Annotated in this window: 214 protein-coding genes, 8 pseudogenes and 1 riboswitch (2 of these 223 running past the window's edge); of the genes and pseudogenes, 119 read left to right on the top strand and 103 right to left on the bottom strand. The window is 72.9% G+C overall.

The features are described from left to right. From DBP14_RS01190 to DBP14_RS01205, 4 genes are all read left to right on the top strand, one after another. Positions 1-76: the 3' end of an MFS transporter gene (locus DBP14_RS01190; RefSeq protein ID WP_129305191.1), read on the top strand. Its footprint begins 1,436 nt before the window's first position; the window shows 76 of its 1,512 coding nt (coding positions 1,437-1,512); its start codon lies beyond the left edge, outside the window; it ends in the stop codon at positions 74-76. 112 nt (positions 77-188) lie between these two features. Beyond that, a complete protein-coding gene (locus DBP14_RS01195) occupies positions 189-1,196 on the top strand; it encodes an iron-containing redox enzyme family protein (RefSeq protein WP_129305192.1) in 1,008 nt (335 codons plus the stop codon). 21 nt (positions 1,197-1,217) lie between these two features. Next, positions 1,218-1,871 (top strand): HemK2/MTQ2 family protein methyltransferase, encoded by a 654-nt coding sequence (locus tag DBP14_RS01200; RefSeq protein WP_129305193.1) that lies wholly within the window; start codon positions 1,218-1,220, stop codon positions 1,869-1,871. Then, the gene (locus DBP14_RS01205) at positions 1,852-2,049 is read left to right on the top strand and encodes a CDGSH iron-sulfur domain-containing protein (RefSeq protein ID WP_129305194.1); all 198 of its coding nucleotides are present in this window, start codon (positions 1,852-1,854) and stop codon (positions 2,047-2,049) included. Before DBP14_RS01200 ends, DBP14_RS01205 begins: the two co-directional genes overlap by 20 nt. 230 nt (positions 2,050-2,279) lie before the next feature. On the opposite strand, the gene DBP14_RS01210 is transcribed toward DBP14_RS01205, so the two are convergent. Beyond that, entirely contained in the window at positions 2,280-2,711 is a 432-nt protein-coding gene (locus DBP14_RS01210; RefSeq protein WP_129305195.1) for a protease inhibitor, read from the bottom strand. 447 nt (positions 2,712-3,158) lie between these two features. Between DBP14_RS01210 and DBP14_RS01215 the strand changes: the two genes are divergently transcribed. Next, positions 3,159-4,328, top strand: coding sequence for a lactate 2-monooxygenase (locus DBP14_RS01215; protein WP_129305196.1), 1,170 nt, complete (start codon positions 3,159-3,161; stop codon positions 4,326-4,328). Then, entirely contained in the window at positions 4,325-5,302 is a 978-nt protein-coding gene (locus DBP14_RS01220; protein ID WP_129305197.1) for a 2-hydroxyacid dehydrogenase, read from the top strand. The genes DBP14_RS01215 and DBP14_RS01220 overlap by 4 nt, the downstream gene beginning before the upstream one ends. A 123-nt stretch (positions 5,303-5,425) precedes the next feature. Here the strand turns inward: DBP14_RS01220 and DBP14_RS01225 are convergent, their stop codons facing one another. The 3 genes from DBP14_RS01225 to DBP14_RS01235 all read right to left on the bottom strand — a co-directional run bounded on the left by DBP14_RS01225 (position 5,426) and on the right by DBP14_RS01235 (position 8,197). Continuing rightward, the gene (locus DBP14_RS01225) at positions 5,426-7,081 is read right to left on the bottom strand and encodes an RICIN domain-containing protein (protein WP_129305198.1); all 1,656 of its coding nucleotides are present in this window, start codon (positions 7,079-7,081) and stop codon (positions 5,426-5,428) included. A gap of 495 nt (positions 7,082-7,576) precedes the next feature. Then, positions 7,577-7,954, bottom strand: a complete 378-nt coding sequence (locus tag DBP14_RS01230; protein ID WP_129305199.1) for a toxin Doc — start codon at positions 7,952-7,954, stop codon at positions 7,577-7,579. 3 nt (positions 7,955-7,957) lie between these two features. Continuing rightward, positions 7,958-8,197 carry a hypothetical protein gene (locus tag DBP14_RS01235; RefSeq protein ID WP_129305200.1) on the bottom strand — a complete coding sequence of 80 codons (240 nt, stop codon included), beginning with the start codon at positions 8,195-8,197 and terminating at the stop codon, positions 7,958-7,960. A 254-nt stretch (positions 8,198-8,451) separates the two neighbouring features. On the opposite strand from DBP14_RS01235, the gene DBP14_RS01240 reads away from it, so the two are divergent. After that, a complete protein-coding gene (locus DBP14_RS01240) occupies positions 8,452-10,881 on the top strand; it encodes a SpoIIE family protein phosphatase (RefSeq protein WP_129305201.1) in 2,430 nt (809 codons plus the stop codon). Positions 10,882-11,295: 414 nt separating this feature from the next. On the opposite strand, the gene DBP14_RS01245 is transcribed toward DBP14_RS01240, so the two are convergent. After that, positions 11,296-11,844, bottom strand: a complete 549-nt coding sequence (locus tag DBP14_RS01245; protein WP_129305202.1) for an RNA polymerase sigma factor — start codon at positions 11,842-11,844, stop codon at positions 11,296-11,298. A 47-nt stretch (positions 11,845-11,891) separates the two neighbouring features. Here DBP14_RS01245 and DBP14_RS01250 point away from each other — a divergent pair, with 47 nt between their 5' ends. The 5 genes from DBP14_RS01250 to DBP14_RS01270 all read left to right on the top strand — a co-directional run bounded on the left by DBP14_RS01250 (position 11,892) and on the right by DBP14_RS01270 (position 17,660). Continuing rightward, entirely contained in the window at positions 11,892-13,415 is a 1,524-nt protein-coding gene (locus tag DBP14_RS01250) for a serine/threonine-protein kinase (protein ID WP_129305203.1), read from the top strand. 140 nt (positions 13,416-13,555) lie between these two features. Then, complete coding sequence (locus DBP14_RS01255) at positions 13,556-14,251, top strand: DUF4232 domain-containing protein (RefSeq protein ID WP_129305204.1); 696 nt, start codon at positions 13,556-13,558, stop codon at positions 14,249-14,251. 208 nt (positions 14,252-14,459) lie between these two features. Continuing rightward, positions 14,460-15,701 carry a hypothetical protein gene (locus DBP14_RS01260; RefSeq protein ID WP_164992228.1) on the top strand — a complete coding sequence of 414 codons (1,242 nt, stop codon included), beginning with the start codon at positions 14,460-14,462 and terminating at the stop codon, positions 15,699-15,701. An 80-nt stretch (positions 15,702-15,781) separates the two neighbouring features. Continuing rightward, positions 15,782-17,035 (top strand): SLC13 family permease, encoded by a 1,254-nt coding sequence (locus tag DBP14_RS01265; protein WP_129305205.1) that lies wholly within the window; start codon positions 15,782-15,784, stop codon positions 17,033-17,035. Between the two features lie 46 nt (positions 17,036-17,081). Continuing rightward, on the top strand, positions 17,082-17,660 hold the full coding sequence (locus tag DBP14_RS01270; protein ID WP_129305206.1) for a universal stress protein: 579 nt from the start codon (positions 17,082-17,084) through the stop codon (positions 17,658-17,660). Between the two features lie 5 nt (positions 17,661-17,665). Here DBP14_RS01270 and DBP14_RS01275 read toward each other — a convergent pair whose 3' ends face one another. Both DBP14_RS01275 and DBP14_RS01280 read right to left on the bottom strand, forming a co-directional pair. Next, positions 17,666-19,540 (bottom strand): RICIN domain-containing protein, encoded by a 1,875-nt coding sequence (locus DBP14_RS01275; protein ID WP_129305207.1) that lies wholly within the window; start codon positions 19,538-19,540, stop codon positions 17,666-17,668. A 307-nt stretch (positions 19,541-19,847) separates the two neighbouring features. After that, complete coding sequence (locus DBP14_RS01280) at positions 19,848-20,816, bottom strand: aldo/keto reductase (protein ID WP_129305208.1); 969 nt, start codon at positions 20,814-20,816, stop codon at positions 19,848-19,850. 176 nt (positions 20,817-20,992) lie between these two features. On the opposite strand from DBP14_RS01280, the gene DBP14_RS01285 reads away from it, so the two are divergent. Beyond that, on the top strand, positions 20,993-21,820 hold the full coding sequence (locus DBP14_RS01285; protein WP_241741142.1) for an endo alpha-1,4 polygalactosaminidase: 828 nt from the start codon (positions 20,993-20,995) through the stop codon (positions 21,818-21,820). A 92-nt stretch (positions 21,821-21,912) separates the two neighbouring features. Here the strand turns inward: DBP14_RS01285 and DBP14_RS01290 are convergent, their stop codons facing one another. The 3 genes from DBP14_RS01290 to DBP14_RS01300 are packed head-to-tail and all read right to left on the bottom strand — an operon-like array spanning position 21,913 to position 23,905. Then, a complete protein-coding gene (locus DBP14_RS01290) occupies positions 21,913-22,407 on the bottom strand; it encodes a flavoprotein (RefSeq protein WP_129305210.1) in 495 nt (164 codons plus the stop codon). Between the two features lie 55 nt (positions 22,408-22,462). After that, complete coding sequence (locus DBP14_RS01295) at positions 22,463-22,663, bottom strand: ferredoxin (RefSeq protein ID WP_129305211.1); 201 nt, start codon at positions 22,661-22,663, stop codon at positions 22,463-22,465. Between the two features lie 12 nt (positions 22,664-22,675). Further along, positions 22,676-23,905 (bottom strand): cytochrome P450, encoded by a 1,230-nt coding sequence (locus DBP14_RS01300; RefSeq protein ID WP_129305212.1) that lies wholly within the window; start codon positions 23,903-23,905, stop codon positions 22,676-22,678. A gap of 304 nt (positions 23,906-24,209) precedes the next feature. Here DBP14_RS01300 and DBP14_RS01305 point away from each other — a divergent pair, with 304 nt between their 5' ends. Then, positions 24,210-24,842, top strand: a complete 633-nt coding sequence (locus DBP14_RS01305) for a LysE family transporter (RefSeq protein WP_129305213.1) — start codon at positions 24,210-24,212, stop codon at positions 24,840-24,842. Positions 24,843-24,943: 101 nt separating this feature from the next. Next, positions 24,944-25,393: a nitroreductase family deazaflavin-dependent oxidoreductase gene (locus DBP14_RS01310; RefSeq protein WP_129305214.1), complete on the top strand. Its 450-nt coding sequence runs from the start codon at positions 24,944-24,946 to the stop codon at positions 25,391-25,393. 80 nt (positions 25,394-25,473) lie between these two features. Here DBP14_RS01310 and DBP14_RS01315 read toward each other — a convergent pair whose 3' ends face one another. Then, positions 25,474-26,499: a cation diffusion facilitator family transporter gene (locus DBP14_RS01315; RefSeq protein WP_164992229.1), complete on the bottom strand. Its 1,026-nt coding sequence runs from the start codon at positions 26,497-26,499 to the stop codon at positions 25,474-25,476. Positions 26,500-26,608: 109 nt separating this feature from the next. Between DBP14_RS01315 and DBP14_RS01320 the strand changes: the two genes are divergently transcribed. The 3 genes from DBP14_RS01320 to DBP14_RS01330 all read left to right on the top strand — a co-directional run bounded on the left by DBP14_RS01320 (position 26,609) and on the right by DBP14_RS01330 (position 29,295). Next, positions 26,609-27,622, top strand: coding sequence for a glutathione S-transferase C-terminal domain-containing protein (locus DBP14_RS01320; RefSeq protein WP_129305216.1), 1,014 nt, complete (start codon positions 26,609-26,611; stop codon positions 27,620-27,622). Between the two features lie 73 nt (positions 27,623-27,695). Continuing rightward, positions 27,696-28,004, top strand: coding sequence for a DUF4235 domain-containing protein (locus DBP14_RS01325; RefSeq protein ID WP_129305217.1), 309 nt, complete (start codon positions 27,696-27,698; stop codon positions 28,002-28,004). Positions 28,005-28,263: 259 nt separating this feature from the next. After that, positions 28,264-29,295 (top strand): 7-epi-alpha-eudesmol synthase, encoded by a 1,032-nt coding sequence (locus DBP14_RS01330; RefSeq protein WP_129305218.1) that lies wholly within the window; start codon positions 28,264-28,266, stop codon positions 29,293-29,295. Positions 29,296-29,370: 75 nt separating this feature from the next. Here the strand turns inward: DBP14_RS01330 and DBP14_RS01335 are convergent, their stop codons facing one another. The 7 genes from DBP14_RS01335 to DBP14_RS01365 all read right to left on the bottom strand — a co-directional run bounded on the left by DBP14_RS01335 (position 29,371) and on the right by DBP14_RS01365 (position 36,166). Continuing rightward, entirely contained in the window at positions 29,371-30,609 is a 1,239-nt protein-coding gene (locus DBP14_RS01335) for a cytochrome P450 (protein ID WP_129305219.1), read from the bottom strand. Then, complete coding sequence (locus DBP14_RS01340) at positions 30,606-31,211, bottom strand: ATP/GTP-binding protein (protein ID WP_241740760.1); 606 nt, start codon at positions 31,209-31,211, stop codon at positions 30,606-30,608. The genes DBP14_RS01335 and DBP14_RS01340 overlap by 4 nt, the downstream gene beginning before the upstream one ends. Next, on the bottom strand, positions 31,192-31,563 hold the full coding sequence (locus tag DBP14_RS01345) for a DUF742 domain-containing protein (RefSeq protein ID WP_129305221.1): 372 nt from the start codon (positions 31,561-31,563) through the stop codon (positions 31,192-31,194). Before DBP14_RS01345 ends, DBP14_RS01340 begins: the two co-directional genes overlap by 20 nt. Then, a complete protein-coding gene (locus tag DBP14_RS01350; protein ID WP_129305222.1) occupies positions 31,560-31,970 on the bottom strand; it encodes a roadblock/LC7 domain-containing protein in 411 nt (136 codons plus the stop codon). Before DBP14_RS01350 ends, DBP14_RS01345 begins: the two co-directional genes overlap by 4 nt. 5 nt (positions 31,971-31,975) lie before the next feature. Then, a complete protein-coding gene (locus DBP14_RS01355) occupies positions 31,976-34,048 on the bottom strand; it encodes an ATP-binding protein (protein WP_129305223.1) in 2,073 nt (690 codons plus the stop codon). Positions 34,049-34,281: 233 nt separating this feature from the next. After that, positions 34,282-35,130 carry a hypothetical protein gene (locus tag DBP14_RS01360; protein ID WP_129305224.1) on the bottom strand — a complete coding sequence of 283 codons (849 nt, stop codon included), beginning with the start codon at positions 35,128-35,130 and terminating at the stop codon, positions 34,282-34,284. A gap of 88 nt (positions 35,131-35,218) precedes the next feature. Next, positions 35,219-36,166, bottom strand: coding sequence for a helix-turn-helix domain-containing protein (locus DBP14_RS01365; protein WP_129305225.1), 948 nt, complete (start codon positions 36,164-36,166; stop codon positions 35,219-35,221). Between the two features lie 72 nt (positions 36,167-36,238). Here DBP14_RS01365 and DBP14_RS01370 point away from each other — a divergent pair, with 72 nt between their 5' ends. Together DBP14_RS01370 and DBP14_RS01375 are read left to right on the top strand one after the other, a co-directional pair. Next, complete coding sequence (locus DBP14_RS01370) at positions 36,239-37,189, top strand: NADP-dependent oxidoreductase (RefSeq protein WP_206739184.1); 951 nt, start codon at positions 36,239-36,241, stop codon at positions 37,187-37,189. Positions 37,190-37,384: 195 nt separating this feature from the next. Then, entirely contained in the window at positions 37,385-37,765 is a 381-nt protein-coding gene (locus DBP14_RS01375) for an anti-sigma factor antagonist (RefSeq protein ID WP_129305227.1), read from the top strand. Between the two features lie 57 nt (positions 37,766-37,822). Here DBP14_RS01375 and DBP14_RS01380 read toward each other — a convergent pair whose 3' ends face one another. From DBP14_RS01380 to DBP14_RS01410, 7 genes are all read right to left on the bottom strand, one after another. After that, the gene (locus DBP14_RS01380; RefSeq protein WP_129305228.1) at positions 37,823-38,776 is read right to left on the bottom strand and encodes a ribose-phosphate pyrophosphokinase; all 954 of its coding nucleotides are present in this window, start codon (positions 38,774-38,776) and stop codon (positions 37,823-37,825) included. Positions 38,777-38,869: 93 nt separating this feature from the next. Next, positions 38,870-40,642, bottom strand: a complete 1,773-nt coding sequence (locus DBP14_RS01385; protein ID WP_129305229.1) for a complex I subunit 5 family protein — start codon at positions 40,640-40,642, stop codon at positions 38,870-38,872. After that, positions 40,642-40,992: a sodium:proton antiporter gene (locus DBP14_RS01390; RefSeq protein ID WP_129311615.1), complete on the bottom strand. Its 351-nt coding sequence runs from the start codon at positions 40,990-40,992 to the stop codon at positions 40,642-40,644. The genes DBP14_RS01385 and DBP14_RS01390 overlap by 1 nt, the downstream gene beginning before the upstream one ends. A gap of 5 nt (positions 40,993-40,997) precedes the next feature. Next, a complete protein-coding gene (locus DBP14_RS01395; protein ID WP_129305230.1) occupies positions 40,998-41,738 on the bottom strand; it encodes an MnhB domain-containing protein in 741 nt (246 codons plus the stop codon). Further along, positions 41,735-42,037 carry a hydrogenase subunit MbhD domain-containing protein gene (locus tag DBP14_RS01400; RefSeq protein WP_129311616.1) on the bottom strand — a complete coding sequence of 101 codons (303 nt, stop codon included), beginning with the start codon at positions 42,035-42,037 and terminating at the stop codon, positions 41,735-41,737. Before DBP14_RS01400 ends, DBP14_RS01395 begins: the two co-directional genes overlap by 4 nt. Before the next feature lie 19 nt (positions 42,038-42,056). Continuing rightward, the gene (locus DBP14_RS01405; protein WP_129305231.1) at positions 42,057-42,509 is read right to left on the bottom strand and encodes an MrpF/PhaF family protein; all 453 of its coding nucleotides are present in this window, start codon (positions 42,507-42,509) and stop codon (positions 42,057-42,059) included. Further along, a complete protein-coding gene (locus tag DBP14_RS01410; protein ID WP_129305232.1) occupies positions 42,506-42,700 on the bottom strand; it encodes a hypothetical protein in 195 nt (64 codons plus the stop codon). The genes DBP14_RS01405 and DBP14_RS01410 overlap by 4 nt, the downstream gene beginning before the upstream one ends. Before the next feature lie 335 nt (positions 42,701-43,035). Between DBP14_RS01410 and DBP14_RS01415 the strand changes: the two genes are divergently transcribed. Continuing rightward, positions 43,036-44,283: a ricin-type beta-trefoil lectin domain protein gene (locus tag DBP14_RS01415; protein WP_129305233.1), complete on the top strand. Its 1,248-nt coding sequence runs from the start codon at positions 43,036-43,038 to the stop codon at positions 44,281-44,283. Between the two features lie 48 nt (positions 44,284-44,331). Here DBP14_RS01415 and DBP14_RS01420 read toward each other — a convergent pair whose 3' ends face one another. Next, entirely contained in the window at positions 44,332-45,354 is a 1,023-nt protein-coding gene (locus DBP14_RS01420; protein WP_129305234.1) for a DNA topoisomerase IB, read from the bottom strand. Between the two features lie 346 nt (positions 45,355-45,700). On the opposite strand from DBP14_RS01420, the gene DBP14_RS01425 reads away from it, so the two are divergent. Continuing rightward, on the top strand, positions 45,701-46,741 hold the full coding sequence (locus DBP14_RS01425; RefSeq protein ID WP_129305235.1) for a PHP domain-containing protein: 1,041 nt from the start codon (positions 45,701-45,703) through the stop codon (positions 46,739-46,741). Between the two features lie 40 nt (positions 46,742-46,781). Continuing rightward, positions 46,782-47,438 (top strand): HAD family hydrolase, encoded by a 657-nt coding sequence (locus DBP14_RS01430; protein ID WP_129305236.1) that lies wholly within the window; start codon positions 46,782-46,784, stop codon positions 47,436-47,438. Between the two features lie 292 nt (positions 47,439-47,730). On the opposite strand, the gene DBP14_RS01435 is transcribed toward DBP14_RS01430, so the two are convergent. Continuing rightward, positions 47,731-48,594 carry an alpha/beta hydrolase gene (locus DBP14_RS01435; protein WP_129305237.1) on the bottom strand — a complete coding sequence of 288 codons (864 nt, stop codon included), beginning with the start codon at positions 48,592-48,594 and terminating at the stop codon, positions 47,731-47,733. Between the two features lie 196 nt (positions 48,595-48,790). Between DBP14_RS01435 and DBP14_RS01440 the strand changes: the two genes are divergently transcribed. Both DBP14_RS01440 and DBP14_RS01445 read left to right on the top strand, forming a co-directional pair. Then, positions 48,791-49,822 (top strand): SDR family oxidoreductase, encoded by a 1,032-nt coding sequence (locus DBP14_RS01440; RefSeq protein WP_129305238.1) that lies wholly within the window; start codon positions 48,791-48,793, stop codon positions 49,820-49,822. Positions 49,823-49,891: 69 nt separating this feature from the next. Further along, complete coding sequence (locus tag DBP14_RS01445; protein WP_129305239.1) at positions 49,892-50,278, top strand: hypothetical protein; 387 nt, start codon at positions 49,892-49,894, stop codon at positions 50,276-50,278. A gap of 35 nt (positions 50,279-50,313) precedes the next feature. Here DBP14_RS01445 and DBP14_RS01450 read toward each other — a convergent pair whose 3' ends face one another. Beyond that, positions 50,314-51,603 carry an ROK family transcriptional regulator gene (locus DBP14_RS01450; protein WP_129305240.1) on the bottom strand — a complete coding sequence of 430 codons (1,290 nt, stop codon included), beginning with the start codon at positions 51,601-51,603 and terminating at the stop codon, positions 50,314-50,316. A gap of 132 nt (positions 51,604-51,735) precedes the next feature. After that, positions 51,736-54,909, bottom strand: a complete 3,174-nt coding sequence (locus DBP14_RS01455; protein ID WP_241740761.1) for a cytochrome P450 — start codon at positions 54,907-54,909, stop codon at positions 51,736-51,738. A gap of 245 nt (positions 54,910-55,154) precedes the next feature. Here DBP14_RS01455 and DBP14_RS01460 point away from each other — a divergent pair, with 245 nt between their 5' ends. The 5 genes from DBP14_RS01460 (at position 55,155) to DBP14_RS01480 (ending at position 60,276) form a co-directional block, all read left to right on the top strand. After that, positions 55,155-55,826, top strand: coding sequence for a PAS domain-containing protein (locus tag DBP14_RS01460; protein ID WP_206739185.1), 672 nt, complete (start codon positions 55,155-55,157; stop codon positions 55,824-55,826). A gap of 123 nt (positions 55,827-55,949) precedes the next feature. Beyond that, complete coding sequence (locus tag DBP14_RS01465) at positions 55,950-56,444, top strand: FBP domain-containing protein (RefSeq protein ID WP_129305242.1); 495 nt, start codon at positions 55,950-55,952, stop codon at positions 56,442-56,444. Between the two features lie 62 nt (positions 56,445-56,506). Then, on the top strand, positions 56,507-57,760 hold the full coding sequence (locus DBP14_RS01470) for an aromatic acid exporter family protein (RefSeq protein ID WP_206739186.1): 1,254 nt from the start codon (positions 56,507-56,509) through the stop codon (positions 57,758-57,760). Positions 57,761-57,806: 46 nt separating this feature from the next. After that, positions 57,807-58,940, top strand: coding sequence for a hypothetical protein (locus tag DBP14_RS01475; protein ID WP_129305243.1), 1,134 nt, complete (start codon positions 57,807-57,809; stop codon positions 58,938-58,940). 136 nt (positions 58,941-59,076) lie between these two features. Next, positions 59,077-60,276, top strand: coding sequence for a lactonase family protein (locus DBP14_RS01480; RefSeq protein WP_129305244.1), 1,200 nt, complete (start codon positions 59,077-59,079; stop codon positions 60,274-60,276). A 92-nt stretch (positions 60,277-60,368) separates the two neighbouring features. Here DBP14_RS01480 and DBP14_RS01485 read toward each other — a convergent pair whose 3' ends face one another. Next, entirely contained in the window at positions 60,369-60,980 is a 612-nt protein-coding gene (locus DBP14_RS01485) for a TetR/AcrR family transcriptional regulator (protein ID WP_129305245.1), read from the bottom strand. A gap of 121 nt (positions 60,981-61,101) precedes the next feature. Between DBP14_RS01485 and DBP14_RS01490 the strand changes: the two genes are divergently transcribed. After that, on the top strand, positions 61,102-62,685 hold the full coding sequence (locus DBP14_RS01490) for a cytochrome P450 (protein ID WP_129305246.1): 1,584 nt from the start codon (positions 61,102-61,104) through the stop codon (positions 62,683-62,685). On the opposite strand, the gene DBP14_RS37215 is transcribed toward DBP14_RS01490, so the two are convergent. From DBP14_RS37215 to DBP14_RS01530, 7 genes are all read right to left on the bottom strand, one after another. Further along, positions 62,647-63,492, bottom strand: coding sequence for a pentapeptide repeat-containing protein (locus DBP14_RS37215; protein WP_129305247.1), 846 nt, complete (start codon positions 63,490-63,492; stop codon positions 62,647-62,649). The genes DBP14_RS01490 and DBP14_RS37215 overlap by 39 nt on opposite strands. A gap of 83 nt (positions 63,493-63,575) precedes the next feature. Next, positions 63,576-64,319, bottom strand: a complete 744-nt coding sequence (locus DBP14_RS01500) for a PIG-L deacetylase family protein (protein WP_129305248.1) — start codon at positions 64,317-64,319, stop codon at positions 63,576-63,578. 414 nt (positions 64,320-64,733) lie between these two features. Then, entirely contained in the window at positions 64,734-65,759 is a 1,026-nt protein-coding gene (locus tag DBP14_RS01510; protein WP_129305249.1) for a LacI family DNA-binding transcriptional regulator, read from the bottom strand. A 140-nt stretch (positions 65,760-65,899) separates the two neighbouring features. Then, positions 65,900-66,973: a rhamnose ABC transporter substrate-binding protein gene (gene rhaS, locus DBP14_RS01515; protein ID WP_129305250.1), complete on the bottom strand. Its 1,074-nt coding sequence runs from the start codon at positions 66,971-66,973 to the stop codon at positions 65,900-65,902. A 97-nt stretch (positions 66,974-67,070) separates the two neighbouring features. Then, positions 67,071-68,045, bottom strand: a complete 975-nt coding sequence (locus DBP14_RS01520) for an ABC transporter permease (RefSeq protein WP_129305251.1) — start codon at positions 68,043-68,045, stop codon at positions 67,071-67,073. Continuing rightward, positions 68,038-69,078: an ABC transporter permease gene (locus tag DBP14_RS01525; protein ID WP_129305252.1), complete on the bottom strand. Its 1,041-nt coding sequence runs from the start codon at positions 69,076-69,078 to the stop codon at positions 68,038-68,040. Before DBP14_RS01525 ends, DBP14_RS01520 begins: the two co-directional genes overlap by 8 nt. Continuing rightward, positions 69,075-70,625, bottom strand: coding sequence for a sugar ABC transporter ATP-binding protein (locus DBP14_RS01530; protein WP_129305253.1), 1,551 nt, complete (start codon positions 70,623-70,625; stop codon positions 69,075-69,077). Before DBP14_RS01530 ends, DBP14_RS01525 begins: the two co-directional genes overlap by 4 nt. Before the next feature lie 273 nt (positions 70,626-70,898). Between DBP14_RS01530 and rhaI the strand changes: the two genes are divergently transcribed. The 8 genes from rhaI (at position 70,899) to DBP14_RS01570 (ending at position 81,187) form a co-directional block, all read left to right on the top strand. Then, positions 70,899-72,059 carry an L-rhamnose isomerase gene (gene rhaI / locus DBP14_RS01535; protein ID WP_129305254.1) on the top strand — a complete coding sequence of 387 codons (1,161 nt, stop codon included), beginning with the start codon at positions 70,899-70,901 and terminating at the stop codon, positions 72,057-72,059. 117 nt (positions 72,060-72,176) lie between these two features. After that, the gene (locus DBP14_RS01540; RefSeq protein ID WP_129305255.1) at positions 72,177-74,216 is read left to right on the top strand and encodes a bifunctional aldolase/short-chain dehydrogenase; all 2,040 of its coding nucleotides are present in this window, start codon (positions 72,177-72,179) and stop codon (positions 74,214-74,216) included. Continuing rightward, the gene (locus DBP14_RS01545; protein ID WP_129305256.1) at positions 74,213-75,661 is read left to right on the top strand and encodes a rhamnulokinase family protein; all 1,449 of its coding nucleotides are present in this window, start codon (positions 74,213-74,215) and stop codon (positions 75,659-75,661) included. Before DBP14_RS01540 ends, DBP14_RS01545 begins: the two co-directional genes overlap by 4 nt. Positions 75,662-75,916: 255 nt before the next feature. After that, entirely contained in the window at positions 75,917-76,735 is an 819-nt protein-coding gene (locus DBP14_RS01550; protein WP_241740762.1) for a (Fe-S)-binding protein, read from the top strand. Beyond that, the gene (locus DBP14_RS01555) at positions 76,732-78,210 is read left to right on the top strand and encodes a LutB/LldF family L-lactate oxidation iron-sulfur protein (protein ID WP_129305257.1); all 1,479 of its coding nucleotides are present in this window, start codon (positions 76,732-76,734) and stop codon (positions 78,208-78,210) included. The genes DBP14_RS01550 and DBP14_RS01555 overlap by 4 nt, the downstream gene beginning before the upstream one ends. Then, positions 78,207-78,848: an LUD domain-containing protein gene (locus DBP14_RS01560; RefSeq protein ID WP_129305258.1), complete on the top strand. Its 642-nt coding sequence runs from the start codon at positions 78,207-78,209 to the stop codon at positions 78,846-78,848. The genes DBP14_RS01555 and DBP14_RS01560 overlap by 4 nt, the downstream gene beginning before the upstream one ends. A 117-nt stretch (positions 78,849-78,965) precedes the next feature. Next, positions 78,966-79,823 (top strand): MoxR family ATPase, encoded by an 858-nt coding sequence (locus tag DBP14_RS01565; protein WP_129311619.1) that lies wholly within the window; start codon positions 78,966-78,968, stop codon positions 79,821-79,823. Then, entirely contained in the window at positions 79,820-81,187 is a 1,368-nt protein-coding gene (locus DBP14_RS01570; protein ID WP_129305259.1) for a VWA domain-containing protein, read from the top strand. Before DBP14_RS01565 ends, DBP14_RS01570 begins: the two co-directional genes overlap by 4 nt. An 84-nt stretch (positions 81,188-81,271) precedes the next feature. Here the strand turns inward: DBP14_RS01570 and DBP14_RS01575 are convergent, their stop codons facing one another. Beyond that, positions 81,272-81,631, bottom strand: a complete 360-nt coding sequence (locus tag DBP14_RS01575) for a cupin domain-containing protein (protein WP_129305260.1) — start codon at positions 81,629-81,631, stop codon at positions 81,272-81,274. Between the two features lie 187 nt (positions 81,632-81,818). Then, positions 81,819-82,505: a hypothetical protein gene (locus tag DBP14_RS01580; RefSeq protein ID WP_206739187.1), complete on the bottom strand. Its 687-nt coding sequence runs from the start codon at positions 82,503-82,505 to the stop codon at positions 81,819-81,821. Positions 82,506-82,727: 222 nt separating this feature from the next. Between DBP14_RS01580 and DBP14_RS01585 the strand changes: the two genes are divergently transcribed. From DBP14_RS01585 to DBP14_RS01600, 4 genes are all read left to right on the top strand, one after another. Then, positions 82,728-83,270 carry a hypothetical protein gene (locus tag DBP14_RS01585; RefSeq protein WP_129305261.1) on the top strand — a complete coding sequence of 181 codons (543 nt, stop codon included), beginning with the start codon at positions 82,728-82,730 and terminating at the stop codon, positions 83,268-83,270. Between the two features lie 73 nt (positions 83,271-83,343). Next, on the top strand, positions 83,344-84,054 hold the full coding sequence (locus tag DBP14_RS01590; protein WP_347239631.1) for a SigE family RNA polymerase sigma factor: 711 nt from the start codon (positions 83,344-83,346) through the stop codon (positions 84,052-84,054). Further along, positions 84,051-84,215 (top strand): hypothetical protein, encoded by a 165-nt coding sequence (locus DBP14_RS36575; protein ID WP_241740763.1) that lies wholly within the window; start codon positions 84,051-84,053, stop codon positions 84,213-84,215. The genes DBP14_RS01590 and DBP14_RS36575 overlap by 4 nt, the downstream gene beginning before the upstream one ends. 292 nt (positions 84,216-84,507) lie before the next feature. After that, positions 84,508-85,473 carry a pirin family protein gene (locus tag DBP14_RS01600; protein ID WP_129305262.1) on the top strand — a complete coding sequence of 322 codons (966 nt, stop codon included), beginning with the start codon at positions 84,508-84,510 and terminating at the stop codon, positions 85,471-85,473. Positions 85,474-86,074: 601 nt separating this feature from the next. Here the strand turns inward: DBP14_RS01600 and DBP14_RS01610 are convergent. Next, positions 86,075-86,638: a uracil-DNA glycosylase gene (locus DBP14_RS01610; RefSeq protein ID WP_164992230.1), complete on the bottom strand. Its 564-nt coding sequence runs from the start codon at positions 86,636-86,638 to the stop codon at positions 86,075-86,077. A gap of 202 nt (positions 86,639-86,840) precedes the next feature. Then, positions 86,841-88,058, bottom strand: coding sequence for a hypothetical protein (locus DBP14_RS01615; RefSeq protein WP_241740764.1), 1,218 nt, complete (start codon positions 88,056-88,058; stop codon positions 86,841-86,843). A 232-nt stretch (positions 88,059-88,290) separates the two neighbouring features. Between DBP14_RS01615 and DBP14_RS01620 the strand changes: the two are divergent. From DBP14_RS01620 to DBP14_RS01655, 7 genes and pseudogenes are all read left to right on the top strand, one after another. Then, positions 88,291-88,610 (top strand): annotated as a pseudogene (locus DBP14_RS01620) (NUDIX domain-containing protein). 476 nt (positions 88,611-89,086) lie between these two features. After that, a complete protein-coding gene (locus DBP14_RS01630; protein ID WP_129305264.1) occupies positions 89,087-89,428 on the top strand; it encodes a metalloregulator ArsR/SmtB family transcription factor in 342 nt (113 codons plus the stop codon). Then, positions 89,425-91,161, top strand: coding sequence for a SulP family inorganic anion transporter (locus DBP14_RS01635; protein ID WP_129305265.1), 1,737 nt, complete (start codon positions 89,425-89,427; stop codon positions 91,159-91,161). Before DBP14_RS01630 ends, DBP14_RS01635 begins: the two co-directional genes overlap by 4 nt. Then, the gene (locus DBP14_RS01640; protein ID WP_129305266.1) at positions 91,158-91,571 is read left to right on the top strand and encodes a pyridoxamine 5'-phosphate oxidase family protein; all 414 of its coding nucleotides are present in this window, start codon (positions 91,158-91,160) and stop codon (positions 91,569-91,571) included. The genes DBP14_RS01635 and DBP14_RS01640 overlap by 4 nt, the downstream gene beginning before the upstream one ends. Continuing rightward, on the top strand, positions 91,568-91,993 hold the full coding sequence (locus DBP14_RS01645) for an ATP-binding protein (RefSeq protein WP_129305267.1): 426 nt from the start codon (positions 91,568-91,570) through the stop codon (positions 91,991-91,993). Before DBP14_RS01640 ends, DBP14_RS01645 begins: the two co-directional genes overlap by 4 nt. A gap of 49 nt (positions 91,994-92,042) precedes the next feature. Beyond that, positions 92,043-92,438: an anti-sigma factor antagonist gene (locus DBP14_RS01650; RefSeq protein ID WP_129305268.1), complete on the top strand. Its 396-nt coding sequence runs from the start codon at positions 92,043-92,045 to the stop codon at positions 92,436-92,438. A 53-nt stretch (positions 92,439-92,491) separates the two neighbouring features. Beyond that, positions 92,492-92,854, top strand: a complete 363-nt coding sequence (locus DBP14_RS01655) for a zinc ribbon domain-containing protein YjdM (protein WP_129305269.1) — start codon at positions 92,492-92,494, stop codon at positions 92,852-92,854. Between the two features lie 30 nt (positions 92,855-92,884). Here DBP14_RS01655 and DBP14_RS01660 read toward each other — a convergent pair whose 3' ends face one another. Then, the gene (locus tag DBP14_RS01660; protein ID WP_129305270.1) at positions 92,885-93,070 is read right to left on the bottom strand and encodes a hypothetical protein; all 186 of its coding nucleotides are present in this window, start codon (positions 93,068-93,070) and stop codon (positions 92,885-92,887) included. A 215-nt stretch (positions 93,071-93,285) separates the two neighbouring features. On the opposite strand from DBP14_RS01660, the gene DBP14_RS01665 reads away from it, so the two are divergent. The 7 genes from DBP14_RS01665 (at position 93,286) to DBP14_RS01695 (ending at position 101,125) form a co-directional block, all read left to right on the top strand. Beyond that, complete coding sequence (locus DBP14_RS01665; RefSeq protein ID WP_129305271.1) at positions 93,286-93,636, top strand: metalloregulator ArsR/SmtB family transcription factor; 351 nt, start codon at positions 93,286-93,288, stop codon at positions 93,634-93,636. Positions 93,637-93,961: 325 nt separating this feature from the next. Further along, the gene (locus DBP14_RS01670) at positions 93,962-94,372 is read left to right on the top strand and encodes an oxidoreductase (protein ID WP_241740765.1); all 411 of its coding nucleotides are present in this window, start codon (positions 93,962-93,964) and stop codon (positions 94,370-94,372) included. After that, complete coding sequence (locus DBP14_RS01675; RefSeq protein WP_129305273.1) at positions 94,369-96,402, top strand: proton-conducting transporter membrane subunit; 2,034 nt, start codon at positions 94,369-94,371, stop codon at positions 96,400-96,402. Before DBP14_RS01670 ends, DBP14_RS01675 begins: the two co-directional genes overlap by 4 nt. After that, entirely contained in the window at positions 96,402-97,358 is a 957-nt protein-coding gene (locus DBP14_RS01680; RefSeq protein ID WP_129305274.1) for an NADH-quinone oxidoreductase subunit H, read from the top strand. The genes DBP14_RS01675 and DBP14_RS01680 overlap by 1 nt, the downstream gene beginning before the upstream one ends. Then, entirely contained in the window at positions 97,355-98,047 is a 693-nt protein-coding gene (locus DBP14_RS01685; protein ID WP_129305275.1) for a hypothetical protein, read from the top strand. The genes DBP14_RS01680 and DBP14_RS01685 overlap by 4 nt, the downstream gene beginning before the upstream one ends. Further along, complete coding sequence (locus DBP14_RS01690) at positions 98,047-99,639, top strand: proton-conducting transporter membrane subunit (RefSeq protein ID WP_129305276.1); 1,593 nt, start codon at positions 98,047-98,049, stop codon at positions 99,637-99,639. The genes DBP14_RS01685 and DBP14_RS01690 overlap by 1 nt, the downstream gene beginning before the upstream one ends. A 4-nt stretch (positions 99,640-99,643) precedes the next feature. Continuing rightward, positions 99,644-101,125: an NADH-quinone oxidoreductase subunit C gene (locus tag DBP14_RS01695; RefSeq protein WP_129305277.1), complete on the top strand. Its 1,482-nt coding sequence runs from the start codon at positions 99,644-99,646 to the stop codon at positions 101,123-101,125. A gap of 133 nt (positions 101,126-101,258) precedes the next feature. On the opposite strand, the gene DBP14_RS35910 is transcribed toward DBP14_RS01695, so the two are convergent. From DBP14_RS35910 to DBP14_RS01710, 4 genes are all read right to left on the bottom strand, one after another. After that, the gene (locus tag DBP14_RS35910; RefSeq protein ID WP_241741148.1) at positions 101,259-101,384 is read right to left on the bottom strand and encodes a DUF6126 family protein; all 126 of its coding nucleotides are present in this window, start codon (positions 101,382-101,384) and stop codon (positions 101,259-101,261) included. A gap of 202 nt (positions 101,385-101,586) precedes the next feature. Next, on the bottom strand, positions 101,587-101,793 hold the full coding sequence (locus DBP14_RS36585) for a hypothetical protein (RefSeq protein WP_241740766.1): 207 nt from the start codon (positions 101,791-101,793) through the stop codon (positions 101,587-101,589). Positions 101,794-101,933: 140 nt separating this feature from the next. Beyond that, positions 101,934-102,272, bottom strand: coding sequence for a metalloregulator ArsR/SmtB family transcription factor (locus DBP14_RS01705; protein ID WP_129305278.1), 339 nt, complete (start codon positions 102,270-102,272; stop codon positions 101,934-101,936). A 5-nt stretch (positions 102,273-102,277) separates the two neighbouring features. Continuing rightward, on the bottom strand, positions 102,278-102,463 hold the full coding sequence (locus DBP14_RS01710; protein WP_129305279.1) for a hypothetical protein: 186 nt from the start codon (positions 102,461-102,463) through the stop codon (positions 102,278-102,280). Positions 102,464-103,112: 649 nt separating this feature from the next. Here DBP14_RS01710 and DBP14_RS01715 point away from each other — a divergent pair. From DBP14_RS01715 to DBP14_RS01730, 4 genes are all read left to right on the top strand, one after another. Next, positions 103,113-103,430, top strand: coding sequence for a hypothetical protein (locus DBP14_RS01715; RefSeq protein ID WP_129305280.1), 318 nt, complete (start codon positions 103,113-103,115; stop codon positions 103,428-103,430). A gap of 223 nt (positions 103,431-103,653) precedes the next feature. Continuing rightward, positions 103,654-103,718, top strand: a riboswitch (Fluoride riboswitch). A gap of 319 nt (positions 103,719-104,037) precedes the next feature. Next, complete coding sequence (locus tag DBP14_RS01720; protein WP_129305281.1) at positions 104,038-104,538, top strand: inorganic diphosphatase; 501 nt, start codon at positions 104,038-104,040, stop codon at positions 104,536-104,538. A 62-nt stretch (positions 104,539-104,600) separates the two neighbouring features. Next, positions 104,601-105,884 carry a phosphopyruvate hydratase gene (eno, locus tag DBP14_RS01725; RefSeq protein ID WP_129305282.1) on the top strand — a complete coding sequence of 428 codons (1,284 nt, stop codon included), beginning with the start codon at positions 104,601-104,603 and terminating at the stop codon, positions 105,882-105,884. A gap of 298 nt (positions 105,885-106,182) precedes the next feature. Then, a complete protein-coding gene (locus DBP14_RS01730; protein ID WP_129305283.1) occupies positions 106,183-106,701 on the top strand; it encodes a hypothetical protein in 519 nt (172 codons plus the stop codon). Positions 106,702-106,945: 244 nt separating this feature from the next. Here the strand turns inward: DBP14_RS01730 and DBP14_RS01735 are convergent, their stop codons facing one another. From DBP14_RS01735 to DBP14_RS01745, 3 genes are all read right to left on the bottom strand, one after another. Next, entirely contained in the window at positions 106,946-109,330 is a 2,385-nt protein-coding gene (locus tag DBP14_RS01735; RefSeq protein WP_129305284.1) for a phosphoketolase family protein, read from the bottom strand. Between the two features lie 274 nt (positions 109,331-109,604). After that, the gene (locus DBP14_RS01740) at positions 109,605-109,892 is read right to left on the bottom strand and encodes an SHOCT domain-containing protein (RefSeq protein ID WP_129311621.1); all 288 of its coding nucleotides are present in this window, start codon (positions 109,890-109,892) and stop codon (positions 109,605-109,607) included. Positions 109,893-110,120: 228 nt separating this feature from the next. Beyond that, on the bottom strand, positions 110,121-110,864 hold the full coding sequence (locus tag DBP14_RS01745; RefSeq protein ID WP_277752677.1) for a flavodoxin domain-containing protein: 744 nt from the start codon (positions 110,862-110,864) through the stop codon (positions 110,121-110,123). A 303-nt stretch (positions 110,865-111,167) separates the two neighbouring features. Here DBP14_RS01745 and DBP14_RS01750 point away from each other — a divergent pair, with 303 nt between their 5' ends. Continuing rightward, positions 111,168-113,855: a GNAT family N-acetyltransferase gene (locus DBP14_RS01750; RefSeq protein ID WP_129305285.1), complete on the top strand. Its 2,688-nt coding sequence runs from the start codon at positions 111,168-111,170 to the stop codon at positions 113,853-113,855. A 28-nt stretch (positions 113,856-113,883) separates the two neighbouring features. Continuing rightward, the gene (locus tag DBP14_RS01755) at positions 113,884-114,609 is read left to right on the top strand and encodes a CBS domain-containing protein (RefSeq protein ID WP_129305286.1); all 726 of its coding nucleotides are present in this window, start codon (positions 113,884-113,886) and stop codon (positions 114,607-114,609) included. Positions 114,610-114,885: 276 nt separating this feature from the next. Here DBP14_RS01755 and DBP14_RS37385 read toward each other — a convergent pair. Together DBP14_RS37385 and DBP14_RS36595 are read right to left on the bottom strand one after the other, a co-directional pair. Further along, positions 114,886-115,002, bottom strand: a pseudogene (locus DBP14_RS37385) (hypothetical protein); the annotation flags it as partial. 133 nt (positions 115,003-115,135) lie between these two features. Beyond that, positions 115,136-115,291 (bottom strand): annotated as a pseudogene (locus tag DBP14_RS36595) (MBL fold metallo-hydrolase); the annotation flags it as partial. A gap of 354 nt (positions 115,292-115,645) precedes the next feature. Here DBP14_RS36595 and DBP14_RS01765 point away from each other — a divergent pair. Together DBP14_RS01765 and DBP14_RS01770 are read left to right on the top strand one after the other, a co-directional pair. Then, complete coding sequence (locus DBP14_RS01765) at positions 115,646-116,104, top strand: cyclic nucleotide-binding domain-containing protein (protein WP_129305287.1); 459 nt, start codon at positions 115,646-115,648, stop codon at positions 116,102-116,104. Positions 116,105-116,148: 44 nt separating this feature from the next. After that, complete coding sequence (locus DBP14_RS01770) at positions 116,149-116,808, top strand: CBS domain-containing protein (RefSeq protein WP_129305288.1); 660 nt, start codon at positions 116,149-116,151, stop codon at positions 116,806-116,808. A 101-nt stretch (positions 116,809-116,909) separates the two neighbouring features. On the opposite strand, the gene DBP14_RS01775 is transcribed toward DBP14_RS01770, so the two are convergent. The 4 genes from DBP14_RS01775 to DBP14_RS01790 form a co-directional block, all read right to left on the bottom strand. Next, positions 116,910-117,611, bottom strand: a complete 702-nt coding sequence (locus DBP14_RS01775; protein WP_129305289.1) for a CBS domain-containing protein — start codon at positions 117,609-117,611, stop codon at positions 116,910-116,912. A 122-nt stretch (positions 117,612-117,733) separates the two neighbouring features. Then, on the bottom strand, positions 117,734-119,470 hold the full coding sequence (locus DBP14_RS01780; RefSeq protein ID WP_277752678.1) for a GAF domain-containing protein: 1,737 nt from the start codon (positions 119,468-119,470) through the stop codon (positions 117,734-117,736). A gap of 233 nt (positions 119,471-119,703) precedes the next feature. Next, entirely contained in the window at positions 119,704-120,378 is a 675-nt protein-coding gene (locus DBP14_RS01785) for a pyridoxamine 5'-phosphate oxidase family protein (protein WP_129305291.1), read from the bottom strand. Between the two features lie 21 nt (positions 120,379-120,399). Then, the gene (locus DBP14_RS01790) at positions 120,400-121,470 is read right to left on the bottom strand and encodes a zinc-dependent alcohol dehydrogenase family protein (RefSeq protein WP_129305292.1); all 1,071 of its coding nucleotides are present in this window, start codon (positions 121,468-121,470) and stop codon (positions 120,400-120,402) included. Between the two features lie 293 nt (positions 121,471-121,763). Between DBP14_RS01790 and DBP14_RS01795 the strand changes: the two genes are divergently transcribed. Further along, positions 121,764-122,333: a hypothetical protein gene (locus tag DBP14_RS01795; protein ID WP_129305293.1), complete on the top strand. Its 570-nt coding sequence runs from the start codon at positions 121,764-121,766 to the stop codon at positions 122,331-122,333. 184 nt (positions 122,334-122,517) lie between these two features. Here DBP14_RS01795 and DBP14_RS01800 read toward each other — a convergent pair whose 3' ends face one another. Both DBP14_RS01800 and DBP14_RS01805 read right to left on the bottom strand, forming a co-directional pair. Next, on the bottom strand, positions 122,518-123,435 hold the full coding sequence (locus tag DBP14_RS01800; protein ID WP_129305294.1) for a universal stress protein: 918 nt from the start codon (positions 123,433-123,435) through the stop codon (positions 122,518-122,520). Positions 123,436-123,457: 22 nt separating this feature from the next. Next, positions 123,458-124,363, bottom strand: a complete 906-nt coding sequence (locus tag DBP14_RS01805) for a universal stress protein (protein ID WP_129305295.1) — start codon at positions 124,361-124,363, stop codon at positions 123,458-123,460. Positions 124,364-124,567: 204 nt separating this feature from the next. On the opposite strand from DBP14_RS01805, the gene DBP14_RS01810 reads away from it, so the two are divergent. Beyond that, on the top strand, positions 124,568-125,230 hold the full coding sequence (locus DBP14_RS01810; protein ID WP_129305296.1) for a CBS domain-containing protein: 663 nt from the start codon (positions 124,568-124,570) through the stop codon (positions 125,228-125,230). Here DBP14_RS01810 and DBP14_RS01815 read toward each other — a convergent pair. Continuing rightward, positions 125,157-125,654: a hemerythrin domain-containing protein gene (locus DBP14_RS01815; RefSeq protein ID WP_129305297.1), complete on the bottom strand. Its 498-nt coding sequence runs from the start codon at positions 125,652-125,654 to the stop codon at positions 125,157-125,159. The genes DBP14_RS01810 and DBP14_RS01815 overlap by 74 nt on opposite strands. 112 nt (positions 125,655-125,766) lie before the next feature. Between DBP14_RS01815 and DBP14_RS01820 the strand changes: the two genes are divergently transcribed. Continuing rightward, positions 125,767-126,204 carry a pyridoxamine 5'-phosphate oxidase family protein gene (locus tag DBP14_RS01820; protein ID WP_129305298.1) on the top strand — a complete coding sequence of 146 codons (438 nt, stop codon included), beginning with the start codon at positions 125,767-125,769 and terminating at the stop codon, positions 126,202-126,204. 24 nt (positions 126,205-126,228) lie between these two features. On the opposite strand, the gene DBP14_RS01825 is transcribed toward DBP14_RS01820, so the two are convergent. Then, positions 126,229-126,912: a response regulator transcription factor gene (locus DBP14_RS01825; protein WP_129305299.1), complete on the bottom strand. Its 684-nt coding sequence runs from the start codon at positions 126,910-126,912 to the stop codon at positions 126,229-126,231. A 215-nt stretch (positions 126,913-127,127) separates the two neighbouring features. Here DBP14_RS01825 and DBP14_RS36600 point away from each other — a divergent pair. The 8 genes and pseudogenes from DBP14_RS36600 to DBP14_RS01865 all read left to right on the top strand — a co-directional run. Further along, positions 127,128-127,308: pseudogene (locus tag DBP14_RS36600) on the top strand (nicotinate phosphoribosyltransferase); the annotation flags it as partial. Positions 127,309-127,517: 209 nt separating this feature from the next. Next, on the top strand, positions 127,518-127,808 hold the full coding sequence (locus DBP14_RS01835; protein WP_129305300.1) for a DUF1918 domain-containing protein: 291 nt from the start codon (positions 127,518-127,520) through the stop codon (positions 127,806-127,808). Continuing rightward, positions 127,792-128,670, top strand: a complete 879-nt coding sequence (locus DBP14_RS01840; protein ID WP_129305301.1) for a universal stress protein — start codon at positions 127,792-127,794, stop codon at positions 128,668-128,670. The genes DBP14_RS01835 and DBP14_RS01840 overlap by 17 nt, the downstream gene beginning before the upstream one ends. A gap of 30 nt (positions 128,671-128,700) precedes the next feature. Then, positions 128,701-129,690, top strand: a complete 990-nt coding sequence (locus DBP14_RS01845) for a nitroreductase (RefSeq protein WP_129305302.1) — start codon at positions 128,701-128,703, stop codon at positions 129,688-129,690. A 55-nt stretch (positions 129,691-129,745) separates the two neighbouring features. Then, on the top strand, positions 129,746-130,192 hold the full coding sequence (locus DBP14_RS01850; RefSeq protein WP_129305303.1) for a CBS domain-containing protein: 447 nt from the start codon (positions 129,746-129,748) through the stop codon (positions 130,190-130,192). Next, a complete protein-coding gene (locus DBP14_RS01855) occupies positions 130,189-133,035 on the top strand; it encodes a cation-transporting P-type ATPase (protein WP_277752680.1) in 2,847 nt (948 codons plus the stop codon). Before DBP14_RS01850 ends, DBP14_RS01855 begins: the two co-directional genes overlap by 4 nt. Beyond that, complete coding sequence (locus DBP14_RS01860) at positions 133,032-133,691, top strand: TrkA family potassium uptake protein (RefSeq protein WP_129305304.1); 660 nt, start codon at positions 133,032-133,034, stop codon at positions 133,689-133,691. The genes DBP14_RS01855 and DBP14_RS01860 overlap by 4 nt, the downstream gene beginning before the upstream one ends. Then, positions 133,688-134,344 (top strand): TrkA family potassium uptake protein, encoded by a 657-nt coding sequence (locus DBP14_RS01865; protein WP_129305305.1) that lies wholly within the window; start codon positions 133,688-133,690, stop codon positions 134,342-134,344. Before DBP14_RS01860 ends, DBP14_RS01865 begins: the two co-directional genes overlap by 4 nt. A 36-nt stretch (positions 134,345-134,380) precedes the next feature. Here the strand turns inward: DBP14_RS01865 and DBP14_RS01870 are convergent, their stop codons facing one another. The 3 genes from DBP14_RS01870 to DBP14_RS01885 all read right to left on the bottom strand — a co-directional run bounded on the left by DBP14_RS01870 (position 134,381) and on the right by DBP14_RS01885 (position 136,670). Then, entirely contained in the window at positions 134,381-134,824 is a 444-nt protein-coding gene (locus tag DBP14_RS01870; RefSeq protein ID WP_129305306.1) for a universal stress protein, read from the bottom strand. A 129-nt stretch (positions 134,825-134,953) separates the two neighbouring features. Beyond that, a complete protein-coding gene (locus tag DBP14_RS01875) occupies positions 134,954-135,490 on the bottom strand; it encodes a hypothetical protein (RefSeq protein ID WP_164992231.1) in 537 nt (178 codons plus the stop codon). Between the two features lie 505 nt (positions 135,491-135,995). Next, positions 135,996-136,670 (bottom strand): CBS domain-containing protein, encoded by a 675-nt coding sequence (locus DBP14_RS01885; protein WP_129305308.1) that lies wholly within the window; start codon positions 136,668-136,670, stop codon positions 135,996-135,998. Between the two features lie 117 nt (positions 136,671-136,787). Between DBP14_RS01885 and DBP14_RS01890 the strand changes: the two genes are divergently transcribed. After that, positions 136,788-137,690 carry a pyridoxamine 5'-phosphate oxidase family protein gene (locus DBP14_RS01890; RefSeq protein ID WP_129305309.1) on the top strand — a complete coding sequence of 301 codons (903 nt, stop codon included), beginning with the start codon at positions 136,788-136,790 and terminating at the stop codon, positions 137,688-137,690. A gap of 62 nt (positions 137,691-137,752) precedes the next feature. Here DBP14_RS01890 and DBP14_RS01895 read toward each other — a convergent pair. Further along, positions 137,753-138,073, bottom strand: a pseudogene (locus DBP14_RS01895) (BON domain-containing protein); the annotation flags it as partial. Between DBP14_RS01895 and DBP14_RS01900 the strand changes: the two are divergent. After that, positions 138,063-139,313: pseudogene (locus DBP14_RS01900) on the top strand (glycosyl hydrolase family 65 protein); the annotation flags it as partial. The pseudogenes DBP14_RS01895 and DBP14_RS01900 sit on opposite strands and share 11 nt — an antisense overlap. Here the strand turns inward: DBP14_RS01900 and DBP14_RS01905 are convergent. The 4 genes and pseudogenes from DBP14_RS01905 to DBP14_RS01920 form a co-directional block, all read right to left on the bottom strand. Continuing rightward, positions 139,258-139,755 carry a flavodoxin domain-containing protein gene (locus DBP14_RS01905; RefSeq protein ID WP_129305310.1) on the bottom strand — a complete coding sequence of 166 codons (498 nt, stop codon included), beginning with the start codon at positions 139,753-139,755 and terminating at the stop codon, positions 139,258-139,260. The pseudogene DBP14_RS01900 and the gene DBP14_RS01905 sit on opposite strands and share 56 nt — an antisense overlap. 158 nt (positions 139,756-139,913) lie before the next feature. Beyond that, positions 139,914-140,045: pseudogene (locus DBP14_RS36605) on the bottom strand (CBS domain-containing protein); the annotation flags it as partial. A gap of 43 nt (positions 140,046-140,088) precedes the next feature. Next, positions 140,089-140,994 (bottom strand): universal stress protein, encoded by a 906-nt coding sequence (locus DBP14_RS01915; protein ID WP_129305312.1) that lies wholly within the window; start codon positions 140,992-140,994, stop codon positions 140,089-140,091. Positions 140,995-141,298: 304 nt separating this feature from the next. Continuing rightward, positions 141,299-141,684 (bottom strand): annotated as a pseudogene (locus tag DBP14_RS01920) (DUF302 domain-containing protein). 176 nt (positions 141,685-141,860) lie between these two features. Here DBP14_RS01920 and DBP14_RS01925 point away from each other — a divergent pair. Genes DBP14_RS01925 through DBP14_RS01935 form a run of 3 tightly spaced genes read left to right on the top strand, consistent with a single transcriptional unit; the run spans position 141,861 to position 144,392 of the window. Beyond that, positions 141,861-143,237, top strand: a complete 1,377-nt coding sequence (locus DBP14_RS01925) for an MBL fold metallo-hydrolase (protein WP_129305313.1) — start codon at positions 141,861-141,863, stop codon at positions 143,235-143,237. Positions 143,238-143,280: 43 nt separating this feature from the next. After that, positions 143,281-143,646 carry a rhodanese-like domain-containing protein gene (locus DBP14_RS01930; protein WP_129311624.1) on the top strand — a complete coding sequence of 122 codons (366 nt, stop codon included), beginning with the start codon at positions 143,281-143,283 and terminating at the stop codon, positions 143,644-143,646. Then, the gene (locus DBP14_RS01935; RefSeq protein ID WP_129305314.1) at positions 143,643-144,392 is read left to right on the top strand and encodes a sulfite exporter TauE/SafE family protein; all 750 of its coding nucleotides are present in this window, start codon (positions 143,643-143,645) and stop codon (positions 144,390-144,392) included. Before DBP14_RS01930 ends, DBP14_RS01935 begins: the two co-directional genes overlap by 4 nt. A gap of 33 nt (positions 144,393-144,425) precedes the next feature. Here DBP14_RS01935 and DBP14_RS01940 read toward each other — a convergent pair whose 3' ends face one another. Beyond that, a complete protein-coding gene (locus tag DBP14_RS01940; protein ID WP_129305315.1) occupies positions 144,426-144,707 on the bottom strand; it encodes a metal-sensitive transcriptional regulator in 282 nt (93 codons plus the stop codon). Between the two features lie 79 nt (positions 144,708-144,786). On the opposite strand from DBP14_RS01940, the gene DBP14_RS01945 reads away from it, so the two are divergent. Next, positions 144,787-145,353: a rhodanese-like domain-containing protein gene (locus DBP14_RS01945; RefSeq protein ID WP_129305316.1), complete on the top strand. Its 567-nt coding sequence runs from the start codon at positions 144,787-144,789 to the stop codon at positions 145,351-145,353. Between the two features lie 411 nt (positions 145,354-145,764). Here the strand turns inward: DBP14_RS01945 and DBP14_RS01950 are convergent, their stop codons facing one another. The 3 genes from DBP14_RS01950 to DBP14_RS01960 form a co-directional block, all read right to left on the bottom strand. Further along, positions 145,765-145,962, bottom strand: coding sequence for a hypothetical protein (locus DBP14_RS01950; RefSeq protein ID WP_129305317.1), 198 nt, complete (start codon positions 145,960-145,962; stop codon positions 145,765-145,767). Between the two features lie 126 nt (positions 145,963-146,088). After that, complete coding sequence (locus tag DBP14_RS01955) at positions 146,089-146,607, bottom strand: hypothetical protein (protein ID WP_129305318.1); 519 nt, start codon at positions 146,605-146,607, stop codon at positions 146,089-146,091. A gap of 602 nt (positions 146,608-147,209) precedes the next feature. Continuing rightward, entirely contained in the window at positions 147,210-149,870 is a 2,661-nt protein-coding gene (locus tag DBP14_RS01960) for a LuxR C-terminal-related transcriptional regulator (protein ID WP_241740768.1), read from the bottom strand. 360 nt (positions 149,871-150,230) lie between these two features. Between DBP14_RS01960 and DBP14_RS01965 the strand changes: the two genes are divergently transcribed. Together DBP14_RS01965 and DBP14_RS01970 are read left to right on the top strand one after the other, a co-directional pair. After that, positions 150,231-152,171, top strand: a complete 1,941-nt coding sequence (locus DBP14_RS01965; protein ID WP_129305319.1) for a glycoside hydrolase family 15 protein — start codon at positions 150,231-150,233, stop codon at positions 152,169-152,171. Further along, positions 152,164-153,603 (top strand): MFS transporter, encoded by a 1,440-nt coding sequence (locus DBP14_RS01970; protein WP_277752681.1) that lies wholly within the window; start codon positions 152,164-152,166, stop codon positions 153,601-153,603. Before DBP14_RS01965 ends, DBP14_RS01970 begins: the two co-directional genes overlap by 8 nt. 62 nt (positions 153,604-153,665) lie before the next feature. Here DBP14_RS01970 and DBP14_RS01975 read toward each other — a convergent pair whose 3' ends face one another. From DBP14_RS01975 to DBP14_RS01985, 3 genes are all read right to left on the bottom strand, one after another. After that, on the bottom strand, positions 153,666-154,511 hold the full coding sequence (locus DBP14_RS01975) for a YhjD/YihY/BrkB family envelope integrity protein (protein ID WP_129305320.1): 846 nt from the start codon (positions 154,509-154,511) through the stop codon (positions 153,666-153,668). Positions 154,512-154,769: 258 nt separating this feature from the next. Beyond that, positions 154,770-156,176 (bottom strand): DUF2252 domain-containing protein, encoded by a 1,407-nt coding sequence (locus DBP14_RS01980; RefSeq protein WP_129311627.1) that lies wholly within the window; start codon positions 156,174-156,176, stop codon positions 154,770-154,772. Beyond that, positions 156,176-156,802: a potassium channel family protein gene (locus tag DBP14_RS01985; RefSeq protein WP_129305321.1), complete on the bottom strand. Its 627-nt coding sequence runs from the start codon at positions 156,800-156,802 to the stop codon at positions 156,176-156,178. Before DBP14_RS01985 ends, DBP14_RS01980 begins: the two co-directional genes overlap by 1 nt. Before the next feature lie 367 nt (positions 156,803-157,169). On the opposite strand from DBP14_RS01985, the gene DBP14_RS01990 reads away from it, so the two are divergent. The 3 genes from DBP14_RS01990 (at position 157,170) to DBP14_RS02000 (ending at position 159,588) form a co-directional block, all read left to right on the top strand. Then, positions 157,170-158,522 (top strand): hypothetical protein, encoded by a 1,353-nt coding sequence (locus DBP14_RS01990; protein ID WP_129305322.1) that lies wholly within the window; start codon positions 157,170-157,172, stop codon positions 158,520-158,522. Positions 158,523-158,652: 130 nt separating this feature from the next. After that, positions 158,653-159,108 carry an SHOCT domain-containing protein gene (locus DBP14_RS01995; protein WP_129305323.1) on the top strand — a complete coding sequence of 152 codons (456 nt, stop codon included), beginning with the start codon at positions 158,653-158,655 and terminating at the stop codon, positions 159,106-159,108. Positions 159,109-159,135: 27 nt separating this feature from the next. After that, a complete protein-coding gene (locus DBP14_RS02000) occupies positions 159,136-159,588 on the top strand; it encodes a hypothetical protein (protein ID WP_129305324.1) in 453 nt (150 codons plus the stop codon). Here the strand turns inward: DBP14_RS02000 and DBP14_RS36610 are convergent. Then, positions 159,512-160,318, bottom strand: a complete 807-nt coding sequence (locus DBP14_RS36610; protein ID WP_347239632.1) for a helix-turn-helix domain-containing protein — start codon at positions 160,316-160,318, stop codon at positions 159,512-159,514. The genes DBP14_RS02000 and DBP14_RS36610 overlap by 77 nt on opposite strands. 111 nt (positions 160,319-160,429) lie before the next feature. Between DBP14_RS36610 and DBP14_RS02015 the strand changes: the two genes are divergently transcribed. From DBP14_RS02015 to infA, 4 genes are all read left to right on the top strand, one after another. Further along, positions 160,430-161,617, top strand: a complete 1,188-nt coding sequence (locus DBP14_RS02015; RefSeq protein WP_129305325.1) for a cytochrome P450 — start codon at positions 160,430-160,432, stop codon at positions 161,615-161,617. 124 nt (positions 161,618-161,741) lie between these two features. After that, positions 161,742-163,400, top strand: a complete 1,659-nt coding sequence (locus tag DBP14_RS02020) for a penicillin-binding transpeptidase domain-containing protein (protein ID WP_129305326.1) — start codon at positions 161,742-161,744, stop codon at positions 163,398-163,400. 240 nt (positions 163,401-163,640) lie between these two features. Beyond that, a complete protein-coding gene (locus DBP14_RS02025; RefSeq protein ID WP_129305327.1) occupies positions 163,641-164,432 on the top strand; it encodes a GNAT family N-acetyltransferase in 792 nt (263 codons plus the stop codon). Further along, positions 164,429-164,653 carry a translation initiation factor IF-1 gene (gene infA / locus DBP14_RS02030; protein WP_129305328.1) on the top strand — a complete coding sequence of 75 codons (225 nt, stop codon included), beginning with the start codon at positions 164,429-164,431 and terminating at the stop codon, positions 164,651-164,653. The genes DBP14_RS02025 and infA overlap by 4 nt, the downstream gene beginning before the upstream one ends. A gap of 252 nt (positions 164,654-164,905) precedes the next feature. Here infA and DBP14_RS02035 read toward each other — a convergent pair whose 3' ends face one another. Together DBP14_RS02035 and DBP14_RS02040 are read right to left on the bottom strand one after the other, a co-directional pair. Continuing rightward, on the bottom strand, positions 164,906-166,114 hold the full coding sequence (locus DBP14_RS02035; RefSeq protein WP_129305329.1) for a cytochrome P450: 1,209 nt from the start codon (positions 166,112-166,114) through the stop codon (positions 164,906-164,908). Next, positions 166,107-167,219: an SGNH/GDSL hydrolase family protein gene (locus DBP14_RS02040; protein ID WP_241741151.1), complete on the bottom strand. Its 1,113-nt coding sequence runs from the start codon at positions 167,217-167,219 to the stop codon at positions 166,107-166,109. The genes DBP14_RS02035 and DBP14_RS02040 overlap by 8 nt, the downstream gene beginning before the upstream one ends. A gap of 246 nt (positions 167,220-167,465) precedes the next feature. Between DBP14_RS02040 and DBP14_RS02045 the strand changes: the two genes are divergently transcribed. Next, positions 167,466-168,377 carry an amidohydrolase family protein gene (locus tag DBP14_RS02045; protein WP_129305331.1) on the top strand — a complete coding sequence of 304 codons (912 nt, stop codon included), beginning with the start codon at positions 167,466-167,468 and terminating at the stop codon, positions 168,375-168,377. A 5-nt stretch (positions 168,378-168,382) separates the two neighbouring features. Here the strand turns inward: DBP14_RS02045 and DBP14_RS02050 are convergent, their stop codons facing one another. Next, positions 168,383-171,037, bottom strand: coding sequence for a SpoIIE family protein phosphatase (locus DBP14_RS02050; protein WP_129305332.1), 2,655 nt, complete (start codon positions 171,035-171,037; stop codon positions 168,383-168,385). A gap of 197 nt (positions 171,038-171,234) precedes the next feature. Here DBP14_RS02050 and DBP14_RS02055 point away from each other — a divergent pair, with 197 nt between their 5' ends. Both DBP14_RS02055 and DBP14_RS02060 read left to right on the top strand, forming a co-directional pair. Further along, complete coding sequence (locus DBP14_RS02055; RefSeq protein WP_129305333.1) at positions 171,235-172,488, top strand: SpoIIE family protein phosphatase; 1,254 nt, start codon at positions 171,235-171,237, stop codon at positions 172,486-172,488. 128 nt (positions 172,489-172,616) lie between these two features. Next, a complete protein-coding gene (locus DBP14_RS02060; protein WP_129305334.1) occupies positions 172,617-173,213 on the top strand; it encodes a dihydrofolate reductase family protein in 597 nt (198 codons plus the stop codon). A 51-nt stretch (positions 173,214-173,264) separates the two neighbouring features. On the opposite strand, the gene DBP14_RS02065 is transcribed toward DBP14_RS02060, so the two are convergent. Beyond that, on the bottom strand, positions 173,265-174,257 hold the full coding sequence (locus DBP14_RS02065; protein ID WP_241740770.1) for a L,D-transpeptidase: 993 nt from the start codon (positions 174,255-174,257) through the stop codon (positions 173,265-173,267). A gap of 346 nt (positions 174,258-174,603) precedes the next feature. On the opposite strand from DBP14_RS02065, the gene DBP14_RS02070 reads away from it, so the two are divergent. Next, positions 174,604-176,043 (top strand): hypothetical protein, encoded by a 1,440-nt coding sequence (locus tag DBP14_RS02070; RefSeq protein ID WP_129305335.1) that lies wholly within the window; start codon positions 174,604-174,606, stop codon positions 176,041-176,043. Next, positions 176,040-177,203 (top strand): hypothetical protein, encoded by a 1,164-nt coding sequence (locus DBP14_RS02075; RefSeq protein WP_129305336.1) that lies wholly within the window; start codon positions 176,040-176,042, stop codon positions 177,201-177,203. The genes DBP14_RS02070 and DBP14_RS02075 overlap by 4 nt, the downstream gene beginning before the upstream one ends. Before the next feature lie 38 nt (positions 177,204-177,241). Here DBP14_RS02075 and DBP14_RS02080 read toward each other — a convergent pair whose 3' ends face one another. Next, complete coding sequence (locus tag DBP14_RS02080) at positions 177,242-177,547, bottom strand: hypothetical protein (RefSeq protein ID WP_129305337.1); 306 nt, start codon at positions 177,545-177,547, stop codon at positions 177,242-177,244. A 234-nt stretch (positions 177,548-177,781) separates the two neighbouring features. Between DBP14_RS02080 and DBP14_RS02085 the strand changes: the two genes are divergently transcribed. Beyond that, positions 177,782-178,333 carry a DUF2231 domain-containing protein gene (locus tag DBP14_RS02085; protein ID WP_129305338.1) on the top strand — a complete coding sequence of 184 codons (552 nt, stop codon included), beginning with the start codon at positions 177,782-177,784 and terminating at the stop codon, positions 178,331-178,333. A gap of 25 nt (positions 178,334-178,358) precedes the next feature. Here DBP14_RS02085 and DBP14_RS02090 read toward each other — a convergent pair whose 3' ends face one another. The 3 genes from DBP14_RS02090 to DBP14_RS02100 form a co-directional block, all read right to left on the bottom strand. Then, a complete protein-coding gene (locus DBP14_RS02090) occupies positions 178,359-178,823 on the bottom strand; it encodes a cyclic nucleotide-binding domain-containing protein (RefSeq protein ID WP_129305339.1) in 465 nt (154 codons plus the stop codon). An 80-nt stretch (positions 178,824-178,903) separates the two neighbouring features. Beyond that, positions 178,904-179,263 carry a hypothetical protein gene (locus DBP14_RS02095; protein ID WP_129311629.1) on the bottom strand — a complete coding sequence of 120 codons (360 nt, stop codon included), beginning with the start codon at positions 179,261-179,263 and terminating at the stop codon, positions 178,904-178,906. Positions 179,264-179,414: 151 nt separating this feature from the next. Further along, the gene (locus DBP14_RS02100) at positions 179,415-180,140 is read right to left on the bottom strand and encodes a DUF2249 domain-containing protein (protein ID WP_129305340.1); all 726 of its coding nucleotides are present in this window, start codon (positions 180,138-180,140) and stop codon (positions 179,415-179,417) included. Positions 180,141-180,230: 90 nt separating this feature from the next. On the opposite strand from DBP14_RS02100, the gene fdxA reads away from it, so the two are divergent. From fdxA to DBP14_RS02120, 4 genes are read left to right on the top strand one after another with little or no spacing between them, the layout of a single operon-like run. Then, positions 180,231-180,557, top strand: a complete 327-nt coding sequence (gene fdxA / locus DBP14_RS02105) for a ferredoxin (protein WP_129305341.1) — start codon at positions 180,231-180,233, stop codon at positions 180,555-180,557. Between the two features lie 5 nt (positions 180,558-180,562). After that, positions 180,563-181,246 carry a helix-turn-helix domain-containing protein gene (locus DBP14_RS02110; protein ID WP_129305342.1) on the top strand — a complete coding sequence of 228 codons (684 nt, stop codon included), beginning with the start codon at positions 180,563-180,565 and terminating at the stop codon, positions 181,244-181,246. A gap of 56 nt (positions 181,247-181,302) precedes the next feature. Then, positions 181,303-181,671, top strand: coding sequence for a cupin domain-containing protein (locus DBP14_RS02115; RefSeq protein ID WP_129305343.1), 369 nt, complete (start codon positions 181,303-181,305; stop codon positions 181,669-181,671). Between the two features lie 47 nt (positions 181,672-181,718). Further along, positions 181,719-182,153 carry a hypothetical protein gene (locus DBP14_RS02120; RefSeq protein WP_129305344.1) on the top strand — a complete coding sequence of 145 codons (435 nt, stop codon included), beginning with the start codon at positions 181,719-181,721 and terminating at the stop codon, positions 182,151-182,153. A gap of 12 nt (positions 182,154-182,165) precedes the next feature. Here DBP14_RS02120 and DBP14_RS02125 read toward each other — a convergent pair whose 3' ends face one another. From DBP14_RS02125 to DBP14_RS02150, 6 genes are all read right to left on the bottom strand, one after another. Then, the gene (locus DBP14_RS02125; protein WP_129305345.1) at positions 182,166-182,498 is read right to left on the bottom strand and encodes a cupin domain-containing protein; all 333 of its coding nucleotides are present in this window, start codon (positions 182,496-182,498) and stop codon (positions 182,166-182,168) included. Between the two features lie 34 nt (positions 182,499-182,532). Further along, positions 182,533-183,276: a respiratory nitrate reductase subunit gamma gene (narI, locus tag DBP14_RS02130; protein WP_129305346.1), complete on the bottom strand. Its 744-nt coding sequence runs from the start codon at positions 183,274-183,276 to the stop codon at positions 182,533-182,535. Next, the gene (narJ, locus tag DBP14_RS02135) at positions 183,273-183,995 is read right to left on the bottom strand and encodes a nitrate reductase molybdenum cofactor assembly chaperone (RefSeq protein ID WP_241740771.1); all 723 of its coding nucleotides are present in this window, start codon (positions 183,993-183,995) and stop codon (positions 183,273-183,275) included. Before narJ ends, narI begins: the two co-directional genes overlap by 4 nt. After that, positions 183,992-185,614 carry a nitrate reductase subunit beta gene (gene narH / locus DBP14_RS02140; protein WP_129305347.1) on the bottom strand — a complete coding sequence of 541 codons (1,623 nt, stop codon included), beginning with the start codon at positions 185,612-185,614 and terminating at the stop codon, positions 183,992-183,994. Before narH ends, narJ begins: the two co-directional genes overlap by 4 nt. 32 nt (positions 185,615-185,646) lie before the next feature. After that, entirely contained in the window at positions 185,647-189,339 is a 3,693-nt protein-coding gene (locus DBP14_RS02145) for a nitrate reductase subunit alpha (protein ID WP_129311631.1), read from the bottom strand. Between the two features lie 297 nt (positions 189,340-189,636). Next, positions 189,637-191,355 carry a GAF domain-containing SpoIIE family protein phosphatase gene (locus DBP14_RS02150; RefSeq protein ID WP_129305348.1) on the bottom strand — a complete coding sequence of 573 codons (1,719 nt, stop codon included), beginning with the start codon at positions 191,353-191,355 and terminating at the stop codon, positions 189,637-189,639. A gap of 302 nt (positions 191,356-191,657) precedes the next feature. On the opposite strand from DBP14_RS02150, the gene ctaD reads away from it, so the two are divergent. From ctaD to DBP14_RS02165, 3 genes are all read left to right on the top strand, one after another. Then, a complete protein-coding gene (ctaD, locus tag DBP14_RS02155) occupies positions 191,658-193,352 on the top strand; it encodes a cytochrome c oxidase subunit I (protein ID WP_129305349.1) in 1,695 nt (564 codons plus the stop codon). A gap of 25 nt (positions 193,353-193,377) precedes the next feature. Beyond that, the gene (locus DBP14_RS02160; protein ID WP_129305350.1) at positions 193,378-193,722 is read left to right on the top strand and encodes a cytochrome C oxidase subunit I; all 345 of its coding nucleotides are present in this window, start codon (positions 193,378-193,380) and stop codon (positions 193,720-193,722) included. A 150-nt stretch (positions 193,723-193,872) separates the two neighbouring features. Beyond that, positions 193,873-194,451 (top strand): hemerythrin domain-containing protein, encoded by a 579-nt coding sequence (locus tag DBP14_RS02165; RefSeq protein WP_129305351.1) that lies wholly within the window; start codon positions 193,873-193,875, stop codon positions 194,449-194,451. A gap of 72 nt (positions 194,452-194,523) precedes the next feature. Here the strand turns inward: DBP14_RS02165 and DBP14_RS02170 are convergent, their stop codons facing one another. Next, positions 194,524-195,054, bottom strand: a complete 531-nt coding sequence (locus DBP14_RS02170; RefSeq protein WP_129305352.1) for a DUF488 domain-containing protein — start codon at positions 195,052-195,054, stop codon at positions 194,524-194,526. Between the two features lie 34 nt (positions 195,055-195,088). Further along, positions 195,089-195,301, bottom strand: coding sequence for a DUF2945 domain-containing protein (locus tag DBP14_RS02175; protein WP_129305353.1), 213 nt, complete (start codon positions 195,299-195,301; stop codon positions 195,089-195,091). A 51-nt stretch (positions 195,302-195,352) separates the two neighbouring features. On the opposite strand from DBP14_RS02175, the gene DBP14_RS02180 reads away from it, so the two are divergent. Continuing rightward, complete coding sequence (locus DBP14_RS02180) at positions 195,353-196,036, top strand: peptide deformylase (protein ID WP_129305354.1); 684 nt, start codon at positions 195,353-195,355, stop codon at positions 196,034-196,036. A 20-nt stretch (positions 196,037-196,056) separates the two neighbouring features. Here the strand turns inward: DBP14_RS02180 and DBP14_RS02185 are convergent, their stop codons facing one another. Continuing rightward, positions 196,057-197,487 carry an NAD(P)/FAD-dependent oxidoreductase gene (locus DBP14_RS02185; protein WP_129305355.1) on the bottom strand — a complete coding sequence of 477 codons (1,431 nt, stop codon included), beginning with the start codon at positions 197,485-197,487 and terminating at the stop codon, positions 196,057-196,059. Positions 197,488-197,627: 140 nt separating this feature from the next. Between DBP14_RS02185 and trxA the strand changes: the two genes are divergently transcribed. Next, on the top strand, positions 197,628-198,014 hold the full coding sequence (gene trxA, locus DBP14_RS02190) for a thioredoxin (RefSeq protein ID WP_129305356.1): 387 nt from the start codon (positions 197,628-197,630) through the stop codon (positions 198,012-198,014). A 93-nt stretch (positions 198,015-198,107) separates the two neighbouring features. Here the strand turns inward: trxA and DBP14_RS02195 are convergent, their stop codons facing one another. Then, the gene (locus DBP14_RS02195; RefSeq protein WP_206739190.1) at positions 198,108-198,788 is read right to left on the bottom strand and encodes a TetR/AcrR family transcriptional regulator; all 681 of its coding nucleotides are present in this window, start codon (positions 198,786-198,788) and stop codon (positions 198,108-198,110) included. Between the two features lie 99 nt (positions 198,789-198,887). Here DBP14_RS02195 and DBP14_RS02200 point away from each other — a divergent pair, with 99 nt between their 5' ends. Further along, the gene (locus tag DBP14_RS02200) at positions 198,888-199,451 is read left to right on the top strand and encodes an NAD(P)H-dependent oxidoreductase (protein ID WP_129305357.1); all 564 of its coding nucleotides are present in this window, start codon (positions 198,888-198,890) and stop codon (positions 199,449-199,451) included. 64 nt (positions 199,452-199,515) lie between these two features. Here the strand turns inward: DBP14_RS02200 and DBP14_RS02205 are convergent, their stop codons facing one another. Further along, a complete protein-coding gene (locus DBP14_RS02205; RefSeq protein WP_129305358.1) occupies positions 199,516-200,064 on the bottom strand; it encodes a GNAT family N-acetyltransferase in 549 nt (182 codons plus the stop codon). 85 nt (positions 200,065-200,149) lie between these two features. Between DBP14_RS02205 and DBP14_RS02210 the strand changes: the two genes are divergently transcribed. Continuing rightward, complete coding sequence (locus DBP14_RS02210) at positions 200,150-201,574, top strand: amidase (RefSeq protein WP_129305359.1); 1,425 nt, start codon at positions 200,150-200,152, stop codon at positions 201,572-201,574. A 96-nt stretch (positions 201,575-201,670) separates the two neighbouring features. Here the strand turns inward: DBP14_RS02210 and DBP14_RS02215 are convergent, their stop codons facing one another. Then, positions 201,671-202,105, bottom strand: a complete 435-nt coding sequence (locus DBP14_RS02215) for a hypothetical protein (protein ID WP_129305360.1) — start codon at positions 202,103-202,105, stop codon at positions 201,671-201,673. A 26-nt stretch (positions 202,106-202,131) separates the two neighbouring features. Then, positions 202,132-202,809 carry a helix-turn-helix domain-containing protein gene (locus DBP14_RS02220; RefSeq protein ID WP_129305361.1) on the bottom strand — a complete coding sequence of 226 codons (678 nt, stop codon included), beginning with the start codon at positions 202,807-202,809 and terminating at the stop codon, positions 202,132-202,134. Between the two features lie 238 nt (positions 202,810-203,047). On the opposite strand from DBP14_RS02220, the gene DBP14_RS02225 reads away from it, so the two are divergent. Then, positions 203,048-203,401, top strand: coding sequence for a hypothetical protein (locus tag DBP14_RS02225; protein WP_129311633.1), 354 nt, complete (start codon positions 203,048-203,050; stop codon positions 203,399-203,401). A 57-nt stretch (positions 203,402-203,458) separates the two neighbouring features. Then, positions 203,459-203,905 (top strand): type II toxin-antitoxin system PemK/MazF family toxin, encoded by a 447-nt coding sequence (locus DBP14_RS02230; protein WP_129305362.1) that lies wholly within the window; start codon positions 203,459-203,461, stop codon positions 203,903-203,905. Here DBP14_RS02230 and DBP14_RS02235 read toward each other — a convergent pair. Next, complete coding sequence (locus DBP14_RS02235) at positions 203,890-204,729, bottom strand: TIGR02452 family protein (protein WP_129305363.1); 840 nt, start codon at positions 204,727-204,729, stop codon at positions 203,890-203,892. The genes DBP14_RS02230 and DBP14_RS02235 overlap by 16 nt on opposite strands. A gap of 276 nt (positions 204,730-205,005) precedes the next feature. Between DBP14_RS02235 and egtA the strand changes: the two genes are divergently transcribed. The 4 genes from egtA to egtD are packed head-to-tail and all read left to right on the top strand — an operon-like array spanning position 205,006 to position 209,442. Next, complete coding sequence (gene egtA, locus DBP14_RS02240; protein WP_129305364.1) at positions 205,006-206,382, top strand: ergothioneine biosynthesis glutamate--cysteine ligase EgtA; 1,377 nt, start codon at positions 205,006-205,008, stop codon at positions 206,380-206,382. Beyond that, on the top strand, positions 206,379-207,704 hold the full coding sequence (gene egtB / locus DBP14_RS02245) for an ergothioneine biosynthesis protein EgtB (protein ID WP_129305365.1): 1,326 nt from the start codon (positions 206,379-206,381) through the stop codon (positions 207,702-207,704). Before egtA ends, egtB begins: the two co-directional genes overlap by 4 nt. Further along, positions 207,704-208,483, top strand: a complete 780-nt coding sequence (gene egtC / locus DBP14_RS02250; protein ID WP_129305366.1) for an ergothioneine biosynthesis protein EgtC — start codon at positions 207,704-207,706, stop codon at positions 208,481-208,483. Before egtB ends, egtC begins: the two co-directional genes overlap by 1 nt. Then, complete coding sequence (gene egtD, locus DBP14_RS02255) at positions 208,480-209,442, top strand: L-histidine N(alpha)-methyltransferase (RefSeq protein ID WP_129305367.1); 963 nt, start codon at positions 208,480-208,482, stop codon at positions 209,440-209,442. Before egtC ends, egtD begins: the two co-directional genes overlap by 4 nt. A 34-nt stretch (positions 209,443-209,476) precedes the next feature. On the opposite strand, the gene DBP14_RS02260 is transcribed toward egtD, so the two are convergent. Continuing rightward, on the bottom strand, positions 209,477-210,730 hold the full coding sequence (locus DBP14_RS02260; RefSeq protein WP_129305368.1) for an extracellular solute-binding protein: 1,254 nt from the start codon (positions 210,728-210,730) through the stop codon (positions 209,477-209,479). A gap of 282 nt (positions 210,731-211,012) precedes the next feature. Between DBP14_RS02260 and DBP14_RS02265 the strand changes: the two genes are divergently transcribed. Then, complete coding sequence (locus tag DBP14_RS02265) at positions 211,013-211,228, top strand: dodecin (protein WP_129305369.1); 216 nt, start codon at positions 211,013-211,015, stop codon at positions 211,226-211,228. 37 nt (positions 211,229-211,265) lie between these two features. Here the strand turns inward: DBP14_RS02265 and DBP14_RS02270 are convergent, their stop codons facing one another. Next, entirely contained in the window at positions 211,266-211,757 is a 492-nt protein-coding gene (locus tag DBP14_RS02270; RefSeq protein WP_129305370.1) for a hypothetical protein, read from the bottom strand. A gap of 240 nt (positions 211,758-211,997) precedes the next feature. Between DBP14_RS02270 and DBP14_RS02280 the strand changes: the two genes are divergently transcribed. The 3 genes from DBP14_RS02280 to DBP14_RS02290 are packed head-to-tail and all read left to right on the top strand — an operon-like array spanning position 211,998 to position 215,578. Next, the gene (locus DBP14_RS02280) at positions 211,998-213,014 is read left to right on the top strand and encodes an LLM class flavin-dependent oxidoreductase (protein ID WP_129305372.1); all 1,017 of its coding nucleotides are present in this window, start codon (positions 211,998-212,000) and stop codon (positions 213,012-213,014) included. Positions 213,015-213,052: 38 nt separating this feature from the next. After that, on the top strand, positions 213,053-213,241 hold the full coding sequence (locus DBP14_RS02285; protein WP_129305373.1) for an antitoxin: 189 nt from the start codon (positions 213,053-213,055) through the stop codon (positions 213,239-213,241). A gap of 6 nt (positions 213,242-213,247) precedes the next feature. Continuing rightward, positions 213,248-215,578, top strand: coding sequence for an excinuclease ABC subunit UvrA (locus DBP14_RS02290; RefSeq protein WP_129305374.1), 2,331 nt, complete (start codon positions 213,248-213,250; stop codon positions 215,576-215,578). A gap of 176 nt (positions 215,579-215,754) precedes the next feature. On the opposite strand, the gene DBP14_RS02295 is transcribed toward DBP14_RS02290, so the two are convergent. The 3 genes from DBP14_RS02295 to DBP14_RS02305 are packed head-to-tail and all read right to left on the bottom strand — an operon-like array spanning position 215,755 to position 219,123. Beyond that, positions 215,755-216,504, bottom strand: coding sequence for a succinate dehydrogenase/fumarate reductase iron-sulfur subunit (locus DBP14_RS02295; protein ID WP_129305375.1), 750 nt, complete (start codon positions 216,502-216,504; stop codon positions 215,755-215,757). Next, a complete protein-coding gene (locus DBP14_RS02300) occupies positions 216,501-218,450 on the bottom strand; it encodes a fumarate reductase/succinate dehydrogenase flavoprotein subunit (RefSeq protein WP_129305376.1) in 1,950 nt (649 codons plus the stop codon). Before DBP14_RS02300 ends, DBP14_RS02295 begins: the two co-directional genes overlap by 4 nt. A gap of 1 nt (position 218,451) precedes the next feature. Next, positions 218,452-219,123 (bottom strand): succinate dehydrogenase, encoded by a 672-nt coding sequence (locus tag DBP14_RS02305; RefSeq protein ID WP_129311634.1) that lies wholly within the window; start codon positions 219,121-219,123, stop codon positions 218,452-218,454. 120 nt (positions 219,124-219,243) lie between these two features. Between DBP14_RS02305 and DBP14_RS02310 the strand changes: the two genes are divergently transcribed. Further along, positions 219,244-220,134, top strand: a complete 891-nt coding sequence (locus DBP14_RS02310) for a LysR family transcriptional regulator (protein ID WP_129305377.1) — start codon at positions 219,244-219,246, stop codon at positions 220,132-220,134. 277 nt (positions 220,135-220,411) lie between these two features. On the opposite strand, the gene DBP14_RS02315 is transcribed toward DBP14_RS02310, so the two are convergent. Then, positions 220,412-222,096, bottom strand: partial view of an EAL domain-containing protein gene (locus tag DBP14_RS02315; RefSeq protein WP_129305378.1) — the 3' portion only. The gene runs 460 nt beyond the window's last position; only the last 1,685 of its 2,145 coding nucleotides appear in the window; its start codon lies beyond the right edge, outside the window; the stop codon is at positions 220,412-220,414.

Consider the following 222,096-nt stretch of genomic DNA (forward strand, 5'->3'; position numbering starts at 1 on the left):
GGTGATCGCGTTCCTGCTCCACCGCCGCGGGGTGCCGCGCCAGGACGCGGGCGCCGCAGCGGTCGCCCACATGTGACAGCCCGCTCCGCCGGCCGCCGAGGGGCCGCCGTCCGCAGGGAGACGGCGGCCCCTCGGCCACGTCCGGAACCGAGGACGGTGTCCTCGGGGCTCGCGGGTACCCGGCCGCCATGAACCACCACGAACCCCGCCTGCCCGGCACGCGGGGACCGCTCTCCGCCGCGGTCACCGCCCACCTGACCGGCACCGGCCCGCTGCCCCTCCCCTCCGGCGCGGAAACGGCCGACCCCTATGGCGACGACCTCCAGCTCGCCCTGTACGTGTGCTACGAACTGCACTACCGGGGCTTCGCGGGCGTCGACCCGGGCCACGAGTGGGACCCGGAGCTGCTGCGCGTGCGGGCCGCGCTGGAGCGGCGGTTCCTGTCCGCGCTGCGCGCCGACACCCCCGGGCACGACAGCCTCGACGAGGCCCTCGGTGCCCTCCTGGTCGAGCCGGTCGAAGGCACCGGCGTCACCCACCACCTGCGCGACGAGGGCGAGTTGTGGCAGCTGCGCGAGTACGCCGCCCTGCGCTCCCTGTACCACCTGAAGGAGGCCGACCCGCACGCGTGGGTGCTGCCCCGGCTGTGGGGACGGGCCAAGGCGGCGATGGCGGCCGTGGAGTTCGACGAGTTCGGCGGCGGCCGGGCGGAGCGGGTCCACGCCCGCCTCTTCGCCGATCTGATGACGGACCTGGGCCTGGACACGGCGTACGGCCGCTACCTGGACGCGGGCCGGGCCGAGATGCTCGCCGTCGTCAACCTGATGTCGCTGTTCGGGCTGCACCGGGACCTGCGCGGCGCCCTGGTCGGCCACTTCGCCGACGTCGAGATCACCTCCTCCCCCGGCTCGCGCCGGCTCGCCGAGGCCATGCGCCGCACGGGCGCCGGGCCGGCCGCCGAGTTCTTCTACGACGAGCACGTCGAGGCCGACGCGGTGCACGAGCAGGTCGTACGCCACGACGTGATCGGCGGCCTGCTGGACGAGGAACCGGAGCTGTCGGCCGACATCGCCTTCGGGATCGACGCGACGGAGTACCTGGAGGACCGGCTGGCCCGGCGGCTGCTCACCGACTGGCGCGCGGGCCGCTCCGCACTACGGGTTCCGCTTGATCCGGTTATGTCTCATACATCCTGATCGCTCGGGTACTCGTACGAAATGATCGCTCTGGTGCTTCCCGGGGTGTACGCCCCGCAGGACGACACCGCACTCCTCACCGAGGCCCTCCACGCGGAGGCGCCGCGACCCGGTGCGCGGGTGCTGGACGTGGGCACCGGCAGCGGTGCCCTGGCGCTGGCGGCCGCCCGGCGCGGTGCCGAGGTGACCGCGGTGGACGTGTCGTGGACGGCGGTGTGGACGGCCCGGCTGAACGCCTGGCTGACCCGGCAGCCGGTCCGGATCCGCCGCGGCAACCTCTTCCACCCGGTGCGGGGACGGACGTACGACCTCATCCTCGCCAATCCGCCCTACGTGCCGGAGCCCGGCACCGTACGCGCGCCGCGCGGCCGGGCGCGGGCCTGGGACGCGGGCCCCGACGGGCGGCTGCTGCTGGACCGGATCTGCCGGGACGCGCCCGGTCTGCTGAAGGCCGGCGGTGTGCTGCTGATCGTGCACTCGTCGCTGAGCGGCACCGAGCGGACCGTGCACGCGCTGCGGGCGGCGGGCCTGCGGGCCTCGGTGGTCCGGCGGCGCCGCATCGCGTTCGGGCCGGTCCTGCGGTCCCGGGCGGGCCGGCTGCGCCGCAGCGGTCTGCTGCCGGCGGCCGACGAGACGGAGGAGCTGGTGGTCATCCGTGCCGAACGACCCTGCTGAGCGACCGCGCCGGATCACCGCGCGGCGGCGCGGCCCGCTGCTGGTGGAGGGCCCGGTGGAGGTGGAGCTGGAGGACGGCACCGTCGTCTCCTCCGACCGCTTCCGGGTGGCCCTGTGCACCTGCCGGCGCAGCCGCCGCTACCCCTGGTGCGACACCAGTCACCGGCGCCGGACATGAAAGGGGCCTGCCCGGCCATCGCGGCCGGACAGGCGCCGACGTGCTGCCACCGCTCCCCGGGTGGACCCCCACAGTCCACCGCGGGGAGGGGCGGCGTGCCCGGTGACCGGAGGGCGGCCCCACTCCGCCCAGTCGGTCCCGGTGCGAGATCGCAGGTCCCCCGCCCGAAGAGCCGCACTCCCCAGTTGCAGGCCTGATCCGGTGATACGGGGTACCGGCGATCCCGGTCTCTAGAACGCGAAGAGGCTGCCGATGGCATCCCTCGCGCAGGCGTTGCCGAACGTGCGCTCGTAGGAGACGCGCTTGCCCTGCCACACGCCCTCGACCGTGACGACGACCGGGTCCCACAGCTTGGTGCACATCACGCCGTCCTGGGCCTTCAGCGCGTCGAGGTCGCCGCCGACACCGCGCAGTTCGGCGCAGGCCTGAACCGCGGCCGGATGCGTTCCGGAGGCCGTCGGGGCGCACGTCAGGGTGACGGCGCGCTCCGGGGTGGCGGTGGCCGCCTGGTCGCCGTGGCCGGTGGTGAGCACCAGCGCCGAGGGGGCGTAGAGCGACGCCGGCGCGGCGTGCGGCGCGGCGACGGCGGCCCCGGTCAGGGGTCCGCAGACGGCGGCGGCCGAGAGGCCGAGGGTCGCTGCCCAGCGCGCGGTGGTCCGCATTGTGTGCATCCTTCCGCTTGAAACTTCGAGGGTGCCGCCCGGACCGGTCGGGTGCCGGAGCGGCGAGCGCCACTCTGCCGAGTCCGCCGGGGAAACACACATCGACCCCATGGCTTTCAGTAACCTTGCGTATTGAATCAGTGGCGTGAAGTTACGGAAACTGAGCGTGTAACCCCCATAACTGAGCGGTTCTTGATCGCGAGAAACGGCCAGATGGCCGAAAGCCACCGCTTTCTCAATCGGCCGGAAACATTCCGTCCCGACCTTTCACCAACCCCTCACCAAACCCTTGCGGTCAGGAGGCGTACATCCCGTCGTCACCGCCGCGACGGGAGAAACGGGTCCGGCGGGTGCGGGACCCCCGGCGGAATCCGTGGCTACCGGCCAGTATCGTCGGGCTGCACGTGCCGGCGGCGCGTACTCGGCGAGGAGAGGCGGGACGGACGGATGGCGAAGCACTGGGCCGACTTCCAGTACGAGATCTATCTGAACGGGATGACGGGCGCCGTACCCCGGCTGCCGACCGATCTGACCCGGCTGGAGGAGCTGGCCGAACACCGGCTCGGACCAGGCCCGGTGGGGTACGTGGCGGGCTGCGCGGGCGACGGCAGCACCGCGCGCGCCAACCGGGAGGCCCTCGCCAGGCGCCGCATCGTGCCCCGCATGCTCCGGGACGTGCACGAGCGCGACCTGTCGGTCGAGGTGCTGGGCCGTGCCCTGCCGGCGCCGCTGGCCCTGGCCCCCGTCGGGGTGCTCTCGATCATGCATCCGGACGCCGAGTGCGCCGCCGCCCGGGCCGCCGCCGCGCAGGGCGTGCCGTACATCCTGTCCTCGGCGTCCAGCACCCCGCTGGAGGAGGTCGCCGAGGCCATGGGCGACGGCGAGCGCTGGTTCCAGCTGTACTGGGGCAAGGACCGCGAGGTGACGCGCAGCTTCCTCGGGCGGGCACGGGCGGCCGGGTACTCGGTGCTGGTCGTCACGCTGGACACCCCGCTGCTGTCCTGGCGGCCCCGCGACCTGGACCAGGCGTACCTGCCGTTCCTGCACGGGGTGGGCACCGCCAACTACTTCAGCGACCCGGCGTTCCGGGCCGGGCTCGCCAAGCCCGTCCACGAGGACCCGAACGCGGCGGTGCTGCACTTCCTGGGCCTGTTCGGGGACGCGAGCCACACCTGGCCGGACCTGGCGTTCCTGCGGGAGCACTGGGACGGGCCGATCGTCCTCAAGGGCGTCCTGCACCCGGACGACGCCCGGCTCGCCGCCGACGCCGGGATGGACGGCGTGGTGGTGTCCAACCACGGCGGCCGGCAGGTCGCCGGTTCCGTCGCCGCGGCCGACGCGCTGCCGGGGATCGCGGACGCCGTCGGCGACCGGCTCGCCGTGCTGTTCGACAGCGGGGTGCGCACCGGCGATGACGTCTTCAAGGCCCTCGCCCTGGGCGCGCGGGCGGTGCTGCTGGGCCGGCCCTACGCCTACGGGCTCGGTCTGGACGGGCAGGCGGGCGTGGAGCACGTCGTGCGCTGCCTGCTGGCCGAACTGGATCTCACCCTGGCCCTGTCCGGCCATTCCTCCCCCGCCGGCGTCGGGCGGGCCGACCTCGCCGAGGAGTCCGCGTGAGCGCCCCGAAGAACGTCCTCGCCGTGGTACCGCCGCACGTCGGCGGTCGCGCCACGGGCGCCGCACTGGCCGGGCTGTTCCCCGCCGACGCCCCTGTCACCGTCGTCGAGTCCGCCGGCGAGGACCCGGACGCGCTGCGCGCCGCCCGGGTGATCCTCACCGCGCTCGCCCCGGTCAGCGCCGAACACCTCGCGCAGGCACCCGGGTTGGAGCTGGTGCAGTGCGCCAGCCACGGCTTCGACTACGTCGACACGGACGCGGCCCGCGCCCGGGGGATCCCGGTGTGCACGATCGGCTCCAGTGGCGCCGAGGCCCAGAACGTGGCCGAGCAGACCTTCGCGCTCATGCTGGCCCTCGCCAAGCAGGTGCTGCCCGCCCATCAGGCGCTGGCCGCGGGCGAGTGGGCGCTGCCCCGGCTCCAGCCGAGCCTGACCGAACTGTCCGGCAAGACGCTCGGCATCGTGGGGCTCGGCCAGATCGGCCGCCAAGTGGCCTGGCGGGCCGCCGCGTTCGACATGACGATCCTCTACACGGGGCGCCACCGGCTGCCCGAGGAGACCGAACAGGCGCTGGGCGGAGCCCGGTTCGTGCCGCTGGAGGACCTGCTCGCCTCCTCGGACTACGTCACCCTGCACGCGCCGCTCACCGAGGACACCCGGCACCTGCTGGACGCCGGGCGGCTGGCGCTGCTCCGGCCGACGGCGTTCGTCGTCAACACGGCCCGGGGCGCCCTGATCGACCAGGACGCCCTCGCGGACGCGCTGGAGAAGGGCGCCCTGGCCGGAGCGGGCCTCGACGTCTTCGACCCGGAGCCGCCCGCGCCGGACAGCAGGCTGCTGCGGGCCCCGAACGTGGTCCTCTTCCCCCATGTCGGGGGCGTCACCCGGGAGACGGTGATCCGCATCGCGCTGGCCGCGGTCCAGAACGTCCTCGGCTTCCTGGCCGGCACCGCACCGCAGGACGTGGTCGACTAGGGCGTGTTGCGAAAGTCCCGTCGTTCGCCCGTAGGGCGGGCCGCGCGGCGTCGGGTGCATGGCGTCGCGAGGCTGGGGGCACCTCCCGGCCGAAGGCTGGGGGAGGGACCTTCGCAACACGCCCTAGCCCTGGATGACTGTGGGTTCGGCGGCACGTGCGGGCGGTCCGGCGGTGCCGGCGACGGACAGGGAACCGGGGGTCGCCGTGGGGCGGTCGGTCCGCCAGCGCTGGCCGGGCGCGTGGTCGCGGACCTTGACGACGACGTCCGCGCCCGCCTGCCCGTCGGCCGGGGCGAGGGCGAGGGTCGTGTCCCAGCGGGGCAGCAACTCGCCCCGCCCGGTGAGCTCGTAGCGCACGTCACCGCCACGCTTCGTCTTCGCGCCGGCGCAGGCGCCGAGGATGACCACGCCGGCGTCGGCGTGCGAGTCCAGGCACAGGCCGGGGCCGGCCGCGCTGCGCAGCAGCCCGTCGCCGTCGTACGTCCACTGCTGGGTCCCGGCGGTGGAGCACACCGCGAGGACGGCGCTCGCGCCCGGCGCCGGCCTGCCCTTGACGTCGAGGCAGAGGCCGGTGCCCACGTCGCGCAGCCGGGTCCGCCGGTCGGCGTTGGGGAGGCCGGCCGCGCCCGGACCGGTGGCGGAGGCCGACGGAGAACCGGCACGGGGGCCGGTGGCGTTGTGGGAGCCATCGCCGTCGCCGCCGTCGGGCCAGAGGCTGACGGCGAGGACGACGGCGAGCAGCGCGGCCGAGGCGACGCCGACGCCGGTGAGCAGGGTCCTGGACGACCAGCCGGCGCCGGGCTCCCCGCGTCCGGTCCGGGCGAGCGGACCGGGCCCGCCCTCGCCCCGGCGGCGTCCCGGGAGCGCGGGGAGCCGGGCCAGCGGTCCGGGTTTCCCACGCCGGCCTCCGCCGGAGCGCCGGGACGTGCCCCGGGCCGGGCCGGGGCGGCGGCCGGGGCGCGAGTCGAGGTAGCGGCGGGCGCCCCAGCCGAGGATCGCCTCGGCGAGGAGCACCCCGGGATCGGCCTCGACATGGCCGAGTTGCTCGGCGGCGTGCCGGCAGTAGGAGCACTCGCCGAGATGCCGCTCGACGTCCGGCAGGAGGGCACCGCCGCGGCGGATCGGGATGTCGAGCAGCCGGTTGTAGTGCCGGCAGTCCACGCTCGGCGCGAGTTCCCGGTGCGCGCGGACGCAGCCCTCGCGGAAGGCGTCGCGGGCCTGCGCGAGTGCCGCGGCCGCGACGTCGGCGGCCATGCCGAGCAGTCCGGCGGGCACGTGTGCCGGCTCGGCCTCGACCTCGGTGTGCCACAACAGCGCCTGGGCGAGCCGGGGAAGACCGGTGAAGGAGCGTTCGACGAGGAGCCGGTTCTCCGGTATCAGCGACTTCGCGGTCCGCATGCCGCGGCCGCCGGCGGGTTTGCCGAGGCCGGGCAGGACGGCGGCTATGTGTCCGGTGCCGGACCAGTTCAGGACGGTGTCCCGGACGGCCACGAGCAGGCGGGGCCGCAGCGCCTCGGCGGGTTCGCCGAGCGCGACCCGGCCGAGGACCTGGTGGAAGGCGGCGGCGGTCACCATGTGGGCGAGGGTGCCGGGGGCGGCCAGGCAGATGACGGCGTAGTCCTGGACGGGCCGCCAGTGCCGGGCCATCAGCAGCGCGACGGAGCGGGAGGCCTCGGCGTCGGAGCCGGCCCGCAGCGGCGCGGCGAGGGACTCGTCGGACTCGGCCGGATCGCCGCCGGGCGGCGGGAACGGAGGGCGAGGGGGGTGGGGGGTGAACACGGAGCGGGTTCCTTCGATGCGTTCTGCTCAGCGGTGGCGCGGAGGCGTGCCTGCGCACCTCCGGACGGTGGCGGGGGCGGGAACGCACCGGCTCCTGCCGGTCCTGCTCCTCAACTGCCCGATGAGCCCCGGCCGTTACCCTCCGCACCGGTGCCGCCACCCTTGCACAATTCCCACACAGGCAACAAGGCGCCCGTACGACATCACCGGTGTTGAAGGAAAGTCAGGCGACACGCCCGTGGCCTGGTTGAACAGTGCATCTTCCGGGCGCATCTGCGGGGCGTCCGCGCGCCCCGTGTGAAGGGCGCGCACGCACCGCCCGGCCGCGCACGCTCCCGGTGCCCGGGGGGGCGGGAGTGGACTGGGGTCCGGCCCTTCTCGGAGGCCTCGCGCGGAACGGCGGCTCTCCCGCGCGACACGGCCGCCGGCCCCGTTCCTCCCGCCCTCGGCCGGCGGCCCCGGGGGGCCGCTTCCCTGCCGGCTCCGGGGGCCTGGTCAGATCTGCCAGGAGCGGAGCCGGTCGGCCGCGCCGTAGACGTCGGTCTTGCCGGACATCAGGTCGCGGGCGAGGTCGACGAGGGCGCCGTAGGACGGATCGATGCCGACGCCGCTGACGAACATGTAGGCCACCGCGGTCGCGCAGGCGAAGCGGGCGTTGGCCGAGGGCAGCGGCTTGAGCAGGGCGAGGGTGTGCAGGAGGGCGGCGGCGCGCCAGGCCGCGTCGGAGTCCACGCCGAGCCGGGGCGGGTCGACGCGGTGCCGGGCGACGGCGGCGACCAGCGCGGAGAAGTCGTCGACCGTCGGCTGGTCGGGCAGGACCTCCTCGTGGCGCTGGAGCAGCCAGGGGACGTCGATGTGGAGGACGGGCGGCATCACTCAGGCGGCCTCGCCCTTGGCGGGGGCCTCGTCGTCCGGGAACGCGGCCGCGAACTCCGCGGCGTGTGCGGCGAAGAAGCGCCGGAACTCCTCGGCGCCCTCCTGCAGGGCCCGGTGCCGGGCGATGTCGGCCGCGGCCGCCTCGCGCACGAGGGCCTTCATCGACGTACCGCGCTCCTTGGCGATCTGCCTCAGGTCCTCTAGCTCGCGGTCGCTGAACTCCACGTTGAGAGCTGGCATGGCCTCACGGTACCGCCGATGGTACTCACGCGTAAATACCCCCAGGTCAGGACCCTGTGGCGGCGGTACCTGCCGACGCCCGGCAGCGACGCCGGGAGGACCCGGCCCGCGGCTCGGCCGGAAACGGCCCTTGACCGGGTCCGGCCGGCCGGAGTCCTCGCCGGGGGTCGCGGTTCGCCGGAGCACGCGACGCACTAGGCTGGAACACAAGTGGTGCGCCTGTTCACTGTGCGTGTGCGCTTGGGAGTGGCGAGATGAGCCGGGTCTATCCGTTCGACGATGGGGCGACGGCCCGGGCTGTCATCGACGACGACGGCACTCTGGTGGAGTGGAACGAGGGCGCGCGGCGGCTGCTCGGCCACCCGGCCGCCGACGTCGTGGGCCGCCCCGCCGCCGATCTGCTCGCCGGGAGCGATCCGCCCGCCCCACCCGGCACACCGCGCTGGGAGGGAACGCTCGCTCTGCGCCACCGGGACGGCCGTACCGTCCCGGTCTGGCTGCTCGCGCACCACCGGCCGCCGCGCGACGGCTGGCCCGGTGACTGGCTCGTGGTCACCCCGCTCACCGGCGGGGAGACGGCGGCGCCGGACGACCCGGGCGACCCCCTCACCCGGGCGAGCCTCATCCAGGCGCCCTGTGCCGTCGCCGTGTACGACGAGCGGCTGCGGCTGCGCCGCATGAACGACGCCATGGCCGAGATCATCGGGCTGCCCGAGGAGCGGCTGCGGGGCCTCAGGCTGGCGGAGATCGGCGGCAAGCCGCAGAGCGACGAGCTGGAGCAGGGCATGCTCCGGGTGCTGTCCACCGGCGCTCCGCTGGACGTGCAGACGCTGCTGCGCACCGGCGCCCGTGACGAGGTCCGCGCCTGGCTGGCCCGGATGGCACCGGTGACCGACGGCGCGGGCCGGGTGCGGGGCGTGTGCCTGGCCGCGCACGACGTCACCGAGAACCACCGGACCCGGCAGCGACTTCAGCTGGTGAACGAGGCGAGCGTGCGCATCGGCTCGACCCTCGACGTCACCCGGACGGCACAGGAGCTGGCGGACGTGTGCGTTCCCGCGCTCGCCGACTTCGTCAGCATCGATCTGCTGGACCCGCGGGAGCCGGGCTGGGAGCCTCCGGCGCGCATCACGGCGCCGGTGTCGCTGCGCCGCGCCGCGCACCAGTCGGTCCTCCCCGGGGTCCCGGAGGCGGTGACCGCGCAGGGGCAGGTCAGCGTGTACCCGGCCGCCTCCCCGCAGGCCGACTCGCTGATCGCCGGCCGCACCATCCGCGCCTCCGACAGCGCGGAGGCCGCGGAGGCCGCGGAGGTTACGAAGGCCAGGGACGACTGGCTGCGGTCGGACCCGGTGCGGTCCGGTCGGGCGCAGGACTTCGGCTTCCACTCGGCGATGTCGGTGCCCATCCAGGCCCGCGGCCTCACCCTCGGGGTCGCCCTGCTGGCCCGGCACCGGCGCCCGGACCCGTTCACCGCGGACGACGCCCTGCTCGCCGAGGAGATCACCGCCCGCGCCGCCGTGTGCATCGACAACGCCCGCCGCTACTCCCGTGAACGCGAGACCGCGCTCGCCCTGCAGCGCAGTCTGCTGCCCCGCACCCTGCCGCGCACCGCCGCCCTGGAGGCCTCCTCCCGCTATCTGCCGGCGGCCCGCGCCGGGGTGGGCGGCGACTGGTTCGACGTGATCCCGCTGTCCGGGATGCGCGTCGCCATGGTCGTGGGGGACGTCGTCGGGCACGGCGTGCAGGCGTCGGCCACCATGGGCCGGCTGCGCACCGCGGTGCGCACCCTGGCCGACATCGACCTGGCCCCGGACGAGCTGCTCACGCACCTCGACGACCTGGTGATCCGGCTGTCGGAGGAGTCCGGTGGCGACGGCAGCACGGGCGAGGTCGGCGCCACCTGCCTGTACGCGGTGTACGACCCCGTCTCGCGGCGCTGCACCCTCGCCCGGGCCGGTCATCCGCCGCCGGTGCTGCTGCCCCCGGGCGTCGGCGAGGCCCGGCAGCTGGACCTGCCGGCCGGGCCGCCGCTGGGGCTCGGCGGGCTGCCGTTCGAGTCCACCGAGGTCGAACTGCCCGAGGGCACCGTCCTCGCTCTGTACACGGACGGCCTGGTGCAGCCCCGGGACCGGGCGGGCGACGCCGGCCACCCGCTGCTGCACGAGGCGCTCGGGACGTACACCGGGTCCCTCGACGAGACCTGCGACCGCATCCTGCACGCGCTGCTGCCGCAGGGCGGTGCCGGCGACGACGTGGCGCTGCTGCTGGCCCGCACCCAGGGGCTGCCCGCGTCCCAGGTGGCGACCTGGGACATCCCGGCCGACCCGGCGCTGGTCGCGCCGATCCGCAAGCAGGTCGTCGACCAGCTGGACCGCTGGTCGCTGAGCGCGGCCGGGTTCACCGCGGAGCTGGTGGTGAGCGAGCTGGTGACCAACGCGATCCGGTACGGCTCCCACCCGATCCGGCTGCGGCTCATCCATGACGCGACCACGCTGATCTGCGAGGTCTCCGACACCAGCCACACCGCGCCGCACCTCAGGCGCGCGAAGACCTGGGACGAGGGCGGCCGCGGACTGCTGCTGGTCGCCCAGCTCACCCAGCGCTGGGGCAGCAGGCACACCACCGACGGCAAGACGATCTGGGCGGAACTGGGGCTGCTCGACGAGGACGAGGGCCTGGGCTGAGGCCGGGCACCGGGCCGGACGAGGGCTCAGGACGCGGGCTTAGGCCGGGCATCGGGCCGGACCAAGGGGCTCAGGACGTGCGCCGAGGCCGGACACCAGGCCGCACGAAGACCTCACGACCCGGGCCGAGGCCAGACACCAAGCCGCACGAAGACCTCACGACCCGGGCCGAGGCCAGACACCAAGCCGCACGAAGACCTCACGACCCGGGCCGAGGCCAGACACCAAGCCGCACGAAGACCTCACGACCCGGGCCGAGGCCAGACACCAAGCCGCACGAAGACCTCACGACCCGGGCCGAGGCCAGACACCAAGCCGCACGAAGACCTCACGACCCGGGCCGAGGCCAGACACCAAGCCGCACGAAGACCTCACGACCCGGGCCTAGGCCGGGCACCGGGCCGGACCAGGGGCTCAGGACGCGGTGAGCCAGGGGCGGACCTGTTTGCGTGCCTCGTGCAGGCGGGACTTCAGGGTGCCGAGGGGGATGCCGACGCGTTCGGCGACCTCGGCGTAGTCCAGCTGGCAGATGTCCCGGTAGACCAGCGGCGCCACCAGGTGCGGGTGCTCGCGCTCCAGCCGTTCCAGGGCCTCCAGCAGGTCGACGCGGGAGCCGGCGATGACGCTGGTGGTGCGCGGGTCGACGGACAGGGACGGCTCGATGACGGCGGGCTGTTCGGCGGCGCGCCGCTTCAGCTCGCGGTACTTCTGCCGGGCGCAGTTGGCGACCACCGTGTAGAGCCAGGTGCTGAAGCGGCTGCGGCCTTCGAAGGCGGAGATGTGCCGGGCCACCTGGAGCAGCACGTCCTGGGCGGCCTCCTCCGCGTCCTCCCGGCAGGGCAGGAAGCGCCCGCAGCGGCGCACGGCCTCCGGCCGGATCTCGGTCAGCAGCCGGTCCAGCGCGGCACGGTCACCGGCGGCGGCGCGCCGGGCGAGGTCTTCGGTCAGTGCCGGGTCCTGCACGTGAGGGTCCCCCTGGAAGTCGATCTCAGGCCAGGCATGATAGTCGTATGCACTCCCTGGAGCGGATCGGCCGCTACCGTCTCGAACGGCGCCTGGGCAGCGGGGCCTTCGCCACGGTGTGGCTCGCCCACGACGAGGAGCTGGACGCTCCGGTGGCGGTGAAGGTCCTCGCCGAGAACTGGGCGCACCGGCTCGACGTCCGGGAGCGGTTCCTGTCCGAGGCGCGGCTGCTGCGCCGGGCCGGCTCCAGCCGGGTGGTGCAGGTCTACGACATCGGGGAACTCCCGGACTCCCGGCCGTACTTCGTGATGGAGTACGCCGACGGCGGCACCCTCGCCGACCTGCTCGCCGACGGCCCGCTGCCGGTGCCCGAGGCGCTGCGGCTGACAGCGCTGGCCGCGCGGAGCGCCGCCGCCCTGCACGAGGCGGGCATCGTGCACCGGGACATCAAGCCGACCAACGTGCTGCTGCACACCGCGCCGGACGGTGACCGGCGGGTGCTGCTGGCGGATCTGGGGCTGGCCAAGAGCCTCGCGCAGGCCTCGGTGCTGACGCTCGCCGCCGGCAGCGCGGGCTACCAGCCGCCGGAGCAGGCCGAGCCCGGGGAGGGCATCGACGAGCGCGCCGACGTGTACAGCCTGGGCGCGGTGGGCTACGAGCTGGTCACGGGCAGCGTGCCGGGACAGCCCGGCCGGGTGGTGCCGCCTGGACGGCTGCGGCCGGACCTGGGCGAGGCGGCCGAGCGGGCCCTGATGCGCGCGCTGGAGCCGGACCGGCGGCGGCGCTGGCCGGGCGCGCAGGTCTTCGCGGACGAGCTGGACCGGCTGGCGGCGGCCCCGGACACCCCGCCGACACCCCACTCCCCCGCCGACCCGGCGAGCGCCCTCGCCCCGTCGGCACCCCACTCCGCTGCCGACCCGGCCACGGCCCTCGCCCCCGCCACCCCGGCCGCCCCGCCCTCCGTCGCCGTCCGGGCCAAACGGCTCGACGGCGTCCGGGGGCGGCTCAACGCGGTCACCCTGGCGCTGGCCGCGCTGCTCGCCGCCGCGGTCGCCGCCGCCGGGGTGACGCTGCTGCTCCACCGGCCGGGCTCGGCCGGGCGGACGAGGGTGGCGGACTCCACCGGCCGGGTGAGCGTGGAGGTGCCCGCCGACTGGGCGCGGCAGTTGCGCGACTCCGGCTGGGACCCGGCCGCGCTGGGCCTGGCGGCGGGGCACGAGCCGGGGCTCGGCGTCGCCGACGACCTGACCGCCTGGCCGGATCTGACGGCCCCGGTCGACGGCGTGTTCGTGGGCCTCAGCGAGCACGGCGACGTCACGGCCCGGGTGGACGCCCTCACCCACTCCGGCTGCCACTACGCGGGCGGCCACACGTTCGCCGATACCGACTGGCGCGGCCCGGTCCGGGTCTGGACCGGCTGCCCCGACGGCGGCTCGGTCACCGAGTCCGCGCTGCGCCCGGCGGACGGCGCCGCGCAGCCGCAGGTGTACGTCCAGGTCCGGCGCCGGGGTGACAACTCGGCGCCCGACGGCGTACTCCGTTCGCTGCGGGTCTCGCCGCAGGGGTCGTAGGGACGGTCAAGGCGGGGAAAAGAACCCGGCACGTGCCGAACTTTTCCGGCGGTCCGCGCATCGGAGTGTGATGACGGCGCACTCGGCGCCTCAGGCACGCGTCCGGCGCGTGCCGTGACCCTCCAGGAGTGTTGAGAGACATGGCGTACACACCTCGATCCTTGCGGCGCACCACCCTGCTCGCGGGCGTGGTCGCCGGCCTGAGCCTCCTGACCGCCTGCGGCAGCACCGACGGCCACACCGGCCCGTCGGTGAAGGTGTCCGGGACGGCGGCGCCCGCGACCGAGTCCAGCCCGGGCTCGGCCCCGCACAAGAGCGTCGCGTCCACCGCGTCCACCCCGGACGGGGGCACGAAGACGTCCGCCGCCAAGCCGGCGACCACGTCCCCGGACGGCGGAACGCGCACGTCGGCCACAAGCTCCCGCTGCCACACCTCCGAGCTGCGTGCCTCGGTGGGCCGCAACGATCCGGGGGCCGGCCAGGAGAACTTCCCGCTCGTCCTCACCAACAAGTCGGCCCGCACCTGCACCGTGCGCGGTTATCCGGGGGCGGCCTTCGTGAACGCCTCCGGCGGCCAGCTCGGCCCGGACCCCAAGCGGTCCTCGGGCACGCCGGTGACGATCACGCTCAGGCCCGGGGGGAGCGCCTGGGCGGGGCTGACGTTCTCCAACCCGGAGATCAGCGGCGCCAGGACGGCCACGCCGGCCGCGCTGCTGATCACCCCGCCGGACGAGCGGGCCCACCTGAAGGTGGCGTGGACGGCGGGGGCGGTCCCGGTCGGCGGGAACTCCTCGTCCGTGTTCCTGACGGTCTTCCGCCCCGGCACGGGCGCCTGACCGGTACTCCCGCGCGCGGGCTCCCGCCCGTCTCCGCAGCCCCGTCGCCCGCTCCGGACGGCGGGGTTCGTCATGAGCGCGCCACAAGTGTCACAGGACGGCAACACGTCCCGCCGGCCGCGATCTTTCCGCCGTGACGGCTCATCGAACCCCTCGACCACACAGCGAGCGGGCCCTGGGGGGCCTTGACGAGGAGTTCGGGGACAAGATGAGCGGGATTTCACGCAGGCGTGTGCTGACGGCGGGGGCGGCGGCCGGTGCCCTGGGCGCCCTGTCCGCGTGCTCGTCCGGGGGCGGGCTGTCCGTGGGCGCGAAGGACCCGGCGTACGGCCGGGGCACCGCGCAGGCGCGGCCGGTCAGGAAGATAGGCGACGGCTCCACCGCGGACACCGGCGCGCAGCCGCACCAGCCGAAGCCGGTCCGGCTGAAGCCGGGCCAGAAGCCGCCGCAGTTCGTGGTGTTCTCGTGGGACGGGGCCGGCGAGCTGAGCAACAAGCTGTTCTCCCGGTTCCGCAAGGTGGCCGCCGACCACCACGCCACGATGACGTTCTTCCTCAGCGGCATCTACACGCTGCCGGAGTCCAAGAAGCACCTGTATCACCCGCCGCAGCACCCGGTCGGCGCGTCCGCGATCGGCTACCTAGCCGACCGGCACATCCACGCCACCCTCCAGCAGGTGCGCGCCGCCTGGCTGGAGGGCCACGAGATCGGCACCCACTTCAACGGGCACTTCTGCGGTGCGACCGGCGTGGGCAGGTGGTCGCCGGCCGACTGGCGCAGCGAGATCGACCAGGCCGTCGACTTCGTCACGCACTGGCGGACCAACACCGGCTTCACCGACCTCGAACCCCTCCCCTTCGACTACCGCAAGGAGCTGACCGGCGGCCGCACCCCCTGTCTGGAGGGGCAGAAGAACCTGCTGCCCACGGCGGCCGCGCTCGGCTGGACGTACGACGCAAGCTCCCCGGGCGGGCTGCAGATCTGGCCGCAGAAGGTGCAGGGCGGCCGGATCTGGGACTTCCCGCTGCAGTCGATCCCGTTCTCCGGGCACTCCTTCCAAGTCCTGTCGATGGACTACAACATGATGTTCAACCAGTCCGGCGGCGACCCGCTCGGCGACCCGGGGAAGTTCGCCTCGTGGCGCTCGCAGGCCCGCGACACCTACCTGGCCGGCTTCCACCGCGCGTACACCACCAACCGGGCGCCGTTCTTCGTCGGCAACCACTTCGAACGCTGGAACGGCGGCATCTACATGGACGCCGTCGAGGAGGCGATCGGCCGGATGGCCGCGTACGACGACGTCCGCTTCGTGTCCTTCAAGCAGCTCGTGGCCTGGCTGGAGGCGCAGGACCCGGCGGTGCTGCGTACCCTGCGGACGCTGTCGCCGGGTCAGGCCCCGGTGGGCGGCTGGGCGGAGTTCCTGGGCGCGGCGGGTGCGGGGGCGTCGTAGGCCGGGTCCCGGAGTCTGTTTTCATGGGCGGCACCGTCCGATCGACCTGATCGACCTGATCGACCGGGGAAGGACCCGCCCTGAACAGCTCTGCCGCCGAGGCCCTCTCCGCCGTCCTGCTGGTCGTGGTGCTCGTCTGGGCCGTCGTACGGCCGTTCGGGTGGCCGGAGGCGGTGGCGGCCGCGCCCGCCGCCGGTCTCGTGGTCGCCACCGGCGCGATCTCGCCGGCCCACGCGGGGGCCGAGGCCGCGCGGCTCGGCCCGGTGGTCGGGTTCCTGGCGGCGGTGCTGGTGCTCGCCCACTTCTGCGACGTGGCGGGGCTGTTCCAGTGGTGCGGGGCGTGGACGGCCCGCTGGGCGGCGGGCCGGCCGGTGCGGCTGCTGGCGGCGGTGTTCGCGCTGGCGTCGGCCATCACGGCCGTCCTCAGCCTGGACGCCACGGTCGTGCTGCTGACGCCGGTGGTCTTCGCCACCGCCGCGCGGACCGGCGTACGGCCCAAGCCGCACGTGTACGCGTGCACGCATCTGTCGAACACGGCGTCGCTGCTGCTGCCGGTGTCCAATCTGACGAACCTGCTCGCGTTCGCGGCGAGCGGGCTGAGCTTCACCCGGTTCGCGGTGCTGATGGTCCTGCCGTGGCTGGCCGCGATCGGCGTGGAGTACGTGGTCTTCCGGCGGTTCTTCGCCCACGATCTGACGGCGGCCGCGCCGGTCGCGAAGGACACGGGCGAGCCGCCCGCGCCGCCGCTGTTCGCGCTGGTGACCGTCGGCTGCGTGCTGGCCGGCTTCGTGGTCGCCTCGGTGTTCGGGGTGGAGCCCGTGTGGGTCGCGGCGGCGGGTGCGCTGGTGCTGGCCGGGCGGGCGCTGCTGCGGGGGCGGGCGACACCGCTGACGGTGGTGCGGGCGGCGGCGCCGGCCTTCCTGATGTTCGTGCTGGCGCTGGGCGTCGTGGTGCGGGCGGTCGTCGACAACGGGCTCGCCGGCGTGCTCGGGCACGTGCTGCCGGGCGGCACGGGGCTGCCCGCGCTGCTGGGGACCGCCGCGCTGGCCGCGGTGCTGGCGAACGTCATCAACAATCTGCCGGCCGTACTGGTGCTGCTGCCGCTGGCGGCGGCGTCCGGGCCGGGCGCGGTGCTCGCGGTGCTGCTCGGGGTGAACATCGGCCCGAACCTGACGTACGCCGGTTCGCTGGCCACGCTGCTGTGGCGGCGGATCGTGCACCAGCACGAGCACGGCGTGGACCTCGGGGAGTTCACCCGGCTGGGGCTGATCGCGGTGCCGTCCTCGCTGGCCGTGGCGGTGGTGGCGCTGTGGGGGGCGCTGCGGGTTTTCTGAGGGGCGGGACTTCGGTGGTGTGAGGCAACTGAGGGAGGCCGACGGGATGCGTGTGATCGCCTGGCTGGTGGAGGGCACCTGGCCCGCCTGTGTGGACGCCGTGCGCGCCCATGCCCCGGACGCGTCCGAGGTGGTGCTGCTGCATGTGACCGGACCGGAGGTGCCCGGGGTGGCGCACGGGGCGTTCGCGGGTCTGCTCGGCCGCGCGCATCCCGGCGGGCATGGTCCGGGCGAGGGCTGGGGCCGGGATCCCGGGGACCGGCTGGAGACGCTCGGCGACAGCTCGGCCGCCGACCTGCTGGCGGCGGCGGCCGAGCGGCTCGAGCGGCCGTGCACCCGGCAGGAGCGGTCCGGGCGGGTCGAGCGGGAGGTGGTGGCCGCAGCCGAGGGTGCCGATCTGCTGGTGCTGGCCCGGGACGGCGACCGCTCCCGGCTTGGCCCGCGCAGCCTGGGGCCGGCCGTGCGGTTCGCCGTGGACCACGCCCCCTGTCCGGTGCTGCTGGTGTGGCCCGAACCGGCGCCCGCCCTGGGCACGATCCCGCCCCCGCCGCCGCACCACCCCGGCGAGCGGCCTCCCCGCCCCGGCCGGCCGCCGCAGCCTCCCGGGCCGCCGCCGCAGCCCTGAGCCGGTCAGCGGCCGCCGTGTCCGCCGTGGCCGCCGCCGAAGCCCCCGGTGCCTCCCGAGCCGTCCTGTCCGCCCGGGTAGCAGTAGGCGGGGTAGGCGGCGCAGAAGCCGGAGAGGGAGGGGGACGGTGCCGGCCGCGGGGCCCGGCCGGTCGCCGTCGGGGCGGGCGTCGTCGGCGACGGGCTCGCCGACGGCCGGGGAGCGGCCTTCGGAGTCGGCGTCGGCGAGGCTGTAGGACCGCTGTCGGTGTCCCAGTTGACGATCTGCATCCGCAGGTCGGGCTGGGCGGTGTCGACGGTCCAGTGCTGGACGGAGGTGTTGGCGCGGTTCTTCAGGACGAGGGAACCCGAGCCGTCGGTGGCGGCCGGGGTGAGCGCCAGGTCCTGGTCCCAGCGGGGCACGAGGGCGCCCTGCAGGGTGAAGTCGTAGCGGACGCTCCTGGCGGCGTGGCCGCTGTCCTTGTCCGCGCAGTCGGCCAGCACGACCGAGTACCCGAGGTGGGAGTCCAGGCACAGGGCGGTGGCGGCGGCGCTGCGCAGCAGTCCGTCGGGCTCGTAGACCCACTGCTGGTCCGACGCGGAGGAGCACGCGGCCAGTTCCGTCTCCGCGCCCTTGACGGCCTTCTTGCCGACGACGGCGACGCACAGCCCGGAGGCGACGTTGTGCAGCCGGCCGCGCAGGGCGCCCTTCGCGGTGCCGTTCGCGCCGGCCCAGGACGGGCCCGGACTGGCCGTGTCCTTGCCGGGCGCCCGGGAGGGCGTGCCGCCGGGGCCCGGCGCGGGGCCGTCGCCGGAGCCCAGCACCGACCACAGGACCAGCGGCAGGACGACGAGGCCACTGACGGTGGCGACGGCCAGGGCGAGGTTGCGGCGCCGGGGACGGGGGCGGGGGGCGGCCCGACGTGCCGAGCGGTGCGAGGGGCGGGGGGCGGACGCGCCGACCGGGGCGCCGGGCGCGGCCGGGGCGACGGGCGCGGCCGGTGACGTGGCCGCCGGTTCCGCCAGGGGGGCGAACGCCTCGCCACCCCAGGGCAGCGGGGTGTCGGGGGCCGGCTCGGGCCGCGGGTCCGGTCCGGCGCTCTCGCCGGACCGGCCGGGCCGGGACTCCAGGTAGGCGCCGGCGCCCCAGCCGAGGACGGCCTCGGCGAGCGCGAGTCCGAGCCCCGACTCGAACCGCGCGAGCTGGTCCCCGGTCCGCCGGCAGTGCCGGCAGCGGGCCAGGTGGTCGTTCAGGTCCGGGTCGATGTCGACGCCGCCGCGCCGGAAGGTCACGTCCAGCATGCGCAGATAGCGCAGGCACTCCTGCTCGGGGGCGAGTTCGCGATGCGCCTGCAGGCATTCCTCGCGCAGCCGCTCCCGGGCCCGCCGCAGCTCGGCCAGGGTGTCCTCCTCGTCCAGGCCCAGCAGTGCGGCCGGGGCGGACAGGGGCTCGGCCTCGACCTCGGTGTGCCAGAGCACGGCGCGGGCGGTCTGCGGCAGCCGCTGGAAGGCCCGGGAGAGCATGCGCCGGCCGGCGGGCGGGAGCAGCCGGGCGGCGGCCCGCTCCCCGGCGGCGGTGGGGCGCAACGCCGGGTGGAGGAGGTTCTGGCGGCCGTCGCCGTCCCATTCGGCGGCGATACGGCGGACGGTGACCAGCAGGTGGGGCCGCCAGGCCGCGGATGGCCCGGAGTGCCTGAGGGACTCGCCGAACAGGCGGGTGAAGGCGGCCGTGGTGAGCATTCCGGCGGCACGGGTGCCGTCGGTGCAGAGCCGGGCGTAGGCGAAGGCCGCCTCCCAGTGCCGGTCGAGGAGTTCGCCGACCGGATGCAGTGCGGGTGCCGTTCCCGTCCACTTCTTCAGCGCGGCACTCAGTTGCTCGTCCGAGGCATCTGCGTCTTTCACGGCTGCATTCCTCCGGGCGCGATACGAATTGGTCCATACCGAGGGGTATGCGACCCGATATTCGGCATCTCTGACGTCCGCCGTCGGCAGCTCTTTCGAGGCGTGGGGGGTGGCGTACGGGAGCGCGATCGCGCACACCTTTGCACAGGCCGGCAGCTTGGAACAAGAGATCCATCGCTTTTCCACAAAACAAACCGGCCGCGTATGTTCGACTAATTGTCAATTAACGCGGCGAGTATGGCGACCGGTGAATTGCGGACCGGTCCGTGCGGCGCCCGGCGTGTGCCGCACGGACCTGGTGAACCGCTCAGTGGCCGCTGACGGCGTGCGGCGTGTACGGCTCCTGGAGTTCTTCGATCTCCTTGTCGCTCAGCTCCAGTTCGACGGCGGCCACCGCGTCCTCGATGTGCTGCGGACGGGCCGCGCCGACGATCGGGGCGGTCACCGTGGACTGGTGCAGCAGCCAGGCGAGCGCCACCTGGGCCCGCGGCACGCCCCGGTCTCCCGCGATGCGGGTGACCGCTTCCACGATCGCACGGTCGCCCTCCTGGTAGAGCCGCCCGCCGAAGTCGTCATTACTGCTGCGCCCGGTGACGGTCCCCCAGTCCCGGGTGAGGCGTCCGCGGGCCAGCGGGCTCCAGGGCAGCACGCCGACGCCCTGGTCCGCGCAGAGCGGCAGCATCTCGCGCTCCTCCTCGCGGTAGAGCAGGTTGTAGTGGTTCTGCATGGAGACGAACTTCGTCCAGCCGTGCCGCTCGGCCGTGTACTGCGCCTTGGAGAATTCCCACGCGTACATCGAACTCGCGCCGATGTAGCGCACCTTGCCCGCCTTGACGAGGTCGTGCAGCGCCTCCATGGTCTCCTCGACCGGGGTGACGTGGTCGTAGCGGTGGATCTGGTAGAGGTCGACGTAGTCGGTGCCGAGGCGGCGCAGGCTGTGATCGATCTCCGTCATGACGGCCTTGCGGGACAGCCCGGCCCCGTTGGGTCCCGGCCGCATCCGGCCGTGCACCTTGGTGGCCAGCACGATCTCGTCGCGGTTCGCGTACTCGCGCAGCGCCTTGCCGACGATCTCCTCGCTGGTTCCGTCGGAGTAGACGTTGGCGGTGTCGAAGAAGGTGATGCCCGCCTCCAGCGCCTGCCGGATCAGCGGGCGGGACGCCGCCTCGTCGAGGGTCCACTCGTGCGTGCCGCGGTCGGGCAGTCCGTAGGTCATGCAGCCCAGACAGAGCCGCGAGACGTCCAGGCCCGTCGAACCGAGCTTCACATACTGCATCGTTGCTGCTCCTGCCTTCCAGGCGATGGTCAGTCAGGAGCGTACGTGGTGGCGCTGGGCGGGCTTGACGACGACCGCGCGGGGACGCTTGGATCCGGGGTGTGAGGGAGGAAACGGGCGTCGCCGAACACGTTGCGCGCGGCGGTGGCCGTGGCTCCCGGTGGACCGTCCGTACCCTGTCGGCCGCTCTGGCCTTCGCCGTGTCCGTCCTGGCCGGCTGTGCCCGGGGCGGTGACGGGGACCGCGGAAACGGCGCGGGCAGCGGACGCGGGAGTGCCTCGCCGACGCACGCCGCCGTGCGGCTGCCGCCCCGGCACGCCGGGTTCGACTACCAGATCGGCGGCGCCTATCCGCCGCCCCCGGGCGTCCGGATCGTGAGCCGCGACCGCTCCGACTCCCCCGCGCCCGGCCTCTACAACATCTGCTACGTCAACGCCTTCCAGGCCCAGCCCGCCGAGCGGTCCTCCTGGCCGGCCGACCTGCTGCTGCGCGACGCCCACGGCGAGGTCGTCATCGACGAGGACTGGAACGAGCCGCTGCTCGACCTGCGCACCCCGGCCAAGCGGCGGCGCGTGGCGGCACGCGTCGACCGGTGGATCGACGGCTGCGCGGCGAAGGGCTTCGACGCGATCGAGCCGGACAACTACGACAGTTACACCCGCTCCCGTCATCTGCTCACCGCCGCCGACGCGACCGCCTTCATGAGCCTGCTCGTCCGGCACGCGCACGCCCGGCACCTCGCCGTCGGGCAGAAGAACACGGCCGAACTGGCGGGGCGGGCCCGGCGGATCGGGCTGGACTTCGCGGTGACGGAGGAGTGCGGGGCGTACGAGGAGTGCGGGGTGTATGCCGGGGTCTTCGATGATCGGGTGGTGGACGTCGAGTACACCGACGCGGGGTTGCGGCGGGCGCTGCGCCGGTGGGGTTCGCGGATCAGTGTGGTGCGGCGGGATGTCGGCGTCTCCACGCCGGGGAGTTCGGGGTACGTCCGTAAGGTTCGATGAGGTTGTTTGTTCGGGTGCGGGTGCGTCGTGGCTTGTCGCGCCCACGCGGCGGAGCCGCATGTCGACACAGCCCCGCGCCCCTTTGGGGCGCTTCAGTCAAGCAGGTCGAACACCGACTCCCAGTTGGACTCAGGGCCGTCTGCTATGCGGATGCCCATGTCTCGTAGGCGGGTCAGGCTGGACCGGTAGGCGGGGTGGGTGGTCAGGGCTTCTGTCACTCGGGGGAGGACGGCGGTCGGGATGTTCAGGCCGGCGGTCTCGCAGAGGGTGGCGACGGCGAGGGTGTCGGCTATGCCCGCCGCCCATTTGTTGATGGTGTTGAAGGTCGCGGGTGCGACCACCACGGCGTCCGGGGCAGGGAAGGGGCGCGGGTCGTCCGGGGTGCGCCAGGCCGAGCGGATGGGGCGGCCGGTCTGGGCCCGGACCGCCTCGGCGTCGAAGAACCCGTTCATCGCGAGCGGCGTGGCGATGACCCCGACCTCCCAGTTCCGCTCCTGGGCGGCGGTGATCAGTTCGCCGATGCCGGAGGCGGAACCGGCCGCGCAGACGATGACGTAGAGGAAGGGTTTCCCGGCGTGTTCGGTCATCCGGGAACCCTACTCAGGCCTGCCGCGGCCGGTCCCGCGGGCCTTCGGCGGCCGGTCAGTCGCCGGCCGTGCCGACCGTGATCGCGCTCACCGGGCAGGCGCGGGCCGCCTCCCGGACCATGGTCTCGCCCGCGCCGTCCGCGCGGCCGGGGACCAGGGTGCTGTAGCCGTCGTCGTCCTGGGTGAACACGGCGGGCGCGGCGAGCGCGCACTGGCCCGCGCCGATGCAGCGGTCCTTGTCGATGTCGATGTGCATGACGGCAGCCTCTTACCAGGTCACGGGGAGTTCCAGCATCCCCTGGATCGTGTCGCCGGGCTTGAAGGGGATCTCCTCTGGCGGGGCGGCGAGCCGCAGCGAGGGGAAGCGCCGGAGCAGGGTGCCGAGGGCGATCTCCAGTTCGGCGCGGGCCAGGTTCTGGCCCAGGCACTGGTGGATGCCGAAGCCGAAGGCGACGTGGTGGCGGGCCGGGCGGTGGAAGTCCAGCGCGTCGGGTTCGGCGTACTGGTCCGTGTCGCGGTTGATCACCGAGGTGCTGAAGAAGACGCCTTCTCCGGCCCGGATCGTGGTGCCCTCCACCTCGACGTCCTCCAGGGCGATGCGCGCGAGACCCTCCGCGATGGACAGCATGCGCATCAACTCCTCGACGGCGTCGGGCAGCAGCGCCGGATCGGCGCGCAACTCGGCCAGCCGGTCGGGGTGCTGGAGGAGCGTGAAGGTGCCCAGGGAGATCATGTTGGCGGTCGTCTCGTGTCCCGCGACGAGCAGGATGACGGCCAGCGAGACGAGTTCGGCCCGGTCCAGCAGGCCGTCGCGGTACTGCCGGTGGACGAGGCCGTCGAGGATGCCGTCGCCCGTCGCCCCGCTTGCGGCCTTGCGGTCGATGAGGTCGCCGAGATAGGCGTCCAGCCGCTCCCGGGCCCGTTGGGTGTCGGCGGCGGTGGGGCCGCGCAGCAGGCGGCGGGACTGCTCCTCGAAGAACTCGTGGTCGGCGTACGGCACGCCGAGCAGGTCGCAGATGACCATGGACGGCACCGGCAGCGCGAACGCGGAGACCAGTTCGGCGGGCGGCCCCTGCTCGGCCATCCTGTCCAGCAGTCCGTCGACGATCCGCTGGATGGCGGGCCGCAGTTCCGTGGCGCGTTTGAGGGTGAACGACGGGATCATCATCCGCCGCTGGGTACGGTGTTCGGGGTCGTCGGCGCCGAGGAGGGCCACCTTGCGGTCCCGTACGGCCGCGAACCGGGCGGTCGGCGAGGGGAAGCCGGCCCGGCGCCGGTCGCTGGACAGGCGGGGGTCGGACAGCAGCGCGCGGGCGGCGGCGTGGCCGGTGACCAGCCAGACCTCGCGGCCGTCGTAGAGCGTGACGCGGGACAGGGCCCGGCCGTCGCGCAGCGGGGCGTAGGCGGTCGGCGGGTGGTAGGGGCAGGTGCGGTCCTGGGGGAAGGCGACGGGTTCGGCCGGGGTCGCCGGGCCGGTGATGTCCGTCAGTTCCGTCATGGAAAGACCTCGCAGACGTTGGTGCGTCGTGCCGATGGTGCCTCGTACTGATCTTCATTAGATGCCCCGGGCATCTATGGGGCGACGGCAACTTCGGCCAGATCGGTGATCCGCGGGATCTGGCCGAAGACCGGGGGTGCGAGGGGCGGTTCCACGCCGAAATCCGGTTGACCCGAGGGCGGCGCGGGCCGCAGGATCTGCCCATGTTCCGCACCGACACCCCGCTGCCGCTGTCCGCCGCCCGCCTCGCGCCGCGGCTTCAGCAGCAGCCCGGCCGTCCCCGGAGGCCCTGTCCCGCGCGACCGTGACGGCCGCGCTCACGGCGGGCCTGCTCGCCGGGTACGGCATCGCCGTGCCGGTCGGCGCCGTCGGGACGTACCTGGTGTCCCTGACCGCGCGCACCTCGCTGCGCACCGGCGCCTGCGCCGCCCTGGGCGTCGCGAGCGCCGACGGTCTCTACGCCCTCCTCGCCACCGTCGGCGGCTCGGCCCTCGCGGCCGCGCTGCGCCCGGTGCTGGCCCCGTTGCGTCTGGCCTCGGCGCTGGTCCTGGCGGCCCTGGCGGTGTGGGGCGCGGCCGGTGCCCTGCGGCAGTACCGCGCGCGCCGGCCGGCGACCCGGGCGGAGCGGCCGGTTCCGAGCGCCGCGCGCGCGTATCTCGGCCTTCTCGGTGTCACCCTGCTCAATCCCGTCACGGTCGTGTACTTCGCCGCGCTGGTCGTCGGCACCAGCACCGCGGACGCCGTACGGCCGCTGGACCGGGCCGTGTTCGTCCTGGCCGCCCTCGCCGCCTCCGCGAGCTGGCAGCTGCTCCTGGCCTGCGGCGGGGCGCTCCTCGGCCGCGCGCTCACGGGGCGCCGGGGCCGGCTGGCCACGGCGCTGCTGTCGAGCGGCGTGATCCTGACCCTGGCGGTCCGCATGGCGGCGGCGCCGGGGTGACGGCGGTGCCCTGGATGAATCGGGGCGCGGCCTGTGTTGGATGAAGCTGGACGTCAGCCGTTGACACGCCGGCGGAGCCGGCGGGAGAAGGGACGGATGCCATGCCTCTCGAGGGCGAGTACGAGCCGAGCCCGACGCAGTGGGTGCGTGAGCAGGTCGAGCTGTACGAGGGTTCCGGCGGCACCAAGGGCACGACCCTGCGCGACACCGGGCTGCCGGTGATCGTGCTGACCACGCGGGGCGCGCGGAGCGGGAAGATCCGCAAGACGCCGTTGATGCGGGTCGAGCACGAGGGACGTTACGCCGCGGTGGCCTCGGTGGGCGGGGCGCCCAAGCACCCGGTGTGGTATTTCAACGTGACGGCCGATCCGCGGGTGGAGTTGCAGGACGGGCCGGTCAAGCGGGACATGAGGGCCCGGGAGGTCACCGGCGCGGAGAAGGCCGCCTGGTGGGAGCGGGCGGTGGCCGCGTTCCCGTCGTACGCCGACTACCAGGAGAAGACGTCGCGGGACATCCCGGTGTTCGTGCTGGAGCCCGTCGACGGGAGCTGATTTCCGGCCGGGAACCGGCAGATTTTAGAAATATCTGTGTTCCGCGCGCATGACCCGGCTTCCGGTTGGGCACGCGTGCGTCAGGCCCCGCCGCGTTCCCCCGTCGCGGCGGGGCTCTCCCGTGCCTCCCCGGCGGGCCGGTCGGTCACGTCGAGGAAGACCTGGGTAGCGGCGGGCAGGTCGTGGGCGAGGGACCGCTTGATCCGTACGGCGACCTCCTCGACGCGCTCGCTGTCCAGGCCGGGCACCAGGTCGATGCGGGCGGCCACCAGGGTGGCGTCCAGGCCCAGTTTCATGGTGAACAGCGCCTCGACGCTGTCGATCTCGGGCTGTCGCTCCAGGTGCTCCTGGATCCGGCGGGCCAGCTCCGGGTCGGCGGCCTCGCCGATGAGCTGGTCGCGGGCGTCGCGGCCGAGCCGGTAGGCGACGTACACCAGCAGCGCGCCGATCGCGAGCGAGGCGGCCGCCTCCCAGGCGACCTGGCCGGTCACCATGTGCAGGGCCATGCCGATGAGGGCGAAGGTGACGCCGAGGACCGCGCTGCCGTCCTCGGCGACCACCGTGCGCAGCGCCGGGTCGCGCAGGGCCTCGCGGCCGCCGCCCTCGCGCACCTGGTGCAGCGCCCGCAGCAGGGAGGCGCCCTCGGCGAGGAGGGCCACGCCGAGGACGATCAGGCCGGCGACGTACCCGGTGAACGTCTCGCTGGTGTCCTCCCGGAGCGCTTCGAAGCCCTGGAAGAAGGAGAAGCAGCCGCCCATGACGAAGATGCCGACGGCGGCGAGGAGCGACCAGAAGAAGCGCTCCTTGCCGTAGCCGAAGGGGTGCCGTTCGTCGGCGGGCCGGCGGCTGCGGCGCAGCGCGGTCAGCAGGAATATCTCGTTGAAGCTGTCGGCGACCGAGTGGGCGGCCTCCGACAGCAGCGCCGGCGAGCCGGCGAACACGCCGCCGAAGGCCTTGGCGGCGGCGATCAGCAGGTTGGCGCCGAGGGCGACGTAGACGGTGAGGCGGGTGTGCCGGTCGCCCTGGGATGGCCGGCTGCCGCCGGGGGCGGCGGGGGCGTCACCGGGCGCGGCGGCCCGTTCCTGTTCCGAGGGTGTCCGGGTCACTCCCGCCGACTGCCCCCGAGCGGGTGGATCACACGGTGCCGGCGGCGGAAATCGGGGAACGCGTTGTGCCAGGGCGTCCGTCACGCGGGACGTGCGGCGAGGAGGAGACATGGGCGGCGACGGGAACAGCGCGTACGGCCACAAGGCGTTCAAGCGGTCCAGGAGCCACTTCAGGGACCGGATCACCGCGGACGGCCGGGACGGCTGGCCGGTGGAGGCGGGCCGTTACCGGCTGGTGGTCTCCCGCGCCTGTCCGTGGGCGAGCCGGGCGGTGGTCTCGCGCCGGCTGCTGGGCCTGGAGGACGCCCTGTCCATGGCGATCGCCGACCCGGTCCAGGACGACCGCAGCTGGCGGTTCACCCTGGACCCGGACGGCCGGGACCCGGTGCTCGGCATCCGCTACCTCGCCGAGGCGTACGACGCACGGGAGACCGGCTACCCGGGCGGGGTGAGCGTGCCCGCGGTCGTCGACGTCTCCAGCGGGCGGCTCGTCACCAACGACTACCCGCAGATCACCCTGGACCTGGCCACCGAGTGGAGCGCCCTGCACCGTCCCGGCGCGCCGGACCTGTATCCGGCCGGCCGCCGGGACGAGATCGACGAGGTGATGGCGGCGGTCTACGAGGACGTGAACAACGGCGTGTACCGGGCCGGGTTCGCCACCCACCAGGCGGAGTACGAGGCGGCCTGTACGGCGGTCTTCCGGCGTCTGGAGTGGCTCGCCGAGCGGCTGGCCGGGCAGCGCTACCTCGTCGGGGACACCCTCACCGAGGCGGACATCCGGCTGTTCACCACGCTGGTCCGGTTCGACCCGGTCTACCACGGCCACTTCAAGTGCAACCGGTGGAAGCTGGCGGAGAACCCGGTGCTCTGGGCGTACGCGCGGGACCTGTTCCAGACGCCCGGCTTCGGCGACACCGTCGACTTCGACCACATCAAGCGGCACTACTACCAGGTGCACAGCGGCATCAACCCCACCGGCATCGTGCCGCTCGGCCCGGATCTCGCCGGCTGGACGGCCCCGCACCAGCGGGAGGAGCTCGGCGGCCGCCCCTTCGGCGACGGCACTCCGCCCGGCCCGGTACGGCCCGCGGAGGAGGTCCCGCCCGCCGGCCGCCCCTGATCCCGCATCCGGCCGGAATCCGGCCCGACGGCACCCGCATCCGACCCGCTCCCCCCGACATGAGGAGATCCCCGTGGGCAAGAAGAACAAGAAGAAGAAGCTCCCCTTCGCCTACAAGCCCGTCGGCTTCGTGCTCAGCTGGACCGGCGGCACGCTGGCCGGGCTGGCGTTCCAGAAGGCGTGGAAGGTGATCCGGCACGAGGACGACGCGCCGGACGCGCTGGACGAGGACCGCGGCTGGGGCGAGATCCTGCTCGCGGCGGCCGTCCAGGGCGCCATCTTCGCGGTGGTCCGCAGCGCCGTGGACCGCACCGGCGCCAAGGCGATCGCCCGCTCGACGGGCGTGTGGCCGGCCACGGACGGCAAGGGGGGACGCGACTGACCCCGCGTCCAGCGTGTCCGCCGGCCGGGCAGGGTGCCGTAGAACCCGGCCGGGATGGCGCCCGAGCGGCCCAACGGGCGCGGGAGTGTACGCGTCTGACGGGGTGTCGGCAGTAACACACGTCACTTCCGGCTCACGCGTAGATCATTTACGGCCTGGGCAGCCTCGTACCGCTTTCCGGCTCAACTTTCGAGCTGCGAAACGCAGTTCGAGTGCAGGGGCGGGGGGACTCTGCGTTCCGCCTCCCGAAAGGACACGCATGCCTCAGGACGTCCGCTTCGACCTGCCGTTCGAGACGCCCGTCAGCGCGCACCTGGAGTACGCGCGCTCGCGCCACCTGCGCTGGATCTGGGACATGGGTCTGGTGCGCAGTCAGGCCGGGTTCGACGAGTACCAGTCGTGGGACCTGCCGCAGGCCGCCGCGCGGACCTATCCGCACGCCTCGGCCGAGGACATGGTCGTGCTGATGAACTGGTTCTCGCTGGCCTTCCTCTTCGACGACCAGTTCGACGCGATCCGGCCCGACCGGGCGGACCGGATCGCGGAGGTGGCGCGGGAGCTGATCGTGACGCCTCTGCGTCCGGCGGGCAGCCGGCCCCGCGTGGTCTGCCCGATCACGCTGGCCTGGGCGGAGGTCTGGGAGCATCTCAGCGCGGGCATGTCCCTGACCTGGCAGACCCGGTTCGCGGCGTCGTGGGGGCGGTTCCTGGTGGCCCACTGCGAAGAGGTGGACCTGGCCGCGCGCGGGCTGGCCGGCACCCTGGACCTGGCTCAGTACACGGTGTTCCGGCGCCGTACCGTCGGCATCCACCACAGCATCGACGCGGGCGAGCGCAGCCGCCGCTTCGAGGTGCCCGCCCAGGTGCAGGCGCATCCCCTGATGGAGCGGATGCGGGACCTGGCCGCGGACACCATCGGGTTCATGAACGACATCCACTCCTTCGAGCGGGAGCGGCGCAGGGGCGACGGCCACAACCTGATAGCCGTGCTCCACCGGGAGCGCGGCGGTTCCTGGCAGGACGCCGCGGACGAGGCGTACCGGATGACGACCGAATGCCTGCGCGAGTACGTGGAGCTGGAGGCTCGGGTGCCGGGCATGTGCGACGAGCTCGGGCTGGACGAGGCCGGCCGGGACGAGGTGCGCCGCGGTGTGGAGGCCATCCAGCACTGGATCAACGGCAACTACGAGTGGGCGCTGACCTCGGGGCGGTACGCGGCGGCCAAGGAGGGGCCGGCGGTGACGGCCGAACTGGCGGGCCAGGGTTCGGTGGACGACCTGCTCGCGGTGTGACGGGCGGGACCCGGGCCGCCGTTCACACCGAACGGCGGCCCCCCGCCTGCCGGGCGGGGGGCCGGACGGCCCGGCTCAGGCGGCGAACTCCACCGGCAGGCTGTCCAGCCGGGACTCCCAGGTGGACGCCGACGAGGTGAGCTCCTCCGGCACGACGGCGAGGCGCAGGCCGGGCAGCCGGTGCAGCAGGACGTCCACGGCGATCTCGATGATGGCCTGGCCGAGGCTCTGCCCCGGGCACTCGTGCGGGCCCCCGCTGAACGCCAGGTGGGAGTGGTTGCCGGCCACGGAGACGCCCGTGTCGGGCCGGATCTGCGGGTCCACGTTACCGGCCGCGAGACCGAGGACCAGCAGGTCGCCCTCCTTCACCGGGCAGCCGCCCAGTTCCAGGTCGGAGGTGGCGAACCGGCCCGGCAGCACGGCGAGCGGCGGCGCGTTCCACAGGACCTCCTCCACCACGGAGGACATGTTGAGCTGTCCGCTGATCAGCCCCGAACGCCGGTCGGGGTCGGTGAGGATGAGCTGCAGCGTGCGGACCAGCAGGTTGCTCGTCGTGGCGTGGGCCGTGATCAGGACCAGGCGCAGGTGGCTCACCAGTTCGTCCTCGTCCAGGGCCGCCGCGTGCTCGATGAGCCCGGAGGCGAAGTCGGACCCGGGTTCCGCCCGTTTGCGTGCGGCGAGTTCACCCAGTACGGCCATGATCTTCTCGTTGTGCGCGAGGGCGTCCGCGCCGCCCTTGAGGACGAGGTTGCTGGACTCGGCGAGCGCCCGGCCCTCGCTCTCGGCCAGCCCGAAGACCCGGGTGAGGACCAGCATCGGCAGGTGCTCGGCGAAGTCGGCGACCAGGTCGGCCCGGCCGGCGTCGGCGAACGCGTCGATCTGCTTGTTCGCGAAGTGGGTGACGTGCCGTCGGATGCCGCGCGCCGCGACCGCCTGGAGGTTGTCGGTGACCGCGCCGCGCAGCCGGCGGTGCGGCTCGCCGTCCTGCGAGACGCAGTCCGGCCGCCAGCCCAGCATCGGGATCAGCGGTGAGGTCTCCGCGACGCGGCCCTCCTTGAAGTCCCGCCAGATCCGTGCGTCCCGGCTGAACTGCAGCGGGTTGTCCAGGACCCGCCGGTTCTCCCGGTAGCCGAGCACCAGCCAGGCCGGGACGTCGCCCTCCAGCAGGACGGGGGCGACGGGGCCGTGCTCCACCCGCAGCCGCGCGTAGACGGCGTGCGGGTCGCTCTCCGACTCGGGGCCGTACAGCCGGGTGACGCCCGCGCCGTGCGCGACGGGGCAGCCGCCCGGGGCCTCGGGGTCGTGCGCGTTCATCGAGACTCCTGGGCGACGGCGGAGCGTTCCTGCAGATGGCGGATCAGGGCGACGAGGACATCGCGGCTGGAGGCGCGGTCGCGGGCGTCGCAGCGCACGACCGGGGTGTGCGGGGCGATGTCGAGGGCGTCGCGGATCTCCTCGATCGGGTGCTCCTTGGAGTCGGGGAACATGTTCAGCGCGATGACGAAGGGCACGTTCTGCCGCTCCATCTCCTCGATCGCGCGGAAGCTGGAGGCCAGGCGCCGGGTGTCGACGAGGACTACCGCGCCGAGCGCGCCCTTGAACAGGCCGTTCCACAGGAACCAGAACCGTTCCTGCCCGGGGGTGCCGAACAGGTACAGCATCAGCGTGTCGTTGAGGGAGATCTTGCCGAAGTCCAGGCTGACGGTGGTCTCGGCCTTGTCGGCCACGCCCACGAGGTGGTCCGTGCCGACGGTGGCCTGGGTCAGCGTCTCCTCGGTGGTGAGCGGCTTGATGTCGCTGACGGCGCGGACCATGGTGGTCTTCCCGGTGCCGAACCCGCCGGCGATCATCACCTTGACCGAGCGGATGCCTCCGGCGGCGGGGCGGCCGGGTTGGTCAAAGCCTTTCAAGTCCACTGAGTACCTCCTGGAGGAGCGCGAGGTCCGGACCGCGGCCCGCGTCGTGCGCCGGAATCGGATCATGGGCTTCGATACGGCCTGCGTCCAGCAGATCCGCCAGCAGCACCGCGAGGATGTGGAAGGGCAGTCCGAGGTGGGCGCCGAGTTCGGCGACCGACAGCGGATCGCGGCAGTGCCGGATGATCTCCTCGTGCTCGTACTGCATGCCCGGTAAGGGTGCCGTGCGGGAGATGATGAGGGTCGCCACGTCGAGGGTCGACGCCGGCCCGTCCGGTCCGCTGCGGCCCTTGGTGAGGACGTAGTAGCGGGTGAGACCGGACGGGTCCGTGGGCCGGCGGGGAGCACTCATCCAGAGTGCTCCTCCAGGCGCGGGGTGGTGCCGAGCAGCTCACCCATGCGCCGGGACAGGTCCCTCATCTGATGGCCCAGCAGCCCCTGGTCGAGGCCTTCGCGGGCGAGGACGCCGAGGTACGTCTCCACCCCGGCCCGTACGACGAAGAGGTGGCCGCCGTCGACCTCGATCATCGCCAGCCGCAGCTGGCCCGCGTACTTGGGGAACTGCTCGGCGACCGGCTGGGCCAGGGCCTGCAGGCCCGCCACCACGGCCGCGAAGCGGTCCACGTCGTCGGGGTCCTCGGCGCCGAAGGAGGTGATGGCCTTGCCATCGCTGGAGGCCACGAGGGCGAAGCGGATCTCCGGGATGCTCTCCACCAGGTCGCGGAGCGCCCAGCTCACGTCGGTTCCCTGTTGCGTCATGGGGACTAGTCGCTCTCTTCAGTGCGGTGCTCGGTGGCCGTGCGTCCACCGGCGGCCGCGGTGCCGTCCGGCGTCGCGGGTGCCACGACGTCTTCCTGTCCGGGGCGCGGGCCGCTCAGCGGTCCGGGCCCGGCCTCCGGTGCGCCCGCGTCCCGTACGGCGGGGCTGCCCGCGCCGTGGGGTTCGCGGCCGAGCGCCTTCGCTCCGCCGGAGGGCATGTCCGCGGGTGCCTCGGCGGGGTGCGCCCCGGCGCCCGACGGCAGGCCAGGGGCCGTCGCCGCGAAGCCGCCGGCCGCGACAGCGTTGTCCGCCGGACGGACGGCCGGACCGGCCGGACCGGCCGTGGAGTCCGTCGGCCGTCCGCCGTCGCCGCCTCGCGGGTGCTCGCCTCCGCCTTCGCCTCCGTCGCCGTCCGCCGGGTCCCCGGCGTCGTCGCGGCCCGCTGTCGCGAAGGCCGCGAGGCCGGTGAAGGAGGCCTCCGGGGGGACCGCGGGGTGGGCGGCCGTCTCGGGGCGGGAGGCGGTGGCGGGCCGCGCCGCGTCGCGCCGCCGGGTGCTGCGGCGGCGGGGCAGGCCGCCCGGGGTGGTGTCCACGGCCGTCTCGGCCCCGGACTCCTCCGCGAGGAGTTCTTCCGCCGGGGGCGTGCCGGCGGCCGGGGTGGTGGAGAGGGCCGGCGCGGCGGACGCGACCGCGGGGGCGGCGGGCGCGGGCAGCGGGCTGAAGTACTTGTGCGGGACCACGACGACCACGGAGGTGCCCAGCCAGGGCGAGTCGGCGAAGGTGACGCGGATGCCGTAGCGGCGGGCCAGGATGCCGACGACGCGGAGGCCGATGGTGGCGTCCTCGGAGATGCCGCCGAGGCCGGGTCCGGCGGCGGTGCCCGCGAGGGACTGCTCCGCCTCGCGCTTCTTCTCCTCGCTCAGGCCCTTGCCGGAGTCCTGGATCTCGATGCCGACGCCGTTGGGCACCTCCTTGCCGGAGACGATCACCGGCTCGGTCGGCGGGGAGTAGCGGGCGGCGTTGTCCAGCAGGTGGGCGAAGATCAGCGTGAGCTGGTCCACGAGCCCGCCGTCGACGCCGAGTTCGGGCAGGTGCCGTACCTCGACGCGGTCGAAGTCCTTGATCCGGCCGATGCCGCCGCGCACCACGTCCAGCAGCCGCTGCGGCTCCTGCCACTGGCGGCCGGGCCGGTCCGAGCCGCCGAGCACGCCGATGCTGGCGGCGAGACAGTCGGCGGGGCCGATCTCCTGGTCCAGTTCCATCAGGCCCTGGGCGACCGCGGGGAGGCGGCCGTGCTCGCCCTGCATCTCGTGCAGTCGGCCGCGGAGTTTGCTGGTGAGGACGTGGATGCGGTTGCCGATACCGATCACGGCCTGCTCGGCGGAGGTGGAGCGGTTGAACTCCTCCTCGACGCCCATCAGGGAGGTCCGCAGGATCCGGCGCAGTCCGGCCTGGAGTTCCCGGCCGGTCTCGGCGCCCTGCTCCAGGGCGGGCAGCAGGTCGTCGACGGCGTCACCGGCGCGCAACCGGACCAGGGCCTCGGGCAGTTGCTCGTCCGCGAGACGGGTCACCGCGGCGAGTTCCCGGGCGGTCCGCTCCTGCCAGGCGCGTTCACGGTCGATGAGCCGCTCCTCGTAGGAGGCGGCGCGGTCGGCGAGGGTGGCCTCGTAGGACCGGGCCTGCTCGGCGAGCCGGGCCTCGTGCTCCGTCGCCTGCTCGGCGAGCCGGGTGTCGAACGTGTGCGTCTCCTCGGCCAGCCGGTCCTCCAGGGCGGCACGCTCGGCGGAGAACTTCCGTTCCAGCCCGGCGACATGCTGCTGCCAGCGCTGGGCGTGCTCCACCTGTTCGGTGCGGAACGCCGCTTCGGCGCCGCGCAGTCGGCCCTTGGTCCGGATCAGCAGTCGTACGCACACGGAGCCCGCCGCGGTGAGGGCGGCGCCGGCGACGGCGGCGGCGACGCGTTCGCCGCTCATGAATGTCGCGGCGACCGTCCCACCTCCTAAGGCGAGCGGCATCAGCCACCAGCTGTACCAGGCGACAGGGGCCCGCGCCGCCGGTGGCGGAGTGGCGAGTTCCATCAGCATCCTTCGTAGCGACACGAGCGAATGGGGGGTGTACCGGGGACCGCACTCATGAGTACGCACCGCGGACGGACCCGTGGGGAGGTCGCGTCAACTCGCGGTGACAGCCTGGAGCTTATCGGGTTCTCACCCGAATGGATCAACCTCACCTCCCGCATTGACGTGAGGGCTCGGTCACGCTCCGCTCGTTGTCAAGAAGTCGACATAGGTGCATGTCGTCGGCAAACGGGTCACTTGCAGCCGGCGTCGCGCTTCGCCCGCGGCCAGGCCTCCACCGTGCCGCCGGTCCGCACGTAGGCGGTGTTCCGGTCGCCGGTCAGCCACAGCCTCAGACCCCGGTAGTGGTATCCGGTGTCCCGGGCTCCGGCCGGCATCGGAACGTGGTCGCGGAACGGCGCCGTGAGCAGGCCGGCACGGGCGAGGACCCCGTGGGGATCGCGGACGTACGTGCGGCCGTCCAGGTCGAGGAAGCGCGCCGACTGCCAGCCGCAGTGCTCCGGACCCGCCGAGCTGGTGAGCCTGCCGACCGGCACCCGCCTGCCGTGCGCGTCCGTCCACACCTGCCACCCCTCGGCTCCCGCGTACCGCGCGGGGAGTTCGGCCGGGTCGCAGGAGGCGTGGGTCTCCGGGCCCCAACCGGGCCTGCCCGGCTGGTCCTTGGCCACCACGACGGCCACCTTGGTGCGGCCGCCGACGTCGAAGGAGTACAGCACCCGGTCCGCCTCGGCGCGCTCCACGCGGTAGCCGTCGCCGGGCTGCTGCGGCTGGAACATGTCGAAGTACAGCCGCAGACCGTCCTCGGGCGTCGCGCCCCCGTCGGAGCGGCTCCAGCCGTCCGGGCCGCCGCCTTCGAAGATCCGGCCGTCGCACTCCAGCGCCCGGCCGGCGGCCCCGGACGCCAGGCGCCGCGAGCGGGTGCTGCCGTTGTCCGCGCCCCGGGTGGAGACGTGGAGCGGACCGCTGTACGGCGCGGCGGGGGGCGTGCCCTTGAGCACCAGCGGGGCGCCGCCCCCACCACCGCCGCATCCGACCGCCGTCACGGCCAGCAGTGCGGCCCCGGCCGCCGTTCTTCCGCGCATGTCCCACTCCCGTCCCCGGCGCTCCCCCTGGCGGAGGCCGTCCTGCTCTTTCGTCGCACTCCTGCGACGCCGGGGCGGTCCGGAACGTTCAGCGGGCCTCCTGGAAGGTGCGCCGGTACGCCTGCGGGGACACCCCGATCGCGGCGTGCAGGTGCTGGCGCAGCGAGGCGCCGGTGGCGAAGCCGACCTGGCCGGCGATCTGGTCCACCGTCAGGTCGCTGGACTCCAGCAGGTCGCGGGCGCGGGCGACGCGCTGCTGGATCAGCCAGCGGCCGGGGCTGAGGCCCACCTCGTCGCCGAAGCGGCGGGCGAACGTGCGCCGGCTCATCCGGGCGTGGGCGGCGAGGTCGTCGAGGGTGAGGGGTTCGCCGAGGCGCTCCAGGGCCCAGCCGCGGGTCGCCGCCGTGCTCGCGGCGGCGAACTCGGGCACCGGCTGCATGATGTACTGCGCCTGGCCGCCGTCCCGGAACGGCGGGACCACGCAGCAGCGGGCCACGAAGTTCGCCAGCGCGCTCCCGTGGTCCGTGCGCACCAGGTGCAGGCAGATGTCGACGCCGGAGGCGGCGCCCGCCGAGGTGAGGAACCGGCCGTCCTCGACGAAGAGCACGTCGGGGTCGAGGGCGACGCGCGGGAAGGCGCGGCGGAACCGCTCGGAGACGGCCCAGTGGGTGGTGGCGCGGCGCCCGTCGAGCAGTCCGGCGGCGGCGAGCACGAACGCGCCGGTGCAGATGGAGACCACCCGCGCGTGCTCCGGGATCCGCGCGAGCGCCGCCGCGACCGGGCCGGACAGCTCGGCCGGGATGCGGTCCGGCGGCATGGCCGCGACGACCACGGTGTCCGCGGTCTCCAGGACCTCGGGACCGTGGTCGGCCGTGATGGAGAAGTCGGCGCAGGTGCGCACCGGCCGGCCGTCGACCGTGCAGGTCAGCACCTCGTACCGGCCGTCGGCCGCGCCGAGGATGCGGCTGGGGATGCCCAGCTCGAAGGGGTAGACGCCGTCGAGGGCCAGGACCACGACCCGTTCCACACGCTGCATGGCACGATTCTATCGGATGCTGGCCTTCATGCCATTGCCCGGCCGGTCCGCCCCCCGGCAGGCTGGGTGACCATGAGCGATGAGAACACGATGCGAGCTGTCAGCCAGGACGTCCTCGGCGGTCCCGAGGTCCTCAAGGAAGTACGGGTGCCCCGGCCGGCGCCCCGGGCGAACGAGGTGCTGGTCCGGGTCCGGGCCGCCGGGGTGAACCCGACCGACTGGAAGCACCGGGCCCTCGGGGTCTTCCTGGGCGAACCGCCGTTCGTCCTGGGCTGGGACGTCTCGGGCGAGGTGGCCGCGACCGGGATGGGCGTGGCCGCGTTCCGGCCGGGCGACGAGGTCTTCGGCATGGTGCCCTACCCGTACGGCCACGGCACGCACGCCGAGTACGTGACCGTGCCCGCCCGCGCCCTGACGCACAAGCCGGCCTCCGTCGACCACGTCCAGGCGGGCGCGCTGCCGCTGGTGTCCCTGACCGCGTGGCAGGCGCTGACCGAGCACGCGGACGTGCGGCCCGGGCAGCGGGTGCTGATCCACGCGGCGGCCGGCGGGGTCGGTCACGTGGCCGTGCAGGTCGCCAAGGCGCGCGGCGCGTACGTGATCGGCACGGCGAGCGCGGGCAAGCACGACTTCCTGCGCGAGATCGGCGTGGACGAGCCGGTCGACTACCGGACGACGGACGTCACCGAGACGGTCCGGGACGTCGACGTCGTCCTCGACACCCTGGGCGGCGAGACGTCCGTACGGTCCCTGCGCGTACTGCGGCCCGGCGGTGTGGTGGTGTCGATCCTGCCGCACGGCTCCGCGGAGTTCCCCGAGGAGGCCGAACGGCTCGGGGTGCGGGCGGTGCGGATGCTGGTGGACGCCGACCGGACCGGCATGGAACGCGTCGCGGAACTGGTGGAGTCCGGGAAGCTGCGCGCGACGATCGCGGGGACCTTCCCGCTGGCCGACGCGGCGAAGGCGCACGAACTGGGCGAGACGGGCCGGACGGCGGGCAAGCTGGTCCTGACGGTGGACTGAGCCCCCGATCTCCCCGCCTCCGGGCCTCCCGGCCTCCCCGGGCGGTCGCGGCGGGCCCTGGCCCGTGACTTTCGCGGAGGACACGAGCGAAACTCGAAGACATATGTCAATCGAACATGCTCAAATTCCTTCTATCGAGGGTAACTTGACGGGCGAGGAAGCGTTTTCCAGGCGCGGGTGGGAGGTGATGCCGTCGTGCGACAGGAGCCCGTCCCGCTCACCCGGTTCGCGCGCGTGCGCCGGGAGCGCGGGCACACGGTGCTGGAGCTCCGGGGCGAGATCGACATCGCCGCGGCGGCGGAGATCATCCCCGTCCTGGACCGGCTCACCGCTGTGCCCGGCGTCCGGCTCGTCATCGACCTGCGGGGCGTCACGTTCTTCGACTGCTCGGGGCTGCGCCTGCTGTACCGGGCCCGCGGCCGGGTCCGGGACGGCGGCGGGCAGCTGTACCTGGTGTGCACCCATCCGCTGACCCTGCGCGTGTTCCGGGTGACGGGCCTGTCGCGGCTGCTGCCGCCGCACCCCACGCCGGAGGCGGCCCTGGAGCAGTCCGGGGCCGCGTCCGGCACGCTGTGACGCCGTCACCGATCACGCGGCTCGTCTGCCGCTACTGGTCGCGCGGACCGTCGGCCGTCACTGGTCGCGCGGCTCGTCGAACAGGGCGCTGACGGACTCGCCGTTGTGGATGCGGCGCACGGCCTCGGCGAGCGCCGGGGCGATGGACAGGATCCGCAGCTTGTCGGTGTGCTCCGCCACCGGCACGGGCACGGTGTTGGTGCACACGATCTCCAGCACGTCCGGCTGCTCGCTGAGCCGTTTGAGGGCGCCCGCCGCGAACAGGCCGTGCGTGCACGCCACCCGGATCGACCGGGGCCCCAACGCCCGCAACCGGTCCAGGAGTTCGATGACGGTGCTGCCCTTGGCGATCTCGTCGTCCAGCACGATGACGTCCCGGCCGGCGACGTCGCCGATGACGGAGCTGATGCTCACCCGGTCGTCCGCGAACCGCTGCTTGGCGCCGGCCGCGACCTGGGCGCCGATCAGCCGGGCGAAGGCGGCGGCCTCCTTGGCGTTGCCGAGGTCCGGGGAGACGACCGTGGTGCGGGTCAGGTCGTACTGCCGGAAGTGCGCGGCGAGTTCACGCAACGCGTGCAGGTGGTCCACCGGGACCGAGAAGAAGCCGTGGACCTGCGGGGCGTGCAGGGTCATGGCGAGGACCCGGCCCGCGCCGGCGGACACCATGAGGTCCGCGACCAGCCGCCCGCCCAGCGAGATGCGCGGCGCGTCCTTCTTGTCGGAGCGCGCGTAGGAGTAGTGCGGCATGACGACGGTGATCCGGGCCGCCGAGGCACCCCGGGCCGCGTCGCACATCAGCAGCAGCTCCACCAGGTGCTCCTGCACGGGCTTGACCAGCGGCTGGATCAGGAAGACGTCCCGTTCCCGGCAGTTGGCCTGGAGCTGCACCTCCAGACAGTCGTTGGCGAACCGGCTGACCCGGGTCGGGCTGAGCGGCACTCCGAGGTGGGCGCAGACCTCCTCGGCCAGTTCGGGGTGGGCACTGCCACTGAACACGGCGATGTCTCGCACGGTCCACTCCTCGGACGATTCGACAAGGGGCTGCGCCGATCATGCTACTGACGGCGCTCACCCACCGCGGCCCGGGCCTGCCCCATCGCCTCGTCAGTTGCCCAGTGCCCCCGGCAGGGCCAGCGCGCCCAGCACCGTCGCGCCGACCAGCAGCCACGCCACGTAGTCCCCCACGTGACCGGACTGCAGCCGCCTGAGGGGGGCCGTCCAGTCGGGGGCGGAGGTCCGGCCCGTGCGGGTGACGGCGAGCGCGGCGAGGCCCACCGCCAGCAGGGTGGAGAGCAGGCCCAGCAGGACGCCGTGCGCGGTCCAGTGCGCGGATCCGGGGGCGCCGCCGGAGCCGGCCTCGTTGACCGACCGGGCCACCAGCTCGCCGAAGCCCGGGATCACGCCGACGGCGACGGCGGCGGCCAGCAGCACCGCGGGCACCGCGTGCATGGTGTCCGGGACACGGCTCAGCAGGCCGCGGGTCTCCGGCTCCTCGTCACAGCCGCTCGTCTCGAACTCCCCGGCGTCCTCGGGGCGCGGTCCGAGACCCAGGAAGACGCGGGCGGTGACCCGCAGCACGGCCCCCGCGGTCACCGCCGACGCGGCCACGTACACGACGGTGAGGGGGCCGCCGACCGCCTCCTCGGTGACCGCCTTGCCCAGGGCCGTCCCGAAGGGCGGCAGCCCGGCGAGGCCGAGCCCGCCGAGCGCGAACATCACCGCCACCCCGCGCAGCTCCCGGGCCCTGCCGTGCAGGGTGTGCTCGTCGACGCCGCCCAGCCGGTCGAGCAGGATGCCCGCGCAGGCGAACAGCGCTGCCTTCACCCCGGCGTGCCCGAGGATGTACAGGGCGACCCCGTCGTCGCCCTCGGGGGTGAGCACACCGAGCCCGACGAGGAACATCCCGGTGTGCGCGACCGTCGAGTACGCGAGCAGCCGTTTGATGTGCCGCTGGTACCAGCACATGGCGGCGCCGACCGCCGCGGTGAGCACGCCGAGGGTGACCATGCCCCGCTCCAGGTCGGCCGCCGGGATGCCGCCGGGTCCGGCGAAGACGGTGCCGTACACGCGCCAGACGCCGTAGGCGCCGAGTTCGGTCATCACGCCGGACAGCAGCATGCACACCGGGGTGGGGGCGACGGCGTGCGCGTCGGGCAGCCAGAAGTGGAAGGGGACGGCCGCCGCCTTCACCAGCAGCCCGACGAGGACCAGCACGAAGGAGGCGAGGACGAGCGCGTCCGGCCCCCCGCCGTGCACGGCCGCGGTGTCCAGGCCCCGGCCGATCTTCGTCATCGCCAGTTCGCCGGTCCGGGCGTACAGCAGGCCGATGCCCATCAGCAGGGCGTACGCGCCCAGCGAGTTGATCACGCCGAAGGTCAGCGCGCCCTGCACGGCCTTCGGGTCGTCGATGCGGTAGCCGGTGAGCGCGTAGGCGACCACGCTCATCAGCTCGAAGAAGACGAACGCGTTGAACAGGTCGCCCGCGATCGCGAAGCCGCACATGGCGGCCTGGAAGACCAGCAGCAGCGCGGGGAACGAACCGGAGTGGCCGCGCGGCGGCTCGTCGAAGTAGTGCCAGGAGTAGACGAGCGCGGCCAGCGTGAGCAGGGAGACGAGGGCGGCCATGCCGAGCGCCGGGCCGTCCCCGACGAGCACGATGCCGACGCTCTCGCCGTTCTTCGGCGTCCAGCCGCCGACCCATTCGAGCATCGGCGGGGAGGAGTTCAGCAGCAGGACGAGCGCCAGGACGGCCGTGGCGGCGGAGACGACGCAGCCGGCGGTCTCGGCGGCGGGGCGGGGCAGGTGCCGGCCGGCGGCGACCAGCAGGGCGGCGCCGAGCAGCGGCGCCACGACGAGCAGCGGGAGCAGGCGGTCCATCAGCCGCGCAGCTCCCGCAGTTCGTCAGGGTCGACCGTGCCGTGCCGCTTGGCGATCTGCAGGACGAGGGCGAGCAGCAGTGCGGTGACGGTGGCGCCGACGACGATGTCGGTGAGGGTGAGGGCCTGGACGACGGGGTCGACCACGGGCCGCGAACCGGGCTTGATGTCGGAGAACACCGGCGCGGTGCCGCCGGCGCGGTAGCCGACCGCCAGCAGCAGGACGTAGGTGGCCGACTGGCACACGGCGAGGCAGCCGACGGCGTGGATCAGGTTGCGGCTGGCGGCGAGGCCGTAGGCGCCGGCCAGGAAGACGTAGGCGGCGACCAGGTAGGGCAGGACGTGCGTCACGGCGGTCAACTCCCGTGCTCCTCCTCGATCTCGACGGCCTGGTCCAGGAAGCCGGCGAGCAGCACGACGACCGCGCTCGCCACCTCCATGCCGATGGCCGCGTTCAGCAGGGGGACGGTGCCGCCGGAGGACAGCGTGTTGAACGTGCCGTACGGCAGCAGCGTGTTGGCCAGGAACGCGGTGCCGGCCAGGATTCCGGCGAGGCCGAGTACGAGGTACGCGCTGACGGACAGCGCGTCGGCGGCCTCGTACGTGCCGAGGGGCCGGACGCGTTCCAGGGCGCCGTAGTCGGCGCCGAGGTACAGCAGGTGCAGGGCGGTGGCGGCGACGACCCCGCCCTGGAAGCCGCCGCCGGGGCTGAGCTGGCCGTGGGCGACCACGTACAGGCCGGTGAGCAGGGCGACGGGCAGTACGAGCAGGGCGTAGCGGCGCACCGGGCGGGCCACGTCGGCGGGTTCGGGCGTCGCCCGGTGCTCGTCGCGGGCCTGGCGCAGCAGGACCACGCAGCCGAGGACCGAGGCGAACAGGATGCTCATCTCGCCGAGGGTGTCGTAGGCGCGCTGGTCGAAGTTGACGGAGGCGACGGTGTTGGCGGTGTGCCGGGCGAGGGCGGCGTGCACGGCCCGCGCCCCGTAGGGGTGGTGAGTGCCGCCGAAGGAGGGCAGGTCCAGGCAGGCCGCGACGAGCAGCGCGGCGAGCCCGGCGCCGCCGAAGGCGAGCAGCCACATCCTGAGGCGCCGGGTCATTCGGCACCGTCCTTCGTACGGCCGCGGCGGCGGACCTTGCGCACCGACAGCATGATCAGCAGCGGGGTCAGGGCGGAGCCCACGGCGAGCTGCGAGAGACCGACGTCGGGAGCCTGGAGGACGGTGAAGAGCACGGCCAGGACGATGCCCAGCACGCTGAGGACGAGGGCCTGGCGGGCCGGTTCGCGGGTGGCGACGGCCGCGGTCGCGGAGACGGCGACCAGCAGCAGGGCCACCACGATGACAGCGTCGGCCGCGCCACCGCCGGAACCATCGGAACCGGCGGACGCGGCGGCCATGAGCGCCGGATGCCTCAGGTCAGCCACGGTGCACCCCCTGGAACCCGCCCGACATGGCCCGGGAGGCGATGGCGTTGCCGCCGATCAGCAGGGCGCCGATCACCAGCGGTTTCACCATCGCCCGGCCGGGGCCGGTGGCGACGCACAGCGCGATCACGACGACGGCGCCCGCCCCGGCGGCCGCCCAGGTCAGCGTCCACGCTCGGGGCCGTTCGCCGGCGAGTTCCCCGGCGAGGGTGCGGGCGAAGACCAGCGTGCCGACCGGGCCCAGCAGGGCCATCAGCAGGGCGAGGTCGACGTACGAGGTCCGCTGGTAGCCCCGCGAGAGCAGCAGCAGGCCCGGACACACCACGGAGGTGGTCAGGTTCTGGGCGACGAGACGGCGCGGGAGGGGGCCGGTGGCCACGCCCCACAACGCGGCCGCCCCTCCCCCGCCCAGGACGACGGCCGCCGCCACGAGCCAGCCGTTCACCGCCACGTCACCGCCCGCCGGCCGGCCCGCGCGAGCAGCGCCCCCACGGCGGCGGCACTCGCGCCGACGACCCACTCCAGGGTGTAGACGCTGGAGATGAACACCAGCCAGAGCAGGAGGAGTACGGCCCACCAGGCCAGCAGTTCACCGGCCGCGAGGAGGACCGCGCGCGGTGCCGTACGCCCGCTCATCCGCCACCTCCTCGGACCGCTCCGCTCGTCGCGTGTGCGGTGGTTCGTCCGCTTCCCCGCCCGGGCATCCAAGCACCGCCCGGCCCCGGCGAGGGCGGCGGCACGCGGGCCCGAGCCAGGAGTGCCCCGGGAGCGTGAACGGAAACCGGGTGGCGGATACGGCGCCGGAATCCCACTGCGGCTCTTTCACCAATTGCCTTGCGTTCGGTCGGCGTTGTCCGCATCCGGCCCGACCGGCCGTCAGCAGCAGGTACGGACCAGCCTCTTGACGCCTCCTTATCTCACTCCTTAAATCAAGAAGCGTCCCCATCGCCCCCCACCTGAGACGGAGAGCCATGGCATCCCCACGCCTGCTCCGCAGATGCCTGTACGCCGCCCTGTCCGCCGCACTGGTCGGCGCCGCCACCGTCGGCCCCGCCCGGGCGGACACGGCCCACCCGGCGACCCAGTCCGCCGCCGCGACCGTCACCACGTTCTCCGACACCTTCGACGGGCCGGCCGGCTCCGCGGTCGACGGTTCGAAGTGGACGCTGGAGACCGGCGACAACGTCAACAACCACGAACGCGAGTACTACACCTCCGGCACGCGGAACGCCGCCCTGGACGGCCAGGGCCACCTCGTCATCACGGCCCGGAAGGAAAACCCGGCCGGCTACCAGTGCTGGTACGGCACCTGCCAGTACACCTCGGCCCGGCTGAACACGGCGGGGAAGTTCGAGGCCCGGTACGGGCACGTCGAGGCACGCATGAAGATCCCGCGCGGGCAGGGCATGTGGCCCGCGTTCTGGATGCTCGGCACCCCGGTCAACTGGCCGGACTCCGGTGAGATCGACGTGATGGAGAACGTCGGCTTCGAACCCTCGACCGTGCACGGCACCATCCACGGCCCGGGCTACTCCGGCTCGGGCGGCATAGGCGCCGCCTACAGCCTCCCGGGCGGCCAGGCCTTCGCGGACGCCTTCCACACCTTCGCCGTCGACTGGGCGCCCGGCTCGATCACCTGGTCGGTGGACGGCACGGTCTACGAGCGGCGCACCCCCGCCGACCTGGGCGGCAAGACCTGGGTGTACGACAACAAGCCGTTCTTCCTCATCCTGAACCTGGCCGTCGGCGGCTACTGGCCCGGCGACCCGGACGGCTCCACGCAGTTCCCGCAGCAACTGGTGGTCGACTCCGTGTCGGTGACGACCAGCACCACCGCGGCCGGCGTCCCGATCCGGGGCCTGGCCGGCAAGTGCGTGGACGTGGCCGGCGCCAACCCCGCCGACGGCACACCGGTCCAGTTGTACGACTGCAACGGCACGGCGGCCCAGCAGTGGACCGTCGGCTCCGACGGCACGATCCGCGCGCTCGGCAAGTGCCTCGACGTCACGGGCAACGGCACCGCCGACGGCTCGACCGTCCAGCTGTGGGACTGCACCGGCGGCCCCAACCAGAAGTGGGCGGTCTCCGCCGCGCACGACATCGTCAACCCGCAGGCGAACAAGTGCCTCGACGTCACCGGGAACAACTCCGCGAACGGCACCCGCCTGCAGATCTGGACCTGCACGGGCGGCGCCAACCAGAAGTGGACGGTGGGCTGAGCGGCACCCGTCATCCGGCGTCCGGTCGTCCGGCGTCCGGCGTCCGGCTCAGCGGGCGCCGTCGAGGAGGTCCAGTACGGCGGCCTCGACGGCGCCCTGGGTGGCGGGGCGCCCGAACTCCCCGTGTTCGCCGAGGCGGTTGAGCACGGGGGTGATCGTCACACCCCGCTCGAACAGTTCGAAGACCTTTGGGTCGATGTAGGAGGACCGGCACACCGCGGGCGTGTTCCCGAGGTAGTGACTCACCTCGCGCACGGCCCGGGTGGTCTGCCGGTGCCGCGCGGTCTCCGTGGCCCGGCCGCCCCGGGCGGTGACGGCGACCGCGACGGCCGCGAGCACGGTCGCGTGCCAGGTACGGAAGTCCTTGGCGGTGGCGTCGGTGCCGGAGAGCCGGCGCAGCGCCTCGTTGAGGTCGCCGCCGTGCAGGTCGTGCCAGGCGCCGTGCTCCCAGTACGCGAGGAACCGGTCACCGCCGTGGCGACGGCGCAGCAGGGACCGTACGACGGTGTGCACCCGCTCGTCGACGAGGGCGCGGACCAGGTCGATGCCGCCCTTGGCCGGATAGCCGAAGGTGATCTCGGCGCGGCCGCAGGTGACGTGCTCGCGCAGCATGGTCGTCAGGCCGTAGGTCTCGCTGGCGCGGGTGTGGCGGTCGCTGCCGATGCGGAAGAAGCCGAGGTCGAGCAGGCGGACCGCGCAGGCGGTGACCCGCGCCCGGCTCAGCCCCCGTCCGCCGAGGTCGGCCTCGACCCGGGACCGCAGGCCGGGCAGGGCGCGGGCGATCTGCCGTACGTGCTCGTGCTTGGCCTTGTCCTGCTCGGCCCGGAACCGCTCGTGGTACAGGTACTGGCGGCGGCCGGCCGCGTCGGTGCCGACGGCCTGAAGGTGGCCGGTGGGCCACGGGCAGATCCACACCTCGCGCCAGGCGGGCGGGATGGTGAGGGCCCGGATGCGGGCGAGTTCCGCGGGGTCGGTCAGGGGCGCGCCGCTGGGGTCGCGGTAGCGGAAGCCGCGGCCGCAGCGGGTTCTTGTGAGGCCGGGTTGTTCGCAGCTGCTGGTGCGGAGCTTCATGGAGTTGGTGGGGTTCGGGCCGGCCGGGGTGACATGGGTGAGGCTCCTTTGGCCTTGGCCTTGGCCTTGGCCTTGGCCCGGGGCGGGGTCATCGCAGTACCCGGCGATGGGGGCGGTAAACCGTTGTGGGGGGTGGTGAGCGTTGCCGGGTGCGGGTGGGTGGGGGCTGGTCGCGCAGTTCCCCGCGCCCCTCTGGGGCGCTTGGGTGAACCTTCGTCATATAGAGCCGTTGCCGGCTGAGCGTTGCCGGGTGCGGTGTGTTCGTGGCTTGTCGCGCCCACGCGGCGGAGCCGCAAATGGACGCAGCCCCGCGCCCCTGTGGGGCGCCTGGGTGAACCTTGGATGTATGGAGCCCGTTGCCGCGCTGGAGCGGATTGCGTTTCTGTTGGAGCGGTCTTTGGCGCCGACCTATCGGGTGCGGGCGTTTCGTACCGCTGCCCGGGTGGTGCGGGAGCTGTCCGACGAGGAGGTGGCCTCGCGGGCGGCGGACGGGTCGCTGGAGGCGTTGAAGGGGGTCGGGCCGAAGACGGCTCAGGTGGTGCGGGAGGCGCTGGCCGGTGAGGTGCCGGGGTATCTGCGGAAGCTGGAGGAGGAGGCCGGAGCGCCGGTGGTGTCGGGGGCCGGCGCTGAGCTGCGGGCGCTGCTGCGCGGGGACTGCCACACGCACTCGGACTGGTCCGACGGCGGCAGCCCGATCGAGGAGATGGGGTGGGCCGCGGCCCGGCTCGGGCACGAGTGGACCGTCCTCACCGACCACTCGCCGCGGCTGACGGTGGCCCGCGGACTGTCCCCCGAGCGGCTGCGCGAGCAGCTGGACGTGGTGGAAGGGCTGAACGCGGCCTGGGCGCCGTTCCGGCTGCTCACCGGGATCGAGTGCGACATCCTCGACGACGGCGGCCTGGACCAGGAGCCGGAGCTGCTGGAGCGGCTCGACGTGGTCGTCGTATCGGTGCACTCCAAGCTGCGGATGGACGCCCGGTCGATGACCCGCCGGATGGTGGCCGCCGTGCGGAACCCGCACGCCGACGTCCTCGGCCACTGCACCGGGCGCCTGGTCACCGGGCGCGGACGGCCCGAGTCGGAGTTCGACGCGGACGAGGTGTTCGCCGCCTGCGCGGAGTCCGGCACGGCCGTGGAGATCAACAGCCGGCCCGAACGGCTCGACCCGCCGCGCCGGCTGCTGCGCCGGGCCGTGGAGGCGGGGGTCCTGTTCTCGGTCGACACCGACGCGCACGCGCCCGGGCAGCTGGACTGGCAGATCCTCGGCTGCGCGCGGGCGGAGGAGTGCGGGGTGCCCGCCGAACGGGTGGTGACCACCTGGTCGGCAGAGGAACTGCTGGCCTGGACCCGTCAGGGCCGTACGCCGGAACGCGTGCCCGGTGCGTGACGTGGTACCCGGCCCCGCAGGACCCGAGAAAGGAACGCGGATGGACCGTGCCGCCGTCTTCGACGTCGACGGAACGCTCGTCGACACCAATCACCTGCACGTCGTCACCTGGTGGGAGGCGTTCCGCCAGGCCGGCCACGACGTGCCGATGCACGCGATCCACCGGGCCGTGGGTCTCGGCTCCACGGATCTGATCGCCCACCTGCTCGGGGACGACCGGGACACGGACCGGGACGCGGAGCTGAGCGCCGCGCACACGACGCTGTACGGACAGTACTTCGACCGGCTGCCCGCTCTGCCGGGGGCCGCGGAGCTGCTGCGCCGGCTGCACCGGGACGGCTGGACGGTGGTGCTGGCCACCTCCGCGAGCGGGGCCGAGCTGGGCGCGCTGCGCCGGGCGATCGACGCGGACGAGGCGATCACCGACACCGCGAGTGCCGACGACGTCGCCGAGGGCAAGCCGGCCCCGGAGCCCGTGGAGCACGCGCTGGAGCTGGCCGGGGTGCCCGCCTCCCGGGCGGTGTTCGTCGGGGACACCGTGTGGGACATGCGGGCGGGCAGCAAGGCCGGGGTGCGCTGCCTGGGGCTGCTGTGCGGCGGTATCCCGCGCGCCGATCTGACCGAGGCGGGGGCGGAGGCGGTCTACGACGACCCCGCCGGCCTGCTCGCCCGCCTCGGGGAGAGTCCGCTGGTGTGAGCCGCGCGCAACGGGTGACCCGGATCACGCCGGACCAGGAACACAGGCGGTTGGTTCTTCGTTGAACTAGACGTGGGTGCGGAGGGAACAGTGTCCTCGGGCCTCGTCCTTCGCCCACGGGGACGATCGTTCGGCTGAAGCCCTGTGGAGCCCCTCGCCGGAGGCGACCGCCGTCCGCGCCCGCCCCTTGACCGCCCCGGTCGTGATTCCCCCGTCGCGACCGGGGCCCTTTTCGTGCCGCCCGCGCCTTTGCGCCGGATGCGCCCTCACGCCGCCTGCGCCCCTTGCTCCCTTACGCCGCCTGTGCCAGCCCGCTGTCGGCCGAGGCGGCGTCGAGGAACTCCCGCAGGTCCTCGGTGAGCCGCTCCGCGTGGGTCGCGAACAGACCGTGGCCGGCGTTCTCGTACACCTTCAGGGTGCCGTCGGGGACCATCCGGGCGATGCGCTCCCCGGTGAGGGCGAGGGGCGCCGAGGTGTCGTGGGTGCCGTGCACGACCAGTACCGGTACGGCCACGCCGGGCAGCTCCGCGGTGAGGTCGAGGGAGGCCACGACGGCCCGGATGCCCAGGGCGGCCCTGGGGGTGGCCACCAGGCAGCGGTCGATCAGGTACCGGGTGTAGGCCTCGGTCACCTCGATGCCGGGCAGGCCGACGGCGAAGAAGTCGTCCGCCGAGGCCGTGAACCAGCCCGCCCGGTCCCGCCGGAAGGCGGCCTCGTCGGCCCGGACCAGCGCCGGGTCGATACCGTCCGGGACGCCCGGCGAGCGGACGATCCCGGGGCTCACCCCGGAGACGAGGGCGACGCGGTCCACCCGTGCGGTGCCGTGCCGGGTCAAACAGCGGACGACCTCGGCGGTGCCCACGGAGTGCCCGATCAGCGTGACGCCGCGCAGGTCGAGGTGGTCCAGCAGGCCCTGCAGGTCGTCGGCGAGGGTGTCGAGGTCGTAGCCGAGCCAGGTGTCCTCGGAGCGGCCGTGGCCCCGCCGGTCCAGTGCCACGCAGCGGTATCCGGCCTCGGCCAGGGGGAGCATCTGGTACTCCCACATCTCGTAGCCCAGATACGCGCTGCTGACGAAGACGGCGACCGGCCCGGTTGTGGGGCCGTGGTCGACGTAGTGCAGGCGGGCGCCGTCGACGGGGCTGTCGTAGAACGGCATGGCGGCCTCCTCGGGGTCCGGCTGTGGTCCGACGGGATGTCCGTCGATCTCCGTGACACCGATGTTTCCCGAGTCCGGTCCGCGGGTCGATTACCTCCCACGTCATGCCGGACGGGTGGGGCTCGCGGGGGCGCGTGTGCACGTGGGGCGGCCGGGTACCCGGCCGGTCCACCGAAGCCCCGCGGAGGAGCCCGAGGTGAGTGGTGCAACGGGCAGCAGGGTCGTCGTGACGGGCGCCACCGGCAATGTCGGGACCAGCGTGGTGCGCCTGCTCGCGGAGGACCCCGGGATCAAGTCGGTGCGGGGCATCGCCCGGCGCACGCCCGAGTGGTCGCCGGCGAAGACCGAGTGGTCGGCGGCGGATCTCGCCTCCGACCAGGCCAATCTGGCCGAGCGGTTCGAGGGCGCGGACGCGGTGGTCCATCTGGCCTGGGCGTTCCAGCCGACGCACGATCCGGCGACCACCTGGCGGACCAATGTGCTGGGCGGGATCCGGGTGTTCGAGGCGGTCGCCGCGGCCCGGGTGCCGGTGCTGGTGCACGCCTCGTCGGTCGGCGCGTACTCGCCGGGGCCGAAGGACCGGCCGGTGGACGAGTCGTGGCCGACGCACGGCTGGCCGGACGCCGCGTACTGCCGGGAGAAGGCCTACCTGGAGCGCACGCTGGACGTCTTCGAGCGGGACCACCCCGAGGTGCGGGTGGTGCGGATGCGCCCGGCGTTCCTGTTCAAGTGGGAGTCCGCGAGCGAGCAGCGCCGTATCTTCGGCGGCCGTTTCCTGCCGGGCCCGCTGGCCCGGCCCGAGCTGCTGCCGTTCCTCCCGGACGTCCCCGGGCTGCGGGTGCAGGCCCTGCACACGGACGACGCCGCCGAGGCGTACCGCCTCGCGGTGCACTCCGAGACCGCCCGGGGCGCGTACAACCTCGCCGCGGATCCCCCGGTGGACGCCACGATGCTCGGCGAGATGCTCGGCACCCGCCCGGTCCGGCTCCCCCGCACGGCGGCCCGGGCGGCGATCGCCGCCGCCTGGGGGCTGCATCTGCTGCCGGCCTCGCCGCACCTCTTCGACGCCGTGCTGCGGGTGCCGCTGATGGACTGCGCCCGGGCCCGCGCCGAACTGGGCTGGCAGCCCCGCCGCCCGGCAGACGAGGTGCTGCGCGAGTTTCTCGACGGGCTGCAGCAGGGCGGCGGGATGGACACGGAGCCGATGCGGGGACGCAAGGTCGGCTGAGCGCACGTGAGGCCGTCAGGTCCAGTCAGGCCCACCGAGGGCCAGTGAGGTCCAGTGAGGGAGAACGCCATGACCGAAGAGGGACCGCACGAGCCGGGCCCGCACGCGGCTCCGATCCCCCGGGATCTGCCCGACCAGCAGGCCGGCCCGCGCGAGGACCCGTGGGAGGCGTCCTCCGGACGACCGGCCCCGGGACGGGGGAAGCCCGATACGGCGGACGACGGCACGCGGGCCGGCCCCGACGCCCGGTCCGAAACCGATGCCGATGCCGATGCCGATGCCGATGCCGGTGACGGTGACGGTGACGAAACCGGTGCCGATGCCGAGTCCGGCGCCGAGGAGACCGGCGACGCGGACGTCCCCGGGACCGACGTGGCCGGTACCGGCCCCCGGGGCGCGCCCCACACGGGCACGGTCCACGCCGAGCACCCGATCCCGGACGAGCCGTCGGCCTGAACTCCACTACACCGCACCGGAATTGCGGCACCCCGTCAGCGGGGCGTCCGCTCCTCCAGCGCGGTGCGCCAGGCCGGGTGCCGGTCCTGCGGGGCCGGTTCGTGGCGGTGGCCGCCCCGGCCGAAGAAGTCGGCCAGGGGAAGGATCGCGGCGCCGACGGTGACCGCGTCCGGGCCGAGCCGGCCGAGGTCGATGGTGACCTTCTGGGCCGGGTACCGCAGGGCGTAGGTCGTCGCGTGCCGGCGTACGGCCGGCAGGAAGCGGGTGCCGAGTTGCAGTCCGGCCCAGCCACCGATCAGGATCCGCTCGGGCTGGAAGAGGTTGATCAGGTCGGACAGGCCGGCGCCCAGGTACTCGGCGGTCTCCTCCAGTACGGCGAGGGCGACCGGATCGGCGGTCTCACCCTCGGGCGGGTAGGCGGCGGCGAGCATCGCGGTGAGCGCGGTCTCCTCGTCGGCGTCGGCGGGGGGCCGTCCGCCCTCCTCCCGCCAGCGCGCGAGCAGGGACTCCGCGCCCGCGTAGGCCTCCAGGCAGCCCGGCGCGCCGCAACGGCACCGCCGGCCCCGCACCCGGACGGTGAGGTGCCCCCACTCGACGGCCCGGCCGTGCTCCACCTCGGGCGTGACCAGGCAGGCGCCGACGCCGGAGCCGAACAGCACGACGACCGCGTTGCGGGCCCCGCGCCCGGCGCCGAACCACATCTCGGCCTGGCCGAGGGTCTTGGCGCCGTTGTCGATGAAGTAAGTGGCCCCCTCGGGGAGGGGGGAGGCCGCGCGGAGCAGTTCCTCCAGCGGGACCGCGTCCCAGCCGATGGTCTGGCCGTGCACGACGGCGCCCCGCTCCGCCGTGTGCTCGACGATGCCGGGGACACCGACGCCGACGCCCAGCAGCCGCTCGGGCTCGGCCTGTTCGGCGCGGAGGACCTCGGCGATGCCGTCGCGGATGTGACCGACGACGACGTCGACGTCGTAGCCCTGCGGGGTCAGCGGGTGTTCGGCGCGGGCCAGTTCGGTGAGGGCCAGGTCGAACAGCTCGACGCGGACCCGGGTTTCGCCGACGTCGACGCCGATCATCTGGCCGCTGTGCGGGGCGACGCGCAGCAGGGTGCGGGGCCGGCCGCCGTCGGACTCGACGCTGCCGGCCTCCTCGACGAGCCCGTCGGCGACCAGGTCCGCGACCACATTGCTGACCGAGCCCGAGCTGAGGCCGGTCGCCGGGCCCAGCTCGAAGCGGCTGAGCGGGCCGTCGAAGTACAGCCGTTGCAGCACGGCCGTCCGGTTGCCCCGCCTGAGGTCGCGTACCGTGCGCCCGTTCCGCCCCGCCATGTGGCTCCCTTCACGAACCCTGCCCGACCTGCAACATACTCCTTCGGGCAGCCGGAAGCGATATTTTCCCAACCCTTATTTCACGCTATGAGCTAAGCGGGGCACCACACGGTCCGTCCAGCGGGGCCCGGGTCAGCCCGCCGCGTACACGTCCTCGACGTACCGCCCGTCCGCGACCAGCGCGTCGAGCCACCGCCCGGCCGCGGCCGCGTCGGCGCCGGGGGTGCGCTCCCGGTACAGGGTACGGAACGCCTCGCGCACGCCGGGTGCCATGCGGGAGCCGTCGCCGCAGACGTACACCCGCGCGCCGGCGCCGAGCAGGCGCCAGACCTCGTCGGCCTCGGCGGCGATGCGGTGCTGGACGAAGAGGGCGCCGTTCTCGGGGGCGGCGCTGAAGGCCGGGCGCAGGGACACGGCTCCGGCGGCCTCGGCGGCCCGGAGTTCGCCGGCGTGCAGGAAATCGGCGTCGGGGGCGTCGCAGCCGAAGTACAGCAGGGCGGGGGGCAGCCGGTCGCCGCGCGCGATCGCCGCCGTACGGTCGGCGACGGCTCCCCGGAACGGTGCGAGGCCGGTGCCGGCGGCGACCATGAGGACGGGTGTGGAGCCGTCGGCGCGGAAGGCGTCCCGGCAGGGCTGCACGCGGGCGTACACCGTGTCGCCCGGGCGCAGTCCGGCCAGGTGTCCGGAACCGGTACCCCGGTAGCGGCCGTTGCCCGAGCGGGCGGGCGCGTCCAGGACCGAGACCATGAGGTCGGCGTGTCCCGGGTCCAGGGCGGGGGACGAGGAGATGGAGTAGTGGCGGGGGCGCAGTGGGGTGAGCAGTTCGAGGAGCCGGGGCCAGTCCAGGGCGCCGCGCAGGGCGGGGTGGTCCTCGGCGATCTCCAGCAGGGTGCGCGGGTCGTCGCCGGTCAGGGCGCTCAGGGCGGCACGCTCGGGCGGGCAGGGGTTGGCCGCAGCGAGCAGTTCCGTCTGCCGAGCGGTGGGACGCTCCTGCAACTCGACGTAGTGCGTGAAGAGTTGACGTACCGTCAGTGGACGGTCGACGGCGAGGCCGTCGCGGCGCGGGCGGGTGGCCCGGATGTCGAGGACGGTGTCCGGGTCGACGCCGAGGGCGGCGGCCGCGCGGTCGACGAGGTCCGGGGCGTTCACGGGCAGCACGGTCAGGTGGTCGGCGGTGCGGTAGGCGACGCCGGCGGGCAGGGCGATCCGCAGGAACCGCTTGGTGCGCGGGTGTCCGGGGGCGGTGAGGTCGCGGGCCTCGGTGACGGCCATCGCGACCAGTCCGTGCCGTCGGGCGAGGGGGTCCAGCGGGCCGCCGGTGACCTCCCGCACCTCGTAGGCGGCCGTCGGCCGGTCGTCCCGCGGTTCCCGCTGGTGTACGGCGTCCGGGTCGCCGTACTCCTGGAGGAGCCGGGTGCGCAGCCGCGAAGTGAAGGCGCGGACGGTGCCGGTGAGGTCGCCGGAGGCGTCGGCGGCGGCCCGGCCGGTCAGGCGGGTGGCGCCGAGTTCGGCGAGGCGGGCGTCGATGCGGGTGGGGACGTGCTGGTAGGTGGCGGCCCAGGTGCGGTCGCCGACGCCGAGGACGGCGTAGGTGACGCCGGTCAGGTCGGGGGTGCCGTCCAGCCAGGCGGTGAAGGCGGTGGCGTCGTCGGTGGGACGCCCGTTGTAGGAGGCGGCGGTGATGATCACGGGCCGGTCGGTGGGCAGTCCGCCCGCGCAGGTGTCCAGGGCGGCGACCTCGGTCGCACAGCCGACGGCGGCGGCCTCGTCGGCAAGTCCGGCGGCGAAGTCGCGGCAGGTGCCGTAGTTGCTGCCGTGCAGGAACAGGGCGGCGGTGCCGGGGCGGACCCGGGACGGCAGGGCGCCGGGGTCGGGGGCGCCGGTGCCGGCCGGCGCGGTCGCGGTGCCGGGCAGCGGTGCGTGGACCCGGTCGGCGCCGGCGCGCCGGGTGAGGGTCAGGGTGAAGCCCTCGGGCTTGAGGGTGAGGGTCTCCTTGACGGTGAGCGCGTAGTCGGCGTGGTCGTGCAGCCGGTAGCGGTGGACGAGCATCGCGAGCAGCATGGTGGCCTCGTGCAGCGCGAACTGCCGTCCGATGCAGGCGCGTTCACCCGTACCGAAGGGCTTGTAGGCGTGTACGGGGCGGGCCGCCTCGGCCTCGGGGGTGAAGCGGGAGGGGTCGAACAGTTCGGGGTTGTCGCCCCACACCGGCTGCCGGTGCAGCATCGGGGCGAACACGCTGACGGCCTGCCCGGCGCGCAGCGGCAGCCGTCCGCCGAGCACGGTGTCCTCGCGGGCGTGCCGGCCGAACGTGGCGGCCGTCGGCCACAGCCGCAGCGCCTCGCTGAGGACCTGCCGGGTGTACGTGAGCCGGCCGATGTCCTCGTACGCCGGGTCAGGGTCGGCGACGTCGCCCCACAGGGCGTCGGCCTCGCGCTGGACGAGCCGCAGCGCGGTGGGGTGCTTGGCGAGGTAGTGGAGGGCGAACGACATCGCGCCGGAGGTCGTCTCGTGGCCGGCGATGAGGAAGGTGATGACCTGGTTGCGGATGTTGGGGGCATCGAGGGTGGTGCCGTCGGCGGGGTGCCGGGCGGTGAGCATCAGCCCGAGCAGGTCGTCCGTGCCGCTCCGGCCGGTGCTCGTGCGGGCGGCGACGACCTCGTCGACGACGCCGGCGAGGAAGTCCGCGTCCGCGCGGAAGGCGGCGTCGGCGGCCGAGTGGTCGCTGCCCGGGGCGCGGCCCAGGCGGTGCATGCTCCACTGCAGGCAGCGGACCATCGACTGGACGAAGGGGTGCGGTTCGGCACGTTCGAAGGAGCCGAAGTCGTAGCCGAAGCCGGCCAGGCCGATGGTGTCGAGGGTCATGCGGGTCATGTCGTCCGCGACGTCGACGGGCCGTCCGGCGTGGGCCGCGCGGTCCCAGGCGTCGATGAGCCGGCGGGCCACCGTCAGCATCACCGGGTGGTAGGTCCGCATCGAGCCGAGCGCGAAGGCCGGCATGAGGATGTCGTGCGCCTTGGCCCAGTTCGGTTCGTCGTTGTAGGCGGTGAACAGGCCGTCGGCGGTGAAGGCACGGACGTTCTCCAGCGCGGGTCCGACGTGCTTGGCGAACCGGGACTCGTCGGCGAGCTCGCTCACCAGGTCCACGTCGGCGACGAAGACGACGTCCCGCCCGTGCAGCCGGCGCACCAGCACCGGGCCGTGGGTGCGCATCAGCCCCATGACCTGCTGCATCGGGGTCCGGCCGGGTCCGGTGGCGGTGATGTCGACGACGGGGATGCCGGAAGCCGGAATGTCTGAGACGGGCATGTCGGCGACGGGGGCGCCGGGGTGGGGACCGGCGGTTCGGGTGGCGCTCGCGGTGGGGTGCATGGCGCGACAACTGCCTTTCGCGGTACGGGAGTACTGCGCTCCAGCCTGGCCCACCGGGGACCGCGCCCCGCACCGGAGCACTACACGATCGTGCAGTGGGAAGTCACGGCGCGGCCTTGTCGGCCTCCGCGCCTCGTGCCCCTGCCGGCGGGGTTTGGTGCTGACCTGGACGTTCGACTTGGATGAGAGGCGCACATCGGGAGGTGCGGGTGGACGCGGAGCAGGCCGGGGCCGTGGTGTGGCGCAACCGTGCGCTGACGCTGTTCGACCGGGTGGCGGTGCCGGTCGCGGTCTGCGACGTGCGCGGCCGGGTGATCCTGGCGAATCCGGAGATGGCCGCGGAGTGCGGTACGACGCCGGGGCGGCTGCGGGACCGGGACGTGCTGGACCTGTTCCGGCCGCAGGACGCCACGCAGGTGGAGCGGATCACCGAGGCGCTCCGGCTGCGGCACCGCTCGCGGTACGAGGTGTCGGTGCGCTGGCGGTCGGCCGACGGCACCGAGCGGTTCGGGGAGCTGACGGCGGACCCGGTCAGCGACACGGTGGACGACACGCCGGCCCTGCTGGTGATGCTCCGGGCACGGGGCGAGTGCGCGCGCCCGGACCCGGAACCGGCGCGGGTCACGCCCGTGGAGGGCCGGGTCCTGGCGCTGCTGGCGGGCGGCGCCACGACGGCCCGGGCCGCCCGCGAGCTGGGGCTCAGCACGGACGGGGTCACCTATCACCTGCGCCGGCTGTCGGCCCGCTGGAACGCGGCCAACCGCACGGAACTGGTGGCGCGGGCGTACGCGCTGGGAGTGCTGACGCCGGGGGTGTGGCCACCGGAGGCGAAGGTCGTACCGGGCCAGGCATAGCCTCCGCATATAGCTCTCGGCAAATTCAGTGGCCGTATCGTCATGCTGCTACGTACGCTTGCCAAGAACCTAGACCTCCTAGGTTCCGGATCTTTCCGGCCCCCTCCCCTGAAAGGGACTCCCATGAAGCCGCTCACCGAGCAGGACCTCCGCGCGTCGTTCGTCAACTGCTCCAAGGGCGAGGCCAAACGGCTGGCGGTCCCACGCGACCTCGCCGAGCGCCCCTGGGACGATCTTGACTTCCTGGGCTGGCGCGATCCCGGGGCACCCGACCGCAGCTACCTGGTCGCCGAGCGGGACGGCCGCACGGTCGGCATCGCCATGCGCTACCCGGCCTCGCAGCGCGGCTTCCTGCACCGCAGCATGTGCTCGCTGTGCCTGACGACCCACCCCGGCGGCGGGGTCTCCCTGATGACCGCGCGCAAGGCGGGTGCGGCGGGCCGTGAGGGCAACTCGGTGGGCGTGTACATGTGCACCGACCTGGCGTGTTCGCTGTACGTGCGCGGCAGGAAGGTGCCCGAGTCCGGCCTGCGCATCGAGGAGAGCCTGACCCTGGAGCAGCAGATCGCCCGGATGACGGGGAACCTGTCGGCCTTCGTCGACAAGCTGTACACCTGAGGCCGTACAAGTCCTCTTTCGGCCACGTTCGACGTCCGTACGGAACGGGAACAGGCCAGGGGATGCGCGACGTACAGAAGTGGGACACGGGTCTGCGGCGCCTGGTGCGACGCTACCGGGAGCCGGTGGTCGTCCAGAGCCTGCGGTCGGCGACGGCGGCCACCATCGCCTACGTCCTCGCGGTACGCCTGAGCCCCGAGCCGGCCCCGCTGACCGCGCCCCTGACCGCCCTGCTCGTCGTCCAGGTGACCCTGTACGCCAGCCTCACCAACGGCATCCGGCGGGTGAACTCGGTGGTGGCCGGCGTGCTCGTCGCCATCGCGTTCAGCCTGCTGGTGGGGCTGACCTGGTGGAGTCTGGCGCTGCTGATCGTGGCCGCGCTGGGCGTGGGCCATCTGGTCCGGGTCGACGAGTACGTGGCCGAGGTGGCGATCAGCGCCATGCTGGTGCTCGGCGTCACCGCGCACGGTTTCACCGCGTGGGCGCGCATCGTGGAGACGCTGATCGGTGCGGTCGTCGGCATGGGCATCAACCTGCTGCTCCCGCCGCCGGTGTGGGTGGACCAGGCCGGGGAGTCCATCGAGGACCTGGCCCGCCGGGTACGGCAGTTGATGCTGCGGATGGGTGAGGAGGCCGCGGGCGGCATCCCGTGGCAGCGGGCGGCCGAGCGGCTGCACGAGGCCCGGCGTCTCGACAACGCCGTCACCGAGGTCGACGCGGCCCTGCGGCAGGCCGAGGAGAGCCTGCGGCTCAACCCGCGCGTGAAGGACAGCCTGCTGCACCGGGTGGTGCTGCGTACCGGCCTGGACACCGTGGAGATCTGCACGGTGGTCCTGCGGGTGCTCGCCCGTTCCTTCACCGACCTCGCCAAGGCGAGCGGCCCCGAGCAGCTGTTCCCGCCCCGCGTCGGGGAGACCGTGCAGCAGCTGCTGTCCGAGATCGCCGACGCGATCGTCAGCTTCGCGGTGCTGGTCACCACCGATCTGAGCGCCAGCGCCGAGTCGGCGGAGGAGCGGCTGACCGCCGAACTGCACACGGCGGCCGGCACCCGGGACCGGCTGGCCCAGCTGTTCCTGGAGGAGATCCGGGCGGACGCGACGAACTGGCAGCTGATGGGGGCCGTCCTCACGGAGGTGAACCGGATCATCGACGAGTTGGACACCGAGCACCGCAGCCGCCGTCTCCTGGAGGAACTGGACCGCGTGGCCCGGGACCAGCGGACGGCGCGGCCGTGGGTGGCCCGGCTGCGCGAGCGCCTCGGCGTACAGGAGCGGCTGTGGCGGAACCGCACGGGCCTCGGCGGACGTTCTTGGTGAGGGAGTGCCGGCCCGGGGCCGGCACCGCGAGGCGAGGAGCGGGCCGATGGCCGACGGCGGGGTACGGATCGACGGGAACACACTGCGGCTGCCGGGCGGGGTGGCGGTGCGGTTCGTGCGGACCCTGCGGCTGCCCGAGTCGGGGACGCACGCGCTGCCGCCGGGCCTCGGCGAGTTCCCGGTGCGCCGGGTCGCGGACTACGGCGACCGGGTCCCCGAGCAGTTGCGGGCGCGCGGCGGCGTGATGCTGCCGGTGTACCTGCGCGAGGCGATGTGGCTGAGTTTCAGCGGTACGACGGAGCCGGCCGCCCTGCAGGTGGGGGCGGGCAAGGTGTGCGCGGTGTCCGGCGAGCCGTGGAGCGGCAAGCTCTCCCGCCGCCCGCAGAACTATCTCGTCCTGCCGCGGCAGCCCTGGCTGGACGGCATCAACTCGGGCAAGGGGACGGTCCGTCAGTTCGTCGCGGTCCCGCTGGGTCTGGGCGCCACGGTGGAGGGGCAGGTCACCGGCGAGGAGGCGTGGGGCGGGGTGCAGCTGCAGGCGTTCGGTCTGCGGGAGGACCGCCTCGCCGAGTGGCGGCGCCTGGAGGACGCCCGGCGCGCGCGGATGCACTCGGCGGGGCCCGTCGGCCTCTACGGGTCACCGGCGCCCGGGGCCATGCCGACAGCCGGGGCGATGCCCGCACCCGGGGGGATGCCCGCGCCGGGGGCCGCCGCCGGGTACGGAGCGGCCCCCGCCTACGGAGCGGCCCCTGCTCCCAGTGCCGCGCCGCCGCCCGGGGCCGCGGCCCCGCGGAGCGCGCCGGCCATGGGGCTGGGCGTCGGCGGGTCGATGCGCCAGGAGGTGTACCGGGACGACCGCCCGCTCAGACACTGGTCGAAGGAGCTCTCCGGACGGGTGTTCGTCCATCTGGTCACGCCTCCGGAGTGGCGCCGCATCACCGGCGAGCCGGCACCGCCGTCCCCGGTGGACCGGGCGGCGTACACCCGGGCGGGCCTGCCCTGGTACGACTACTACGACCAGGATGCGGAGGATCTCGCGCCGACGGACACCCTGGGTACGGTCAAGCCGGTCGGCGACTGGCTCGGGGACGACCTGGACCCCTGGCAGCAGCCGTCGCCGGGCCAGGTGAAGCCGCTGAAGGACGCGCCGGGCCGGCCGGTGGAGGACGGGGACTGGTGAGCGCCCGGCCTCGTTCGGCGAGCGCCCCACTTCGTTGCGCAGAGCGCAACGCCCGTTGCCGGTCTTGCTTTTGAGCGTAGGTCCAGGCCAAGGTGTCGGTCACGGGAGGCCAACCGACGACGACCCGAGGTGCGGCATGGACACGGACGGACGCGCGGACCGGCGGGGCTGGAGCAGGCGCCGGTTCGTCGCCGCCGCGGCGGGTACGGCCGCGGTGGTGGCGGTCCCGGCGCCCGCGGCCCCGCCCGGTAAGCCCGGCGCGCCGGCCGCGCGGAAGCGGCCGGACCACCAGCCCCCCTCCGCTGGGCGCCCGCGCCCCCTGTATCTCGGCACCTACACCTCCGTCGAGGGCGGCGGCACCGGCATCGGGCTGGCCTCGTACGACCCGGGCACGGGCCGGATCACCGGCTCGGGCACGCTGACCGGGGTCGCCGACCCGTCGTACCTGGCGCTCCACCCGGACGGCCGCACGCTGTACGCGGTGGACGAGCGCCAGGACGGCGCGGTGACCGCCGTACGGCTCGCCGACCGGCGGATCCTCGGCTCCCGGAGCACCGGCGGAGCGGGCCCCTGCCATCTGTCGGTGCACCCCGGCGGCCGCTGGCTGCTGAGCGCCGACTACGGGTCGGGCAGCGTGGCCGTCCATCCGATCGACGCCTCGGGCGCCCTCGGGGAGCGCACCGACCTGGTCACCCACACCACTCCCCCACCCGGCCCCGGCCAACAGGGCCCGCACGCCCACCAGTTCCTCACCGGCCCGGACGGCACTCACGTCCTCGCGGTCGACCTGGGCACCGACACCGTCTACACGTACCGCCTCGACCAGCACGACGGCACGCTGACCGAGGTGTCCCGGGCGCGCACCCGGCCCGGCGCCGGACCGCGCCATCTGACGTTCCACCCGGGCGGCCGGTACGCGTACCTGGCCAACGAGGTCGACGACACGGTCGCCGTCTGCGGCTACGACGGGACCACCGGCCGCCTGACGATCGGCGAACCCCAGCCCTCGGGTTCGTCGGGCGGCTCCAACTACCCGGCGCAGTTCGTGGTGACGGCGGACGGCGCGTACGCGTTCCTCGCCAATCGCGGCGACAACACCGTGGCGCGGTACGCGATCGAGGCGGACGGTGCCCGGCTGCGCCTGCTCGGCACGGTGCCCATCGCCGGGGACTTTCCGCGGCAGCTCGCCCTGTCGCCGGACGGGAGGCTGCTGTTCACGGCGAACCAGCGGTCCGGCACGGTGAGTGTGTTCCATGTGGGGGTTGGTGCGGGGCGGCTGCGCCTTGCCGGGACGCCGTTCAGCTCACCGGTCGCTGTCTGCGCGCTGCCCACCTAGGCCTGGGGGGCAGGTCGTCGGTTGGGCGCGGCGCCGTTGTGGCTGGTCGCGGCCCACGCGGCGGAGCCGCATATCGGCACAGCCCCGCGCCCCTAGGGGGCATCGATGACGCCCAGCAGGGCTCTGGCGCACAGGTCGCGGACCTGCTCCCGGGTCTGTTCGCCGTCGCGGAGCCATTCCAGGCAGACGGCGGTGGTGAAGGCGAGCCAGCCGCGTACGGCGAGCCGGACGTGGGAGCTGTGTTCGGCGAGGGGGCCGAACTCGGGGTCGGCCGCGAGGGCGGCGAGGATCTGGCGTTCCTGTGCGGCCAGGGCGCGCCGGTAGACCCGGCGCACGGCCTGGTCGCCGGCCGCGTCGGCGCGGTGGAAGGCGCGGAAACCGTGCGCGTGGGCCTGCACGTAGGCCAGGTAGGTGTCGAGGCCGGCGGTGAGCTGCTCGCGCACCGGCACCCCGGGCACGGCCGCCGTCATGCGCAGCATCCGCTCGCTCTCGCGCTCCACGACCGCGGCGAAGAAGTCCCGCTTCGTCGGGAAGTAGTGGTACAGCAGCCCGCGGGAGACCCCGGCGATCTCGGCGACCTGCTCGATCCACACGTCGTCGTACGGGCTCTCGGAGAACAGTTTCGCGCCGACCGACAGCAGCTGCTCGCGGCGCTCCGCCGTGCTGAGTCTGCGCCGGGTGCGCTCCCCCTGGTTGGCGGGCATGGCGTCACTTTACTTGACGCGGGTTCAACCACCGGACCACACTGAAACGCGCTATTGAACTCACGTACAACACGGGTGCGCCACCCGTACCACCGTCCGCTGGACCAAGGGGGATCTCGTCATGGCGGAACCGACGGAGACCGGGCTGCCGAAGGGGTTCCGGGGCGCCGAGCAGGGCTGGCCCGAGCTGCACCGCATCCCGCATCCGCCGCGCCGCCTGCCACTGCTCGGTGACGTGATCGGCGTGGACCGGCGCCGCCCGCTGCAGGACACGATGCGCTACGGACGCGCGCTGGGCCCGATCTTCCGGCGCCGGGCGTTCGGGAACGAGTTCGTGTTCCTGTGGGGTGCGAAGCTCGCCGCGGACCTCGCCGACGAGTCACGGTTCGCCAAGCACGTCGGCCTCGGCGTCGCCAACCTGCGTCCGCTCGCCGGGGACGGGCTGTTCACGGCGTACAACCACGAGCCGAACTGGCAGCTGGCGCACGACGTGCTGGCGCCCGGCTTCAGCCGGGAGGCCATGGCGGGCTACCACGGCATGATGCTGTCGGTCGCGGGCCGGCTGACCGACCGCTGGGACCGCGAGTCGGCCGCCGGGCACACGGTGGACGTCGCCGGCGACATGACCAAACTGACCCTGGAGACGATCGCCCTCACAGGGTTCGGGCACGACTTCGGCTCCTTCGAGCGGGACCGCCCGCACCCGTTCGTGACCGCCATGGTGGGCACGCTCACCTATGCGCAGCGGCTCAACAGCGTGCCCGCGCCGCTGGCCCCGCTGATGCTGCGCGGCGCGGCCCGGCGCAACGCGGCCGACCGCGCCCACCTCAACCGCATCGTCGACGAGGTGGTGGCGGCCCGGCGCGCCTCCGGCGGCGGCGAGGGGGACCTCCTGGACCGCATGCTGGAGACGGCCCACCCCGAGACCGGGGAGCGGCTGTCACCCGAGAACGTCCGCAAGCAGGTGATCACGTTCCTGGTGGCCGGCCACGAGACGACCTCCGGCGCACTGTCCTTCGCCCTGTACTACCTGGCCCGGCATCCGGAGGTGGCCGCCCGCGCCCGCGCCGAGGTGGAGCAGGTCTGGGGCGACTCACCCGCCCCCGGCTACGACCAGGTGGCCAAGCTGCGCTACGTCCGCCGCGTGCTGGACGAGTCGCTGCGGCTGTGGCCGACCGCGCCCGCCTTCGCCCGCGAGGCCCGTCAGGACACGGTGCTGGCCGGGGAGCACCCGATGCGGCGGGGCGCCTGGGCGATGGTGGTGCTGCCGCTGCTGCACCGGGACCCGGAGGTGTGGGGCGAGGACGCCGACCGGTTCGACCCCGACCGCTTCGAGGCGAAGGCCGCGCGGTCCCGTCCCGCGCACACCTTCAAGCCGTTCGGGACCGGGGCCCGGGCCTGCATCGGCCGCCAGTTCGCCCTGCACGAGGCGACCCTGGTCCTCGGCCTGCTGCTGCGCCGCTACGACATCACCGCCGACCCCGCCTACCGCCTGCGGGTCACCGAACGCCTGACGGTGATGCCGGAGGGCCTGCGACTGTCGTTGGACCGCCGGAAGCGCCCCGAAGGGGCGCGGGGAACGGCACGACAAGCCACAACGCCCCCGCAGACGAACAACGGCCCCTCGCGGCACTCACCCATAACGGCCTCCACAGCGGAGCGTCCCTCAGCCGCCCGCTGTCCAGCGCACCGGGGCACGGACTGACTCCGGCAGCCGCGTGCCGGCGCTGCCGCGGGCGGAGTCGACCTGCGGCTGGGTGAGGAAGAACGCACCGGTCAGGTCGGCGTCGGTGAGGTCGGCGTCCCGCAGGTCGGCGCCGATCATCTCCGCGCCGCGCAGGTCGGCGCCGGTGAGGTCGGCCGCGATGAGGCAGGCGCCGCGCAGGGTCGCGCCCCGCAGGTCGGCGCCCCTGAGGCGGGCCCCCATCAGATCGGCGCCCCGCCGGTCCTTGCCCTTGCCTTTGCCCTTCTTTCCGCCGGCGCCGGCCCGGGCCAGTTCGCCGACGCGCAGCAACAGCACGTTGACCTCCTGCCGGTGAGTGGCCACGTCGAGCTCGGCCAGTTCCCCGGGCGGGAGCAGGGTCAGGCGCTCGGTCTCCGCCAGCGCGCGGCGCAGATCCGCGTGGACGGGGCGGGCGGCGGGCAAACCCAGTGCCTCGGTCAGGTACCACAGGAGTTCGTGCAGTTGCCGGACGACCGGGAACACGTCGAACATCGCGCGGGCGTGCTCCTTGGTCCCGGTGCGCCAGTCCTGTCCGCCGAAGGTGACCTGGGCGACCTTCTGGCCCGCGCCGAAGCAGTCGTACACCGTGCAGCCGGTGAATCCCTTCGTGCGCAGCTCGGTGTGGATGCCGCAGCGGTGGTCGCCCTGGAGGTTGGGGCAGGGCTTGCCCGCGGGCTTGTCGAGCGCGAAGTCCGAGGAGGCACCGAAGGGCAGGGCGACGCAGCACAGCCCGAAGCAGCGGGCGCAGTCCCCGCGCAGCTCGGAGAGGCCGGCTATCTGATCAGGCATGGGACCAGCCTACCGGGCGCATTCCCCCGCAAAAGCCGCGGGAGCGGTGGCCGACGGCCGGGACAGCCGGCGGCTCGGGGCGGTCAGCGGCCGAACACCTCGAACGTCACCGCCGGTGTGCCGCCGAAGCGTTCCCCGGCGGCGGTGGCGTTGCCGGTGAGGAACTCCCGGGCGTACGTCTCCGGGTCCTGGTCGGTCAACGCCTCGATGTAGGTGCGGTGTTCGAGCAGGGAGCGCACTGCCCGCTCCAGGCCGGGCGTGGCGTCCACCGCGTGGGTGGGGGTGCTGGAGCCGGCGACGGCGACCCGGCGGACGCCGTCCCAGGGGTCGAGGCCCTGCTCGATCAGCTCCGGGAAGATCCAGCGGTTGCCGGCGTCCGCCGCGGCGTCGAGAGTGGCGCGGCCGACGGCGACGTGGTCGGGGGTGTTCCAGTAGACCCCGCCCCAGGTGTCGCGGTGGTTGAGGGTGATGACGAGTTCGGGCCGGTGGCGGCGGATCGCGGCGGCGATGTCGCGGCGCAGCGCGGGCCCGTACTCGACGACCCCGTCCCGGTGGTCCAGGAACTCCACCGAGGTGACGCCGACGACGGCCGCGCTCGCCCGCTGCTCACGCTCGCGCAGGGGGCCGCAGGTGGCGGGGTCGAGGGTGTCGATGCCGGCCTCGCCGCGGGTGGCGAGCACATAGGAGACCTCGCGTCCGGCGTCGGTCCAGGCGGCGACGGCCGCCGCGCACCCGTACTCCAGGTCGTCGGGGTGCGCGACCACGGCTAGGGCGCGCTGCCAGTCGTCGGGCAGGGATTTCAGCTGGGTGCTCACCGGCTCGGTCATGGACCCGAGCCTATGCGGCGGGGCCCCGCACGCAACCGCGTTCTCCCGGCCGCCGGCCGGGGCCGGGGCCGGGGCCGGTACCGGAGCGGCCGGCGCTGGAGCGGCCGGTTCCGGGCCGACGGGTGCCGGAGCGGCCGGCGCTGGAGCGGCCGGCGCTGGAGCGGCCGGCGCTGGAGCGGCCGGCGCTGGAGCGGCCGGCGCCGGGCCGACCGGCGCCGGAGCGGCCGGCGCCGGAGCGGCCGGCGCCGGGCCGACCGGTGCCGGAGCGGCCGGTGCCGGAGCGGCCAGTGCCGGAGCGGCCAGTGCCGGAGCGGCCAGTGCCGGAGCGGCCAGTGCCGGAGCGGCCAGTGCCGGAGCGGCCAGTGCCGGAGCGGCCAGTGCCGGAGCGGCCGGTGCCGGAGCGGCCGGCGCCGGTCAGCGCGCCGTCAGGCTGGAGCGGCGTACGACGAGTTCCGGCTGGAGGACGACCCGCCGGTGCTCGTGCGGCTGTGTGCCCTCGCCCTGCTCGGTCTCCTCCAGGAGGAGCTCGGCGGCCAGGGAGCCCATGGTGACGGCGGGCTGCCGTACGGAGGTCAGCGGTACGGCCGCCGCGGCGGCGAACTCGATGTCGTCGTAGCCGACGATGGCCAGGTCGTCCGGGACGACCACCCCGGCCGCGTACAGGGCCTGGAGGACGCCGAGGGCGAGGAGGTCGTTGGCGCAGAAGACGGCGGTGGGCCGGTCGGCGAGGCCGAGCAGGCGGGCGCCCGCGTCCCGGCCGGCGGCCACGTCGAGGCGTTCGGTGGGCAGTTCGCGCAGGGCGCCGGGGCCGAGCCCGGCCTCCGCGAGGGCCTGCAGCGCTCCGGTGCGGCGGTCGCGGACCTGGTTGAGGCCGGGCGGGCCGCTGACGTAGGCGAGGGACCGGTGCCCGGCGTCCACGAGGTGGCGGACGGCCAGGGCGCCGCCGGTGACGTCGTCGACGGAGACCGAGCACTCGGTGGTTCCCTCGGCCACCCGGTCGACGAGCACGAAGGGGATGTCGTGCCGGCGGAAGGCGTCGATGTTGCGGCCGGTGGCGTCGGCGGGGGTGAGCAGCACGCCCCGCACCCGCTGTTCGGCGAAGAGTGCCAGGTACTCGGCCTCCTCGGCGGCGTTCTGCGCGCTGTTGCAGACCATCACGCCCAGACCGGCGGCGCGGGCGGCGCGCTCGGCGCCGCGCGCCACGTCGACGAAGAAGGGGTTGCCCATGTCCAGCACGAGCAGGCCCATGATCCGGCTGCGGCCCGCGCGCAGCTGGCGGGCGGACTCGCTGCGGACGTAACCGAGCCGGTCGATGGCGGCCAGGACCCGGGCGCGGGTCTCGCCGGCGACGGTGTCCGGGCGGTTGATGACGTTGGACACCGTGCCCACCGACACTCCGGCGGCGCGGGCGACATCCTTGATACCCACCGACTGGGCCATCGGGTTCCAGACCTCCAGCAGGGGACGAGGGGCGGGCGGTGGGAAGGCCCTCTCGGGGCCGGAAGGGCCTTCACATTACCGTCATGACGGGCAGGACTGCCCCGGTCGGGCGAGGTGGAACACGTGGTACCGCCCCGGCGTCAGAAGTCGAACTGGTCGATGTTCCTGGCGTCGAACACGGTGGGCTTGCCCAGGTTGACGGCGCCGTCCTTGCCGAGGGTGTAGCTGGTCGAGCCGGCCTGGAAGGTCTCGCCCTCCTTGCCGGTGATCTGCCCGGACGCCAGGGCGACGGCGGTACGCGCGGCCAGATCGCCGAGCTTGGCCGGGTCCCACAGCTCGAAGGCGTCGACGGTGCCGTTCTTGACGTACTTGCGCATGTCGTTGGGGGTGCCGAGCCCGGTCAGCTTGACCTTGCCCTTGTACTTGGAGCCGGACAGGTACTGCGCGGCCGCCTTGATGCCGACGGTGGTCGGGGAGATGATCCCCTTCAGGTCCGGGTGCTCTTGGAGCAGGCCCTGGGTCTGCTGGAAGGAGGCCTGCGCGTCGTCGTTGCCGTAGGCGATCTTGACGAGCTTGACGTTCTTGTACTTGGGGTCCTTCAGCTCGTCCTTCATGTAGCCGATCCAGGTGTTCTGGTTGGTCGCGGTCTGCGCGGCGGACAGGATCGCGATCTCGCCCTTGTACCCGATCTGCTCGGCCATCAGCCGCACCTCCGTGCGGCCCAGGTCCTCGGCTGAGGCCTGCGACACGAAGGCGTTGCGGCAGCCGGGGTTGGTGTCGGAGTCGTAGGTGACGACCTTGATGCCGTTCTTCATGGCCTGCTTCAGCGCCGTGCACAGCGCGCCCGGGTCCTGCGCGGAGACGGCCATGGCGTCGACCTGCTGCTGGGTGAGGGTGTTGACGTAACTCACCTGCCCGCTGGTGTCGGTGGCACTGGAGGGCCCGACCTCCTTGTACGACTCCCCCAGTTCGGCGAGTGCCTTCTGCCCACCCCTGTCGGCCGTGGTGAAGTACGGGTTGTTGACCTGCTTCGGCAGAAACCCGACGGTCAGCCCCTTCTTGATGGCGGCATTCGGATCGGCCTTCCCGGCACTGACGGCGGCCCCGCCATCGTCCTTGACATCGCTCTTGGTGGTACCGCCACAGGCGGAAAGGGCGAGAGAGGTCACGGCGAGGAGGCAGAAACAGGTACGACGGCGAAACGCGGTGCGCATACGAAGGGTCCTTTACAACGAGGGCGAGTACAAGCGCCCCGAAGGGGGCGCGGGGAACTGCGCGACCAGCCACAACGGCCCCGCAGCCAACAACGGCCTACCCGGCGGAGCCGAACGCCCTGGCAAGGGCAACCTGCCGAGCCACGCGGGGCCCCAGCACGGACACGACCAACAACACGCCGGTGACAACGATCTGCGACTGCGCGGAAACGTTCAGCAGACTCATCACGTTCTGCGACGCCCCCAGCAGGAACACCCCGGCGACCGCACCCCCCAGCGTCCCCTTCCCTCCGTCGAAGTCGATCCCGCCCAGCAGCACCGCGGCGACGACGGAGAGTTCGAGGCCCGTGGCGTTGTCGTAGCGGGCGCTCGCGTAGTGCAGGGCCCAGAAGACGCCGGTCAGGGCGGACGTGAACCCGGTGGCGACGAACAGCAGCAGCTTGGTGCGCCTGACCCGGATGCCTGCGAACCGCGCCGCCTCCTCGCTCGCGCCGACCGCGAACAGCGACCGGCCGAACGGGGTGGCGTGCAGGACGACGACGGCGACGGCGAGCAGCACCAGGAAGGGCAGGAAGGCCTGCGGCAGGAACGTGTCGCCGAGCCGGCCGGCCGCGAAGTCCAGGTACCGGGTGGGAAAGTCGGTGACCGCGTCGGAGCCGAGGACGATCTGGGCGATGCCCCGGTAGGCGGCGAGGGTGCCGATGGTGACGGCGAGGGAGGGCAGCCCGAGCCGGGTCACCAGCAGGCCGTTGACCAGCCCGCAGCAGATCCCGAGCAGCAGGCACAGCGGGGTGATCGTCTCGATGGCCAGGCCCGCGTTCCACAGTCTGCCCATGACCGCGCCGGACAGGCCCGCCGTGGAGGCGACGGACAGGTCGATCTCGCCGGCGACGACCAGCAGGGTCATCGGCAGGGCGATCAGCGCGATGGGGAGGGTGTTGCCGAGGAGGAACGACAGGTTGAGGGCGTTGCCGAAGCCGTCCACGAAGCCGAAGGACAGCAGGAGCAGGACGATCAGGAGCGCGCCGACCACCGTGTCCCAGCGGATGGCGCGGGTCAGCGACTCAGGCATGGCGGGCGTTCCTCTTCTTCAGGGCCTGGGCCACGCGCAGGACGACGATCCGGTCGGCCAAGATGGCGAGGAGGAGCAGGATGCCGTTGATGGCGAGCACCCAGACGGAGCTGACGCCGAGGGCGGGCAGCACGCTGTTCACGGAGGTGAGCAGCAGGGCGCCGAGCGCGGCGCCGTACACGCTGCCGGAGCCGCCGGTGAAGACGACACCGCCGACGACGACGGCGCTGACGACGGTGAGTTCGTAGCCGTTGCCGGTGCCGGAGTCGACGTTGCCGAACCGGGCCAGGTAGAGCGCGCCGGCGAGGCCGGCGAGGCCGCCGCAGAAGGTGTAGGCGGCCAGGATCCGCTTGCGCACCGGGATGCCGGCGAGCCGGGCCGCCTCCGGGTTGGAGCCGAGGGCGTACAACTCGCGTCCGCTGCCGAAGTGTTTGAGGTAGTAGGCGGTGGCGATCAGCACGGCCAGCGCGATCAGCGCGAGGTACGGCACGGCCCTCAGGCCGCCGGAGCCGAAGTCCACGAAGGAGCCGGGCAGGTCGGCCGCGGTGATCTGGCGGGAGCCGACCCAGATGGAGTCGATGCCGCGGATGATGTAGAGGGTGCCGAGGGTGACGACGAGCGCGGGGACCTGGCCGAGGCTGACGAGCAGGCCGTTGAGGAGTCCGGAGGCGACCCCGAGCAGCACGGCGAGCAGGACGGCGACGACCGGGGCACCGCCGCCGTGCAGCCAGGTGCCGGCGGCGAAGGCGCTGATGCCGAGGGTGGAGCCGACGGACAGGTCGACGTTGCGGGTGATGACGACCAGGGACTGGCCGGTGGCGACGAGCACCAGGATGGTCGCGTTCAGCAGCAGGTCCTTGATGCCCTGTTCGGACAGGAACTGGCTGTTGCCGAGCTGGGTGACGACGATCATCACCAGGAACACGGCGAGGATGGCGAGTTCGCGCATCCTGAAGACGCGGTCGACGAGCCGGGTCCCGCTCGATCGGGGTGCCTCGGCGGGCGGAGCGTGATCGGGTGCGGTGACCGTCATGCGGCGGTCCCCCCGGTGACTGTCCCTCCGGGGACTGCGGTCCCCCCGGTCGCTGCGGCCATCACGGTTTCCTCAGTTGCTCGGGAGCGGGGAAGTTCGGCGGTGATCCGGCCCTCGTGCATGACCAGCACGCGGTCGGCCATGCCGAGGATCTCGGGCAGGTCGGAGGAGATCATTAGGACGGCGACGCCGTCGGCGGCCAGCTCGCCGAGCAGCCGGTGCACCTCGGCCTTGGTGCCGACGTCGATGCCGCGCGTGGGCTCGTCGACGATCAGCACCTTGGGGCCGGTGGCGAGCCACTTGGCGAGGACGACCTTCTGCTGGTTGCCGCCGGACAGGGTGGCGACGGTGTCGGCGATCCGGGCGTACTTCACCTGGAGCCGCACGGCCCAGTCCAGGGAGCGGCTGCGCTCGGCGCCGCGGTCCATCAGGCCGGCCTTCACGGTGGTGCGCAGTCCGGTCAGGCCGATGTTCCGCTCGATGGACATGTCCATCACCAGGCCCTGGGCGCGCCGGTCCTCGGGGACGAGGGCGAGCCCCGCGGCCATCGCGGTGGACGGGGCGCCGTTGGTGAGCCGGCGGCCGTCGACCTCGACCTCGCCGGCGTCCCAGCGGTCGACGCCGAACACGGCCCGGGCGACCTCGGTGCGGCCGGCGCCGACCAGTCCGGCGAGGCCGACGATCTCGCCGCGGCGCACCTCGAAGGAGACGTCGGTGAAGACGCCCTCGCGGGTCAGCCGCCGGACGCTGAGCGCGACGTCACCGGCCTCGACCTGCTGTTTCGGATACAGCTCGGCGAGGTCGCGGCCGACCATGCGGCGCACCAGGTCGTCCTCGGTCATGCCGTCGACCGCCTCGCCGGCGATCCGGGCGCCGTCCCGCAGGGTGGTGACCCGTGCGCAGATCTGGAAGATCTCCTCCAGCCGGTGCGAGATGAACAGCACGGCGGCGCCCTGGTCGCGCAGGGTGCGGACGACGCCGAAGAGGCGGGCGACCTCGCTGCCGGTCAGGGCGGCCGTCGGTTCGTCCATGATCAGGACCCGGGCGTCGAAGGAGAGCGCCTTGGCGATCTCCACGATCTGCTGGTCGGCGATGGACAGCCCGCGGGCCGGGCGGTCGGGGTCGAGGTCGACGCCGAGCCGCTTCATCAGGGCGGCCGTCGCGGAGCGCGTGGCCTTGTGGTCGATCCTGCCGAGGGCGCGCCGGGGCTGACGGCCCATGAAGATGTTCTCGGCGATGGACAGATCGGGGAAGAGCGTCGGCTCCTGGTAGATCACGGCGATCCCGGCGTCGCGGGCGTCACCGGGTCCGTGGAAGACGACGGGCCGGCCGTCGAGCAGCACCTGTCCGGTGTCCGGGCGGTGCACCCCGGCCAGGGTCTTGATCAGGGTCGACTTGCCCGCGCCGTTCTCCCCGGCGAGGGCGTGCACCTCGCCGGGCAGCAGCTCCAGGGAGACGTCCCGCAGGGCCCGTACGGCGCCGAAGGACTTGGAGACGCCCTTCAGCGCGAGCACCGGTGCCGGTCCCGTGTCAGGCGGGTGGGTCATGGGGGCTCCTCGACGACACCCGCGGGTCCGCCCACGGCGCCGTGAAAGGTTTCAACTGGATTGCCGGGACCGTAGGCACCTGGGGCAGGGCACGTCAATGGGTCCGGATCGAAAAGTTTCGACGGCTGGAGGTCGGGGTGGCAGGGCTGCCCCATTGCCGACAGGCGAATCCGCCGGATCGCTTGACACGTCTCCGGACGGCTCGTAACTTGCGGCTTCTGAATCGTTTCACACCGTTCAGTCGTTCCGACCGACACCGTCAGGAGCCCGCACGTGACCGACCTCGCCGCGGTGAAGGCCGCGCTCAAGACCCAGGCCGTCGAGACGCCGTCGTGGGCGTACGGGAACTCGGGCACCCGGTTCAAGGTGTTCGCGCAGGCCGGTGTGCCGCGCGATCCGTTCGAGAAGCTCGACGACGCGGCGAGGGTGCACGAGTTCACCGGAGTGGCCCCGACCGTGGCCCTGCACATCCCGTGGGACACCGTCGAGGACTACGCGGAGCTGGCCACGTACGCGAAGGAGCGCGGGCTGCGGCTGGGCGCGGTCAACTCCAACACCTTCCAGGACGACGACTACCGGCTGGGCAGCATCTGCCATCCGGACGCGGCGGTGCGCCGCAAGGCGGTGGACCACCTGCTGGAGTGCGTCGGCATCATGGACGCGACCGGGTCCCGGGACCTGAAGCTGTGGTTCGCCGACGGCACCAACTACCCGGGGCAGGACGACGTACGGGCCCGGCAGGACCGGCTCACCGAGGGGCTGGCCGAGGTGTACGAGCGGCTCGGCGAGGGGCAGCGGATGCTGCTGGAGTACAAGCTCTTCGAGCCGGCGTTCTACACGACGGACGTACCGGACTGGGGAACGGCGTACGCGCACTGCCTGAAGCTGGGCCCGAAGGCGCGGGTGGTCGTCGACACCGGGCACCACGCGCCGGGCACGAACATCGAGTTCATCGTGGCGACACTGCTGCGGGAGGGGAAGCTCGGCGGGTTCGACTTCAACTCACGGTTCTACGCCGACGACGACCTGATGGTCGGGGCCGCCGACCCGTTCCAGCTGTTCCGGATCATGTACGAGGTCGTCCGCGGCGACGGGCTCACCTCGGACGTGGCGTTCATGCTCGACCAGTGCCACAACATCGAGGCGAAGATCCCGGCGATCATCCGCTCGGTGATGAATGTGCAGGAGGCAACGGCGAAGGCGCTGCTCGTGGACCGGGCCGCGCTGGCTGCTGCGCAGGGCTCGGGGGATGTTCTCGGGGCCAATGGGGTGCTGATGGACGCGTACGACACGGATGTGCGGCCGCTTCTTCGGGAGGTGCGGGAGGAGATGGGGCTGGCCCCGGACCCCCTGGCCGCGTATGCCCGGTCCGGGTGGGGCGAGAAGGTCGTCGCCGAGCGGGTTGGTGGCGAGCAGGCCGGGTGGGGGGCGTAGCGCGTCTGCCGGGTTTCTGTTGTTCGCGGGCTGCGGGCCGTATGTGGCCGGTCGCGCAGTTCCCCGCGCCCCTGAAGGGGCGCTGCCTCTCCCCCCATTCACAAAGGACTGGAAGACATGGCATCCCACCCGTCAGCTGCCGATCTGCTCGCCCGGGCTCATCGGCTCGGCTCCGATCCCCGGAACACCAACTACGCCGGTGGCAACGCGTCCGCGAAAGGCACCGCGACCGATCCCGTCACCGGGGGTGATGTGGAGCTGATGTGGGTCAAGGGGTCCGGCGGGGATCTCGGGACGCTCACGGGGGCGGGGCTGGCCGTACTGCGGCTGGACCGGCTGCGGGCGCTCAAGGACGTGTACCCGGGGGTGGAGCGCGAGGACGAGATGGTGGCCGCCTTCGACTACTGCCTGCACGGGAAGGGCGGGGCCGCGCCGTCCATCGACACCGCCATGCACGGGCTCGTCGACGCCGCGCACGTGGACCACCTGCATCCCGACTCGGGGATCGCGCTCGCCTGCGCGGCCGACGGGGAGAAGCTGACCGCCGAGTGCTTCGGGGACAGCGTGGTGTGGGTGCCGTGGCGGCGGCCGGGCTTCCAACTGGGCCTGGACATCGCCGCCGTGAAGGAGGCCAACCCGCGGGCCGTCGGGTGCGTCCTCGGCGGACACGGCATCACAGCCTGGGGCGACAGCTCCGAGGAGTGCGAGCGGAACTCGCTGTACATCATCCGCACCGCCGAGGCGTTCCTGGCCGAACGGGGGAAGCCGGAGCCCTTCGGGCCGGTGCTCGAGAGTTACGAGGCGCTGCCCGAGGCGGACCGGCGGGAGCGGGCGGCGGCCCTCGCGCCGTACGCACGGGCCGTCGCCTCGCAGGACCGGCCGCAGGTCGGGCACTTCACCGACTCCGACGCGGTGCTGGACTTCCTCGCCCGCGCGGAACACCCGCGGCTCGCCGCGCTCGGCACGTCCTGCCCGGACCACTTTCTTCGGACCAAGGTACGACCGCTGGTGCTCGACCTGCCACCGACGGCGCCCCTGGAGGACGCGGTCGCCCGGCTGAGGGAACTGCACACCGCGTACCGGGAGGCGTACGCCGCCTACCACGCACAGCACGCGCTGCCGGACTCCCCTCCCCTGCGCGGGGCCGACCCGGCGATCGTGCTCGTGCCCGGCGTCGGCATGTTCTCCTTCGGCAAGGACAAGCAGACCGCCCGGGTGGCCGGGGAGTTCTACGTCAACGCGATCAACGTCATGCGGGGCGCGGAGGCGGTGTCTACCTACGCGCCGATCGAGGAGGCCGAGAAGTTCCGCATCGAGTACTGGGCGCTGGAGGAGGCCAAGCTCCGGCGCATGCCGGAACCGAAGCCGCTGGCCACGCGGGTGGCGCTGGTGACGGGCGCCGGGAGCGGGATCGGCAAGGCCGTCGCGCGCCGGCTGGCCGCCGAGGGCGCCTGTGTCGTCGTAGCCGACCTGAACGGGGAGAACGCGCGGACCGTCGCCGGGGAGCTGGGCGGCCCGGACAAGGCCGTCGCCGTCACCGTCGACGTGACCGACGAGGAGCAGATCGCCGAGGCCTTCCGGGCGGCCGTGCTCGCGTTCGGCGGGGTGGACCTGGTGGTGAACAACGCCGGGATCTCCGTCTCCAAGCCGCTGCTGGAGACGTCCGCGAAGGACTGGGACCTCCAGCACGACATCATGGCCCGGGGCTCGTTCCTGGTGTCGCGGGAAGCGGCACGGGTGATGATCGCCCAGGGGCTCGGCGGTGACCTCGTGTACATCGTCTCGAAGAACGCGGTGTTCGCCGGCCCGGACAACATCGCCTACTCGGCGACGAAGGCCGACCAGGCCCACCAGGTGCGGCTGCTCGCCGCCGAGTTGGGCGAGCACGGGATCCGGGTGAACGGCGTCAACCCCGACGGGGTGGTGCGCGGCTCCGGGATCTTCGCGGGCGGCTGGGGGGCACAGCGGGCCGCGGTGTACGGGGTGCCGGAGGAAGAGCTGGGCGAGTTCTACGCCAGGCGGACCCTGCTCAAGCGGGAGGTGCTGCCCGAGCACGTGGCCAACGCGGTGTTCGCGCTGACGGGCGGAGAGCTCACCCACACCACCGGGCTGCACGTCCCGGTCGACGCGGGCGTGGCGGCCGCCTTCCTGCGATGAGCGGGAGCGAACGGTCGTACGCCGCCGTGGACTTGGGGGCTTCGAGTGGGCGGGTGATGGTCGGCCGGGTCGGGTACGGCGCGCTGGAGCTGAGCGAGGCGCACCGGTTCCCCAACCGGCCGGTCCGGGTGGCGGAGGGGCTGCGCTGGGACGTGCTCGCGCTGTACGCCGGGGTGCTGGACGGGCTGCGGGCGGCGGGGCGGGTCGACTCCGTCGGAATCGACAGCTGGGCCGTCGACCACGGTCTGCTGGACGCGGACGGGGCCCTGCTGGGCAACCCGGCGCACTATCGCGACGCCCGCACGGAGGGGGTCGCCGAGACGGTGTGGGCGACCGTGCCGGCCGAGGAGCTGTACGCGGCGACCGGGGTGCAGTACGCCCCGTTCAACACCCTGTACCAGCTGGTCGCCGCCCGCTCCTCGGCCCAGTTCGCCCAGGCCCGGCGGCTGTTGCTGATCCCGGACCTGCTGACGTACTGGCTGACCGGCGAGCAGGGCACCGAGCTGACCAACGCCTCCACCACCCAGCTGGTCGACCCCCGCACGGGCGACTGGGCGTACGGCCTCGCCGAGCGCCTGGGCATCGACCTCGGCCTGTTCGCGCCGCTGCGCCGGCCGGGCGATCCGGCGGGGCTGCTGCGGTCCCGGGTGCTGGAGGAGACGGGGCTGGACGGGCCGGTGCCGGTGACCGCGGTCGGCTCGCACGACACCGCGTCGGCGGTCGCCGCGGTACCGGCGGCCGGCGAGCGCTTCGCCTACATCTGCACCGGCACCTGGTCGCTGGCCGGCCTGGAGCTGGCCGCTCCGGTGCTCACCGAGGAGAGCCGCGCCGCGAACTTCACCAACGAGCTGGGGCTCGACGGCACCGTGCGCTATCTGCGCAACATCATGGGGCTGTGGCTGCTCCAGGAGTGCCGGCGCGCCTGGGGCGAGCCGGACCTGGGGCTGCTGCTCCGGGAGGCCGCGGGGGTGCCGGGCCTGCGCTCGGTGGTGGACGCCAGCGACGCGGCGTTCCTCGCACCGGGACGGATGCCGGAGCGGATCGCCGAGGCGTGCCGGGCCTCGGGGCAGCCGGTGCCCGGCACGCGGGGCGAGGTCACCCGGTGCATCCTCGACTCGCTGGCGCTCGCCCACCGACGGGCCGTGGCCGACGCCCAGCGGCTCGCCGACCACGCCGTGGACGTGGTGTACGTCGTCGGCGGCGGCACCCGCAACGCGCTGCTGTGCCAGCTGACCGCCGACGCCTGCGGGCTGCCGGTGGTGGCCGGCGCGACGGAGGCGGCCGCGCTCGGCAACGTGCTGGTGCAGGCCCGCACCCACGGCCTGGTGGGCGACCTCGCCGACATGCGCCGGCTGCTCGTCCGCACCCAGCCGCTGACCCGGTACACCCCGCGCGGCGACACCGGCCGCTGGCGGGAGGCGGAGGCCCGGCTCGCCGTGCGGTGAGCGGTGATCGGCTCGCCCGGGGCTGTGAGCGGCGGCCCCGGCTCGCCACTCGGTGACCGGCTTCGCCCTGCGGAGAGCGGTCGCCCGGGCGCGCCACGCGATCACCGGTGACCGGCTCGCCACGCGGAGCTGCGGCCGGCTCGCCACGCGGTGCGCCGTCGCCCTGGCGCGCCACGCGGTGGGTGGCGCCCTCCCCCACTGCCCCCTTCGCCCCATACCCTGCACTCGTCCGCCGACCGACCCCGAGGAGCCGCGATGCGTGTCGCCCTGTTCCTGACCTGTGTCAACGACACGCTCTATCCGGACACCGGGCGGGCCGTGGTGAGGCTGCTGACCCGGCTGGGCGTCGAGGTGGACTTCCCGATGGCGCAGACGTGCTGCGGTCAGGCGCACTACAACACCGGCTACCGGCACGGGACCGAGCCGCTGGCCCGGCACTTCGCCGAGGTGTTCGGGGAGTACGAGGCGATCGTGACCCCGTCGGGGTCGTGCGGGGCGATGGTGCGGGAGCTGTATCCCCGGCTCGGCGAGCGGGCGCGGGCCGAGGGGCGGGGCGAGTCGCTCGCGCGGACCCTGGCGCCGGTGGTGCCGAAGACGTACGAGCTGACGGAGTTCCTGGTGGACGTCCTGGGGGTGACGGACGTCGGCGCGTACTACCCGCACCGGGTCACCTACCACCCGACCTGCCACGGTCTGCGCGGCCTGGGTCTCGGTGACCGGCCCCGCCGGCTCCTGGAGGCCGTGAAGGGGCTGGAACTGGTCGAGCTCCCGGGGGCGGAGGAGTGCTGCGGCTTCGGAGGCACGTTCGCGGTGAAGAACGCGGACGTGTCGGCGGCGATGGGCGCGGACAAGGTGCGAGGCGCCGAGTCGACCGGCGCCTCGGTGCTGTGCGCGGCCGACAACTCGTGCCTGATGCACATCGGCGGCACGATGAGTCGGCTGCGTACGGCGGTGCGGCCCGTGCACATCGCGGAGATCCTGGCGAGCACCGAGGAGGACGACGTGACGGGAAGCGGAACGGGCACGGTGGGCAGGGCCGGCACGACCGGCACGGAGGAGGACGCGGCGGTATGAGCGGGACGTTCGTCGGCATGCCGGCCTTTCCCGAGGCGGCCCGGGAGGCCGTCCACGACCAGACCCTGCGCGGCAACCTCCGGCACGCCACGCACACCATCCGCGCCAAACGGGCCCAGGCCGTCGCCGAGTTGCCGGACTGGGCCGGACTGCGCGAGGCGGGCCGGCGGATCAAGGACCACACGCTGCGCCATCTCGACCGCTATCTGGTCCAGTTGGAGGAATCGGTCACCGCGGCGGGCGGTACGGTCCACTGGGCGGCCGACGCCGACGAGGCGAACCGGATCGTCGCCGAACTGGTCATGGAGACCGGCGAGTCGGAAGTCGTCAAGGTCAAGTCGATGGCCACGCAGGAGATCGGGCTCAACGAGGCGTTGCTCGCCGAGGGCATCCACGCCTACGAGACCGATCTCGCCGAGCTGATCGTGCAGTTGGGCCGGGACCGGCCCTCGCACATCCTGGTCCCCGCCATCCACCGCAACCGGGGCGAGATCCGGGACATCTTCGCGAGCGAGATGGGCGCCTGGGGCCGCCCGGCCCCTGAGGGCCTGACCGACAGCCCCGCCGAACTCGCGGAGGCGGCCCGGCTGCACCTGCGGGAGAAGTTCCTGCGGGCCAAGGTCGGCATCTCGGGCGCCAACTTCATGGTCGCCGAGACCGGCACACTGGTGGTCGTGGAGTCCGAGGGCAACGGCCGGATGTGCCTGACCCTGCCCGAGACGCTGATCTCGGTCGTCGGCATCGAGAAGATCGTGCCGGCCTGGCGGGACCTGGAGGTGTTCCTGCAGACCCTGCCCCGCTCCTCCACCGCCGAGCGCATGAACCCGTACACCAGCATGTGGACCGGCACCACGGACGAGGACGGCCCGCGCACGTTCCACCTGGTGCTCCTCGACAACGGCCGCACCGACACCCTCGCCGACCGGGTCGGCCGCCAGGCGCTGCGCTGCATCCGCTGCTCGGCCTGCCTGAACGTGTGCCCGGTGTACGAGCGGGCGGGCGGCCACGCGTACGGCTCGGTCTACCCCGGCCCGATCGGCGCCATCCTCAGTCCCCAACTGAGGGGCACCGGAAGCGAGATCGACGCCTCCCTGCCGTACGCCTCCTCGCTGTGCGGCGCCTGCTACGAGGTGTGCCCCGTCGCCATCGACATCCCCGAGGTGCTGGTGCACCTGCGGGAGCGGGTCGTCGAGGGCGGCCCGGCCGTGCGGGAGGGCAACAAGGTGCTGCTGCAACCGGCCAAGGGGCACGCGGCCGAGCGGGCGGCGATGCGGGCGGCCCGCTGGGCGTTCGCCCACCCGTCCGCGCTGCGCACGGGTCAGCGGCTGGCCTCCCGCACCCGCCGGCTGCATCCCCGTACGCTGCCCGGCCCCGGCCGGGGGTGGAGCGGCACCCGGGACCTGCCCGCCGTGCCGGCGGAGCCGTTCCGGGACTGGTGGCAGCGGACGCGCGGCGGAAAGGACGAGACCAAGTGAGCAGCAGGGAACGGGTCCTGGGGCGGGTGCGGCGCGCGCTCGCGGACGTCACACCGGAGACACGGCCGTACGAGGAGGCCGTCGGCCGGGACTACCTCCGCGAGCACGGTGAGCGGACGCCCGAGGAGGCCGTGGACCTGCTCGCCGAGAACCTGGCGGACTACCGGGCGGTCGTGCACCGTTCGGACGCCGAGGAGCTGCCGTACCTGATCATGCGGCTGCTCGCCGAGCGTGGCTCCGAGGAGGTGCTGGTGCCTCCGGGGCTGCCGCCCGCGTGGATGTCGGCCGCCGATCCCGTGCGCATCCACGACCGTGCGGCGAGCACAGCGCAGCGGCTGGACCGCGTGGGGAGTGTCGTCACCGGCTGCGCGGTGGCGATCGCCGAGACCGGCACGATCGTCCTCGACGGCTCCCCGGACCAGGGCCGCCGCCGCATCACTCTCATCCCCGACCACCACATCTGCGTCGTCCGGGTGCCCGAGCAGGTCGTCTCCTCCGTCCCGCAGGCGCTCGGACGCCTCTCCCCCGCCCGCCCCCTGACCTGGATCTCCGGCCCGTCCGCGACGAGCGACATCGAGCTGGACCGGGTGGAGGGGGTGCACGGTCCGCGGACGCTTGAAGTCGTCCTGCTGGGCTGACGGGCGTGCGGGCGGCCGAGGCGTGACAGATGGACTGAACAAGCGCTTAGATAGTGGCGGAAGCGCAGAAGCATGGACCCGATCAGCCGGAGGCCCCCGTTGTTCACGTCCGTCGGCTTGTTCACGTCCGTCGGCGATGTCTCCGCCCGTCTCGCCGAGACCGGGTACCTCGCCTCGCCGGCCGTCGCCACGACCGTCTTCCTCGCCGACCGGCTCGGCAAGCCGCTGCTGGTCGAAGGGCCCGCCGGGGTGGGCAAGACCGAGCTGGCCAAGGCCGTCGCCCAGGTCGCCGGGGCCCGGCTGGTACGGCTGCAGTGCTACGAGGGCGTCGACGAGTCCCGCGCGCTGTACGAGTGGAACCACGCCAAGCAGCTCCTGCGCATCAGCGCGGGCCGGGACGAGAGCTGGGACGAGACCCGCACCGACATCTTCAGTGAGGAGTTCCTGCTCCCCCGCCCCCTGCTGACCGCGATCCGCGGCGACGAACCGACCGTGCTGCTGATCGACGAGACCGACAAGGCCGACGTCGAGATGGAGGGGCTGCTGCTGGAGGTGCTCAGCGACTTCCAGGTCACCGTCCCGGAGCTGGGCACGGTCGCCGCCACGCGCCGCCCGTTCGTCGTCCTGACCTCCAACGCGGGCCGCGAACTGTCCGAGGCCCTGCGCCGGCGCTGCCTGTTCCTGCACATCGGGTTCCCGGAGGAGGAGCTGGAGCGCAGGATCGTCCGGCTGAAGGTGCCGGAGCTCACGGAGGCGCTGACCGAGTCGGTGGTCCGGGTCGTCGGCGCGCTGCGCGCGATGGACCTGCGCAAGGCGCCGTCCGTCGCCGAGACCGTCGACTGGGCGCGCACCCTGCTCGCCCTGGGCGCCGACACGCTGGACGAGACGGTCGTACGGGACAGCCTCGGCGTGATCCTCAAGCACCAGGACGATGTCCTGAAGGCGGCCGCCAAGCTGGACCTGGAAGCGCTGTGAGCGATGTCGCCGAGCGCGTCACCGCCCTGGTCGGGGCGCTGCGCGCGCACGGCGTGCGGATCGGTACCGGCGAGAGCGTGGACGCGGCGCGTGCGGTGGCGGCGCTGGGCCTCGCCGACCGGGAGCTGCTGCGCGAGGGACTGGCCGCGACGCTGCTGCACGGGCAGGGCCAGCGGGCGGTGTTCGACCCGGTCTTCGACCTGTACTTCCCGCGCGGCGTCGGCGGCCCGGACACCGGCCCGGTGAGCCGGGACGAGCTGCGTGACCGGCTCGCCGCGGCGCTGGCCGCGAACGACGAGGCGGCGCTGGGCCGGTTGGCGGCGGAGGCGGTGGACGGCTTCGGCGGGTACGGGAGTTCTCCCGGCTCGGACGGTTTCTCCTCGTACCAGGCCCTGGACCGGATCCGTCCGCAGACCCTGCTGGCCCGGGTGCGGGACGGCATCCGGGGTCAGGGCGGCCAGAGCGGTCGGGGTGGCGGCGCGGAGTTCGCGGACCGGCTGCTGGAGGACGAGATCCGGGCCCGGATCGAGGTGTTCCGGCGGCTGGTCGCGGCCGAGGCGCGCCGCCGGGTCGCGGAGCGGCGCGGCCGGGACGAGATCGCCCGGCGGGCCGTCGCGCCGACCGCCGACCGGGTGGACTTCCTGTTCGCCGGGAGGGACCAACTGGCCGAGCTGCGCAGGGCGGTTCAGCCGCTCGCCCGCAAGCTGGCCACGCGGCTGGCGGCGCGCCGGCGCCGGGCCGCGCGCGGCACGGTCGATCTGCGCCGCACGCTGCGCTCGTCGCTGTCCACGGGCGGGGTGCCGATGCGGCCGGTGCTGCGCCGGCGCCGCCCGGTCCGGCCCGAACTGGTGCTGCTGTGCGACGTGTCGGGCTCGGTGTCCGGTTTCTCGGACTTCACGATGCTGCTGGTGCAGGCACTGCACGACCAGTTCAGCAAGGTCCGGGTGTTCGCCTTCGTCAACCGTCTGGACGAGGTGACGGGACTGCTCCGGCGCGGCACGGCCGACGCCGACGGGCTCAGCGCCCGGATCCGCGCCGGGGCCACGCTCACCGGCTGGCACGGCAGCAGCGACTACGGCGTGGCCCTGGGCGAGTTCACCGAGCGGTACGGCGACGCGGTCGGGCCGCGCACGACGGTGTTCGTCCTCGGGGACGCCCGCACCAACATGAGCGACCCGAACCTGCCCGCCGTGAGCGAGCTGGCCCGGCGGGCCCGGCGCGTCTACTGGCTGAACCCCGAGCCGCGCGAGCGCTGGGGCACCGGCGACTCGGCCGCGCCCGCGTACGCGGAGCTGGTGGAGATGCACGAGTGCCGCACGGCCCGCCAGCTCGGCACGCTGGTGGGGCGGCTGCTGCCGGTGTGAGCGGCGGGGGGGCGCGGCACCGGGCCGCCGGCCGGGCGGCCCGGTGCGGATGTGGCAGAAGGGGTGTGACGGAAACTCCGGGGGTCATGAACCCTTGGCGTACTCGTTCGCCATCGTTCCGGCGAAGTCGAGGACGACGACCTGCTCGTCGCCCACCACCCAGGCGTCATGGCCGGGCGAGCACACGAAGACGTCGCCCGGGCCGACCTCGCTCTCGGCGCCGTCGTCCATGAGCAGGTGCATCCGGCCCTGGATCACATAGCCGTTGTGGTGGACCATGCAGGTCTTCGTGCCCGCGATCGGAGCCACCGACTCCGACCAGCGCCAGCCCGGTTCGAAGGTGCCCACCGCGAAGTCGAGCCCGGTCAGGTGGAGCGCTTCGAGGTGGCCGCGGGGGAAGTCACGCCGTTCGTCCGGCTTGTCGACCGTCTTCGCTTCCAGCATGACGGTGTCCTCCCTTCCGGCCGCTCACCGCGGCCGGGGCCGGCCTCCGTCCCCCGGCGGCCTCGGGCGGCACCGGCGCTGCGGCGGTGGCCGTACCCCACGGCACCATCGTGGGCCCGCCGGTCGGCCGCCGCCATTCGGGGGACGGGACAACGATGTCGACCCGCCGACCGGTCGCCCGGGGCACTCAAACCGCCTCTACGGCCGCGCCCCCCGTCACCGGTTCCGCCGCCTCCCGCCTTGTCGTGGCCTCGGCCCGGCGTACGGCGAACACGGCGCCGGCGTAGGCCAGGTCGAGGAGGAGACAGCCGGCGTAGAGGTAGTACATGAGGGCGCTGTCGTAGCGGGCCGCCCGGTCGGGGTCGGCGAGCATGGAGGCCGAGGCGCAGGCGGTACCGAGCAGCTTGCTCACCGCGATGCCGGGGGACTGGCCGCGGGTGCCGCGGCGGGCGGCGAGCATCGCCAGGAACATGCCGGACATGGCGAGGTTGCTGCCGAACGCGGTGATCGTGCCGACGCCCTCGTCGAACTGTTCGGAGGCGTAGTTCATCCCTGGGTAGGCGAGGGCGAGCAGCAGGGCCAGGGCGGGGAGGAAGAACCGGTCGGGGAGATAAGGGAATTCGGCCCGCCCGAAGCGGACGACGGTGTATCCGACGGCGAGGTCGAAGCAGAACCAGACGATGTTGACCACGTGCATGACGCCGGGCGCGGGCCGCACGAAGGCGAACATGAACTCCCAGGAGAGGTTGGTGGCGAACGCGACGACCGGCATCCCGAAGGTCCGCTCCCGCAGCCCGGTACGGATCAGCAGGACGTACACGACCGTCCAGAACAGTCCCGTGCCGAGCAGCAACGCCGTGTGCACCGCCCCCATGAGCACCTCCGTCGGCCGGCGTCCGCGGGCACGCCGGGTTCCGTGATACGCCGTCGGCCCACTCTGACACGGCCCGGCGCGACCCCGGGGGAAATTCGCCGGGGTTCACCCGCAACCCCGGCGGGGGCCGGACGTCTGTCCGGGTGGAGGCCTCCACTTCGACACCTCGCCGCTGCGATACAGCGGCACCTCGACAGCGTCCGAACGAACCCGAAGGACCCCATGTCCGCACACCGTGTCCCCCGTCCCCGCCGCATCCGCAGGCTGCGCACCGCCCTGGGGGTCTCCGCAGCCGGCGCCGCCCTCGCCGTCACCGGCACCGTGACCGCGCAGGCCGTCCAGCACGACACACACTCCGCCACACAGGCGGACGCCACCCCGACGCCGGCACCGGCGACCCCGCACGGGACGCCGACAGCGGCGCCGGCCCCGTCCCGCCCCTCGACCCCGAGGCCGGTCCCGGCCACACCCCGCACGCCGACCCCGGTCCCGGCCTCGTCCGCAGCCGGCACACCGACGCCGGTCCCGGCCGGACCGGACGCCCGGACACCGGCCCCGATGCCGGTGCCGCCCGGCTCGGACACCCGGACACCGACCCCGATGCCGGTGCCGCCCGGCTCGGACACCCGGACGCCGACCCCGATGCCGGTGCCGCCCAGCTCGGACACCCGGACACCGACACCCGTACCGTCGGTCCCGGTCCCGGTCCCGGCCCCCGCGCATCCGCACGCCACGCCCGCGCCCGTTCCGCGGCAGCAGCACTGAGGTACCGAGGTACGTCCGGTGGGTGGTGCGGCCGCAGCGCTACGGCCCCACCACCCACCGAACCGGGAGACCCATGACGATGACGACAACCGCACTTTCGCCGGCGCCCCTGCCGTCCTGGACGGGGCGCGCCCGTACCCCGGGCCCGGCAGCGCCCCGGCGGACACGCCCGGCACGGGCCCGGCTCCGGGGGCTCCTCGCGCGCGTCCGCGCGGGCACCGCGCCACCCGGCCCCACGCCGTACGGCACCGGCGGCGACGCCCGCCACCTCCCCCTGACCGAGCCGGACCGGGATTCCCCGGTCGTCATAGAGGACCTGTACCACCACCGCCGGCTGTCGCTGGTCCGCCTGGCGCTGCTGCTGGTCGACGACCTGCCCACCGCCGAAGACGTGGTGCAGGACGCCTTCACCGCGCTGTTCCGCCGCCACGGGCACCGGCTCGGCTCGCTCGACAACCCGGAGGCGTATCTGCGGACCAGCGTCGTCAACGGCGCCCGGTCGGTGTTGCGGCGGCGCAGGACCGCACGGGCGCACACGCCCGAGCCGGAGCAGCACGCGCCGGCCCCGGAGGAGGACGTGCTGCTGCACGAGGACCACCAGGAGGTGCTGGCCGCCCTCGGCACGCTGACCCCACGGCAGCGGGAAGTGCTGGTCCTGCGCTACTGGTCGCATCTGACCGAGGCCGAGATCGCGTCGACGCTCGGGCTGTCGCGGGGCACCGTCAAGTCCACCGCGAGCCGGGCCCTGGACGCCCTCGGCCGCCGTCTGGAGGGACTGCGATGAGCGAGTCAGGGACGTCGGCGGCGCCGACCCAGGTGGAGGAACGGCTGCGGGCCGCCCTGGCCGCGCGGGCGCACTCCGTCCGCCCGGCCGACCTGCGTCCGCTGGGCCCGCCCACGGCAGCGGACCGCCCCGCCGGGTGGTTCTGCGCCGGGTCGCCGTAGGGCTGCTCGCCCTGGCCGCCGTAGCGGCGCTGGCGTTCTTCACCGTACGAGGCGAGGCGCCACGCCCGGCCGAGCCGGCCCGCCCCCCCAGCCCGACGAGGCAGACACCGTCCCCGGTGCCGAGCCCCGTGCGCCCGACACCGGAGCCGACGGCGGGCGGACCGGCGGGGTGACGGGCCCGCGGCCCGCAGGCGAGGCAGACGGCGCGGGCGCCCCGCCGAGGCAGCCCACCGGCGCACACACCCGCCCGCACACTCGGCAACCCCGTCGGCGGGCCGCTAGGTTGGGCGGTATGAGCAACCTTGACCGTGCGCCGGTACCCAGTGTGTGCGGCGGCCGCGGATTCGTCGTAGCCGAGCCCGTCCGCGAACTGCTGAGCCCCCGCCACGTGAAACTCGGCGAGTCGACCGAGGTACGGCGGCTCCTGCCGAACCTGGGGCGGCGCATGATCGGCGCCTGGGCCTTCGTGGACCACTACGGCCCCGACGACATCGCCGACGAGCCCGGCATGCAGGTCCCCCCGCACCCGCACATCGGGCTGCAGACGGTGAGCTGGCTGCACGAGGGCGAGGTGCTGCACCGCGACTCCACGGGCAGCCTGCAGACGATCCGGCCGAGACAGCTGGGCCTGATGACGTCGGGCCGGGCGATCAGCCACTCCGAGGAGAGCCCGAAGCCGCACGCCCGCCTCCTGCACGGCGCCCAGCTGTGGGTGGCCCTGCCGGACGCCGACCGCCACACCGACCCGCGGTTCGAGTTCCATCCCGACCTGCCGTCGGTCACCGCGCCCGGACTGACCGCCACGGTGATCCTCGGCGAGATCGACGGCGCCGCGTCACCCGGTACGACCTTCACCCCGATCGTCGGCGCCGACCTCACGCTCACCCGGGGCACCGACGTCCGCCTCCCCCTCGAACCCGACTTCGAGTACGGCGTGCTGGCCATGTCCGGCGAGGTACACGTGGACGGAGTACCGGTACTGCCCGGCTCGATGCTCTACCTCGGCTGCGGCCGCACCGAACTCCCCCTCCGCGCCGAGTCGGACGCCGGCCTCATGCTCCTCGGCGGCGAGCCGTTCGCGGAAGAACTGATCATGTGGTGGAACTTCATCGGGCGTCAGCAAGACGAGATCAGGCAGGCCCGGGAGGACTGGATGAAGGGGACAAGATTTGGGGAAGTGAAGGGCTACGACGGAGCACCGCTCCCGGCCCCCGAACTACCGTCGGTGCCACTGAAACCGCGAGGCCGAGTGCGCTGAACCAGGCGTTTCCAGCCCGGCGCACACGTGACCAGGCAAGGCGAAACACCCCCCACCCCATTCGCCCAGACTGCGCGAGCAAACCTTCTTCGCCCGGCATACTGCCCTCCCTCCAGAAGGGCAGGTCTCGCCATCCGCAGTCACCTTTGGTCGGACTGATGCTGACCCCATGCCGACTTTACTGACGTGCAGTCAGATTATCTTCGCCGCGCCCCTTTGACCACCGTGTTCCCGACCTCGCGTCGCGAACCGCCGGCCCCCACGGGAACCTGCTGGTGCGGCTGCGGTACGGAAGTGGGAATCGGGTCCTTCTTCGCGCGCGGCCACGACAAAGTCGCCGAAGCTGCCCTCCTCGCTGCCGAATACGGCTCATCCGTCCCGCAGCTCCTTCACAAGCACGGATACGGCCCAGGCCACTCGGTGACCGCGAAGGCCGTCCACGCGGGTGCTTGGGAAGAGTGCCCTCGGTGCGAGTACGTGGGCACGCCCGCCGGCATCCGCGTGCACCGGAAGAGGGCTGAACACCAACTTGTGCCCGTCGCGGTGCCCCGCAGCCTGAGGGCCGTGCGGCACCGCGACGGATAGAAGCCGACTGTCGGGCTCAAGCCGTGTTCAGCAGCCGGGCGGCCTCCTGCAAGACTTCGAGAACTTCCCCCCGGGCCGCGGGGCGGGACGCGAACACGCGGGGGCTCGGGTGCCAGGTCGGAAGTGTGTGCACCTTCGGGGCGTAGCGTTGCTGGTAGGCAGCCCATCCGGCCTGAGCCTTGCGTCCCATGGGTATGACCACCTCCAGCGCGGGCAGCATCGCCACCACCTCGTGCAGGAAGGGCGCGGCACGCTCGATCTCGGACTTGCCCGGAGCAGCGATTCGGGTGGTGGTGCCGAGGTACCACGGCACCACGTTCCAGTGCACGGACTCCCTGTACGGAAGGCCCGCCTCATCGCGCAGCGTCCAGCAGTTCCGCGCGGTGAGATCGTCGTTGTCGACCGAGATGATCCCACTGCCCGTGCGGCGCAGCTCGGTCTCAGCGCCCATGGCCTTCTGACCGGGGGCTTCCAGCAGGAAGAGGCTCCGGGCTTCCACACCGCCCGAGGCGGGGTCGAACCACGGCACCGATTCGCCGTCGTCCAACCGGGCACGCAGATCCTCCACCCAGTCGTTCAAGGGACGCACCGTGGGCTCGCTCCGTACAGCAGCCAAACGGGCACCCAGCACCTCGGGGTCCGCCAGAGCCCGGGGTGCCGCTGTGTGAAAGGCATCGCGTGTCGTCATGCGCCGCAGTGTTTCACCCACCACTGACAGACACGTTGTCTGGGATCAGAACGCGGAACACTCTGACGGGCAGAGAGCGACCAGGAACGCAGGTTCACCGGGCGGGAACGGGCCAGCCCTTACTCGTGATCTTCGAGGTACTTCTCGTACTCGTCCATGTACGGATAGCAGTCGTCGGCAGTGGCGAGGCCGTTGCCTTCGCAGAGGCTGTACTTGTAGGAGCCGTCGGGGTTGCGCGCCGGTCCGCCCGCTGGGCCTGCCGCACCATCCAGCGCGACGCCCGCGTCTGGGCCTCGCCCGCCTCCCCTTCGGCCGCGTCCTGACGCGACCGGCGCAGCGCGTGCCCACACAACGGTCCCGGCAACCGCATCCGCCCGTCCCCCGCTCTCGTCAGGGAGCGCAGGCCGAGTAATCCGGCACCGTACAGCTCTTCCAGTCCTTCCTCGCACGCCTCCCGGCCCAGTCCCAGCAGCGCGGTGGCGGACTCCACGGTGAAGGCCGGCCCAGGATGATGGGGCAGCAATCGGCAGAGCAGCCTTCCCTGAGGGGACAGGCCGCCGTACACGGTGTCCCAGACCCGCTCCACGTCGGGCACCCCCTTCTCCTCCAGCTCACCCCGCAGCTGCGGGATCAGCCGGGAGAGGGGGCGCAACCGGTGCCCTCGCACCCACCGTCCGGCGACGTGCAGGGCGGCCGGCAAGCCGTCGCACACCCGGGCCGGCATCCGCACCGCCTCCGGATCGGCGGCCAGCCGGGGATCCTGGACGATGAGGCCCAGCAGCTCCGTGGCCTCCCGCTCTTCCAGTGGCGGCGGCGTCAGGCCCAGGGCCGCGCCGTCCTCCAGATCGTGCAGAGGACCGTGACTGGTGACGATCACCAGGCTCTCCCCGGACGAGGGAAGAAGGGGGACGACCTCTGAGGCATACCGCGCGTTGTCGACGACCAGGATCAGCTTCGCGTCGGCCGTCATGTTCCAGTACTGCCGGCACCGGGCTTTGAAGGGGGCCGCGACGAGTTGCGGCTCCACGCCGAGGGACTCCAGCAGCTGGGCCAGCACGTCACCGGGGTCGACCACGCCGCGCAGCCGGAAGTCGTCCAGGTCGACCGCCAGGACACCACCGGGGAATGGGTCACGGTGCACGCGGGCGATCAGATGGGCCAACTCGGTCTTCCCGATGCCGCCCGGCCCGCTGAGCGCCACGGCCAACGGCCGGGAACGGCCCTGCCACTCCCGCAGCGCGCGCGACACCCGCTCCCGCTGCTCGTCGCGATCGGCGAAGTACGCCGGCTCCGGCGGAAGTTCCACCCTCATGCCACTCCTGCAGCAACCGTCGTCCGCGCGCTCAACTGTCCCCGCATCCATACCCCTCAGCCGTCCGCGTCTACAACCAGGAACTCTGGAAGCACAGTTCGAGGAGAACTCCGCCGGATGGCCCGGACAACGCGGTTTCTCTCCGCTGTACGTAGGTCGACCGACGCGCGTCCCACAGGCGGCGTCGCCCCGTGACGGCGGTGGCGGCGGCGCCCCGCGCTCGGGAAGGAGCGTGAACACGCTCATCCCGGCCAGGAACTTGCTCGTCGTCGACGACACCGGAGCCATCCTCCTCCAGCGCCGCCGCGACACGGGCAGTGGGCTCTACCCGGAGGCGCACAGGACATCGGCGAGACCGCGGCCGAGTGCGCGGTACGCGAGTGTCTGGAAGAGACCGGCATCGTCGCCGAGATCACCGGTTTCCTCGGCGTCTACACCAACCCGAACCACATCGTCGCCTACAGCGACGGAGAGATCCGCCAGCAGTACGACCCGAGCATGCGCCAGCAGATCGGGGACTACCTGGCCGGCACCTATCCCTACCTCGGCTGAGCCGCCAATGCCACCTCGATCCTCTGCACAGAAGAGAGGGTCTCCGGCGCCGCACATCGGATGAACCGGCGGACCACACTGTCCGCGCCATAGCCGCTGATGATCTCTGCGATCCGCTCCTGCGCACTGGTCCGGCGCCGTCGGGGGTCGTCTCTGTCCTCCAGTCCGGTCATACGGGCATCCGGCTCGTCTTCACCGCTCCGGCCCTCCACTCCAGGCGGGCGGGACGCCCGATTCGCCTGCTGTCGGTCCGAGCCGCTGTTCGGCCTCAGTAGTGGCTGACCTGGCGGCCGTGACCCGCGGTCTCATCACGTCGCCGGAGAGCCGTAAGCGTACGAACCGGCATGAAACAGATATCTGAATTGCTAAATTTTGCAATTGGTTAGATGCTGTGTTCGCTGTGCCCGCAGGTAGCCGCGGGCACAGCTTCTGTGTGTCCCGCCCGGGTGGGGCTGTGCGAGGGAAGCTGAGTGGTCGTGTCGGTTCCGCTGTATCAGGCGAAGGCCGAGTTCTTCCGGATGCTGGGGCATCCCATCCGGATTCGGGTGCTGGAGCTGTTGCAGGTCGGGCCAATGCCCGTGCGTGAGCTGCTGGCCGCGATCGAGGTGGAGCCCTCCAGCCTGTCCCAGCAACTGGCGGTGCTGCGTCGCTCCGGGATCGTCACGTCCGTCCGTGAGGGATCGACCGTCGTCTACGAACTGGCCGGCGGCGATGTCGCCGACCTGATGAGGGCCGCGCGCCGGATCCTGACCGAGATGCTCGCCGGGCGGAACGAACTTCTGGCCGAGCTGCGTGAAGCCGAGGTCGCCGCCCGATGAGCGCGTCCTTCCCCCGGGCGATGGCGGCCTGGCTCACTGTGCTGCTGCCCTCCCGCTCCGATCTCGCGCGGGTACGGCGTGATCCGCGCAGGGACCTGCTCGCCGGGCTGACGGTGGCGATCGTCGCGCTGCCGCTGGCGCTGGGCTTCGGGGTCTCCTCCGGCATGGGCGCGGAGGCGGGGCTGGCGACCGCGGTGGTCGCGGGCGGGATGGCGGCGGTCTTCGGTGGTTCGAATCTTCAGGTGTCCGGGCCGACCGGCGCCATGACCGTCGTCCTTGTACCGATCGTCGCCCGGTACGGAGCCACCGCCGTGCTCACGGTGGGACTGTTGGCCGGCGCGATGCTCGTCGTCCTGGCCGCACTCCGGGCCGGACGCTATATGCGGTACGTGCCGGCCTCGGTGATCGAGGGTTTCACGCTCGGCATCGCCGCGGTGATCGGGCTCCAGCAGATCCCGAACGCGCTCGGCGTGCCCAAGCCCGAGGGCGACCAGGTGCTCGTCGTCACCTGGCACGCCGTGGAGGAGTTCGCGAAGTCCCCGGACTGGACCGCGGCCGGTCTCGCGGCTGCCGTGGTCGTGCTCATGCTGGCGGGGGCACGGTGGCGGCCGGCCGTGCCGTTCTCCGTCGTCGCCGTGATCGTCGCCACCGTCGTGGTCCAGGTCGCCCACCTGGATGTGAGGCCGATCGGTGAGCTGCCCGCGGGGCTGCCCGCGCCCGCCCTGTCCTTCCTGCGGGTCGACGATCTGGGCTCGCTGCTCGCCCCGGCGGTGGCGGTGGCAGCGCTGGCCGCGCTGGCGTCGCTGATGTCCGCGGCCGCCGCGGACGCGATGACGGTGGGGCAGCGGCACGACCCGGACCGGGAGCTGCTCGGGCAGGGTCTGGCCAACATCGCCGCCCCGCTGTTCGGCGGCGTCCCGGCCGCCGGAGCCATCGCCCGCACCGCCGTCAACGTCCGCTCCGGTGCCGGCTCCCGGCTGGCCGCCCTCACCCATGCCGCCGTTCTCGCCGTGATCGTCTTCGCGGCGGCGCCCCTGGTGTCGAAGATCCCGCTGGCGGCCCTGGCGGGCGTGCTTGTGGCGACCGCGATCCGTATGGTCGAGGCCGGCTCGCTGAAGGCGATGGCGAAAGCCACACGGTCCGATGCCGTGATACTCGTCCTGACCGCGGTCGCGACCATCGCCCTCGATCTCGTCCACGCCGTCATCATCGGTCTGGTCGTCGCCGGCGCCCTGGCTCTGCGGGCGGTGGCCCAGCAGGCCCGCTTCGACCAGGTGCCCCTGGACCGCGGCGACCACGGTGCCGAGGAGCACGCGCTGCTGGCCGAGCACGTCGTGGCCTACCGCATCGACGGGCCGCTGTTCTTCGCCGCCGCCCACCGTTTCCTGCTGGAGCTGACCGAGGTGGCGGACGTTCGGGTCGTCGTGCTGCGGATGTCGCGGGTGTCGACCATGGACGCCACCGGTGCTCTCGTCCTGAAGGACGCCGTGGAGAAGCTGCGCCGGCGCGGCATCGTCGTGCTGGCCTCCGGCATACGTCCCGGTCAGCGGCAGGTCCTGGCCTCCGTCGGCGCGCTCGGGCTGCTGCGGCACGAGGGCCGGGAGTACGCGACGACACCGGAGGCGATCCGCGCTGCCCGCGATCACCTGGAGATGGCCGGAGTCCTGCCCGTGGTCCCCGCCCCGAAGACGAACCAGAAGAACCCGGACACCAGCGAGGAACCAGTCCGATGAGCATGCCCTCCCGCACCCTGCGGATGGTCGAGGTCTCCGGCGCGGAGGCGATGTGGTTACTGGAGGGAGCGGAACTGGGACGGCTGGTGTTCACGCAGCGTGAGGTGACCGTCGTACGGCCGGCCCGGCATGTGTGGGAGTACGGCCGGCTGGTCGCGCGCACCCCGGTCCAGCCGGCCGCCGTGCCGCTGACCGCGACCTACCAGGCCGACGACGTCCAGGCCGCGGCCGGCACCGGTTGGACCGTGAGCGCGACCGGACCCGCCGAAGTGATCACCGACCCGCACGAGGCCGCTCACTATCGGCGCACATTGTCCGGCTGGACGCACGGCCCGCACGACACCGTCGTCCGCATCCACCCGCAAACGCTCACCGGCTTCCGTCTCGTCCGGGGAACGGAGAGGTCATGATCACAGAACTGGAGGCGCTGCCGCACCGCCACGTACTCACCCTGGCGTCCGTGCCGGCAGCGGTCCGCCTGGCCCGTCAGACAGCCGAGCAGGCCCTGGTGGAGTGGGGCATCGGGCTGCGGCACCCCGCTGTGGACCCGGCCCTGCTGATCCTGAGCGAGCTGGTCACCAACAGTGTCCGGCACGCCGCCGCTCTCTCCCCGCAGCTCACCGTGTTCTACGCCGCGGGCAAGGACTGCTTCGCCTTCGCCGTCCACGACCGCCACCCCCACCAGCCGCCCCTCCACGGTGCGACCACCGAAACGGGAACCAGCGGTCTGGGCATCGTGAGGGAACTCGTCGTCGGCATGGGCGGTAGCGCGGTCCTGCGCGCGGACGCCGACGGCAAGGGCAAATGCCTCTGGATCACCTTGCCCCTGTGACGCCGCGCCACAGCCTCGCTCCGCCCTCCGTACAAGGAAGTTCCCCCGTATGACCATCGACTGGCGCTACACCGTCGAGCAGGATCTCGCCATCCTCTCCGTCGCCGGACACCTCGGCCCCGAGGCGATCCACCGCTTCAGCGGCGCGATCGGCTGGGTCGTCGCCCGCGGCACCGGACCGGTCGTCCTCGACCTGACCGAGCTGCGCAGCTGGTCCGCCGAAGGCCAGCTGGCCATCACCGAGGCCGCCCGCCGCCTCGCCGAGGCCGACCGGAGCCTGGAACTGGCGGCCATCCCCGCCGACGGCTCGCTCGTCCCGGCCGGCGACTGCCCGGACATCCCCGTCCACTGCGACCTGCCCGCCGCGCTCGCCGCCCACGGCCGGCGACCGTCGGCTCCAAAGGAGGGCCGGCGGGAATGGAGTACGGACGGCTGGCCCTCCTGACACTCACCCGCATGACACATGTATCGAGTTACGCACAGAAAGACACTGGCTCCATGAGTGAGACTCTTCCCCCCTGCCCCGAATGCTCCGGCGCGTACACGTACGAGATGGGCGCGCTGCTCGTCTGCCCCGAGTGCGGCCATGAATGGTCGCCGTCCGCCGCGTCCGCCGTGTCCGCCGACGAGCGGGGCGAGAAGGTGATCAGGGACGCGGTCGGCAACGTGCTCGTCGACGGCGACACCGTGACGGTGGTGAAGACCCTCAAGGTCAAGGGCAGTCCGTCCGGGATCAAGGCGGGCACCAAGGTGCGCAACATCCGCCTCGTCGAGGACGGCGTGGACGGCCACGACATCGACTGCAGGATCGACGGGTTCGGAGCCATGCAACTGAAGTCCAGCGTGGTCAAGAAGGTCTGACCCGGCGTCCGCGCCGGGTCCGGGCGCCGATCAGCCGCGCTCGCCGGCTCGGGTCGGCTGCGTGCGCCGGCCGCCGAGGGACAGCCGGAGCATACGGGCGTCGCCGCAGCGCGGGCAGTTTCCGTCCGGGCCGACGGCGGTGGGGCGGCACTTGAGGCGGCAGGCGGGGCACTTGAGCCAGACGACTCCGCTGCCGCGCAACGGGATGATCCTCATGCAAGCCTCCCTCACTGGACTCAATGACTTGCTAATGTTAGCAATTACTGAGGTCATCACCGCTGAATACGGGCGGCGGCCCGGCTCCTAGGCGCGGCTTCGGTTCTTCCGGGGCCGCAGGCGAGGATGGGTCGCATGTCTGTGATGAGTGGGTGGATGCGATGCCAAGTGGACCGGCCGGTCAGGTCATGCCGTGCCGGGGAGGGGACGGCACGGTGAGTACGCCGCTGTACCAGCTGAAGGCCGAGTTCTTCAAAACCCTCGGCCACCCCGCGCGTATCCGTGTCCTGGAGTTGCTGAGCGAACGTGAGCACGCGGTCGCCGAGATGCTGCCCGAGGTGGGCATCGAGCCCGCGCACCTGTCCCAGCAGCTCGCCGTGCTGCGGCGGGCGAACCTGGTGCGCACCCGCAAGGAGGGGTCGAACGTGTACTACTCGCTGACCAGCCCCGAGGTGGCAGAGCTGCTGCGGGTGGCACGCTCGATCCTGTCCGGTGTGCTGGCGGGGCAGGCTGAACTGCTCGCCGACCTGCGAGCGGTTCAGCCGGAGGGGAAACCGCCGTCGTAGCGACGGCCCGTGACCGGCGGCCGTCTCCCGAGAGCCGGACAGCGCTCTGTGGTGCCGGGAGGCGGCCGCCTCCGAACTGCGCCTTGGTCTGCCGGCCGGAGGAGAGGACGCCCGCCGTGCGGACGGTCATCGGACGATGACCGTCTCCCATATCTCCTTAAAACAGGCAAAGCGTGAGAAAAGAGTCGTAACTCAAGCCGCTTGTCGGCTTTGGTCACCTGGGGAAGTCCTCACCACCACTCGGGAGAGGTGCATGGGCCTGTTGCGCAGGATCCGGACAACCGGGAGGGTCGCCGAGCCCGCGCCGCCCCGTCCGGAGGCCGACATGCCGGAGACGGCGCGGCAACTGGGCGGCTCGGTGCAGGTGCGCTGTGTGGACGCGGGCTCCTGCAACGGCTGCGAGATCGAGATCACCGCCGCGTTCAACCCGGTGTACGACGCCGAGCGGTACGGGGCGCGGCAGGTGGCCTCGCCCCGGCATGCGGACGTGGCTCTGGTGACCGGCCCGGTGACCCGGAACATGGCCGAGCCGCTGCGGCGCACGGTCGCCGCGATGGGCCGGCCGCGGCTGGTGGTCGCGGTCGGGGACTGCGCGGTCAACTGCGGGGAGTTCGCCGGCGGCCACGGCATCGAGGGCGCGGTCTCCGACGTCGTACCGGTGGATCTGGCCGTACCGGGATGCCCGCCCGAGCCGGAGGCGATCGTGGCGGCGCTCCGGAGGGTGACCGGACGGTGAGCGTGATTCCGGCCGCCCTCGCGACGGCCACCGGCCTGGGTGGTGCGGGCGCGCTGGCAGGACTCGGACTGCCCCGCGGGCTGCGCGTCCCGGTCGCCGGAGTTCTGACCGCGGGTGTCGGGGCGGCGGGCTGCGCGGCGGGTGTGGCCGCACTGGGCGGAAGCCGCTGGACAGCCTACTGCTCCGGGCTGTTGCCGCTGGCCGGGGCGCATGTGGCGGTGGACGCGCTGGCGGGACTGTTCATGGCGGTCGCCGGGGCCGTCGTAGCCGCGGTGGCGGTGTACGGCATCGGGTACGCCGCGGGGCACGGCGCGCGCGGGCTCGGCTCGCGTACGGCTCAGGCCGTCCTGCCGTTGTTCGCACTGACGCTGGTGCTCGTACCCGTGGCGGCGTCGGTGTCCACGTTCCTGCTGCTGTGGGAGCTGATGGCGCTCTCCTCACTGCTCTTGGTACTCGCCGAGCACCGGGAGCGCCCGTCGGTACGGCAGGCCGGCGTCTGGTACGCCGTGATGACCCACCTCGGGCTCATGCTGCTGCTCGCCGGGTTGGCGTGGTTCGCCGGACAGGCGGGCGGGGAGACCTTCGCCGCGCTGAGGGCGGGCGCGCACGGCATCTCGTCCACCGTGCGGGGGACCGTCTTCGTCCTCGTGGCACTGGCGTTCACCTCGAAGGCGGGGACACTGCCGCTGCACGCCTGGCTGCCGCTGGCGCACCCTGAAGCGCCCAGTCCCGTCTCGGCGTTGATGAGCACCGCCATGGTCAACCTCGGCATCTATGGTGTGGTCCGGACCGGGTTCGATCTGCTGGGCGGCGGCCCGCCGTGGTGGTGGCTCGGGCTGCTGGCGGTGGGCGGGATCAGTGCCGTGTACGGCATCCTGCAAGCGGCGATGGCCTCCGATCTGAAGCGGCTGCTGGCGTATTCGACCAGCGAGAACATGGGCCTGGTCCTCATCGGCATCGGCGCGTCCGGACTGTTCGCCTCCTACGGAAACCGGCCGCTGGCCGCGCTCGCCCTCGTGGCGGCGCTGCTGCACGTGGTCAACCACGCGGCGTTCAAGGCCCTGTTGTTCTGCGCTGCCGGATCCGTCCTGCGGGCGACCGGTCTGCGGGACCTGGACCGGCTGGGCGGACTGCGGGCTCGGATGCCGGCCACGGCCGGGTTCTTCGCGCTGGCCGCGCTCGGCGCGGTGGCGCTGCCGCCGGGCAACGGCTTCATCAGTGAGTGGCTCCTTCTCCAGTCCGTCATCCACGGGCTTCAGGTACCGGGGGTCGCGGTCGCCGTGGTGCTGCCTCTGGCAGTCGCGCTGATCGCGTTGTCGGCCGGGATCGCCGCGGCGGTGTTCGTGAAAGCGCTCGGCGTGGGCTTCTTCGCCCGGCCCCGTGACGAGCGCGCGGCCGAGGCGCGGGAGGCGCCGCCGCTGATGCTCGCCGGGATGGGCCTGCTCGCCGTGGGGATCGCGGCGCTGGCCGTGGTGCCGGGCCTGCTGGGCGATGGTCTTGACCGGGCCGTCGGTGCCGCCGGGCTGCCGGGCAGCGGGGCCCTGACCGGCGGCGGGCTCAAGGTGCGGCTGGCCGACATCTCCGCCCGGTTGTCCCCGTTGTGGGTGGTGGCCGCGCTCACCGCCGCGATCCTGCTCGCGGTCGCACTGCCGCGCGTCCACGGCCGCCGCAGGCGTCGGGTGAACGCCCGGCTGTGGGACTGCGGGGGCGGTGCGCCGACACCGCGCATGGCGTACACGGCGACCTCGTTCGCCGAGCCGCTGCAGCGGGTCTTCGACGATGTGCTCGCCCCGGAGCAGGACGTGGACGTCACACCGGTGCGCGAGTCGGCGTACCTGGTGGAGCGGGTGCGCTTCCAGCACCGGGTGCCTGACCGGATCGAGCACCGGCTGTACGAACCGGTGCTCGGGTTCCTGGCCGGTGCGGGCCGCGCGGCCAGACGGCTGGCGGGCGGCAGCGTGCATCTGTATCTCGGCTACGGCTTCGCCGGGCTGGTCGTCCTGATGTCGGTGTTGGCGGTGGGCTGGTGATGAACGGGATCCGGTATGTGGCCGTCGCCGGCCAGGTCGTGGTCGTGGCGGCCGGAGCGCCGTTGCTGACCGGGTGGATGCGGCAGGTGCGGGCCCGGCTGGAGGGCCGGGCAGGGGCCGGGGTGTTCCAGCCCTGGCGGGACACACGCAAACTGCTGCGCAAGGAGCCCATCACGCCGGTGGGGACCGGTCCTGCCTTCCGGGCCGCCCCCGCCCTGCTGGTCGCCACCACCGTGGTGGCGGCGGCTCTGGTGCCGCTGTTGTCCACCGACACCCCGGTGAGCGGGCACGCGGACCTCATCGTGGTGGTCGCGCTGATCGCGCTCGGCACCCTCGCCCTCGCCCTGGCCGGACTGGACACCGGCACCGCGTTCGGCGGGATGGGGGCCTCCCGGGAGATGACGGTCGCCGCCCTGGTGGAACCGACCATTCTGCTGTCGGTGTTCGCCCTGTCGATACCGGCCGGCACGACCAACATCCCCGCGATCGTCTCCGGTGCCGTTCACCAGCCCGCTCGCCTCGCCTCCCCGGCCGGGCTGCTGGCCGTGGCCGCGCTCGCGGTGGCGGTCCTGGCGGAGACGGGCCGGATCCCGGTGGACAACCCCTCCACCCACCTCGAACTCACCATGATCCACGAGGCGATGGTGCTGGAGTACGCGGGCCCCGACCTGGCCCTGGTCGAACTCGGCGCGCAGATGCGGCTCACCCTCCTCCTCGGGCTGCTGTCCTCCCTGTTCGTGCCCTGGGGGATCGCCACCGGCGTCTCCTGGGCGGCGCTGGCCGTGGCCCTGGTGGCGTTCGCGGCGAAACTTCTGCTGCTGGGCGCGGTGCTCGCCACGGCCGAGGTGTTCTGGGCCAAGGTCCGGCTGTTCCGCGTGCCCGAACTCCTCGCCGGCTCCTTCCTGCTGGCGCTGCTCGCGGTGACCGCTTCGTACTTCCTGAACGGAGCATCATGAGCGGCGGCCTGTACACCCAGCTCCTCGACCTGGCCTGCGGTGCCTTCCTGCTGGCTGCCGTGATCGTGCTCTGGCGCCGCGAACTCGCCGGAATCATCCGCGTCTTCGCCCTGCAGGGCGTGGCCCTGGCCGCCATCGCCGTCCTGCTCGGCGCGCACGAGGAACGGTGGGACCTGACCGCCGTGGGCCTCGGCGTCGGCGTACTGCGTGCGGGCGTGCTGCCGTATCTCATGCGCCGGGCGCTCGCCGCACTGACCGAGGACCGGCAGCGGCACGGCACAGGGGACAACGAGAGGCGGGAGACGCAACCGCTGATCAACGTCGCCGCCTCGCTGCTGACCGCGGCCCTGCTGACCCTGCTGGCGTACGCGGTGGCCCGGCCGCTGACCGCCGTGCACCCCACGCCGGCCACCCGGGCGCTTCCGGTCGGCCTGGCCGTCGTCCTGATCGGCTTCTTCGTCCTCGTCACCCGCAGGCGCGCGCTCTCCCAGGTGGTCGGATTCCTGCTCCTGGACAACGGCATCACCGCCACCGCCTTCCTGGCCACCTCCGGCGTGCCGCTCATCGTCGAACTCGGCGTCTCCTTCGACGTGCTGCTGGCCGTGCTGGTGCTGCAGATCCTCACCACCCGGGTGCGGGAGGCGTTCGGCACCACCGACATCGACGACCTGCGGGAGCTGCACGACTGATGAACGCCGCGCTGTTGTTGACCGCTCCTGTCGCCGCGCCACTGGTGGCCGCCGGTGCGTACGCCCTGGCCGGAGTACGCCCCCGCGCGAGCGCCGCATCGCTCGCCGCAGCCCGTACCGAGTCCCGGCGGCAGGTGTCCGCACAGGGCTCCGTCCTGGTGGCGCAGGCACCCGAGCCCGGTGAGGCACCCACGCGGAATGCGCCGGCCTGGGCCGGGCTGGCCCCGCCCGCCGTGATCCTTGCGTGCGGGAGCCTGCTCGCGACGGACGTGGTCGACGGCGGACCACAGCGGGCGTACTCGGGCCTCCTGCGCGCGGACGCGCTGACCGCCTGGATGCTGCTCCTGGTCGGCGCCGTGGCGCTGATCGCCTGCGGCTCGGCCCCGGCGCACCTGGCGGGCGAACGGGCCGCCGGGCGGGCGCACGACCGGACGACGTGGCACTATCACGCTCTCGTGCAGGCGTTCCTCGCCGCCATGTGCATGGCCGTGGTGACCGCCAACCTCGGTGTGATGTGGGTCGCCGTCGAGGCCACCACCATCGTCACCGCCTTCCTCGTCGGCCACCGCCGCACCCGCACCTCGGTGGAGGCCGCCTGGAAGTACGTGGTGATCTGCTCGGTCGGCATCGCGCTCGCCTTCCTCGGTACCGTGCTCGTCTACTACGCCGCCCGGCAAGCCGGCATCGCCGAGGCATGGGCGCTGGACTGGCCCACCCTCATCGCCCGCGCCGGCCGGCTCGACCCGGCCGTCACCCGGCTCGGCATCGCCCTGGTCGTGCTCGGCTTCGGAGCGAAGGCCGGTCTCATTCCGCTGCACGCCTGGCTGGCGGATGCTCACAGCCAGGCCCCCGCGCCGGTGTCAGCGCTGATGTCGGGGGTACTGCTGTCGGTGGCCTTCGCCGCGATCCTGCGCTACCGGGTCATCGCCGACGCGGCGCTCGGACCGGACTTCACCCGCGTCCTGCTCGCCTCCATCGCGCTGCTCACCCTCGCCGTCGCGGCCGGGCTGCTGCTCGCCCAGCGTGACTACAAGCGCATGCTGGCCTACTCCAGCATGGAACACATGAGCCTGATCGCCCTCGGCACGGCGATCGGCAGCCCCCTCGCCCTGGCGGCGGCGCTGCTGCACATCGCCGGCCACGGCCTCGCCAAGTCCGTCGCCTTCTGCGCCTCCGGCCACATCCTCCAGCTGACCGGCACGGCGAAGATCGGACGCGTGCGCGGACTGCTTGCCCGAGCGCCTTTGGCGGGCGGGGTTTTCGGGCTCGCGGTGGTGGCGTTGCTCGCCTTCCCGCCGTTCAGCCTCTTCGCGTCCGAACTCGGCATCGCCCGCGCCGGTTTCCTCGCGGGCGGTGGTCTCGCCTGGGCCACGGCGGTGGCCCTGCTGCTGGTGCTCGCCGCCTTCGCCGCGCTCTCCGCCCGCACAGCCCGCATGCTGCTCGGCCCCGCCCCGGCACCTCGGACGGGGCCCGAGGCCACTGCTGCCTGGCCCCTCGTCCTGGGCCTGGCCGCCTGCGCCACCCTCGGCATCACGCCGGGCCCCCTCGCCGACCTGTTGCACGCCGCCGCCCAGGCGATCGGAGGCCACTGAGGCGATGCGCACCACGCACGAGACCAGCGCTGCCGAACTCCCGCAGCGCGCTGCAGAGTTGCTGACCGGCGGGCATCGCCTCGCGCTGATCGCCGCGCACTACGGCGAGGGCGGCATCCGTGTGGTGTATCTGTTCGTGGCAGGCCCACCGGACGTCCGCACCGAGTTGCACATCCAGCTCGCCCCCGAGCGCCCCGAGTTGCCGACACTGGCCCATCTCTCCTTCGCGGCCGGCCGGTTCGAGCGCGAGATGCGCGACCTGTTCGGCATCGTCCCCCTCGACCATCCCCTGCCGCGTCGCCTGGTCCGGCATTTCCACTGGCCGCGCGGCTGGTATCCCATGCATCCCGATGCCGGGCCCCCGCCGGCCTTCGGCGAGCAGGAGGGCCCTTACCCCTTCCTCCAGGTGGAGGGGGACGGTGTCTACGAGATCGGTGTCGGGCCGGTGCACGCGGGGCTGATCGAGCCGGGTCACTTCCGCTTCTCCGTCGTGGGCGAGACCATTCTCAAACTCAAGGCCCGCCTCTGGTTCACCCACAAGGGAGTGGAGAAGCTCTTCCAGGGCCGTACGACCGCTGCCGGTCTGCCGTTGGCCGAACGGATCAGTGGTGACACGGCCGTCGGCCACGCGCTCGCGTATTGCCTGGCCGTCGAGGAGGCCACCGGTACCGAGGTCCCCGTCGAAGCCCGGCGAGCCCGTGCCTTGCTGCTGGAGCTGGAGCGGATTCACAACCACGTCGCCGACCTCGGCATGCTCTGCAACGACGCCGGTCACGGCATCCTCAACGCCCAGGCCCAGCGCGTCCGCGAACAGCTCCTGCGCCTGAACCGGGAGACCACCGGCCACCGGCTGCTGCGCGGAGGCGTCGTGCCGGGCGGAGTCGCGCTCCAGTCGCTGCCCGAGGTGCAACGGCTGAAGGCGATCGGCGAGGACATCCGTGAGATCACCGACCTCGCCCTCGGGCACTCCACGGTCCGCGACCGCTTCACCGGCACCGCCGTCCTGAAGACCGACGCGGCCCGGGAGATCGGCTGCCTCGGCTACGTCGCCCGCGCCAGCGGCCTGGCGAACGACGCCCGGATCGCACATCCCTTCACCGACTACGGCGCACAGCTCGACATCCCCGTCCACACCGGCGGCGACGTGCTGGCCCGCTTCCTGGTGCGTGCCGAGGAGATCGACACCTCCCTCGCCCTGATCGAGCAGCTCGCCGATGGCCTCACCGCCCCGCGAGCCGTCGTGGGACCATCCCCCCGGCCCGGTGCGGGACCTCGCACCGGTGTGGGCCTGGTGGAGGGCTGGCGGGGCACCATCGCCACCCGCGTCGAACTCGCCCCCGACGGCACGTTGGCCCGAGTCAAACCGGTCGACCCGTCCTTCTTCAACTGGCCCGCCCTACCCGTCGCGTTGACCGACACGATCGTCCCGGACTTCCCGCTGACCAACAAGAGCTTCAATCTCTCCTACGCGGCCAACGATCTCTGACACGACGGCCCTGACGCCGCCTCGACGCACGAGACGGCGTCCGGTCACCCACTCCACTCGCGGTGCCGGTGGCCATCACGCTCCCGCCGGTCGCCTGCCAGGCGCCGTCCCCGCCCCGTCAGGGCACGTGCCGCTATGTGTGCGCATGCTGGCCGAGGTAGAACAGCAGCATCACCCAGCCCGCGATGATGTGGGTGCCGAAAATGTAGTAGAAGGCGCGCAGCCACATCCCGCGCTCCTCACGGCTTTCCCTGTCCATCGCCTTGCCGGCTTTCCTGGCCTTCTTGTCATCGCTCACCGTGCCAACTCCGTGTTCCGTCTTTCGTGGTCTGCGCTACGCGGGGATCCGGAACCGCACGAGGACGACCTTGGCCCTCGTGGTCGACGACGGGTTCGGCGCTGACGTCCCCGTCGTATTCGGCGGCCGGCTCGGCCACCGTCCGCAGCCCGGCTCCCATGCCCTAGGCGGTGAGCTCCGGCAGCCGGGGCTCGGCGTCCGCGACGCCGACGACCAGCTGTCCGGCCGCGACCGCCACCCCCACGTCCGCCACCGTCGAGTGCGCGGCGTGCCGCGGCACGTTCGTGACCAGCTCACCGACCACCAGTCGCACCGCGTCCGCGAAGGCCGACCTGGGGGCGACGCCGGCCTTGGTGACACGCTCCGCCACCGCCTCTCGGGCCGCCCGCACGGCATCAGGCCCCAGCCGCACCGAGGTGATGTGCCGATGTGCCTGCGGCCGGACGTGCCGAACCGCCGCCGCGGGACCGCGGCGGCGGTTCCAAGGGAGCCGGAAGCGCGCGTCGCCGGTCACCGCGCCGCTTCCGCTCCGCGCAGCTCGTCGAGCAGGTCCTGCCGGCCCGCCAGCAGCACGGACAGGATCCGGCGTGCCGCGGCGAGGAGCTCGGCGACATCGCCGCCGGCCAGCTCGTAGACCACCGTCGACCCGCTGCGGGCGGCGGTGACGATGCCGGAACGGCGCAGCACCGCCAGCTGCTGTGACAGGTTCGACGGCTCGACTTCGATCGCCGCCAGCAGCTCGCGCACCGGCTTCGGCCCGTCCTGCAGCAGCTCCAGCACCCGGATGCGCACCGGATGCCCCAGCATCCGGAAGAACTCGGCCTTCGCCTCGTACAACGGAACCGGCATCCCTGTCACCCCTCCTCCACCTCCACGCCGCCACCGATATCGATGCCGTGTCCCCGCGCCACGCGCAGTGCGTCGTCCAGCTCGTCCCGCGCCACGGCCGCCTCATAGGCGTCCCCGGCCTCCACGGCGGCCGCGACCGCGGCACGCGCCTCGCGCACCCGCTCCCGCACGGCGTCGGCGAACCCGCCCACCGAGGACCACCTCCCCCCAGAACCTGGCCAGAATGGCAACTAGCAAATTGAAGAACTCTTCACGAGTAGCCGAGGGAGACCATTCGATGTCACCCCCAAGCCGTGGGGGTGTGGATGGGGGTGGTCAACCGCGGATGCGGTGGAAGGGGCGAATCCCATGGAGCGGGCCGATGCGGCCGGCAGGCTCCCCGAGGCCGGACCCCGTATGCGAGCCTACCTACCTGGCTCCACGGGGCAGGAACGTTCCCGCAACCATCTCACGGCCGAGGCGGCGCCCCTTGTCCCCATGCAGGTCGGTCGGGTCCGGGCCGACCTGCAGCAACGGCCGGCAGAGAGCACCCGGCAAATGATCCGCGCCGTCACCGTCAGGTGCGAAAAGGTCACCCACCATCTCAACTCCGCCAGGGAGCAGTCCGAGCATCAACGGAGTGACAGGGCCGGTGCGACGGCCGTACTCGCGCACAGCGAGCGGACGCTGCGGCGGATCGTCACCGAACTACAGGTGGACGACCCCGAGCACAGCCGGGCGCAGGACCCGAGGGACTGGGACGGGCGGGTGAACGAACATGACCCATCCGGCTGCCGCCCGGCAGACGGCCAATAGCACCACACACACCGTCCGCTCCGGTGCTGAGCTTGCCCAGGCCACATGGAGGCAGGACCATGCGAGCTGCGCGAGGAATCCGGCCTTGAGGCGGAAGGTCTGCGCTGTGCGCTCGTCCTCGATGTGAAGGACAGCGACACGGGCCGCTTCAGAATCGAGATCTTCCTTTTCCCCATGGGCCGGGTCCGAGGAGAACTCCAGACGCGTGAGGACGGACGCGAGCCGGTGTTCGTGCCGATGGCCGAGCTGTCCCACCTGCGACTCACTCCGCACATCGCCGCCACGCTGTCGGACATCCGACGCCTGCACGCGCGCGATCTCGACGACGACACGCCCGAGACCACCGCCGTCTATGGGCTGTAGAAGGCACGTGGGGCCGTCTGTGCCGGCCTCACGCCGCTCTGCACCAGGACGTATGGCTTCACGCGTGGGCGGACACCGTGACGCCTGTGCCCTCGCGAGGGGCGGGTATGATCCGGCCGGCCCGGCTTTCCTGGCATGGTCGGCGATCGATTGTGCTTTCCGTGCAGGGATGGCCGAGATGCCTGTCGGGACTCTCCGCGGGCACACTTGAAGTGCGCTCCCCGACCGCGCCGGTGATGGGGCTCACCGCAACCGCGGCACTACGCCGCTGACGGTCCCTGGTCCAACGACGTGACCAGGAGGAACCGTGCCCGCGACGGCCTGTCTGCCACCGCAGTGGCTTCCTTGCCCCCGCAGCCGTGATCACGTGGTCGCGGTGTGCTGCGCCACCCCGGCCGAATGCTCATGCACCAGTGTGCACAGGGTCCCAGCCCGCTGCGCCCGAACCGTCGCCATGCGTCCAAGCTGCTGGACGGCCGCCTCCAGGCGGGCCTGTCCGCGCGCGGTAGAGCCGACGGCTACGACGAGGTCGCTGACGCGTCAGGGCCCTCGCCCGCCCCCGACCAGAACACCGCGAGCCGCGGGACGCCATCACCAGGAGGAGACTGTGGAGTTCGAAGTGATCGTGGAGATTCCCCAGGGATCCCGCAACAAGTACGAGATGGACCCCGAGCTGCACCGCATCCGGCTGGACCGCCTGCTGTTCACCTCCACCAAGTACCCAGCCGACTACGGCTACATCGAGCACACCCTCGGCCGCGACGGTGACCCTCTCGACGCCCTTGTGATCGTCGGCGAACCAACGTTCCCCGGCTGCACCATCGAGTGCCGTGCCGTGGGTATGTTCGTCATGAAGGACGAACACGGCCCCGACGAGAAGATCCTGTGCGTCCCGGCCCACGACCCGCGCTACGCGCACGTGCAGGACATCAAGGACCTCCCTGCCTTCGATCGGCTGGAGATCACGCACTTCTTCGAGATCTACAAGGACCTCGAACCCGGCAAGAGCGTCGAAGGCTCGCACTGGGAAGGCCGGGAACAGGCGTACACAGAGATCGAAGCCTCCCGCGCCCGCACTCGCCACACGACGGCCAATCCCCACGGATGACGCGGCCGCACACCAGAACCCGCCCCCCGGGCACATTGTCTTTCGCCACAGATCGGAAGCTCATGTCCCTTCAGATCACGAATGTCCACGCCGTCGAGATCCTCGACTCCCGCGCCCGTCCCACCCTTGCCGTCACCGTCACCACCGCGGACGGCACCGCCGTCCGCGCGGGCGTTCCCTCCGGCGCGTCCACAGGCACCCGCGAGGCCGTGGAACTCCGAGACGGCGACCAGGCCCGCTACAACGGACAGGGCGTGCGCGATGCCGTCGAGCACGTCAACGCCGAAATCGCCCAGGCCCTGACCGGCCGGATGTTCGCGTCCGCCGCCGAGGTCGATCGCGCCCTCATCGACCTGGACGGTACGGAGACGAAGTCCCGGCTCGGCGCCAACGCCATCGTCGGCGTGTCCATCGCCGCCGTGCGTGCCGAAGCCGCGCTGGCCGGGCTGGAGTTGTGGCAGCATCTCGCTCAGGTCACCGGCACGACACCGCGGCTGCCCGTGCCGCACTTCAACGTGGTCAACGGGGGCGCGCACGCCGCTGACAACCTCGACTTCCAGGAGTTCATGCTCGCCCCGATCGGCGCCCCCAGCCTGCCCGACGCCGTCCGCGCCGGAGCCGAGGTCTACTCGAGGATCAAGGCCCGCCTGACCGCTGACGGCCACGCCACAGGCCTGGGGGACGAGGGCGGCTTCGCCCCCGCCATCGACCATCCCGAGGACGTCCTGCAACTCCTCGTCGACGCCATCACCGACGCCGGCTATACGCCTGGCCGGGACGGCATCGCGATTGCCCTGGACCCCGCCGCCAGCGGGTTTCACCATCAGACCGACGGCCGCTATCACGTGGCTGACGAGACCCTGACCAGTGACCAGCTCATCGACCGCTACGAGGCGATCATCGACCGATTTCCGGTCTGGTCGATCGAGGACGGTCTGGCCGAGGACGACTGGGACGGCTGGATCCGTCTGACCCAACGCCTCGGCGACCATGTGCAATTGATGGGCGACGACAATTTCGTCACCAATCCGGCGATCATCACCGACGCGATCAGCAAGAAGATCGGCAACTCGGCCTTGATCAAGGTGAACCAGATCGGCACCGTCACCGAGACCCTGGAGGCGATGCGGATCTGCCGCGGGGCCGGCTACACGCAGATGATCTCGCACCGCTCCGGCGAGACCGAGGACGCTTTCATCGCCGACCTCGTCGTGGGCACCGGCAGTGGTCAGATCAAGTCCGGCGCCCCGGCCCGCGGCGAACGCGTCGCCAAATACAACCGGCTGATGGCCATCGCGGACGCGGACGCCTCCCTCCCCTTTGGCCTCGCCACTGGTGGCCAGTGACCGGTAGGACGGTCGGCACAGCTCAGGCGCTGCTGGGGGACGATCCCGATGTGCCGGACGGCGCCAGGTTCGCTGGCACTGGAACGCGCACGGGACATCGGCCGCGCCTGACCACCTGGAAAGACACGCAGGTCACTTCTCCACGACCCCCGCCGCGCAGACCGATCGGTTCTCGAAGCAACAGGTGACAGCGGTGGGCGGGCGGTTCCTAGGTGACCTTCCCGGAAGGTATTCTCTCGCGGCGACGAGGATCGACTCCAGCGACCATCGGACCATCGGAAACCTGAACGAGATCTCCATGACCACACCTCGCTTCGAGTACCTATGCCGTCCCTTCGCCCAGGGCCTGCTCGACAAAGCCCGCGCACTCGCCGAGCTCGACCTCAACCAGCACCAGCGGGCCCGGCTCCGTGAGTCCGTCTCCGTCGACGTGCGCAAACTCTGCGACCTGCTCGTCCCCGACGCCCGGCTGCCCGAGGTGAGCACCGCGGCAGCCGAGTCGGCCGCGGGGCTCGGAGTCGATCTGCGCCGCGAAACCTGGCATTCCCAGCCGAAGTTCGATCCCGGGCGGGCAAGGTTCCACTACGAGCACATGAACCCGGTCGGAGAGATCGTGTCCCGCTTGGGTGCAGTGGAGTGCGCGGGTGATGTCGTGGCCCTGATCTCCGAGAGCTTGCGTCTGGCGTGGATCACCAAGGAGGAGGACCGCCGGCTCACGGCGCTCGGATTCCGTCAGCGGCGACCTGACCCCGCGGCTGCCTATGCCCGGGCCGGAATCACGTTGCTGCCGACCACGCCGACCCCTGGCTCGATCTGACAAGGCTCCGGCGATGTCCATCAGCGGCTGACCTCGAAGTCGGCCACGACGAGCAGCGCGCGCTGATGGGCTATGGCGCGGTCGGGGCGCCGGTATCCTGAGGCGTGAGTGAGCGGTGCCGCGCCGCGCGCCCTCGGGCACGCGCGGCGCGCGGTCGCCGCCTGCCCCGTACTGGCGCTCCGCCTGGACCGGACGCCGGGCCGGCGGCCGACACGGCGGACGTGAGCACTCCGGCCGTGGCCGTTCAGCCGTCCCAGGTCCAGTCCGCGACCTCGGGCAGGTCCATGCCGTGCTCGCGGATCCAGACGTGGTGGCGCTGCCGGGCGTCCTGCATGTGCTGGCGTACGTTCGCCGCGCGTACCGCGAGGCCGGGGACGCGGTCGATGACGTCCATGACGAGGCGGTAGCGGTCGAGGTCGTTGCGGACCACCATGTCGAACGGCGTGGTCGTGGTGCCGATCTCCTTGTAGCCGCGTACGTGCAGGTTCGGGTGGCCCGCGCGGCGGTAGGCCAAGCGGTGGATCAGCCACGGGTAGCCGTGGTAGGCGAAGATCACCGGCTTGTCGGGGGTGAACAGGCCGTCGTACTCGAAGTCGGTCATGCCGTGCGGGTGTTCCTCGGCGGGGAGCAGCCGGGCGATGTCGACGACGTTCACGATCCGCACGGCCAGGCCGGGCAGGTGCCGGCGCAGCAGCTGGGCGGCGGCGAGCACCTCCTGGGTGGGCACGTCGCCGGCACAGGCCAGCACCACGTCCGGTTCGCGGGTGCCGTCCTCGGTGCCGGCCCAGTCCCAGACGCCGGCGCCGCGCGCGCAGTGCACCGCCGCCTCCTCCATGGAGAGCCAGTCGAAGCAGGGCTGCTTGCCTGCGACGATCACGTTGACGTAGTCCTTGCTGCGCAGGGCGTGATCGGCGACGGACAGCAGCGTGTTGGCGTCCGGCGGGAAGTACACGCGGACCGCTTCGGGGCTCTTGTTGAGGATGTGGTCGACGAAGCCGGGGTCCTGGTGGGAGAAGCCGTTGTGGTCCTGGCGCCACACGTGCGAGGTCAGCAGGTAGTTGAGGGAGGCGATGGGGGCACGCCAGGGCAGCCGGCGGGTGGTGCGCAGCCACTTGATGTGCTGGTTGACCATCGAGTCGACGATGTGCACGAACGCCTCGTAGCAGGAGAACAGTCCGTGCCGGCCGGTGAGGAGGTAGCCCTCCAGCCAGCCCTGGCAGGTGTGTTCGGAGAGGATCTCCATCACCCGGCCGTGCCGGTCGAGGTGTTCGTCGACGTCGAGCGTCCGCGCCTGCCAGGCCTTGCCGCTGACCGCGTAGACCGCCTGGAGGCGGTTGGAGGCGGTCTCGTCGGGGCCGACGAGGCGGAAGTCGCGGCGGCCGGTGGTGGCGTGCATGACGTTTTGGAGCAGGTCGCCGAGCACTCGGGTGGGTTCGTGCAGGGTCGCGCCGTGCTTGCCGACCTCGACGGCGTACTTCTCCAGGGGCGGCAGGGGCAGCTCGCGTAGCAGCAGGCCGCCGTTGGCGTGCGGGTTGGCGCCGAGGCGGCGCTTGCCCTCGGGGACGCAGGCGAGCACCCCGGCGCGTGGGGCGCCGTGTTCGTCGAACAGTTCCTCCGGGCGGTAGGAGCGCATCCACCGCTCCAGTTGCCGCAGATGTTCGGGGTTGTCGCGGACTGCGGACAGCGGTACCTGGTGGGAGCGCCAGGTGCCCTCCACGGGCAGGCCGTCGACCTCGGCGGGGCCGGTCCAGCCCTTGGGGGTGCGCAGCACGATCACGGGCCAGTGCGGTCGTTCCGGGACGCCGTCCTCGCGGGCGCTGCTCTGGATGGCCGTGATGCGTTCCAGTGCGTCGTCCATCGCGGCGGCCATGGCGCGGTGGACGGCCATGGGGTCGTCGCCGGTGACGTGGAGGGGGGCGTGGCCGTAGCCCCGCAGCAGTTCGTCGAGTTCGTGCTCGGGCAGGCGGGCGAGCACGGTCGGGTTGGCGATCTTGTAGCCGTTGAGGTGCAGGATCGGCAGGACGGCGCCGTCGTGGACGGGGTCGAGGAACTTGTTGGAGTGCCAGGACGCGGCCAGTGGGCCGGTCTCGGCCTCGCCGTCGCCGATCACGCAAGCCACGAGCAGGTTCGGGTTGTCGAGGGCGGCGCCGTAGGCGTGGGAGAGCGCGTAGCCGAGTTCGCCGCCCTCGTGGATGGAGCCGGGGGTCTCCGGTGCGACGTGGCTGGGCACGCCGCCGGGGAAGGAGAACTGCCGGAACAGCCGCGTCATGCCGGCCGCGTCGCGTGTGACGTCGGGGGAGATCTCGGTGTACGAGCCCTCCAGCCAGGAGTTGGCCAGCACCGCCGGGCCGCCGTGCCCGGGTCCCCAGATGCACAGGGCGTCCAGGTCGCGGGCCTTGATCACGCGGTTGAGGTGAGTGTGCACCAGGTTCAGGCCGGGCGAGGTGCCCCAGTGGCCGAGCAGCCGGGGTTTGACGTGCTCGGGCCGCAGGGGTTCGGTGAGCAGGGGGTTGGCCATGAGGTAGATCTGGCCGACGGCCAGGTAGTTCGCGGCACGCCAGTGGGCGTCCAGCGACCTCAGCTCGTCCATCTCCAGTGTGCCGGGCATCTGCTGCGTGTCGACGGACATCGGGATCCTTTCGAGTCGGAGCAGGGGTCCGGGTTCCGGGTGTGCCGGTCTGCACGCCCCACCTTCTGCCGTCGCGCCGGGTACCCGACAGGGCCGTTCGGGCCACACCTGCCAAGAAGAACCGAACGGAGCATCCGGCCCGGTTCACATTCCGGAGCCGGGACCGGCCGACGATGTCGCCGTCCTCGCCAAGTACGGCGGCGGAGCTGCGGCCCTGGCGTACCACCGGCGGATGCTCCTGCCCGGTCCGTTCGACGACTGAGTCTCTTGCCGGTCAGTGCCGGCCGATCCGAGGAGCGTCACCGCCGGTTTCATCCAGGACGGCCAGACCGCGGCGGTACTCCTTCTCGCCGATCTCGCCCCGTGCGTATCGTTCGGCGAGCAGTTGCCGGGGGGCGCGCACGTCGGGCGGGGTGGCGGCCGGCTCGCTGCCACCTCGCGGCCTGGTCCAGGCGCGGTGGAGGAGGGAGCACAGGGTGCCGATCAGCGCCAAGAAGACGATCAGACCGACCGACATCCCGAACCAGTCCCAGACACCCAGGTCGTGGTCGTACCAGAACATCACGGTGACGCACCTCCTTCAGAGGGTCGACGGCATGGTCCGCGGACGGCATCCGAATCCTCCGCTCCCCACCCTCGTCCGGGCTTCGGGTCACGTCATGAGCCGGTGAGCCCTGGGGCAGGGCCGGACGGGCCCGCCGTCCGCGCGGCAGCGCCGGAGAAGAGGCCGCTGGATCGGATGGCTGTCTCTCACGGCCCTCCGCGTCGAGCACGCCAGGCCCCGCCGCGTTCACAGCGGAGTGTCGCCCTGCCCGAGTATCTGGTCGCCGATGCTCCGGGCCCAGGCGTCGACCGCCGGCCAGTCACGGTAGTCGCCGTAGCGCAGTCCCATGGCCTGGAACTTCATCCGCCCAGCCCTGGACAGGTGGTCGGGCTCGATGACACCCGAGAACAGCTGATGACCACGTGGACGCAGTGCGTCGGCCAGTTCCCCGATCACATGTCGTTCCTCCTTCCCGGCCAGCGCTTTCCACGGGCCCCGCAAGGCCGCCGGCATCCCCACGCTGAAGAGCCACACACCGCGCTCGTTCAGCAGTTGTGCGTGACGGTGCGCGAACGTCAGTGCTTCGGGAAGCCATGCCATGTCGTGAACGGCGCTGCCCACCACGAACGCGTCGTACTCGTCAGGATGGTCCACGCCGCCGACGGACCGCGCCTCGGCTCGAAAGCCCCGCTCTTCCAAACAGTCCGTGATGCGTTCAGCGATGGACCGGGTCGACCCCGCGACGCCGGCGTACGCGACGAGCACACGGAAGGCGGCGTGTCCTTCAGAGGGGTCCGGGACCGTGTTCACTGCGCCAGTGTCCCCGGCGGCCACGCTGATCGCACCCGGCGTCGGCGGCCGACGCGGCGCAGGCAGGAGCAGGCCGATGCTGCGGTCGGCCTCCAAAGCCTGGTGGGCCGGCGGCGGGATGCAGGCGCCGAGGATCAGGTAGCCCTCCATGTCCGGGCCGAGCTCGGCCCCCCTCGGCATCGTGCAATCGGGCGTCTCCTGACCGTAGGGATCACCCCAGGGGTGTGCCTGGTGCAGTGAACGCCGAATCCCCCGGGGGGTATCAGGTTTTGAGGGGACTGGGCATCCATGCCACCGTCCCGCCCACGGTGGTCTGGGTACACCCAGCACTCCGCCGCGGTCTTACGGGCCTCGGCCTGATCGCGGTTCTCGCACCGGCGTCGGGGAGGGCCACTCGGCCCACCCGATGCCCCGTCAGCCCCTGTTTCTCCTGGAACCCCGCACCGGACGCTGGAAACAGGCCCTCCGGAGGGAGATCTCGTCATGACCAGCACCCAGGAAGCCCCGGTCCACGCCCTGCTCGTCGACGGGACCACCGTCCGCATCCGCGAGGCGGGGCCGGCGGATCATGCGTCCGTGCGACGTCTCTACCAGGAGATGTCACCGCGAAACCTCCGGTACCGGTTCTTCACCCTCAGCCCTGCCTCGGCGCTGCATGCCGCCGACCGGGTGGCGAAGGGCGTTCGGCCCCGGTATCGCGCGCTGGCCGCCGAGTGGGACGGGCGGCTCGTGGGACTGGCCGAGTACGAGATCCTGCCCGGCGGCACGACGGCGGAGATCTCCGTGGCCGTCGCCGACGAGTGGCACCACCGTGGTGTGGCCACCCTCCTGCTCGAACACCTGGCGGATGCCGCGCGCAGGACGGGCGTGACCGCGTTCATCGCCGACACGCTGGCCGAGAACCATGACATGTTGAGGGTCTTCCACGACATGGGGCTGCGCGTGACCCGGGACTTCGGCGGCCCCGACATGCACTGTACGGTCGAACTGACCGAGGATGAAGGTTACTTGGCTGCCGTGGAAGCCCGGGGCCGGGTCGCCGACGTCGTCAGTCTGGGGCCACTCCTGCGGCCCCGGGTCGTCGCGGTGATCGGCGCGGGCCGCTCTCCGGGTTCGGTCGGGCGCGCCATCCTGCGGAACATCCACAACGGTTCATACACAGGGCGGTTGTTCGCCGTCCATCCACAGGCCGACGTGATCGCCGGGGTGCACGCCTACCGGACGGTCACCGACCTGCCGCTGGTGCCGGACCTGGCCGTGATCGCCCTACCGGCCGCTGCCGTCACCGATGTGGCCGAGGAATGCGGACGGGCCGGTGTCCGCGCGCTGCTCGTGGTGTCCGCCGGCCTGGATCCGAAGCAGGGCGCCGCGCTGACGGCCGCGTGCCGACGCCACAGCATGCGGCTCGTCGGCCCGAACTGCCTGGGCCTGGCCGACACCGAGGACGACGTCCGCCTCGACGCCACGTTCGCCGCCCAGCACCCGGGCCCCGGCACCGCCGGGGTCGCCGTCCAGTCCGGCGGCGTCGGCATCGCCCTGCTGGACGGCCTGACCCGGCTCGGCATCGGAGTGTCGTCCTTCGTCTCGCTGGGTGACAAGTACGACGTCAGCGGCAACGACATGCTCCAGTGGTGGGAGAGCGACGGGCGCACCGACCTGGCACTGCTGCACCTGGAGTCCTTCGGCAACCCCCGCGCGTTCTCGCGCACCGCCCGCCGCGTGGCCCGGAACATGCCCGTCCTGACTGTGGACGCCGGCCGCTCCGAGGCCGGACGGCGGGCCGCCGCCTCGCACACCGCGGCCGCGGCCACCCGGACCGTGATCCGGCAGGCCCTGTTCACCCAGGCCGGCGTCACCGCCACCCGCACGATCGGTGAACTCCTCGACACCGCCGCTCTCCTGCACGCCCAGCCGCTGCCCCGGGGCACGAGGGTCGCCGTCGTCAGCAATGCGGGCGGGGCCGGCGTCCTGGCCGCCGACGCTTGCGCGGACGCCGCCCTAGTGATCCCACCGCTCGCCGCCGACCTGGCGGACGGCCTGCTGTCCGTGCTGCCCGAGGGCGCCACCGCGGGCAATCCCGTGGACGTCACGGCCGCCGTCGGCGAGGAGCAGCTGCGGGCCTGCGTCGATCTACTGGCACGGCACGGCGGCGTCGACGCCGTCCTGGTGAGTCTGGTGCCCACGGCGGTCGCCGCGGCCACGGGTGAAGACCTGGTGCGTGCCCTGACCGCCTCCGGTGGTCCACTGCCCCGCCCGGTCGTAGCCGTGCTGCCCGCGCAGGCGGCCCGTGTCGAACTGCTGTCGGTCGCCGACGGAGGCAGCCTGCCCGCGTACTCCGACGCCGAGCACGCCGCCCGCGCCCTGGCCCACGCCGCTGCCCGCGCCCGCTGGCTCGCCCGCCCGCCCGGCACCGTCCCGGAGTTGCCCGACGTGGACACCGGACGCGCGAGGAACGTGGCCGCCTCCTTCCTCGACGGAATCCCGGAAGGCGGCTGGCTCGATCCCCGGGCCACGGCCGGGCTGCTCGGCTGCTACGGCATTCCGCAGATCCCCTGGGCATGGGCCCGCGACGAGGACGAGGCGGTGACCGCCGCCGAGCGGCTCGCCGGGCCTGACGGACGGGCCGTCATGAAGGCGTACTGGCCCGGCCTGCTGCACAAGAGCGCGGAGCATGCGATCCGCCTCGATCTGCGGGGCGCCTACCAGGTCAGGGCCGCCCACCGCGATCTGGTCGCCCGGTTCGGCGACCGGATGACCGCGGTGGTCGTCCAGCCGCTCGCCGAGCGAGGCACCGAACTCCTCGCCGGAGTCGTCCAGGACGAAGTCTTCGGCCCCCTCGTACTGTTCGGCCTCGGCGGCACCCCCACCGACCTCCTCGGGGACCACGCCGCGCGGCTCGCCCCGCTCACCGAGACCGACGTACACGACCTGCTCGCCTCTCCTCGTTGCTCCGCGCTCCTGGCCGGATACGCCGGCAGCCCCGCCGCCGACATGAGCGCACTGGAGCAACTGCTGCACCGGCTCTCGCGGATGGCCTGCGACCTACCCGAGCTGGCGGAGGCGGATCTCAATCCCGTGCTGGCCGGACCACAGGGCATCACCACACTCGACGCCCGTGTCCGGCTCGTGCCGCGCCGTCCCCACGATCCCTATCTGCGCAGGCTCCGCTGACGGCCGGAACCACCGAGAAGGGCCCGCCATGAAACCCACCGAGATCGGCGCCTTCATGACCGACGAGGTCGTCACGGCCCGCTACGGCACCCCGTTCAAGGAGGTCGTACGCCTCCTGCGTGATCACCGCATCAGCGGGCTGCCGGTGATCGACGACGACAAGGTCATCGGGGTGATCTCCGAGACCGACCTGATGCGACACCAGGCGGCGCCGGTCGAGTCCGCCGGCCGTCTGGCGACCCGCGCGCGCCGACTGAGCCGGGGTGCCCTCCGGAGCGCCGCGCCGAGCACGGCCCGCACCGCCGGCGGACTGACGTCGACGCCCACCGTGACGGTCCGCGCGCGGGCCGCACTGCCGGTGGCCGCCCGGCTGATGACGCGGCGCGGCATCGAACGACTGCCGGTGGTCGACGAGGAGGACAGGCTGGTCGGCATCATCACCCGCCGTGATCTGCTCGGGGTCTTCCTTCACTCCGACGAGGAGATCGAGCAGGCGGTACGGCGGGAGGTGTTCGCCGACGCGCTGTGGCTGAGCCCGCACATCGCCGGCGTCACCGTTCACGAGGGCGTGGTCACCCTCACGGGTCAGCTGGAGCGGCGCGGCGACGTCACCGCCGCCGCCGGCCCGACACGTCGCCTGGACGGTGTCGTCGACGTGGTGAACCATCTCACCTACCACGTCGACGACCGCTTCGGCCGCCCCGCCGAACCGGTCGAACACACCGGACCCGGTGACGGGCGGCGGGCGTTGTGAGCCGGCGGACCCGGTCTGTGCCGGGTGAACGCGCGGCATCCCCAGCCTCAGCGGACGGGCACGTGCTCCCCGGAGCGTGTGCAGTGCGGGTGCTCCGCGGAGCCAGACGACGATCTGCCCGGCGTCGGCGTGCGCCGAGAAGTGCGGTACGTCGACGACGGTGGCCCGGACCGGGACGTACTCACCGAACATCTTCAGTGCCCGCGCTCCGTCCACGAGGTCACGGGCGCGGGTGCCCTGCACGGCGAAGCCGACGACGACCACGATGTCGCGCGGATCGGGCAGCAGCCTGCACAGATGGTGCAGGACACGGCCTCCGGTGGCCATTCCGGAGACGGAGACGATGACGGACGGGCCGCGGGAGTGGCCGATGTCGATGGATTCCTGGACCATGCGCACGGCGAGGAAGGGCTCCGGGCCGGGCGCGGCCGTACCTGCGGGTCTGAGGGTGCGGTCGACGTCGGACGATCCGGCCGCGGAAGCCGTGGCGGACCAGCCGGGGCAGATATCCGCAGTGGTCCGGATGCGCGTGGGTGATCGCGACGGCCTCGATGTCAGCCGCGTCACAGGGCAGTCGGCGCCAGTTGCGCCGCCTGAGGCCGGCGAGGCCCTGGAAGAGACCGCAGTCGACGAGCACGCGGGCATGGTCGCCCTTCGGTTGGGTACGCGCGGCCTGCAGCACGACGGTCAGGTCCGTACCGTCCCACAGCCGGATCAGACGTCGCGGGTCGAGGTTGCTCTCCGCCAGACGCGTCCCGGGCGGGAAGGGCCGCTCCCGCGCCCTTCGCGCAGGCGGGACAGTACCGTCCGGCCGATTCCCTCATCGTGGCGGGACGGATCACCGACCGCGACGACCGCGATGCGCGTGGGCACGCTCATGGCCCTTCTCCCTCCACCGCAGGTGTGTCCAGCGTGCGCGGGCCGACGGGCGGAGCGCATGGGCCGAAGGGCCCGCGGCCTGGTCCGGACGGCCGGTGGTGGGGCCTCGCGAAGGCGCGCACGCTGGGATCGACAGTCCACGAGGGGAGCCGGTGCGATGATCTCCGCAACCACCATGAACACGGCGCTTGAGCCCGCGCACCGCGAACGGCTGATGCGTCTCGCCCGCCCGGTCTCCTTCGAGGCCGGAACCCGCCTGTTCGAGGAGGGTGGCCGCGCCGACCGGTTCTGGATCGTGCGCACCGGGACCGTGGCCCTCCACATGCACGTGCCCGGCCGCCGCCCCGCCGTCGTCGAGTCACTCGGCCCCGGCCAGCTGGTCGGCTGGTCCTGGCACTTCCCGCCCTACCTCTGGCACCTCGGCGCCGAGACCACCAGCCCGATCCGGGCCTGGGAGTTCGACACCGAGACGGTACGTGCGATGTGCGCCGAGGACGCCGAGTTCGGACGGTCGATAGCGGTGTGGGTGGGACGCGTGGCCGCCCAGCGGTTGCACGCCACCCGCGTCCGGCTTCTCGACCTGTACGCCCCCTACGGCAGCGGTGACGTGCTGTGACCGGGTATCCGACCCGCTCCGCCGCACGGCCTCGGGAGGAGATCATGCACGACAGCCCGCATCAGGTGAGCGATGTGATGACGCGTGCCGTCGTCGCGGTCGGCCGCAAGGCCCTGTTCAAGGACATCGTCGAACGCATGGAGCAGTGGAAGGTCAGTGCCCTGCCCGTGCTGGAGGGCGACGGCCGGGTGATCGGGGTGGTCTCCGAGGCCGACCTGCTGCCCAAGGAGGAGTTCCGGGACAGCGACCCGGACCGCTTCACCCAGCTGCGACGCCTCTCCGACCTGGCCAAGGCCGGAGCGGTGAGCGCCGAGGAGTTGATGAGCGCGCCGGCGGTCACCGTCCACGCGGACGCCTCCCTGGCCGAGGCGGCCCGGATCATGGCGCTGCGGCACGTCAAGCGGCTGCCCGTGGTGAACGCCGAGGGTGTCCTGGAGGGCGTGGTCAGCCGCGGAGACCTGCTGAAGGTGTTCCTGCGTCCCGACAACGACCTCGCGGACGAGATCCGCCGTGACATCGTCGACGTGCTCTTCCCTGCCCCGGTCGAACCCGTGCACATCATGGTCACCGACGGCGTGGCGACCCTGACGGGACGCGTCGAGGACAGCGGCCGCATCGACCTGGCCGAGCGCCTGGTGCGCGGCGTCGAGGGGATCGTGGGAGTGGACTGCCGGCTCATCGCGGTCGGCTCCGCCGGCGCCTGACCCCCCGGCGTCACCGCGCCTTACCCCGTCGGCGCCACCGCCTCACCCGTGCCGCGGCTCCGCCGGAGGTGCGCGTGGTGTCACCGGAGGTGCGCGTGGTGTCAGGCGGGCGCCGGCCGTTGCGGGTCCGGCAGATCGGGGGAGAGGTCGGGGCGGCGAGGCGGGCCGCTGAGAGCGCAGCGCACGTCCACCACACCCGGCACGGCCCGCGCGAGGCGGGTGGCGAGCGGGACGAGTGCTGTGGTGTAGACCCGGCCGGTGAGAGTGACGACACCGTCGTGCACCTCGACCCGGACGGTGTCGGCGTGGGTGCCGAAGAGCCGTACGACGACCTCCCGCCGGACGTCGTCGGCAATGTCAGCGTCTTCCCGCAGGAAGACCTTCAGCAGGTCGGACCTGCTGACGATGCCCCGCAGGGTGCCGTCGGGGCCGGCGACAGGCAGCCGCTTGACATGCTTGCGGGCCATGAGGCGGGCGGCGTGGGCGAGAGCGGTGTCAGGCGTCACCGTCAGGGCGGGAGCGGTCATCAGCTCACCGGCGGTGACCGCGTCGGCTTTGAGGACGTCGGCGGGGTGCCTGCTCCACCCGGCGGAATCCAGGTCGGCCTCGCTGTACTCCTCTTTGGGCAGCAGATCCGCCTCGGAGACGACTCCGACGACCTGTCCGCCGTCGTCCAGCACGGGAAGGGCGCCGACGTGCCACTCCCGCATGGTCCGCACGATGTCCTTGAACGCCGCCCCCGTCCGCAGGGCGACGACCCTGCGGGTCATCACGTCGTTCACGACGAGGGGTGTGCCGTTCATGGCGTCCTCCAGGGCGGTCGTGGCTCGGGCACCTCCCAGACTGACCCGGTGGTCCGGTCCGGGCCAGGGGCCGAGTGGCCCGGCGGCCGGGACCCCCGGTCCCTGGCCGATGCCTGTGCCGTTCAGCTGCCTGAATCCCCGCCGCGTGGGGAGGAGACCACAGGGTCCTGCGCACCGGGCAGGGGCACCCGCCAGCGCAGCACGGCCCCGGTGCCGTCGGGACCACCGGACACATCGAGCCGGCCACCGAGTTGTTCCGCGCGCTCGGCCAGGTTGCGCAGACCGCTGCGCCGGCCGCATGAGGGAATGCCGACGCCGTTGTCCGCGACCGTCAAGGAGACCTCGCGCCCGTCGGTGGCCACGGCGACGCGGGCCCGGTCAGCGCGGGCATGCCGGGCGATGTTGGTGAGGGCTTCGGAGAGGACGGCCACGACGTGGTCGGCGATGTCGGGCGGAACGTCCGTGTCGAGGAGACCCTCGATGCGCACGCTGGGCGTGAAGCCCAGTACCGGTGTCCGTTCGCCGACGATGCGCACGACCCGGGCCCGCAGGCCGGAGTCGCCCTCTCCCGCGCGGGTGCGCAGACCGAAGATGGCCGAGCGGATCATCTTGATGGTCTCGTCCAGGTCGTCGACGGCCCGCAGCACCCGCTCGGCGGCCTCGGGATGGTCGATGAAGCGGCCCGCGCTCTGCAGTGTCATCCCGGTCGCGAAGAGCCGTTGGATGGCGAGGTCGTGGAGGTCCCGGGCGATCCGGTCACGGTCCTGGAGCACCGCCATCCGCTCGGCGTCCAGGCGGCGCTCCGCCAGTTCCATCGCGACGGCGGCCTGCGCCCCGAAACCGCGCAGCATCTCGGTCTCCCGCTCCGAGAACACCGGCCCGCCCGCCTCACGCACCACCAGGACCACGCCTCGCACACCGCCGTCCCCGGTGCCGATGGGGACGGCCACGCCGGGACCCAGCCCGTGGAAGCGCGGCGGCTCCGGAGAGATCCGCGCATCGGAGTTGACGTTCTCGGTGGCGACCGGGGCACCGGCGGAGAAGGCGAGGCCCATCAAGGTGCCCGACAGGGGCAGCACCAGGCCGTGGTGGGCGTCCGCGTCCATGCCCACGGCGATCTCGACGCTCAGGGACTCCGTGCCCTTCATGGGCGTCGCCACCGCCGCCAGGGCCGAACCGGTGATCTCGCTGGCTCGCTCGGCGATCAACTGCAGGGGCTCGTCCCGCGTGCTGCCGGACATCAGGCTGTGTGTGATCTCCGCATTGGCGCGCAGCCAGCGCTCGCGCAGCCGCGACCCCTCGTACAGCCGGGCGTTGTCGATCGCCACGCCGGCCGCCACGGCCAGTGTCAGCAGCACCGACTCGTCCTCTGCGTCGAACTGCGCTCCCCCGCGCTTCTCGGTCAGGTACAGGTTGCCGAAGACCTGGTCGCGGACCCGTACCGGAACACCGAGGAAGCTGTTCATCGGCGGGTGGTGCGGCGGGAAGCCGTAGGTGGCCGGATGCTGGGAGATCTTCTCCAGCCGGAGCGGCTCGGGATGCCGGATCACCTCACCGAGAATGCCGTGCCCCTCGGGGAAGGAACCGATCTCCGCGATCTGCTCCTCCGTGACACCGACGGTGTGGAAGGCCGACAGCGTCCTGCCGTCCGGACCGATGACACCCAGGGCGCCGTACTCGGCGTCGACGAGTGTGGTGGCCACCTCCACGACCGAGTGCAGCACCTGTTCGAGGTCCAGTTCCCGCCCGACCGAGAGCACCGCCTCCAGCAGGCTGTGCACCCGCCGCTGAGCCCCCCGGGCGGCGTCGATCCGCGCCTGCAGCTCATCCAGCAGGTCGTCCAGCCTCAGCTGCGGCACCTGTGCACGGGGCGTTCCCGGATCGACCACGCCGCTCCTCCAGCTTCCCGGGCAAGTCCGGACTGTCGCGGTCGTCTCCCACATTAGCCGCCCCTGGTGAACACGGCCCAGCCGTCGTCTTCTGCACAGCGCTGAGAAGCGGGCGGCGCCGACAGTCCCAGTCCGGCCGTCTGGAACTCCGCCTCCCCGGCGATCCGGCCCGAGTGACCGCGGGTGACTGCGGGGGTCGACGCTCACACCGTGATCCGGCGCCCCGTGACGCTGTCCGGATCGATCCGCACCCACAGTTCACGTCGTCCGCCCGCCCAGGGTCCGGTGTGCGCCCGCTCCGTGTACCGGCGCTGGTCCTGAGGGTCGCTCACCCGGTGCGCGGGTCCGCGTACCAGGACGCTCCAGCCCCGGCTGAACGCGTCGTCGACACGGTCGACCTCGAAAGCGACCCGGAGGCCGTCGGCTTCCGCAGGGACGGTGCCGGCGGCCGTACGGAAGACGACGGCGCCGTCGACGAAGCTGTAGTTGACCGGCACGATCACCGGCCCGGTGGCCGTGGACACCGCCAGCCGGCCCACGCCGTGCGACCCCAGCAGCGTCCGGCACTCCTCGACGCCCAACTCGGTGAGGCGGGGGGCCCGGGCGGCTCGCCCCGCCCCGGGGGGCGTGTCGGCCACTCCCCCGGTCAGCTCGCTCACCGTGGTGTCCAGGACATCGGCCAGCCGGTTCAGCACACCGCGGCGGGGCGCGGCACCGGGATGCTCCTCCAGATAGCGGAGGTAGCCGGTGGCCATGCCGCACCGGGCGGCCACCTGCCGCCGGGTCAGGCCCAGTCGGGCCCTCCGGGAGGCCAAGCGACGGCCCAGGTCGCCCAGCGGCGACTCCGTCGCCACGCGTTCACTGATCTGTTCGGTCATGGCCGTCGCGCTCCTTCTCGGTCAGGCCGCCGGGACGGCCACTTCCTCGTGCTGTTCCTCGCCGAGGACCACTTTCAGCGCGCCGGTGTCGGCGGCCCTGGAGAAGACGTCGTACGCCTCTTCCATGTGGTCCAACGGGAAGGTGTGGGTGACCAGTTGTCCGGTCGGCAGCCGTCCCGCGCCGGCCATCCGCAGCAGGGTGGGGGTGGAGCGGGTGTCCACCAGGCCGGTCGTGATGGTCACGTTCTTGATCCACAGGTCTTCGAGGTGCAGCGTGGCGGGCTTGCCGTGCACGCCGACGTTGGCGACGTGGCCGCCGGGCCTAACCATGCGGGTGCACAGTTCGAAGCTCTCCGGCACCCCGACCGCCTCGATCACCACGTCCGCCCCGAGCCCGTCGGTCAGGTCGGCGACCAGTTGCCCGGGGGCCTCGTGCACGTCGGCCACCGCGTCGGCGCCGAGCCGGTGGGCGGCCTCCAGCCGGGCCGGGGCGAGGTCGACGGCGATGATCCGCTCGGGGGAGAACAGACGTGCCGTGGCGATGGCCGCCAGCCCGATCGGTCCGGCGCCGACGATGGCGACGGTGTCGCCGGGGCGTACCCGCCCGTTGAGGACGCCGACCTCGTAGGAGGTGGGGAAGATGTCCGCGAGCAGGACGGCGTCCTCGCCGCGCAGGCTGCCGGGCAGCGGGTGGACGGACAGGTCGGCGTAGGGGACTCGGACGTACTCGGCCTGGGTCCCGTCGATCAGGTGGCCGAGGATCCAGCCTCCGCCGCCACGGCACTGGCCGTAGGAGCCGTCCCGGCAGAACCGGCAGCGTCCGCAGGCGGTGATGCAGGAGAGCAGCACCCGGTCGCCGGGCCGCGCGGTGCGTACGTCGCTGCCGACCTCGACGATCTCGCCGACCGCCTCGTGGCCGAGCACCGTGCCGGGACGGACCTCGGGGACGTCGCCCTTGAGGATGTGCGGGTCTGTTCCGCAGATGGTCACGGCCGTGACCCTCACGATGGCGTCGGTGGGCTCCTTGACGGCCGGGTCCGGGACGTCCTGCCAGGCTGCCTGACCAGGACCGTGGAAGACATAGCCCTTCATGGCGCTCCTCACCCTGTGTCGGTCTGGTGCGGGGCCTGGTCATCCGGCCCGCACGAGGATGGTGGGCCGGACTTCGGCGCGGCGCCGGTGCCCCGCACCTTCAGGTTGCGTGGCGGGACGGCTTCGCGCTTGGGCCGTTGGGCCCCTGTCAGCACGATCAACGTGTTCTCGGACCCGGTCGGCGCGGGTCGAGGGCTGAGTGGCCCCCTTCCCGGGCCCGAGGGCCCCTGTCCGTATGGCTCGGCGTCGAGTCACCGTCGAAGGGGTCACCCCCTGGAAGGAGGTGCTCCGTGATGAACGGACGGAGACCGCTGTGGCGCTGGCGGAGCAATCCGCTGCGGCGACCCGAAGACGTGGTCGAAGCATGGATCGTCCTGGCCGTCTGGGTCACCGTGGTGATCGCCGGAGCCGTCGTCTGGCTGGTGACGGCTCGCGCCGCCGAGCACGAGTTCGCCGCGGAGCGCGCCGACCGGCATCCCGTTCAAGCGGTCCTGCTCAACGATGCCTCGCACGACGCCGCGCGCAGGTCGACGGACGGCCGGGTGCAGACGGCTGTGCGCTGGCCGGCTCCCGACGGCACCGCCCGGACGGGCCGCACCCTGGTGAACGGAAGCCTGAAGGCCGGGGCGCATGTACGGCTCTGGCAGGACGACCGGGGCCGGCTGGCCCTCTCGGCGCCGACGGGCCGGCTGCAAGGGCATGCCGAGGCCGCCCTCTTCGGCGCCGGGGCCGCCCTCGCCTCGGCGGTCCCGGTCTTCGGCGCGGGCGTCGTCGCACGCGACCGGCTCGACCACCGTCGCATGGACCGCTGGGGCCAGGAGTGGGAGCTGGTGGGGCGCCGGTGGGGCCCGAGGCCGCGCTGAGGAACTTCCGCCTGCGGGTACGGGTGCCGCACAGAATGAACGAGAGGGAGCTACAGGCGCTGCGTGCCGTGGTCGATCACCGCACGGTGCACAACACTCTCCGGCAATCGCCGCGGTCACAGCCGAGTTGGACGCGGGCGAGGACTGAAGCGATCCGGAGGCGGTACGCGGCCTTCCGCGCCCTTCAGACAGCTTCCGGCACGTCCGGTACGACGGCCACGGGACAGGCCGCGTGGTGCAGCACCCCGTGGGCGACGCGGCCGAGCTGGAACGCGGGACGGCCCCGGCGTCGCCGGGCGCCCACGACGAGCAGGCCGGCTTCGCGGGACGCGGCGAGCAGCGCGTCCCGGGCGAAGCCCTCGACCGTACGCCGCCGCACCTCCAGTCCCGCAGGGGCGTCCCGCACCGCCTGCTCCGCCAGCTCCACGGCTTCCCGCTCATAGACCTGAGCCTGCCTCCCAGCCATCAGGGGGTGGGCGCGCGGCTCGTGCAGGGGCCGGCGCCAGGCCCGTACGGCCTCCACCGGAACGCCGCGCGACACCGCCTCACCGACCGCGAACCGTGCGGCGGCCGAGTGCCCCGGTTCCGCACCGACCCCCAGGACGATGCGGCCGCCGGCCCCCGGGCCGATGTGCGTGTCGTGACGTCCCCGCAGCACGATCACCGGACAGTGTGCGCGCCCGGCCACCGTGAGACTCACGGAACCGAGCAGCGACTCGGTGACACCGCTGCGTCCCCGGCATCCCAGGACGATCACGAGAGCCCGGCAGCTCTCCCGGACCAGCCCGGAAGCGGCTTCCTCCGGCAGCACCTGGGTGATCGTCTCCACCTCCGGTCGCCGGCGCAGGGCCCGTCGCTCCGCTGTGACGACGATGTCCTCGGCCATCGCCTCCAGCGGGGGCTTGCCGGGATCGTGCGGCATCGACCAGCCTTCGTGGCGCTCCCGGAGCGAGGCGTGCACCAGCCTGAGCGGCGCCCCGTGCAGGGCGGCCTCGTCGGCGGCCCATTCCGCGGCCCGCAGGCTCGGCTCCGACCCGTCGACGCCGACGACGACAGGGAGTTTCGCGGGCTCGTCCAACGCCGGTGCGTCTGCTGCGCCCATGGCTTCCTCCTCGGCCGGCGGCTCAGCTGTGCGCGACGACCGCGACAGGGGCGGACACGTGATGCAGGGCGGCATGGGTGACGTGACCGATGTGGGGGCCGAGGGAACCCGCGCGGATGCGGCGGCCGACGACCACGAGAGAAGCGTCATGGGAGTCGTTCACGAGAACCTCTGCCGCGCTGCCGCAGCGGCTGGCCTCCAGCACCTCGACGTCCGGGAACTTCTGGAGCCACGGACGCAGCACCTTCCTCAGCAAGGCGGCCTGACCGCGCTCCAGCGAGTCCTCTAGCTCGACCTCGGCGGAATGGCCGAAAGGGGAGAGCAGCGGCGCGGGCCATGCGGACACCACCCGTAGAGCGGCCTTCCGCCGTGCCGCGGCGTCGAAGGCGAACTCCAGCAACGTGTCGTCCGGATGATCGATGTCGAGGCCCAGGACCACCGGTCGGAAGGGCGCCGCGGCGGAAGGCACGCCCATGCGATCCATTCTGTGCTCGTCGGCGGCCTGCTCCCCCGCGCGCACCAGCACCACGGGCCGCTCGGCACGGGCCACGACGCCCAGACTCACCGAGCCGGTCATGAACCGGCCGGGCACGCCCAGACCCCGTGATCCCAGCACCAGCATGTCCGCGTAGCCGGCCGCTTCGCACAGGATGTCGGCAACGGTGCCGGTGAGGCGCTCCGTGGTCACGTCGATGCCGGGGTGACGCAGCCGGAGGCCCTCCGCGGACTCGTCGGTCAACTGCTCTGCCCACCGCTGGTAGCGGTCGGGGTCCAGCAGCGGGGTCCGGCCCGCGTACCTGGGCATCCGTTCCTGAACGTGCACGATCTTCAGGGGAAGACCGCGCAGCAGCGCTTCCCTCGCGGCCCACTCGGCCGCGGCCCGGCTCTCGGACGAGTCGTCGAGGCCCACGGTGACGGTGCGGGACATCTTCCACCTCCAGGCATCGCAGTTCCGGTACCAGCGTCGCGCCGCCGGGCCGCGCGGTTCAGGGGCCACCCGGCCCCACCGTGGGCCGACCGACCCTCCCGAAGACGGCGGGTCGTGCCGGGGGCCGGATGGCCCCTGGCCGCCTCCCGTCCTCCGGCACATGCTGGAAGGAGCCGGGCACCCATCGACCCTTACGGAGTCATCATGTACGGCACCCCGCGCACCGTCAGTGACGTCATGACCCCCACGGTCGCGGCCGTCGGACGGCGGGCCCCCTTCAAGGAGATCGTGCGGCTGATGCAGGACTGGCGGGTCAGCGCGCTGCCCGTGATCGAGGGCGAGGGCCGCGTGGCCGGAGTCGTCTCCGAGGCGGACCTGCTGCCCACGGAGGAGCTCCGGGACGATCCCGACGCCGGCTACCTCCAACTGCGTCAGCCCGTCGACGCGGCGAAGGCCGGCGCGCTCACCGCGGGGGACCTCATGTCCTCCCCCGCCGTCACGGTCCGCGCCGACGCCACACTCGCCGAGGCTGCGCGCCTGATGGCCCGCGAGGGGGTCAAGCGGCTGCCGGTGGTGGACCGGACCGGACTGCTGGCGGGCATCGTCAGCCGCACCGACCTGCTCAAGGTGTTCCTCCGCGACGACGAGGACATCGCCGCCGAGGTCCGGCGCGACATCGCGTCGTGCCTCGTCCCGCCGCCGTCGGCCGTGCACGTAGAGGTGCGGGACGGTGTGGTGACACTCACCGGCCGGATCCGTGACAGCGGCCTCGTTCCAGTCGCCGCGCGCCTGGTCAGGGCCGTTGAAGGCGTCGTGGACGTGGACTTCGACCTCGCCCACGACGGCCCGGTGCGTCCGGCGCGGTAGACCCCTGGGCCATCGCCGCCGCGCACCGGGCCGGACGGCCGTGTCGGACGGCGGCGAGTCCCGTGCCGGCTTGCGCGCGTACCGCCTCGGCCGTCTCCCACTGCTCGGTGCTCAGGTACGCCGGCGCGGCGGGGAAGACGCCGCCCTGCTCCTTCAGGATGTGGTCGCGCAGCAGGTCGAGCGCCGCGATCAGCCGCGCGGGCCAGGCCCGGTCGGCGGGGCCCGGTCCGCCCGCCTCGGCGAGTACGGCCTCGATGCGACGGTGCTCCTCCTCCAGCGCGGCGATCTTCTCGGGGAAGCCGGCGGCCAGGGCCGGGGACAGGCCGTGTTCCTCCACCTGGCTGATGAGGTTCACCACCGTCTCGTGCTCCTGGGTCAGCTGGTCGATGGACCTCAGCGACTGGCAGCCGCGGTACTCACACATCGCTAGGCTCCTTCTCTTCGCGGCCGAGGGGGCCAGGGGTGTGGGACGCGAACGGGACGAGGAGGGCCGTCCGGCCCTAACGTCCCCGAACCGGGTGGGGAACCATGGAGAGATGCTCCACGAAGACGGCTTCCGCGCGCTCGACCGGCACGAGTGCCTGCGCCTGCTGGCCAAGGTGCCGGTCGGTCGCGTCGTCTACACGCTGCAAGCGCTACCCGCCGTGCTTCCGGTCAACTTCTCCCTGGACAGCGACTCCTCGGTCCTCCTGCGCACGTCCGCGCGCTCGGAACTCGTCCGGGCCGTCGACGGCGCCGTCGTGGCGTTCGAGGCCGACGACTTCGACGCCACGACCCGGTCCGGCTGGAGCGTGGTCGTCACCGGGCAGGCGACTGTGGTGACCGAGCCGGGCGAACAGCAGCGACTGGAACGCACCGGTCCACGCTCGTGGATCGTCACGGACGGCGTCTTCGTGCGTATCGAGGCCGAGATGATCACGGGCCGGGAGATCACCGGCTCACGCGGTGGCACGGACGGTTCACTCAACCCGTGACCAGCGCGCGGCGGTCCGTGGCCCTCAGTGTCCGTCCCGTTTCCGGGTGTCCTGGACCTGGGTGGCGATGACGGCGGCCTGGACGCGGCGCTCCACACCGAGCTTGGCGAGCAGCCGTGAGATGTGGTTCTTCACCGTCTTCTCCGCCAGGTAGAGGCGCTGCCCGATCTGCCGGTTGGTCAGCCCCTCCCCGATCAGCGCCAGGATCTCCCGCTCCCGCTCCGTCAGGCCGGGCAGGGCGTCCCGCTCCTCCTCCTGCTGCGGGCCGCCCCGCAGCCGGGCCATCAGCCGGGTGGTGGCGCTCGCGTCGAGCAGGGACTGGCCCGCCGCCACGGTGCGTACGGCCGAGACCAGGTCCGAGCCCTGGATCTGCTTGAGGACGTAGCCGGAGGCCCCCGCCATGATGGAGTCCAGCAATGCCTCCTCGTCGTCGAACGAGGTCAGCATCAGGCAGGCCAGCTCGGGCATCCGCGAGCGCAGTTCCCGGCAGACCGTCACGCCGTCTCCATCGGGCAGGCGGACGTCGAGCACCGCCACCTGCGGCCGCAGCGCGGGAACCCGCACCAGCGCCTGCTGCGCCGTGCCGGCCTCACCGACCACGCTGATGTCCGGCTCGTCGTCCAGCAGGTCGCGCACACCGCGCCGTACCACCTCGTGGTCGTCCAGCAGGAAGACCCGGATGGCACTGCCCGGATCACCGTCCGCCATCGCATGCTCCTTGTTCGCGGCCTGTGCCGAATGCCCGCTGCGAACGGAATCGGCCCTTCTACGATCCTTACCGCATCCGGGACCAACGGCCAGGGCCGATCGGCCCTCGTTGCGGGAGGCGCCGGCGAATGGGGTGCGCCTGACCGGGACACGCTCCCCGCTCGGCGTGGCCGGGACCCGCGCCGCAGGGCCAGGGGGCGGCCCCTGGTCCGAGCGAGGTGGGGATCGCGGCCGGCGGCGGACTCGACGAGTACGGCGTGGACCGGCTGGTGCGGTCCGGAGCCCCCATCGACGTGTCCGCCGTGGGCACACGAGTACGACGGCCGTCCGGTGATGAAGCTGTCGTCGGCGAAGGCCACGGACCCGGGCCGCAAACAGGTCTACCGCCGTGCCGGACGGCCGAGCCGGACGGCACCGTCCCGACGCCGCCGGCCATGCGTGGCGTGCACGCCTCGTCGCTCGCGGCCCGCGGCGACCGACCCACGTGCCCAGGGGACGGCGGGCCCCCCGGCGGGACCAATGGCCCCTGGCAGGGCCTCGTGCCGGGGCCTTCCATGGAATCGGCGGCGGCGTCTCCTCCGCGCCACCGCAGGGAGGTGAGAGCGATGTCCGCTCCCGCACCGCTGAAGAAGAACGGCCGGACCGCAGCGGCCAACGGCCCCGAGGCTGCGGGTACCTCGATGCGCGCCCGCGTAGGCGACGAGATCGTCGTACGCGGGACCGCGGCCGGCGTCGTCGCACGGGACGGCGAGATCGTCGGCCTCCACCATCCGGACGGCAGCCCGCCCTACGACGTGCGGTGGGCCGAGGACGGCCGGACGACCCTGTACTTTCCGGGGCCGGACGCCTACATCCGCCATCTGGTGACGGGAGACGGCCGTGTCCCGGCCCGGTGACCGCCGGCCGGTCGTGGTGGGTGTCGATCCCGACCCCGGCCATCGGACGGCACTGGCCTGGGCGGCGGACGAGGCCGCCCGGCGGCGGCTGCCGTTGCGCACCGTCCATGTCGAAGGCGCGCCCACGCGCGGCTACCGCGGGCGGGACGTCCCGCCGTCGTGGCAGGAATGGAACGAAGCCCTGCACAAGGCCGGGAAGCACGTGCTGGAGGAGGCCACGGACTTCGTTGTCGCCCGGCATCCCACGGTCGAGGTCGAGTCCCTGCTCGTGGAGGGCGACCCGGTTTGGGTGCTGCGTGAGCAGAGCCGTGACGCCACCGCCCTGGTGCTCGGCTCACGGCATCTGAGCCGGCGCCAGGAAGTCTTCGGCTCCGCCTCGATCGCCCTGCCGGTCATGGCCCGCACGCACTGCCCCCTGGTCGTCGTCCCCGAGCCGGAGCACGTCACCCAGGAGCCCGCCTACTACGTCGTCGGCGTCGACGGCAGCGCGCACTCCGCCACCGCGGTCGACGTGGCGTTCGAGGAAGCGGCCCTGCGCGGCGCCGCGCTGCGGGCCCTGCTCGTCCTGGAGCCCGGACGACTCGGGATCTTCGACGAACGCAGGCCCGAGCAGGAGTCCCGCCGCCTGCTCTCCGAGACCGTGGCAGGCCGTCAGGCACGTCACCCCGAGGTCGACCTGCACCACGAGGTGGTACGGGGGCACCCCGTCGACGTACTCACCGACGCCTCGGCCCACGCCCTGGGGCTGGTGGTCGGGACCCGGGGCCGCGGCGGATTCACGGGCATGCTCCTGGGCTCTGTCTCCCAGGGCGTGCTGCACCACGCCCGTTGCCCCGTCATCGCCGTTCCGGCCCCCGGGTGAGCCCCGGGACCAGTATCAAGGGAGGCCGCCGTGACCGCGGAACCACTCGACACCCGGACCGTCAGCGCACTCGTGGCGGACGCCTGCGCGGCGCCGTCGCTGCACAACGCGCAGCCCTGGAGCTTCCGCTACCTGCGGGACAGCAGCGTGCTGCGGCTGTACGCCGACCTCCGGCGGGCGTTGCCGCGAACCGATCCGGTGCAGCGCGGTCTGCACATCGGCTGCGGTGCCGCGCTGTTCAACCTGCGGGTGGCCGCCGCCGCGGCGGGCCTCTGCCCGCTCCTCAGGTTGCTGCCCGACCCGGCCTGCCCGGAACTCCTCGCCGAGATCCAGCTGTTCAGTACCGGACCACCCGACGCGGAACTCGCCCGGCTGGCGCCGGCGATCCGGCGCCGGCACTCCAGCCGGCTGCCCTTCCGGGACGAGGCGATCCCCGGCGAGGTGCGGGACGGGCTCCTCGCGGCCGCTGCCGCCGAGGGCGCGCAGCTGGTGTTCCCAGGTGCCTGGCACGTGAAGTCGCTCCTGGCCCTGGTGTGGGACGCGGAGGGCCGGGAAGCGGCGGACGCGGACATGCGCCGGGAAACGGCGCGGTGGACCCGCACGGAGCCGGGGGAAACGGTCGGGGCGCCGGACGGCATCCCCGGTGGGGCGTTCGGTCCGCGGCAGCGCGGCAGCTCCGTCCCCCTGCGTGACTTCGCCGCCGGGCGTCCGATGCCCGGGCGCGGCTGGGCGCCGTTCGAGGAGAACCCGGCCGTCGCCCTGCTGGGGACGGCCCGAGACGATCCCCCGGCGTGGCTGTGTGCCGGGCAGGCGCTCGAACGGGTCCTGCTGCGGGCCACCATGGACGGACTCGTCGCCTCGCTCACCTCGCAGCCCCTGGAGTGGCCGGAGGTGCGCTGGATGGTCCGCGACCCCCTCTCGGCCATGGCACACGTCCAGATGGTCATCCGGATCGGCTACGGGCCGGAAGGCCCCGCGTCGCCGAGGCGGCCCGTGACCGACCTGCTCGACGTGATCTGAGCATCCGCGTTCCATCGAGCCCCCACGGGACCCGCGGAGAGCGAGGAGGACGCAGGTGAAGGTCTCCGAGCTGATGACCGCTCCGCCGGTGTGCGTCACACCGGACGCCTCCCTGGCCGAGGTGGCCCGCCGGATGGGCGAGTCCGCCGTCGGCTCCGTGCTCGTGGTCGACGCGGGGAGTCTGCGGGGCATCGTCACCGACCGGGACCTCGCCGTCCGTGGCGCGGGCGGTGGTCTGGACATCGGCACCCGGGTGGAAACGGTCATGTCGTCCCGGGTCGTGACGGTCGCCGCCGCCGACGACGTCCAGGCGGCCTACGACAGGTTCCGCCGCACGGGGGTCCGCCGTCTTCCCGTCCTGGACGCGGGCCGCGTGGTGGGCGTGCTGACGATGGACGACCTGTTCCTGGACGTCTTCCAACGGCTCGCCGACCTGCTGGGCCCCATGGCCCGGTCCATCCTGCAGGAGCCGCCCGGCCCGCCCTCGGAGACCGGAGCATGAGCGCTCATCCGGCCCGGCGGGGAACGGCCACTGTCCGCGAGGGCGGCCCACCAACGGACGTCGCGGCCACGGCGCCGTCCCCGCGACCGCGGAACGCCTCGCCCTCCTCCGTCCCCGCTCTGCCGGTTTCCGAGGTGTTCGCCGCCCTGCGGAGCGGCCCGCATGGCCTGTCGTCGGCCGAGGCAGCCACTCGGCAGGACCGTCACGGCCCCAACGAACTGCCCGGCGTGACACACGGCCAGGTGTGGCGCCGGCTCGTCGCACAGTTCACCGACCTCTTCGCGGTCGTCCTGCTCGTAGCCTCGGGGATCACGTTCCTCGCGTACGGGCTCGGGCGGCCCCGCGACCCGGCCACCCTCCAGCTGGCGCTGGCGATCCTCGGCGTGGTGCTGCTGAACGCCGGCATCGGCTTCGCCCAGGAGTACTCCGCCGAGCGCACCGCGGAGTCCCTGCAGGCGATGGTGCCGCACGCGTGCCGTGTGCTGCGCGACGGGGAGCGGCTGGAGGTGCCCGCGCGGGAGCTCGTGCCCGGCGACGTGGTGGTCCTGGAGGCCGGCGACGCGGTCCCGGCCGACTGCCGGCTCGTCGAGGCGCACGACGCCGCCGTCAACAACGCCGCGCTCACCGGCGAGAGCGATCCCGTCGCCCGCGTCTCGGGGCCGGTGCCGCAGGCGCCGCCCGTTCAGGCGCGCGACTGTGTCCTCATGGGCACCGACCTGGTCGCGGGGACGGGCAAGGCCGTCGTGTTCGCCACGGGTCCGGCCACCGAGTTCGGGCGGATCTTCCGGCTCACCGCTGCCGCCCCGCGCCAGCAGACCCCCCTGCAGCGCCAGGTCGCCCTCATGGCCCGCCGGGTCGCCGGCGTGGCGCTGGCGACCGGAGCGGCCCTCTTCGCGGTGCGCACGCCCGGTGGGCAGCCGTTCGTCGACACGTTCGTCTTCTCGCTGGGCATCATGGTCGCCCTCGTCCCCGAGGGCCTGCCGGCCACGCTCTCCGTGTCCCTGGCCATCGGCGTGCGCCGCATGGCCCGTCGGCACGCGCTGATCAAACAACTGCTCGCGGTGGAGGCCCTCGGCTCGACCAGCGTGATCTGCACCGACAAGACCGGCACCCTCACCCAGGCCGAGATGACCGTGGTACAGCTGTGGGCGGACGGCGTGTCGCACGCCGTGACCGGTGTGGGGTACGCGCCGTCGGGCGGCGTCAGCAACGCCGAGCCGGTACGGGAGCTGCTCCGCGCGGCGGCGCTGTGCAGCAATGCCCGGCTGGTCCCGCCGACAGACCGGGCTCCGTGGCGGGTCCTCGGAGACACCACCGAGGGTGCCTTGCTCGTGGCAGCCCGGAAGGCCGGTCTGGACCCGGCACAGGAGGAGTCCCGGACACCCAGGGTGGCCGAGCACCCCTTCGACTCCGCGCGCAAGCTCATGAGCACGGTGCACCGCGACGGTGAGGGCGGATTCCTCGCCTGCGTGAAGGGTGCGCCGCTCGAACTCCTCGCCCGCTGTGAGTCCCTCGACCGCGGCGGCGGAACGGCACCGCTGACGGACGTCGCGCGCGGCCAAGTGGCGGCGGCGGCCGACGACATGGCCGGCCGCGGCCTGCGTGTCCTGGCGGTCGCCCGGCGCCAGGTCACCGGTCCCCGGCCGGGACTCGCGGAGGCGGAGAGCCGGCTGACGCTGCTGGGGTTGGCCGGGATGTACGACCCGCCCCGGCCGGAGGTCCGCGACGCGGTGGACGCGTGCCGGCACGCCGGGATCCGTGTCGTGATGGTGACGGGTGACCATCCGCTGACCGCGGAGGCCGTCGCGCGCCGCGTCGGCATCGTCCACGGGCCGGCTCCGGCCGTGGCGACCGGCACGCACCTGGACACCCTGGACGACGACGGTGTGGACGCCCTGCTGGCCGACGCCACAGAGCTGCTGCTGTGCCGGGTCACCCCCGAACACAAGATGCGGGTGGTCACCGCGTTCCAGCGGCGCGGCGAGGTCGTCGCCGTCACCGGGGACGGGGCCAACGACGCCCCGGCCCTCAAACACGCGGACATCGGTGTGGCCATGGGCGCCTCCGGCACCGATGTGGCCCGCGAGGCCGCCGTGATGGTGCTGCTCGACGACTCGTTCGCCTCCATCACGACCGCGGTCGGGCTGGGGCGGTCCGTCTACCGGAACATCCGCAAGTTCCTGATCTACCTCTTCAGCCACAACATCGCCGAACTCGTGCCGATCCTGGCGGCCACCTTCGCGGGGTTCCCGCTGGTGCCGATCACGGCCGTGCAGATCCTCGCCATCGACCTCGGCTCGGACGTGCTGCCCGCCCTGGCGCTCGGCGCGGAGCCGATGGAACCCGACGTCATGGACAGCCCGCCGAGGCCCCGCCGCGAACGGCTCTTCTCGGCCGGGGTCATGGGCCGCATCGTCTTCCTCGGCGGAATCCAGGCGCTGGGCGTGTGCGCCGTCTTCTTCTGGCACATCCACGCCTCCGGCATCCCCTACGCGGACTTCACCAAGAACGATCCTGTGTACCGGCAGGCGATCACCCTGGTCCAGGCCGGCATCGTCGTCAGCCAGTTCTTCAACGCGCTAGCCGTGCGCACGGACCGGCAGAGCGTCTTCCGGGCCGGTCTGTTCGGCAATCCGTGGCTGCTGGCCGCGGGCTGCTTCAGCATCGGGCTGATGGCCGCCATGAGCTACGCGGCGCCGCTCCAGGCGGTCTTCCACACCGCGCCGCTGGCCCCCGCCGACTGGGCGGTCCTGGCCGCGTTCGGCGTCCTGTTGCTGGCGGCCGAGGAAACGAGGAAGTGGATGCTGCGCCGGAGGACATCCGCGGAGGGAGGAACCCGATGAGAGTGATCATCGCGGGCTGCGGCCGGGTCGGAGCCACTCTGGCCACGCGGCTCGTCGCCGAGGGGCACGACGTACGGCTCATCGACCGGCGGCCCACGGCGCGAAGGCAGCTGGCATCCGGCTTCACCGGTGCGTTCCATGTGGGAAACGGCTTCAACCGCACCGTGCTGGAAACGGCCGGAATCGCCCACGCGGACGCCTTCGTCGCCGTCACGTCCGGGGACAACAGCAACATCGTCAGCGCCCGGACCGCCAAGGACACCTACCGGGTTCCGGTCGTCCTCGCCCGCATCCATGATCCGCGCCGTGCCGACATCTACCGGGACCTGGGCATTCCGACGATCTCCAGCGTCCGCTGGAGTGCGGGGCGCATCCACCAGATGCTGCTGCACCGCCACCTCTCCCCGGAGGTCTCCTTCGGCAACGGCGAGACCCTTCTCGTGCGTTCCCAGGTGCCCTCGTACCTCACCGGACGTCAGGTGAGCGAATTCGAGGTGGACGGCGAGTTCCGGGTCGTCGAGATCACCCGGGCCGGTCGCTCCCTGCTCCCCGCGCACCATGTACGCGCCGAGCGCGGGGACCTGGTCACATTCATCGTGGCCGCCACGGCACTGGGCCGGCTGCGCGGCTTTCTCGACAGGGAGCTGGGAACATGAAGGTTCTGGTCGCGGGGGCCGGCCGGCTCGGCACCCAGATCGCGCAGGCACTGTCCGCCACCGGCAACGACGTCACCCTCGTCGAGTACGACGACGTCCGCGCGGCCGAACTCGACGGCCTTCCGCACATGCACGTCGTTCAGGGGGACGCCTGCGACCCGGGCCGGCTGGAACAAGTGGGCGCCCTGGTCTGCGACCTGGTCATCGCCGTGACCGGCCGCGACGAGGACAACCTCGTCATCAGCCTGCTGGCGAAGCGGGAGTTCGGGGTCGGCCGGGTGGCCGCGCGCGTCAACGAGGCGGAGAACGCCTGGATGTTCGACGAACGGTGGGGCGTGGACGTGGCCGTGCCCGCCGCGACCCCGCTGATCTCCCTGATCGAGGAGGCCACCGGTGCCACGGACACGGTGGCGCTGCTGCGGCTGAGCAAGGCGGGCGTCGAGGTCATGGAGACAGCGATCGACGAGCAGTCCCGGGCCGCGGGGCTGACACTGGGCGAGATCGAGTTGCCTGCCGGGACCGTGGTCGCCACCGTCGTCCGGGATGGCCGGCCCACGGCCCCGCGCCCCGAGGTGCGGCTGCTTCCCGGGGACGAACTCCTGCTCGTCTCGCACGAGGCGACGGAGCAGGAGATCCACTCCGCGTTCCAGTGAGCCGGGGCCGCCGAGTCCTCGGCCACAGCCAGTGCGTCAGCCCTCGTGGGACCGCACGATCACGACGGGGCAGCTCGCATGCTGCGACACGTGCTGGCTGACGGAGCCGAGCAGGGCCCGGGTGAAACCGCCCCTGCCCCGGCTGCCCACCACCAGGATCTCCGCGCCCTCGGCGGCCCGCAGCAGAACGTCGGCGGGGTTGCCGTGCACGACGCGGGTCAGGAGCGAGGCGGCTGCATCGGCACCGACGACCTCAGTCAGCTCCTCGTTCATCTTCCGCCGGGTCTCGTCCTCGTCGACGTCCATGTCCACGGCGGGCCCGGACCAGCCGTACAGGCCCGGAAGCTCCCACACCGCGACGGCCTCGACCGTGCCCCCGATCAGGCCGGCATGGCGCACGGCCCAGCGCAGGGCCTCGTACGAGGACTGCGACCCGTCGACGCCGACCACCACGCGTGGTCCCGGAGCATCCGTGTCCATGCGTCCCACCTCTTTCCTTCAGGGGTACGGGGGCCCAGCGGACCGGTCCGCCTGTGCTCTCCACGCTGCGGGAGCCGTCGCCGGGCCGCCAGAGATGAGCATCCGACGGCGTGACGGACGTCCCTGCCGTCAGCGCCCGAAGCGCGTCACCCAGTCGGGTTCGACGCGGGTCCACTCGCGGTCCCACTGATCCATGCGACGCCGGTCGAGACTCCGTCCGACGGCCCGCCGCACGCCGTACGCGACGGCCGCCCCGCCGAGCGCGGCCGCGGACCCTACGGCCACACCGGCCGTCGCGGCGAAGTCCCGGTCTTCCGGGGCATCGGCGACGGCGCCGCGGGCGTCGAGCCAGACGGTCGTGGCCGCGCCCTTCTGGAGCCAGGCCCGCACCGGTGCGACACCCGTGTGGCTGCCCGACCGGTCGCTCCACCGCACCAGTGCGTGGAAGCCGGACTGCGCACCGGGCCGGTCCCCGGCCGACCTCGCGTCGGTGAGCAGACGCGCACCGACGGGGGTCAGTCGCGCGAGCTGAACCTGACGCGCATGCGTGTAGTGGGCGTACACCGCCTGTCCCGCCCCCCAGACCGTCAGGGGCAGGACCACGAGGGCAACGGCCGCAAGGGCGACGCGGAGTCTTCGCTCCAGCCGGTCCACCGGCCGCTCCAAAGGGCTCCGTGTGCCGTCGGGCCCACGCGACGCCCCTCTGCCGAGCGAACTGGAACCAGACCTGTGATCAGGTGTCCGAGGTATCCGCATGACACGGCCCTCCGCTGCGAAGCCGTCGGTTCGGTTGCCCTTTCACCGTCCCGGCTCGCGGGACTCCCGGGGTATGGGTCTCCCGGCCCCCTTGAGCGCCGTTCGGCCCCACCCGAACGGGCCTTCAGGAGGTGGCGGTGGGCTGGGCTGCCGGCGAGGCGGTCCGGCATGAAGTCCCGCTCCACCTGCTGCACGCCAGTCTGGCCGTGCCGGCACGCGCCGACTGGGCCGGTCATCGTCGTTCGGGGGACGCCGGGGCATCGTTCCGACCGCTTCCGAAGCGTCGTCGTGGGCGTCGAGGACGGGGAGGCCAGTGGTACGGCAGTGGAGTTCGCGCTGCGCTGATGGAAGCCGCTGACCATGACATCCAGGCGATGGTGGCTTCCCGGCTCGACGCCTCCCGCGCCGCCTCCGCTCACCCGCGGTCCGCAGCGCCTCCGGCGGCGTCCGTACCGTAGGTGAGGCTTCCGGAGACCGAGACCACGCCGTCGACGCCGCGGCACAGCTGCTCGACGACGGGAATCAGGCTCTGGTGACCGACGGTGCCGGCGAGGGTCACGCGACCGTCGCGGACCTCCGCGGTCACGTCCCGCGGGTCGAGTCCCAGCGTCCGCGTCAGCACCTCACGGGTGATCTCCTCGCGGATGGCCTCGTCCGGGCGGAGGAAGACCCGGAGGAGATCACCACGGCTCACGATGCCCAGCAGGCGATCGGCGTCGTCCACCACCGGCAGCCGTTTGACTCGCTGGGACTCCATGAGACGGGCCGTCTCCACCACCGTCCACTCCGGACGGGCGCAGACCGCGGGGGCGGACATCAGTTCTTCAGCGCGGGAGCCCTCGGCCTTGGCCCGCTCCCAGGCTTCCAGGTGCGGGACGGGAGCGCGGCCGGACGGGTCCGGCTGGTCTGCGCTCTTACGCAGCAGGTCGGCCTCGGAGACCACGCCCATCGGGCGATCCAGCTCGTCCACCACGGGCACGGCCGTGATGTCGTTCTCCTCCATCAGCCTGACGAGTTCCTTGAACGGCGTGTCACGCCGTGCCCTGACGACGTCTCGGGTCATGAGTTCATCGACCGTGCGGTGGTACATGTCGCCTCCCGGATGCGGGACGCCCCCAGCTCGCGGAGGAGGACCGCTGCCTCCTGCGGCGGTGGGGCCCGCATGGCAGGTTGGATACATCACCATTCTGAAGAGAGGGCGGCGGTCATGCGAGCTCACCTCGGCGACCAGCTGGTCGTCGCAGCCCCGGCGAGCGGTGCCGTCCGGCGCGCCGGTGAAATCATCGCGCTCCACCACGAGGACGGGACACCTCCCTATGAAGTGCGCTGGTCCGACACGGGCGAAGTGACGCTCGTGTTTCCCGGACCGGACGCACACATCCGCCGTCCGGAGCGGGAACAGACCGCCCCGGGGAGCGGGGAGGGACCGGAGTTCCCGTCCGCGGCACGCCAGCCCAGCGCGGCCGCCGCCGGTGACCTCGGCCGACGCGTCGCGACGGAGCGGAGAAGGCGCGGGCTCAGCCGGACGGAAACCGCGGGCCGCGCGAGGATGTCGCCCGACTACCTCGCCTACGTCGAGGAAAATCCCGCCGACCCCAGTCTGGCGACTCTCGTCAGGCTGGCGGACGCGCTGGGCACCACGGTCGCCTCACTGCAGGGCGACGGCATCGACCTCCCGCCCGGCCAGGGTCACGCCCTGCTGCATCCTCAGCTGCGCGACCTCACGCCGGAGGAATGCCACGCCCTGCTGTCCACGCACGGTGTGGGCCGCGTCGCGATGCCGGGGCACGACGGGCGCCCCGCGGTCGTCCCGGTCAACTACGAGGTCGTCGGCGACACCATCGCCTTCCGGACGGCGCCGGGCTCCGTCACGGCGGCGGCAGCGGGGAGGGAGATCGCCTTCGAGGTGGACCACGTGGACGAGGCGCTGAGTAAGGGCTGGAGCGTGCTCGCCGTCGGCCACGCACGCGTGGTGACCGAGCCGGAGGCCGTCCGCCGGCTCACCGAGCACGCCCACACGTCGCCCTGGGCCGGTGGCGAGCGGGAGATGTGGGTGTCGATCCGGCCCACGAGCCTCACAGGACGCCGTATCACCGCGGCCGACCGGTGAAGTTCGGCCACCGCCACGGAAGGTTGCGAGGAAGCGCTCATGGTCCTCCACCGGGCACACAGTCACTCCGCCGGGTGGGGCGCGTCCGGGTCCGGTCCCTCGGCCCGGAGCCTCGATTCGACGCCCACCACGCCCTCCAGTCCGCGGACGAGGCGCTCGGCGACCCAGATGAGCGAGGTGTCGTGGACGGGCCCGCTCAGCACCACGATCCCGTCGCGCACCGACACACGGATGGCGTGCGCGTGCAGAGGGAACAGGTAGGACACCACCGTGCGCCGGACCTCCTCCTCGATGTCCTCGTCCGGGCGGAGGAACACCTGGAGCAGGTCACCACGGCTGACGACGCCGCACAGCCGCCCGGCGTCGTCGAGGCAGAGCGGCAGCGACGGCCGTGAGGAGTCGCAGGAGTGGCATCTCAACCCCGCGTCGGGCCGCTGGCTGCCCGACAACTCACGGCTCCAGCACCACGTGGGCTCGGCGGTCGCCCACAACGTCCTGCAGTACTGCGAGGCCACTGGGGACACGGAGTACCTGCACGGCAGGGGCGCCGAGATGGTCCTGCAGATCGCCCGCTTCTGGTCGGACCTCGCCGTCTTCGACACCGATACGGCGCGCTACCGGATCCGCGGTGTCGTCGGCCCCGACGAGTACCACGACAGCCGTCCCGGCGCCGCAAGTCCAGGGCTGGACGACAACACCTACACCAATGTGACCGCCGCATGGGTCCTCGCCCGTGCTCTGCAGCTCCTCCGGCGCCTTCCCGCATGGCGCCACGAGGAACTGTCCGCCCAACTCGGGCTGGACACCGACGAGCTGTCGAGATGGGACGAGGTGTCCCGCCGGCTTCGGGTGCCGTTCCACCAGGGCGTCATCAGCCAGTTCGAGGGCTACGAGGGGCTCACCGAACTGGACTGGGACGCCTACCGCGCCCGCTACGACACCATCCGCAGGCTGGACCGGATCCTGGAGTCGGAAGGCGACACGGTCAACCGCTACAAAGCGTCCAAGCAGGCCGACGTCCTCATGCTGGGCTACCTGTTCTCACCCCGCGAGCTGCGGGGCCTGTTCCGGCGCCTCGGCCACGACCTGACGGACGACGTCTGGCGCGGGACCGTCGACTACTACCTGCGGCGCACCAGCCATGGCTCCACCCTCAGCGGACTCGTCCACGGCCTCGTTCTCGCCAGGGCCAGACGCACCGAGGCATGGCAGTACGTCCAGGAGACCCTGGAGGCGGACATCGCCGACATCCAGGGCGGCACGACCGGTGAGGGCATCCACCTCGGCGCCATGGCCGGCACCTTGGACCTGGTCCAGCGCGGTCTGACCGGCCTGGAGACACGCGAGGACACCCTGTGGCTGGACCCGGTGCCGCTGCCGGCACTCTCCGAGTACGGCTTCACCATCCAGTACCGCGGTCACCGGGGCATCGGCATACGGCGAAGGCACCGTCAACTGGCCATCAACGTCCCCGACTCCGAGGAACGCCCGATCCGCGTGATGCTCGCCGGCCGCGCGGTGACCGTCACGCCGGGCGAGACCTGCGCGCTTGCCCTGCCGGACCGCCTCACGTCCGCGTCAGGTCCTCGGCGACATGAGCCGCCCACGTCTCGATCGCGGTGAAGTCCCGGAAATCGCCGCCCTTTCCGTCGCTGAGGATCATGCGTGCCACCCATCCCTTGGCACCGTTCTCCAGGCATCCGCCGAAGGTGACGTGTCCCCTGGCGTCGAGTGCGGCCATGGCCTTCTCCAGCCGGGGCACCGGCGGGATGTTTCGCTCGGAGGCGGACGGGTCGAGCGGTCCGCTGCTGAACAGCCACAGGGGGCGGTCGGCCAGGGCCCGCCGGTGCCTGCGGAGGAACCGGCGGGCGTGCCTGTGCCAGCGCCCGGCGTAGAGCGCGCCGCCGGCCACGACGGCGTCGTACCGCGCCACGTCCTCGACGGACGGGGCGGGAAATATGTCGACCGTCAACCCGCTCTTGCGCAGGACATCGGCGATGCTTTCGGCGATGCGCGCAGTCGATCCGTTCGTGGTTCCGTAGGTGACCAGCACGGTTCCCGTCATGGCGGTTTCACCTCCTGTCACAGGCGACGCAGCCTGTCGTCGGCCACACCGTGCACCGCCTGCTCCTGGGCACGCGGTCCCGAGTCGTCCATCCGGTACTTCGGCCTGCCGACCACGGCGACGACTCCGTGGACCCGTGCGGTCGTCGACCGGGCGACGTCCTCGTCCACCACCGGCACCCCTCTGATCCGGTGCACCGACAGCAGCCGTGCGACCTCCTTGAACGGGGTGTCGCGGGTGGCGGTGACGATCTCGGTGGTCATCACCGCGCCGACCTTGTCGTGCTTCATGTCCGTCCCCCCTCGGCAGAGCGGTCCCCGCGTTCCGCCGCGGTCAGTCGTGCGCGACGACGGCGACGGGGGCGACCGCGTGGTGCAGCACCGCGTGGGTGACCGGCCCGATGTGGACACCGACCGGGCTGCGGCGGATCCGTCGGCCGACAACGACCAGCGAAGCGTCCCGGGCGGCCTCGATGACTCGGTCGGCGGGGCTCCCCCAGTGGAAGTCCTCGACGACGTCGACGTCCGGGTATTTCTCCCGCCAGGGGCTCAGGACCTTGGCCATGGCCGCGACGTCCTGCTGGCGCAGTTCGGTGTCCAGAGCGAGGTCCGAGGGCAGCCCGTAGAGCATGTAGGCCGGTATTCTCCAGCCGTGCACCGCCTTCAGGGTGGTTCCACGGCGGGCGGCTTCCTCGAACGCGAAGGCGATCACCGTGTCGTCCGGTCGGCCGATGTCGAGGCCGAGCACCACGGGCCGGTGCGTGGTGGCGGCGGACGCGGAATCCGCCCGGTCCGCCCCGTCCTCGTCCCTGGCCTGCCAACCGGCTCGTACCAGGACCACCGGCCCCTCCGCACGGGCGATCACCGCCATGCCCACGGAGCCGACAAGGAATCCTCCGACACCGCTGAGGCCCCGGGAACCGAGAACGAGCAGCTCAGCGTCCTGTGCTGCCTCTGCCAGCACGCTTGCAGCCGTGCCGGGGATCTGCTTCGTGCCGACGTCCACGCCTGGATGACGCCGCCGGATCTCCGCTGCCGCCTCCCTCGGAATCCGCTCGCTCCAGTGCCTCAGCGTCTCGGCCCCCAGGCGCGAGGCCTGCACCAGGGCGTCCGGAACGGATTCCCAGACATGCACGAGCCGCAGCGGCAGACCACGCAGAGCCGCTTCCTGCGCGGCCCATTCAGCAGCGGCACGGCTTTCGGGCGAGCCGTCGAGGCCCACAATGATGGTGCGCGACATCCTGGCCACCTCCTGAGTCGGCTTCCGCTCCCAGAGTGGTGCAGCGAGAGGCCACGGGCGCAGAGACCACAGGTCCCCGGTTCAGGACCGTTGGGCCCACCGCTGTGGCACTCTTCCGCAATCGCTGTTCGCGCGCGCCTGTTCGCGGCTTGAGGAGCCGCGTGGCCCGTCAGGACACCCGTGGCCGTTGGATCTGAGACGTCCATGACGACGCGGTAGCGGTCAAGGTCATTACGGAGCACCGGTGGGTCACGCTGTTCGCACATGGCGTGCCGGCCCTCTGCGGATACGGCGTGCGCTTGCGTCATGTGAGGGAGGCCAGGGCGGCGTCCAGCCGGGCCGTGGCTTGCGCCGCGACCGGCTCCAGGGCCGGCAGGCCGGTGAGGGTGACCATGGTGCCGGGGTCGAGGGCCTGTACGAGTGTGGTGTCGCCGGCGCGGCGGACGACGACGTTGCAGGGCAGGAGCAGGCCGATGCTCCGGTCGGCCTCCAGGGCCTGGTGGGCCAGCGGCGGGTTGCAGGCGCCGAGGATCAGGTAGTCCTCCATGTCGTGGCCGAGCCTGCCTTGAGCGTGGCTTTGACGTCGATCTCGGTGAGGACTCCGAAGCCCTGATCGGCCAGGGCCTCGCGTACGGCGGTGACGGCGGTGCCGAAGTCGGCGCCGAGACGGACGGTGCGGTCGTAGGACACGGGCACTCCCGAACTGTGTGGAACGGCTGAATTCCTCTGCACCCCGCCGGGTACCCCTCCGTGCCGTCGTGCCATTGGGCGTCTCCCGTCCCTCCGGAATACCCCCCGGGGTATGGCTGTTACAGTGAGAGTCATATACCCCCGGGGGTACCCGATTTCGTGAGGAGTCGTGAGTCGTGTTCTTCGTCGACACGCTGGAGTTCGAAGGTCTGGGCAACCGCAGCTATCTGGCCGGCGGGCTCTCTGCCGCCGTGGTCATCGACCCGCCGCGGGACATCGACCGGATCATCGCGGCGGCGGCCCGCCGTGGGGTGCGCATCGCCTTCGTGGCCGAGACCCACCTGCACAACGACTACGTCACCGGCGGCCTGGAGCTGGCGCGTGTCACCGGCGCGCGCTATCTGGTGCCTGCCGGGGCGCACGTGTCGTTCACCCGCACACCAGTGACCGACGGCGACACCGTGACGGTCGACGAGGGGCTGGCGCTGCGCGCGATCGCCACTCCCGGGCACACCCCGCATCACACCTCCTACGCACTGACCGAGGACGGGCTCGGTGTGGCGGCCTTCACCGGCGGATCGCTGCTCATCGGCACCGTCGGCCGCCCCGATCTGGTCGAGCCGCGGCTCACGGAGCGGCTGGCCCGCGCGCAGCACGCCTCCGCCCACCGGCTGGTCGACGAGCTGGACGACGAGGTGCCGGTGCTGCCCACACACGGCTTCGGGAGCTTCTGCTCCTCGTCACAGGCCGAGGGGGACACGACCACGATCGGCAAGGAGCGCGAGACCAACGACGCGCTGACGCTGGACGTGGACACCTTCGTCGCCCGCACGCTCGCCGGGCTGGACGACGTGCCCGCCTACTACGCGCACATGAGCCCCGCCAACGCCGCGGGTCCCGCGCCGGTCGACCTCACTCCGCCACGCCGTGCGGACGCCGGCGAGATCGCCGCCCGGCTGGCCGCGGGCGAGTGGGTGGTGGACCTGCGCAGCCGCATGGCCTTCGCCGAGGGGCACGTGGCCGGCTCGTTCAACTTCGAGGGGGAGGGCAAGCTCGCCACCTACCTGGCCTGGCTGATGCCGTGGGCCAAGCCCGTCACTCTGCTCGCCGGCACCTCGGAGGAGATCGCCGACGCGCAGCGGGAACTGGCGCGGGTGGGCATCGACCGCCCGGCCGCGGCCGCCACGGGCGACCCGGCCGGCTGGGTCCCGGAGGGCGAGCGGCTCGCTTCCTTCCCGCGCGCCCGCTTCGCCGACCTCGCGGACGTCCATGAGCGGGGCGACCACGTGGTCGTGCTGGACGTGCGCCGGAACTCGGAGCGTGCGGGCGGCCACATCGAGGGCTCGGTCCACATTCCGGTCCACGAGCTGCGCGGCCGCGTCGGCGAGGTGCCGGACGGGACGGTGTGGGTGCACTGCGCCGGCGGGATGCGCGCGGCGATCGCCGCGTCCCTGCTGGACGCCCTCGGCCGGGACGTGGTCGCCGTCGACGACGGCTTCGACGCCGCCGGCGAGGCGGGACTGCCCCTCGCCCGCGCCGAGGGCATCCGCTGACCGCCCCCCTGCCCCCCTGCCCCCGCATGAAAGTGATCACATGATGTTCTCCCGCCTTCGCCGTGGTCCCGGCCGCCGTCTCACCCCGCGGTCCGCCCACCAGCGGATCAGCGACGGCACCGCCGCGCTGCTGGACGTACGCGAAACACCGGAGTGGAACGCCGGGCACGCGCCCGGCGCACTGCACCTGCCGCTCCCCCGCCTGATGGCCGGGGCCCCGCTCCCGGCAGCCGCTGAAGGGCGGCCCGTGGTCGCGATCTGCCGCTCCGGTCGCCGTTCCCGGCAGGCAGCCACGTTCCTGGCCGAACAGGGCGTTCAGGCCACCGACGTCACCGGCGGCATGGCCGCCTGGGCGCGTGAGGGCCTGCCGGTCACCGGTTCGGGCGGCAGTGACGGTGTCATAGCGTGAGCGCGCTGGTCCTGGCCCTGATCGCAGGGGCCGTGGTCGGGCTCGCGCTCGGCGCGCTCGGTGGAGGCGGCAGCGTCCTGGCGGTCCCCGCGCTGATCTACCTGCTCGGCTTCACCCCGGCCGCGGCCACCACCGCCAGTCTGATCATCGTCACGGCCACCTCGCTCACCGCCCTGTACGCCCATGCCCGTACGGGAAACGTCCGCTGGAGGGCCGGCGCCCTGTTCGCCGCGGCCGGGCTGCTGCCCGCCGCCGCGGCCGGGGCCGCCGCGAGCCGCTTGCCCCAGCCCGTGCTGACCGCCTCGTTCGCCGGTGTCGCGGCTGTGGCCGCCGTCGGAATGCTCCGTCCCAGCCGCGCCGTGAGCCCGGCGACGGGAGGAGCGAGGCCCGCCAGGGCCGCCGGCGCGGGCGCGGGACTGGGGGCGCTGACCGGACTGCTCGGGGTCGGCGGGGGCTTCCTCGCCGTGCCCGCCCTGGTCACCGTGCTGACGTTCGAGATGCAGGCCGCCGTCGGCACCAGCCTGCTGGTCATCTCGGCGAACTCCCTGGCCTCCCTCGCCACCCGGGGCGCCACCACGGCCGGCGTCCACTGGGCGGTCGTCGGTCCGTTCACCGGGGCGGCGATCCTCGGCGCCTGGGACGGCAAGCGGCTGGCCGCCAGGGTCACGGGCGGCCTGCTGAAGCGGACCTTCGCGGTCGTACTGCTCGCCGTGGCCGCCTTCATGCTCGCCGACGCCGTCGTCTGAGCCGGCGTGACACCGGGTCCGGCCCGCCGGCTCTCAGGCCAGGGAGAGGAACAGCTTCTCCAAGCGGGCGCGCATCTGCTCGCGGTCCCCCGCGGCGGCCATGTCCGAATCGGTCAGGCAGTGCTGCAGACCGGTGGCGATGATGGCGAAACCCGCCTTGTCCAGGGCGCGAGAGGCCGCGGCCAACTGCGTCACCACGTCCTCGCAGTCCCGCCCCTCCTCGATCATCTTGATCACCCCGGTGATCTGCCCCTGCGCCCGGCGCAGCCGGTTGACCACCGTCTTCAGTTCCTCGGCCGCCATCGCCAGTTCCACCACACACACTCCTTCGAGATACCCCCTTGGGTATTCTACGCAAGGGGGCAACACCAACCGATCAAAGGAAAATCCCCCCGTGGCACCCACCCCCGCCCTCACCGCCGACCAGGCCAGCACTCGTCTGCACGAGCTGACCGTCATCGACGTACGCACTCCCGGCGAGTACGCCTCCGGCCACCTGCCCGGCGCGCACAACATCCCCCTCGACCGCCTCGACATCGCTCTGCCCGCCCTGAAGGCTGCCGCGGACCGCGGTGACCTCCTCATCGTGTGCGCCTCCGGCACGCGCTCCGCGACGGCCTGCCGCCGCCTCGCCGACGAGGGCGTCACCGCCGCCACCCTGACCGGCGGCACCAGCGCCTGGACCCGGCTCGGCCACGACACGCACCGCCCCGCGGGCGCCCGCACCTCCTGGGCCATGGACCGCCAGGTCCGCCTCGCCGCCGGCTCCCTCGTCCTCACCGGGCTGGCCGCCGGTCTGCGGTGGCCCAGGGCCCGTGCGCTCTCCGCGGGCGTCGCCGGCGGCCTGGTCTTCTCGGCCCTGACCGACACCTGTGGTCTGGCCAAGGTTCTCGCCAGGCTCCCGCACAACCAGCCCAAGGGCACCGACCTGGACGACACCCTCGCCGCCCTGACCCGCTGAACCCTGACCCCAAGCCGGCCGCCCCGCACGGGTTCCGCAACAGGCGGGACAGTACCGCCTGGCCGATTCCCCCGGGAGTGACGAGGCGGGAGCGGTCAACGGCTCACCGGCGGTGACGGCGTCGGCCGTGAGGACGTCGGCGGGGCGCCTGCTCCACCCGGCGGAATCCAGGTCGGCCTCGCTGTACTCCTCCTCGGGCAGCACATCCGTCTCGGAGACGACTCCGACGACCTGTGCGCCGTCGTCCGGCGCCCTGGACCTGGTCCGGCGCGGTCTGCGTGACCATCGCACCGGGCGAGAACCCGTCCGCGGGCCGCTTCCGCCTACGGCCTCCGGCCGACCGTATGCCGGTCATGCACTCGGTGGCCCTGGCTGTCGTCCTGTGCGGCAAGCCCGCGGTCGCGGTGCGCGTCACTCGGGCAGTCGGCGCATCTCCACGAGGCTCAGTCCGAGTGACTGGCAGCGTGCCAGCAGGCCGTAGAGGTGTGCCTCGTCCACGACCGGACCGAACAGGACGGTCTGGCCGGACATCACCACATGGCCCAGCTCCGGGAAAGCCTTGGCCAGCGTTTCCGACAGATGTCCCTCGACGCGGATTTCGTAGCGCACGAGTCCGTCCTCCCACGGCCGCATGACACCGGCGGACGTCACCCTTCACCGCGATCGTGCCTCTTCACAGGCGGTCCGTACCTCACCCGGATCAGGTGACCCACCGGCGTCGGCCCCGTGTCCGTGTCAGTGCGTCACCACGAGCTTGAAGGAGATGATCAGCAGGCCGAGGACCAGATTGACCAGGGCCGTGAACACGACCAGGCGGCCCGGTGCGCCGGCCCGCCGCGCCGCCGCCACCGACCAGCCCATCTGCCCGGCGACAGCCACGCCGAGCGCCAGCCACAGGGTGCCCGGCACATCGAGTCCCAGGAGGGGGCTGACCGCCACGGCCACCGCCGGGGGGACCGCGGCCTTGACGATCGGCCATTCGTCGCGGCACACGTGCAGGACGGTGTGCCGGTCGAGCGGGTGCTGCGCCAGTCGGGCTCCGAACAGCTGGGCGTGCACATGGGCTATCCAGAAGGCCACCCCGCTCAGGAGCAGCAGGGCGACCAGCTCCAGGCGGGGGAAGGAGCCCAGCGTGCCGGCTCCGATCAGTACGGTGGCGGCCAGCATGGAACCGTAGACGCCGCCCGTGTAGTCGGCGTGGGCGCGGCGCTGCCGGCGCCGGTCACGGGCGACGGTGGGGTCGAGTCTGAGCATGATGGCCGCCTTCCGACGTCGGCTCGGCCGTACCGGGACCTCCGGGCGCCCGGGGCGGGAGGCGCCGCGGTCCGCGACGGTGTGCGGCCGGTGGCCCGGTCCGCCGGCCTGCGGCAGTCCGCCGAGGGCGGGCCATCACCGGAGGACCATGGCGGGGATGACCGGAGCCCGCCGCAGCAGTGCGCTGTTCGGCTCGGCGAGGCGGCCGTCCTGCCGCCGTTCCCAGCACAGCCGGGATCCCGCCGGCGCACCTCACCCCCGGCGGGGGATGCCGCTGCCCCGGACCGGCGGCCGGCACCGGCCGTCGGCCACGGGTGGCCTTCGCTCCGCGTGGCGCCGCGCACGGCAGGGGCACGGGGCCGCCACGTCGCGCCGCGCACGGCTGGGACAGGAGGCCGCCACGTCGCGCCGCGCACGGCTCGGACAGGAGGCCGCCACGTCGCGCCGCGCACGGCTCGGACAGGAGGCCGCCACGTCGCGCCGCGCACGGCTCGGACAGGAGGCCGCCACGTCGCGCCGCGCACGGCTGGGGCACGGGGCCGCCGCGTGGCGCCGCTGGAGCACGGGGCCGAGGGGGGCCGGTGCCGCGCCTGGCGGTGTGCTCAGAGGAGTCCCAGCCGGCGTGCCTGGCGCACCGCGTCGGTCCGCCGGTTCACCGCGAGCTTCCGGTGGAGGTTCTTGATGTGGGTCTTGACCGTGTTGACGGACACGAAGAGGTCGGCGGCGATCTCCTCGGTGGACATCATGCGGGCGAGCCGCACGAGCACATCGCACTCACGTTCACTCAGTCGTTCGACCAGGACGGGCGCGGCCTCGGCTTCCGCACCGGGCCCGGTGTCACGCGGTACGAGCCATCCGGCGGCGAGTTCCCGCAGGGGCGTCCGCGCCAGGAGCGGCGCCATCCACGGGCCGGTTTCGCGGAACGCCCGCCGCAGAGTGTCGCGTCGGCCGGTCAGCAGGGCCTCTGCGAGCAGCCGGTGGGTGGCGGACTCGTCACCGGCGGCGTGTGCGGCCTGCGCCCGCAGCAGCGTCGCGCGGACTCGCACCGCGGGGCCGACGTGCTGGGCGCCGGGCATCGCGTCGAGCACCTCCAGGGCCGTCGACGAGTCGCCCGCCGCGAGGCGCGCCCGCGCCACGCCCACCGCGCACACGGGCTGCTCGGCGTCCAGACCCCGCAGCACCTCCGCGGCGGCCTCCGGCCGGCCCTCGGCAAGGTGGGCGGAGGACTCGACCAGGGCGGCATGGCCCGCCACCCACGGTGACGCGACGTCGGTCGGCAGATCCGTGGCGGTCGCGGCCATCGCGGCGCGTGCCCGGCCACGGGCCAGCAGCAGACGGGCCGTCACGAGCGACCGTCCCGCGGCCGCCACCGGGTCCGGCGTCTCGCGGGCGGGCGTCCGGTCGAGCAGCGTCTGCGCCTCGTCCAGCTCGTCGCGTTCGACGGCGACCGCCGCCAGGACCAGTCCCCCGAGACCTGAGTCGGCGTCCTCGGGCAGGCTGAATCGTTCGGTCTCCGCCCTCGCGGCCGACACATGGTTCCGGGCCCGGTCCGGCCATCCGTCGAGATAGTCGATCAGAGCCAGGTGGACCAGTGACTCCTGCCGGGGCACCGCTGTCGAGGCACCTCCGCGGTCGCCGGTCACCTTGGTCAGAGCGGCTCGCGCGTCGTCCAGCCGGCCCGCCCACAGCCGGGTTGAGCCGACATGGGTCAGGAGCAGGGCCGGCAGCTCGCGGTGCCGGTCCAGCAGGTGGACGGGGACCTCCCGCTGGAGTTCCCCGGCCGCCCGTACCGCCTGTTCCGCGCGGTGCGGGGACCCGGACAGCCGGGCCGCCAGGGCCTCCAGCAGGGCGCAGCTGAGCCGGACCGCCGGGGGGTGCGTCCGCTCGGCGTCCAGGTGCTCCCTGGCGTGCCGCAGATGGGTAAGACCCCGGTCGAGGTCGTGCCGGGACAGGTCCCGGGCGGCCTGGACGAGGTCGGTCTCCGGACCGGTCGAGGCGGACTCCATGCCGGCGAACAGCCGGGTGAGGTCCTCGGAGCGCAGTCCGGTGAACAGCTGCCCGATCGCCAGGTCGTCCACCAGCGCCCGGGAGGTGAACTCCCAGTCGCCCCCGGCCGCGCCGTGCACGACCATGTCCGGCAGGGCCCCGGACCGGCGCAGCCAGCGCGCGGCCCGCCGGTGCAGTTCCGGCTCCAGACCGGGGCTGCGCTCGCGCAGGTGGACGCGGAGGATCTCCCGGAACAGCGGGTGCAGGCGGTACCAGGAGTGGCCGAGGTCCTCGACGAAGGCGTTCACGTGATGCAGTTCCGCCAGGATGCGCGCGGCGTCCTGGCGACCGGTCAGCGCGTCGGCGAGGTCGGCGCAGAAGCGCTCGCAGACGCTGACGCGCAGCAGCAGGTCCTGCGTGTTGCCGGGCTGCCGCTGGAGCACCTCGGCGAGCAGGAAGTCGGCGACCGTGCTGTGGCCTGCTTCGAACTCCTTCAGGTAGCGCTCGGGGTCCGGACTCTGCCGGGCGGCCAGGGCGCACAGGCGCAGACCCGCGGCCCAGCCCCGGGTGCGGTCCACCAGGGCGCCGGCCGCCGCGAGGGACACCCGCAGCCCGTGCAGTTCCAGGAGCGTGACGGCTTCCCGGGGCGTGAAGGCCAGCTCGGCGTCCCTGATCTCGGCGAGTTCGCCGGAGGCCCGGTAGCGGTGGAGCGGCAGCAGCGGTTCCGTGCGGGTGACCAGGACCAGGCCGAAATCCGGCCCGGCGTGCTCCCGGACGAACGCCAGTTGTTCTGAGACCTCGGGCGCGGCTTTGTCATACTCGTCGATCACCATGGTCACGCCGGTGCCGTCGCTGCTCAGCCGTGCCGCCAGCCGGGTCAGCAGGGTCCGGTCCACCTGCCGTGCGTCGGAGGGGAATCCGACGTCGGCGGGCATCGGCACCGCCGTGCTGTGCAGGGCCTCGATCAGATAGGCCCAGAACATGCCCGGCTCGTGCACCGCGTCGTCCACGGTCAGCCAGGCGACCGGCCGCTCGCGGTGCGCGGCGCAGTCGGCGACGAACAAGGTCTTGCCCGCCCCGGCGGCTCCGTTGACCATCACCAGCGGTGCCGGCAACGCGCGCTCCAGGTGTTCGGCGAGCCGTTCGCGACGCAGGAACGTCACGGGTCTCGCGGGCAGGACGAAGCGGGTCCTCAGAAACGGATCGCCCAGCGGATCGATGTCCCGGCCCGCCGGGTGTCCAGGGGTCTCGTCGTCGGGGGTCACGGCTCTCACCACCTGGAGGATCGTGACGGCTGTCCACCAACCCCCACATCGTGTCAGCCGGGGCACCGGCTCGCATGGGGCCGGACGGCCCCCGCCCGGGCCGTTCGTCCCGGGCCCGGCGCCGGCGGGCCTGGACGGAGGGGTGCCCCGCATACGGTGCGGGGGCGCCCGGACCCGGTGCGGGGGCGCCCGGACCCGGTGCGGGGGCGCCCGGACCCGGTGCGGGGGCGCCCGGACCCGGTGCGGATCCCACCCGGTCCCCGGCGTCACCCCCGGTGGGTGATGCGCCGGCGGCGGCCGGTGCGAAGCCTGAAGGGGTACCGGTGGGACCGGTGCCGTGCCCCCGGGCATGTGCGCGAGTCGGAGGACGCCGTGAACGCATACCCGCCCATCGCCGATCACGGCATGATCGGTGACCTGCAGACAGCCGCCCTGGTCTCCTCCGGCGGAGAGATCGACTGGTGGTGCACCCCCCGCTTCGACTCTCCCAGCCTGTTCGCGTCCCTGCTGGACAGCGAGCGCGGCGGGCACTGCCACCTCGGCGTGGACCTTCCGTCCGGCAGCGGTACGACGGTCCGCCAGCTCTATCTGTCCGACACGGCCGTCCTGGTCACCCGCTTCATGGCACCCGAGGGCGTCGGCGAGGTGGCCGACTTCATGCCGCCTCTCGACTCCCCGGCGCCGCGGGACCGGCACAGCCTGATACGGATCGCGCGCGTGGTCCGCGGCACGATGCCCTTCAGCTTCGCCTGCCGGCCGCGCTTCGACTACGGCCGTGCCCCGCACGTCCTGGCCCCGGCCGGCGAGCACGCGGCGGTCTTCCGCGGCCCGGGTACGGACCTGCACGTGCGGTCCACCACCGGTTTCGCCCTGCGGGCGGACGGCGACGACGTCGTCTCGCGGTTCACCCTGAGTGCCGGTGAGGCGGCCGCCGTCGTGCTGACCAGCACGGCGGGCGGCGGTTCCGCACCACCGCCCCCCTCGCTGGAGGGGATCACCGGCGACCTGGAGGCGTGCCGCTCCTTCTGGCTGTCCTGGCTGCGCTCGTGCACCTACCGCGGGCGCTGGCAGGACATGGTGAACCGTTCGGCGATCACCCTCAAGCTGCTCACCTACGCGCCGACCGGGGCCCCGATCGCGGCAGCCACCATGGGGCTGCCGGAACAGATCGGCGGTGAACGCAACTGGGACTACCGGTACACCTGGGTCCGGGACGGGTCGCTGTCCGTCCGGGCGCTGATCGACCTGGGGTTCCACGAGGAGGCGCACGCCTTCCGCCGCTGGCTGCGGGACCGCATCGAGGTCCGGGAGACCGTCCGGGAGGACCCGCTGCAGATCATGTACCGCGTCGACGGCGACCCCTACCTCACGGAGGAGGTCCTGGACCACTTCGAGGGGTACCGGGGATCGCACCCGGTGCGGGCAGGCAACGCGGCGGCCGACCAGCTGCAGCTCGACATCTACGGAGAGGCGTCGGACGCCCTGATCGTGGGCGGGGACATCGGCGCCATCCGCGGCTGGCAGGCGCTGAGCGACGTCCTGGACTGGCTGGCCGACCACTGGGACCAGCCGGACGAGGGCATCTGGGAGACGCGCGGCGGCCGGCAGGACTTCACCTACAGCCGGCTGATGACCTGGGTGGCGTTCGACCGCGGTATCCGCGCGGCCCGCGCCTTCTCCCGGCCGGGCGACACGGCGCGCTGGACCGGGGCGCGCGACGCGGTGTTCCGGCAGATCGTGGAGCGGGGCTGGCACGAGAAGCGTCAGGCCTTCGTCCAGCACTACGACACCGACGTCCTGGACGCCTCCCTGCTGCTCATGCCCAGGGTCGGCTTCCTGTCGCCGCGGGACCCGGACTGGCTCAGCACCCTCGACGCCATGGACGGGGAGCTGGTCAGCGACAGCCTGGTCTACCGCTACGACCCCGCGGCCTCCCCCGACGGCCTGCGCGGGTCGGAGGGCACCTTCAACCTGTGCAGCTTCTTCTACGTGGAAGCGCTGGCCCGCAGCGGCAGACTCGCACAGGCCCGGTACGCCTTCGACAAGATGCTCACCTACGCCAACCCGGTCGGCCTGTTCGCCGAGGAGATCGGTCCGTCGGGTGAGCAACTGGGCAACTTCCCGCAGGCGTTCACCCACCTCGCCCTGGTGACCGCTGCCATGGCGCTGGACGAGGAGCTGGCGGGGGCGGCGGCCGGCGGGCCCCGGGACGGAGGACGGCACCGCCCGGCGATCCGTGCTCTCAAGGTGCCCGCCGAGAGCACTCACGAGGTGCCCGCCGAGAGCACTCACGCGAGCCACGGCAGTGGCTGAGCAGGCGGCGCGACACGGGCCGGCCGGCCCTCGACGGGCCCTGGCCGCGCTGGCCCTCGCCCAGTTCATCTGCAGTTTCGCCGGCTCCAACATGAACGTGATGATCAACGACATCAGCGAGGACCTGGACACCACCGTCCAGGGCGTGCAGGTGGTCATCACCGTCTTCCTGGTCGTGATGGCGGCACTCATGATCCCCGGCGGGAAACTGACCGACCGCTACGGCCGCAAACGCTGCTTCCTGACGGGCCTGGTGGTCTACGCGATCGGCGCCCTGCTGAGCGCGGCGGCCCCCGGCCTGGGCGTCCTGATCCTCGGCAACTCCATCCTCGAGGGCATCGGCACCGCCCTGCTCATCCCGCCGGTGTACATCCTCACGACCCTGCTCTACCCGGACGGCACGTCACGGGCCCGCGCCTTCGGCATCATCATGGCGATGGGCGGCGTGGGCGCCGCCACCGGCCCCCTCATCGGCGGCCTGATCACGACCGGCATCAGCTGGCGCGCGGCCTTCGTGTTCCAGGCCCTGGTCATCGTGGTGATCATCGTCCTCAGCCGCCGTATCGACGATCCGCTGCCGCCGGATCCCGCCCGCTCGTTCGACGTCTTCGGCGCGGTGCTCTCGGCGACGGGCCTCGTCCTCGTCGTCATGGGCATCCTGGCCGCGGACAACGCCCTCTGGCTCACCGTCGCCCTCCTGGCCCTGGGAGCGGCTGTCCTCGCGTGGTTCTTCCACTCGGCGCGCGCCAAGGAGGCCTCCGGCGGGGAGCCACTGCTGTCGGTCGGCCTGTTCCGCGACCGTGTCTCCAACCTCGGGCTGGCCACCCAGAACATCCAGTGGCTGCTGCTCATGGGCACGTCGTTCACGGTGGCGGCCTACCTGCAGACGGTGCGCCACTACGACGCCATCCGGACCGGGGTCGTGTTCACGGCGGCGACGCTCGGGCTCCTGGTCACGTCCCTGTCCGCCGAGCGGCTTGCCGCGCGGCGTGCCCCGCGCACCCTGATCATGGCCGGCTTCCTCGTGTGCGACGCCGGTGTGGCGGCGCTGATCGCCCTGGTCGCGGCGTTCTCCACCGCCTGGGCCTTCGTTCCCGGGCTGCTGCTGATCGGACTCGGGCTGGGTCTCATGCTGACGCCGTCGGTCAACGTCGTGCAGTCGCAGTTCCCGGAGCAGCGGCAGGGGGAGATCTCCGGGCTGTCCCGCAGCGTGTCCAACCTCGGTTCGTCCTTCGGGACCGCCATCGCCGGCACGATCCTGGTCTCCGGACTGTCGAAGGGCGCGTACGCGGCGGCGATGATCACCCTGGCCGTCGCCGGACTCGCCGGACTCGCCGCGGCCGCGCGCCTTCCCCGCGCACAGGGCGCCTCTCCCGCGCCGGTGCGGCGGAGGGTGCGGCGGAGTCCGGACGTGTACGGGCACCAGGGCTGACGACGGCCCCGGCAGCCTGCGCCGCGCGGATCGGCCGTCAGGCCCGCCGGCCCGGCGGCCCGTCACGAGGTGGAGCGTCTCCTGCGGTGGCGGGAGACGTCCGCGCGGGCCCTGCGCCAGCGGGAACGCGTCTGCTCCACCATGGCCGCCCACTCCTGCCGGACCTCGTGCTCGGACGGCTGCCGGTGCTGCCGGATCCGGTCGAGTTCGTCCGCCGTCTCACGGCCCAGCGCGGCGGACACGACCAGGACGAACATGGCCGAGAAGAGTGCGGACAGCATCGCGAAGACACCGCCGACCACGCCGTAGCGGTCCGCGTAGGAGTTGAACAGGCGCGGGAGGTACAGGGCCGCGCCCCACGAGTAGGCGGACAGCAGGAGGGCTCCGGCGGCCCCGAACGGGATCAGCGCGCGCCAGGTGATCCGCCTCGCCGACAGGAGCCTGCCGCTGACGGTGAGGAAGACCGCCGTCAGCGGGATCTGGCACAAGGCGGCCGGCAGACCGGCCACCCGGCCGCCGAGGACCGCGGAGATCCATCCACTGACCAGGGTGTAGCCGGCGAGGGTGAGGATCCACCACAGGCCGTTGCGGGAGTTGCGGACGCTCAGCGGTCTCAGTTCCCAGGTCTGCTCCAGGAGGCGCTGCGCGGCCCGCGCGAAGCTCAGCACCGAGATCGTCAGGAAGAGGACGCCGAAGACTCCGGTGCTCGGACTGCTGCCGCCCTGCGCGGGCGCGAAGAGGAGGTTCACCGCGTCGGCCCCGGCGCCGCTGAGGTCGTAGCGCCTGATGATCCGTTCCGCCGCGTCGACGTGCACGAGGTCGCCCAGGACGGCGCCGAGCAGGATGGCGAGCGGAATCAGCGCCGTGAAGGCGCTGGACGCCAGGGCCATCGAGCGGTCGAACCCCACGACCCGCTGGAAGCGGTTGAGGACGCGCAGGGCGAAGGCGGGGCGCAGCCAGAACGTCAGCGTCCTCCGCAGACGCTCGCGGTCGATCCCGGCCGTCGCCCTGCCCTCCCTGAGTCACGCGCACCACGAAGCGCCGTGAGCGTAGCGGCTGTCCGCGTGTCACCGGCGGTGCCACCACGGTCGTTCACCCGGCCGTGTCGTGCGGCGAACCGGTACGGGCGCGGGCGACTGAACCGGTGCGGGTGATGCCGGGTGTCCTCACATCGCGGTCGCGTGGACCCGGCCCGAGGCGGCGGCCGCGGCCAGCGCGCCCGCGTCCCGCTCGTTCTGGTCGGCGTAGGCCTGGGCGAACTCGGCGAGGGCGCGGTCGAAGCGGTCGCTGCCGCCGAGGTAGGCGGCGATCGCGACGGGGTCGCCGGAGCGGGCGTGGGCCCGGGCGAGCCCGCCCCCGCACAGGTGGGCGAAGAGGCGGAGCATGTCCGGGTCCATCGTGTCCGGCCGCGCGATGCCCTTCCAGTCCCACAGCTGGCGGACGTAGAAGTCCCGGCCGACGCCGTCGAGGCCCACCACATGGGTCCAGCCGAGGAAGATGTCACTGGTGGTCTGCATGAGCCGCTGTCCGGTCACCACGCGGCGGCCCTGGTTCTCGTGGCCGAGGTCGGCCGTGGGCCCGGCCAGGACCGACTCCTGCGCCTCCTTGGCCTGGAGCAGCAGCGGGTCGTCGTCCCCGTTGCCGAGCAGGAGCAGGATCCAGCAGCGCGTGCCGACGCTGCCGACTCCCACCACCTTGCGGGCCATGTCGACCAGCCGGTAGCGGCGCAGCAGGAACCTGCGCTCCGAGGACAGGGTCCGCGCGTACCCCTCCAGCACGCTGCGCAGGACCTTTTCCTGCCGGTCGTCGGACGGGTCGGTCAGCAGGTCCCGGAGCGGGGTGACGAGCGGCGGGTCGGGGGCGATCCGCCGTCCCTCGGCCGTGACCCGGGTGAGTTTGGCGAACGCCTGGAGATGGGTGCGCGTGCGGGCCTTCGCCGTCGCCTCCGCGGTGCGGCGCCGGGCGCGCTTGCTCATCGACGAGGCGAGCAGGGCGCGTACCCGGTCGGCGTCGTCCTGGGCGTACCAGACGTCCAGGGTGGGCAGGGCGGCGAACTCCCGCATGCGGGTGCGGTAGGCGCGCACGCACGCGTGGACGGCGCCGTCCTGCTCGGCCGCGGAGAAGCCGTTGTGCCGGCCGGCGATCGCGAAGGACGCCGCGAGGCGTTTGACGTCCCATTCGAAGGGACCGGCGAGAGTCTCGTCGAAGTCGTTGACGTCGAAGACCAGATGCCGCTCGGGCGAGGCCAGCAGGCGGAAGTTCAGCAGGTGGGCGTCTCCGCACAACTGGACCGTCAGCTCCGTGGCCGGCAGTGACCAGAGGTCCATGGCCATGAGGGCGGCGGCACCCCGGTAGAAGCGGAACGGGGACTCCAGCATCCGGCCGTAGCGGATGGGCACCAGCTCCGGTACCCGGGTGGCCGACTGGCCCTCCAGCACCTCGACCGGATCGGGCCGCTCGCGGTCCGTCTCGAACCGGCCGTGACCGGAGCGCGGGGCACGCTCGCGGGCGGCCTTGCCGTACGCGGCCCGTTCGGCCGGCGAGAGAGCGGCGTGCGCGGTGATCGGTGTCATCATGGCGGTCCCTCCGGTTCGCTTCCGCCGTCGTCCCGCGCCGCCGCCCGGCCCTCCTGGCGCCGTACGCCCGTCTGCACGGCGTAGGCGAGGATCCGCGCCGCGACACCGACCAGCGCCAGCCCGCCGGCCATCTGGAACATCGTCACCACGCGCGCGGTCTGCGAACGGGCGCTGATGTCCCCGTATCCGACGGTGGTGAACGTCGTCAGCGTGAAGTACAGGGCGTCGGTCTTGGTCAGTGGTTCGCTGAAGGAGCCGGCGGTGGACCCCTCCATCAGGTAGTACGTGCCGGCGAAGAGGACCAGGTACAGCGCCAGGGTGGCGGTCAGCGCCTCGACGGCCTTCACGCGGGGGTGCGGCGACCGCATGATGGTCCGCACCTCCCAGGCGAAGACGGCGGCCACGGCGAGAAGTCCGCACACGAGGACCGCGGTGGTGCCGCCTCGTCCGGCCCGGTCCAGGGGCAGCAGGTAGTAGGCGGTGACCAGGGCGGCCGCGAGCAGAGCGGCCCGCAGCAGGGCGACCACGGCCGCCGGCCGGCCGGGGTGCGCGGACGAGGCCGGCGGGGAGGCCGTCACCGCCCCGTCGGGCGCCCGCTTCCGGGCGGCGTATCGGTCACTCATGACGTGCCACGTCGTCCCTTCGGAACTTCTGGCCCTGTCAGCAACTTCTGGTTCCTGTCCGCATCTTCCGGCCCGGTTGAGAACTCCTGGTCCTTTCCGGAACTCCTGGTTCTTTCATGGCCCAGCCCACTGGAAACGGCCCCGCGCGCGGATCACCCGCGAGGGGTGACCCGGCGCGCGGTGCCGCGCGGCAGGGTGACGGCGAGGACGGCGCGGGACCGCGCTTTCACCGTTTCGCCGGCGGCCCGGGGCGGGACCGCGTCCCCTGAGGACGAGCGAGAAGGAGCCATGACCGTGCTGTGCGGTCCGACACCGCACACCGGCCCGCCGCCGGCGTGAGGTCCAGGTCCGACCCCGAGGAGTTCCCATGGCCTCGAAGACGCCCTCCGCGCCCTCCGCCCCGGGCGATGGCGCAGGCCCCGGCGTGACGCTGAGCGCCGAGGAACACGCCGATTACCGGCGGATGCGCCGGGCCGCCGCCGTACGCCACCGCAAGACGCGCTACACCGGCGCGTCCCTGCTGCTGCTCGTCGCTCTGCTGCTCTCCCCCCTCGCCGTGGTCGCCGCGTGGGTGGACGACACGGTCACCGACACCGGCCGGTACGTGCAGACCGTCGCCCCGCTGGCGAAGGAGCCGGCCGTGCAGGCGGTGGTCACCGACCGGCTGACCACCCGTGTGGTGGCCAATGTGGACGTCGAGGCGGTGACGGCGTCGCTGAGCAAGGCGCTGGCGAACTCCGGGGCACCGCCCGCCGTGGTGGACCGGTCCGCCGCTCTGGCCGGCCCGCTGCGCGCGGCGCTGACGAACACCGTGCACGGCATCGTCCAGCGCGTGGTCGCCGGCGACGCCTTCGCGCAGGCGTGGGAGGGCGCCAACCGGCGCGCCCACGCGGGAGTCGTGGGCATGCTCACGGGCGACGACAGCAGAGCCGTACGGGCCCAGGGCGACACGGTCACGCTGGACCTCGGCACCGTGGTCGACCAGGTCAAACAGCGCCTCGCCGACCGGGGCTTCGAGAAGGCCACCGCCATTCCCACGCCCGACCGGCAGATCACCCTGTTCGAGACGGCCAAGCTCTCCAAGGCGCAGGACGCGATGCGGCTGCTGAACGTCATGGGCGCGTGGCTGCCCGTGATCACCATTCTGTTCGCGGCCCTCGCCGTATGGACGGCCCCGGCACACCGGACGATGCTGCTGATCACGGCGAGCGGGGTCGGCGTGATGATGGTCGTGCTGCTCGTCGGGCTTGCCGTCGTGCGCCGCGTGTACCTGGGGTCCGTGCCCGACTCGGTGCTGCCGCCCGATGCCGCCGCGGTGGTGTACGACACCTTCGTCCGCTTCCTGCGCAACAGCGTCCGCACCCTGCTGGTGGTCTCCGTGATCACCGCCCTGACCGCGTATCTGTACGGTCCGAGCCGGGTGGCGCGCCGGGTGCGCTCGCTGGCCGGGCGCGGCACCGGCGCGGCGGGCCGGGCGCTGCGCGACGCCGGCCTCGACACCGGCGGCACCGGCCACTGGCTGGACGATCACCGTGCGTGGACCACCGGTGGGGTCATCGGGTTCGGGGCCCTGGCCCTGGTGTTGTGGAACTACCCCACGGTCGGGGCCGTGCTCCTCGTGGTCGGTCTGGTCGTCGTGGTCCTCGTCGTCCTTGCCGTACTGGCCGCGGCGACGGGAGGGGCCGGCCGGGCGGCGGCACCGGGCCGGGCGGACCGGTGAGCAAAGGTACCCGGAGCGGGGTCTCACCCGCGCCGGGTGAGGCCCCGCGCCCGTCGGATGTGCACGCTGGGATCAGCCGGGACGGCAGCGGGAAAGGCCACCCGGAACTGAGAAGAGAGATGAGTGCCCCATGGAACTCGCCTACGACTACCCGCTCCTGAGCACGTTCTGGACCATGCTGTGGTTCTTCCTGTGGATCATGTGGTTCGTGCTGCTCTTCCGGATCATCGGCGACATCTTCCGCGACGACGACCTGAGCGGTTGGGGCAAGACCGGCTGGATGGTCTTCGTCCTGGTGCTGCCCTTCCTCGGTGCCTTCGTCTACGTCATCGCCCGCGGCCGGAGCATGGGCCACCGCGAGATCGCCCACGCCCGCGCCCAGCAGGCGGAACTCGACTCCTACATCAGGAAGACGGCCGGTGACGGCGGTCCCCGCACGAGCACCGACGAGCTGGCCAGGCTGGCCGACCTGCGCGCCGGCGGACAGATCACGGACGAGGAGTTCCGCCGCGCCAAGGACCTCGTCCTGAGCGAGACCCGCACTCCCGTCGGCGCCGGGGCGTCGACCGCGTCCGAACCCCGCTGAGCACGGACCCGAAAGCGAGACACCGAGATGACCGCCACGCACGCGCCCCGGGCGGCGCACACCACGAAGTACGCATGGGCCGCGGGCCTGATGACGTTCGCCGGCGTGATGCTCACGCTGGTCGGAATCCTCGACATCTTCCGCGGCATCATGGCGATCGCCGAGGACGACGTGTTCCTCACCACCCGCAACTACGTCTTCCAGTTCGACCTCACCGGATGGGGCTGGATCCATCTCGCCCTCGGCGCGGTCGCCGTCGTCATCAGCATCGGGCTGTTCCAGGCGGCGACCTGGGCGAGGGTCCTCGGCGTGGCCATCGCCGGGCTGGTCGTCATCGCCAACTTCCTGTCCCTGCCCTACTACCCGGTGTGGTCCGTCATCATGATCGCCATGTCCGGCTTCATCATCTGGGCCCTCTGCGTCGCCCGCAAGGAGGACTTCCGCGACGACTACGGCGACCTGCCGGGCGGCGGCGGGTGAGTCCCGGCCGGGACGCCGCGCACGAGGACCGGGACCTTCGGTCCGGGAGGACGCCGGCGGTGAGACCGCCCACCCGGCCGGCGGGCCCGGCTCCTCGGCCGGGCCCGCCCGCCGCCGACCGGACCGCCGTCCGGACGGCGCGCGCCTTACTCCTCGCGCTCCTCGGCTGCGTCCTGGTCCCTCTCGTCACCGCCGGTCTGCGCGGCGTCCTGTGGCTCCTGCTCGGCGTGGCCGCACTGGCACTGGCCGCCGCGGGTGTCTGGTGGACCCTGGCCCACACCGGTGCCCTCCGCGCCGTCGGAGCGGTCCTGGCGGTGGCGGCGCCCCTCACCGTGCTGGGCCTGTACGCCAGCAGGTCCTCCTGGCCGCGGAAGTGGTGCAGCAGCCCGCCCTGGGTGACGCCGACGGACTTCGCGATCCGGGCCGGGGAGGAGGCGTGGAATCCCCACTGCGCGAAGTGGTCCACGGCCGCGTCGAGGATGCGCCGGCGGCGCTCGTCGCCGACGGCGCAGGGGCCGCGGGCCCTGGGAGCGGTGCGAAGGAGGAATGCTGGTTCCTCACCGGGCAGCGGTCCGAGCCGTCGGCGGCGCCCGCTCCGGGCGGCAGGCCGGACGCTTCCGTCGTCAGGCGATGGGCTCGACACCCCCGTCGATCTGCGGGCCTGGCTCTCTGCAATTGCTGTGCGAGGCGCCTGAGCCCACCGGCCCGTCCGTCCTTTCCTGACGGTCACCGGCGAGCATGACTTCGTGGTACGGCCGGCTCGCGGCGGTGAGCCGTGACTTCGCCGGCCGGCACACCATCGCCGGTGATTCCCCGCGCGAGTCGATGGGACCCTGAGGGCATGAGCGACCCGACAACAAACCCCGCGTCCTCCCAAGAGCCGTACCCGGCCGGCGCGGCCCCGCGCGCCACGTGCCCGGTGCAGCGGGTGCCGGCCGGCTCGGGCGGGCACGGCGGCTACCTGGTCACGGGGTACGAGGAGGCCCGGGAAGCTCTCGGGGACCCGCGGCTGTCGAAGAACACCGCGGCGTTCTTCGCCGGCAAGGAGTCGGGGCGCCGGCTCCACCCGGCCGTCGCGCACACCATGCTGGCCACCGATCCGCCGGAACACACCCGCCTGCGCAGGCTGGTGACGGGCTCGTTCACGACCGGCGCGGTGGACGACCTGCGGCCGTTCATCGCCAGGACCACCGACGCGCTGCTCGACCGCTGGCCGGCCGACGGCCCGGTCGACCTCGTCGCGGAGCTGGCGGTGCCGCTTCCGGTCATCGTGATCTGCGAGCTGCTCGGTGTCCCCGAGCCGGACCGCGCGCAGGTCCGGCGGTGGTCCGGCGAACTGTTCACCGCCCGAGCCCCCGCCGTCATCGACGCCGCCTCCCACTCCCTGGCCGACTACATGACGGCGCTGATCGCCCGCAAGCGTTCCCGCCCGGGCAACGCGCTGCTCGACCGCCTCGTCTCGGCCCGCGACGGCGACGACCGGCTCAGCGAGGAGGAGCTGGTGTCCCTCGGCGTGCTGCTCCTGGTGGCCGGCCACGAGACGACGGCCAACTTCCTCGGCAACGCCGTCCTGGCCCTGCTCCAACACCCCGCACAGCTACGGCATCTGCGTCGGCACCCCGCCGAGATCCCGGCCTCGCTCGACGAGTTGCTGCGGTACGGCTCGCCCGTCAGCACCGCGACGTTCCGGTTCACCACCGAAGCCGTCACGCTCAGGGGCACCCGGATCCCCGCGGGCGAGCCCGTACTGGTCGCCATCGGCGCCGCCCACCGCGATCCGGCGCGCTGGCCGGATCCGGACGAGCTGGACCTCGCCCGCAGCGCGGCCGGCCACCTCGGCTTCGGACACGGGATCCACCGCTGCGTCGGAGCGCCCCTCGCCAGGGCGGAGGCGGACATCGCGCTCCGCAAGCTGCTCGCCCGCTTCCCCGCCCTCCGCCTAGCGGTCCCGGCCGAGCAGCTCACCTGGCGCAGAACACGCCTGGTACGGGGGCTGACGGCGCTGCCCGTCCTCGTGTCCGCTGCGTAGCAGGTCGAGGGGCGGAGCTGGATGAACGGTGAGGTCACGTCCGTGAAACCGCGACCGGACGGTCCGATAACGATCTACCGGCAGCCAACACGTGCACAGCGCAAACAAACATACGATCCACCGTATGAACAAAGCTGTGAAGATCGGCATCGCCGGCGCCTGCACAGCGTTGCTCGTCACGGGGGGAATCGGCGCCTACAACGTCGTCCACGGGATGACCTCCGGAGACACGAGTAGCGACTGGACGGACGCGGAACACACCTTCGACCCGGCGGCCACGTCGACCGTACCGCCCACGAGTGCCAAGGCCGTCACGATGGCCCGGACGTTCCTGGACAACTGGTCCGGACATCACCTCGACGACGCGGCGCACAACACCGACGCCCCGGGCACGGCATCGCAGGCCCTCCAGAAATACGCCGACGGGCTGCATCTGAAGAAGCTGACCTTCGCACAGGTCGCGTCGGCGGGACGGTCGACGGCGACGCCGGGCGCCACCAGGATCACCTTCAAGGTGTCGGCCGATGTGGCGGGCGGCACCTGGACCTATCCGAGCGCGGTGGCGGTACTGCAGAGCACGGACGGTCAGTTGGCCGTGCACTGGGACAGGTCGGTGCTCCATCCCGGCCTGGGCGAGGGCCAGTCCCTGACCGCCGGCACACTTCCCGCCGGTGCCGACGACGCCAAGGTCGTCGCGAGCGACGGCAAGACGGACCTGTCCACGTTCGCCTCACTGCGGGACATCGCGGCGACCCTCCGCAAGCACGCCAAGCCCACCGGCGGCAGCACGGGCACCGGTGTGGCCGTGGTCGACGCCGACGGCAGCGGCGTGAAGACGCTCCGGGTCTTCTCCCAGGGGAAGACGCCGGTGATCAAAACGACCATCGACGCGCGCCTCCAGGCCGTGGCCGAGGACGCCGTGAAGGACGACCATCTGGGTCAGAAGGCGGCCGGAACCGTGGCGCTCGACTGGCGGACCGGCCACATCCTCGCGATCGCCCATACGGGTTCGGACGGGGACATCGCCATTCGGGGCATCAAATCCCCCGGTTCCACGATGAAGATCATCACCTCCGCCGCCCTGTTCGACCAGGCGGGCCTCACACCGAGCAGTCCCGCCCCGTGCACGGACTCCATCGTCGCCAACAGCCAGTCCTTCCACAACGACTCGGGTGTACGGGCCGATCCCGGCTCCACGATCGCCCAGGCGTTCACCGTCTCCTGCAACACCTCCTTCATCAAGGACGGGTTCCACTACCTGGTGCACGGAGGGGACGCCTCCGCACTGCACGACGAGGCCGTGAACGTGTTCGGGATGGGCAGCTGGTCGATCGGCGGCGGAGTCGCCACCACCGACCCGAGCATCCCGACGGACGCGCAAGGAGGCGACCAGGCCGCCCAGTTCATCGGCCAGGGAAAGGTCACGGCCACACCGCTGTTCATGGCGTCCGTGGCCGCCACCGTGCGCGGCGCCGGCTTCAAGCAGCCGATCATCCTGCCCGGACAGCACCAGGACACCGCGCCGCGCCCCATCACCGCCCGCACGGCCGGATACCTGCAGTCCATGATGCGCACCGTCGCCACCAGCGGAACCGCCGCGCCGCGCCTGGGCGGGCTGGCGGGTGTCGGCGGCAAGACCGGAACCGCGGAGGAGGGCGACCACACCAACGGCTGGCTGACCGCCTACAACTCCCACATCGCCGTCGCCGCCCTGGTCGAAGGCGGCAGCACCGGAGTCGACTCCGCCGGATACGTCGTCCGTCAACTCCTGACCCACAGCTGACCGTCGCGGAGCCGACCGGCGCGCGGGGAGCCGAGATCTCCGCGCCCGGCCGGAAAATCGAGGTGAGCGCAGCGGCGCCCCTCTGCTACGTTTCCGGTGGATCGTGAAGTCGTCGTAGGGAGGTGAGACCCGTGAACACAGTCACCCATGGGTGCTCCCTCATCCCGTCACGGTCCGGCGGCTGACGTTCGGTGTCGCCAGGAGCGCCTGAGATCGAGGCACTCCTGGAGGGAGACGCCGATGCATGCACAACCTTGCACATCCGGCCCGAGCGAGAGCGCCGTGCGGATCACGCGTGTCGCGGACGGGCAATGGCACGCTCTGGACGACGACTTGGTCGTAGGCCGCGGTCATGCGGGACACCGGGCCGACGGGCGTTTGTTCGTGAGTGTCGACGCCTGGCACGACGCCGCCTTCGACCGGCTCGCCGAGGCGATGGTCGCGGAACTGCCGGCACCGCTGTACACGGTGGTCGACGAGGCCGACGTCGAACAGACGGCCGGTTGGCGGCGGGCCGGGTTCACCATCCGGCGCCGCGAGTGGGAGTACGACGTGCCGACCGACCCGCGGCTCACCGGGCTCGAAGCGGTCGTGCCGCCCCCGGGGGTGGCGATCGTGCCCGCCGGCCAGGCGGACGAGGCGCTGCTGCGGGCCGTGGACCGCGCGATCCGGGACGAGGTCGGGGCGACCGTCGGGTGGCATTCGATGCCCGCGGAGGTGATCCCGCACCCCGAAGGGGACACCGTCGTCGACCCGTCCAAGTACGCGGTGGCCGCGGGGCCGGACCACTACCTGGGCCTGATCAGGGTGGTGACGGTGAAGCGGCCGCGCATCGGGCTGGTCGCGGTCAGGGCCGGCGAGCGGCGCCGCGGCATCGCGCGGGCGCTGCTGGCGCACGCGCTGGGCACACTGCACCGCTCCGGGTCCGCCACGGCCTGGGCCGAGGTCCAGGAGTCGAACCAGGCGGCCTCGGCGCTCTTCGGGGGCATCGGCGCCCGGCCGGTGAGCAGCAACCTGGAGCTGGTGCGATGACCAGGAACAGGAACGTCATCGAGGTCGAGGGCAGGGTCGTCGAGTGTCTGCGCAGCGCCATGTTCACCGTGGAGCTGGAGAACGGCCACCAGGTCCTCGCGCACATCAGCGGCAAGATCCGCAAGAACTACATCAAGATCGTGCTGGAGGACCGCGTGCTGGTGGAGCTCCCGCCGTACGACCTGACGCGCGGCCGGATCGTGTTCCGGTACCGGAACTAGTACCCCGGCAGGCGACGTTTGCCCGTGAAGGAACGGCGTCCGGTGCGTGCTCTCGGTGTGCCGGCCGGAAGTCCTCGTACTGGATGTACTTGGGCTTTCGGCCGGTGCGGCGAGAGGGCGTGCCGGGCGTCGCGACGGGGCGAACGTTGCCTGTTGGGGCACTAGTGCCGCCCGGCGCCGTCCGGCGCAGCTGATCCCGGGGCCCCGGTCACCGCGTCCGCGTGACCGGGGTTTCCGCTGCCGCGGGCCGCGTCACCAGGTCACCGGCAGCTCCACGGGGAAGCGTCGGATGGTGGACGTGTCCCAACGGATGCCGCTCTCGGGGACGGCGAGGCGCAGGTCGGGGAAGCGGGTGACCAGGGAGGTGACGGCTGTGCGCAGTTCCTCCTGGGCCAGGGGCTCGGCGAGGCAGTGGTGGGCGCCCCAGCCGAAGGTCATGTGGGGCCGCGGCGGACGCGCCGGGTCGAAGGCGTGCGGGTCGTCGAACACCGCCGGGTCACGGTTGGCGGTGAGATAGGAGACGTGGACGAAGTCCCCCGCGCGGATGGGGGTTCCGGCGATCTCGACGTCCTCCAGGGCGACGCGGGGGATGCCGACGCCCTTGCGGAAGGGGATGAGGCGCAGGAGTTCGTCGAGGACCGGGGGCAACCGGTCCGGGTGTGCGGCCAGTTCGGCCCAGCGAAGCGGGTGGGCGAGCAGCGTGTACGTGATGTTGCTGATCTGGCAGGTCGCGGTGTCGTTGCCGCTGAGCAGCAGCGTCAGCGCCAGGACGGCCAGTTCCTCCTCGTCCAGCGGCTCCTGCGGGTCGGCGGCCATGGCGCTGAGGATGTCGTCGGCGGGATCGGCGCGCCGCTGCCGGACGAGGCGGGTGAAGTACGCCCGCAGCCGGCGCTTGGCGTCCGTCGCCGCCCGCCGGTCGGCCGGCGCCGTGGCCAGCAACTGCTGCGTGTGGCGCATCAGTTCGGGGCGGTCGGCGGGGACGACGCCGAGCAGTTCGCAGATGGTGTGGTGCGGGAGTCGTACGGAGAGGTGCTGGACGAGGTCGGCGGGTGGTCCGAGCGCGGCCATCCGGTCCAGGAGTTCGCCCGTCACCCGCTCGATGGCAGGCCTCATGCGGGCCACCCGCTTCTTGGTGAACGCCCGCGCGGCGGCGTGGCGCAGCCGGCGGCTGCGGGGCGGGTCGACGATGTTGACCGACTCCGGCGAGACGATGGGCTCCGGTGTCAGCCGGGGGTAGTCGCGGCCGACGATGGCCGAGCGGCTGAACCGCTGGTCGGTCGTCACCTGCTGGACTCCGGCGTAAGTCGTGACCAGCCAGGCGTCGCAGTCGCCGTACGGGAGCCGGATGCGGGTCACCGGTCCCCTCGCCATCAACTCCGTGAACAGCGGGTCGAAGGCGAGGCCCTCGCTGAAGTCGAAGGGACAGTGAACGGTGCCGGAGCTCCCGGTTTCCTCAGACATCCGGTCCCCCGGGTGCCGGACTGGTCGGTCCACCGGGTGCCGGGCCGGTCGCGGGCAGCCGTGCCGCGAAGTCGTCCCTGATGCGGTGGGCGAGCTGTCCGGCGACGTACTGGTGGTAGCGGCGGTTGGGGTGGATGAGCGCCGGGTCTCCCCATCCGCCGACACCGATCGTGCCGATCTTCTCGGTGTAGCCCTCCACCCATTTGACCGCGCGGGGGGCGCAGGCGTCCTTGCCGAGGGTGGCACGGCGGGTGTCGACGAACTCCGCCGGAACGCCGTGCCGGTGCGCGTCGGCCGTCGCGGAGGCCACGGCCTCGTTGACTCCGTCGAGGAGCCGGCCGAGCCAGCCGATGTCCCCGCGGCCGAGGGTGAACAGTTCCTGGGAGTTGCGGGCGCAGGTGCGGGGGTCCGCCGGGATCACGGAGGGATAGCCGATCACGTAGATGCGTGCGTGCGGCGCTCGGGCATGCACCGCGTCGAGCAGCGTCCGGTACCTGTCGGCGAGTGCCCGCCTCGGCCCGTCGAGGTCCGGGTCGTCCGCGGGCAGGCCCAGACCGGCGTACGCGCCGCTCTCTAGGTTGTCCCGGCAGTGGGCCGGGGCGTCGCTGGACGCGTCCGCTCGCAGGCACTCGGATGCCAGGGGGCTGAAGTAGTCGTTGCCGCCGATGCCGAGGGTGACGATGTCGGTGTCCGCACGTACGGCCTCGATCTGTGGCGGTCGCTTCGGAAAGGGCGCCAGCGGATCGGCCTGGGGTATCCCGAACCGGTCGAGCGACGCGTGCCCCACCGGCTGCTGGGGGGTGTCGAGGACGTTGCCCGTCGTGGCGCCTCCGCAGGTGACGTCGCGGGTCTGCCCGAGCAGGCCGGCCGATGTCTTCCTGAGTACGTACGGGTACGACTCCAGCGTCTGCTCGCACCCCGACTTGCCGGGCTCGTCGGGTTCGACGGGGCCGCCGGCCAGGCGGGTGTAGCCCGCCGCGTACGAATCGCCGAGGCTGACCATGTGCAGTGTGGAGGGGCGTATCCGGGCGGGGTCCGCGCCGGCAGGCGGTGCGCCGGTACTCGTCCCGGCCGCGCCGAGGAGCGCCACGGCCGTCGAACCCACTGCCAACGCCATCATCCTGGAACGCAGGGCGACCACTCCTAGGACAGGGCCCCGTTCGCCGCGGCCGGATACCAGATGCATCCCCGGCCACGCGTACGGCACGCCGCATGTCACTCTTCCGGGTACCCGGCGTCACCGGTGTGGCGGAGGGCTGACAGGCTCGTGCCAAGCCGGAACGCCGCCCGGCAGTGGCCGTAGACCGCCCGGCAGTGGCCGCAGACCGTTCGAGAGAGAGGCAGTACCCAGGTGAGTTCCCCGCGCGACGCCGTGAACGACGCCGTGAACGAGGAGGCCGTCGAGGTCCGCCGTTTCTGGACCGGTCTCGGTCTGCCCGGACTGATCGACGTCCACACCCATTTCATGCCCGAGCGGGTCCTGCACAAGGTCTGGGAGTACTTCGACGCGGGCGGCCCCCTGATCGGCGGGCTGGAGTGGCCGATCACCTACCGCAAGGAGGAGGCGGAGCGCACGGCCCTGCTGCGGGAGTTCGGCGTACGGGCCTTCACCTCCATGCTCTACCCCCACAAACCCGGCATGGCGCGCTGGCTCAACGGCTGGGCCGCCGACTTCGCCCGACGCACCCCCGACTGCCTGCACACCGCCACCCTCTACCCCGAACCCGGCGTCGGGCACTACGTCCGCGAGGCCCTCGACACCGGTGCCCGGGTGTTCAAGGCGCATGTGCAGGTGGGGGCGTACGACCCGGCCGACGAACGCCTCCAGGAGGCGTGGGGGCTGCTGGCCGAGGCCGGGACCCCCGTCGTGATGCACTGCGGCTCCGGGCCCGCGCCCGGCAAGCACACCGGCCCCGAGCCCGTCGCCCGCCTGCTCGCACGCCACCCGCGGCTGCGCCTCGTCGTCGCGCACATGGGGATGCCCGAGTACGAGGAGTTCCTCGGCCTCGCCGAACGGTACGGCGAGGTGCGGCTGGACACGACGATGGCGTTCACCGACTTCAGCGAGGGGCTCATGCCGTTCCCCCGCGACGCCCTGTCCCGTCTCACCAACCTCGGCGACCGCGTCCTGCTCGGGACCGACTTCCCCAACATCCCCTACCCGTACGTGCATCAGCTCCAGGCCCTGGAACGGCTGGACCGAGGTCGCGACTGGCTGCGGGCCGTGTGCCACGACAACGCGGCGGCGTTGTTCTCCCTCTGACGCCGTCAGGACGACGGGGACGGGGACGGAGACGGGGACGGTGATTCGGACGGGACGGGGAGTTCCGCCCAGATGACCTTGCCGTCCGTGGTGTAGCGCGTCCCCCATCGCAGGGCGAACTGGGCGACGAGGAACAGCCCGCGGCCGCCCTCCTCGCCGAGCCTCGCCCGCCGCAGGTGCGGGGAGGTGTTGCTGTGGTCCAGGACGGCGAGGATGATCCGGTTCTCGGTACGGATCAGGCGGAGCGCGACCGGGCCGCGGGCGTGCCGGACGGCGTTGGTGACCAGCTCGCTGACGATGAGTTCCGCGGTGAAGCAGAGGTCCTCCAGCCGCCACCGCGTGAGGCGGTCGATCGTCAGCGCCCGTGCCCGGCCGGCGGCCGCGGGTTCGAAGGCGAGGTCCCAGGAGGCGACGTCCGCGGCGGAGAGCGGGGAGGGCCGGGCCACGAGGAAGGCGACGTCGTCCCGGGAGCGGTCCGGCAGCAGGGTCCGCTCCATGGTGTCGCAGATCTCCTCCAGGGGGCGGTCCGGGTGGGCGAGCGCGAATCGCAGCCGTTCGAGTCCGATGTCCGGGTCGTAGCCGGAGGCGGTGATCAGCCCGTCGGTGTAGAGGGCCAGGAGGCAGCCTTCCGGGATGTCGACCTCGGCCGGTTCGAACGGCATGCCGCCGACACCGAGCGGCGGGCCCGCGGGGATGTCCAGGAACTCCACCGGTTTGTCCGGGTGGGCGAGGGCGGGCGGTGGATGGCCGGCCCGCGCGAAGGTGGCACGGCGGTTGACGGGGTCGTAGACGCCGTACAGGCAAGTCGCGCCGACGATGCCCTCGACGCCCGTGGGGTAGGCCGTCTCGGCCTCCTCGGACAGGCGGGTGACCAGGTCGTCGAGGTGGGTGAGCAGTTCCTCCGGCGGCAGGTCGAGGTCGGCCAGCGTGTGCACGGCGGTACGCAGCCGGCCCATGGTCGCCGCGGCACGGATGCCGTGGCCGACGACGTCGCCGACGACCAGTCCCACACGGGCGCAGGCCAGGGGCAGTACGTCGAACCAGTCGCCGCCCACTCCGGCCACGGTGTCGGCCGGCAGGTACCGGTAGGCGGCGGTCACGGCCGCGTGGCTCGGCAGTTCGTGCGGGAGGAGGCTCTGCTGCAGGGTGAGCGCGGACCGGTGCTCCCGGCCGAACCGGCGCGCGTTGTCGATGCACACGGCCGCGCGGGCGGCGAGCTCCTCGACGAGCAGCACGTCCTCGGCGGAGAACGGGTCGGGGTCGTGCCAGCGCATCAGCGTGGCCACGCCCATCGTCACGCCCCGCGCCCGCAGCGGGACGACGAGATGGGTGTGGATGCCCAGCTCGCGCATGCGGGCGCGGCGCACCGCGTCGTGGACGAGCCACGGGCTCCCCACGTCGAGCACGGCGTTCAGCACCGGGCGTCCGGAGGCCAGGCACTCCCACTGCGGCGAGCCGCGCGGGTAACCCACCGTCCCGCCGGCCGTGACGACCACTTCGGGCAGGTCCTCCCGCAGCGAGTGGTGCACGACCCGGCGCATGTCCCCCGTCCGGTAGGCGGCCCGGGCGTCGGGCTCCCGGCCGTCCAGTACGGCGCCGAGGAGGTCGACGGCGGTGAAGTCGGCGACCCTCGGCACCAGGATCTCGGCCAGCTCCCGCGCGGTGCGTTCCAGGTCGAGCGTGCTCCCGATCAGATCACTGGCCTCGTTCAGCAGCGCCAGCCGCTGCTGCGCACGGTGCAGGTCGGTGACGTCCACCGACTCCTCGCACACGCCCAGGGGCCGGCCGTCCGCGTCCTGGAGTCGGTAGTAGGAGAGCGACCAGACGTGCTCGTGCCCGGGATCGGCCGGGGTGCGGCCCCGGTATTGCAGGCCGGTGACCGTCTCCCCCGTGTCGAGGACCCTGCCGAGGAGCTGCCGGGCCGAGTCCGGCTGCTGTCCGGACGGCACCCGGCTCTCGGGATACGGTCGCCCCTCGCTCCTCGCCGGCCCCGATGCGCCTTCGCCCCATCTGGGCCCCGGTTCGCCCTCGCCGCACGCCGGACACGGGGTGGACTCTCCCGGCGCCTCCCCCGGTCGCGTCTCCCCCGGCATCTCCTTGCCGGCCGCCGCGTTGGCCCAGGCCACGCGCAGGTCGGGGCCGTAGATCGTCAGCGCGACGGTGGACTGCGTGCCGAGGCCGTGCAGCATGGCCTGCCGCAGCCGCCGTCCCGCGAGCTCCCCGGCGTCGGTCAGGAGCAGCAGCCGCAGGGAGCCGCCCGGCGTGGTGTGCAGTGCGCGGCACGACACCGCCACCGGCAGGGGACGGCCGGCCCGCGTCCGGAAGACGACGGTGATGCACCGCGCGGGGTCGGGGGACCGCAGGAACCAGTCCGCACCGGCATCCCCACCAGGCCACTTCGCCCCGGCATCCCGGCCGGCCCACTCCCCACCGGCCTCCTCGCCGGCCCACTCCCCACCGGCTTCCCCTCCGGCCCGCTCCGTCAGCGCGGCGATCGGCCGCCCGAGCACCTCCCGAGCGGTGTGGCCGAGCAGCCGTTCGGCCTCCGGGCTCCAGCCGGTCACCGTCCCCCGGTCGTCCACCAGGACCGCGGCCGCCCGCGCGATCAGCGGTCCGTCCCCGATGTCACCCGACCCGGAACCGCTCGCTTGTGTGGTCATCACACGTCCGTCCTCGCCGAACGCCCGGCCGCTGGGCGGGGCCGCCCACTCCCTTCAAGGATCAGCCAGCGGCAGCCCCGGCACAAACGCCGGGGCGCGGGGAATGTCCGGTCGGCCGCGGCCGGCCAGGCGGGTACGGCCCGTGGCGCCTAGGTTGAAGGCAGTGACCAGCCGCTACGGGCGCAAGGAGTGGCGAGATGGCAGCACGGGTGGACCACGCGGCCCTGTTCGCCGCCACGCCCAGCCCCTATCTGGTGCTGGGCCCGGATCTCGTGATCGTGGACGTCAACCGCGCCTACCTGGAGGCGACCGGCCGGACGCGCGACGACCTGGTGGGCCGGCACGTCTTCCAGGCGTTCCCCGACAACCCCGGGGACCCGGACGCCGACGGGGTGCGGAATCTGAGCGCGTCCCTGCACCGGGTCCTGACCACCGGCAGGCCGGACACCATGGCGTTGCAGAAGTACGACATCCCGGTCATGAGCCGGCCCGGAACCTTCGAGGAACGCTGGTGGTCCCCCGTGAACACCCCCGTGCCGGGCGTGGCCGGCGAGGTGGCGTGGATCATCCACCGGGTGGAGGACGTGACCGCGTTCGTCAAGGCCCACCGGGCCGCGAACCCCGCCGGCCCGCTCGTCGGCAAGGGGCTGGAGGTGACCGAGTCGCTGGAGGCGGAGTTGTACGCGCGGGCGCGGGAGCTGCAGCGGCTGAACGACGAGCTGCGCAAGGCCCACACCCGCGAACGCGAGGTCGCCGTCACCCTCCAGGAGGCCATGCTGCACGCCCCGGACCTGGCCCACCACCCGCAGGACGTGGTGGTGCGCTACCTGCCGGCGGTGGGTTCGCTGAACGTGTGCGGCGACTGGTACGACGTGGTCGACATCCCCCCGGACCGGCTGGGGCTGGCCGTCGGGGACGTCATCGGCCACGGTCTGGAGGCCGCCGCGGTCATGGGCATGCTGCGCAGTGCCCTGTCGGCGGCCATCCGCGCCCTGGAACGCCCCGCGCAGGCGCTGGAGGTCCTCGGTCTGTACGCCCGCTCGATCGAGGGCGCGCTGGGTACGACGGCGGTCAAGGCGATCGTCGACCGGCGCAGCCGGATGATCATCTACAGCAGTGCCGGGCACCCGCCGCCGGTCCTGGTCCATCCCGACGGGCGGACGGAGCTCCTGGACCAGGCGACCGACCCGCCGCTGGGCGCGCGGCCGCAGCACGTGCCCCGTCCGCAGGCCAGCGTGCACTACCAGCCCGGCGGCACCCTGGTGCTGTACACCGACGGGCTCGTCGAGCGCCGTGACGAGGACATCGACGCGGGCCTGGAACGCCTGACCGGCGTGCTCGCCGAGTGCGCCGGTCTGGGGGCCGAACAGCTCGCCGACACGGTGCTGGCCCGTCTCGGGGTGGCCGGCGGGGGCAGGGACGACGTTGCCCTGGTCGTCGCCCGGCTCTGAGCGCGGCGACGGGCAGTGGCGGGCGACGACCCGGATGCGATGAGTTTCTGGCGTCCGGTCCGTCTACAGTCCCGTACGAAGCGAGTGGCCGGCCCGCGGCGGGCCGGGCGTTACCCAGGGAGCATCACATGCGTCTTGTCGTCACCGAGTTCATCAGCCTCGACGGAGTCGTGCAGGCGCCCGGCGGGCCCGAGGAGGACACCGACGGCGGGTTCGCGCACGGCGGCTGGTCGCATCCGTTCTTCGACCCGGAGGTGGTGGGCGGGGCCTTCGCCGCCGGACTGGAGCAGGCCTCGGCGCTGCTCTACGGCCGCCGTACGTACCAGACCATGGCCGCGGCCTGGCCGGAGCGGGCCGGGGACCCGTTCGCCGACCGGCTGAACTCCCTGCGGAAGTACGTCGTCTCGGACACGCTCGGCGACTCCGGCCTGACGTGGGACAACTCCGTGCGCGTCCCGGTGGCCGAGTCTCTGGACAGGGTGCGCGAGCTGCGTGCGGCCGAGGGCGGGGACCTGGCGGTGATGGGGAGCCCCACGCTGGTGCGGGCCCTGCTGGCGGCGGGGCTCGTGGACGAGTTGCAGCTTGTCGTCATGCCGGTGCTGCTCGGCGGCGGCAAGTCGGTCTTCCCCGAGGACGGGGAGAAGCGGACCTGGGAACTGGTGTCCTCGGCCGTCGGGAAGACGGGGGTGCAGATCAACGTGTTCCGGCCGGCCGGGGAAGCGTAGGCGGCACGGGCGGGGTGACGGCGGCGCCGGCCGGCGCCGCCGTCGCCGCGGTCACAGCGTGCCGGTCGTCCCCTCCCCGGAGCCGCTGCCGGCGAGCCACTGGTCCCAGCCGAGGTTGAAGTCGGCGTAGCCGTTGTCGGCCGAGGCCTTGGCGCGGCTGGAGCCGGTGATGGTGACCGGGTCGCCCTGCTTGACCTGGCCGTAGAACCACTTGGCGTCCGACAGGGACAGGTGGACGCAGCCGTGCGAGCCGCGGGCGCTGCCGCTGCCCGGGTTGGGGTCGCCGGTCGAGTAGTGCACATAGGTGCCGGACTGGGTGAGGTGGACGTCCCAGGGCAGCGTCAGGTCGTAGTAGTTGGGGCTGCCCTTGTCGCAGCTGATGCCGACGCTGCAGGAGGTCATGTGGACCTTCTCCTGCTTGTCGATGACGGCCATCGTGCCGTTCCACGTCGGGTACTGGGGGCTGCCCGCGTTGATGGAGAGAGTGCGCACCGCCTTGCCGTTGCGGGTCACCTTCATGGTGTGACCGGTCACCGAGACGTCCGCGCGGACGTCGTCGCCGACGGTGAAGGTGTGGGTGTAGCCGTGCACGCCGTAGCGTCCATTGCCGTTGCCGACACCGGTCAGGTCGGCGTCGAGCTTGACCTTCGTACCGGAGGGCCAGTAGTCCTTCGGCCGCCAGTCGGCGCGCTTGTCGCCGAACCAGTGCCAGGCGCCCTCCACCGGCTGCGAGGCGCTCACCTTCATGTGCTTCTCCACCGTGGCCCGCGCCTTGGCCGCCACCGGGTTGGAGAAGACCACCGAGATCGGCATGGCCACGCCGACGGTGGTCCCCGTCTGGGGGGTGATCGTCTCCAGCAGCATCGGCGGACCCGCCGGCTTCTTCGGTGACGGAGAGGCACTCACGCTCGGCTTGCCCGACGGCTTCGCGTCGCTCCCGCTCCCGCTCGCCTTGTCACTGCCGCCTCCGCCGCAGGCGGTCGCCCCCACCAGCATCGCACCTGTGACGAGTGCGATCCGTATGCCGCCCTTGCGCCGTCCCACGCCCTGCCCCGCTCTCTCGTTCCTCGGCCCCTGACGGGCCCGGCTTCCTGTCAGACAACACCGGTGTGCGCCGTAGTTGCGCACGTTGTGTAAAGCATGCTTCAAAAATATGTGCGCCCCGCCGGTCCGGTGCCGTCCCCCCGTGCAGGGTGCGTACCCGGATGCGACCGGACAAGCCCGGCTTCGTTCAAGGATATTCCGTGGAGGGGTTGTGGCCTGCACTGTTACGGTCCTCGGGCCGGCCGCGGGACTCCGGTGCGACTTCCGGAACGTGCCTATGAAGCGATGATTCGCAGCTCGTGCCCCCATTCCCCGGCCGGCGTCCATGTCTTGGGGGGAGAGCGGGATGGAATCGTACGGGGACCTGATCGCGGCCGAGGACGTGCTGCTGTTCGTGAACGCGGCGATCACCTCGACCGGGCAGCGCGAGTTCCACAGCGACGCGGACGAACAGCGGCTGTCCCTGGACTTCCTCCACACGTACATGCTCGGCAACTACCGTGACCTGTACGCCGGGACCCTCGCGCTCGACATCAACGACCACCACGCGGCCCTGATCGTCCGGCGGCTCCTGGAGACCGCCGGTGAGGCCACGGCCGGGCAGCGCCGCCGCGAGGGCCGTCTGATCGCGGCCCGGCTCGCGGCGCTGCCGCCCCAGCGTGTGTACGCGCTGTTCGGTGCCCTGCGCCGGGCGGGGGTGAACAACCGCCGCAGCCGCGCCATCATGCGGGACTGGCTGGCCGCCCGCCCCGACCCGGCGTTCGACGCGGTGAAGTACCGCAGCGGCCTCAAGGGGGTCCTGCGCCACACGCACCTGCCCCCGGCCACCGAGGAGCTGGGCGCGTTCCTGTTCGCGCCGCACTCCCGCCCGCACTATGCGGCACCCCTGCTGGAGGCGTGGCGCCGGGCGCACCACGAGCAGGGCGCCCTGTACGAGCTGCCGTACACGGTGGCCGAGGGCTTCGCCGCCCGGCACGGCGTCCCCCGGGGCGCCTTCCTGGAGCGCATGGCGCCGCGGCTGACCCGTCTGGAGACCCTGCGACTACAGAAGTCCGCGCGAGCCCGCGGGGCGACCGGCGTCCCCACGGACCTGACCGGGATGCCGCTGACCCGGCTGGCGGCCTATGTGCTGTCGCTGCCGGTCGACGAACGCCGGGAGAGGCGTGCCGAGTTGACCCGGGCGCTGCGAGCGGCCGCCGGCCGGGTGGCCGGTGCCCACCGGGGCGGCTGGGGTCGGGTGACCGCCGTACTGGACGACAGCTGGTCCGCGTCGGGTTCGGCGCACAAGCGCCGCCGGCCGCTGGCCGTCGCCCTGGCCTGCCACTATCTGCTCGCGGCGCTGGCCGGCCACTACACGGGGCTGTGGACGTCCGGCCGGACCGATGCGCTGACGGCCCGTCCGTACGGGCCGACGCCGCTGGGCCGGCGGATCCTGGACGCGCTGGACACCGCCCCGTCCAGGCTGGTGATCCTCTCCGACGGGTGGGACAACGCGCCTCCCGGGCTGGCCGGCGAGGTGCTGCGCGTCTGGCGGACCCGGCTCGATCCCGGCCGCCGTACCGCCGTCGTGCATCTCAATCCGGTGTACGACGCGGACGGCTTCGACGTGCGCCGGCTGTCCGCGACCGTACCCACCGCCGGCATCCGGGACGCCGAGGACCTGCCCGCGCTGGTGGAACTCGCCCGGTTCGCGGAGGGCGGGACCGGCCTGCCCGAGCTGATGGCCTACCTGGACTCCCGTGCGGAGCGGATGCCGGGCGTACGACGTCAGGAGCGGGCGCGATGACCGCCCTGGACCTGACCGGCCTCGCCGTCCGGCCCTCCCAGGTGTGGGGTGCCGTACGGCTGGTGCCGCTCGCGCGGGACGAACCCGTCGAGGACCTCCGCCTGGGCGCGCGGCTCTACGGCGACGCGGCCGGCCTGGTCGACGTCGGCCGCCGGCACGCCTACGTCTCGTACGTCCCGCACGGGTTCGTCGCGACATGGACCCGCGACGGCACGCCCGCGGCCGCCTACGGCACCCAGCTGTCCGCCGACGGCGACGCGGCGCCCACCGCCACCATGGGCCTGCGCTTCCACCGGCGGGCGGCCCGCCGCGAGGCCCGGGACCGGCTGCGCTTCCTGCCCCTGCACCTGGCGCTGGAGGGCTATCTGGCGCTGCACTTCGGCGGCCCGTCGGTCGTCTGGGAGGAGTGGTCGCGGCGGGCGGTCCGCCGGGGGCTCTCCCCGCGCGTCGAGGAGGCGTACACGGGTGCCGACGTGCGCGGACTCGCCGACGCCCTGCGCGTCTTCGAGATCCACCCCGGTCAGTGCGGTGTCCTGGTGTACGTCGCCGACGCGCTCGCCGCCGCGTTCGCGGTGCCGCATCCCGACGACTACCGCGCCCTGCACGCGACGCTCCTGCGGGACCTGTACGGCGAACTCATCCACCACTACGCCACGCTCATGCCGCCCGTGCCGGACTTCCGGGCGCGTGTCCCGGACGACTGGGTCCGCTCGCTGTGCGACCTGCGCGAGGCGGTCCGCGAGCAGGAGGACGCCTGGACGCGGTTCCACGACACGACCATGGCGGCCGGGCTGCTGGAGGAGGCGTACACGTGGCAGCGGGTGTACCGGATGGGACGCTTCACGCTGTCACGTTTCCTGCCGGGGTTCCGGCCCGGACGGGAGAACCACATCGGGGAGGCCGTCCGCGACGAGGCGGGCAGGATCGCCTACCTCAAGACGTTCCGCCTCTCGGAGGGCCAGGTCCGCCGCGGGCACCTCCTCAACAGGCTCGCCGCGCACGACTGGCACCTGGCGGACACGGCGGCCGGCCTCGGCATCGAGGAGGCGCAGCTGGGGCTGCGGCTGGAGTCGGCCGGCTTCGGTCTCCTGCTGCGCCAGGACGTCCTGGACGGGTACCGGGCTCGCGCACGGCGCGGGACGGGGGCCGGGACCGGCTGAGGGCGCGGACGCACCGGGTGAGCCGGCGGCGCGGGCGGTCAGCCCGTCTCGTGGGCGGTCTGCCGGGACGGTACGGCGGCGAGGACGGCTCCGCCGCCCGCCCTGACGGCGGCCACCGCCGACTGGTGCAGATCGCGGCTCCGCCGCTCGGAGTGGCAGGGCACCGGGCTTCCCGTGAGGGTGAACCACTCGGAGGTGCCGGTGTACTGGACCGTCACGTCGGCCTCACGGCCGTCCCAGGTGGTGTGGACGGTCAGGTCGCCCGCCACGATCCCCGCCTCGTCGGTACGGGCCCCTCCGTGCCCGGTGAAGACGCCGCGGGTCGTCCATGATGCCCAGACCATGATGCCGGTCTCCCTTCGCTGACTGCACCGCTCGCTTCTCCCATGGTGCGCGCCGGGCCGCCGGTTCCGCCTGGCCGGAGCCCTCACGGCCCGGGGCGGCCGGGCCGCGGCCCGCGACGCCCGGCCGTTCAGAAGATCCTCAGAGATTGCCGTGCGAGGCTGACGCGCCCCACCGGCCGGGACGCCACGCCGTGCCCGGCCGGCTTCCGTGGTCGCCTTCTGGAGGAACGCCCGATGAGCCTCACCGTGGTCGGCGGTCTGCCGGCCCATGTCCTGTTCGTGCACTTCGTGGTCGTCCTCGTGCCGCTGACCGCGCTGGCGCTCGTGGCCGGCGCGATATGGCCGGGCGCGGCCCGCCGCATGGGGATCGTGCTGCCGCTGCTGGCCCTGGTGACGCTGGCGAGCGTTCCCCTCGCCACGCACGCCGGGGAGTGGCTGGAGGCGCACGTCGGCAGCGACGCCCTGGTCCGCCGGCACGCCGAGCTGGGCGACGGGCTCCTCCCGTGGGCGGGGGGCCTGTTCGTGCTGGCGGCGGTGCTCTGGTGGACGACCCGCCGGGCGGCCAACGGCGCCGGGACCACCGGTGCGGGGACCGCCGGTGCGGGAACGGCCTCCGTCCCGGCGCGGTACTCGCTGCCGCTCCGCGTCGTGACGGCGGTGCTCTGCGTCGGGGTGGCCGCGGGCGCGGTCGTGGACGTGTACCGGATCGGCGACTCCGGGGCGAAGGCCGCCTGGCAGCACGGGTACTCCAAGACCGCCGTGGTCGACCGGACCGGCAACGGCTGAGCCCGGCCGGTCGCGCCGGGCGCCGTCATGCCGCGTGGCCGCTGCCGTACGGCCCGAAGAGGTCCAGCAGGCGGACCCGGGTGGCCTGGAGCCGGTGGGCGAGGACCTGACCGGCCCAGTAGGTGATCAGCGCGCCCAGTGCCGGCTCGGCCCGGCACATCTCCCGTACGGCGGCCGCGTCGAACTCGTAGGCCCGTACGGGGCTCATCGCCTCGGCGCCCAGGGTCCAGTAACCCGGCGGGAACAGCCAGGAGCAGCCGACGAGTTCGCCGAAGCCCAGGGTCTCGATGACGACCGGGCGGCGGCCCGGGACGCGCATGTCGAGGGCGACCGCGCCGGATCGGACGACCCAGAAGCGGTCCGCGTGGGCGCCCTCCTCGAAGAGGCGGGCGCTCTGCGGGAAGGACACGTCCCGGGCGAGGCTCATGAGCCTGCTCCGGTACTCCACGGGAAGCGTCCTGCTCATGCGGGACGTGGCGGTGATGGTCACTTTCGGGCACCTCCTCGCGCGTCGTCGTCCACGGGCCTGCCCGCCGGCGTACGGCGCCTGTCTTCGGCTTTTTTCGTGTGTCAGCGCGGGCGGGATTGGATCCGCATGCCCGGGCGGCGGCGGTGGACGGTGACGTAGCTCAGGCCGTCGGCGCCGGCGGTGATGCGGCGGGTCGAGCCGTGCGGCAGCCAGCACAGGGCCCCGTCGGCCAGCTCGATCGGGCCGTCGGCGGTGTCCATGCGGCCGTGTCCGGCGACGACCAGGAAGAGGACGTCGAGGTCGGGTTCGGCGTGGGTGTCGACCAGGCCGCCGGCCGGCAGGTGCACCAGGTTGGCGTCGAGCTGCCGCCCCGATTCGGCGAGCTTCCACCGGGCGCCGGCCGAGGGGGCACCCACCGCGGCGAGGGCCTGGACGTCGCAGAGGAGCCGGGGCACGGGCACGGGTGCGGCGCCCGGCCCGGGGACGGCCTGTGAGTCAGCGCGCCCGGCAGGTGCGGCACCCGGCCCGGGGACGGCCTGAGCGCCGACGCCACCGGCCGGTGCCGCGCCCGGCCCGGGGACGGTCTGTGCGCCGGCGCGGCCGGCGGGTGCGTCAGGCATCGACGGCGGCCTTCCCGATCCGCACGCGCCAGACCTCGGGGCCCGATTCGACGTAGTCCCAGGTGTGGGCGCCGGGGTGGGTGGCCTCGAACTCGCGGCGCAGCGGCTTGGGGTCGTGGTTGTTGACCAGGGTGAAGGCCTCGCCGGGGGCGAGCCGGGCGTAGCGCCCGAAGATCCTCGGGTGCCGCTGCCCGTGCGGGATCTCGCGCACGTCGATGACCTCGGGCGCCTCCAGCGTGCCGCCGTCGAGGAGGGTCTGCAGGTCCTCGGCCAGTCCGGGCAGGCCGGCACCGGGCAGCGCGGCGAGCGCGGGCAGCAGCACGGTCTCCTCCACGGCCAGGTGGACGGTCAGGACCGCCTCGATGCCGCGGGCCAGCGCGGTGGCCGTCTCGGTGTCGCCGGCGCCGGCGAGGGCGTCGACACGTTCGCCGAGCGCGGCGCTCGCGGCGCGCAGGGCGCGGACGAGCAGGCGGGTCTCGGCCGCTCCGGACGCGGCGGCGTACAGCGTGGCGTCAGTGGCGGCCAGGTGGGCGCGCAGCGGGCCGGTGCAGTACTCGGCCGAGGTGGGCCGCGCCGCGTCGGCCGGGTCCGGCGCGGACGTGATCGACGTGGCGAGGCCGGCCAGCAGGCGCCGGTGTGCGGCGCGGATCGCGGCCCGGGCCCGGACGGCGGGGTCGGTCTCGGTCGCCTGGATGTGGATGTCGGAAGACGGTGCCACGGGGGGTGCTCCTCTCGTCCCTGTCCCTACGCCACCGATTATTACATGTACTATTTGGAAAAACCCTCCTGGCCTGACGAGGAGTCCGCCATGACCTACGTGATCGCCCAGCCGTGCGTCGATGTGAAGGACAAGGCGTGCGTGGAGGAGTGCCCGGTCGACTGCATCTACGAGGGCGAGCGGTCCCTGTACATCCACCCGGACGAATGCGTCGACTGCGGGGCCTGCGAGCCGGTCTGCCCGGTCGAGGCGATCTTCTACGAGGAGGACGTGCCCGAGGAGTGGCGGGAGTACACGCGTGCGAACGTGGAGTTCTTCGACACGCTCGGCTCGCCGGGCGGCGCCGCCAAGCTGGGCCTGATCGAGCACGACCACCCGCTGGTCTCCGCCCTTCCCCTGCAAGCCCGGCAGGGGTGACGGCCATGACCGGGAACACAGAGCGGCAGGACGGCGAACACCTCTCGCCCCGCCGCCGCGCCGTCCTGGAGGCGGTGCGGGCCGCCGGCCGCCCCGTGGGCGTCACCGAGGTCGCGGACCGGCTCGACGTCCATCCCAACACCGTGCGCTTCCACCTCGACGCGCTCGCGGCGCAGGGCCGCGTGGAGCGGTCGGTCGAGGAGCCGTCGGGTCCGGGCCGGCCGCGTACGGTGTTCGCGGCGCGGCCGGGAATGGACCGGGGCGGTGTGCGCCGCTACCGGCTGCTGTCCCGGATCCTGCTCGGCCAACTGGCCTCGGCCGCCCCGGACACCGAGGCCGCGGCCACCGACGCCGGGCGCGCCTGGGGCCGGTACCTGGTCGAGCCCCTGCCGCCGTCCCGCCGGCCGACCCCGGAGGAGGCCGTGGAGCGGGTCGGCGCCATGCTCGCCGACCTGGGCTTCGACCCCGAACCGGCCGGCGAGGGCGTGCCGCCCGGCCGGGTCCGGCTGCGGCACTGCCCCTTCCTGGAACTCGCCGAGGAGTACGGCACGGTCGTCTGCCCGCTGCACCTGGGCCTGATGCAGGGCGCCCTGGCCGAACTGGACGCACCCGTGGAGGCCACCCGGCTGGAACCGTTCGCGGAACCGGACGCCTGCGTGGCCCACCTCGCCCTCACCCGGGCCGCGTAGACCTTCACCCGCCCCACGCTCTCCCCAACTCCCCCATGGAAACGAGGAACATCCCCATGTACGTCGCCGACAGCGCCACCGCGACCCGGCTCCGCGCTCCCCTCGCCGGCGGGCCGACCGCCGCCCCGCTCACCACCGCGGCCACCTCCGAGCAGGTCGCCGTCGTCCACGTGGAGATCCCGGCGGGCGGCGGCATGCCCGAGCACGACCACGGCGCCTCGCAGATCGTGCTGATCCCGCTCTCCGGCTCCGTGCAGCTGCGGCACGGCCAGGAGGCGCACACCCTGACACCCGGCTCGGCGGCGCACATCGGCACCGGGGAGCGGGTCAGCCTCGCCAATCCCGGCGCCGAACCGGCCTCGCTGATGGTCGTCGCCTCGCCCCCGGAGTTCGCGGCCCGGCTGGCCACCTGGCCCGTCGCCTGACGCCCCGCGGATCCGGCACATCCCCTACGAGAAAGACCTCATCAGCGATGAACGCGACGTCGGCGGCCGTGGCGGGCGCCCTCACCTTCCTCTGGCTCGGCATGGTGCTGGCGATCTCCTTCCTGGAGGCGCCGCTGAAGTTCCGGGCCCCCGGAGTGACGATCCCCATCGGACTCGGCATCGGCCGGATGGTGTTCCGCGCCCTCAACCTCGTCGAGGCGGCCCTCGCCGTCGTGGTGGCCGTGGCGGTCGCCACGGCCCGGCCCTCGGCCTCCGTCGTCGCGCTCACGGCGGTCGCCGTGGTCGTCCTCGCCGGTCAGCTCACCGTCGTACGGCCCCGGCTGAACCGGCGGTCCGACGCCGTGCTCGCGGGCGAGGACCCGGCGCGCAACCGCTCGCGGGCCCACCTGTACTACGTGGCGCTGGAACTCGTGAAGGTCCTGTCCCTGCTCGCGCTGGGCTGTGCGGTGCTGTTCCGCTGAACGGCGGGCGTCTCAGGGGCGCTTGGCGACGGTGAGGAGGATCGCCGCGTCCTCGACCGCCAGGAGGCTGTGGCGGGCCGGCGGTACGGCGATGAGGTCGCCGCTGCGGCCGTCCCAGGACGTGTCGCCGCTGGTGAGCCGCACACGTCCGCGCAGCACCAGCACGGTCGCCTCGCCGGGGTTCTCGTGCTCGGACAGCTCGGTGCCCGCGGTCAGCGCGAGGAGGGTCTGCCGCAGGGTGTGCTCGTGACCGCCGTAGACGGTGGTGGCGCTGCGCCCGGTGGACGCGGCGGCGGCGCGTTCCAGGTGCTCGCGGGCCTGCGCGTCGAGGGAGAGTTTCCGCATGGGGTCCAGTCCTCCTGACGGGAAACGCGGGTGGTCAGTAGCGCACGCCGATGCGCCGCCAGCGGCGGCCGCTGGTGCCGGGCTCGGTGGGGTGGGCGGGGACGCGGGTGCGGTAGAGGACGAACGGCCGCCACAGGTACCACACGGGCACGCTCCAGGCGTGCACGAGCCGGGTGAACGGCCACACGGCGAGGATCGCCCAGGCGGCGGTGGCGTGGACCTGGTAGATCAGCGGGGCGTGCGAGATGGCGTGCACGTCGGGGTTGCCGGCGAACAGCCCCCGGAACCACAGGGCGACGCTCTGCCGGTAGTCGTAGCCCGCGCCGAACAGGTTGATGCCCATCGTGGGGATGATCCCGAGCACGATGACGATCGCGAGCAGGATCAGCGCGAGCCAGTCGACGGGGCTGGTGGTGGCGCGCACCCGGGGCACGGTGGTGCGGCGGAAGGCGAGGACGGCGACGCCGAGGATCACGGCGAGCGCGGCGACGGTGCCGCCGACCGAGGAGAACCAGCGGTAGGTGTCCTCGGGGATGCCCAGCCAGCGGGTGAACGACTCGGGGATCAGGATGCCGAGCACGTGCCCGGCGATGGCGGCGAAGGTGCCGTAGTGGAACAGCGGGCCGCCCCACTTCAGCAGCCGGCCCTCCTGGAGCTGGGTCGAGCGGCTGGTCCAGCCGAACTGGTCGTAGCGCCACCGCCAGACGTGGCCGACGACGAACGTGACGAGGGCGAGGTAGGGCAGGATGACCCACCACCACAGGTCCCAGGAACTCATCTGACGCCGTCTCCGTTCGTCGGCAGGAGGGGTGCGGTGGGCGCGGCGGGCGCCCCCGGACGCGCGGTGGGGGCCGCGCCCATGTACTCGGGCGGGGCGAAGGGCTCCAGGCCCACCTCCTCGCGGGGCGGGCCCTCGGTGGCGAGCCGGCGCAGGGTGTCCCGGTCGCGTCCGCGCGGTGCGGGCAGCCGGCCGCAGACGGCGTCGAGGACCGGGGCGTAGAGGTCGTCGCGGTCGCGCAGGGCGCCGCGCAGCAGTTCCAGGCCGGACTGGCACTGCAGCAGGACCCGGCGGCCGGGTTCGGGGGCGAGCGAGGCGAACTCCAGCACGAGCGGCAGGAAGTCGGGCAGTTCGGCGTCGGGCGGTTCGTGGCCGGCCTGCCGGTAGACGTGCTTGAGGGCCAGCAGCGCCATGCCGCGGGCCCGGGTGTCGCCGTGCCGGTAGTAGGTGAGGTGCAGGCTGCGGTGGCGGGTGTGGTCGAAGGTCTCCACGTAGCCTTGGGCCGCCTCGGTCGGGGTCAGCGCGCGGAGTCCGTCCGTGACGCGGGCCAGCCGGTCCCGGTCGGTGGCGTCGGCGAGGGCGGGCAGCGCGGCGGTCACCTCGTCGAGCCGGCCGAGCACCGTATCGTCCGGGTAGCGCAGCAGGATCGACCCGATGCGATGCAGCAGCGGGCTGTCGCCGGGCGCACGGCGTGCGGCGCGGATGCGGCGGCGGATCACTGCGCGCCCTCCTCGCCGAACAGGCCGGGCGCCCGGCCGCTGCCGTCCCAGCCGAGCAGGTTGAAGCGGACCTGGCCCTCGTCGTCGCGGAAGTGGCTGCCGCCGTGCGGCGCGGACAGGCCGGGCAGCGTGGGGGGTGGGGTGCCGAGCTGGTCCTGGTCGTGGTCGGCGTAGTCGGCGCCGCCGCCCGGGTAGTCGAGTGAGCAGTGCTGTGCCATCAGCGCGCCGGTGCCCTCGGCGTGGACGCGCGGGATGACGTAGCGGTCGTCGTACTTGGCGATGGCGAGCAGCCGGTACAGGTCCTCGATCCCCTCGGCGTCGGTGCCGACGGAGGCCAGCAGGTCGTGGTCGACGGGGTCGCCGAGCTGCTGGGCGCGCATGTGGGCGCGCATCGCGGTGAGCCGGCGCAGCACGCCCTCCACCACGGCGGTGTCGCCGGCGGTGAACAGGTTCGCCAGGTACTCCATGGGGATGCGCAGGGATTCGATGGCGGCGAAGATCCGGTCCGGGTCGTCGTCGTGGTAGCCGGTGGCGTGCACGGCGTCGGCGACCGGGGACAGCGGGGGCACGTACCAGACCATCGGCATGGTGCGGTACTCCGGGTGCAGGGGCAGCGCCACCCTGTGCTTCGTGATGAGCGCGTTCACCGGGGAGCGCTTCGCGGCCTCGATCCAGTCGTGGGCGATGCCGTCGCGGGCGGCGGCGGCCTGCACCTCGGGGTCGTGCGGGTCGAGGAACACCGACAGCTGGGCCTCGTACAGGTCCTTCTCGTCCGTGACGGAGGCGGCCTGAAGGACGGCGTCGGCGTCGTAGAGCATCACGCCGAGGTGGCGGAGCCGGCCGACGCAGGTCTCGGAGCAGATGGTGGGCTGCCCGGCCTCGATGCGCGGGTAGCAGAAGGTGCACTTCTCGGCCTTGCCGGTGCGGTGGTTGAAGTACACCTTCTTGTACGGGCATCCGCTCACGCACATCCGCCAGCCCCGGCACCGGTCCTGGTCGACGAGGACGATGCCGTCCTCGGCCCGCTTGTACATGGCGCCCGAGGGGCAGGAGGCGACGCAGGACGGGTTGAGGCAGTGCTCGCAGATCCGCGGCAGGTAGAACATGAAGGCCTGCTCGAACTCCATGCGCACCTTCTCCGCCATGCCCCGCAGGTTGGGGTCGGCGGTGGCGTGGGTGCCGGAGCCGGCGAGGTCGTCGTCCCAGTTGGGGCCGCGCACGGGCCGCATGTCCCGGCCGGTGAGCTGCGACTTGGGGCGGGCGCTGGGGAAGGCGTCCGACAGCGGGGCCGTGGTCAGGCTCTGGTAGTCGTACGTCCAAGGCTCGTAGAAGTCGTCCAGGGAGGGCAGGTCGGGGTTGTAGAAGAGGGTGAGGAGCTTGCGCAGCCGCCCGCCGGCCTTCAGCCTCAGCTTGCCGTGCCGGTCGAGTTTCCAGCCGCCCTTCCACTGCTCCTGGTCCTCGTAGCGGCGGGGGTAGCCGGAACCGGGCTTCGTCTCGACGTTGTTGAACCAGACGTACTCCGAGCCGGAGCGGTTGGTCCAGGTCTGTTTGCAGGTCACCGAGCAGGTGTGGCAGCCGATGCACTTGTCGAGGTTCATGACCATGGCGACTTGAGCCATACAGCGTCCGATAGTGGTTCCACCACGGGGCATCAGAACTGGACCTCCTGTCCGCGCCGCCGGATGACGGTGACCTCGTCGCGCTGGTTGCCGGTGGGGCCGATGTAGTTGAAGCCGTACGAGAACTGGGCGTAGCCGCCGATGAGATGGGTGGGTTTCACCAGCAGGCGGGTGAGGGAGTTGTCGCCGCCGCCGTGCAGTCCGGAGGTCTCGGTGCGCGGCACGTTCAGGTGCCGGTCCATGGTGTGGTACATGAACACGGTGCCCTCGGGCATGCGGTGGGTGACGACGGCCCGGCAGGCTACGACGCCGTTGCGGTTGTACGCCTCGATCCAGTCGTTGTCCGCGACGCCGATGCGTTCCGCGTCGAGCGGGCTCATCCAGATCACCGGACCGCCGCGGAACAGGGTGAGCATGTGCAGGTTCTCCTGGTACTCGGAGTGGATGGACCACTTCGAGTGCGGGGTCAGGTAGCGGACCACGAGTTCGGGGCGGCCGTCGGGCGAGCGGCTCGGGTCGCCGAAGTGGCCGAGCACGTTCAACGGCGGCCGGTACACCGGGAGTTGTTCGCCGAACTCGGCCATCCAGTCGTGGTCGAGGAAGAAGTGCTGGCGGCCGGTGAGGGTGTGCCAGGGTTTGAGCCGTTCGACGTTGACGGTGAACGGCGAGTAGCGCCGGCCCCCGGACTCGGTGCCGGACCACTCGGCGGAGGTGATCACGGCGCGCGGCTGGGTGCGGGTGTCCTCGAAGGTGATCCGGTCGCCGGAGCGTTCCTCGGCCAGGTCGGCCAATTCCACTCCGGTGCGGTCCTCCAGGGCGCGCAGCGACTCGACCGCGAGCCGTCCGTTGGTGGTGCCGGACAGCGCGAGGATCGCCTCGCAGAACTGGACGTCGCGGGCGATGGAGGGCCGGCCGTCGCCGGCGCCGCCGCGGACGGTGCCGTTGCGGGAGCGCAGGTAGGCGATCTCCTCGCCGGGTTTCCAGGTGAGGCCCTTGGTGGTGGTGCCGAGGGTGTCGAGGAGGGGTCCGACGGCGGCCATCTTCTCGGCGACGGCCGCGTAGTCGCGTTCCACCACGATCAGTTTGGGCATGGTCCGGCCGGGCACCGGCTCGCACTCCCCCGCCTTCCAGTCCCGCACCCGGCCGTGCGGCTGGGCCAGTTCGTCCGGGGTGTCGTGGGCGAGCGGCGCGGCGATCACGTCCCGGCGGGTGCCGAGGTGGACGGCCGCGAGCCGGGAGAACTCGGCGGCGATGGTGTGGAAGGCGTCGAAGTCGCTGCGGGTCTGCCAGGGCGGCGCGATGGCCGGGTTGAAGGCGTGCACGAAGGGGTGCATGTCGGTGGAGGACAGGTCGTGCTTCTCGTACCAGGTCGCGGCGGGCAGCACGATGTCGGAGAACAGGCAGGTGCTGGTCATCCGGAAGTCGACGGCCACCGACAGGTCGAGTTTGCCGACGGGCGCCCGCTCGCGCCACGTGACGTCCTTCGGGCGCAGGTGCGGCGGTGTCTCCTCGGCGGTGACGGCGTCGTCGGTGCCGAGGAGGTGGCGCAACATGTACTCGTGGCCCTTCATCGACGACGCGAACAGGTTCGCGCGCCAGATGAGCAGGACGCGGGGGAAGTTGGCCGGGTCGTCGGGGTCCTCGGCGGCGAACCGCAGCCGGCCCGCCTTCAGTTCCTCGACGATGTGCTCCTGGACGTCCTTGCCGGCCCGCTCGGCCTCGTCGCACAGGTCCAGCGGGTTGCGGTCGAACGCCGGGTGGGAGGGCATCCAGCCGAGGCGGGCGGCGAGCGCGTTGCAGTCCGGCAGGGTGCGGCCGGCGAGGGTGCCGGGGCCGAGGGGGCTGGTGAGGACGTCGGCGGGGAACGCCTCGTAGCGCCACTGGTCGGTGGCGAGCCAGAACAGCGGGGTGCCGACCATGTGCCGGGTGGGCCGCTGCCAGTCCAGGCCGAACGCGAGGTGGAACCAGCCGGTCAGCGGCCGTACCTTCTCCTGGCCGACGTAGTGCGCCCAGCCGCCGCCGTTGACGCCCTGGCTGCCGGTGAGCATCACCAGCGACAGGAAGGCCCGGTAGATCTGGTCGGAGTGGAACCAGTGGTTGGTGCCGGCGCCCATCGCGATCATCGAGCGGCCGTGCGTGCGCTCGGCGTTGCGGGCGAACTCCCGCGCGACCCGGGCCGCCGCCTTGGCCGGCACGCCGGTCAGGGTCTCCTGCCAGGCCGGGGTGCAGGGCGTGGCCGCGTCGTCGTACCCGATGGGCCACTCGCCGGGCAGTCCCTCGCGGCCGACGCCGTACTGGGCGAGGACCAGGTCGAAGACGGTGGTCACCAGGTGGCCGCCGATCCGCGCGGCCGGCACACCGCGCCGGACCGTGCCGCCGGACTCGCCGGGGCCCGCGTCGAAGCGCGGCAGGTCCACGGGCGCCGGCTCCGCGTCGGGGCGGCCGTGCAGGGACAGCAGCGGGTCGACGCCGTCCAGGCGGAGGTTCCAGCGCGGGTCCGGGGAGTCCTTCTCGCCGGGCCAGCGGAAGCCCAGCGAGCCGTTCGGGACGGCCGGTTCGCCGGTGCGCGCGTCCAGCAGGACCGTCTTGAACTCGGCCGCCTCGTCATCGCGGCCGGGCGGGCCGGACTGGTCGGGCAGGCTGGGCAGGTCGGCGGCGGTGAGGAACTTGTCCGGGACGTACGCCGTCCCCTTCTCCCCCGTCCGCTCGCGCAGCCGGACCAGGAACGGCAGGTCGGTGTAGGTCTTGGCGTACTCGGTGAAGTACGGCACCTGCCGGTCGCGGTAGAACTCGCTGAGAATGACGTGGCCCATCGCCATGGCCAGTGCCCCGTCGGTGCCGGGGGCGGCGGCGAGCCAGTCGTCGGCGAACTTGGTGTGGTCGCTGTAGTCCGGCGAGACCACCACGACCTTCTGCCCCTTGTAGCGGGCCTCGGTCATGAAGTGGGCGTCGGGGGTGCGGGTGATGGGCAGGTTGGTGCCCCACACGATCAGGTAGCCGGCGTTCCACCAGTCGCCTGACTCCGGTACGTCGGTCTGGTCGCCGAAGACCTGCGGGGAGGCCATCGGCAGGTCGGCGTACCAGTCGTAGAACGAGGAGATGGTGCCGCCGATCATCGACAGGAACCGGGTGCCGGCCGCGTACGACGTCATCGACATCGCGGGGATCGGGGAGAACCCGACGATCCGGTCCGGGCCGTACCGCTTGACGGTGTCCACCTGCGCGGCCGCGATCAGCTCGGCCACCTCGTCCCAGGTGCTGCGCACGAAACCGCCCTTGCCGCGGGCGCGCTTGTACGTCGCGGTGCGCTCGGGGTCGGCGGTCAGCCACGCCCAGGCCTCCACCGGGTCGGGGTGCTCGGCCTTCGCCCGCCGCCACAGCTGGAGCAGGGGGCCCCGCACGTAGGGGTGGCGGATGCGGGTGGGCGAGTAGGTGTACCAGGAGAAGGAGGCGCCGCGGGGGCAGCCTCGGGGCTCGTACTCCGGGGAGTCCGGGCCGACCGAGGGATAGTCGGTGGCCTGGGTCTCCCAGGTGATGATGCCGTCCTTGACGTACACCTTCCACGAGCAGGAGCCGGTGCAGTTGACGCCGTGCGTGGAGCGGACCTCGCGGTCGTGCCGCCAGCGTTCGCGGTAGAACTCCTCGGCCGCGCGGCCGCCCTCGCGGTACAGGATCCGCCGGTCGGGTGACTGCTCGCCCGGGAAGAAGTACTGCGCCGAGCGCATCAGCCGTTCCGCCGCCTCACCGGCGCGGTCCTGGGTCACGTGCGTCGCCTCCTCCTGCGTGGTGGTGCGGTCGGACTCGGGCCGGCTGACGGCCGCTCAGGCGCCGTCGCGGCAGGAGTCGGAGGACGACGGGCCGGTCCGCTCACCGGCGTGCGGCGCGGCACCCGCCGCCGGCCGGGCCTGGGCGGCCACCTCAGTCTCAGCCGCCCCTACCCGGCCTGCAACCGGCCATGCGCGCGAAACGGGCGCGAGCCCCTGGCCGGGCGACGGGTCGCCGGCCCTTGCCGGCCGCGGCGCTCACTCCGGCGCGTGACACAGCGCGAGCACGGCGATGTCGTCGCCCGGGGCCGGGGCCACCTGCTCCACCAGCTCGTCGAGCAGCGTCTCCGGGGTGCGCCCGCGCAGCCGTACCGCCGCACGGCTGAGCCGCTCCAGACCGGCGGACAGGTCCTCACCGCGCCGCTCCACCAGGCCGTCGGTGTAGAGGAGCAGCAGGCTGCCCGCGTCGAGCCGTTCGGTGGCCGCCGGCTCGCGCGGCACACCGGTGTCCACACCCAGCGGGAGCCCGTGCCCGCCGGAAAGGAACCGGGCCGGGCCGGTCGCGGGGACGAGCAGCGGCGGCGGATGTCCGGCGTTGGCCCAGGCGAACGAGGAGCGGCCGCCCACCGAGGGCCGGACCACGCCGAACACGAGCGTGGCGGTGACGTCCGTCTCCCGCAGGTTCTCCAGCGCCCGGTCGAGCCGGCGCACCACCTCGTCCGGCGGGGCGGGCCGGTCCAGGGCGAGCGCGCGGAGCATGTGCCGCAGCTGGCTCATCCGTGCCGTGGCCCGGACGTCGTGCCCGGCCACGTCGCCGACGGCGACGGTGAACGTGCCGTCGGGCAGCACGATCGCGTCGTACCAGTCGCCGCCGACCTCCGCGTAGGTTCGCGCGGGCGTGTAGCGGGCGGCCAGCCGGAACGGGGGGACGGCGGGCAGCGCGTCCGGCAGCAGGGAGCGCTGGAGGTAGGTGGCGATGTGCCGTTGCTGGCCGTACAGGCGCGCGTTCTCCAGGACGAGGGCCCCCTGGTGCGCGATGGTGTCGATGAGGGGCACCTGTGCCTCGGTGAAGGGCCGGCCCGCCCGGCCGCGGGTCACGATGAGCACCCCGAAGGGCCGGCCGCCGACACCGAGGGGAGCGGCGATCGCGGTGTCCGCCCCGAGCCGGGCCAGCAGTTCCAGCTGGGCGCGTTCCAGAGCGTCCCTGGCCTGCTCGGGCGGCCGTACGCCGGGGACGAGGACGGCGGTGGCCCGGCGCAGGGCCTGGGCCAGCGGCGCGGAGGAGTCCTCCGGCCAGGCCGGCAGCAACCGGGACGGCTCACCGGGGCGCGGGATGTCCGGACCGGGGAGACCGGGGTCCGGACCGGGGCGGCCGGGGTCCGGGCCGGGGTGGCTGGGGCCTGAGCCGAGGAGGCCGGGGTCCGAGCCGCGGAGGCCGGGGTCCGGACCGGGGTGGCTGGGGCCCGAGCCGCGGAGGCCGGGGTCTGGGCCGGGGTGGCCGGGGTCCGAGCCGAGGAGGCCGGGGCCCGTTCCGGGGAGGCCGGGGCCCGTTCCGGGGACATCCGGACCGCGGAGGCCGGGGTCCGGGCCGAGGAGGCCGGGGTCCGAGCCGAGGAGGCCGGGGTCCGAGCCGCGGAGGCCGGGGTCCGAGCCGCGGAGGCCGGGGCCCGTTCCGGGGACATCCGGACCGGGGAGACCGGGGTCCGGGCCGGGGCCCGGGACGTTCGGGCCAGTGCCTGCGGCGTCCGGGCCGGGGTGGCCGGGGCCTGGGCCGGGGAGGCCGGGGTGCGGGTCTCGGCCCGCCACCACGGCCCGGCGGGCCCGGCCCCGCTCGTCGAGCAGGTCGATGACGCACCAGTCGGCGAGACCCTCGACGAGGAGTTCCGCCAGCCGGCGCAGGCTGCGTTCCCAGCCCCGGCCCTCCCGCAGCGCCTCCGTGACGTCCGCCAGCAGCCTGAGCGGAATGGGCTCCTCCACCGGTCCGCCGCCTCCTTCGCGCCCCCGGCCTCCCCCGCGGCCCGGCCGGCGTCTCGTCCCCGTCTCCCAGTCTGCCCGCGGGACTCGGGGCGGGCGCGTCGTCGTACCCCCGCCCGTACACGGGAGGGAGGCCGCGCGCACCGCCGGCCGGGCCGGGCCGATTGCTCCACTCGCGTGTGAGAACCGCCCGTTCGGCGGTGTGTCGGCCGCTCACGGCTTCCCTCGGGGCCGCGAGCCGCGAGTATGGCGCACGACTGACGCCATGGCGCGGGCGAACCGCGAGCATCGGAGAAACGCGACCTGTGACTATTCTCAACAGCCCTGAGCCCTCGGCCGAGCCCACGTACGACAGTGAGGTGCCGGTCCGGAGCAGGAAGCCCGGCAGCGTCGTGGTCAAGTGGATGACGACCACCGACCACAAGACGATCGGCACGCTGTACCTGACGACGTCGTTCGCGTTCTTCATCATCGGTGGCGTGATGGCGCTGCTGATGCGCGCCGAGCTGGCCCGGCCGGGTCTGCAGATCATGTCGAACGAGCAGTTCAACCAGGCGTTCACGATGCACGGCACCGTGATGCTGCTGATGTTCGCCACCCCGCTGTTCGCCGGCTTCACCAACTGGATCATGCCGCTGCAGATCGGCGCGCCCGACGTGGCGTTCCCGCGGCTGAACATGTTCGCCTACTGGCTCTACCTGTTCGGCTCGCTCATCGCGGTCGGCGGCTTCCTCACCCCGGACGGCGCGGCCGACTTCGGCTGGTTCGCCTACTCCCCGCTGACGAACGCGGTGCACAGCCCGGGGCTCGGCGCCGATCTGTGGATCATGGGTCTGGCCTTCTCCGGCTTCGGCACGATCCTCGGCTCGGTCAACTTCATCACCACGATCATCTGCATGCGCGCCCCGGGCATGACCATGTTCCGGATGCCGATCTTCGTGTGGAACGTGCTGCTCACCGCGGTCCTGGTGATCCTCGTCTTCCCGATTCTGGCGGCCGCCCTGTTCGCCCTGGAGGCGGACCGCAAGTTCGGCGCCCACGTCTTCGACTCGGCCAACGGCGGGGCGCTGCTGTGGCAGCACCTGTTCTGGTTCTTCGGCCATCCCGAGGTGTACATCATCGCCCTGCCGTTCTTCGGCATCATCACGGAGATCATCCCGGTGTTCTCCCGCAAGCCGATCTTCGGTTACATGGGCCTGGTCGCCGCGACGATCTCGATCGCCGGCCTGTCCGCGACGGTGTGGGCGCACCACATGTACGTCACCGGTGGTGTGCTGCTGCCGTTCTTCTCCTTCATGACGTTCCTCATCGCGGTCCCGACCGGGGTGAAGTTCTTCAACTGGATCGGCACGATGTGGAAGGGCTCGCTGTCCTTCGAGACGCCGATGCTGTGGTCGGCGGGCTTCCTCGTCACGTTCCTCTTCGGCGGCCTGACCGGGGTGATCCTGGCGTCGCCGCCGATGGACTTCCACGTCTCCGACTCGTACTTCGTGGTGGCGCACTTCCACTACGTCGTCTTCGGCACGGTCGTCTTCGCGATGTTCGCCGGATTCCACTTCTGGTGGCCGAAGTTCACCGGCAAGATCCTCGACGAGCGGCTCGGCAAGATGACGTTCTGGATGCTGTTCTGCGGCTTCCACGGCACCTTCCTCATCCAGCACTGGCTGGGCGTCGAGGGGATGCCCCGCCGGTACGCCGACTATCTCGCCGCCGACGGCTTCACCACGCTCAACACGATCTCGTCGATCAGCTCGTTCCTGCTGGGCATGTCGATGCTGCCGTTCTTCTACAACATCTGGAAGACCGCCAAGTACGGCAAGCCGGTCGGCGTGGACGACCCGTGGGGCTACGGCCGTTCGCTGGAGTGGGCGACCTCCTGCCCGCCCCCGCGGCACAACTTCGTGACCCTGCCCCGGATCCGCAGCGAGTCCCCGGCGTTCGACCTGCACCACCCGCAGATCGCGCTGGCCGAGGCGGAGGCCCACGGCAGCCACGCGTGAGGGTCCGACGGCGGTGAGGAGCGATGTGTCGAGGCAGCGAGCCGAGGGAGTCCGTCTCGGCAACGAGGTGGAGGGCTACCTGCTGTGGCAGGCCACGGTGGCGGTGGCCGAGCAGCGGGCGCGGGAGTTCGTGACGCCCCTGGACTGGCTGACGACGGCACAGCGCACCGAGGTCGAGCAGGCGTACGTCGCCGACGGCCTCCGGCGTGCCCAGCAGGACCTGGAACGGATCGCGGCCCGCTGCCGGTCGCTGCGCGGCGAGTACGAGGAGCGCTACCGGACACTGCGCGCCCGCTGCCTGGCGGGCACGCTGGCGGCGGGCGCCTGCCTCGTGGCGCTGGCCGCGGCGGCGGTGTCCCTGGGCCGTTGACGTAGGTGCGACCGGGCTGCCGACGCAGGACGTCCTCGGGCCGTTGACGCCGGTGTCCGCGCGGCCCGTGTCGGCGGGGCGCACGGGGGTACTCAACCGGCCCGGCGGGACCGGCGTGACGCACGGCCACCCTGAAGAAAGCGATCGGGCATGTCGATTCACACAACGGTGGGCCAGGACCCGGACAGCAACGACGTGGTGATCCTGCTGGAGCAGCAGCACGAGGAGATCCGGCGCCGGATGGAGCGGGTGCTCGCCGTCGACGGCAAGGAGCGGCGCAAGGCGTTCCACGCGCTGGTCCACCTCCTCGCGGTGCACGAGACGGCCGAGGAGGAGGTCGTCCACCCGCACGTCCGGCGGGTCCTGAAGGACGGTGACGAGTTGGTCGCCGGTCTGCTGGAGCAGGAGGCGCAGGCCAAACGGCTGTTGGCGGCGCTGGAGGACACCGACCCGGACGCCGCCGAGTTCAGGCCCCGGTTCCTCGCCCTGCGCGACGCCGTGGAGGCGCACGCCCGGGCCGAGGAGGAGCAGGAGTTCCCCGCGCTGCGGGCGGCCTCCGACGACGGGGCGCTGCAGTCGCTGGCGAAGCTCCTGCGCACCGCCGAGATCGTCGCCCCGACCCGCCCGCACCCCGGTATGGAGTCCAGGGCCAGGAACCTCGCGCTCGGCCCGTTCGCCGCGGTGGCCGACCGCACACGCGACGCGGTGCGCCGGATGCTGGGCGGCTGAGAGGCCCGCAGGGGCATGGTCCGGGTCGCTCCGGTTGCCCGGTCCGCAAGGGCGGGGCGAGGGTGACGCCGCCTAACCGTCCGGAGGCGGCGGGTAGATCAGGTGGCCGTCCTGGACGCGGGCGTGTTCGTTGAGGACGGCCGGTTTCGACGACGTGGGCGACAGGATGTGGAGCACCTCGACGCCGGCGACGAGCAGGGCGTCGGTGATCAACCGGCGGTGGCAGCGCCAGGGCACCGCCTCGCTGCACATGATGGCCGGCCGTTCGTGCCCGGCCAGGTCGAGCAGTTCGGCGAGACCTCCCGCGAACTCCTCGCCGGCCATGTAGTCGGCGTAGTCCCGGAAGGCCTTGACCCGCCAGGCGCCGTTGACGCTGGGCACGCCCTTGGGGGTGTGCCGCCGGCCGCCCAGCCGGCGGATCCAGCGGTAGGAGATGTCGGGCGGCAGGGCCTCGGTGATCGCCGCCTGGTTCCACTGCGGGTACTTCCTCGACGACGGGAAGGAGCGGACGTCGGCCAGGCAGGTGACGTCGTGGGCGCGCAGCATCGCCAGGACCTCGTCGAAGTCGCGGGTCGAGTGCCCGACCGTACAGACGCGGTTCACCGTCCCACCGCCTCACCCACCGCAGGTCCGTCCGCTACAGCTTCGTCAGCGCGCCTCCCTTGTGCAGGGCGACGTGGTCGGTCCGGTCGCTCTTGATCTCGTACTGCGGATCGTCCTTCGAGCAGCGGCGCATGTGCCCCTTGTACTCGACGTCGCGGGTGTGCTTCTTGATGATCACGCCTTCGACGTACCCGGCCTCCGAGTTCCACCGGACGTGGTCGCCGACGGCGAACTGCTGCTGCGTCATGCTGACGCAAGTACCCCCGGTGGCGAGCGCCCAACGTGGCATGCTGGCGCGATGGCGACACTCAGTGACGACCGCGGTGACGACCTCGGTGACGAGGGCGATGGCGACCGCGCACCTCTCGCCGAACGGGTCGAGGAACTCCTCGCCGCCGGCGGGCCCCTGCCCATCGTCGCGGCGGGCCATCCCGTCCTGCGGTACGGCACCGAGCCGTACGACGGGCAGCTCGGCGACGCCCTGCTGGCCCGGTTCGTCGAGGCCCTGCGCGGCACGATGCGCGCGGCACCCGGCGTGGGCCTCGCCGCCGTGCAGGTGGGCGTGCCCCTGCGGATCGCGGTCATCGAGGATCCGGCGCCGGTGTCCGAGGAGGTCGCGCGGGTCCGGGGCCGGGTGCCGCAGCCGTTCCGGGTGCTGGTCAATCCGTCGTACGAGCCCGTCGGCACCGCTCGTGCCGCGTTCTTCGAGGGCTGTCTGAGCGTGCCGGGCTGGCAGGCGGTGGTGGCCCGGCCCGCCGAGGTGCGGCTGCGCGGCCAGGACGAGCTCGGCCGCGAGGTGGACGAGTCGTTCACGGGCTGGCCCGCCCGGATCGTGCAGCACGAGACGGACCACCTGGACGGCACGCTCTACCTGGACCGGGCCGAGCCCCGCTCGCTGTCGACGAACGAGGCGGTGCTGGCCCGCTGGAACGCTCCGACGCCGGCGGCGGCAGCCGAGGCGCTGGGCTTCGAGCTGCCGTAGGCGGTGAAGATGCCGAACGCTCAGCTGTCCCGGTACGCCTCCAGCAGGCGCAGCCACACCTCGCTGAGCGTCGGGTACGAGGGCACCGCGTGCCACAGCCGGCTGAGCGGAACCCGGCCGGCGACCGCGACGGTGGCCGAGTGGACGAGTTCGCCGACACCGGGGCCGACGAAGGTGACGCCGCGCAGGATCTCCTGCTCCACGTCGACGACCATGCGGGCGCGGCCCCGGTAGTCCTCGCCGTACAGACCAGCCCCGGCGACCGAGGAGAACTCGACGTCGACCGCGCGCACGCGGTGCCCGGCCTGTTCGGCCTCGGCGAGGGACAGACCGACGGCACCGGCCTCGGGGTCGGTGAAGACGACCTGCGGTACGGCGTCGTGGTCGGCGGTGGCCGAGTGGGCGCCCCAGGGCTCGGCGGTCACCGGGTCGCCGGCGGCGCGTGCGGCGATGGCGGAGCCGGCGATACGGGCCTGGTACTTGCCCTGGTGGGTGAGGAGCGCCCGGTGGTTGACGTCGCCGACCGCGTACAGCCAGTCGGTGCCGGTGACGCGGAGGGTGTCGTCGGCGTCGAGCCAGGAGCCGGGTTCGAGGCCGACGGTGTCGAGCCCGATGTCGTCGGTCCGCGGGGCGCGGCCGGTGGCGAAGAGGATCTCGTCGGCCTCGATGCGGTCGCCGGTGTCCGTGACGGCGACGACGGTGCCGTTCTCGCGGGTCACGGACGTGACGGAGGTGCCGGTGCGCAGGTCGACGCCGGCCTCGGTGAGGGCCTTGGCGATGAGTTCACCGGCGAAGGGTTCCATGCGGTTGAGCAGGCCCTTGCCGCGGACGAGGAGGGTGACGCGGGAGCCGAGGGCCTGCCAGGCGGTGGCCATCTCGGTGGCGACGACACCGCCGCCGACGACGATCAGCCGGCCGGGGGCGGCCTTGGCGCTGGTGGCCTCCCGGCTGGTCCAGGGGCCCACACCGTCGAGTCCGGGCAGGTCGGGCAGCTGGGCGCGGGTGCCGGTGCAGACGGCGACGGCGTGCCGGGCGGTGAGGGCGGTGACGGTGCCGTCGGGTCCGGTGACGGTGACCGTGCGGGGGCCGGCCAGCCGGCCGTGGCCCCGGTACAGGTCGGCGCCGATGCCGTCGAGCCAGCCGACCTGGCCGTCGTCCTGCCAGTGCGAGGTGTAGGTGTCGCGCCGGCCGAGGACGGCGTCGGTGTCGAGGGGCCCCTGGACGGCCCCGCTCAGGCCGGGCAGGCGGCGGGCGTCGGCCCGGGCGATGACCGGTCTGAGCAGCGCCTTGCTGGGCATGCACGCCCAGTACGAGCACTCGCCGCCGACGAGTTCGCTCTCCACGACCGCGGTGGTCAGGCCGCCCGCGCGGGTGCGGTCGGCGACGTTCTCCCCCACGGGTCCGGCGCCGAGCACCACGACGTCGTACGCGATGGCTTCCGTTTCCGTCATGGGGTCAGTCTGGTGGGTGGTGTGCCCGGTGGCCACATGGGTACGTGCGCGGAATACGGACGTACGCGCACCGGAATACGCGACCGGCCGCCCGCGTTGGCGCCGTCGGCAGCACCCCGACACCAGGAAGAGGGAAGGCCATGAGCAGCAGCACCGTGGAGCTGACCAAGGAGAATTTCGACCAGACGGTCACGGAGAACGAGTTCGTTCTCATCGACTTCTGGGCGTCCTGGTGCGGGCCCTGCCGTCAGTTCGCGCCGGTGTACGAGAAGGCCGCCGGGGAGAACCCGGACCTGGTGTTCGGCAAGGTGGACACGGAGGCGCAGCCGGAGCTGGCGCAGGCCTTCGGTATCCAGTCGATTCCGACGCTGATGATCGTCCGTGACCAGGTCGCCGTGTTCGCGCAGCCGGGCGCCCTGCCCGAGGCCGCGCTGACGGACGTCATCGGGCAGGCCCGCAAGCTGGACATGGACGAGGTCCGCAAGAGCATCGCCGCCCAGCAGCAGGGGCAGGACGGGGCGCAGTAGCCCCCGGGAGGGGGACGACGGCCTGCTCAGGGGCCCGCGGCCGTGCCGCGGGCCCTTCGGCACGCCTGAGAGCGCTTGGCGTCCGACCGGCCCTCAGCGGGGCGGTTCCGTGCCGGTGACGCGGGCGACGAGGTCGATCCAGCCGGTCTCCAGCCGCTCCATGGGCATCCCGCACTGCCGGATCAGGTGGTGGATCAGGGCGGGGTCGAGGCTGGCCATGAGGGTCTGGGCGAGGAGGTCGCAGTCGGCGGTCGGCACCAGCTTGCGCAGCAGCACCGTGACGTGGGTGCGCAGCGCGAGGGCGGCGGGGTGGGAGAACCGCCGGGTCGGGTGCGGCTGGGCGGCCAGTTGCAGGTCGAGCTGCTCGGCCGAGCGGTACAGCACCGCCACGCCGAACGCCCGGAGCCGCTCCAGCGGTGGCGCACCGGGCCCCAGGGGCGGGGGGCCGCCGAGGAAGTCGGCCTGGAGCTGCTTCGCCGAGTGGTCCAGCAGGGCCGTCAGCAGCCCGGTGCGGTCGCCGAAGCGGCGGAACACCGTGCCCTTGCCGACCTGTGCCGCCGCGGCCACCGCCTCCATGGTGACCCCCTCCACCCCGTGCTCGGCGATCAGCCGGGCGGCGGCCTCCAGCAGCCGGGCCCGGTTGCGCGCGGCGTCGGCGCGCAGGCAGGGCTCGTCCGGAGCCGGGCCGACCTCCAGCAGGTGCGGCGGACCGAGGGACTCCGGGGGCTTCGGGAAGGGGGGCGGGGCGCTGGACATGAAGCCAGCGTAAAGCATCGGGAACAAAACTGGACCGCGGTCCGGTTAGCCTGATACAAACTTAAACGGACCTCGGTCCGGATCGTTGAAGCGCTTGTCACCCCCCTTGGAGTTCCCATGTCTGTTCGCATCCTCGCGCTCGTCGGCAGCCTCCGCGCCGGTTCGCACAACCGTCAGCTCGCCGAGGCGGCCGTCAAGCTCGCCCCGGAGGGCGCGGACGTCGTGCTCTACGAGGGTCTCGCCGAGCTCCCCTTCTACAACGAGGACATCGACGTCGAGGGCAGCGTCCCGGCCGCCGCGGCCGCGCTGCGGGAGGCCGCCGGTGCCGCCGACGCCTTCCTGCTCTTCTCGCCCGAGTACAACGGCACCATCCCGGCCGTCCTGAAGAACGCCATCGACTGGCTGTCCCGCCCCTACGGCGCCGGTGCCTTCGGCGGCAAGCCGGTCGCCGTCATCGGCACCGCCTTCGGCCAGTACGGCGGCGTGTGGGCGCAGGACGACACCCGCAAGGCCGTGGGCATCGCCGGCGGCAAGGTGATCGAGGACATCAAGCTGTCCATCCCGGGCTCCGTGACCCGCTTCGCCGAGACCCACCCGGCCGACGACACCGAGGTCGCCGCGCAGCTGACCGAGGTCGTCGCCCGCCTGCACGGCAACGTCGGCGAGGCCGTGGCCGCCTGACACCCGCGACTGCGATCTTTTCACGCCAGCGCCCGGCCGGATTCTTCCGGCCGGGCGTTCCGGCTCACCCCACCCGTACGGCCGGACTCCACACGCCGAACCACTGCTCGGCGTCGTAGGCGTGGAACCGTTCCACCTCGGTGAACCCCAGCCCGGCCGCCAGGCGCATCGAGCGCTCGTTGGCGGTCTGGGTGCGCAACACCACACACTCGCCGGGACGTTCGGCGGCGAACCAGTCGAGGGCCGCCGCGCACGCCTCGGCGCCGTACCCGCGGCCCCACGCCTCGGGCACCAGCAGGTAACCGAGCTCGGCCTGACCGATGTCCGGGCGGCCGGGCTCCCCGCTCTCCGCGTCGTACCGGGTGAGGTGGACGACGCCGATCATCGCTCCGTCGAGCTCGACCACGAAGTAGCCGCGCCGCCGTCCGGGTATCTCCGGTACCTCGCGGGCGAGTTCGGCGCGCGGCCGGGGACCCCCGAGATAGACGTGCACGTCCGCCGAGGCGAACAGGTCGATGAACGGCGCGCGGTCGCGGGCCTCCGACTCGCGGAGCACGAGCCGCTCGGTCCTGATCGGGGCGGGTGGCCAGGCGACAGCGGCGAGTTCAGTCATGGCCGGGAACCTATCGCACACCCTCGCCCGAGAGGTTACCGTTCGGTAGACACCGTGTCAGGACGCTCCCCGGAGGTTCCCCGCCATGATGCCCGACCGTGCCGCAGGTCTCGCGGAGTCCGTTCGCGCGCTGACCGAGGGCGAGGTGACCTCCCGCACCCTGGTGGAGCGGGCCCTGGCCCGGATCGCGGCCACCCAGCCGACGCTGAACGCCTTCCGCGTGGTGCGCGCCGAGGCCGCCCTGGCCGAAGCGGACGCCGCTGACCGGGAGTTGGCGGGCGGCGCGCGGCGGCCGCTGCTGGGCGTTCCGGTGGCGGTGAAGGACGACATGGACGTGGCGGGCGAGCCGACCGCGTTCGGCTGCCGGGGCGACTTCCCCGCCGTGGCCGAGGACGGGGAGGCGGTACGGCGGCTGCGCGCGGCCGGCGCGGTGATCATCGGCAAGACCAACACCTGCGAGCTGGGGCAGTGGCCGTTCACCGAGGGCGCCGCGTTCGGGGAGACCCGCAATCCGTGGCACACCGGCCACACTCCCGGTGGTTCCTCGGGCGGTTCGGCCGCCGCCGTCGCGGCGGGCCTGGTGCCGGCCGCGCTGGGCTCGGACGGCGCCGGATCGGTGCGGATCCCGGCCTCCTGGACCCATCTGGTCGGCATCAAGCCCCAGCGCGGCCGCATCTCGACCTGGCCGCGCGGCGAATCCTTCCAGGGCATCACCGTCAACGGCACCCTGGCCCGCACGGTCGCCGACGCGGCCCTGCTGCTGGACGCGGCGAGCGGCAACCACGCCCGGGACCCGCACCGACCGGCCGCCCTGACCGTCGCCGACGCGGTCGGCCGCGACCCGGGGCGGCTGCGCGTCGCCCTGTCGCTGAAGCCGCCGTTCACCGCGGTACCGGCCCGCCTCCACCCGGAGGTGCGGGCCCTCGTCGTCCAACTGGCGGACAGACTGGCCGCGTTGGGGCATGACGTGGAGGAGGCCGATCCGCCGTACGGCCAGATCGGGCTGACCTTCGTGCCCCGGGCCACCGTCGGCATCTCCGAGTGGGTCCGCGACGCGCCCGACCCGGCGCTGCTCGACCGGCGCACCCGGGACGCGGCCCGGCTGGGCCGGCTGCTCGGCGGGGCCCCGCTGCGGGCGGCCCGGCGCGCCGAGGCGGTCCTGCACCGGCGGATCGGCGGGTTCTTCGAGTCGTACGACGTGGTCCTCGCGCCGACGACGGCCGCTCCCCCGCCCCGGATCGGCGCCCTGTACCGGCTGGGCGGGCTGGCCACCGACCGCGCGATGATCGCCGCCTGCCCCTATGCCTGGCCGTGGAACGTCCTCGGCTGGCCCGGCGTCAACGTCCCCGCCGGCTTCATCACCCCCGGACTCCCGGTGGGCGCCCAGCTCCTCGGTCCGGCCGCAAGCGAACCGTTGCTGATCTCGCTCGCCGCCCAGCTGGAGGCGGAACTGAACTGGCACGAGCGGTGGCCGCCCCAGGGACAGGCGGCGGACGCCGAGGCCGCGTGACGGCGCCAGGGCGTGTGGCGCGACGCGTCCCCCAGGTCACCTCGCGGGCGCGACACGTCCCACAGGTCACCGCGCGGGCGCGACACGCCCCAGAGGTCACCTCGCCGCGAGCAGGCTGACGCCGAGGGCGATCAGGACGGCGACCTTGGCGGCCTCGAACGCCACGTACCACAAGTGGCTGCGGGAGCGCGGCAGTTCCTCGCCGGCCAGGACCCGGTCGGAGCGCCGGTTCAGGCGCGGCCGGACGACGGCGAGCTGGCCGAGGAGCAGGACGGCCGCGGCGGCCGTCAGGGCGATCACGCCGGACGCGGCCGAGCCGCCCACCGCGACCGCGGCGATGACGACCGCGGCCAGCACGGCCTCGACGGCGTTCACCGCCCGGAACACCAGCCGGCCGATGCCCAGGCCCACGGGTATGGTCACGCCCGGCGCCCGGAACTTCAGCGGCGCCTCCAGGAAGGAGATCGCCAGCACCATTCCGAGCCAGACGAAGACGACCGCGCTCGCGGCGGCGGCCGATGCGGTGTTCATCGGTGGGCATTACCTCTCTGGGGACGTCAGTCGCCGGCGGCCGTCCCGGCCAAATGGGCCAGGCAGACGTCGGGTTGGGCGAACGGTTCGAGGGCGGTGGCCGTCAGCGGCGCGCGCAGCTCCGCCAACGCGCCCTGCATCAGCCCGAGATGGACCGGGCAGACCAACTGGCCGTACTCCTCGGCGAGTTCGAGGAAGGGGCAGTGACGCAGCCGGATCCGTTCCGGGACCGTGCGCCCGGTTTCTTCGCCGCCTTCCGGCTCGGGTGCGAAGCCGAGGTCGTCCAGCAGGGCGAGGAGCCCGGCCGTGGCGCCCTCGGCCGTGGGCGGGCGGCCGGGCGGCAGCGGGTCCACCAGGAAACGGCCCCAGGCGCGGCCCGCCTCCAGTGCCTCGGTGTGCGCCTCGGCCGGGTCGGCGCCGGCCCAGCGGCTCAGCAGCATGCGCGCGAGCAGCCGGTAGCCGCGGGTGCCGCCGCGGTCCATGCCGGGCCGGGCGCTGTAGACGGTCCGCGGCCGGCCCGGGCCGGAGGGGTCCTCCACCCGGCGTTCGACGAGCCCCTCGGTGACCAGCGCGTCCAGGTGGAAGCGCACGGTGTTGGGGTGCACGCCCATCCGTTCGGCCGTCTCGCTCACGCCGAGCGGGGCGGGGGCGGCGCGCAGCACGTCCAGGACTGCGCGCCGGCGCGGACTCTCCCGCGTGGCCATGGATGACCACCCCTTTCACCTGCACGCATTTTTCACGATCGCGGTCTGGAGTAATTGTAGGGTGGACCCCGTGGAGCACAGGAACCGAGGCGACCGCGCGACCCCGCCGCCCGCCACCGGCACGGACCCGGCACACCGCACCGGGGCACCGCCCGAACAGCCCGCGCAGCCCGACCAGCCCCAACAGCCCGCGCAGCCCGCGCAGCCCGCAGAACCCGAACAGCCCGAACCGCGCGTCCTGTGTGACGCCGTGGCCCTCGCCGCCGGGCCCCCCGCTCCAGGCACGGTGCTGTGGAAGCTGGCCGAGGAGGGCCGCCAACTCGACGCCAACGTGGTCCGGTTGGCGCCGGGCGCCCGCGTCGACACCCACACCGAGCCCCACCTGGACGTCCTGCTGCTCGTCGTCTCCGGGGACGGTGTCGTCGGCAGCGGCGCCCAGGACGAGCCCCGGGCCCTGGCGGAGGGCGCCCTGCTCTGGCTTCCGCACGGCTCTACCCGCAGCATCACCGCGGGCGAGCGCGGCCTCGCCTACCTGACCGTGCATCGCCGCCGCCCGGGCATGCAGATCCGGTCCCGCGCCGACCTGCCGTAACGCCGGGACTCGGGACGGACGTTGCGCCCGGGGCCGGGAGAGCTAGGGTGCCTGCCTGTGAGCACGTTTACCGATGAAGACGTCCCGGGCCGCTACGGCCCCCACGCCACCACCGAGGCCGATCCGCGCCAGGTCGGGCGGGTGCGCACCGAGTACGCGCCCGCGCACGACGGCGATCCCGACCCCGGGGAGATCGTGTGGACCTGGGTGCCGTTCGAGGAGAACGACGGCCGGGGCAAGGACCGGCCGGTGCTGGTCGTCGCCCGGGAGGGGACGGGCACGCTCCTCGCCGTGCAGTTGTCCAGCAAGCGGCACGACGACGATCGCGAGTGGGTGGCGATCGGGAGCGGCCCCTGGGACCGGTCGGGCAGGGACTCCTGGGTGGACGTCGATCGCGTCCTCCGGCTGCACGAGGCGGGCATGCGCCGCGAGGCGTGCGCCCTGGACCGCATGCGGTTCAACCTGGTCCGGCAGCGGCTGCACGAGCGCTACGGCTGGACCTGACGCCAGCCCTCCAGTGAGCCGAACGCCCGCGCGAAGGCCGCCCGGACCGTCGCTTCCCGGGTGCGGTCCAGGACGCCGAACACCACGTGCTCGAAGGCCCGGCCGAACCGGCCGCCCGGTTCCAGCAGTGCGTGGAAGGCGTCCGCGACATCGGCCGGGTCGTTCTGGAAGACGCCGCAGCCCCAGGCGCCCAGCACCAGCCGGCGGTAGCCGTGGGCGGCGGCGGTCTCCAGGACGCGCTCGGCCCGCACGGCCAGGGCGCCCGGCAGTTCGGCGGCGCGCTCCGGTGCCGTACGCCGGACGACGCCCGCGTTGGGCGCGGCGGCGGTGAGGAAGCCCGCGAGGTACGGCCGGGGAAGGAAGGCGCCCCGGTCGTCCCGGAAGACGGGCACGGCCGGGGAGTGCACGACCCGGTCGGTGTAGAACGGATCGCGGTGGGCGCGGTGGTGGTCGTAGAAGCCGCGGGCCTCAAGGAGGCACGTGTACAGGGCGGAGGCACGGCACAGGGCCTCCTCCTGCGCCTGGGCGCCGTTGAGGTAGCCGCCGCCCGGGTTGCGGGCCGATGCGAAGTTCAGGACGGCGACGGGCGCGCCGGCCAGCCGGCGGGCCGCCTCCAGGCTGCTCTCGCCCGTGACCTCGAACAACGGATCCGCGTCGGTGGCCGGGACCACCGCAACCGGTTCCGGCCCGTACGTCCGCGTGCCCCCGCGCGCGGCCTCGATCGCCGCCACCAGGGACACCTCGCCGCCGTCCGGCGCGCGGTAGCTCCCCGCCGCCACGATCTTTTCCGTCTCGCTCGCGATCCCGCGCAGCCGTGCGCTCACGGCGCCACCCCCGTGGACTCCGTGAGCGCGGGCCGCGCGTTCTCCCCCGTCGTGCTCATGAACGCATCGTGAGCGATCCTGGACGTGCGGTGCAACGGAGTTTTCCCGGCGCGGACCGTCCCGGGGAACACCCGCGGAAACGGAGATGACCGATTCGGAACGTCCCCATGGGCACCCTTGTGCGAATCCGCGCGAGGGTCTTGGGTGGGACGAGTGCCTGCCCGGCGCACGGAAAGCCGGGCCGGTGGCATGGTGGAATCTCAGGAGGATCCCGACATGTCCGATTCACTGAACGACGGTGACGGCTGTACGCGGCGCCGCACCGCCGTCACCGAGGCCGAGGTGGAGGCCCTGGTCAGGGGCATCTGCTTCAAGACAGGTCCGCCCCGCACCCTCGGGGTCGAAGTGGAATGGCTCGTCCACGAGCTGCGGCTGCCGCAGCTCCCGGTGACAACCGAACGACTCGAAGCGGCCTACGCCGCCCTGCGCACCGTACCCCTGGGTTCGGCCCTCACCGTCGAACCCGGCGGCCAGCTGGAGCTCAGCTCGCCGCCCGCCGCCTCCTTGATGGAGTGCGTCGGCACCGTCTCCGCCGACCTGGACGCCGTCCGCGCGGTCCTCGCCGAGGACGGCCTCGGACTCGTCGGCGTCGGCCACGATCCCTGGCACACGCCCCGCCGGTTCCTGCGCGAACCGCGCTACGACGCCATGGAGACGTGCCTCGACCGGACCGGCACCGCCGGCCGGCACATGATGTGCACCTCGGCCTCCGTCCAGGTGTGCCTGGACGCCGGGTACGAGGAGCCCGGACCGCTCGGCCACGAGCGGCGCTGGTGGCTGGCGCACCAGCTGGGCCCGGTCCTGGTGGCCGCGTTCGCCAACTCCCCGCTGGTCGGCCGGGAACCGACCGGCTGGCGGTCCACCCGGCAGCTGCTGTGGATGGAGATCGGCCCCGGACGGGCCGGCGCTCCCCCCGCGCAGGCGCAGCCGCGGGCCGCCTGGGCCCGGCACGCGCTGGACGCGCCGGTGATGTGCGTCCGCCGTGACGCCGGCCCGTGGGACGTGCCCGAGGGGCTGACCTTCCGGGAGTGGACCCGCTCCGGGGCACCCCGGCCGCCCACCCGGGCGGACCTCGACTACCACCTGACCACCCTGTTCCCGCCGGTCCGCCCGCGCGGTCACCTGGAGCTGCGCATGATCGACGCGCAGCCGGGCGACGACGGCTGGATCGTACCGCTCGCGGTGACGGCGGCGCTGTTCGACGACCCGGAGGCCGCCGAGACCGCGCACCGCACGGTGAAGCCGCTCGCCGAGCGCGCCGGGGACCGGCCCGCACCGCACAACCCGCTGTGGATCGACGCGGCCCGGCACGGGCTCGCCGACCCCGAACTGCACGAGGCCGCCGTCGCCTGCTTCGCGGCGGCGCTGGAGGCCCTGCCCCGGCTCGGCGCCACCACCGAGGTGACCGACGCCGTGGCCGCTTACGCGGACCGCTACGTCCGGCGGGGCCGCTGCCCGGCCGACGACCTGCTGGACCACCTGCGGGCGGCGGGCCCGCCCGGGGTGGACCCGCTCGCACCGGACCCGGACCGCACACGGCCTCGCTCGACCGGGGGCGCCGCCGCCCACGGGAGGAAGGACATCCGCACATGACCGCCCCCGAGACCGACACGCCCGCCACCGAGACCCTGCGCGAGCGGGCGCTCGCCTCGCTGCTCACCGCCCGCGACCGCACCACCCTGCTCACCACCTGCGTCGAGGAACCCGACCTCACCGCCCAGCACTCGCCGCTGATGTCCCCACTCGTGTGGGACCTCGCGCACATCGGCAACCAGGAGGAACTGTGGCTGCTGCGGGCGGTCGGCGGCCGGGAGGCGATGCGGCCCGAGATCGACGGACTGTACGACGCCTTCGAGCACCCGCGGGCCGAACGCCCCTCGCTGCCGCTGCTGCCGCCCGGTGAGGCCCGCCGGTACGCGGCCGAGGTGCGGGGCCGGGCCCTGGATTTGCTGGAGGGCGCGGACTTCACCGGCACCCGGCTGACCGAGGCCGGCTTCGCCTTCGGGATGATCGCCCAGCACGAACAGCAGCACGACGAGACCATGCTGATCACCCATCAGCTGCGCACCGGCCGGCAGGCTCTGACCGCGCCCGACCCGGAACCGGCCCCGCCGTTCACCGGGCCGGCCGAAGTCCTGGTCCCCGGCGGCCCGTTCACCATGGGCACCTCCACCGAGCCCTGGGCGCTGGACAACGAGCGTCCCGCGCACCCGGTGGACGTGGCACCGTTCTGGATCGACACCACCCCGGTGACGAACGCGGCGTACCAGGCGTTCATGGAGGACGGCGGCTACGGCACCGAGCGCTGGTGGACGCCTGAGGGCTGGGCGCACGTCCGGCAGCACTCCCTGACCGCCCCGCAGTTCTGGTACCGGGAGGGCGGCCAGTGGCTGCGGCGCCGCTTCGGGATCACCGAGGTCGTCCCGCCGGACGAGCCCGTGCTGCACGTGTGCTGGTACGAGGCGGACGCCTACGCCCGCTGGGCCGGACGCCGGCTGCCCACCGAGGCGGAGTGGGAGAAGGCGGCCCGGCACGACCCGGCGACCGGCCGCTCGCGGCGCTACCCGTGGGGCGACGCCGAACCGGCGCCCGAGCACGCCAACCTGGGCCAGCGGCACCTGCGGCCCGCCCCGGCCGGCAGCTACCCCGCCGGTGAATCACCGCTTGGCATACGGCAGTTGATCGGCGACGTGTGGGAGTGGACGGCGAGCGACCTCCTGCCGTACCCGGGCTTCACGGCGTTCCCGTACAAGGAGTACTCGGAGGTGTTCTTCGGTCCCGAGTACAAGGTGCTGCGCGGCGGTTCGTTCGCCGTGGACCCGGTGGCCTGCCGGGGCACCTTCCGCAACTGGGACTACCCGATCCGCCGGCAGATCTTCTCCGGGTTCCGCACCGCCCGTTCGGAGAGCGTCTGATGTGCCGTCACCTGGCCTTCGTAGGGCCCGAGGAGCCGCTGGGGCGGGTGCTCGTGGAGCCGCCGCACAGCCTGCTGCGGCAGTCGTGGGCGCCGCGGCGGCAGCGGTACGGCACGGTCAACGCCGACGGCTTCGGCGTGGGCTGGTACGCACCCGACGATCCGGTGCCGGCCCGCTACCGGCGGGCCGGACCGATCTGGGCCGACCTGTCCTTCGCCGACCTGGCCCGGGTCGTACGCTCGGGTGCCGTGCTCGCCGCCGTACGGGACGCGACCCTGGCGGGCGCGGACGCCGAGGCGGCTGCGGCGCCGTTCGCGGACGGGCGGTGGCTGTTCAGCCACAACGGCGCGCTCACCGGCTGGCCGCACTCGGCGGCCCCGCTGGTGCCCGCGCTGCCCCCGGCCGACCTGCTGTCGCTGCGGGCGAGCACCGACTCCGCGTTCGTGTGGGCGCTGGTGCTGCACCGGCTGCGGCGGGGCGACGAGCCCGACCGGGCGCTCGGGGACACCGTGGCCCGGCTGGCCGCCGCCTGCCCCGGCTCCCGCCTGAACCTGCTGCTCACCGACGGCACCACCATCACCGCCACCACCTGGGGCGACACCCTCTGGTACCGCACGGAGCCCGGCCTGCGCACGGTCGTCGCCTCCGAGCCGTACGACGACGACCCGCTCTGGCAGGAGGTCCCCGACCGCACGCTGCTCACCGCGACCCGCGCCGGTGTACTGCTCGCGCCGGTCGAGGACCCGGAGGCCGCATCCCGTAAGGAGCCCTGTTCGTGAGTCCCCTGCACGTCACCCGCACCCTCCCCGAGGACGCCACCGACGCCGCCCTGCGCGCCGACGTCCGCCACGGCCTCACCTCCTCCCCCAAGTCGCTGCCGCCCAAGTGGTTCTACGACGCCCGGGGCAGCGAGCTGTTCGACGAGATCACCGGACTGCCGGAGTACTACCCGACGAGGGCCGAGCGGGAGATCCTGGCCGGCCGGGCCGGGGAGATCGCCGCCGCGAGCGGCGCCCGCACCCTGGTCGAACTCGGCTCCGGCTCCTCGGAGAAGACCCGCTACCTGCTGGACGCGCTCACCGGCCTGAAGGCGTACGTTCCCGTCGACGTCAGCGAGAGCGCGCTCACCCGGGCCGGGGAGGCGCTCGTCGCCGACCGCCCGGACCTCGACGTGCACGCCCTGATCGCCGACTTCACCGCCCCCCTTGCCCTGCCCGAGACGCCCGGCCCCCGGCTGGTGGCCTTCCTCGGGGGCACCATCGGCAACCTGCTGCCCGCCGAACGGGCCGCGTTCCTGTCCGCCGTACGCACCCTGCTCGCGCCGGGCGACGGGCTGCTGCTCGGCACCGACCTGGTCAAGGACGAGGCGGTGCTGGTCCGGGCCTACGACGACGCGGCCGGGGTGACGGCCGCGTTCAACAAGAACGTCCTCGCCGTGATCGACCGCGAGCTGGGCGCCGACTTCGATCCCGGCGCCTTCGACCACGTGGCCCGGTGGGACGCCGACCGGGAGTGGATCGAGATGCGGCTGCGCTCCCGTACGGCGCAGACCGTGAAGATCCCCGCACTGGACCTCGCCGTGCACTTCGCGGCCGGCGAGGAGCTGCGCACGGAGGTGTCGGCGAAGTTCCGCAGGGACGGCGTCACCGGGGAACTCGCGGCGGCCGGGATGGAGTTGACCCACTGGTGGACGGACAAGGCGGGCCGCTTCGCCCTGTCGCTGAGCGTGGCGCGGTGAACGGGCGACCGCCGGCCGCCGTGGGCTGCCCGGACTACAGCTGCGGGGTGAGCAGTTCGGTGATCTTGTGCGAGGCGCCGCGGGCCTCGGTCGCCGGGTCCGCCCCGCCCAGCACCTTGGTCATGTAGCCCTTGATCGGGTTGTCCGCCTCGACGGCGGCCCAGTCGGGCGTGTTGGGGGTCGCCCGGCCGTGCGCGGCGCCCGCCGCCATGGCGGCGACCCCCTGCTCGCCGGCCACCTTGCCCGCCAGCGACGGCTTGTTGGGCACGTAGTTCATGGTGCGGGCGAGTTCGGTGTCCCACTTCGCGCCGGTGAGCGCCCCGACGACGGCGGTCGCCGCGTACGGGATGTCGGTGTTCTGCGGGACGACGAGGTCGGAGCCGCCGGTGAAGACGGTGCCGGGCCGGGCGGCGGTCTTGCCCGGGACCGGGAAGAACCCGAGTTCGCCCTTCAGATCCGGGTTCTGCTGCACGATGGACTGGGCGAGCCCGGGTACGCCGATGATCTGCGCGACGCCGCCGGCGGCGAACACCTTGGCCTGCGGCGGGTGTTCCTCGTCGGAGTCCGCCGGGCCCCGGCCCAGGGCCTGCAGCTTCCGGTAGAACTCCATCCCGCGCAGCGCGGCCGGGGTGTCCAGGGTCCCCTGCCAGCGGTTCTCGCGCTGCACGGCGAGGTCGCCGCCCTCGTCCCAGACGAACCCGGCCAGGGTGTACCAGTCCTGTCCGGCGAGGTAGATGCCCTGCCGGCCGCCCGTGTTCAGCTTCTCGGTGTCGGCGATCCACTGCGCGCGTGTCCTGGGCGGGGTGGTGATGCCGGCCTGCTCGAAGAGGTCCTTGCGGTAGACGACGACGCGGTTGGCCGCGTACCAGGGGATGCCGTACTGCTGGCCGCCGTCCTTGCCGGGGGCGGCGAGGCCGGGCAGCCAGTCCTGGCTGCCCCAGTCGCGCATCGACTCCAGGGTCAGGTCGGTGAGCCGGCCGTCGTCGACGTACTGCGACACCTGCGTGTTGCCGACCTCGATGACGTCCGGGCCCTTCCCGGACTCGGCCTTCAGCGCCGTGTGCACCTTCGCCCCGATGCCGGTCCATTCCTGGATGCGGATGTCGAGGCGGAGGTCGCTGTGGGCGCGTTCGAAGTCCTCGGTGAAGCGCTGGAGGAACTGCGGGGAGGCGCTGCCCTTCATCAGCCACACCGTGACGGTCTGCCGGTCGTGCCCGCCCGGCAGCAGCCCGCAGCCGCTGACGAGGGAGCCGGTGACACAGAGGAGTGCGAGCAGACGACGTCTCACGAGGGGTCCTGTTCTGTCTGGGTGGTGCGGACAGGGAAGGGGGCCCGGCGTGGGGGGGGCGAGTCCGGAGGCTCGTACGGGTGTGGCTGGAGTTTGGTATGGACCAATGCGGACGTCAAGTGCCTATCGATGATCCGGGGGCGACGCCTCGCGGACCGGGCGCGGATACGGCACCGTGGAGTGAGCCGTGACATGTCCGTCACGGCGGACGTGCGGCGTCCGGCACGGCGTGTCCGGACGCGGCCGGCCGGCCCCGCCGCACGGCGGAGAGGAGCAACCCGAATGTCGAACCACACCTACCGGGTCACCGAGATCGTCGGCACCTCCCACGAGGGCGTCGACCAGGCCGTCCGCAACGGCATCAACCGTGCCGGCCAGACCCTGCGCAACCTGGACTGGTTCGAGGTGACCCAGGTCCGGGGCCAGATCGAGAACGGGCAGATCGAGCACTGGCAGGTGGGTCTGAAGGTGGGGTTCCGCATCGACGACGAGGGCTGACCCCGCGCCGCCCCCGCCCCCGCCCCGGCTCCTGGCGTCAGGTGCGCCCCTCGCGCTCCTGGACGTCCTCCAGCACGGTGGACCGGCCGGTCCACCGTGCCCGTACGACGGTGAATCCGGCGGCCTCCGCGTCGTCGCAGACGAGCGCGTCGTCGTCGACGAGGACCCGGATCTCCCGCTCACGCGCGAGCCGCCGCAGGATCTCCAGCTTGGTGTACCGGGCGGGCCTGCGGTCGGCGTTGCCCCGCATGTGCACCGGCCCCTCGGGCAGGCCATGGGCGGCGAGCCAGTCCACGGTGTCGCGCCGGCAGCGCTCGGGCCGCCCGGTGAGGTACACGAGGTCGCACTCCCGCGCGCTGTCGAGCGCGAGGGCGACGCCCTCGGCGAGCGGCGGGTCGTGCGGCGCGGCGGCGAAGAACGCGTCCCAGTTCCGCGGCCGCTCCGTCAGGAAGTGCTGGCGGTGCGCGGTGTCGGCGAGGGTGTTGTCGAGGTCGAACACGGCGAGCGGCCGCTGCTGGCTGTCGGTCACGGGCCCACCCTAGTGCCCCGGCAGGCGACGTTTGCCCGTGAAGGAGCGGCGTCCGGTGCGTGCTCTCGGTGTGCCGGCCGGAAGTCCTCGTACTGGATGTACTTGGGCTTTCGGCCGGTGCGTCGAGAGGGCGTGCCGGGCGTCGCGACGGGGCGAACGTCGCCTGTTGGGGCACTAGCCAGCGGTGCTCGGGCGTGGGGCTTCGGGAATCCTGGGGCGGCCGCGGTGTTGAACCCTGGTGTGAGTGCACTGATCGCCCGGACCCCGTTCTCCGTCCTGGACCGCTCCCGCATCCGGGAGGGCCGCCCGCCCGCGGAGGCGCTGCGGGACACCGTCGCGCTGGCCCGGGAGGCGGAGGCGCTCGGCTACCACCGCTTCTGGGTCTCGGAGCACCACGGCGTGCCCGGGGTCGCCGGGTCCGCGCCGACCGTGCTGGCCGCGGCCGTGGCCGCCGCCACCCGAACGATCCGCGTCGGCACGGGCGGGGTCATGCTGCCCAACCACCAACCCCTCGTCGTCGCAGAGCAGTTCGGCGTGCTGGAGTCGCTGTTCCCGGGCCGGATCGACATGGGCCTCGGACGTTCGGTGGGCTTCACCGGCGGGGTGCGCAAGGCGCTGGGCCGGGACAAGGACGACGCGGAGGACTTCGCCACACAGGTCGCCGAGCTGCTCGGCTGGTTCGCGGGGACCTCACCCACGGGGGTGCGGGCCCGCCCTGCGGAGGGCCTGCGCGTGCCGCCGTACCTGCTGGCCATGGGCGAGGGCGCGCGGATCGCCGCCGACGCGGGGCTGCCGATGGTCATCGGTGACCTGCGCGACCGTGAGCGGATGCTGCGCGGCATCGACGTCTACCGCTCGGCGTTCCGGGCGTCGCCCTGGGCGCCGGAGCCGTACGTGGTGATCTCCGGTTCGGTCGCGGTCGCGGCGACCTCGCGGGAGGCGCGCCGGCTGCTGGTGCCGGAGGCGTGGGCGGCGGCACACGCGCGCACGCACGGCACGTTCCCGCCGCTGGCACCGGCCGACGACATCGAGCGGCGCACGATGACCGCGAAGGAGCGCGAGCTGTACGACGCCGCGCTCGCCGGGCACATCGCCGGCACCGAGGAAGAGGTCGCGGACGAACTGGAGTCCGTGCTGAAGGAGACGGGCGCGGACGAGGTGCTCGTGACGACGAGCAGCTACGACCGTACGGCCCTGCTGGACTCCTACCGGCGGCTCGCCGCCGTCTCGAGATGCGAACCCGGCGCGGGGCGGTGACCCTGGAGGGGAAGCCTCAAGCTACGAGGAGGGCTGCCATGTCCGTCATGGACAAGCTCAAGCAAATGCTCAAGGGCCACGAAGACCAGGCCAGCAAGGGCATCGACAAGGGTGGCGACATGCTCGACGAGCGCACCCAGGGCAAGTACAGCTCGCAGGTCGACACCGCGCAGGACAAGCTGAATGAGCAGCTCAGGAGGGACCAGGACCAGCCTCCGCAGCCGTAGCGGGTAGTGCACAGCCCCCACGATCCGTACGTCCGCGTCCGCGGCGCCCGTGAGCACAATCTCCGGGGCGTCGACGTGGACATCCCCCGGGATGTGCTGGCCGTGTTCACCGGCGTGTCCGGCTCGGGGAAGTCGTCCCTGGCGTTCGGCACCGTCTATGCCGAGGCCCAGCGACGCTACTTCGAGTCGGTCGCGCCGTACGCGCGCAGGCTGATCCACCAGGTCGGGGCGCCCAAGGTCGGTGAGATCACCGGGCTGCCGCCCGCGGTGTCGCTGCAGCAGCGCCGCTCGGCCCCCACCGCGCGCTCCTCCGTCGGCACGGTCACCAACCTCTCCAACTCCCTGCGCATGCTGTTCTCCCGCGCCGGGACCTATCCCCCGGGCGCCGAGAGTCTCGACTCCGACGCGTTCTCGCCGAACACGGCGGCCGGCGCGTGCCCCGAGTGCCAGGGCCTCGGCCAAGTGCACCGCACCAGCGAGGAGTTGCTGGTCCCCGACCCCGGGCTGTCGATCCGCGAGGGCGCGATCGCCGCCTGGCCGGGTGCCTGGCAGGGCAAGAACCTGCGGGACATCCTCGACGCGCTCGGGTACGACGTGGACCGGCCCTGGCGCGAACTGCCCGCCGAGGCACGGGAGTGGATCCTGTTCACGGACGAGCAGCCGGTCGTCACCGTGCACCCCGTCCGGGACGCCGACCGCATCCAACGCCCTTACCAGGGCACGTACATGAGCGCCCGGCGCTATGTGCTCAAGACCTTCTCGGACACCAAGTCTCCCACGCTGCGAGTCAAGGCGGAACGCTTCCTGACCGCCGTCCCCTGCCCTGCGTGCGGCGGCAGCAGACTGCGGCCCGAGGCGCTCGCCGTCACCTTCGCCGGCCGGACCATCGCCGAGCTGGCCGCCATGCCCCTGACCGGCCTGGCCGGGCTGCTGCACGGCGACTCGGAGACGGCCCGCGTCCTCACCGAGGACCTGAAGTCCCGGATCACGCCGGTCGTCGAGCTGGGACTCGGTTACCTCAGCCTCGACCGGGCGACCCCCGCCCTCTCCGCCGGCGAGCTGCAACGGCTGCGACTGGCCACCCAGTTGCGCTCCGGGCTGTTCGGCGTGGTGTACGTCCTGGACGAGCCCTCGGCGGGACTGCACCCGGCCGACACCGAGGCGCTGCTGGCGGTGCTGGACCGGCTCAAGGCGGCCGGGAACTCGGTGTTCGTCGTGGAGCACCAGCTGGAGGTGGTGCGCGGCGCCGACTGGGTGGTGGACGTCGGCCCGGGCGCGGGCGAGCACGGCGGGCGGGTGCTCTACAGCGGGCCGGTGGCCGAACTCGCCTCGGTCGAGGACTCGGCGACGGCACGCCACCTCTTCGACGAGGCGCCCGGACCGGCTCGTGAGGTCCGTGAGCCGCGCGGCTGGCTCCAGGTCGGTCCGGTGACCCGGCACAACCTGCGGGAGGTGACGGCCGGGTTCCCGCTCGGCGCGTTCACGGCGGTCACGGGTGTGTCCGGCTCGGGCAAGTCCACCCTGCTCGGCGCGCTGACCGAGGACCTCACGGGCGTGGACCGGCTGGTCCGGGTGGACCAGCGGCCCATCGGCCGCACCCCGCGCTCCAACCTGGCCACCTACACCGGCCTGTTCGACGTCGTACGCAAGGTGTTCGCCGCCACCGACGACGCACGGGAACGCGGGTACGGCGTCGGCCGGTTCTCCTTCAACGTCGCGGGCGGCCGCTGCGAGACCTGCCAGGGCGAGGGCTTCGTCAGCGTGGAACTCCTCTTCCTGCCGAGCACCTACGCGCCCTGCCCGGACTGCGCGGGCGCCCGCTACAACCCGGAGACCCTCAACGTCACGTACCGGGGACGGAACATCGCCGAGGTCCTGGACCTGACGGTGGAGGGCGCGGCGGAGTTCTTCGCGGACACGCCGGCGGCGGCCCGCAGCCTGGCCGCGCTGCTCGACGTGGGCCTCGGCTACCTGCGGCTGGGCCAGCCCGCCACCGAGCTGTCCGGCGGCGAGGCGCAACGCATCAAGCTGGCGAGCGAACTCCAGCGGGGCCGCCGCGGCCACACCCTCTACCTCCTGGACGAGCCGACGACCGGCCTGCACCCGGCCGACGTCGAGGTCCTGATGGACAGGCTGCACGCCCTGGTCGACGCCGGCCACACCGTCGTCGTGGTCGAGCACGACATGACGGTGGCCGCGGACGCCGACTGGATCATCGACCTCGGCCCGGGCGGCGGCGACCGGGGCGGCCGCATCATCGCGTCCGGCCCACCGTCCGAGGTGGCGGCGGCAGAAGGCAGCGCGACGGCACCGTACCTGGCGCGAGTCATGCCCTGACCCTGCCGACGAAAGCCAGACGGGGCCGGGAATGAGCACCACACCCGACCCCGCCCGTCCGCCACTACGACGAACGTCCACAACAGCGCCCCGAAAGGGGCGCGGGGCTGTGTCTGACAGCGGCTCCGCCGCGTGGGCGCGACCAGCCACAGCGGGGCCCGCACCCCCGAACGGCGCTACCGCTTACCTACCTTCCGGGCAGCCCGCAACCACTCCTTGTTCATGCTCGTGATGGAGACAAGCGGAATCCCCTTGGGACAAGCGGTGGCACACTCGCCCGCCAGCGTGCACCCCCCGAACCCCTCGGCGTCCATCTGCGCCACCATGTCCAGCACCCGCGTCTCCCGCTCCGGCGCCCCCTGCGGTAGCACGTTCAAGTGGTTCACCTTCGCCGAAGTGAACAGCATCGCCGCCCCGTTGGGACACGCGGCCACACACGCCCCGCACCCGATGCACTCCGCGTGCTCGAACGCGGACTCGGCGTCCGCCTTGGGCACGGGCGTCGCGTGGGCCTCGGGTGCGGAGCCGGTCGGGGCGGTGACGTAGCCGCCGGCCTGGATGATCCGGTCGAAGGCGGACCGGTCGACGACGAGGTCCTTGACGACCGGGAACGCGGAGGCCCGCCAGGGTTCGACGTCGATCGTGTCGCCGTCGCGGAAGGACCGCATGTGCAACTGGCAGGTGGTGGTGCGTTCGGGGCCGTGCGCGTCGCCGTTGATGACGAGGCTGCACGCGCCGCAGATGCCCTCGCGGCAGTCGTGGTCGAAGGCGACCGGTTCCTCGCCGCCGAGGATGAGCTGTTCGTTGAGGACGTCCAGCATCTCCAGGAAGGACATGTCGGGTGAGATGCCGTCCACGTCGTAGGTGGACATGGCGCCGTCGGCGTCGGCGTTCTTCTGCCGCCAGACGCGCAGGGTGAGCCTCATGCGTAGCTCCGCTGGGTGGGGTGGACGTACTCGAAGACCAGGTCTTCCTTGTGCAGGGTGGGGGCCTCGCCGGTGCCCGTGAACTCCCAGGCGGCCGTGTAGCCGAACTCGCCGTCCTTGCGGGCCGCCTCGCCGTCGGGGGTCTGGGACTCCTCGCGGAAGTGGCCGCCGCAGGACTCGGTGCGGTGCAGTGCGTCGAGGCAGGTCAGCTCGGCGAGTTCGAGGTAGTCGACGATGCGGTTGGCCTTCTCCAGGGCCTGGTTGAGTTCCTCGCCGCTGCCGGGGACCTTGACGCGCCGCCAGAACTCCTCGCGGATCTGGGGGATGCGTTCCAGGGCCTTGCGCAGCCCGGTGTCGGTGCGGGCCATGCCGCAGAACTCCCACATGAGTTCGCCGAGTTCGCGGTGGAAGGAGTCGGGGGTGCGGTCGCCGTCGACGGAGAGGAGCAGGTTGAGACGGTCCTCGGTCTCCGCCAGCACGTCCTGGACGACGGGGTGGTCGGCGGTGAGGCCGTCGTCGAGCGGGTTGCGGGCCAGATAGTCGTTGATGGTGGCCGGCAGGACGAAGTAGCCGTCGGCGAGGCCCTGCATGAGGGCGGAGGCGCCGAGGCGGTTGGCGCCGTGGTCGGAGAAGTTGGCCTCGCCGACCGCGAACAGGCCGGGGATCGTGGTCTGGAGGTCGTAGTCGACCCACAGGCCGCCCATCGTGTAGTGCACGGCGGGGTAGATCCGCATCGGCACCTCGTAGGGGTTCTCCGCGGTGATCCGCTCGTACATCTCGAAGAGGTTGCCGTACTTCTCCTCGACCCTCTTCCTGCCCATCCGCTGGATGGCGTCGGCGAAGTCCAGGTAGACGCCCTGGCCGCCGGGGCCCACTCCCCTGCCCTCGTCGCAGACGTTCTTCGCGGCGCGGGAGGCGATGTCGCGGGGCACCAGGTTGCCGAAGGAGGGGTAGACGCGCTCCAGGTAGTAGTCGCGCTCGTCCTCGGGGATCTGGTGGGGCGGGCGGGTGTCGCCCTTGGCCCTGGGCACCCAGATGCGGCCGTCGTTGCGCAGCGACTCGCTCATCAGGGTCAGCTTGGACTGGTGGTCGCCGGTGCGCGGGATGCAGGTGGGGTGGATCTGGGTGAAGCAGGGGTTGGCGAAGTACGCGCCGCGCCGGTGCGCCCGCCATACGGCCGTCGCGTTGGAGTTCATGGCGTTGGTCGAGAGGTAGAAGACGTTTCCGTAGCCGCCGGAGGCCAGGACGACGGCGTCGGCGAAGTAGGTGTCGATCCTCCCGGTGACCAGGTCGCGGGCGACGATGCCGCGGGCCCGGCCGTCGACGGTGATCAGGTCGAGCATCTCGGTGCGCGGGTGCATCTCCACGTTGCCGGCCGCGATCTGCCGGGACAGCGCCTGGTAGGCGCCGAGGAGGAGCTGCTGGCCCGTCTGGCCGCGGGCGTAGAAGGTGCGGGAGACCTGGACGCCGCCGAAGGAACGCGTGTCGAGCAGGCCGCCGTACTCGCGGGCGAACGGCACGCCCTGGGCCACGCACTGGTCGATGATCTCCACCGAGATCTGGGCGAGGCGGTGCACGTTGGACTCGCGGGAGCGGAAGTCGCCGCCCTTGACGGTGTCGTAGAACAGGCGGTGGACCGAGTCGCCGTCGTTGCGGTAGTTCTTCGCCGCGTTGATGCCTCCTTGCGCGGCGATGGAGTGGGCGCGGCGCGGGGAGTCCTGGTAGCAGAACTGGACGACGTGGTAGCCCTGTTCGGCCAGGGTCGCGCCGGCGGAGCCGCCCGCGAGTCCGGTGCCGACGACGATGACCGTCTTGCCGCGCCGGTTGGTGGGGTTGACGAGCCTGGCCTCGAAGCGGCGCCTGTCCCAGCGCTCGTGGATCGGTCCGGCCGGGGCCTTGGTGTCGGCGACCGGGTCACCGGTCGCGTAGTCGGCGTAGGAGGTCATGTCAGCTCACCACTCCGGTCATCACGCCCACGGGTACGGCGATGAAGCCGGCCGTGAGCAGTACTGCGAGAACGTTGGCGACGGTCTTCAGGGTGCGGTCGCGCCTGCGGCTGCCGACGCCGAGGGTCTGGGCGGCGCTCCAGAAGCCGTGCCGGATGTGCAGGCCGAGCGCCAGCATGGCCACGATGTAGATCACGTCGCCGTACCAGGTGGAGAAGGTGTCCACGACGTTCTGGTACGGGTGGCCCTCCTGGAAGCCGCCGGAGTGCACGGTTCCGGTGGTCAGGTCCAGGATGTGCCAGACGATGAACAGGGCGAGGATGATGCCGCCCCAGCGCATGGTGCGGGTGGCGTAGCTCGCCCTGGGCCTGCTGTGGACGTACCGGCTGGGGCGGGCCTTGAGGTCGCGGCGGCTGAGCTGGTACGCGGAGACCGCGTGCGCCACGACCGCGACGATCAGGACAACGCGGATCAGCCACAGCGTCCACTCGTAGTGCATGAAGGGCTCGCCGACCGTGCGCAGCCAGTGCGCGTAGTGGTTGAACTCCCCCGCCCCGAAGAAGATCTTCAGGTTGCCGATCACGTGCGCGATCAGGTACAGCAGCATGATCATGCCGCTGACCGCCATGACGGTCTTCTTGCCGACGGTGGAGTCCCACACGGTCCGCGCCATGGACGGCCGTCGGTCCGTCCGCGTTACCAGAGCCATGACACAGCACGCTAGGGCCGGAGGGCGCGATCGGTCCAAGACATGGTCCGGCTTGTTTCCATAGCCTATGGCTATGCTGGCCTCATGCAGTTCCAGCAGCTCCAGTACTTCGTCGCGGTCGCCGAGACCCGGCACTTCACCCGGGCCGCCGAGCTGGTCCATGTCGCCCAGCCGTCGTTGTCGCAGCAGATCAAGGCGCTGGAGCGGGAGCTGGGCGCCGATCTGTTCCTGCGCGCCCGGGGCAACATCACCCTCACGGCGGCGGGCGAGGCGCTGCTGCCGCTGGCCCGGCGGATCCTCGCGGACGCGGACACGGCGCGGCAGGAGGTGCAGGAACTGGCGCAGCTGCGGCGCGGGCGGGTACGGCTCGGCGCGACGCCGAGTCTGTGCACGGGGCTGCTGCCGGACGTGCTGCGCGCCTTCCACGACCGCTACCCGGGCGTCCGGCTGCTGGTCGAGGAGGGCGGCTCGCACGACCTGGTCCGGGAGCTGGCGCGCGGTGCGCTGGACCTCGCGCTGGTCGTGCTGCCGCTGCCGGCGCCGGCGCCCGCGCTGACCACCGTGGAGCTGCTGCGGGAGGACCTGGTCGTGGTGTCCTCACCGGAGGCGCCGGCGCCGGGGCACGGCGGGCGCGTGGTCGGCATCGCTGATCTGGAGGGTGAGCGGCTGGTGATGTTCCGGCACGGGTACGACCTGCGGGAGCTGACCGTCGCCGCGTGTCGCTCCGCGGGGTTCGAGCCGGAGTTCGCGGTGGAGGGGGGCGAGATGGACGCGGTGCTGGGGTTCGTGCGGGCGGGGCTGGGGGTGGCCGTGGTGCCGCGGATGGTCGCTGCGCGGGCCGGTACCGGGCTTCGGGTGACTCCGTTGGCACGGCCGGGGCTGGACCGGGTGATCGCGCTGGCGCACCGCAGTGATGTGGCTCCGCCGAGGGCTGCGCGGGAGCTTCAGCGGATGTTGATTGAGCGGGGTGGGTAGCTTTTCGCCGGGTGCGTTCTGCGTGGTGCCTGTGTGATCCCGGGTGCGGGTGCGTTGTGGCTTGTCGCGCAGTTCCCCGCGCCCCTTGGGGGTTGGGCCGTCTCGGGGTGAGAAGGCACCGTCACTTGGCTTGTCGCGCCCGCGCGCGGAGCCGCATATCGATACAGCCCCTCGCCCCTGAGGAGTTGCGCCCTCTCGGGGTTGAGAGGGCACCCTCGGCTGGCTACGGGGGGGTGCCGCCCTCTCCGGGTGAGCGGGCGCCGTCTCCTGGGCTGCTTCAGCCTGTTGCGTCTGCCAGGGCCAGGTCGTGCAGGCGGTCTGGGGGGCCCGGGCGGGCGTAGTACCAGCCTTGGGCTGTGTCGCAGCCCAGTATGCGGAGTTGTTCGGCCTGGGCTCCTGTTTCGACGCCCTCGACGGTGACCGTGAGGTCGAGGCTGTGGGCGAGGGAGACGATGCCTTCGACGATCTTGAGGTCGACGGGGTCCGCCGGGAACTGCTGCATGCCCTGGGTGAAGGAGCGGTCCAGTTTGAGGATGCTCACCGGGAGGCGGCGCAGGTTGGCGAGGTTGGAGTAGCCGGTGCCGAAGTCGTCGAGGGCGATGTCGACGCCCATCTCGGCCAGTCGGCGCAGGGGTTTGAGGAGGTCGTCGTCGGCGCCGATCAGGGCGGACTCGGTGACTTCCAGGCAGAGGGCGTCCGGGGCGACGCCGGCGCGTTCGAGGATGTCGACGGTGTCCTGGACGAGGCCGGGATGGGTGAGCTGGCAGGGCGAGAGGTTGACGTTGATGCGCAGCGGGCCGCCCGCGGTGTGCTCGCCGTACCGCTCGCGCCACGTGCGGGCCTGCCGGACGGACTCCTCCAGGACCCAGCGGCCGAGCGGCACGATCAGGCCGGTGTGCTCGGCGAGCGGGATGAACCTGTCGGGGCCGAGGATGCCGTGCTGCGGGTGCAGCCAGCGGACCAGCGCCTCGGCGCCCCGGACGCTGCCGTCGCCGAGGTGCACCAGCGGCTGGTACTCGATGAAGAACTCGCCGCGGTCCAGGGCCGTCGGCAGCGCGGTGGTCAGACCGTGCCGGGTGATGGCGCGGGCGTCGGCCTCGGCGTCGGCCAGCTCGATCCGGTTGCCGCCCGCCGACTTGGCCCGGTACATGGTGATGTCCGCGCTGCGCAGCACCTCCGCCGCCGTGCGCTCCCCGGCCGGGCCCTCCACGATGCCGAGACTGCCGCGGACCAGCAGGTCGCGGCCGTCGATGCTGATCGGGGTGACCAGCGCGCTCATGATCTGCTCGGCGAGTTCCTCGACCGTGCGCCGCCCGGCGGGGCCGGTGGTCAGCGCGACGAACTCGTCGCCGCCGAGCCGGGCGACCATCTCGCCGGGCGCGGTCGCGCAGGACTGCAGCCGGTCGGCGACCTCCACCAGCAGCCGGTCGCCGGCCGCGTGCCCGAGGCTGTCGTTGACGGTCTTGAAGCCGTCCAGATCGAGGTAGCACAGGCCGAACCGCTGGCCCTCGCTCGCGTTCAGGGCCTTCTCCAGGCGCTCGAAGAACAGCGTGCGGTTGGGCAGGCCCGTGAGGGCGTCGTGGGTGGCCTCGTAGCGCAGCCGGAGGTTGAGCAGCCGCCGTTCGGTGGTGTCCTCCATCAGGGCGAGCTGGTACTGCGGTTCGCCGTCGGCGTCGCGCAGCAGAGAGACCGTCAGGTTGGTCCACAGGACCGTGCCGTCGGGCCGGTTGAACGCCTTCTCCATGTGGAAGTGCTCGCGTTCGCCGCGCACGAGTTCGTCGTACAGCCGCCAGGTCTGGGGGGCGTCCTCGGAGTGCTTCCAGTCCGTCACCCGGCGGCCCCGCAGGGAGTGCTCGGGGAGCCCGAACATGCGCAGCAGGGCCTGGTTGACCTGGAGGATGTTGCCGTCGAGGTCGGCGATGCCGATTCCTATGGCCGCGCCCTCGAAGACCGCGCGGAAGC

The organism is Streptomyces sp. L2, from assembly GCF_004124325.1.
GTDB lineage: Bacteria > Actinomycetota > Actinomycetes > Streptomycetales > Streptomycetaceae > Streptomyces.

What these genes read in the sequence shown, in the direction of transcription:
- DBP14_RS01195 (WP_129305192.1), top strand. Translation starts at nt 189, where the DNA reads ATGAACCACCACGAACCCCGCCTGCCCGGCACGCGGGGACCGCTCTCC.
- DBP14_RS01200 (WP_129305193.1), top strand. Translation starts at nt 1,218, where the DNA reads ATGATCGCTCTGGTGCTTCCCGGGGTGTACGCCCCGCAGGACGACACC.
- DBP14_RS01210 (WP_129305195.1), bottom strand. Translation starts at nt 2,711, where the DNA reads ATGCGGACCACCGCGCGCTGGGCAGCGACCCTCGGCCTCTCGGCCGCC.
- DBP14_RS01215 (WP_129305196.1), top strand. Translation starts at nt 3,159, where the DNA reads ATGGCGAAGCACTGGGCCGACTTCCAGTACGAGATCTATCTGAACGGG.
- DBP14_RS01230 (WP_129305199.1), bottom strand. Translation starts at nt 7,954, where the DNA reads ATGCCGCCCGTCCTCCACATCGACGTCCCCTGGCTGCTCCAGCGCCAC.
- DBP14_RS01235 (WP_129305200.1), bottom strand. Translation starts at nt 8,197, where the DNA reads ATGCCAGCTCTCAACGTGGAGTTCAGCGACCGCGAGCTAGAGGACCTG.
- DBP14_RS01240 (WP_129305201.1), top strand. Translation starts at nt 8,452, where the DNA reads ATGAGCCGGGTCTATCCGTTCGACGATGGGGCGACGGCCCGGGCTGTC.
- DBP14_RS01250 (WP_129305203.1), top strand. Translation starts at nt 11,892, where the DNA reads ATGCACTCCCTGGAGCGGATCGGCCGCTACCGTCTCGAACGGCGCCTG.
- DBP14_RS01255 (WP_129305204.1), top strand. Translation starts at nt 13,556, where the DNA reads ATGGCGTACACACCTCGATCCTTGCGGCGCACCACCCTGCTCGCGGGC.
- DBP14_RS01260 (WP_164992228.1), top strand. Translation starts at nt 14,460, where the DNA reads ATGAGCGGGATTTCACGCAGGCGTGTGCTGACGGCGGGGGCGGCGGCC.
- DBP14_RS01270 (WP_129305206.1), top strand. Translation starts at nt 17,082, where the DNA reads ATGCGTGTGATCGCCTGGCTGGTGGAGGGCACCTGGCCCGCCTGTGTG.
- DBP14_RS01280 (WP_129305208.1), bottom strand. Translation starts at nt 20,816, where the DNA reads ATGCAGTATGTGAAGCTCGGTTCGACGGGCCTGGACGTCTCGCGGCTC.
- DBP14_RS01290 (WP_129305210.1), bottom strand. Translation starts at nt 22,407, where the DNA reads ATGACCGAACACGCCGGGAAACCCTTCCTCTACGTCATCGTCTGCGCG.
- DBP14_RS01295 (WP_129305211.1), bottom strand. Translation starts at nt 22,663, where the DNA reads ATGCACATCGACATCGACAAGGACCGCTGCATCGGCGCGGGCCAGTGC.
- DBP14_RS01300 (WP_129305212.1), bottom strand. Translation starts at nt 23,905, where the DNA reads ATGACGGAACTGACGGACATCACCGGCCCGGCGACCCCGGCCGAACCC.
- DBP14_RS01310 (WP_129305214.1), top strand. Translation starts at nt 24,944, where the DNA reads ATGCCTCTCGAGGGCGAGTACGAGCCGAGCCCGACGCAGTGGGTGCGT.
- DBP14_RS01320 (WP_129305216.1), top strand. Translation starts at nt 26,609, where the DNA reads ATGGGCGGCGACGGGAACAGCGCGTACGGCCACAAGGCGTTCAAGCGG.
- DBP14_RS01330 (WP_129305218.1), top strand. Translation starts at nt 28,264, where the DNA reads ATGCCTCAGGACGTCCGCTTCGACCTGCCGTTCGAGACGCCCGTCAGC.
- DBP14_RS01335 (WP_129305219.1), bottom strand. Translation starts at nt 30,609, where the DNA reads ATGAACGCGCACGACCCCGAGGCCCCGGGCGGCTGCCCCGTCGCGCAC.
- DBP14_RS01345 (WP_129305221.1), bottom strand. Translation starts at nt 31,563, where the DNA reads ATGAGTGCTCCCCGCCGGCCCACGGACCCGTCCGGTCTCACCCGCTAC.
- DBP14_RS01350 (WP_129305222.1), bottom strand. Translation starts at nt 31,970, where the DNA reads ATGACGCAACAGGGAACCGACGTGAGCTGGGCGCTCCGCGACCTGGTG.
- DBP14_RS01355 (WP_129305223.1), bottom strand. Translation starts at nt 34,048, where the DNA reads ATGGAACTCGCCACTCCGCCACCGGCGGCGCGGGCCCCTGTCGCCTGG.
- DBP14_RS01360 (WP_129305224.1), bottom strand. Translation starts at nt 35,130, where the DNA reads ATGCGCGGAAGAACGGCGGCCGGGGCCGCACTGCTGGCCGTGACGGCG.
- DBP14_RS01365 (WP_129305225.1), bottom strand. Translation starts at nt 36,166, where the DNA reads ATGCAGCGTGTGGAACGGGTCGTGGTCCTGGCCCTCGACGGCGTCTAC.
- DBP14_RS01370 (WP_206739184.1), top strand. Translation starts at nt 36,239, where the DNA reads ATGAGCGATGAGAACACGATGCGAGCTGTCAGCCAGGACGTCCTCGGC.
- DBP14_RS01385 (WP_129305229.1), bottom strand. Translation starts at nt 40,642, where the DNA reads ATGGACCGCCTGCTCCCGCTGCTCGTCGTGGCGCCGCTGCTCGGCGCC.
- DBP14_RS01395 (WP_129305230.1), bottom strand. Translation starts at nt 41,738, where the DNA reads ATGACCCGGCGCCTCAGGATGTGGCTGCTCGCCTTCGGCGGCGCCGGG.
- DBP14_RS01400 (WP_129311616.1), bottom strand. Translation starts at nt 42,037, where the DNA reads ATGGCCGCCGCGTCCGCCGGTTCCGATGGTTCCGGCGGTGGCGCGGCC.
- DBP14_RS01410 (WP_129305232.1), bottom strand. Translation starts at nt 42,700, where the DNA reads ATGAGCGGGCGTACGGCACCGCGCGCGGTCCTCCTCGCGGCCGGTGAA.
- DBP14_RS01415 (WP_129305233.1), top strand. Translation starts at nt 43,036, where the DNA reads ATGGCATCCCCACGCCTGCTCCGCAGATGCCTGTACGCCGCCCTGTCC.
- DBP14_RS01420 (WP_129305234.1), bottom strand. Translation starts at nt 45,354, where the DNA reads ATGAAGCTCCGCACCAGCAGCTGCGAACAACCCGGCCTCACAAGAACC.
- DBP14_RS01425 (WP_129305235.1), top strand. Translation starts at nt 45,701, where the DNA reads ATGGAGCCCGTTGCCGCGCTGGAGCGGATTGCGTTTCTGTTGGAGCGG.
- DBP14_RS01430 (WP_129305236.1), top strand. Translation starts at nt 46,782, where the DNA reads ATGGACCGTGCCGCCGTCTTCGACGTCGACGGAACGCTCGTCGACACC.
- DBP14_RS01435 (WP_129305237.1), bottom strand. Translation starts at nt 48,594, where the DNA reads ATGCCGTTCTACGACAGCCCCGTCGACGGCGCCCGCCTGCACTACGTC.
- DBP14_RS01445 (WP_129305239.1), top strand. Translation starts at nt 49,892, where the DNA reads ATGACCGAAGAGGGACCGCACGAGCCGGGCCCGCACGCGGCTCCGATC.
- DBP14_RS01450 (WP_129305240.1), bottom strand. Translation starts at nt 51,603, where the DNA reads ATGGCGGGGCGGAACGGGCGCACGGTACGCGACCTCAGGCGGGGCAAC.
- DBP14_RS01455 (WP_241740761.1), bottom strand. Translation starts at nt 54,909, where the DNA reads ATGCCCGTCTCAGACATTCCGGCTTCCGGCATCCCCGTCGTCGACATC.
- DBP14_RS01460 (WP_206739185.1), top strand. Translation starts at nt 55,155, where the DNA reads ATGAGAGGCGCACATCGGGAGGTGCGGGTGGACGCGGAGCAGGCCGGG.
- DBP14_RS01465 (WP_129305242.1), top strand. Translation starts at nt 55,950, where the DNA reads ATGAAGCCGCTCACCGAGCAGGACCTCCGCGCGTCGTTCGTCAACTGC.
- DBP14_RS01470 (WP_206739186.1), top strand. Translation starts at nt 56,507, where the DNA reads ATGCGCGACGTACAGAAGTGGGACACGGGTCTGCGGCGCCTGGTGCGA.
- DBP14_RS01475 (WP_129305243.1), top strand. Translation starts at nt 57,807, where the DNA reads ATGGCCGACGGCGGGGTACGGATCGACGGGAACACACTGCGGCTGCCG.
- DBP14_RS01480 (WP_129305244.1), top strand. Translation starts at nt 59,077, where the DNA reads ATGGACACGGACGGACGCGCGGACCGGCGGGGCTGGAGCAGGCGCCGG.
- DBP14_RS01485 (WP_129305245.1), bottom strand. Translation starts at nt 60,980, where the DNA reads ATGCCCGCCAACCAGGGGGAGCGCACCCGGCGCAGACTCAGCACGGCG.
- DBP14_RS01490 (WP_129305246.1), top strand. Translation starts at nt 61,102, where the DNA reads ATGGCGGAACCGACGGAGACCGGGCTGCCGAAGGGGTTCCGGGGCGCC.
- DBP14_RS37215 (WP_129305247.1), bottom strand. Translation starts at nt 63,492, where the DNA reads ATGCCTGATCAGATAGCCGGCCTCTCCGAGCTGCGCGGGGACTGCGCC.
- DBP14_RS01500 (WP_129305248.1), bottom strand. Translation starts at nt 64,319, where the DNA reads ATGACCGAGCCGGTGAGCACCCAGCTGAAATCCCTGCCCGACGACTGG.
- DBP14_RS01510 (WP_129305249.1), bottom strand. Translation starts at nt 65,759, where the DNA reads ATGGCCCAGTCGGTGGGTATCAAGGATGTCGCCCGCGCCGCCGGAGTG.
- rhaS (WP_129305250.1), bottom strand. Translation starts at nt 66,973, where the DNA reads ATGCGCACCGCGTTTCGCCGTCGTACCTGTTTCTGCCTCCTCGCCGTG.
- DBP14_RS01520 (WP_129305251.1), bottom strand. Translation starts at nt 68,045, where the DNA reads ATGCCTGAGTCGCTGACCCGCGCCATCCGCTGGGACACGGTGGTCGGC.
- DBP14_RS01525 (WP_129305252.1), bottom strand. Translation starts at nt 69,078, where the DNA reads ATGACGGTCACCGCACCCGATCACGCTCCGCCCGCCGAGGCACCCCGA.
- DBP14_RS01530 (WP_129305253.1), bottom strand. Translation starts at nt 70,625, where the DNA reads ATGACCCACCCGCCTGACACGGGACCGGCACCGGTGCTCGCGCTGAAG.
- DBP14_RS01540 (WP_129305255.1), top strand. Translation starts at nt 72,177, where the DNA reads ATGGCATCCCACCCGTCAGCTGCCGATCTGCTCGCCCGGGCTCATCGG.
- DBP14_RS01545 (WP_129305256.1), top strand. Translation starts at nt 74,213, where the DNA reads ATGAGCGGGAGCGAACGGTCGTACGCCGCCGTGGACTTGGGGGCTTCG.
- DBP14_RS01550 (WP_241740762.1), top strand. Translation starts at nt 75,917, where the DNA reads ATGCGTGTCGCCCTGTTCCTGACCTGTGTCAACGACACGCTCTATCCG.
- DBP14_RS01555 (WP_129305257.1), top strand. Translation starts at nt 76,732, where the DNA reads ATGAGCGGGACGTTCGTCGGCATGCCGGCCTTTCCCGAGGCGGCCCGG.
- DBP14_RS01575 (WP_129305260.1), bottom strand. Translation starts at nt 81,631, where the DNA reads ATGCTGGAAGCGAAGACGGTCGACAAGCCGGACGAACGGCGTGACTTC.
- DBP14_RS01580 (WP_206739187.1), bottom strand. Translation starts at nt 82,505, where the DNA reads ATGGGGGCGGTGCACACGGCGTTGCTGCTCGGCACGGGACTGTTCTGG.
- DBP14_RS01585 (WP_129305261.1), top strand. Translation starts at nt 82,728, where the DNA reads ATGTCCGCACACCGTGTCCCCCGTCCCCGCCGCATCCGCAGGCTGCGC.
- DBP14_RS01590 (WP_347239631.1), top strand. Translation starts at nt 83,344, where the DNA reads ATGACGATGACGACAACCGCACTTTCGCCGGCGCCCCTGCCGTCCTGG.
- DBP14_RS36575 (WP_241740763.1), top strand. Translation starts at nt 84,051, where the DNA reads ATGAGCGAGTCAGGGACGTCGGCGGCGCCGACCCAGGTGGAGGAACGG.
- DBP14_RS01600 (WP_129305262.1), top strand. Translation starts at nt 84,508, where the DNA reads ATGAGCAACCTTGACCGTGCGCCGGTACCCAGTGTGTGCGGCGGCCGC.
- DBP14_RS01615 (WP_241740764.1), bottom strand. Translation starts at nt 88,058, where the DNA reads ATGAGGGTGGAACTTCCGCCGGAGCCGGCGTACTTCGCCGATCGCGAC.
- DBP14_RS01635 (WP_129305265.1), top strand. Translation starts at nt 89,425, where the DNA reads ATGAGCGCGTCCTTCCCCCGGGCGATGGCGGCCTGGCTCACTGTGCTG.
- DBP14_RS01640 (WP_129305266.1), top strand. Translation starts at nt 91,158, where the DNA reads ATGAGCATGCCCTCCCGCACCCTGCGGATGGTCGAGGTCTCCGGCGCG.
- DBP14_RS01645 (WP_129305267.1), top strand. Translation starts at nt 91,568, where the DNA reads ATGATCACAGAACTGGAGGCGCTGCCGCACCGCCACGTACTCACCCTG.
- DBP14_RS01650 (WP_129305268.1), top strand. Translation starts at nt 92,043, where the DNA reads ATGACCATCGACTGGCGCTACACCGTCGAGCAGGATCTCGCCATCCTC.
- DBP14_RS01655 (WP_129305269.1), top strand. Translation starts at nt 92,492, where the DNA reads ATGAGTGAGACTCTTCCCCCCTGCCCCGAATGCTCCGGCGCGTACACG.
- DBP14_RS01660 (WP_129305270.1), bottom strand. Translation starts at nt 93,070, where the DNA reads ATGAGGATCATCCCGTTGCGCGGCAGCGGAGTCGTCTGGCTCAAGTGC.
- DBP14_RS01670 (WP_241740765.1), top strand. Translation starts at nt 93,962, where the DNA reads ATGCCGGAGACGGCGCGGCAACTGGGCGGCTCGGTGCAGGTGCGCTGT.
- DBP14_RS01680 (WP_129305274.1), top strand. Translation starts at nt 96,402, where the DNA reads ATGAACGGGATCCGGTATGTGGCCGTCGCCGGCCAGGTCGTGGTCGTG.
- DBP14_RS01685 (WP_129305275.1), top strand. Translation starts at nt 97,355, where the DNA reads ATGAGCGGCGGCCTGTACACCCAGCTCCTCGACCTGGCCTGCGGTGCC.
- DBP14_RS01690 (WP_129305276.1), top strand. Translation starts at nt 98,047, where the DNA reads ATGAACGCCGCGCTGTTGTTGACCGCTCCTGTCGCCGCGCCACTGGTG.
- DBP14_RS01695 (WP_129305277.1), top strand. Translation starts at nt 99,644, where the DNA reads ATGCGCACCACGCACGAGACCAGCGCTGCCGAACTCCCGCAGCGCGCT.
- DBP14_RS35910 (WP_241741148.1), bottom strand. Translation starts at nt 101,384, where the DNA reads ATGGACAGGGAAAGCCGTGAGGAGCGCGGGATGTGGCTGCGCGCCTTC.
- DBP14_RS01705 (WP_129305278.1), bottom strand. Translation starts at nt 102,272, where the DNA reads ATGCCGGTTCCGTTGTACGAGGCGAAGGCCGAGTTCTTCCGGATGCTG.
- DBP14_RS01715 (WP_129305280.1), top strand. Translation starts at nt 103,113, where the DNA reads ATGGAGGCAGGACCATGCGAGCTGCGCGAGGAATCCGGCCTTGAGGCG.
- eno (WP_129305282.1), top strand. Translation starts at nt 104,601, where the DNA reads ATGTCCCTTCAGATCACGAATGTCCACGCCGTCGAGATCCTCGACTCC.
- DBP14_RS01730 (WP_129305283.1), top strand. Translation starts at nt 106,183, where the DNA reads ATGACCACACCTCGCTTCGAGTACCTATGCCGTCCCTTCGCCCAGGGC.
- DBP14_RS01735 (WP_129305284.1), bottom strand. Translation starts at nt 109,330, where the DNA reads ATGTCCGTCGACACGCAGCAGATGCCCGGCACACTGGAGATGGACGAG.
- DBP14_RS01740 (WP_129311621.1), bottom strand. Translation starts at nt 109,892, where the DNA reads ATGTTCTGGTACGACCACGACCTGGGTGTCTGGGACTGGTTCGGGATG.
- DBP14_RS01745 (WP_277752677.1), bottom strand. Translation starts at nt 110,864, where the DNA reads ATGCCGAGGGGGGCCGAGCTCGGCCCGGACATGGAGGGCTACCTGATC.
- DBP14_RS01750 (WP_129305285.1), top strand. Translation starts at nt 111,168, where the DNA reads ATGACCAGCACCCAGGAAGCCCCGGTCCACGCCCTGCTCGTCGACGGG.
- DBP14_RS01755 (WP_129305286.1), top strand. Translation starts at nt 113,884, where the DNA reads ATGAAACCCACCGAGATCGGCGCCTTCATGACCGACGAGGTCGTCACG.
- DBP14_RS01765 (WP_129305287.1), top strand. Translation starts at nt 115,646, where the DNA reads ATGATCTCCGCAACCACCATGAACACGGCGCTTGAGCCCGCGCACCGC.
- DBP14_RS01770 (WP_129305288.1), top strand. Translation starts at nt 116,149, where the DNA reads ATGCACGACAGCCCGCATCAGGTGAGCGATGTGATGACGCGTGCCGTC.
- DBP14_RS01775 (WP_129305289.1), bottom strand. Translation starts at nt 117,611, where the DNA reads ATGAACGGCACACCCCTCGTCGTGAACGACGTGATGACCCGCAGGGTC.
- DBP14_RS01785 (WP_129305291.1), bottom strand. Translation starts at nt 120,378, where the DNA reads ATGACCGAACAGATCAGTGAACGCGTGGCGACGGAGTCGCCGCTGGGC.
- DBP14_RS01790 (WP_129305292.1), bottom strand. Translation starts at nt 121,470, where the DNA reads ATGAAGGGCTATGTCTTCCACGGTCCTGGTCAGGCAGCCTGGCAGGAC.
- DBP14_RS01795 (WP_129305293.1), top strand. Translation starts at nt 121,764, where the DNA reads ATGAACGGACGGAGACCGCTGTGGCGCTGGCGGAGCAATCCGCTGCGG.
- DBP14_RS01800 (WP_129305294.1), bottom strand. Translation starts at nt 123,435, where the DNA reads ATGGGCGCAGCAGACGCACCGGCGTTGGACGAGCCCGCGAAACTCCCT.
- DBP14_RS01805 (WP_129305295.1), bottom strand. Translation starts at nt 124,363, where the DNA reads ATGTCCCGCACCGTCACCGTGGGCCTCGACGACTCGTCCGAGAGCCGG.
- DBP14_RS01810 (WP_129305296.1), top strand. Translation starts at nt 124,568, where the DNA reads ATGTACGGCACCCCGCGCACCGTCAGTGACGTCATGACCCCCACGGTC.
- DBP14_RS01815 (WP_129305297.1), bottom strand. Translation starts at nt 125,654, where the DNA reads ATGTGTGAGTACCGCGGCTGCCAGTCGCTGAGGTCCATCGACCAGCTG.
- DBP14_RS01820 (WP_129305298.1), top strand. Translation starts at nt 125,767, where the DNA reads ATGCTCCACGAAGACGGCTTCCGCGCGCTCGACCGGCACGAGTGCCTG.
- DBP14_RS01825 (WP_129305299.1), bottom strand. Translation starts at nt 126,912, where the DNA reads ATGGCGGACGGTGATCCGGGCAGTGCCATCCGGGTCTTCCTGCTGGAC.
- DBP14_RS01835 (WP_129305300.1), top strand. Translation starts at nt 127,518, where the DNA reads ATGTCCGCTCCCGCACCGCTGAAGAAGAACGGCCGGACCGCAGCGGCC.
- DBP14_RS01855 (WP_277752680.1), top strand. Translation starts at nt 130,189, where the DNA reads ATGAGCGCTCATCCGGCCCGGCGGGGAACGGCCACTGTCCGCGAGGGC.
- DBP14_RS01860 (WP_129305304.1), top strand. Translation starts at nt 133,032, where the DNA reads ATGAGAGTGATCATCGCGGGCTGCGGCCGGGTCGGAGCCACTCTGGCC.
- DBP14_RS01865 (WP_129305305.1), top strand. Translation starts at nt 133,688, where the DNA reads ATGAAGGTTCTGGTCGCGGGGGCCGGCCGGCTCGGCACCCAGATCGCG.
- DBP14_RS01870 (WP_129305306.1), bottom strand. Translation starts at nt 134,824, where the DNA reads ATGGACACGGATGCTCCGGGACCACGCGTGGTGGTCGGCGTCGACGGG.
- DBP14_RS01885 (WP_129305308.1), bottom strand. Translation starts at nt 136,670, where the DNA reads ATGTACCACCGCACGGTCGATGAACTCATGACCCGAGACGTCGTCAGG.
- DBP14_RS01890 (WP_129305309.1), top strand. Translation starts at nt 136,788, where the DNA reads ATGCGAGCTCACCTCGGCGACCAGCTGGTCGTCGCAGCCCCGGCGAGC.
- DBP14_RS01905 (WP_129305310.1), bottom strand. Translation starts at nt 139,755, where the DNA reads ATGACGGGAACCGTGCTGGTCACCTACGGAACCACGAACGGATCGACT.
- DBP14_RS01915 (WP_129305312.1), bottom strand. Translation starts at nt 140,994, where the DNA reads ATGTCGCGCACCATCATTGTGGGCCTCGACGGCTCGCCCGAAAGCCGT.
- DBP14_RS01930 (WP_129311624.1), top strand. Translation starts at nt 143,281, where the DNA reads ATGTTCTCCCGCCTTCGCCGTGGTCCCGGCCGCCGTCTCACCCCGCGG.
- DBP14_RS01955 (WP_129305318.1), bottom strand. Translation starts at nt 146,607, where the DNA reads ATGCTCAGACTCGACCCCACCGTCGCCCGTGACCGGCGCCGGCAGCGC.
- DBP14_RS01980 (WP_129311627.1), bottom strand. Translation starts at nt 156,176, where the DNA reads ATGACACCGATCACCGCGCACGCCGCTCTCTCGCCGGCCGAACGGGCC.
- DBP14_RS01985 (WP_129305321.1), bottom strand. Translation starts at nt 156,802, where the DNA reads ATGAGTGACCGATACGCCGCCCGGAAGCGGGCGCCCGACGGGGCGGTG.
- DBP14_RS01990 (WP_129305322.1), top strand. Translation starts at nt 157,170, where the DNA reads ATGGCCTCGAAGACGCCCTCCGCGCCCTCCGCCCCGGGCGATGGCGCA.
- DBP14_RS01995 (WP_129305323.1), top strand. Translation starts at nt 158,653, where the DNA reads ATGGAACTCGCCTACGACTACCCGCTCCTGAGCACGTTCTGGACCATG.
- DBP14_RS02000 (WP_129305324.1), top strand. Translation starts at nt 159,136, where the DNA reads ATGACCGCCACGCACGCGCCCCGGGCGGCGCACACCACGAAGTACGCA.
- DBP14_RS02015 (WP_129305325.1), top strand. Translation starts at nt 160,430, where the DNA reads ATGAGCGACCCGACAACAAACCCCGCGTCCTCCCAAGAGCCGTACCCG.
- DBP14_RS02020 (WP_129305326.1), top strand. Translation starts at nt 161,742, where the DNA reads ATGAACAAAGCTGTGAAGATCGGCATCGCCGGCGCCTGCACAGCGTTG.
- DBP14_RS02025 (WP_129305327.1), top strand. Translation starts at nt 163,641, where the DNA reads ATGCATGCACAACCTTGCACATCCGGCCCGAGCGAGAGCGCCGTGCGG.
- infA (WP_129305328.1), top strand. Translation starts at nt 164,429, where the DNA reads ATGACCAGGAACAGGAACGTCATCGAGGTCGAGGGCAGGGTCGTCGAG.
- DBP14_RS02035 (WP_129305329.1), bottom strand. Translation starts at nt 166,114, where the DNA reads ATGTCTGAGGAAACCGGGAGCTCCGGCACCGTTCACTGTCCCTTCGAC.
- DBP14_RS02050 (WP_129305332.1), bottom strand. Translation starts at nt 171,037, where the DNA reads ATGACCACACAAGCGAGCGGTTCCGGGTCGGGTGACATCGGGGACGGA.
- DBP14_RS02055 (WP_129305333.1), top strand. Translation starts at nt 171,235, where the DNA reads ATGGCAGCACGGGTGGACCACGCGGCCCTGTTCGCCGCCACGCCCAGC.
- DBP14_RS02060 (WP_129305334.1), top strand. Translation starts at nt 172,617, where the DNA reads ATGCGTCTTGTCGTCACCGAGTTCATCAGCCTCGACGGAGTCGTGCAG.
- DBP14_RS02070 (WP_129305335.1), top strand. Translation starts at nt 174,604, where the DNA reads ATGGAATCGTACGGGGACCTGATCGCGGCCGAGGACGTGCTGCTGTTC.
- DBP14_RS02075 (WP_129305336.1), top strand. Translation starts at nt 176,040, where the DNA reads ATGACCGCCCTGGACCTGACCGGCCTCGCCGTCCGGCCCTCCCAGGTG.
- DBP14_RS02080 (WP_129305337.1), bottom strand. Translation starts at nt 177,547, where the DNA reads ATGGTCTGGGCATCATGGACGACCCGCGGCGTCTTCACCGGGCACGGA.
- DBP14_RS02085 (WP_129305338.1), top strand. Translation starts at nt 177,782, where the DNA reads ATGAGCCTCACCGTGGTCGGCGGTCTGCCGGCCCATGTCCTGTTCGTG.
- fdxA (WP_129305341.1), top strand. Translation starts at nt 180,231, where the DNA reads ATGACCTACGTGATCGCCCAGCCGTGCGTCGATGTGAAGGACAAGGCG.
- DBP14_RS02110 (WP_129305342.1), top strand. Translation starts at nt 180,563, where the DNA reads ATGACCGGGAACACAGAGCGGCAGGACGGCGAACACCTCTCGCCCCGC.
- DBP14_RS02115 (WP_129305343.1), top strand. Translation starts at nt 181,303, where the DNA reads ATGTACGTCGCCGACAGCGCCACCGCGACCCGGCTCCGCGCTCCCCTC.
- DBP14_RS02120 (WP_129305344.1), top strand. Translation starts at nt 181,719, where the DNA reads ATGAACGCGACGTCGGCGGCCGTGGCGGGCGCCCTCACCTTCCTCTGG.
- DBP14_RS02125 (WP_129305345.1), bottom strand. Translation starts at nt 182,498, where the DNA reads ATGCGGAAACTCTCCCTCGACGCGCAGGCCCGCGAGCACCTGGAACGC.
- narI (WP_129305346.1), bottom strand. Translation starts at nt 183,276, where the DNA reads ATGAGTTCCTGGGACCTGTGGTGGTGGGTCATCCTGCCCTACCTCGCC.
- narH (WP_129305347.1), bottom strand. Translation starts at nt 185,614, where the DNA reads ATGGCTCAAGTCGCCATGGTCATGAACCTCGACAAGTGCATCGGCTGC.
- DBP14_RS02145 (WP_129311631.1), bottom strand. Translation starts at nt 189,339, where the DNA reads ATGCGCTCGGCGCAGTACTTCTTCCCGGGCGAGCAGTCACCCGACCGG.
- DBP14_RS02165 (WP_129305351.1), top strand. Translation starts at nt 193,873, where the DNA reads ATGTCGATTCACACAACGGTGGGCCAGGACCCGGACAGCAACGACGTG.
- DBP14_RS02175 (WP_129305353.1), bottom strand. Translation starts at nt 195,301, where the DNA reads ATGACGCAGCAGCAGTTCGCCGTCGGCGACCACGTCCGGTGGAACTCG.
- DBP14_RS02180 (WP_129305354.1), top strand. Translation starts at nt 195,353, where the DNA reads ATGGCGACACTCAGTGACGACCGCGGTGACGACCTCGGTGACGAGGGC.
- DBP14_RS02185 (WP_129305355.1), bottom strand. Translation starts at nt 197,487, where the DNA reads ATGACGGAAACGGAAGCCATCGCGTACGACGTCGTGGTGCTCGGCGCC.
- trxA (WP_129305356.1), top strand. Translation starts at nt 197,628, where the DNA reads ATGAGCAGCAGCACCGTGGAGCTGACCAAGGAGAATTTCGACCAGACG.
- DBP14_RS02195 (WP_206739190.1), bottom strand. Translation starts at nt 198,788, where the DNA reads ATGCTTTACGCTGGCTTCATGTCCAGCGCCCCGCCCCCCTTCCCGAAG.
- DBP14_RS02200 (WP_129305357.1), top strand. Translation starts at nt 198,888, where the DNA reads ATGTCTGTTCGCATCCTCGCGCTCGTCGGCAGCCTCCGCGCCGGTTCG.
- DBP14_RS02205 (WP_129305358.1), bottom strand. Translation starts at nt 200,064, where the DNA reads ATGACTGAACTCGCCGCTGTCGCCTGGCCACCCGCCCCGATCAGGACC.
- DBP14_RS02210 (WP_129305359.1), top strand. Translation starts at nt 200,150, where the DNA reads ATGATGCCCGACCGTGCCGCAGGTCTCGCGGAGTCCGTTCGCGCGCTG.
- DBP14_RS02215 (WP_129305360.1), bottom strand. Translation starts at nt 202,105, where the DNA reads ATGAACACCGCATCGGCCGCCGCCGCGAGCGCGGTCGTCTTCGTCTGG.
- DBP14_RS02220 (WP_129305361.1), bottom strand. Translation starts at nt 202,809, where the DNA reads ATGGCCACGCGGGAGAGTCCGCGCCGGCGCGCAGTCCTGGACGTGCTG.
- egtA (WP_129305364.1), top strand. Translation starts at nt 205,006, where the DNA reads ATGTCCGATTCACTGAACGACGGTGACGGCTGTACGCGGCGCCGCACC.
- egtB (WP_129305365.1), top strand. Translation starts at nt 206,379, where the DNA reads ATGACCGCCCCCGAGACCGACACGCCCGCCACCGAGACCCTGCGCGAG.
- egtC (WP_129305366.1), top strand. Translation starts at nt 207,704, where the DNA reads ATGTGCCGTCACCTGGCCTTCGTAGGGCCCGAGGAGCCGCTGGGGCGG.
- DBP14_RS02265 (WP_129305369.1), top strand. Translation starts at nt 211,013, where the DNA reads ATGTCGAACCACACCTACCGGGTCACCGAGATCGTCGGCACCTCCCAC.
- DBP14_RS02285 (WP_129305373.1), top strand. Translation starts at nt 213,053, where the DNA reads ATGTCCGTCATGGACAAGCTCAAGCAAATGCTCAAGGGCCACGAAGAC.
- DBP14_RS02295 (WP_129305375.1), bottom strand. Translation starts at nt 216,504, where the DNA reads ATGAGGCTCACCCTGCGCGTCTGGCGGCAGAAGAACGCCGACGCCGAC.
- DBP14_RS02300 (WP_129305376.1), bottom strand. Translation starts at nt 218,450, where the DNA reads ATGACCTCCTACGCCGACTACGCGACCGGTGACCCGGTCGCCGACACC.
- DBP14_RS02305 (WP_129311634.1), bottom strand. Translation starts at nt 219,123, where the DNA reads ATGGCGCGGACCGTGTGGGACTCCACCGTCGGCAAGAAGACCGTCATG.
- DBP14_RS02310 (WP_129305377.1), top strand. Translation starts at nt 219,244, where the DNA reads ATGCAGTTCCAGCAGCTCCAGTACTTCGTCGCGGTCGCCGAGACCCGG.